The sequence below is a fragment of the Pseudomonas fulva NBRC 16637 = DSM 17717 genome (genome assembly GCF_000730565.1).
In the GTDB taxonomy this organism is placed as follows: Bacteria; Pseudomonadota; Gammaproteobacteria; order Pseudomonadales; family Pseudomonadaceae; genus Aquipseudomonas; species Aquipseudomonas fulva.
Genome location: NZ_BBIQ01000001.1, coordinates 339,967 through 562,887, shown reverse-complemented (window position 1 = coordinate 562,887; position 222,921 = coordinate 339,967). Strand labels below are relative to the sequence as shown.

General features: G+C 62.3%; 193 protein-coding genes, 1 tRNA gene and 3 pseudogenes (1 of these 197 only partly in view). 111 read left to right on the top strand and 86 right to left on the bottom strand.

Annotated elements, in window-relative coordinates:
- Positions 1 to 68: 68 nt before the first annotated feature.
- The gene (tyrS, locus tag PFU01S_RS02540; protein ID WP_027913656.1) at positions 69 to 1,268 is read right to left on the bottom strand and encodes a tyrosine--tRNA ligase; all 1,200 of its coding nucleotides are present in this window, start codon (positions 1,266 to 1,268) and stop codon (positions 69 to 71) included.
- A gap of 213 nt (positions 1,269 to 1,481) precedes the next feature.
- On the opposite strand from tyrS, the gene PFU01S_RS02535 reads away from it, so the two are divergent.
- Both PFU01S_RS02535 and PFU01S_RS02530 read left to right on the top strand, forming a co-directional pair.
- Positions 1,482 to 2,903: a peptidoglycan DD-metalloendopeptidase family protein gene (locus PFU01S_RS02535; RefSeq protein WP_027913655.1), complete on the top strand. Its 1,422-nt coding sequence runs from the start codon at positions 1,482 to 1,484 to the stop codon at positions 2,901 to 2,903.
- 4 nt (positions 2,904 to 2,907) lie between these two features.
- On the top strand, positions 2,908 to 3,999 hold the full coding sequence (locus PFU01S_RS02530; protein ID WP_028686611.1) for an anhydro-N-acetylmuramic acid kinase: 1,092 nt from the start codon (positions 2,908 to 2,910) through the stop codon (positions 3,997 to 3,999).
- A gap of 63 nt (positions 4,000 to 4,062) precedes the next feature.
- Here the strand turns inward: PFU01S_RS02530 and erpA are convergent, their stop codons facing one another.
- Both erpA and argC read right to left on the bottom strand, forming a co-directional pair.
- Positions 4,063 to 4,413, bottom strand: a complete 351-nt coding sequence (gene erpA / locus PFU01S_RS02525) for an iron-sulfur cluster insertion protein ErpA (protein ID WP_023532751.1) — start codon at positions 4,411 to 4,413, stop codon at positions 4,063 to 4,065.
- Positions 4,414 to 4,545: 132 nt separating this feature from the next.
- Entirely contained in the window at positions 4,546 to 5,580 is a 1,035-nt protein-coding gene (gene argC / locus PFU01S_RS02520) for an N-acetyl-gamma-glutamyl-phosphate reductase (RefSeq protein WP_028686612.1), read from the bottom strand.
- 141 nt (positions 5,581 to 5,721) lie between these two features.
- Here argC and hemJ point away from each other — a divergent pair, with 141 nt between their 5' ends.
- The 5 genes from hemJ (at position 5,722) to PFU01S_RS02495 (ending at position 9,263) form a co-directional block, all read left to right on the top strand.
- Positions 5,722 to 6,147, top strand: a complete 426-nt coding sequence (gene hemJ, locus PFU01S_RS02515; RefSeq protein WP_023532455.1) for a protoporphyrinogen oxidase HemJ — start codon at positions 5,722 to 5,724, stop codon at positions 6,145 to 6,147.
- Positions 6,148 to 6,314: 167 nt separating this feature from the next.
- Positions 6,315 to 7,097: an SDR family NAD(P)-dependent oxidoreductase gene (locus PFU01S_RS02510; RefSeq protein WP_027913652.1), complete on the top strand. Its 783-nt coding sequence runs from the start codon at positions 6,315 to 6,317 to the stop codon at positions 7,095 to 7,097.
- A 64-nt stretch (positions 7,098 to 7,161) separates the two neighbouring features.
- Positions 7,162 to 7,500 carry a histidine triad nucleotide-binding protein gene (locus PFU01S_RS02505; protein WP_027913651.1) on the top strand — a complete coding sequence of 113 codons (339 nt, stop codon included), beginning with the start codon at positions 7,162 to 7,164 and terminating at the stop codon, positions 7,498 to 7,500.
- Positions 7,501 to 7,565: 65 nt separating this feature from the next.
- Positions 7,566 to 8,213 carry a 2-polyprenyl-3-methyl-6-methoxy-1,4-benzoquinone monooxygenase gene (coq7, locus tag PFU01S_RS02500; RefSeq protein WP_027913650.1) on the top strand — a complete coding sequence of 216 codons (648 nt, stop codon included), beginning with the start codon at positions 7,566 to 7,568 and terminating at the stop codon, positions 8,211 to 8,213.
- A gap of 9 nt (positions 8,214 to 8,222) precedes the next feature.
- Positions 8,223 to 9,263: a hypothetical protein gene (locus PFU01S_RS02495; protein WP_027913649.1), complete on the top strand. Its 1,041-nt coding sequence runs from the start codon at positions 8,223 to 8,225 to the stop codon at positions 9,261 to 9,263.
- 36 nt (positions 9,264 to 9,299) lie between these two features.
- On the opposite strand, the gene PFU01S_RS02490 is transcribed toward PFU01S_RS02495, so the two are convergent.
- Complete coding sequence (locus PFU01S_RS02490; protein ID WP_023532673.1) at positions 9,300 to 9,722, bottom strand: OsmC family protein; 423 nt, start codon at positions 9,720 to 9,722, stop codon at positions 9,300 to 9,302.
- 187 nt (positions 9,723 to 9,909) lie between these two features.
- On the opposite strand from PFU01S_RS02490, the gene crp reads away from it, so the two are divergent.
- The gene (gene crp / locus PFU01S_RS02485) at positions 9,910 to 10,554 is read left to right on the top strand and encodes a cAMP-activated global transcriptional regulator CRP (protein ID WP_027913648.1); all 645 of its coding nucleotides are present in this window, start codon (positions 9,910 to 9,912) and stop codon (positions 10,552 to 10,554) included.
- On the opposite strand, the gene PFU01S_RS02480 is transcribed toward crp, so the two are convergent.
- The 4 genes from PFU01S_RS02480 to PFU01S_RS02465 all read right to left on the bottom strand — a co-directional run bounded on the left by PFU01S_RS02480 (position 10,551) and on the right by PFU01S_RS02465 (position 13,874).
- Entirely contained in the window at positions 10,551 to 11,255 is a 705-nt protein-coding gene (locus PFU01S_RS02480; protein ID WP_027913647.1) for a lipoate--protein ligase family protein, read from the bottom strand. The two genes, crp and PFU01S_RS02480, sit on opposite strands and share 4 nt — an antisense overlap.
- A 136-nt stretch (positions 11,256 to 11,391) precedes the next feature.
- Positions 11,392 to 12,225, bottom strand: a complete 834-nt coding sequence (gene trpC, locus PFU01S_RS02475; protein WP_027913646.1) for an indole-3-glycerol phosphate synthase TrpC — start codon at positions 12,223 to 12,225, stop codon at positions 11,392 to 11,394.
- Positions 12,222 to 13,271 (bottom strand): anthranilate phosphoribosyltransferase, encoded by a 1,050-nt coding sequence (gene trpD / locus PFU01S_RS02470; RefSeq protein WP_027913645.1) that lies wholly within the window; start codon positions 13,269 to 13,271, stop codon positions 12,222 to 12,224. The genes trpC and trpD overlap by 4 nt, the downstream gene beginning before the upstream one ends.
- 9 nt (positions 13,272 to 13,280) lie before the next feature.
- Positions 13,281 to 13,874, bottom strand: a complete 594-nt coding sequence (locus tag PFU01S_RS02465; RefSeq protein WP_027913644.1) for an aminodeoxychorismate/anthranilate synthase component II — start codon at positions 13,872 to 13,874, stop codon at positions 13,281 to 13,283.
- A gap of 368 nt (positions 13,875 to 14,242) precedes the next feature.
- On the opposite strand from PFU01S_RS02465, the gene estP reads away from it, so the two are divergent.
- Complete coding sequence (gene estP / locus PFU01S_RS02460; RefSeq protein WP_028686613.1) at positions 14,243 to 16,123, top strand: esterase EstP; 1,881 nt, start codon at positions 14,243 to 14,245, stop codon at positions 16,121 to 16,123.
- Between the two features lie 245 nt (positions 16,124 to 16,368).
- On the opposite strand, the gene trpE is transcribed toward estP, so the two are convergent.
- The 9 genes from trpE to PFU01S_RS02415 form a co-directional block, all read right to left on the bottom strand.
- A complete protein-coding gene (gene trpE, locus PFU01S_RS02455; protein ID WP_027913642.1) occupies positions 16,369 to 17,850 on the bottom strand; it encodes an anthranilate synthase component I in 1,482 nt (493 codons plus the stop codon).
- A 69-nt stretch (positions 17,851 to 17,919) separates the two neighbouring features.
- Positions 17,920 to 18,738, bottom strand: a complete 819-nt coding sequence (locus tag PFU01S_RS02450; protein ID WP_027913641.1) for a phosphoglycolate phosphatase — start codon at positions 18,736 to 18,738, stop codon at positions 17,920 to 17,922.
- Positions 18,735 to 19,409, bottom strand: coding sequence for a ribulose-phosphate 3-epimerase (rpe, locus tag PFU01S_RS02445; protein WP_027913640.1), 675 nt, complete (start codon positions 19,407 to 19,409; stop codon positions 18,735 to 18,737). The genes PFU01S_RS02450 and rpe overlap by 4 nt, the downstream gene beginning before the upstream one ends.
- Before the next feature lie 154 nt (positions 19,410 to 19,563).
- Entirely contained in the window at positions 19,564 to 20,391 is an 828-nt protein-coding gene (locus PFU01S_RS02440) for an ABC transporter permease (protein ID WP_023532438.1), read from the bottom strand.
- Between the two features lie 11 nt (positions 20,392 to 20,402).
- A complete protein-coding gene (locus tag PFU01S_RS02435; RefSeq protein ID WP_028686614.1) occupies positions 20,403 to 21,650 on the bottom strand; it encodes an ABC transporter permease in 1,248 nt (415 codons plus the stop codon).
- A 60-nt stretch (positions 21,651 to 21,710) separates the two neighbouring features.
- Positions 21,711 to 22,745: an ABC transporter substrate-binding protein gene (locus PFU01S_RS02430; RefSeq protein WP_028686615.1), complete on the bottom strand. Its 1,035-nt coding sequence runs from the start codon at positions 22,743 to 22,745 to the stop codon at positions 21,711 to 21,713.
- Positions 22,746 to 22,785: 40 nt separating this feature from the next.
- Entirely contained in the window at positions 22,786 to 23,910 is a 1,125-nt protein-coding gene (locus PFU01S_RS02425; RefSeq protein ID WP_027913638.1) for an ABC transporter ATP-binding protein, read from the bottom strand.
- Between the two features lie 291 nt (positions 23,911 to 24,201).
- Complete coding sequence (locus PFU01S_RS02420) at positions 24,202 to 24,831, bottom strand: response regulator (protein ID WP_027913637.1); 630 nt, start codon at positions 24,829 to 24,831, stop codon at positions 24,202 to 24,204.
- On the bottom strand, positions 24,828 to 27,230 hold the full coding sequence (locus PFU01S_RS02415; protein WP_028686616.1) for a PAS domain-containing sensor histidine kinase: 2,403 nt from the start codon (positions 27,228 to 27,230) through the stop codon (positions 24,828 to 24,830). Before PFU01S_RS02415 ends, PFU01S_RS02420 begins: the two co-directional genes overlap by 4 nt.
- 95 nt (positions 27,231 to 27,325) lie before the next feature.
- Here PFU01S_RS02415 and PFU01S_RS02410 point away from each other — a divergent pair, with 95 nt between their 5' ends.
- On the top strand, positions 27,326 to 28,324 hold the full coding sequence (locus PFU01S_RS02410) for an alpha/beta hydrolase family protein (RefSeq protein WP_028686617.1): 999 nt from the start codon (positions 27,326 to 27,328) through the stop codon (positions 28,322 to 28,324).
- 42 nt (positions 28,325 to 28,366) lie between these two features.
- On the opposite strand, the gene djlA is transcribed toward PFU01S_RS02410, so the two are convergent.
- The 3 genes from djlA to PFU01S_RS02395 are packed head-to-tail and all read right to left on the bottom strand — an operon-like array spanning position 28,367 to position 30,823.
- Positions 28,367 to 29,134: a co-chaperone DjlA gene (djlA, locus tag PFU01S_RS02405; protein WP_027913634.1), complete on the bottom strand. Its 768-nt coding sequence runs from the start codon at positions 29,132 to 29,134 to the stop codon at positions 28,367 to 28,369.
- 1 nt (position 29,135) lies between these two features.
- A complete protein-coding gene (murU, locus tag PFU01S_RS02400; protein WP_027913633.1) occupies positions 29,136 to 29,807 on the bottom strand; it encodes an N-acetylmuramate alpha-1-phosphate uridylyltransferase MurU in 672 nt (223 codons plus the stop codon).
- Positions 29,804 to 30,823, bottom strand: coding sequence for an aminoglycoside phosphotransferase family protein (locus tag PFU01S_RS02395; RefSeq protein ID WP_028686618.1), 1,020 nt, complete (start codon positions 30,821 to 30,823; stop codon positions 29,804 to 29,806). The genes murU and PFU01S_RS02395 overlap by 4 nt, the downstream gene beginning before the upstream one ends.
- 130 nt (positions 30,824 to 30,953) lie before the next feature.
- Here PFU01S_RS02395 and PFU01S_RS02390 point away from each other — a divergent pair, with 130 nt between their 5' ends.
- The 11 genes from PFU01S_RS02390 (at position 30,954) to PFU01S_RS02340 (ending at position 44,951) form a co-directional block, all read left to right on the top strand.
- Positions 30,954 to 33,764, top strand: coding sequence for an LPS-assembly protein LptD (locus PFU01S_RS02390; RefSeq protein WP_027913631.1), 2,811 nt, complete (start codon positions 30,954 to 30,956; stop codon positions 33,762 to 33,764).
- Positions 33,745 to 35,064: a peptidylprolyl isomerase SurA gene (gene surA / locus PFU01S_RS02385; RefSeq protein WP_027913630.1), complete on the top strand. Its 1,320-nt coding sequence runs from the start codon at positions 33,745 to 33,747 to the stop codon at positions 35,062 to 35,064. Before PFU01S_RS02390 ends, surA begins: the two co-directional genes overlap by 20 nt.
- Positions 35,061 to 36,050, top strand: coding sequence for a 4-hydroxythreonine-4-phosphate dehydrogenase PdxA (pdxA, locus tag PFU01S_RS02380; RefSeq protein ID WP_027913629.1), 990 nt, complete (start codon positions 35,061 to 35,063; stop codon positions 36,048 to 36,050). The genes surA and pdxA overlap by 4 nt, the downstream gene beginning before the upstream one ends.
- The gene (gene rsmA / locus PFU01S_RS02375) at positions 36,047 to 36,847 is read left to right on the top strand and encodes a 16S rRNA (adenine(1518)-N(6)/adenine(1519)-N(6))-dimethyltransferase RsmA (protein ID WP_028686619.1); all 801 of its coding nucleotides are present in this window, start codon (positions 36,047 to 36,049) and stop codon (positions 36,845 to 36,847) included. Before pdxA ends, rsmA begins: the two co-directional genes overlap by 4 nt.
- A gap of 172 nt (positions 36,848 to 37,019) precedes the next feature.
- A complete protein-coding gene (apaG, locus tag PFU01S_RS02370) occupies positions 37,020 to 37,400 on the top strand; it encodes a Co2+/Mg2+ efflux facilitator ApaG/CorD (RefSeq protein ID WP_023532682.1) in 381 nt (126 codons plus the stop codon).
- On the top strand, positions 37,400 to 38,284 hold the full coding sequence (locus PFU01S_RS02365; RefSeq protein WP_028686620.1) for a symmetrical bis(5'-nucleosyl)-tetraphosphatase: 885 nt from the start codon (positions 37,400 to 37,402) through the stop codon (positions 38,282 to 38,284). Before apaG ends, PFU01S_RS02365 begins: the two co-directional genes overlap by 1 nt.
- Positions 38,281 to 38,610, top strand: a complete 330-nt coding sequence (gene glpE, locus PFU01S_RS02360; protein WP_023532468.1) for a thiosulfate sulfurtransferase GlpE — start codon at positions 38,281 to 38,283, stop codon at positions 38,608 to 38,610. Before PFU01S_RS02365 ends, glpE begins: the two co-directional genes overlap by 4 nt.
- A gap of 282 nt (positions 38,611 to 38,892) precedes the next feature.
- Positions 38,893 to 40,815: a PrkA family serine protein kinase gene (locus PFU01S_RS02355; protein WP_027913626.1), complete on the top strand. Its 1,923-nt coding sequence runs from the start codon at positions 38,893 to 38,895 to the stop codon at positions 40,813 to 40,815.
- A 138-nt stretch (positions 40,816 to 40,953) separates the two neighbouring features.
- Entirely contained in the window at positions 40,954 to 42,225 is a 1,272-nt protein-coding gene (locus PFU01S_RS02350; RefSeq protein ID WP_028686621.1) for a YeaH/YhbH family protein, read from the top strand.
- The gene (locus PFU01S_RS02345; RefSeq protein WP_027913624.1) at positions 42,222 to 43,790 is read left to right on the top strand and encodes a SpoVR family protein; all 1,569 of its coding nucleotides are present in this window, start codon (positions 42,222 to 42,224) and stop codon (positions 43,788 to 43,790) included. Before PFU01S_RS02350 ends, PFU01S_RS02345 begins: the two co-directional genes overlap by 4 nt.
- Before the next feature lie 54 nt (positions 43,791 to 43,844).
- On the top strand, positions 43,845 to 44,951 hold the full coding sequence (locus tag PFU01S_RS02340) for a multifunctional CCA addition/repair protein (RefSeq protein WP_027913623.1): 1,107 nt from the start codon (positions 43,845 to 43,847) through the stop codon (positions 44,949 to 44,951).
- A 93-nt stretch (positions 44,952 to 45,044) separates the two neighbouring features.
- Here PFU01S_RS02340 and folK read toward each other — a convergent pair whose 3' ends face one another.
- Both folK and folB read right to left on the bottom strand, forming a co-directional pair.
- Positions 45,045 to 45,554 carry a 2-amino-4-hydroxy-6-hydroxymethyldihydropteridine diphosphokinase gene (gene folK / locus PFU01S_RS02335; protein WP_028686622.1) on the bottom strand — a complete coding sequence of 170 codons (510 nt, stop codon included), beginning with the start codon at positions 45,552 to 45,554 and terminating at the stop codon, positions 45,045 to 45,047.
- The gene (folB, locus tag PFU01S_RS02330; RefSeq protein WP_028686623.1) at positions 45,545 to 45,901 is read right to left on the bottom strand and encodes a dihydroneopterin aldolase; all 357 of its coding nucleotides are present in this window, start codon (positions 45,899 to 45,901) and stop codon (positions 45,545 to 45,547) included. Before folB ends, folK begins: the two co-directional genes overlap by 10 nt.
- A gap of 74 nt (positions 45,902 to 45,975) precedes the next feature.
- On the opposite strand from folB, the gene plsY reads away from it, so the two are divergent.
- Positions 45,976 to 46,545 carry a glycerol-3-phosphate 1-O-acyltransferase PlsY gene (gene plsY / locus PFU01S_RS02325; protein WP_027913620.1) on the top strand — a complete coding sequence of 190 codons (570 nt, stop codon included), beginning with the start codon at positions 45,976 to 45,978 and terminating at the stop codon, positions 46,543 to 46,545.
- Positions 46,546 to 46,548: 3 nt separating this feature from the next.
- Here plsY and tsaD read toward each other — a convergent pair whose 3' ends face one another.
- Positions 46,549 to 47,574: a tRNA (adenosine(37)-N6)-threonylcarbamoyltransferase complex transferase subunit TsaD gene (tsaD, locus tag PFU01S_RS02320; RefSeq protein WP_027913619.1), complete on the bottom strand. Its 1,026-nt coding sequence runs from the start codon at positions 47,572 to 47,574 to the stop codon at positions 46,549 to 46,551.
- A 204-nt stretch (positions 47,575 to 47,778) separates the two neighbouring features.
- On the opposite strand from tsaD, the gene rpsU reads away from it, so the two are divergent.
- From rpsU to PFU01S_RS02295, 5 genes and pseudogenes are all read left to right on the top strand, one after another.
- Entirely contained in the window at positions 47,779 to 47,994 is a 216-nt protein-coding gene (rpsU, locus tag PFU01S_RS02315) for a 30S ribosomal protein S21 (protein WP_003255575.1), read from the top strand.
- Between the two features lie 301 nt (positions 47,995 to 48,295).
- Positions 48,296 to 50,272, top strand: a complete 1,977-nt coding sequence (gene dnaG / locus PFU01S_RS02310) for a DNA primase (protein WP_028686624.1) — start codon at positions 48,296 to 48,298, stop codon at positions 50,270 to 50,272.
- Positions 50,273 to 50,339: 67 nt separating this feature from the next.
- On the top strand, positions 50,340 to 52,187 hold the full coding sequence (gene rpoD, locus PFU01S_RS02305; RefSeq protein WP_028686625.1) for an RNA polymerase sigma factor RpoD: 1,848 nt from the start codon (positions 50,340 to 50,342) through the stop codon (positions 52,185 to 52,187).
- 332 nt (positions 52,188 to 52,519) lie between these two features.
- Positions 52,520 to 55,483: pseudogene (locus tag PFU01S_RS02300) on the top strand (EAL domain-containing protein); the annotation flags it as partial.
- A gap of 16 nt (positions 55,484 to 55,499) precedes the next feature.
- A tRNA-Ile gene (locus PFU01S_RS02295) sits at positions 55,500 to 55,576 on the top strand.
- Positions 55,577 to 55,647: 71 nt separating this feature from the next.
- Here PFU01S_RS02295 and PFU01S_RS02290 read toward each other — a convergent pair.
- Positions 55,648 to 56,613, bottom strand: a complete 966-nt coding sequence (locus PFU01S_RS02290; protein WP_028686626.1) for a tetratricopeptide repeat protein — start codon at positions 56,611 to 56,613, stop codon at positions 55,648 to 55,650.
- A 283-nt stretch (positions 56,614 to 56,896) separates the two neighbouring features.
- On the opposite strand from PFU01S_RS02290, the gene PFU01S_RS02285 reads away from it, so the two are divergent.
- The 11 genes from PFU01S_RS02285 to PFU01S_RS02240 all read left to right on the top strand — a co-directional run bounded on the left by PFU01S_RS02285 (position 56,897) and on the right by PFU01S_RS02240 (position 68,832).
- Complete coding sequence (locus PFU01S_RS02285; protein WP_028686627.1) at positions 56,897 to 58,021, top strand: Fic family protein; 1,125 nt, start codon at positions 56,897 to 56,899, stop codon at positions 58,019 to 58,021.
- Positions 58,022 to 58,120: 99 nt separating this feature from the next.
- Positions 58,121 to 58,582, top strand: a complete 462-nt coding sequence (locus PFU01S_RS02280) for an Lrp/AsnC family transcriptional regulator (protein WP_028686628.1) — start codon at positions 58,121 to 58,123, stop codon at positions 58,580 to 58,582.
- Positions 58,583 to 58,766: 184 nt separating this feature from the next.
- Positions 58,767 to 60,449, top strand: coding sequence for a flavin monoamine oxidase family protein (locus PFU01S_RS02275; protein WP_027913612.1), 1,683 nt, complete (start codon positions 58,767 to 58,769; stop codon positions 60,447 to 60,449).
- 13 nt (positions 60,450 to 60,462) lie between these two features.
- Complete coding sequence (locus PFU01S_RS02270) at positions 60,463 to 61,269, top strand: carbon-nitrogen hydrolase family protein (protein ID WP_028686629.1); 807 nt, start codon at positions 60,463 to 60,465, stop codon at positions 61,267 to 61,269.
- Positions 61,270 to 61,316: 47 nt separating this feature from the next.
- Entirely contained in the window at positions 61,317 to 63,644 is a 2,328-nt protein-coding gene (pqqF, locus tag PFU01S_RS02265; RefSeq protein WP_042139002.1) for a pyrroloquinoline quinone biosynthesis protein PqqF, read from the top strand.
- 127 nt (positions 63,645 to 63,771) lie between these two features.
- Positions 63,772 to 63,843, top strand: a complete 72-nt coding sequence (gene pqqA / locus PFU01S_RS21570) for a pyrroloquinoline quinone precursor peptide PqqA (RefSeq protein ID WP_003243383.1) — start codon at positions 63,772 to 63,774, stop codon at positions 63,841 to 63,843.
- Between the two features lie 84 nt (positions 63,844 to 63,927).
- On the top strand, positions 63,928 to 64,839 hold the full coding sequence (pqqB, locus tag PFU01S_RS02260; RefSeq protein WP_027913610.1) for a pyrroloquinoline quinone biosynthesis protein PqqB: 912 nt from the start codon (positions 63,928 to 63,930) through the stop codon (positions 64,837 to 64,839).
- Positions 64,840 to 64,880: 41 nt separating this feature from the next.
- On the top strand, positions 64,881 to 65,636 hold the full coding sequence (gene pqqC / locus PFU01S_RS02255; RefSeq protein ID WP_023532576.1) for a pyrroloquinoline-quinone synthase PqqC: 756 nt from the start codon (positions 64,881 to 64,883) through the stop codon (positions 65,634 to 65,636).
- Positions 65,633 to 65,908 carry a pyrroloquinoline quinone biosynthesis peptide chaperone PqqD gene (gene pqqD / locus PFU01S_RS02250; protein WP_023532357.1) on the top strand — a complete coding sequence of 92 codons (276 nt, stop codon included), beginning with the start codon at positions 65,633 to 65,635 and terminating at the stop codon, positions 65,906 to 65,908. Before pqqC ends, pqqD begins: the two co-directional genes overlap by 4 nt.
- Positions 65,880 to 67,040, top strand: coding sequence for a pyrroloquinoline quinone biosynthesis protein PqqE (gene pqqE / locus PFU01S_RS02245; protein ID WP_027913609.1), 1,161 nt, complete (start codon positions 65,880 to 65,882; stop codon positions 67,038 to 67,040). The genes pqqD and pqqE overlap by 29 nt, the downstream gene beginning before the upstream one ends.
- Entirely contained in the window at positions 67,006 to 68,832 is a 1,827-nt protein-coding gene (locus PFU01S_RS02240; protein WP_028686630.1) for a S9 family peptidase, read from the top strand. Before pqqE ends, PFU01S_RS02240 begins: the two co-directional genes overlap by 35 nt.
- A 37-nt stretch (positions 68,833 to 68,869) precedes the next feature.
- Here PFU01S_RS02240 and PFU01S_RS21565 read toward each other — a convergent pair whose 3' ends face one another.
- Both PFU01S_RS21565 and PFU01S_RS02230 read right to left on the bottom strand, forming a co-directional pair.
- Entirely contained in the window at positions 68,870 to 69,028 is a 159-nt protein-coding gene (locus PFU01S_RS21565; protein ID WP_012316587.1) for a YqaE/Pmp3 family membrane protein, read from the bottom strand.
- Positions 69,029 to 69,171: 143 nt separating this feature from the next.
- Positions 69,172 to 70,416 (bottom strand): aminotransferase class III-fold pyridoxal phosphate-dependent enzyme, encoded by a 1,245-nt coding sequence (locus PFU01S_RS02230; RefSeq protein WP_028686631.1) that lies wholly within the window; start codon positions 70,414 to 70,416, stop codon positions 69,172 to 69,174.
- A gap of 202 nt (positions 70,417 to 70,618) precedes the next feature.
- On the opposite strand from PFU01S_RS02230, the gene PFU01S_RS02225 reads away from it, so the two are divergent.
- Complete coding sequence (locus PFU01S_RS02225; RefSeq protein ID WP_028686632.1) at positions 70,619 to 71,542, top strand: LysR family transcriptional regulator; 924 nt, start codon at positions 70,619 to 70,621, stop codon at positions 71,540 to 71,542.
- A 310-nt stretch (positions 71,543 to 71,852) separates the two neighbouring features.
- Here PFU01S_RS02225 and PFU01S_RS02220 read toward each other — a convergent pair whose 3' ends face one another.
- The 9 genes from PFU01S_RS02220 to bioB all read right to left on the bottom strand — a co-directional run bounded on the left by PFU01S_RS02220 (position 71,853) and on the right by bioB (position 82,185).
- A complete protein-coding gene (locus PFU01S_RS02220) occupies positions 71,853 to 73,631 on the bottom strand; it encodes an acyl-CoA dehydrogenase C-terminal domain-containing protein (protein ID WP_028686633.1) in 1,779 nt (592 codons plus the stop codon).
- A 122-nt stretch (positions 73,632 to 73,753) separates the two neighbouring features.
- Positions 73,754 to 75,037 carry a GGDEF domain-containing protein gene (locus PFU01S_RS02215; RefSeq protein ID WP_028686634.1) on the bottom strand — a complete coding sequence of 428 codons (1,284 nt, stop codon included), beginning with the start codon at positions 75,035 to 75,037 and terminating at the stop codon, positions 73,754 to 73,756.
- A 152-nt stretch (positions 75,038 to 75,189) separates the two neighbouring features.
- A complete protein-coding gene (locus PFU01S_RS02210; protein WP_028686635.1) occupies positions 75,190 to 76,995 on the bottom strand; it encodes a phenylacyl-CoA dehydrogenase in 1,806 nt (601 codons plus the stop codon).
- A gap of 263 nt (positions 76,996 to 77,258) precedes the next feature.
- Positions 77,259 to 77,555, bottom strand: coding sequence for a hypothetical protein (locus PFU01S_RS02205; RefSeq protein WP_027913602.1), 297 nt, complete (start codon positions 77,553 to 77,555; stop codon positions 77,259 to 77,261).
- A gap of 172 nt (positions 77,556 to 77,727) precedes the next feature.
- On the bottom strand, positions 77,728 to 78,408 hold the full coding sequence (bioD, locus tag PFU01S_RS02200; protein WP_028686636.1) for a dethiobiotin synthase: 681 nt from the start codon (positions 78,406 to 78,408) through the stop codon (positions 77,728 to 77,730).
- A gap of 9 nt (positions 78,409 to 78,417) precedes the next feature.
- Positions 78,418 to 79,236 carry a malonyl-ACP O-methyltransferase BioC gene (gene bioC / locus PFU01S_RS02195; RefSeq protein WP_028686637.1) on the bottom strand — a complete coding sequence of 273 codons (819 nt, stop codon included), beginning with the start codon at positions 79,234 to 79,236 and terminating at the stop codon, positions 78,418 to 78,420.
- Positions 79,229 to 79,960, bottom strand: a complete 732-nt coding sequence (locus PFU01S_RS02190; RefSeq protein ID WP_028686638.1) for an alpha/beta fold hydrolase — start codon at positions 79,958 to 79,960, stop codon at positions 79,229 to 79,231. Before PFU01S_RS02190 ends, bioC begins: the two co-directional genes overlap by 8 nt.
- Positions 79,953 to 81,125 (bottom strand): 8-amino-7-oxononanoate synthase, encoded by a 1,173-nt coding sequence (bioF, locus tag PFU01S_RS02185; RefSeq protein WP_027913598.1) that lies wholly within the window; start codon positions 81,123 to 81,125, stop codon positions 79,953 to 79,955. Before bioF ends, PFU01S_RS02190 begins: the two co-directional genes overlap by 8 nt.
- 1 nt (position 81,126) lies before the next feature.
- The gene (gene bioB, locus PFU01S_RS02180) at positions 81,127 to 82,185 is read right to left on the bottom strand and encodes a biotin synthase BioB (RefSeq protein WP_023532484.1); all 1,059 of its coding nucleotides are present in this window, start codon (positions 82,183 to 82,185) and stop codon (positions 81,127 to 81,129) included.
- A gap of 87 nt (positions 82,186 to 82,272) precedes the next feature.
- On the opposite strand from bioB, the gene PFU01S_RS02175 reads away from it, so the two are divergent.
- The 4 genes from PFU01S_RS02175 to rarD all read left to right on the top strand — a co-directional run bounded on the left by PFU01S_RS02175 (position 82,273) and on the right by rarD (position 85,875).
- Positions 82,273 to 83,007: a ComF family protein gene (locus tag PFU01S_RS02175; RefSeq protein WP_028686639.1), complete on the top strand. Its 735-nt coding sequence runs from the start codon at positions 82,273 to 82,275 to the stop codon at positions 83,005 to 83,007.
- Between the two features lie 82 nt (positions 83,008 to 83,089).
- On the top strand, positions 83,090 to 83,854 hold the full coding sequence (locus PFU01S_RS02170) for a TOBE domain-containing protein (RefSeq protein ID WP_028686640.1): 765 nt from the start codon (positions 83,090 to 83,092) through the stop codon (positions 83,852 to 83,854).
- Between the two features lie 96 nt (positions 83,855 to 83,950).
- Complete coding sequence (locus PFU01S_RS02165; RefSeq protein ID WP_028686641.1) at positions 83,951 to 84,925, top strand: serine/threonine protein kinase; 975 nt, start codon at positions 83,951 to 83,953, stop codon at positions 84,923 to 84,925.
- A 62-nt stretch (positions 84,926 to 84,987) separates the two neighbouring features.
- Positions 84,988 to 85,875 (top strand): EamA family transporter RarD, encoded by an 888-nt coding sequence (rarD, locus tag PFU01S_RS02160; RefSeq protein ID WP_028686642.1) that lies wholly within the window; start codon positions 84,988 to 84,990, stop codon positions 85,873 to 85,875.
- Positions 85,876 to 86,120: 245 nt separating this feature from the next.
- Here the strand turns inward: rarD and PFU01S_RS02155 are convergent, their stop codons facing one another.
- Positions 86,121 to 86,639 carry a glycine cleavage system transcriptional repressor gene (locus tag PFU01S_RS02155; RefSeq protein ID WP_028686643.1) on the bottom strand — a complete coding sequence of 173 codons (519 nt, stop codon included), beginning with the start codon at positions 86,637 to 86,639 and terminating at the stop codon, positions 86,121 to 86,123.
- A 444-nt stretch (positions 86,640 to 87,083) separates the two neighbouring features.
- Between PFU01S_RS02155 and PFU01S_RS02150 the strand changes: the two genes are divergently transcribed.
- A complete protein-coding gene (locus PFU01S_RS02150) occupies positions 87,084 to 89,261 on the top strand; it encodes a malate synthase G (RefSeq protein WP_027913592.1) in 2,178 nt (725 codons plus the stop codon).
- Positions 89,262 to 89,328: 67 nt separating this feature from the next.
- Here the strand turns inward: PFU01S_RS02150 and PFU01S_RS02145 are convergent, their stop codons facing one another.
- Positions 89,329 to 89,781, bottom strand: a complete 453-nt coding sequence (locus PFU01S_RS02145) for a response regulator (RefSeq protein WP_027913591.1) — start codon at positions 89,779 to 89,781, stop codon at positions 89,329 to 89,331.
- 209 nt (positions 89,782 to 89,990) lie between these two features.
- Here PFU01S_RS02145 and PFU01S_RS02140 point away from each other — a divergent pair, with 209 nt between their 5' ends.
- The 3 genes from PFU01S_RS02140 to PFU01S_RS02130 all read left to right on the top strand — a co-directional run bounded on the left by PFU01S_RS02140 (position 89,991) and on the right by PFU01S_RS02130 (position 95,542).
- Positions 89,991 to 91,928, top strand: a complete 1,938-nt coding sequence (locus tag PFU01S_RS02140; protein ID WP_027913590.1) for a DUF294 nucleotidyltransferase-like domain-containing protein — start codon at positions 89,991 to 89,993, stop codon at positions 91,926 to 91,928.
- Positions 91,925 to 92,635 (top strand): 3'-5' exonuclease, encoded by a 711-nt coding sequence (locus PFU01S_RS02135; protein ID WP_027913589.1) that lies wholly within the window; start codon positions 91,925 to 91,927, stop codon positions 92,633 to 92,635. The genes PFU01S_RS02140 and PFU01S_RS02135 overlap by 4 nt, the downstream gene beginning before the upstream one ends.
- A 108-nt stretch (positions 92,636 to 92,743) precedes the next feature.
- Positions 92,744 to 95,542 carry a dermonecrotic toxin domain-containing protein gene (locus PFU01S_RS02130; RefSeq protein ID WP_028686644.1) on the top strand — a complete coding sequence of 933 codons (2,799 nt, stop codon included), beginning with the start codon at positions 92,744 to 92,746 and terminating at the stop codon, positions 95,540 to 95,542.
- On the opposite strand, the gene PFU01S_RS02125 is transcribed toward PFU01S_RS02130, so the two are convergent.
- The 8 genes from PFU01S_RS02125 to glnE all read right to left on the bottom strand — a co-directional run bounded on the left by PFU01S_RS02125 (position 95,515) and on the right by glnE (position 105,564).
- A complete protein-coding gene (locus PFU01S_RS02125) occupies positions 95,515 to 96,957 on the bottom strand; it encodes a lipopolysaccharide kinase InaA family protein (protein ID WP_028686645.1) in 1,443 nt (480 codons plus the stop codon). The two genes, PFU01S_RS02130 and PFU01S_RS02125, sit on opposite strands and share 28 nt — an antisense overlap.
- Positions 96,957 to 97,709, bottom strand: a complete 753-nt coding sequence (locus PFU01S_RS02120) for a lipopolysaccharide kinase InaA family protein (RefSeq protein ID WP_027913586.1) — start codon at positions 97,707 to 97,709, stop codon at positions 96,957 to 96,959. Before PFU01S_RS02120 ends, PFU01S_RS02125 begins: the two co-directional genes overlap by 1 nt.
- A complete protein-coding gene (locus tag PFU01S_RS02115) occupies positions 97,706 to 98,440 on the bottom strand; it encodes a lipopolysaccharide kinase InaA family protein (RefSeq protein WP_027913585.1) in 735 nt (244 codons plus the stop codon). Before PFU01S_RS02115 ends, PFU01S_RS02120 begins: the two co-directional genes overlap by 4 nt.
- Positions 98,440 to 99,246: a lipopolysaccharide core heptose(I) kinase RfaP gene (gene rfaP, locus PFU01S_RS02110; protein ID WP_027913584.1), complete on the bottom strand. Its 807-nt coding sequence runs from the start codon at positions 99,244 to 99,246 to the stop codon at positions 98,440 to 98,442. The genes PFU01S_RS02115 and rfaP overlap by 1 nt, the downstream gene beginning before the upstream one ends.
- Positions 99,243 to 100,367 (bottom strand): glycosyltransferase family 4 protein, encoded by a 1,125-nt coding sequence (locus tag PFU01S_RS02105; protein ID WP_028686646.1) that lies wholly within the window; start codon positions 100,365 to 100,367, stop codon positions 99,243 to 99,245. The genes rfaP and PFU01S_RS02105 overlap by 4 nt, the downstream gene beginning before the upstream one ends.
- A complete protein-coding gene (gene waaC, locus PFU01S_RS02100) occupies positions 100,367 to 101,425 on the bottom strand; it encodes a lipopolysaccharide heptosyltransferase I (protein ID WP_028686647.1) in 1,059 nt (352 codons plus the stop codon). The genes PFU01S_RS02105 and waaC overlap by 1 nt, the downstream gene beginning before the upstream one ends.
- On the bottom strand, positions 101,426 to 102,475 hold the full coding sequence (waaF, locus tag PFU01S_RS02095) for a lipopolysaccharide heptosyltransferase II (protein WP_028686648.1): 1,050 nt from the start codon (positions 102,473 to 102,475) through the stop codon (positions 101,426 to 101,428).
- A gap of 155 nt (positions 102,476 to 102,630) precedes the next feature.
- Positions 102,631 to 105,564: a bifunctional [glutamate--ammonia ligase]-adenylyl-L-tyrosine phosphorylase/[glutamate--ammonia-ligase] adenylyltransferase gene (gene glnE / locus PFU01S_RS02090; RefSeq protein ID WP_028686649.1), complete on the bottom strand. Its 2,934-nt coding sequence runs from the start codon at positions 105,562 to 105,564 to the stop codon at positions 102,631 to 102,633.
- Between the two features lie 384 nt (positions 105,565 to 105,948).
- On the opposite strand from glnE, the gene aceE reads away from it, so the two are divergent.
- The 5 genes from aceE to PFU01S_RS02065 all read left to right on the top strand — a co-directional run bounded on the left by aceE (position 105,949) and on the right by PFU01S_RS02065 (position 114,725).
- Positions 105,949 to 108,594, top strand: a complete 2,646-nt coding sequence (gene aceE / locus PFU01S_RS02085) for a pyruvate dehydrogenase (acetyl-transferring), homodimeric type (RefSeq protein WP_027913579.1) — start codon at positions 105,949 to 105,951, stop codon at positions 108,592 to 108,594.
- A 13-nt stretch (positions 108,595 to 108,607) separates the two neighbouring features.
- A complete protein-coding gene (gene aceF / locus PFU01S_RS02080) occupies positions 108,608 to 110,269 on the top strand; it encodes a dihydrolipoyllysine-residue acetyltransferase (protein WP_028686650.1) in 1,662 nt (553 codons plus the stop codon).
- Positions 110,270 to 110,592: 323 nt separating this feature from the next.
- Entirely contained in the window at positions 110,593 to 113,280 is a 2,688-nt protein-coding gene (locus PFU01S_RS02075) for a putative bifunctional diguanylate cyclase/phosphodiesterase (protein ID WP_028686651.1), read from the top strand.
- Positions 113,281 to 113,433: 153 nt separating this feature from the next.
- Entirely contained in the window at positions 113,434 to 114,099 is a 666-nt protein-coding gene (gene msrA / locus PFU01S_RS02070; RefSeq protein WP_028686652.1) for a peptide-methionine (S)-S-oxide reductase MsrA, read from the top strand.
- 2 nt (positions 114,100 to 114,101) lie between these two features.
- Positions 114,102 to 114,725 (top strand): glutathione S-transferase, encoded by a 624-nt coding sequence (locus PFU01S_RS02065; protein WP_028686653.1) that lies wholly within the window; start codon positions 114,102 to 114,104, stop codon positions 114,723 to 114,725.
- A 97-nt stretch (positions 114,726 to 114,822) separates the two neighbouring features.
- Here the strand turns inward: PFU01S_RS02065 and rloA2 are convergent, their stop codons facing one another.
- Positions 114,823 to 115,323, bottom strand: coding sequence for a retropepsin-like aspartic peptidase RloA2 (rloA2, locus tag PFU01S_RS02060; protein ID WP_028686654.1), 501 nt, complete (start codon positions 115,321 to 115,323; stop codon positions 114,823 to 114,825).
- Positions 115,324 to 115,505: 182 nt separating this feature from the next.
- On the opposite strand from rloA2, the gene yihG reads away from it, so the two are divergent.
- Together yihG and PFU01S_RS02050 are read left to right on the top strand one after the other, a co-directional pair.
- Positions 115,506 to 116,387, top strand: a complete 882-nt coding sequence (yihG, locus tag PFU01S_RS02055) for a 1-acylglycerol-3-phosphate O-acyltransferase, YihG family (protein WP_028686655.1) — start codon at positions 115,506 to 115,508, stop codon at positions 116,385 to 116,387.
- 217 nt (positions 116,388 to 116,604) lie between these two features.
- A complete protein-coding gene (locus PFU01S_RS02050) occupies positions 116,605 to 117,957 on the top strand; it encodes an APC family permease (protein WP_027913572.1) in 1,353 nt (450 codons plus the stop codon).
- A gap of 102 nt (positions 117,958 to 118,059) precedes the next feature.
- Here PFU01S_RS02050 and PFU01S_RS02045 read toward each other — a convergent pair whose 3' ends face one another.
- Positions 118,060 to 118,635: a DUF2780 domain-containing protein gene (locus PFU01S_RS02045; RefSeq protein WP_027913571.1), complete on the bottom strand. Its 576-nt coding sequence runs from the start codon at positions 118,633 to 118,635 to the stop codon at positions 118,060 to 118,062.
- A 219-nt stretch (positions 118,636 to 118,854) separates the two neighbouring features.
- Here PFU01S_RS02045 and PFU01S_RS22830 point away from each other — a divergent pair, with 219 nt between their 5' ends.
- From PFU01S_RS22830 to PFU01S_RS21375, 3 genes and pseudogenes are all read left to right on the top strand, one after another.
- Positions 118,855 to 119,616, top strand: a complete 762-nt coding sequence (locus PFU01S_RS22830; RefSeq protein WP_081783925.1) for an RHS repeat-associated core domain-containing protein — start codon at positions 118,855 to 118,857, stop codon at positions 119,614 to 119,616.
- Between the two features lie 355 nt (positions 119,617 to 119,971).
- Positions 119,972 to 120,097 (top strand): annotated as a pseudogene (locus tag PFU01S_RS22040) (DUF3077 domain-containing protein); the annotation flags it as partial.
- A gap of 162 nt (positions 120,098 to 120,259) precedes the next feature.
- Complete coding sequence (locus PFU01S_RS21375; RefSeq protein WP_049695332.1) at positions 120,260 to 121,171, top strand: RHS repeat-associated core domain-containing protein; 912 nt, start codon at positions 120,260 to 120,262, stop codon at positions 121,169 to 121,171.
- A 66-nt stretch (positions 121,172 to 121,237) separates the two neighbouring features.
- Here PFU01S_RS21375 and fdhA read toward each other — a convergent pair whose 3' ends face one another.
- The 7 genes from fdhA to PFU01S_RS02005 all read right to left on the bottom strand — a co-directional run bounded on the left by fdhA (position 121,238) and on the right by PFU01S_RS02005 (position 130,247).
- Complete coding sequence (gene fdhA, locus PFU01S_RS02035) at positions 121,238 to 122,437, bottom strand: formaldehyde dehydrogenase, glutathione-independent (protein WP_023532721.1); 1,200 nt, start codon at positions 122,435 to 122,437, stop codon at positions 121,238 to 121,240.
- Positions 122,438 to 122,677: 240 nt separating this feature from the next.
- Positions 122,678 to 123,535: a formyltetrahydrofolate deformylase gene (gene purU, locus PFU01S_RS02030; RefSeq protein ID WP_028686656.1), complete on the bottom strand. Its 858-nt coding sequence runs from the start codon at positions 123,533 to 123,535 to the stop codon at positions 122,678 to 122,680.
- Between the two features lie 11 nt (positions 123,536 to 123,546).
- On the bottom strand, positions 123,547 to 124,179 hold the full coding sequence (locus PFU01S_RS02025; RefSeq protein ID WP_027913569.1) for a sarcosine oxidase subunit gamma: 633 nt from the start codon (positions 124,177 to 124,179) through the stop codon (positions 123,547 to 123,549).
- Between the two features lie 184 nt (positions 124,180 to 124,363).
- Positions 124,364 to 127,381 carry a sarcosine oxidase subunit alpha gene (locus PFU01S_RS02020; protein ID WP_028686657.1) on the bottom strand — a complete coding sequence of 1,006 codons (3,018 nt, stop codon included), beginning with the start codon at positions 127,379 to 127,381 and terminating at the stop codon, positions 124,364 to 124,366.
- Positions 127,378 to 127,713 carry a sarcosine oxidase subunit delta gene (locus PFU01S_RS02015; RefSeq protein ID WP_027913567.1) on the bottom strand — a complete coding sequence of 112 codons (336 nt, stop codon included), beginning with the start codon at positions 127,711 to 127,713 and terminating at the stop codon, positions 127,378 to 127,380. Before PFU01S_RS02015 ends, PFU01S_RS02020 begins: the two co-directional genes overlap by 4 nt.
- Before the next feature lie 14 nt (positions 127,714 to 127,727).
- Positions 127,728 to 128,978 carry a sarcosine oxidase subunit beta family protein gene (locus PFU01S_RS02010; RefSeq protein ID WP_027913566.1) on the bottom strand — a complete coding sequence of 417 codons (1,251 nt, stop codon included), beginning with the start codon at positions 128,976 to 128,978 and terminating at the stop codon, positions 127,728 to 127,730.
- Between the two features lie 15 nt (positions 128,979 to 128,993).
- Positions 128,994 to 130,247 carry a serine hydroxymethyltransferase gene (locus PFU01S_RS02005; RefSeq protein WP_023532571.1) on the bottom strand — a complete coding sequence of 418 codons (1,254 nt, stop codon included), beginning with the start codon at positions 130,245 to 130,247 and terminating at the stop codon, positions 128,994 to 128,996.
- Between the two features lie 383 nt (positions 130,248 to 130,630).
- Here PFU01S_RS02005 and PFU01S_RS02000 point away from each other — a divergent pair, with 383 nt between their 5' ends.
- The 4 genes and pseudogenes from PFU01S_RS02000 (at position 130,631) to PFU01S_RS01990 (ending at position 133,176) form a co-directional block, all read left to right on the top strand.
- Entirely contained in the window at positions 130,631 to 131,671 is a 1,041-nt protein-coding gene (locus PFU01S_RS02000) for a threonine aldolase family protein (RefSeq protein WP_028686658.1), read from the top strand.
- Between the two features lie 85 nt (positions 131,672 to 131,756).
- Entirely contained in the window at positions 131,757 to 132,494 is a 738-nt protein-coding gene (locus tag PFU01S_RS01995) for a hypothetical protein (protein ID WP_125921859.1), read from the top strand.
- Positions 132,495 to 132,612: 118 nt separating this feature from the next.
- A pseudogene (locus PFU01S_RS22035) lies at positions 132,613 to 132,753 on the top strand (threonine aldolase); the annotation flags it as partial.
- 87 nt (positions 132,754 to 132,840) lie between these two features.
- Complete coding sequence (locus PFU01S_RS01990) at positions 132,841 to 133,176, top strand: hypothetical protein (RefSeq protein ID WP_027913563.1); 336 nt, start codon at positions 132,841 to 132,843, stop codon at positions 133,174 to 133,176.
- Positions 133,177 to 133,355: 179 nt separating this feature from the next.
- Here the strand turns inward: PFU01S_RS01990 and PFU01S_RS01985 are convergent, their stop codons facing one another.
- From PFU01S_RS01985 to gbcB, 3 genes are all read right to left on the bottom strand, one after another.
- On the bottom strand, positions 133,356 to 133,658 hold the full coding sequence (locus PFU01S_RS01985) for a cell division protein ZapA (protein ID WP_027913562.1): 303 nt from the start codon (positions 133,656 to 133,658) through the stop codon (positions 133,356 to 133,358).
- Complete coding sequence (locus PFU01S_RS01980; protein ID WP_027913561.1) at positions 133,655 to 133,885, bottom strand: hypothetical protein; 231 nt, start codon at positions 133,883 to 133,885, stop codon at positions 133,655 to 133,657. Before PFU01S_RS01980 ends, PFU01S_RS01985 begins: the two co-directional genes overlap by 4 nt.
- Before the next feature lie 202 nt (positions 133,886 to 134,087).
- On the bottom strand, positions 134,088 to 135,188 hold the full coding sequence (gene gbcB, locus PFU01S_RS01975) for a glycine betaine monooxygenase reductase subunit (RefSeq protein WP_028686660.1): 1,101 nt from the start codon (positions 135,186 to 135,188) through the stop codon (positions 134,088 to 134,090).
- A gap of 294 nt (positions 135,189 to 135,482) precedes the next feature.
- Between gbcB and gbca the strand changes: the two genes are divergently transcribed.
- The gene (gene gbca, locus PFU01S_RS01970; RefSeq protein ID WP_028686661.1) at positions 135,483 to 136,775 is read left to right on the top strand and encodes a glycine betaine monooxygenase oxygenase subunit; all 1,293 of its coding nucleotides are present in this window, start codon (positions 135,483 to 135,485) and stop codon (positions 136,773 to 136,775) included.
- 54 nt (positions 136,776 to 136,829) lie between these two features.
- On the opposite strand, the gene PFU01S_RS22825 is transcribed toward gbca, so the two are convergent.
- From PFU01S_RS22825 to PFU01S_RS01940, 7 genes are all read right to left on the bottom strand, one after another.
- The gene (locus tag PFU01S_RS22825; protein ID WP_028686662.1) at positions 136,830 to 137,624 is read right to left on the bottom strand and encodes an RHS repeat-associated core domain-containing protein; all 795 of its coding nucleotides are present in this window, start codon (positions 137,622 to 137,624) and stop codon (positions 136,830 to 136,832) included.
- A 200-nt stretch (positions 137,625 to 137,824) separates the two neighbouring features.
- Complete coding sequence (etfB, locus tag PFU01S_RS01965) at positions 137,825 to 138,595, bottom strand: electron transfer flavoprotein subunit beta (protein WP_027913558.1); 771 nt, start codon at positions 138,593 to 138,595, stop codon at positions 137,825 to 137,827.
- Positions 138,596 to 138,605: 10 nt separating this feature from the next.
- Positions 138,606 to 139,838, bottom strand: a complete 1,233-nt coding sequence (gene etfA / locus PFU01S_RS01960; protein WP_027913557.1) for an electron transfer flavoprotein subunit alpha — start codon at positions 139,836 to 139,838, stop codon at positions 138,606 to 138,608.
- A complete protein-coding gene (gene dgcB, locus PFU01S_RS01955) occupies positions 139,838 to 141,793 on the bottom strand; it encodes a dimethylglycine demethylation protein DgcB (protein WP_027913556.1) in 1,956 nt (651 codons plus the stop codon). Before dgcB ends, etfA begins: the two co-directional genes overlap by 1 nt.
- Positions 141,794 to 141,999: 206 nt before the next feature.
- Positions 142,000 to 144,060 carry a dimethylglycine demethylation protein DgcA gene (gene dgcA, locus PFU01S_RS01950; protein WP_027913555.1) on the bottom strand — a complete coding sequence of 687 codons (2,061 nt, stop codon included), beginning with the start codon at positions 144,058 to 144,060 and terminating at the stop codon, positions 142,000 to 142,002.
- 15 nt (positions 144,061 to 144,075) lie between these two features.
- Positions 144,076 to 144,606: a DUF5943 domain-containing protein gene (locus PFU01S_RS01945; RefSeq protein ID WP_023532428.1), complete on the bottom strand. Its 531-nt coding sequence runs from the start codon at positions 144,604 to 144,606 to the stop codon at positions 144,076 to 144,078.
- A gap of 76 nt (positions 144,607 to 144,682) precedes the next feature.
- A complete protein-coding gene (locus PFU01S_RS01940) occupies positions 144,683 to 145,660 on the bottom strand; it encodes a dipeptidase (protein WP_023532386.1) in 978 nt (325 codons plus the stop codon).
- 285 nt (positions 145,661 to 145,945) lie between these two features.
- Between PFU01S_RS01940 and PFU01S_RS01935 the strand changes: the two genes are divergently transcribed.
- Positions 145,946 to 146,347 carry a lysozyme inhibitor LprI family protein gene (locus PFU01S_RS01935; protein WP_027913554.1) on the top strand — a complete coding sequence of 134 codons (402 nt, stop codon included), beginning with the start codon at positions 145,946 to 145,948 and terminating at the stop codon, positions 146,345 to 146,347.
- Positions 146,348 to 146,435: 88 nt separating this feature from the next.
- Here PFU01S_RS01935 and PFU01S_RS01930 read toward each other — a convergent pair whose 3' ends face one another.
- Positions 146,436 to 147,392, bottom strand: a complete 957-nt coding sequence (locus PFU01S_RS01930) for a GlxA family transcriptional regulator (RefSeq protein WP_027913553.1) — start codon at positions 147,390 to 147,392, stop codon at positions 146,436 to 146,438.
- Positions 147,393 to 147,534: 142 nt separating this feature from the next.
- Here PFU01S_RS01930 and choX point away from each other — a divergent pair, with 142 nt between their 5' ends.
- From choX to PFU01S_RS01910, 4 genes are all read left to right on the top strand, one after another.
- On the top strand, positions 147,535 to 148,479 hold the full coding sequence (gene choX, locus PFU01S_RS01925) for a choline ABC transporter substrate-binding protein (RefSeq protein WP_028686663.1): 945 nt from the start codon (positions 147,535 to 147,537) through the stop codon (positions 148,477 to 148,479).
- A 119-nt stretch (positions 148,480 to 148,598) separates the two neighbouring features.
- Positions 148,599 to 149,483, top strand: a complete 885-nt coding sequence (gene cdhC, locus PFU01S_RS01920) for a 3-dehydrocarnitine:acetyl-CoA trimethylamine transferase CdhC (RefSeq protein ID WP_028686664.1) — start codon at positions 148,599 to 148,601, stop codon at positions 149,481 to 149,483.
- A gap of 18 nt (positions 149,484 to 149,501) precedes the next feature.
- Complete coding sequence (locus PFU01S_RS01915; RefSeq protein ID WP_028686665.1) at positions 149,502 to 150,467, top strand: L-carnitine dehydrogenase; 966 nt, start codon at positions 149,502 to 149,504, stop codon at positions 150,465 to 150,467.
- A gap of 10 nt (positions 150,468 to 150,477) precedes the next feature.
- Positions 150,478 to 150,945, top strand: coding sequence for a thioesterase family protein (locus tag PFU01S_RS01910; RefSeq protein ID WP_028686666.1), 468 nt, complete (start codon positions 150,478 to 150,480; stop codon positions 150,943 to 150,945).
- A gap of 65 nt (positions 150,946 to 151,010) precedes the next feature.
- Here PFU01S_RS01910 and PFU01S_RS01905 read toward each other — a convergent pair whose 3' ends face one another.
- Positions 151,011 to 152,981: a zinc-dependent metalloprotease family protein gene (locus tag PFU01S_RS01905; RefSeq protein WP_081783930.1), complete on the bottom strand. Its 1,971-nt coding sequence runs from the start codon at positions 152,979 to 152,981 to the stop codon at positions 151,011 to 151,013.
- A gap of 369 nt (positions 152,982 to 153,350) precedes the next feature.
- On the opposite strand from PFU01S_RS01905, the gene PFU01S_RS01900 reads away from it, so the two are divergent.
- The gene (locus PFU01S_RS01900) at positions 153,351 to 153,608 is read left to right on the top strand and encodes a hypothetical protein (protein ID WP_027913547.1); all 258 of its coding nucleotides are present in this window, start codon (positions 153,351 to 153,353) and stop codon (positions 153,606 to 153,608) included.
- Positions 153,609 to 153,702: 94 nt separating this feature from the next.
- On the opposite strand, the gene gbdR is transcribed toward PFU01S_RS01900, so the two are convergent.
- A complete protein-coding gene (gene gbdR / locus PFU01S_RS01895; RefSeq protein WP_023532694.1) occupies positions 153,703 to 154,809 on the bottom strand; it encodes a choline metabolism transcriptional regulator GbdR in 1,107 nt (368 codons plus the stop codon).
- A gap of 447 nt (positions 154,810 to 155,256) precedes the next feature.
- Positions 155,257 to 156,633, bottom strand: coding sequence for an L-serine ammonia-lyase (locus PFU01S_RS01890; protein WP_027913546.1), 1,377 nt, complete (start codon positions 156,631 to 156,633; stop codon positions 155,257 to 155,259).
- Between the two features lie 440 nt (positions 156,634 to 157,073).
- Here PFU01S_RS01890 and PFU01S_RS01885 point away from each other — a divergent pair, with 440 nt between their 5' ends.
- From PFU01S_RS01885 to trxC, 7 genes are all read left to right on the top strand, one after another.
- Positions 157,074 to 158,021, top strand: a complete 948-nt coding sequence (locus PFU01S_RS01885; RefSeq protein WP_023532510.1) for a choline ABC transporter substrate-binding protein — start codon at positions 157,074 to 157,076, stop codon at positions 158,019 to 158,021.
- 82 nt (positions 158,022 to 158,103) lie between these two features.
- Complete coding sequence (gene choW, locus PFU01S_RS01880) at positions 158,104 to 158,952, top strand: choline ABC transporter permease subunit (protein WP_173645905.1); 849 nt, start codon at positions 158,104 to 158,106, stop codon at positions 158,950 to 158,952.
- Positions 158,949 to 160,127, top strand: coding sequence for a choline ABC transporter ATP-binding protein (gene choV, locus PFU01S_RS01875; RefSeq protein ID WP_023532472.1), 1,179 nt, complete (start codon positions 158,949 to 158,951; stop codon positions 160,125 to 160,127). The genes choW and choV overlap by 4 nt, the downstream gene beginning before the upstream one ends.
- Positions 160,128 to 160,320: 193 nt before the next feature.
- A complete protein-coding gene (locus tag PFU01S_RS01870) occupies positions 160,321 to 162,063 on the top strand; it encodes a potassium/proton antiporter (RefSeq protein ID WP_028686667.1) in 1,743 nt (580 codons plus the stop codon).
- A 35-nt stretch (positions 162,064 to 162,098) separates the two neighbouring features.
- Positions 162,099 to 165,407: a mechanosensitive channel MscK gene (gene mscK, locus PFU01S_RS01865; RefSeq protein ID WP_028686668.1), complete on the top strand. Its 3,309-nt coding sequence runs from the start codon at positions 162,099 to 162,101 to the stop codon at positions 165,405 to 165,407.
- A 121-nt stretch (positions 165,408 to 165,528) separates the two neighbouring features.
- Positions 165,529 to 166,989 carry a protein adenylyltransferase SelO gene (gene selO, locus PFU01S_RS01860; RefSeq protein WP_028686669.1) on the top strand — a complete coding sequence of 487 codons (1,461 nt, stop codon included), beginning with the start codon at positions 165,529 to 165,531 and terminating at the stop codon, positions 166,987 to 166,989.
- Between the two features lie 26 nt (positions 166,990 to 167,015).
- Positions 167,016 to 167,450 carry a thioredoxin TrxC gene (trxC, locus tag PFU01S_RS01855; protein WP_027913541.1) on the top strand — a complete coding sequence of 145 codons (435 nt, stop codon included), beginning with the start codon at positions 167,016 to 167,018 and terminating at the stop codon, positions 167,448 to 167,450.
- A gap of 72 nt (positions 167,451 to 167,522) precedes the next feature.
- Here the strand turns inward: trxC and PFU01S_RS01850 are convergent, their stop codons facing one another.
- The gene (locus tag PFU01S_RS01850; protein ID WP_028686670.1) at positions 167,523 to 168,296 is read right to left on the bottom strand and encodes a ParA family protein; all 774 of its coding nucleotides are present in this window, start codon (positions 168,294 to 168,296) and stop codon (positions 167,523 to 167,525) included.
- 267 nt (positions 168,297 to 168,563) lie between these two features.
- Between PFU01S_RS01850 and PFU01S_RS01845 the strand changes: the two genes are divergently transcribed.
- From PFU01S_RS01845 to PFU01S_RS01740, 22 genes are read left to right on the top strand one after another with little or no spacing between them, the layout of a single operon-like run.
- A complete protein-coding gene (locus PFU01S_RS01845; protein ID WP_173645885.1) occupies positions 168,564 to 169,316 on the top strand; it encodes a beta-ketoacyl synthase chain length factor in 753 nt (250 codons plus the stop codon).
- Complete coding sequence (locus PFU01S_RS01840) at positions 169,292 to 170,110, top strand: lysophospholipid acyltransferase family protein (RefSeq protein ID WP_027913538.1); 819 nt, start codon at positions 169,292 to 169,294, stop codon at positions 170,108 to 170,110. The genes PFU01S_RS01845 and PFU01S_RS01840 overlap by 25 nt, the downstream gene beginning before the upstream one ends.
- The gene (locus tag PFU01S_RS01835) at positions 170,079 to 170,351 is read left to right on the top strand and encodes a phosphopantetheine-binding protein (RefSeq protein ID WP_027913537.1); all 273 of its coding nucleotides are present in this window, start codon (positions 170,079 to 170,081) and stop codon (positions 170,349 to 170,351) included. Before PFU01S_RS01840 ends, PFU01S_RS01835 begins: the two co-directional genes overlap by 32 nt.
- A gap of 9 nt (positions 170,352 to 170,360) precedes the next feature.
- On the top strand, positions 170,361 to 170,615 hold the full coding sequence (locus PFU01S_RS01830) for an acyl carrier protein (RefSeq protein ID WP_027913536.1): 255 nt from the start codon (positions 170,361 to 170,363) through the stop codon (positions 170,613 to 170,615).
- Entirely contained in the window at positions 170,612 to 171,157 is a 546-nt protein-coding gene (locus PFU01S_RS01825) for a COG4648 family protein (protein ID WP_028686671.1), read from the top strand. Before PFU01S_RS01830 ends, PFU01S_RS01825 begins: the two co-directional genes overlap by 4 nt.
- Positions 171,154 to 172,833, top strand: a complete 1,680-nt coding sequence (locus tag PFU01S_RS01820) for an ApeI family dehydratase (protein ID WP_027913534.1) — start codon at positions 171,154 to 171,156, stop codon at positions 172,831 to 172,833. The genes PFU01S_RS01825 and PFU01S_RS01820 overlap by 4 nt, the downstream gene beginning before the upstream one ends.
- A complete protein-coding gene (locus PFU01S_RS01815) occupies positions 172,826 to 173,560 on the top strand; it encodes a glycosyltransferase family 2 protein (RefSeq protein WP_028686672.1) in 735 nt (244 codons plus the stop codon). Before PFU01S_RS01820 ends, PFU01S_RS01815 begins: the two co-directional genes overlap by 8 nt.
- The gene (locus PFU01S_RS01810) at positions 173,557 to 174,495 is read left to right on the top strand and encodes a lysophospholipid acyltransferase family protein (protein ID WP_028686673.1); all 939 of its coding nucleotides are present in this window, start codon (positions 173,557 to 173,559) and stop codon (positions 174,493 to 174,495) included. The genes PFU01S_RS01815 and PFU01S_RS01810 overlap by 4 nt, the downstream gene beginning before the upstream one ends.
- Positions 174,476 to 176,020, top strand: coding sequence for an HAL/PAL/TAL family ammonia-lyase (locus PFU01S_RS01805; protein ID WP_371259655.1), 1,545 nt, complete (start codon positions 174,476 to 174,478; stop codon positions 176,018 to 176,020). Before PFU01S_RS01810 ends, PFU01S_RS01805 begins: the two co-directional genes overlap by 20 nt.
- Complete coding sequence (locus tag PFU01S_RS01800; protein WP_027913530.1) at positions 176,013 to 176,438, top strand: acyl-CoA thioesterase; 426 nt, start codon at positions 176,013 to 176,015, stop codon at positions 176,436 to 176,438. The genes PFU01S_RS01805 and PFU01S_RS01800 overlap by 8 nt, the downstream gene beginning before the upstream one ends.
- A complete protein-coding gene (locus tag PFU01S_RS01795; protein WP_033694883.1) occupies positions 176,435 to 177,049 on the top strand; it encodes an outer membrane lipoprotein carrier protein LolA in 615 nt (204 codons plus the stop codon). Before PFU01S_RS01800 ends, PFU01S_RS01795 begins: the two co-directional genes overlap by 4 nt.
- The gene (locus PFU01S_RS01790) at positions 177,039 to 179,360 is read left to right on the top strand and encodes an MMPL family transporter (RefSeq protein WP_028686674.1); all 2,322 of its coding nucleotides are present in this window, start codon (positions 177,039 to 177,041) and stop codon (positions 179,358 to 179,360) included. Before PFU01S_RS01795 ends, PFU01S_RS01790 begins: the two co-directional genes overlap by 11 nt.
- On the top strand, positions 179,357 to 180,514 hold the full coding sequence (locus PFU01S_RS01785) for a cation:proton antiporter (RefSeq protein ID WP_028686675.1): 1,158 nt from the start codon (positions 179,357 to 179,359) through the stop codon (positions 180,512 to 180,514). Before PFU01S_RS01790 ends, PFU01S_RS01785 begins: the two co-directional genes overlap by 4 nt.
- Complete coding sequence (locus tag PFU01S_RS01780; RefSeq protein ID WP_028686676.1) at positions 180,501 to 181,748, top strand: NAD(P)/FAD-dependent oxidoreductase; 1,248 nt, start codon at positions 180,501 to 180,503, stop codon at positions 181,746 to 181,748. Before PFU01S_RS01785 ends, PFU01S_RS01780 begins: the two co-directional genes overlap by 14 nt.
- Positions 181,745 to 182,476 (top strand): class I SAM-dependent methyltransferase, encoded by a 732-nt coding sequence (locus PFU01S_RS01775; protein WP_028686677.1) that lies wholly within the window; start codon positions 181,745 to 181,747, stop codon positions 182,474 to 182,476. Before PFU01S_RS01780 ends, PFU01S_RS01775 begins: the two co-directional genes overlap by 4 nt.
- Positions 182,473 to 182,958, top strand: a complete 486-nt coding sequence (locus PFU01S_RS01770) for a hypothetical protein (protein WP_028686678.1) — start codon at positions 182,473 to 182,475, stop codon at positions 182,956 to 182,958. The genes PFU01S_RS01775 and PFU01S_RS01770 overlap by 4 nt, the downstream gene beginning before the upstream one ends.
- Positions 182,955 to 184,148: a beta-ketoacyl-[acyl-carrier-protein] synthase family protein gene (locus PFU01S_RS01765; protein ID WP_027913523.1), complete on the top strand. Its 1,194-nt coding sequence runs from the start codon at positions 182,955 to 182,957 to the stop codon at positions 184,146 to 184,148. Before PFU01S_RS01770 ends, PFU01S_RS01765 begins: the two co-directional genes overlap by 4 nt.
- Positions 184,145 to 184,612 carry a hotdog family protein gene (locus tag PFU01S_RS01760; protein ID WP_027913522.1) on the top strand — a complete coding sequence of 156 codons (468 nt, stop codon included), beginning with the start codon at positions 184,145 to 184,147 and terminating at the stop codon, positions 184,610 to 184,612. The genes PFU01S_RS01765 and PFU01S_RS01760 overlap by 4 nt, the downstream gene beginning before the upstream one ends.
- Positions 184,609 to 185,337 (top strand): 3-oxoacyl-ACP reductase FabG, encoded by a 729-nt coding sequence (gene fabG, locus PFU01S_RS01755; RefSeq protein WP_027913521.1) that lies wholly within the window; start codon positions 184,609 to 184,611, stop codon positions 185,335 to 185,337. The genes PFU01S_RS01760 and fabG overlap by 4 nt, the downstream gene beginning before the upstream one ends.
- Positions 185,337 to 186,563 (top strand): beta-ketoacyl-ACP synthase, encoded by a 1,227-nt coding sequence (locus PFU01S_RS01750; RefSeq protein WP_027913520.1) that lies wholly within the window; start codon positions 185,337 to 185,339, stop codon positions 186,561 to 186,563. The genes fabG and PFU01S_RS01750 overlap by 1 nt, the downstream gene beginning before the upstream one ends.
- A 21-nt stretch (positions 186,564 to 186,584) precedes the next feature.
- Positions 186,585 to 187,016, top strand: coding sequence for a hypothetical protein (locus tag PFU01S_RS01745; RefSeq protein ID WP_027913519.1), 432 nt, complete (start codon positions 186,585 to 186,587; stop codon positions 187,014 to 187,016).
- A 15-nt stretch (positions 187,017 to 187,031) separates the two neighbouring features.
- The gene (locus tag PFU01S_RS01740) at positions 187,032 to 187,478 is read left to right on the top strand and encodes a hypothetical protein (RefSeq protein ID WP_027913518.1); all 447 of its coding nucleotides are present in this window, start codon (positions 187,032 to 187,034) and stop codon (positions 187,476 to 187,478) included.
- Positions 187,479 to 187,505: 27 nt separating this feature from the next.
- Here the strand turns inward: PFU01S_RS01740 and PFU01S_RS01735 are convergent, their stop codons facing one another.
- Complete coding sequence (locus tag PFU01S_RS01735) at positions 187,506 to 188,399, bottom strand: LysR family transcriptional regulator (protein ID WP_027913517.1); 894 nt, start codon at positions 188,397 to 188,399, stop codon at positions 187,506 to 187,508.
- A gap of 156 nt (positions 188,400 to 188,555) precedes the next feature.
- On the opposite strand from PFU01S_RS01735, the gene PFU01S_RS01730 reads away from it, so the two are divergent.
- Complete coding sequence (locus PFU01S_RS01730) at positions 188,556 to 189,758, top strand: MFS transporter (RefSeq protein ID WP_372237577.1); 1,203 nt, start codon at positions 188,556 to 188,558, stop codon at positions 189,756 to 189,758.
- Between the two features lie 73 nt (positions 189,759 to 189,831).
- Here PFU01S_RS01730 and PFU01S_RS01725 read toward each other — a convergent pair whose 3' ends face one another.
- The 11 genes from PFU01S_RS01725 to pilM form a co-directional block, all read right to left on the bottom strand.
- Complete coding sequence (locus PFU01S_RS01725) at positions 189,832 to 190,182, bottom strand: YgiW/YdeI family stress tolerance OB fold protein (protein ID WP_023532560.1); 351 nt, start codon at positions 190,180 to 190,182, stop codon at positions 189,832 to 189,834.
- A gap of 130 nt (positions 190,183 to 190,312) precedes the next feature.
- Positions 190,313 to 191,377, bottom strand: coding sequence for a uroporphyrinogen decarboxylase (gene hemE, locus PFU01S_RS01720; RefSeq protein ID WP_027913515.1), 1,065 nt, complete (start codon positions 191,375 to 191,377; stop codon positions 190,313 to 190,315).
- 175 nt (positions 191,378 to 191,552) lie between these two features.
- Positions 191,553 to 192,971 carry an FAD-dependent oxidoreductase gene (locus PFU01S_RS01715; RefSeq protein WP_028686680.1) on the bottom strand — a complete coding sequence of 473 codons (1,419 nt, stop codon included), beginning with the start codon at positions 192,969 to 192,971 and terminating at the stop codon, positions 191,553 to 191,555.
- Between the two features lie 121 nt (positions 192,972 to 193,092).
- A complete protein-coding gene (gltB, locus tag PFU01S_RS01710; RefSeq protein WP_027913513.1) occupies positions 193,093 to 197,538 on the bottom strand; it encodes a glutamate synthase large subunit in 4,446 nt (1,481 codons plus the stop codon).
- 372 nt (positions 197,539 to 197,910) lie between these two features.
- Entirely contained in the window at positions 197,911 to 199,500 is a 1,590-nt protein-coding gene (locus tag PFU01S_RS01705) for an SPOR domain-containing protein (RefSeq protein WP_028686681.1), read from the bottom strand.
- A gap of 15 nt (positions 199,501 to 199,515) precedes the next feature.
- Positions 199,516 to 200,613, bottom strand: a complete 1,098-nt coding sequence (gene aroB / locus PFU01S_RS01700; RefSeq protein ID WP_027913511.1) for a 3-dehydroquinate synthase — start codon at positions 200,611 to 200,613, stop codon at positions 199,516 to 199,518.
- A gap of 99 nt (positions 200,614 to 200,712) precedes the next feature.
- The gene (aroK, locus tag PFU01S_RS01695; RefSeq protein WP_027913510.1) at positions 200,713 to 201,231 is read right to left on the bottom strand and encodes a shikimate kinase AroK; all 519 of its coding nucleotides are present in this window, start codon (positions 201,229 to 201,231) and stop codon (positions 200,713 to 200,715) included.
- 4 nt (positions 201,232 to 201,235) lie between these two features.
- Positions 201,236 to 202,501, bottom strand: a complete 1,266-nt coding sequence (locus tag PFU01S_RS01690) for a type IV pilus secretin PilQ (RefSeq protein ID WP_042138980.1) — start codon at positions 202,499 to 202,501, stop codon at positions 201,236 to 201,238.
- Entirely contained in the window at positions 202,425 to 203,441 is a 1,017-nt protein-coding gene (locus PFU01S_RS01685; protein ID WP_028686683.1) for a pilus assembly protein PilP, read from the bottom strand. The genes PFU01S_RS01690 and PFU01S_RS01685 overlap by 77 nt, the downstream gene beginning before the upstream one ends.
- Positions 203,438 to 203,974: a PilN domain-containing protein gene (locus PFU01S_RS01680; protein ID WP_027913508.1), complete on the bottom strand. Its 537-nt coding sequence runs from the start codon at positions 203,972 to 203,974 to the stop codon at positions 203,438 to 203,440. The genes PFU01S_RS01685 and PFU01S_RS01680 overlap by 4 nt, the downstream gene beginning before the upstream one ends.
- Positions 203,971 to 204,852: a type IV pilus biogenesis protein PilM gene (gene pilM / locus PFU01S_RS01675; protein ID WP_028686684.1), complete on the bottom strand. Its 882-nt coding sequence runs from the start codon at positions 204,850 to 204,852 to the stop codon at positions 203,971 to 203,973. Before pilM ends, PFU01S_RS01680 begins: the two co-directional genes overlap by 4 nt.
- Positions 204,853 to 205,027: 175 nt before the next feature.
- On the opposite strand from pilM, the gene PFU01S_RS01670 reads away from it, so the two are divergent.
- Complete coding sequence (locus PFU01S_RS01670; protein ID WP_027913506.1) at positions 205,028 to 207,478, top strand: penicillin-binding protein 1A; 2,451 nt, start codon at positions 205,028 to 205,030, stop codon at positions 207,476 to 207,478.
- A 207-nt stretch (positions 207,479 to 207,685) separates the two neighbouring features.
- Here the strand turns inward: PFU01S_RS01670 and PFU01S_RS01665 are convergent, their stop codons facing one another.
- The 3 genes from PFU01S_RS01665 to rpmE all read right to left on the bottom strand — a co-directional run bounded on the left by PFU01S_RS01665 (position 207,686) and on the right by rpmE (position 210,171).
- Positions 207,686 to 208,954, bottom strand: a complete 1,269-nt coding sequence (locus PFU01S_RS01665; RefSeq protein ID WP_028686685.1) for a malic enzyme-like NAD(P)-binding protein — start codon at positions 208,952 to 208,954, stop codon at positions 207,686 to 207,688.
- Between the two features lie 177 nt (positions 208,955 to 209,131).
- Entirely contained in the window at positions 209,132 to 209,953 is an 822-nt protein-coding gene (locus tag PFU01S_RS01660; protein WP_028686686.1) for a thermonuclease family protein, read from the bottom strand.
- Entirely contained in the window at positions 209,953 to 210,171 is a 219-nt protein-coding gene (rpmE, locus tag PFU01S_RS01655; protein ID WP_023532368.1) for a 50S ribosomal protein L31, read from the bottom strand. Before rpmE ends, PFU01S_RS01660 begins: the two co-directional genes overlap by 1 nt.
- Before the next feature lie 166 nt (positions 210,172 to 210,337).
- Here rpmE and PFU01S_RS01650 point away from each other — a divergent pair, with 166 nt between their 5' ends.
- The 3 genes from PFU01S_RS01650 (at position 210,338) to PFU01S_RS01640 (ending at position 215,182) form a co-directional block, all read left to right on the top strand.
- On the top strand, positions 210,338 to 212,557 hold the full coding sequence (locus tag PFU01S_RS01650) for a primosomal protein N' (protein WP_028686687.1): 2,220 nt from the start codon (positions 210,338 to 210,340) through the stop codon (positions 212,555 to 212,557).
- 188 nt (positions 212,558 to 212,745) lie between these two features.
- Complete coding sequence (gene argS / locus PFU01S_RS01645) at positions 212,746 to 214,482, top strand: arginine--tRNA ligase (RefSeq protein WP_028686688.1); 1,737 nt, start codon at positions 212,746 to 212,748, stop codon at positions 214,480 to 214,482.
- A gap of 1 nt (position 214,483) precedes the next feature.
- Positions 214,484 to 215,182, top strand: a complete 699-nt coding sequence (locus PFU01S_RS01640) for an SPOR domain-containing protein (RefSeq protein ID WP_023532748.1) — start codon at positions 214,484 to 214,486, stop codon at positions 215,180 to 215,182.
- Positions 215,183 to 215,238: 56 nt separating this feature from the next.
- Here PFU01S_RS01640 and PFU01S_RS01635 read toward each other — a convergent pair whose 3' ends face one another.
- Complete coding sequence (locus PFU01S_RS01635) at positions 215,239 to 215,658, bottom strand: NINE protein (protein WP_023532338.1); 420 nt, start codon at positions 215,656 to 215,658, stop codon at positions 215,239 to 215,241.
- Positions 215,659 to 215,824: 166 nt separating this feature from the next.
- On the opposite strand from PFU01S_RS01635, the gene PFU01S_RS01630 reads away from it, so the two are divergent.
- Positions 215,825 to 216,454 carry a C40 family peptidase gene (locus tag PFU01S_RS01630; protein WP_027913502.1) on the top strand — a complete coding sequence of 210 codons (630 nt, stop codon included), beginning with the start codon at positions 215,825 to 215,827 and terminating at the stop codon, positions 216,452 to 216,454.
- Positions 216,455 to 216,528: 74 nt separating this feature from the next.
- On the opposite strand, the gene PFU01S_RS01625 is transcribed toward PFU01S_RS01630, so the two are convergent.
- Positions 216,529 to 217,524 carry a type IV pilus twitching motility protein PilT gene (locus PFU01S_RS01625; RefSeq protein ID WP_028686689.1) on the bottom strand — a complete coding sequence of 332 codons (996 nt, stop codon included), beginning with the start codon at positions 217,522 to 217,524 and terminating at the stop codon, positions 216,529 to 216,531.
- Positions 217,525 to 217,588: 64 nt separating this feature from the next.
- Here PFU01S_RS01625 and PFU01S_RS01620 point away from each other — a divergent pair, with 64 nt between their 5' ends.
- From PFU01S_RS01620 to hemW, 8 genes are all read left to right on the top strand, one after another.
- Positions 217,589 to 218,275 carry a YggS family pyridoxal phosphate-dependent enzyme gene (locus PFU01S_RS01620; protein ID WP_027913500.1) on the top strand — a complete coding sequence of 229 codons (687 nt, stop codon included), beginning with the start codon at positions 217,589 to 217,591 and terminating at the stop codon, positions 218,273 to 218,275.
- 38 nt (positions 218,276 to 218,313) lie between these two features.
- Positions 218,314 to 219,132 (top strand): pyrroline-5-carboxylate reductase, encoded by an 819-nt coding sequence (proC, locus tag PFU01S_RS01615; RefSeq protein ID WP_027913499.1) that lies wholly within the window; start codon positions 218,314 to 218,316, stop codon positions 219,130 to 219,132.
- Between the two features lie 10 nt (positions 219,133 to 219,142).
- Positions 219,143 to 219,733, top strand: a complete 591-nt coding sequence (locus PFU01S_RS01610; protein ID WP_023532686.1) for a YggT family protein — start codon at positions 219,143 to 219,145, stop codon at positions 219,731 to 219,733.
- A gap of 88 nt (positions 219,734 to 219,821) precedes the next feature.
- Entirely contained in the window at positions 219,822 to 220,961 is a 1,140-nt protein-coding gene (gene metX, locus PFU01S_RS01605) for a homoserine O-succinyltransferase MetX (RefSeq protein ID WP_028686690.1), read from the top strand.
- A gap of 7 nt (positions 220,962 to 220,968) precedes the next feature.
- On the top strand, positions 220,969 to 221,589 hold the full coding sequence (gene metW / locus PFU01S_RS01600) for a methionine biosynthesis protein MetW (protein WP_023532733.1): 621 nt from the start codon (positions 220,969 to 220,971) through the stop codon (positions 221,587 to 221,589).
- Positions 221,590 to 221,607: 18 nt separating this feature from the next.
- Positions 221,608 to 222,042: a DUF4426 domain-containing protein gene (locus PFU01S_RS01595; protein WP_027913497.1), complete on the top strand. Its 435-nt coding sequence runs from the start codon at positions 221,608 to 221,610 to the stop codon at positions 222,040 to 222,042.
- Positions 222,039 to 222,635, top strand: coding sequence for an RdgB/HAM1 family non-canonical purine NTP pyrophosphatase (gene rdgB, locus PFU01S_RS01590; protein ID WP_027913496.1), 597 nt, complete (start codon positions 222,039 to 222,041; stop codon positions 222,633 to 222,635). Before PFU01S_RS01595 ends, rdgB begins: the two co-directional genes overlap by 4 nt.
- Positions 222,632 to 222,921, top strand: partial view of a radical SAM family heme chaperone HemW gene (gene hemW / locus PFU01S_RS01585; RefSeq protein WP_027913495.1) — the start only. Its footprint extends 886 nt past the window's final position; 290 of the gene's 1,176 nt are visible here — the first part of the coding sequence; it begins with the start codon at positions 222,632 to 222,634; the stop codon falls past the right edge of the window. The genes rdgB and hemW overlap by 4 nt, the downstream gene beginning before the upstream one ends.

The following is a 222,921-nucleotide window of genomic DNA, read 5'->3' as shown; positions in this document are numbered from 1 at the left end:
AAATCAAAAGCAAAGCGGGGGAGGCCCTTCGGCCTCCCCCGCTTATATAGAGACGCACAACGAACGTCTTACTCTGCTTTGAGCGTTACGCGCGCAAACGACTTCTTACCCGCCTGGCAGACATGGGTCGCACCCAGTGCCACTACAAACTCACGGTCAACCACGACGCCATCGACCTTCACAGCCCCACTGCCCAGCAGGTCCCGCGCCTGCGCCGAGTTCTTGACCAGCCCGGCACGGTTGAGCACTGCAGCAATCGGCAGCGCCTCGGTTGCAGTCACTTCGATTTCGGGCAGGTCTTCCGGCAACTCGCCTTCCTTCATACGATTACCGGCGCCACGATGAGCGTTGGCTGCGGCTTCTTCCCCATGGAACCGCGCCACGATCTCCTCCGCCAGCTGGATCTTGATGTCCCGAGGGTTCGCCCCATTGGCCACATCCATACGCAGCTGATCGATCTCCTCCATGGAGCGGAAGCTCAGCAGCTCGAAGTAACGCCACATCAAGGTGTCCGGAATCGACACGAGCTTGCTGTACATCACACCCGGCGCTTCCTGGATGCCGACATAATTACCCAGGGACTTGGACATCTTCTTGACGCCATCAAGCCCCTCAAGCAGGGGCATGGTCACGACGCTCTGAGCTTCCTGACCGTAGGCACGCTGCAATTCGCGCCCCATGAGCAGGTTGAACTTCTGGTCGGTACCGCCCAGCTCGACATCCGCCTTGAGCGCGACCGAGTCATAGCCCTGCACCAACGGATAGAGGAACTCATGAATGGCGATGGGTTGATTGGTGGTATAGCGCTTGTCGAAATCGTCACGCTCCAGCATACGGGCGACCGTGTACTGCGACGCCAGACGGATGAAGTCGGCGGGCGTCAGTGCATCCATCCAGGTGGAGTTGAACGCGACCTCGGTCTTGGCCGGATCGAGAATCTTGAAGACCTGCTGTTTATAGGTCTCGGCATTGTCCAGCACCTGCTCACGGGTCAGTGGCGGACGCGTGGCACTCTTGCCACTGGGGTCGCCGATCATGCCGGTGAAGTCACCAATCAGGAACACCACGGTATGACCCAATTCCTGGAACTGGCGCAGCTTGTTAATCAGTACCGTGTGACCGAGATGAAGGTCAGGTGCGGTAGGGTCGAAACCGGCCTTGATGCGCAAGGGCTGACCACGCTTGAGTTTTTCAACCAGCTCGGACTCCACCAGTACTTCTTCCGCACCGCGCTTGATAAGCGCCAGCTGCTCTTCAACCGACTTCATAGACAAACCCGCAAGGCTCAGATTCAGGGGGAGCCAACCATACAAGATCGGCCGTCAAATACAAGTTTTGCAAAGGAATGTGACCTGGGGACGTGCTCGCAGCGTCTACGCGCCCTTGCGTGAAAATGGTTTTGGTTATATTTTATACAGTTATTTCATCTTCATCATGTCATTCATCTATTCCATTTCACCTTTTTCAAAGTCTCCTTACCCATGACCAACGAACCGCCTAAAGCGCCTCCGCTTTATCCGAAAACACACCTGTTGGCCGCCAGCGGCATTGCCGCCCTGCTTAGCCTGGCATTGCTGGTATTCCCATCCAGCGACGTGGAAGCCAAAAAAACCACCCTCAACCTCGAGCTGGAAACCCCAGCCGAGCAACTGAAAGACGAATCCCGCGCCGCGCCGCTGGTGCAGGCATCCGGCGAGCAGGGCTCGCCGTTTGCGCAGATCGATGAGGCGGCCGCATCCACCCAGAAAGCGGAACAGCAAACCCCTCCGGCAGAAGCTGCCGCACAGCCCGCCAAGGACCCTGCCCACCGGGAAGTCACCGTCGCCAGCGGGGATACCTTGTCAACGCTGTTCGCCAAGGTCGGACTGCCGGCCAATGCCGTCCACGACATTCTTGCCAGCAGCAAGCAGGCCAAGCAGTTCAGCCAGCTCAAGCACGGCCAGGTCCTGCAGTTCGAATTGGACAAGCAAGGCCAGCTGGCCAGCTTGCACAGCAAGGTCGGCAACCTGGAAACCATCCGCCTGACCAAGACGGCCAAGGGCTACACCTTCAATCGTGAAATCAGCAAACCCGTGGTGCGCACTGCCTACGCCCATGGCGTCATCAAGAGCTCGCTCTCCGCATCGGCACAGCGCGCCGGGTTGTCCCACAGCCTGACCATGGACATGGCCAAGGTGCTGGGATACGACATCGACTTCGCCCAGGATATTCGCCAAGGTGACGAGTTCGACGTGGTCTATGAGCAGAAGGTGATGGACGGCAAAGTGGTCGGCACCGGCAATATCCTCTCAGCGCGCTTCACCAACCGCGGCAAAACCTACACGGCCGTGCGTTATACCAACAAGCAAGGCAACACCAGCTACTACACGGCCGATGGCAACAGCCTGCGCAAGGCCTTCATTCGCACACCCGTGGATTTTGCGCGCATCAGCTCTCGCTTCTCTGCCGGGCGCAAGCACCCGATTCTGAACAAGATCCGCGCCCACAAGGGGGTGGATTATGCAGCCCCGCGAGGCACGCCCATCAAGGCTGCGGGTGATGGCCGCATCGAGCTGGCCGGCCGGCGCGGCGGCTACGGCAATACGGTGATCATCCAGCACGGCAATCGGTACAAGACCTTGTACGGTCATATGCAGGGCTTTGCCAAGGGCATCAAGACCGGGGGTTCGGTCAAGCAGGGCCAGATCATCGGTTATATCGGGACCACGGGGCTTTCTACCGGGCCTCACCTGCACTACGAGTTCCAGGTCAACGGCGTGCACGTCGACCCGCTGAGCCAGAAAGTGCCGATGTCCGACCCGATCGCCAAGAACGAGCGCCAGCGCTTCCTGCAGCAAAGCCAGCCGCTGATCGCACGCATGGATCAGGAAAAAGCCACGCTACTTGCCATGAACAAACGGTGAGCCCATGGGCCTCTACCTAGGCGTGATGTCAGGGACCAGCCTGGATGGACTGGACATCGCCCTGATCGAGCAAGGCGAGCACGTCGAACTGCTCGCCACCCATTACCTGCCCATGCCAACGGAATTGCGACAAGCGCTGCTTGACCTGTGCACATCCGGGCCGGATGAAGTGGCGCGGGTCGCCCTCGCTGAAAACGCGTGGGCGGCGGTGGCAGCGCAAGGCATACTCGATTTGCTCGACCACCACGCCTTGCAGCCCACCGACATTCGCGCCATCGGCAGCCATGGCCAGACCATTCGCCATGAGCCTGCCCGAGGTTTCACCGTGCAGATCGGCAATCCGGCGCTCCTGGCGGAGCTGTCAGGCATCACGGTCGTGGCTGACTTTCGTCGCCGTGACGTAGCAGCCGGCGGTCAGGGCGCGCCGCTCGTCCCAGCGTTCCACGAAACGCTGTTCGGCCATCTCGAACAGCCGTTGGCCATCCTGAACGTAGGCGGTTTCAGCAACCTCAGCCTGATTGCCAAGGACAAACCGGTCCGAGGTTTCGATTGCGGCCCGGGCAATGTCCTGATGGACGCCTGGATCGAGCGCAAGCGCGGCCAGGCATACGATGCCGACGGCGCCTGGGCGGTCTGTGGAGCTGTGCAACCTGCCCTACTGGCCTCTCTCATGGCCGACCCATTCTTCGCCGGCAGTGGGCCCAAGAGTACAGGCCGCGAAGTCTTCAACCTGCGCTGGCTGGACAGCCACCTCGCTGCCCTGCCTGCTTATCGCGACGAAGACGTCCAGGCAACGCTGCTGGAGGTCAGTGCACAAAGCATCATCGATTCGCTGAGCACCGCACAGCAGGGCACCAGGACCCTTTTGGTATGTGGGGGCGGCGCGCACAATGGCGCCTTGATGGCTCGCCTTGCAGCAGGCCTGCCTGACGTGAAGGTGTCCAGCACCGCTGAACAGGGAGTAGACCCTGACTGGGTCGAGGCCATGGCGTTCGCCTGGCTGGCGCATTGCTGCCTCGAAGGCATACCTGCCAACCGTCCCAGCGTTACAGCGGCCAAAGGCCTGCGTGTTCTGGGCGCCATCTATCCGGCTTGAGCCATTGACCTGCCCAACGAAAAACGCCGCGCTTGAGCGCGGCGTCTTGACGAGGGCATGTCGTCAGATCGAGAACGAAGAGCCACAGCCACAGGTAGTGGCGGCGTTAGGGTTCTTGATGATGAAGCGTGAGCCTTCCAGGCCTTCCTGGTAATCCACTTCGGCACCGGCCAGGTACTGGAAGCTCATCGGGTCCACTACCAGCGAAACACCCTCGCGCTCAACGATGGTGTCGTCATCGGCCACTTCTTCATCGAACGTGAAGCCATACTGGAAACCCGAGCAACCGCCACCGGTGACGAATACACGCAGTTTCAGCCGGTCATTGCCTTCTTCGGACACCAGGTTCTTCACCTTCAGCGCAGCACCGTGGGTAAATTCCAAAACCGTTGGGGTGAAGGTTTCGACGCTCATGTTGATTCTCCCGGCGCGGTGGCCGTCATAAAACTCGATGACGGCCATTATCCGCTTTCCCGAGAAAATCGGTCAACAATAGGCGACGGGCTGGTCGCGAATCAGTGCAGCCTGCCGCAAGCCTTCTTCAGCTCACGGCAACAGGCCGGCATGGCTCAGCCCCATGCGCTCATCGAGCCCGAACACGATGTTCAGGTTCTGCACGGCCTGCCCGGAAGCGCCTTTGACCAGGTTGTCGATGACCGACAGCACCACGACCAGGTCACCGCCTTGCGGACGATGAACAGCGATGCGGCAGACGTTGGCGCCGCGCACGCTACGGGTCTCGGGGTGGCTACCCGCGGGCATCACGTCCACGAAGGGCTCGTTGGCGTAGCGCTTCTCGTACAGCGCCTGAAGATCGGCCGATGTGTCGGCGACGGTCGCATACAAGGTGGCATGGATGCCGCGGATCATCGGCGTCAGGTGAGGGACGAAGGTCAGCCCAATGTCCTTGCCCGCAGCCAGACGCAGGCCCTGGCTGATTTCCGGAAGGTGACGATGCCCTTTGACCGCGTAGGCCTTCATGCTCTCACCGGCTTCACAGAACAGCGACCCCACGGCCGCACCACGTCCGGCACCGCTGACACCGGACTTGCAGTCGGCGATCAAGCGCGACGCATCGGCCAAGCCAGCTTCCAGCAACGGCAGGAAACCCAGTTGAGTGGCGGTTGGGTAGCAACCCGGAACCGCGATCAGTCGTGCCTGGCGGATCTTGTCGCGGTTGACCTCGGGCAAACCATACACGGCACCGTCGAGCAGATCAGGCGCGCCGTGAGGCTGGCCGTACCACTTGGCCCATTCAACTGCGTCCTGCAGGCGGAAGTCGGCCGACAGGTCGATGACCTTGGTGCCCGCGGCCAGAAGCTCGCCCGCCAAGGCATGAGCGACACCATGCGGGGTGGCGAAAAACACCACGTCACACGCGCCCAGCGCCTTGCTGTCGGGCACGCTGAATGCAAGGCCGTCGTAATGGCCGCGCAGGTTCGGGTACATGTCGGCCACTGCTACACCCGCTTCCGAGCGCGACGTGATGACCGCCACCTCGGCCTGTGGGTGCTGAGCCAGCAGACGCAACAGTTCGACGCCGGTGTAACCCGTGCCGCCGACGATACCGACCTTGATCATAACGCTTGCCCCTTATCAACGAGCCGTCTGGAAAACGCACGATGATAGGGGCGTGATGCGTCTGTCACAACACTTCAGGTGTCCCTGAGGGCGCCTGGGCACTACTATCTGACGACCGTGAATACCTGAAGGAATGCCCCGATGCTCTACCTATGGATCAAAGCGCTGCACATTGTCAGCGTCGTATGCTGGTTCGCCGGCCTGTTCTACTTGCCACGGCTGTTCGTCTACCATGCCCAGAGCCAGGACAGCATCAGCCAGGACCGGTTCGTGACCATGGAGCGCAAGTTGTACCGAGGCATCATGAACCCGGCGATGATCGCCACCTACGTATTCGGTGCCTGGATGCTCTACCTCACGCCTGGGTGGCTGAGCCAGGGTTGGCTGCACGCCAAACTCACCCTGGTGCTTCTGCTGACCGGCTATCACCACGTGTGTGGCGCCCAGCGCAAACGCTTCGCTGCCGGCACCAACACCCGCAGCCATGTCTACTATCGCTGGTTCAACGAGGTACCTGTGCTGATCCTGCTGGCGGTCGTCATCCTGGTGGTGGTCAAACCGTTCTGAGGGTGTTGCCCAGCACTGGGCGGTGCAGCGCTAGCGGCCGATCGGCATAAGCGCCACTGACAGGCCCTGCAGCGGCTCATTCCCAGGCTTGGGCGGCCCAGCAAAACGCAGCATCCACCACTGCCAAGCTGTACACTAGATGCCCTCTTCGGCCCCAGGAGCCCTGCATGACCCGTTACGCCATGATCACCGGCGCTTCCACCGGCCTGGGCCTGGCCCTGGCGGAGGCCCTGGCACGGCGCGGGCGCAACCTGATCCTGGTCGCACGCCACCGTGAAACGCTGGAGCCGGTCGCCATCGAGCTTGCCCAGCGTTTCGGCGTCGAGGTGCTGTTGCGTGCGTGCGATCTGAGCCAACCGCTGAGGCTGTCGGGGTTCGTTCTCGAGCTCGAAGAAGGCGAGCGACGCATCGATTTGCTGGTCAACTGCGCCGGTCACCGCACCTACGGGCCATTCCTGGCCCATGAGTGGGCCGACGAACAGGACCTGCTCGAAGTCAATGTGCTGGCGCTGAGCCGCTTGTGTCATGCCATCGGCAATCTGATGGCGGTACAGGGCGGCGGCCAGATCCTCAACGTTGCCGGGCTGGCCGGTGTGGCCCCTGGGCCCTGGATGGCCACCTATGCCGCCAGCAAGGCCTACGTGATGAATTTCTCCCAGGCCCTGCGCGAAGAACTCAAACCCACAGGCATCAAGGTCTCCGTGCTGTGCCCGGGACCGGTACGTTCCTCACGGCGCCGCATAGCCCGGCTCGAAGGCAAAAGCCGCTGCCTCAGCCCCGAGGAAGTGGCGCTGTACACCGTTCGCGCGCTCGCCCGCAACCGCGCCCTGATCCTGCCGGGGCGACGCAATCGCTGGCTGGCGATCGCCCCGCGGCTGCTGCCGAACTGGCTGGTGCGCAAGCTGGCAGGTGTGATTCACCGGCGTTATTGCCCAGCCGGTATGGAATAGTCGCTGGGCGAGCGGCTCCGGCCTGAGTACACTCGGCCCGGACCCTCACCATGGAGCAAGTGCTGTGGACGATTTATTCCTCAAGATCATCAACCGAGAGATCCCGGCGAAGATCATCTACGAAGATGACCAGGTTCTGGCATTTCACGACATCGCCCCCCAGGCCCCGGTGCATTTTCTGGTCATTCCGAAAAAGCACATCCGCACCCTCAACGACCTGACCGAAGAAGACAAGGGCCTGGCTGGGCACATTCTGTTCACGGCCCAGCGCCTGGCCAAGGAGCTGGGCTGCGAGGAAGGCTTTCGCGTGGTCATGAACTGCAATGAACAAGGTGGCCAGACGGTCTACCACATTCACATGCACGTGCTCGGCCAGCGCCAGATGAACTGGCCACCGGGCTGATCCACCGCAAGCGACTCGAGCGCGATTGGGTTAAACTGTCGGGCACATTCTTGCGGAGGTGCCCGATGGCTACCGAACGTCACTATTCCCCGCTCGACCGCTTGTTGCTGCAGGCCGACACCGCCATGCGCACCTTGCTGCCGTTCAGCGGCCAACCCTCTCGCCCGTCCCCGGCTATCGTCAAACCCGCCGTCGAACTCGAAGATCGGCAGGCACGCCACGTGGCAGGGCTGATGCGCATCAACCACACCGGCGAAGTCTGCGCCCAGGCGCTTTATCAAGGCCAGGCCTTGACGGCCAAGCTGCCGTCAGTGCGCAAGGCCATGGAGCGCGCTGCGGATGAGGAAATCGATCATCTGGCCTGGTGCGAACAACGGATCCGTCAACTCAACAGCCACCCCAGCGTCCTGAACCCGCTGTTCTACGGCATGTCATTCGGCATTGGCGCTTTTGCCGGGCTGGTGAGTGACAAGGTGAGCCTGGGCTTCGTGGCAGCCACCGAGCACCAGGTCTGCAAGCACCTGGATGAGCACCTGGTGCAGATCCCTGCCGAAGATGAAAAATCCCGGGCCATCCTTGAGCAGATGCGCGTCGACGAAGAACAGCACGCCGATGCGGCACTGCAAGCCGGTGGCTACCGCTTCCCTGCGCCTGTGCGTTTTGGCATGAGCCTGCTGGCCAAGGTCATGACAAAGAGCACCTATCGCATCTGAAGGCTCGCCATGACAACACGTTTCGACGCCAAGGACCTGGCGCGAGCGGTCGAGGCGGGGATTCTCCAGCCAGACCAGGAACAGGCCCTGCAAGCCTTTCTCAGCCAGCGGCATAGTGCGACGGGCAGCCTGCAGCTGGCCCATGGCGCGTTCTACTTCGGCGCACTGCTGGTCATGGGGGCCATGGGCTGGCTGCTCAATGAAGCATGGCTACGCATCGGCGACACCGCGTTGCTGGCCGTGGCCAGTGCCTACATCGGGTTGCTGACCCTGGTCGCACTCAGCCTTCAGAAGCGTAAACAACCCGTTGCGGCCGGCGTACTGGCCGCAGCCGCGGTCAGTATCGTGCCACTGGCCGTTTTCGCACTGGAGCGATTGCTCGGTTGGTGGCCGCTCGATGACGTGCAAGCCGATTACCACCAGTACTACACCCAGGTACAAGGCGGTTGGCTGGCCATGGAGGCCGCTACCGTTCTTGCAGGTGTGATGATGCTCCGCCTAGTTCCCTACCCGTTTATCGTCATGCCCATTGCCGTTGCCCTGTGGTTCATGTCGATGGACCTTACCGAGTGGGTAGTCGGCGCGCCATTCAGTTGGGAACAACGCCGGGAGGTATCCCTGTGGTTCGGATTGGCGACCTTGCTGGTGTTTCTGCTGGTCGATGGCAGAACACGGCATGATTATGCCCACTGGGGCTATCTTGCCGGTCTGGCGGCCTTCTGGGGTGGGCTGACCATGCTCGACAGCGGCAGTGAATGGGGAAAAGCCACCTACTGCCTGATAAACCTTGTGCTCATGGGGGTGGCAGTGCTGCTGCGAAGGCCCGTTTTCATGGTGTTCGGCGCACTTGGCGTTGCCGCCTACCTGGGGTACCTGGCGTATGACGTATTTGCCGAATCATTGCTGTTCCCGGTGTTGGTCAGCTTGATCGGCCTGGGCGTCATAGGGCTGGGCCTGCTTTACCAGAAACACCGGGAGCCGTTGAGCCAGTCGGTCAGAAGCGCACTGCCAGGCTGGCTATACGCAACGCTGCCAGCACTGCGCCATTGACGGTCGCCGGTACGCCACGCAGCTCGCGCCCTTTGCTCAACCCAGTTCCACGATCTCGTAGCCATGGGTGATCTCGACCCCGGCACGCTCGAGCATGATCGACGCTGAACAGTATTTTTCGGCCGAAAGCTCGACGGCACGCTTGACCTGCGCCTCTTTCAATCCCCGGCCCTTTACCACGAAATTCATGTGGATCTTGGTGAATACCTTCGGGTCTTCACCTGCGCGCTCGGCCTCAAGAAACGCTTCGCAGCTCTCCACCGCTTGGCGCGATTTCTTCAGGATGCTGACCACATCGAAACTGCTGCATCCACCCAGGCCCAGCAACAGCATCTCCATCGGCCTGACGCCCAGGTTTCGGCCGCCGGCTTCGGGTGGGCCATCCATCACCACGACGTGACCGCTGCCGGATTCGCCAAGGAACATTGCCTCACCGGCCCACTGGATACGTGCCTTCATCACCCGAACTCCTGATTTCGCAAAAAGGGTGTCAGCTTAGTCGTTGTGCCGCTGTGGGAAAAGCATGTAAGGACTCGCTTTAATGCCGAAACATTTTGTAGTGTCTGATAAGCTGGCGCCAATCGAATGGCGTTTTTCCAGCCAGCTGCCATGGATGCCCATGGACTGCACAGAACAGGATTTCGCGATGGTAGCCTCTGCCCTACCCCCAAAGATCAAGAACATCGACAAATTGCTGGTGCACTGTCAACGCCGGCGCTACAGCGCCAAGAGCAACATCATCAGTGCAGGTGAACGCGCGCAGACGTTGTCGTTCATCATCAAGGGGTCGGTCACCATCCTCATCGAAGACGAAAACGGCCATGAGATGATCATCGCCTACCTCAACAGCGGTGACTTCTTCGGTGAGCTGGGGCTGTTCGAACCGGTTGAGTCGCAGCAGCATCGCAGCGCGTGGGTTCGGGCCAAGACCGAATGCGAAGTAGCCGAAATCAGCTACGACAAGTTCCGCGAACTGGTACGACATGAGCCAGACATGCTCTATGCCGTCAGCAGCCAGATGGCCCAGCGCCTGCGCGACACTACCCGCAAAGTCGGTGACCTGGCTTTCTTCGATGTAACCGGCCGAGTTGCCCGGTGCTTGCTCGACTTGTGCAAGCAGCCCGACGCCATGACCCATCCAGACGGCATGCAGATCAAGATCACCCGCCAGGAAATCGGGCGAATCGTCGGTTGTTCACGGGAGATGGTCGGCCGCGTCCTGAAGGACCTGGAAGAACGCAGCCTGGTCCAGGTCAATGGCAAGACCATGGTGGTACACGGCACCCGCTAGCTGATGGGCACCTCAGCCAGCACCTGCGCGTACGCTTGCGACAGCTGTGCAAACCACGGCGCCGCCGGTACTACCTCATGCAGGGCGATGTGGGCATCGGGGCGGCATCGCTGTTCGAGGTTGCAGCACGTATTGAAGTGGTTGACGGCGGCTACCATCGCCTCGCGATCGTTGTCCAACAGCAATGCCCCATGTACCAGCACCACCGGGCCTTTGCCTGCGGCGCTCTGGCGCCAGCGCTGGGCGGTCCCCACCAACTTGCGGCCATTGAGGTTGACGTTGTAGCGGCCATCGCAGAAGGCGCCCTCGATCTCGCCAACCGAGGCGACACCCCCCCACGCCTGCAGCACCTCGCACAGCGGCAGGCACAAGCGCTGGTAGGCTTTTTCGATACGCCCCTGATCGCCCTCACTGCGCGGGGCCGCATAGACCAGGGCAATATTTACCGTCGAATGGGACTGCGGTACAGGCTCGCCGCCGGTCTCGCGCAGCAGCACTGGCCATCCAGTGCCAGCCAGTTGCGAACTCGCCGCTTCAAAGTGCTCCAGCCGGCTCATCCTGCGAGGCATCACCAGCGCCTGATCAATGGGGCGCCAGAACAACACACCGTTATCGCGCTCGCCCCGGCAAACGGCGGCCAGCAGGTCCTGTTCAGTAGACAGCCCTTGCTCGACGGTAAGGGCCAGAGGCTGGTCAGTCATTGCTTCACCTTCAATTGAGTTACGCAGGCTGCGGCCATCATCGTAAGCGTCACAGCCTCTGCACGACTGGCATTGGGGCGCCCATGAGCCAAATGGCAGCCATGAAAAAGCCGGCAACATGGCCGGCTTGGTTCATTCAGTCCAGTTGCTGGATGGTCTTTTTCACTTGATCAGGGAAGAACAAGCGCTGGAGCTCAATCCCCGGGTTCTCAGCCCGCATGAACGCTTCACCCACCAGGAATGAATAGACGCGGTTGATTTTCATCAGCTGCACATCGGCCTGATTGAGGATGCCGCTTTCGGTAATGGCGAGCCGATCCGCGGGGATACGTGGCAGCAGGTCCAGCGTGGCCTCCAGGCTCACTTCGAAAGTGTGAAGGTTACGGTTGTTGACCCCCACCAACGGCGTGTCCAGCGTCTTGAGCGCGCGCTCCAGTTCATCACCATCATGCACTTCCACCAGCACATCGAGCCCGACCGACTTGGCCGTGGCCGCCAGCTCGGCCATTTTCACATCGTCGAGCGCCGACACGATCAGCAGCACGCAATCTGCACCCAAGGCACGGGCCTCGACGATCTGATAAGGGTCGACCATGAAGTCCTTGCGGATAACCGGCAGTGATACGGCTGCTCGCGCCTGCTGGAGGTAGTCGTCCGCCCCCTGAAAATAATCGACGTCCGTTAACACCGACAGGCAGGTTGCGCCGCCCTTCTCGTAGCTGACGGCAATGTCTGCAGGGACGAAATGCTCCCGGATCACACCTTTGCTAGGAGAGGCCTTCTTGATTTCAGCGATCACCGCTGGCTGCTTGCGCTCAGCCTGACGCAGCATGGCGTTGGCAAAACCACGGGGCGCGTCGGCCGCCTTGGCCAACTGCTCAAGTTCGCCAAGGCTTACGCGGGCACTGCGTTCAGCCACTTCTTCGAACTTGCGGGCGATGATCTTTTCCAGCACCGTTGGCACGCTCATGCTTCGTTCTCCACCTTGAATACGGCTGTAAACGCACCCAGCTCTTGCAGTTTTTCCCAGGCCAACCCGGTGTGCAGCACGTCGTGGGCAAGTTCAACGCCGGCCTTCAGGCTCATGGCGTGATCTGCGGCGTAAAGGGCTGTACCGGCATTGAGCACGATCATCTCGGCGGCCTTCTGGCCGTTCTCGGTCTTGCGTCGACCCAGCGCATCACGAATCAGCGCCAGAGACGCCTGCGAGTCCTCGACCGCCAGGCCATGAAGGCTCTGGCTCTTCATGCCCAAGTTTTCCGGTTCAACCCAGTACTCGGAAATCTCGCCATTTTTCAATTCAGCCACGAAGGTGGGCGCAGCCAGGCTGAACTCGTCCAGCCCATCCTTGGAATGCACCACCAGCACATGCTTGCTGCCCATGCGGTGCAGCACCTCGGCCAGAGGACGGCAGAGCGCCTGGGTGAAGACGCCAACCACCTGATGCTTCACACCTGCCGGATTCGTAAGCGGGCCAAGCATGTTGAACAAGGTCCTGAGCCCCAGATCGCGACGTGGTCCAGCGGCATGTTTCATGGCGCTGTGGTGACTCTGGGCGAACATGAAGCCGATACCCAGGCTGTCGATGCAGCGGGCCACTTGAACGGGTGTCAGGTTCAGGTAGATGCCAGCAGCTTCCAGCAGGTCTGCGCTGCCACTTTTGCCGGACACCGCCCGGTTGCCATGCTTGGCGACGGTGCAGCCGGCAGCGGCCAGGACGAAAGCCGATGCCGTAGACACGTTGAAGATATTGGCGCCATCGCCGCCGGTACCCACAATGTCGACCACCCCATCCAGGGTTTTGAGTTCGACCTTGTCAGCCAACTCCCGCATGACCGACACCGCGCCAACGATTTCGTCGATGCTTTCACTTTTCATGCGCATGCCCATTAGAAATGCGCCAATCTGCGCATCACTGCATTGGCCGGTCATGATCTGGCGCATCACACCGCGCATTTCCTCGGTGGAAAGGTCCAGATGGCCGACGATGCGACCCAGCGCGCTCTTGATATCCATATTCGTTCCTTAGCGGTGGCCGCCGGTCTGCTGGAGGAAATTGGCGAACAGTTCATGGCCCTGCTCGGTGAGTATCGACTCGGGGTGAAATTGCACGCCCTCGATATTCAACGTCTTGTGCCGTACCCCCATGATCTCGTCGACCGAGCCATCTTCGTGTGCGGTCCAGGCCGTCACTTCCAGGCACTCAGGCAGCGTCTCACGCTTGATCACAAGCGAATGGTAGCGGGTCACGGTCACGGGGTTGTTCAGACCGCTGAATACGCCAAGGTCGCGATGGTGGACCGGGCTCGTCTTACCGTGCATCACCTGGCGTGCCCGCACGACATCGCCACCGAACGCCTGGCCAATGGACTGATGCCCCAGGCACACGCCCAGAATCGGCAATTTACCGGCGAAATGAAGAATGGCTTCGATGGACACACCGGCTTCGCTCGGCGTACAGGGCCCAGGCGAGACGACGATGCGCTCCGGCGCCAGGGCTTCGATCTGGGCGATGGTCATTTCGTCATTGCGAATGACCCGCACATCAGCCCCTAACTCGCCCAGGTACTGGACGACGTTGTAAGTGAATGAGTCGTAATTGTCGATCATCAGTAACATCGAATGAAACCTCTTGAACCTACTGACTTCATGATTCGAACCTTCCTGCACCTGTCGCAGGCGCAACTTAGCCGCTAATGACGTTGAGACAGGAAGGCAAACAAGGGCGGGCCGGACGAACCGGCAGAGGATAAAGTCAGGCGCGCCAACGCCAACGGGCGTGGGCCTTGATAACGCGCATCAAGAGTTTGCTGACGATCAACACAGGGTAGGTCTCGCTCATACGTCTCGGCACAGTAGCCTACCGGGGCGACGGGCGCAATATGCCCGTAAACACTGGGAAACGAATGGCATCAGGTGCGATGCACGCCGTTTTGCTAAGGTCGATGAGGTTGTCCTGATAAAAACAAAGAAAAGGATGTTTATCGATGCTCAACGTACCGTTATTGCGCGTCACCGCCGCCTCCCTGGCATTGGCCTGCGGCCAGGCATTCGCATCCCCTGACCCATACGCTTCATTGATCGTGTTCGGTGACAGCCTGAGCGACGCCGGCCAGTTCGCAGGCCTTCGCTTCACCAACCGCAACGCCGATGGCAGCTATGCACCGGTGTCGCCGATGATCCTGGGCGCTCGCCTGGGCCTGGACGCCAATGCGCTTGGGCCTTCCACATCGCCAGTCAATGCGGCGCTGGGCCTGCCCGATGGTAACAACTGGGCGGTTGGGGGCTATACCACTCGGCAGATCCTGGACTCCATCACCACCACCTCCAGCACGGTCATCCCACCCGGGCGCCCGGGCGCAGGCCTGGTGCTTCGGGAAAAGCCTGGCTATCTGACCACCGGCCTTCGCGCCGATCCCAATGCACTGTATTACGTGACAGGCGGCGGCAACGACTTCCTGCAGGGCCTGGTCAACAGCCCAGCCGACGCCGTGGCTGCCGGCGCACGTCTGGCCGCCAGTGCTCAGGCCCTGCAACAGGGTGGTGCCCGCTACATCATGGTCTGGCTGTTGCCCGATCTTGGCCAGACGCCCAACTTCAGCGGTACGCCACAGCAAAATCCTCTGTCATTGCTGTCCGGTGCCTTCAACCAGGCACTGGTCAGCCAGCTCAGGCAAATCGACGCTCAGGTCATCCCCTTGAATGTCCCACTGTTGCTGAGCGAGGCCCTCACCAATCCCGCTCAGTTCGGGCTGGGCAGCGACCAGAACCTGATCGGTACGTGCTACAGCGGCGAAAGCTGCGTCGGCAACCCGGTGTACGGCGTCAATGGCAGCACGCCAGACCCTATGAAGTTATTGTTCAACGACGCCGTGCACCCGACCATTGCTGGCCAGCAACTGATCGCCGATTACGCCTACTCCGTTCTGGCCGCCCCTTGGGAGCTTACCCTGCTGCCCGAAATGGCCCACGCCAGCGTCAGAGCTCATCAGGATGAGCTGCGCAACCAATGGCAAGCCCCGTGGCAAGCTGTTGGTCAATGGCAGCCTTTCATCGCCGCTGGTGCCCAAGACCTGGACTTCGGCGGGCAACGCAGCGCCGCCAGTGGTGACGGCCACGGTTACAACTTGACCGTCGGCGGTAGCTACCGGGTTGACGATGCCTGGCGGCTGGGGCTGGCTGGCGGCGTGTACCGGCAGAAGCTGGAAGTGGGCAGCCATGATTCGGACTACACACTCGACAGCTACCTGGCCAGTGCCTTCGCGCAGTACCGTCAGAACCGCTGGTGGGCAGATGCGGCATTGACCGTCGGGCACCTGGATTATGACGATCTGAAACGCACCTTCGCGCTGGGGGTGAGCGAGCGTAGTGAAAAAGGCGATACCCAGGGCGAGACATGGGCCGTGTCTGGCCGACTGGGCTATAACCTGGCGCCGGACAGTGCCCGCTGGCAGCTGGCGCCATTCCTGAGCGCCGACTATGCCAGGGTCAAGGTCGATGGCTATGACGAAAGAAGTGATCGTGCGACCGCGCTGGGGTTCGATGACCAGGAGCGCACGTCACGGCGGCTGGGCCTGGGCCTGCTGGGTAGCGTGCAGGTATTGCCTGCTACCCGTGTATTTGGCGAGGTGGCCCGTGAGCACGAGTTCGAGCATGACCAGCAGGACGTACGCCTGAACTTCACCGCTCTGCCGGACAATGATTTCACGCTCGACGGGTATACCCCCCATAGCAACCTGACCCGAGCCAGCGTTGGGGTCAGTCATGAAGTGGTGGCAGGCGTGAATGTGCGTGCCGGGTACAACTGGCGCAAGAGCGATGAGCTCAAGCAACAAGGCGTGAGCCTCGGCATTAGCGTGGACTTCTAGCAGAGGACCAGCCCTGATCAACACTTGACGCTTATCGAAATCCTGAGGCTGCTGTGGCGCCTGTCGAGGCCACTCATGGACCGTTCTGTAGAAGCGGTCTTGTCGGGGCGACTGACCGGCCGCGACGGGCTGCGCAGCAGACCCAGCATGTCAGCTTCGCAGCACAACTTGTCGGGGCCGGTCCGGCGCCCCGACAAGGCCGCGCCTACAAGGGCATGGGCTGCGATATCTCAAGCGACTGCCACCTACCGCGAAGTGGTCTGTTCGGCCAATGCCACCGCGCGGAACATGGCCCGACGCTTGTTGATGGTTTCTTCCCACTCCAGCGCTGGCACCGAGTCGGCGACAATGCCACCGCCGGCCTGTACGTGCAGCTCTCCATCCTTGATCACAGCGGTACGGATGGCGATTGCCGTGTCCATGTTGCCGTTCCAGGCGAAATACCCCACTGCACCGCCATAAACCCCGCGTTTGACCGGCTCCAGCTCATCGATGATCTCCATCGCACGGATCTTGGGCGCGCCGGACAGCGTACCGGCAGGCAAAATGGCACGCAGTGCGTCCATCGCCGTCAACCCTTCGCGCAACTGGCCGGTGACGTTGGAAACGATGTGCATGACGTTGGAATAACGCTCGATCACCATCTTCTCGGTCAGGCGCACGCTGCCTGTCGACGATACGCGGCCGACATCGTTGCGCCCCAGGTCGATGAGCATCAGGTGCTCTGCAATTTCCTTGTCATCCGACAGCAAGTCGTCTTCCAGCGCGCGGTCGGCCTCCTCCGTTGCTCCGCGTGGGCGAGTACCGGCAATGGGGCGCACCGTGACCAGGTTGTCCTCGACCCGCACCAGCACTTCAGGGGAGCTGCCGACGACATGAAAGTCCCCAAAGTTGAAGAAATACATGTACGGCGTCGGGTTGAAGCAACGCAAGGCGCGATAAAGGTCGATGGGTGCTGCCTTGAAGTCGATGGACATGCGCTGCGACGGCACCACCTGCATGCAATCCCCGGCCAGGATGTATTCCTTGATACGGCCGACGGCATGCTCATAGTCATCGCGCGTATAGCTTGACCGGAATGCAGGCTCGGCGGCCTGAGGCCCGCTCAGGTCCAGCCCGCGGCGTGGCGTAATGGGCTGGCGAAGCGTTTCGAGCAGGCTTTGCAGGCGCGCCTGGCCCTGCTCGTAAGCGTGTTCCTGAGCAGGGTCCACCAGCACGATGGCGTGCATCTTGCCAGCCAGGTTGTCGAACACCACCACGGCGTCCGAGACCATCAGGAGGATGTCCGGCACCCCTAGCGGGTCCGGATTGGGGCTCGCGCCCAGACGCTTCTCCACGTAGCGCACGCAGTCATAACCGAAATAGCCGACCAGTCCACCGTTGAAGCGCGGCAGCCCGGGAACGTCGGCCACGTTGTAGCGCTGCTTGAAGGTTTCGACGAACGCCAGGGGGTCCTCGACGTCATGGCTTTCGACCTCGACACCATCCTGCAGGATGGTCACGTGGTAGCCATGGACGCGCAGCACGGTCCGCGACGGCAAACCAATCATCGAATACCGCCCCCATTTCTCGCCGCCCTGCACCGACTCGAGCAGGTAGGAGTTGGGCTGGTCAGCCAGTTTCAGGTAAATCGACAGGGGCGTATCGAAGTCGGCCAGGGTCTCGCAGGCCAGGGGGATGCGGTTATAGCCGGCAGCGGCCAGGCGCAGGAATTCTTCGCGGATCATGAGTAGCCTCGTGGCAAACAGCGTTGGTTCGGGCAAACGGATGGGCCGGCATGCGCCGGCAGGCAGGCGTCAGGCGCGCCAACGCCATCGGGCCAGGGCCTTGATGACTTTCATCCAGAATTTGCCGGTAACCGCCACGTTGGACCCTTTTTGGTCTGAGGCTTGAAGGTCCGCCAACGTTATCCCAGTGGCAGGGTCTACGCAACCGGGCAACAAAGCCCGCAGGTCATCGATCACGAGGCTGGGCGACTCTTCTTCGATAGGCCGCCCATGATTGTAGCCATAGGTCAGCCCAACGCATTGCACGCCAGCTGCCTTGGCTGCCAGCACATCGCTACGCGAATCGCCGACGAACAACGCTTGCTGCGGCGTCACGCCGGCCATCTGCATCACGAACAGCAACGCTGCTGGGTCCGGTTTCTTCTGCGCCAGGGTGTCTCCGCCGATGATCCAGCGGAAATAGCTGCCCAGCTTCATCTGGTCCAGCAAAGGCCCCACGAAGCGCTCCGGCTTATTGGTGATCAAGGCCATTTCCACGCCCCGCTTGCGCAGCCAGCGCAAGGTGTCCTGCACACCTGGGTACACGACCGTCAGGTCGTGGCTTTCGGCGTAGGCGTCCATGAACAGCGCCAAGGCCTGCTCGGCCAGGGCATCGTCCACTCCAGCGTGGTCGATGTCACCCGCCAGCGCACGACGTACCAGCACCTGCGCGCCATTGCCTACCCACTGGCGCACGGCATCGAGGCCCGCGGCGGGTCGGCCGAGTTCGAGCAGCATGCGGTCCACCGCTGCGGCCAGGTCCGGGACGGAGTCGACCAAGGTGCCATCCAGGTCGAACATCACCAGCCTGGGCAGCGCTCCTGGGAACAGCTGCTCGAAGCCGCTCATGGGCGGGCCTGTGCCAGTTCGCTGCGCATCTGGGCAATGACCTGCTGGTAGTCAGGGGCGTTGAAGATCGCCGACCCGGCCACGAACGTATCGGCACCGGCGGCGGCGATCTCGCGGATGTTGTTCACGTTGACGCCACCGTCGATTTCCAGACGAATGTCGCGGCCGCTGGCGTCGATCAGCGCGCGCGCTTCACGTAGCTTGTCGAGCGTGCCCGGAATGAACTTCTGACCACCGAAGCCTGGGTTGACGCTCATCAGCAGCACCATGTCGACCTTGTCCATCACGTATTTCAGGACGTCCAGACTGGTGGCCGGGTTGAACACCAGGCCGGCCTTGCAGCCGCCGTCCTTGATCAGTTGCAACGAACGGTCGATGTGCTGGGTCGCTTCGGGATGGAAGGTGATGTAGGTGGCGCCGGCCTCGATGAAGTCGCCGATGATACGGTCAACAGGGCTGACCATCAGGTGCACGTCGATCGGTGCGGTCACGCCGTACTTGCGCAGTGCGGAGCAGACCATGGGACCAATGGTCAGATTGGGTACGTAGTGGTTGTCCATCACGTCGAAGTGGACGATATCGGCGCCTGCGGCCAGGACATTATCGACTTCCTCGCCCAGACGGGCGAAGTCGGCGGAAAGAATGGAGGGAGCAATAGCGTAGGGCTGCATGGCGCACCTGTTGGGCAGAATCACGGTGGCGCGCATTGTAACTCAGGCAACGGGGTGAAGGCTGATTGGTATCAACGCGTGGCGAGCAGCGGTTGCAACAGGCGCTGGCTTGTCTGCCGCCACAAGGGCTGACAAGCCAGCGCAGACAGCGCTGTCAGGCCGGTTGCTGGGTCCGCAGCTTCTCGCTGCGCCCCCGCAGCCATTCCAAGGTCAGCAGCAGCACCACCGAAAAACCGATCAGCAGGGTTGCCGCAGCCGCGATGGTCGGGCTCAGGTTCTCGCGAATGCCACTGAACATCTGCCGTGGCAGGGTCGCCTGCTCTGGCCCGGCCAGGAACAAGGTCACCACCACCTCGTCGAAGGATGTGGCGAACGCAAACAAGGCCCCGGAAATCACCCCTGGTGCGATCAGCGGCAAGGTCACCCTGCGAAACGCCAGCAGCGGCGAAGCACCCAGGCTGGCAGCCGCGCGCACCAGGTTGTAGTTGAAGCCCTGCAGCGTCGCCGACACGGTGATGATGACAAACGGGACACCCAACACCGCGTGCACCAGAATCAACGAGGTGAAACTGTTGCCAAGGCCCAGAGGCGCGAAGAACAGGTAGCTGGCCACGCCAATGATCACCACCGGCACCACCATCGGTGATATCACCAGGGCCATTACCAGGGACTTGCCGGGGAAGTCACCGCGGGTCAGCCCGATGGCCGCCAGCGTTCCGAAGACCATGGCCAGCACGGTCGCCGCCGGAGCTACGATGATGCTGTTCTTCAAGGCCCGCATCCACTCGGCCGAGCCGAAGAAGTCCTGGTACCACTGCAGCGAGAAGCCTTGCAGGGGGTAGACCAGGAAGCTGCCGCTGTTGAACGACAGGGGCACGATCACCAGCACCGGCAAGATCAGAAACAGCAATATCAGGCCGCAGAGAATGCGCAGGCTGTAGAACCAGACCCGCTCGATGGGCGACATGTAAGGGCTCAGCATGACAAGGCTCCTCAGCTCAGACGCAGGCGGCTGGCGCCGACCAGCCAGCTATAGATCAGGTACAGCAGCACGGTGGCCAGCAGCAGTAGACCGCCCAGCGCGGTGGCCATGCCCCAGTTGATGCTGGTATTGGTGTAGAACGCCACGAAATAACTGACCATCTGGTCGTTCGGGCTGCCAAGCAGCGCCGGGGTGATGTAGTAGCCGATGGCCAGAATGAACACCAGCAAGCACCCTGCCCCTACCCCGGCATAGGTCTGCGGGAAGTACACCCGCCAGAAGCTCGCGAAGGGATGGCAGCCCAGCGAGATGGCCGCGCGCATGTAGCTCGGGGAGATGCCTTTCATCACGCTGTACAACGGCAGGATCATGAACGGCAGCAGGATGTGCACCATCGAGATGTACACGCCGGTACGGTTGAAGACCAGCTCCAGCGGCTGATCGATGATGCCCATGGCCATCAGCGCGCTGTTGATCAGCCCGCCTGACTGCAGCAGCACGATCCAGGCTGCCACCCGTACCAGAATCGAGGTCCAGAACGGCAGCAAAACCAGGATCATCAACAGGTTGCTCTGGCGTGTCGGCAGGTTGGCCAGCAGGTAAGCCAGCGGATAGGCCAGCACCAGGCAGATGGCGGTGATCACCACGCCCATCCACAGGGTGCGGGTGAAAATGTCCAGGTAGATAGCCTGGTCCGGCGTGGCCTTGGCCAACTCGCCCAGGTCGTCGATGCGGTGGTCCAGCGACGCCAGCAGGTAGAAGGGTGTCAGGGTACTGGTATTGCGGCGAATCGCCTGCCAATAGGCGGGGTCGCCCCAGCGCTCGTCCAGCGCCTGCAAGCCGTCCTTGTAGGAGGCAGGCTCGGTCTTGAAGGGCAGCGCCCGCGCGGTCTTGGCCAACAGGCTGCGGTAGCCGGCCAGCTCCATGTTCAAGCGCTTGGACAGGTCACCCAGGGTCTGGTTCTTGCGCGATTCGGCCAAGTCCTGGCTCAACGCCCTGTAGACGTCCTCGCCAGGCAAGCCCTTGCCATCCCACTGAGTGATGATATCGACCGTGCGCGGCAAGCCGGCGACCACTTCCGGGTTACCGACGCTCTTGTACAACAAGGCTGCGATCGGCACCAGAAACACCAGCAGCAAAAACAGCGCCAGGGGCGCGATCAGCGCCTGGGCCTTCCAGCGGTTGACCCGCTCGGCGTGTTTAAGGCGCTGTTTGAGATTGGGACCGGCGCCTTCGTTGAGGGGCACTGCAATGGCCATGGCGAACTCCACGATACACACTGAAAGAGGGGCCGCAGCGCAGCCCCTTGCACTGGACGTTTACTTCTTCGCCGCCCAGGCGTTGAAACGTTGCTCCAGTTGCTCGCTGTTGTCCGCCCAGAACGCCACGTCGATCTGCACCTGGTTGGCGATGTTCTCAGGCGTGGTCGGCATGTCTTTCTTGACCTCTTCGGACAGCAGGTCGACCGCCTTGCTGTTGGCCGGGCCATAGGCGATGTTTTCGGAATAGATCTTCTGCTGTTCAGGCTGCACGCTGAAGGCGATGAATTTTTTCGCCTCGTCGCTGTTCTTGGCGCCCTTGGGAATGGCCCAGGCATCGAAGTCATAGATGCCGCCGTTCCACACCACCTTCAGGTTGCTCTCCTTCTGCACCGCAGCGATGCGCCCGTTGTAGGCCGAACTCATGACCACGTCGCCCGAGGCAAGGTACTGCGGCGGCTGGGCGCCGGCTTCCCACCACTGGATGCTCGGCTTGAGCTGGTCGAGCTTCTTGAAGGCGCGGTCCACGCCCTCTTTGGTGCCCAGCACCTTGTACACGTCCTTGGGCGCCACACCATCGGCCATCAAAGCGAATTCCAGGGTGTACTTGGCACCTTTGCGCAGGCCGCGTTTGCCTGGGAATTTCTCGGTGTCCCAGAAATCAGCCCAGCTGCTCGGGGCGGTCTTGAGCTTGTCGGCGTTGTAGGCCAGCACCGTCGACCAGACGAAGAAGCCAACACCACAAGGCTGGATCGCGCCTGGCACGTAGTCGGCCTCATTGCCAAACAGCGCAGGGTCGAGCTCTTCGAACATGCCCTCGTCGCAGCCTCGGGCCAGTTCGGGTGATTCCACCTCGACCAGGTTCCAGGAGACGCTCTTGGTGTCGACCATGGCCTTGACCTTGGCCATTTCACCGTTGTACTCACCGGCGACGATCTTGCCCTTGCCGCCCTTTTCCCACGGCTCGTAGAACGCCTTGACCTGGGCGGCCTTGTTGGCGCCGCCGAACGAGACCACGGTCAGGTCCGCAGCCATGCTCTGGCCAGCGGCGAACAGCCCCAGGGCCAGGGCGGTCAGTTTCAACTGCTTGCGCATTATTATTCTCTCCACAGTTCAGGGTTGGTGCTGCAAACCATCAATGGGCTTCGGTGATCGGATCCAGTGCACGGGCGTGCTCCACTTCCCAACCCAGTGGCACCACATCGCCTACGGCCAAGGCCGGGTCGAGTTCGGCGATGGGCTGCTTCACGAAGAAGTCGGCCTTGCCACACACCTCCAGGCGGACGCGCACGTGGTCGCCCAGGTAGATGAATTCGGCCACACGGCCGGAAAAGCGGTTGGCGCAGTGCTCACTGTGGCCGTTGAGCCGTACCCGCTCCGGGCGGATCGACAGGGTCACCGCTTCGCCTGGCTGGCCCACGTTGACCGCCAAGGCTTCGACCCGCTCGCCACGCGCCAGCTGCACCTGGCAGCGGTTACCGTCATGGCTCAGCAAGGTGCCGTTGAGGCGGTTGTTCTCACCGATGAAGTTGGCGACGAACGTGTTGCTGGGCGCCTCATACAAGGTGCGAGGATCGGCAATCTGCTGAATTTCCCCTTGGTGGAACACCGCCACCCGATCGGACATGGTCAGCGCTTCGCCCTGATCGTGGGTCACGTACACCACGGTCACGCCCAGGCGCTGGTGGATGTGCTTGATCTCCATCTGCATGTGTTCGCGCAGTTGCTTGTCCAGCGCGCCCAGTGGCTCGTCCATCAACACCAGCTGCGGCTCGAACACCAGCGCCCGCGCCAGGGCCACGCGCTGTTGCTGCCCACCGGACAATTGGCCCGGATAGCGCTTGGCGAAGCTGTCGAGCTGAACCATGTTCAATACCCGTTTGACCCGCTCGGTGATATCGGTCTTGCTCAGGTTGCGCACGGTCAGCGGAAAGGCGAGGTTCTCGGCCACGGTCATGTGCGGGAACAAGGCGTAGTTCTGGAACACCATGCCGATATCGCGCTTGTGCGGGGGCACATTGTTGATGGAGCGACCGGCCAGCTGAATTTCCCCGGCTGTGGGGGTTTCGAAGCCGGCCAGCATCATCAGGCTGGTGGTCTTGCCGGACCCGGAAGGCCCTAGCAGGGTGAGGAACTCGCCCTTGCGGATGTCGAGGTTGAGGTTCTTGACGATCAGCGACTCGCCGTCGTAGCTCTTCTGCACACCACGGAAGCTGACCAGCGTTTCGCCGGTGGCAGCGTTCGACTTCGCCTCACTCATGCCTGCACCTTATTGTTGGATGACTGCTTGAGGCAAAGCGTAGAAGAGCCGCATCCCCCCGGAAATCGGGCGCCCAGAGAGAATGCCATCGTCCGGATGGAAGATTTGTTGTAGGGAACGCCCTACAAGCATGGCGCTTTCAGAACACAAGCCCACACAGTTTGAGGCGTTCGACCGTCAGTCCTTGAGCGCACGACCGCGCCCATGCAAGCGCCGGCGCTGCGTGCGTGCCGGCAGCCTTGGTCTACGCACCGGCTCACGACAGCGATGGCACGGCCCTGAATGTCGCAATCAGATCAGCTTGTGCTCCATCGCATACTTGACCAGCTCGGCCAGCGAATTCACTTTCAGCTTCTGCATCAAGCGCGCCTTGTGGGTGCTGATGGTCTTGCTCGATAACGCCAGTTGCTGGGCGATGTCATTGACGTTGGCGCCCTGGGCCAGGCGTTCGAACACCGAAAATTCTCGTTCCGACAGCAAGGTGTGCAACGGCCTGGATTCGGTCAGGCCCACTTCGAAGACCATGCGGTCGGCCAGCGCCGGATCGATGTAACGCCCGCCCCCAGCTACCCGACGTATCGCCGCCAGCAACAAGGCCGGGTCGCTGTCCTTGGTCGCGTACCCAGCCGCGCCGGCCTTCAGGGCGCGGGCCGCCATCTGCGCCTCATCGTGCATCGACAGCATCAGGATCGCAGGCGCATCGTGCAGGGCACGGATGCGCGGGATCGCTTCCAGGCCACTCACGCCCGGCATAGAAATATCCAGCAGCACCACGTCACACCGGATGTGCCGCAGGCTATCGAGCAACTGCTCGCCGTTTGCGGCTTCCCCTACCACCTGCATGTCCTTCGCCAGCCCGATCAACTGCTTGATCCCCTCCCGGACAATGGTGTGGTCCTCGGCCACCAGCACTCGAATCACGTTCGCTCCTCCTGCTCTAGGGCAATGGCTACGCTCAAGCGCGTGCCGTCGCCGGGCTCACTGTGCAGCACCATGCTGCCGCCCATCATCAATACCCGCTCGCGCATCCCGACCAGGCCAAAGGAGCTGGGGCGCGGCTGGTCGGGGCAGAAACCCTGCCCGTCATCACTGACCGTCATGCGCAAATGCCCGGCCTCGCGCACCAGCTCGATTTCCACGCTGTGCGCCTGGGCGTGGCGCATCACATTGGTGAGCGCTTCCTGAAGGATACGGAAAAGGCCCGTTGCCCGGGCGTCGCTCAATGCCGGCAGCTGGTCAGGAACCTGCACCAGGCAAGGAATCTGGGTGCGCGCCTCGAAGCGTCGGGCTTGCCACTCGATGGCCGAGGCAATCCCCGCATCCAGAATGGGCGGGCGCAGCGCGGTGGCGACATCGCGTACCAGCTGAAACAGCTGGCTGATCAGACGCTTCATGGTCGTCAGCCGCTCATTGAGGCCGGGGTCCAGTTCGGCAAAGGCCAGTTCGCACATGGACACTTCGAGTTTGAGCACGGTCAGCATCTGGCCCAACTCATCGTGCACCTCGCGGGCGATTCGGGCTTTTTCCTCCTCGCGCACGCTTTCCAGGTGCGCCGAAAGTTCGCGCAGTTGCTCCTGGGAACGGGCCAGGGCCTGCTCGGCGCGCTTGCCCTGGGTGATGTCCCAGACCACCCCATCCCAGACCAGTTGGCCATTACCCAGGCGCCGGGTGCTGGCCTTGATGTCGGCCCAGCGTTGCTCGCCCTGACGCGTCAGGATGCGCCTCTGCCAGGCCCAGTCCTGCTCATTGGCCAGCGCCAGGTCCTGCACCCGGTGATAATCGGCGCGGTCGTCGGGGTGCACCAGGTTGCGCAGCCCCATCTGTGGGTGCTGGATCTCGCCAGGCGTATAACCCACCAATGCCTCACTCCCCTCGCTGACATAGGGAAATTCAAGCCCCTTTTCAGCCGGGTCCCGCTCCAGGCGAAACACCAACCCTGGCACGTTGCCAGCGATCCCCTTGAGGCGTGCCTCGCTTTCGCGCAAGGCAGCCGTGGCGCGATGGCGCTCGGTGACATCAGCCATGTACACCACCAGGTATTCGGCATCGCGAAATCGCAGGAAACTCAATGACAGCTCCACCGGCAGCAGGCAACCGTCAGCACGCAGGCATCGGGTTTCGAACTGCCCGGCACCGCTGTCGCCTGAACGCGCGCCTTTCCACAGGTCCAGCCAGCGTTCCATGCTCAGCGAGGGTTCGAAGTCTCCCAAAGGCCTTTCCAGCAAGGCGCCTTCGCCATAGCCCAGCATGCGCTCAGCGGCCGGGTTGGCATAGCGCACATGGCTGTCCCAATTGACCCACAGAATACCCACGGTGCTCTGATCGATGGCGAACTGACTCAGGCGCGAGGCTTCATCGCGCGCATGCCGCTCTACCAGTCGCTCACGGGTGGCCAACAGGCTGCGCTCCAGCTGACTCTGCTGGCGGCGCTGCCATACCAAGGTGATCAATGCGCAGATCAGCAACAGCCCCAGCAACAAGGCCAGGTTTTGCCAGAACCCTGGCGACTCGCTGATCCTGGAGTACCTGGGCTGCAACCAGCGCTGATGCAGCTGTTCCAGTTCCTTGGCCGGCAATGCCTGCAAGCCACGCTCCAACACCTCGGCCAACCGTGGCCAGTCTGGCCGAGAACCCATGCGCAGCAGTTGCGGCAGGCCGATATCCCCCACGACCGCCAGTTCGCTGAACTCGCTTTCACGGGACAGGCGACTCAGTTGGGCCTCGTCCAGGACGGCATAGCTGGCCTGCCCTCCGACCACCAGTTGCAAGGCTTCACGGTCGTTCGGCACTCCCTGCAGGTTCAGGTTGCCGTAGTTGGCACGCAGGTAGTTGGCCAGTGCCCCTGGCATGCGCACGGCCACGCGCTGGGCTGCGTCCAGTTTCTCCAGCTCAACGCCCAGCGCCGCGTTGCGTGGCCCAACGATCAGCTGCGGCACGCGCATGTAGGGGTCGCTGAACAACCACAGGCGCAACGTGGCCGGTGTCTGAGTCAAGCCTGGTGCGAAGTCGATCTCCCCTGCCTGCAAGGCCCGTTCGAGACTGGCCTGGTCTGGATAATGGCGCCACGTGAGGTCCAGATGCAGCACCTTGGCCAAGCTGCTCACCAGCTCCACGTTAGCGCCGTACAGTTGCTGCAGGCGGCGGTCGAACTGGGCATAGGGGGCTTGCAGTACCAACCCAACGCGCAGGCTGCGGTGGGTGTCGAGCCACTGTTGCTGCGTCGGCTCCAGCGCGACCTCTGGCACCGCCTCAGGCCTTGCCACGGCCATCAGCGGCAGCCACAGGCAGCCGATCATCAACAGGCGATGCAATCGCTTCATCTACACGTTCGTCCACATAGGGGCGGCCATCGACCGTGGCCGTAACGGGCAAATACCATTACGCTGCCGGTATCATTCTTGCCTTGGGTTGAGACATGTTCACACTCTATCGCACGACGCTGGCAATGTGCTGCCTGGTCTCGCTCCTTCCTGTGGCTGCGCTGGCTGACGACGCACCGGCGACCCCGCCTGAGAAAGCGCCGGCAGCCACCGAAGCTGCGCCCTCGCGCCCGCCCCTGCTCGAGCGCAGCCAGGAGGACGCCCAGGCACTCGAACGCCGCGTGCCCAAGGCCGAGCAGCAAACCCTGCAAGCCGGTACTGACAGTTTCCTTGCGTTGTGGAAGGCCGCCAACGACAGCGACCCACAGGGCGCGGTGATCATCGTGCCGGGTGCTGGCGAAACGGCAGACTGGCCCAACGCCGTGGGCCCGCTGCGCCAGAAATTTCCGGATGTGGGCTGGCACAGCCTGAGCGTGAGCCTGCCTGACCTGCTGCTCGACAGCCCATTGGCACGTGTGGAAACCAAGCCTGCCACCGCGCCTGCTCAGGCCGATGGGCAAACGGCGCCTGCCAAGGACGAACCTGCCGACGCCAACGCCAACGTGGCGCAAGCCACCGCTGCCGAGCCCGAAGCGGCTCAAGGCACCGACGCCGAAGCCGCCAGCCAGCAGGCCGACCCTGCCGATGCCGAGCGCATTTTCGCCCGCCTGGACGCCGCCGTCGCGTTCGCCCAGCAACACAATGCTCGCAGTATCGTGTTGATCGGTCATGGCAGCGGCGCCTACTGGGCAGCCCGTTACCTGAGCGAAAAGCAGCCGCCAGAGGTGCAGAAGCTGGTCATGGTGGCCGCCCAGACCCCTGCCCGCGTCGAGCATGACCTGGAAAGCCTGACGCCTACCCTGAAAGTGCCCACGGCCGACATCTACTACGTGACCCGCAGCGCAGACCGTAACGCTGCGATGCAGCGCCTGCAGGCCAGCAAGCGGCAGAAAGACAGTCAATACCGCCAGTTGTCCCTGATCGCCATGCCGGGCAATCAGGCCGCCGACCAGGAACAGTTGTTTCGTCGCGTGCGGGGCTGGATGCAGCCCTGATTTCGCAGGCAGGGCAGGATCACTGCCGGCGCTCGGTGCCGGCTAGAGATCCCGGCGCTTACGGATCAGCGCGTAGGCCTGGTGCAGCTCGCGAGTTCGCTCGGTGGCTTCGCGCAGCTGCGCCTCGCTGGCGCCAGTGCCGGCCAGCTTGTCCGGGTGATGACGACTGACCAGTCGGCGATAAGCCTGTTTGACAAGTGCGCCGTCGGTATCGGTGTCCACGCCAAGCAGGCGCATCGCTGCCGCATAGGTCATGCCGACCCCTGCCATGCCAGCCGTTCGACGAGGTTCGTACTCCTGGGACATGGCCTGCACCTGGCGCCGGCTCATGCCCAGTTTGTGTCCCCAGTCCAGCAGCAGCTCACGCTCCTTGTTGCCCATCTTGCCGTCGGCCCAGACCATGCGCCAGCTGGCGCGCAAGGTGCCTTCGGCCGCATGAGGCTGCTGGCGGATCCGGCGCAGATAGCTGCCCAACCGTTCCTTGCCACCCTTGCCCCGATTGAAAGCATCGATCGCCCGCAACCTGGCCGCTTCATCCAGGTTCAGCCGGGCCATTTCCTGCCGAGCCTGCTGGATATGCTGCTCGACCACACGCCCATCGCTTTTGGCCAGGCGCCCCAGCAGCACAAACAGCAATTCTTCGTCCCTTGGCGCCGGACGCCCGCCTAACCGCTCGCGCACATCGTCCCAGCCTTGCAGGCGCAGGTGACGGTCCATCATCTGCCCCAGCAGTGCACCGAGCAGGGCACCCGGAATGCTGGCGATGGCAAACCCTGCCCCAGCCCCGATCAACGTGCCTGGCCACCACATCTCAGCGCTGCTCGCCCAGCAGACGCTCGGCCTCGGCCAGGCGCTCCACGGTACCCACATCGACCCAGTGCCCGGCAAAATGCTCACCGCTCACCTGGCCGCTGGCCATGGCCTGGCGCAGCAAGGGCGCCAACTTGAAGGCGCCAGGTGTGCAGCCTTCGAACAACGCCGGATGCAACACCGAGATACCGCTGAAGGTCAACGTGCCGGGTGCACCGTCCCCATCGACCACCTGAGTGCCGGCCAGGCGAAAATCGCCTAGGCCGTGATGCCCGGGGTTGTCCACCAGCACCAGGTGAGCCAACCCTTGCAGCGGCGCCTGTAGATGGGAGAAATCGTACTCGGTCCAGATATCACCGTTGATCAGCAGGAACGGCGCATCTCCCAGCAAGGGCAAGGCCTTGAAAATACCGCCTCCGGTCTCCAGCGGCTCGCCTTCCGGGGAATAGGCGATACGCAGGCCGTAACGGCTGCCATCGCCCAGGTGGTCCTCGATCTGCTGACCCAGCCAGGCGTGGTTGATCACCACGTCGGTGACCCCTGTCGCCGCAAGCGCCATCAGGTGGTATTCGATCAGCGGGCGCCCCGCCAGCGGTATCAGCGGCTTGGGCGTGTGCAGGGTCAGCGGGCGCATGCGCTCGCCTTTGCCTGCTGCCAGAATCATCGCCTTCATGCACGCGCTCCTGCTTGCAGGCCAGCGATCAGCTCGCCCAGCTCGGCAAGCTCCGGCCGCCGGCCGATCACTTCTTCTATATAGGCGAAGAAGCGCGGTACGTCGGCCAGATAACGCGGTTTGCCATCACGGTGGCAGATACGGGCGAAGATACCGATCACCTTCAGGTGGCGCTGTACCCCCATCAAGTCGCTGGCACGCTGGAAGGCTTCGAACGTGGCCTGCACTGGAACACCGGCGGCCTTGGCCTTGTGCCAATAGTCGTGCAGCCAACCTTCGACCCTCGCTTGCGGCCAACTGAGGAACGCATCCTTGAACAGGCAGGTGATGTCGTAGGTGACCGGGCCGTAAACGGCATCCTGGAAATCCAGCACGCCGGGGTTAGGGTCGCTCTGCATCAGGTTGCGCGGCATGAAGTCGCGGTGTACCAGCACCTGCGGCTGGGCCAGGGCGCTGTCGATCAGCAACTGGCTGCATCGCTGCCACGCCGCTGCCTGCGCCTCGTCGAACGCCAGGCCAAGCGCATGCTTCACGTACCACTGGGGGAACAGTTCCACCTCCCGGCGCAGCAGTGCTTCGTCATAGCGGGGCAACGGTGCATCCATGGGCAGCGCCTGCAAGGCCAGCAGGGCATCGATGGCATCGGCGAACAGGGCATCGGCATTGTCGGCGTCGATGACATCCAGGTAGGTCTGGCGGCCCAGGTCGCCCAGCAACAGGAAACCGCGTTCAAGGTCCTGGCCATGGATCAGCGGCACATGCACACCACCACCGGCAAGCAGGTGATCGATGGCGACGAACGGTCGGCAATCTTCCTGTGGCGGCGGTGCATCCATGATCACGAAACTGTGCCCTGCGCCTTCCCAGCGAAAATAACGGCGAAAGCTCGCATCGCTGCTGGCAGGCGTCAGGCCGCCGGCCGGCACCGGGCCCCAAGCCTGGCGCAGGAAAAGGTCTTGGAGTTGCTGGTCGAGCCACGCGGACAGTTGCTGCAGGCGTACATCGTGTTCAGGCATTACAAGGGTCTCCGACGGCCCTAGCCGTCAAGCGGGTCATGCTTTATTATCCAGCATCTTTTTCAGACCATCGAGAGGCGTGCGGCCCCACACGCGGGCAGATGGCACGCAGGAAGCCCGGACTAATAAGATGGCATTGAAATCCCCCGCGTTTCGTAGAAAGTTTCCGTTGCTCGTCACCGGCAGTCTGCTGGCCCTGCAACCTCTGGCCATGTCGCACGTCATGGCAGCCGAACAATTCGACTGCCAAGTGTCCGCCTCCGGTGGTTGGGACTGCAAGCCCAAAACCGCCGTCACCAACCTGCCACCGCGCCCGGTGCACGAGGGTGCCGCCGCTGCTGGCGGTACCGGCACCGAAGCGACGGGTGAAGCCGAGGCCGACCGGCCGATGCTGGTCACCGAGGCCAAGGGCCGTGGGCTGAAGTCGCGCAGCGAGGACTACAGCCACCTGGACTGGGTCCCGCGTGACAAGCTGACCGCCGCGCAGCTGGCCGAAACCGGCCCGTACTGCGGCGGTGCCTATGTCGAGCCGCTGCGCCCCGGCATGGCGGACACCACGCCCAAGGACGAGTCGCCGACCTACATCAACGCCAAGGTATCCAAGTACCAACAGGAGCAGCAGATTGCGACCCTGGCCGGTGACGTGGTCATGCGCCAGGGCAGCATGCAGGCCCAGGCCGACGAGGCCAACCTGTATCAGGCCGAGAACCGTGGCGAGCTCAAGGGCAACGTCAAGATCCGTGACAACGGCTCGCTGGTCGTCGGTGACCAGGCGCAGATCCAGCTCGACACCGGCGAAGCCCAGGTCGACAACGCCGAATACGTGATGCACAAGTCGCACATTCGCGGCAGTGCCCTGTACGCCAAGCGCGGTGAGAACGCCATCATCCGCCTCAAGGACGGTACGTACACCACCTGCGAACCGGGCAGCAACGCCTGGCAGCTCAAGGGCAACAACATCACCCTCAACCCGGCCACCGGGTTCGGCACTGCCACCAACGTCACGCTGCGGGTCAAGGATTTCCCGGTGTTCTACACACCGTACATCTACTTCCCGATCGACGACCGCCGCCAGTCCGGCTTCCTGCCGCCGTCGTTCAGCACCAGCAGCGACACTGGCTTCATGCTGGTCACCCCGTACTACTTCAACCTGGCGCCCAACTACGACGCCACGTTGTACCCGCGCTACATGACCAAGCGTGGCCTGTTGATGGAAGGCGAGTTCCGCTACCTGACGCCTTCGAGCGAAGGCCAGTTCGGCGGCGCCTACCTCAACGACAAGAGCGACGAGCGCAAGGACCAGACCGACTACAAAGACCAGCGCTACATGGTCAACTGGCAGCACAAGGGTGGCCTGAACGAGCGCCTGATGACCGAGGTGAACTACACCGACATCAGCGACCCGTTCTACTTCCAGGACCTTGAGTCGGACCAGATCGGCGTCGAGAACAAGGACTTCCTCGATCAGCAGGGCGCCCTGACCTATCGCGGCGACAGCTACACCGCGCGGTTGAACGTGCATGCCTACGAGGCAGCGACCATCTCGCAGATCACGCCTTACGACCGCCTGCCGCAGATCACCCTCAACGGTGTGCTGCCGTACCAGCCGGGCGGCCTGACCATGGCCTACGAAACCGAAGCGGCGCGCTTCGATCGTGACCTGAAGAACGGCCCGGTGTTCGACAAGGACGGTAATCTGGATCTCACCGCTGGCGCCGACGGTCGTCGTCTGGACCAGAACATCCAGGGTATCGAACGGGCCAACGGCACGCGCCTCAACGTAGCGCCATCGATCAGCTACCCCATGCAGGCCAGCTATGGCTACCTGACGCCGAAGCTGAAGTATGCCTACACCCAGTACGATCTTGACCTCGATAGCCAAGGCAAGGCTGACGCTGTTCGCCTTGCCAACGCCAACCCTGGTGCCTATGGCAGCTACAGCAGCTCGGTCAACCGCAGCGTCCCGATCTTCAGCGTGGACAGCGGCCTGTACTTCGACCGCAACACCTCGCTGTTCGGCAACAACTACAAGCAGACCCTCGAGCCGCGCCTGTACTACCTGAACGTTCCCTACAAGGATCAGAAGGACATCCCGCTGTTCGACACCGGTGAGACGCTGTTCAGCTATGACTCGCTGTTCCGTGACAACCGCTTCAGCGGTAGCGACCGCATCGGCGACGAGAACAAGCTCTCGCTGGGCGTGACCACCCGCTGGATCGAAGACAATGGCTTCGAGCGCCAGAACTTCAGCATCGGCCAGGCCTACTACTTCAAGGACCGCAAGGTCCAGTTGCCGGGCCTCGACTACCGTGACCGCCAGGACTCGCAGTCGGACGTCTCGCCGTACGCGCTGGTGTACAACTACTACTTCAACCGCGACTGGCGCTTCAATTCGGACTTCAACTGGGACCCGGACAGTCACAGCACCCGCTCGGGCAGTGCAATGTTCCACTACCAGCCTGAAGACAACCCGAACAAGATCGTCAACCTCGGTTATCGCTACCGTAACGACACCATCGCCTACGACTCGGCCACCGGTACGTGGAAAGTGGGTGGTGGCGACTACGGCACCCCGGGTAGCCCGAACTACATCAAGGACTACTACAAGATCCAGCAGCACGACTTCTCGGTCATCTGGCCGATCGTCCCGCAGTGGAGCGTCATCGCTCGCTGGCAGCATGACTACAACCGTAACCGCACCCTGGAAGCCATGGGCGGTTTCGAGTACGACAACTGCTGCTGGAAGCTGCGCTTGATCAACCGTTACTGGCTCGACTTCGACGACTTCAGCCAGGCACTGCCGCAGAACGAAAAAGGCGACCATGGTGTATTCCTGCAGGTCGTTCTCAAGGGCCTCGGCGGCGTCGTTGGCAACAAGGTCGAATCCTTCCTCGGCCAAGGCATTCAAGGTTACCGTGAACGTGAAGAACAAGCTTATTGATCGACTGCGCCCAGTGCTGCTGGGCGTCGCTTTGCTGAGTGGCGCGGTGCATGCCGCGGTGCAACCGCTTGATCGGGTGGTGGCCATCGTCGACAACGACGTGGTCATGCAAAGCCAACTGGACCAGCGCGTGCGGGAAGTTCAGCAGACCATCGCCAAGCGCGGCGGCAGCGTGCCGCCCAGCGGCGCCCTGCAGCAGCAGGTGCTGGAACGCCTGATCGTCGAAAACCTGCAGCTGCAGATCGGCGAGCGCTCGGGCATCCGCATCACCGACGAGGAGCTGAACCAGGCGATCGGCACCATTGCCCAGCGCAACGGCATGTCCATCGACCAGTTCCGCGCGGCCCTGGCCCATGACGGCCTGTCGTTCGACGATGCTCGCGAGCAGGTCAAGCGCGAGATGATCATCAGCCGCGTGCGTCAACGCCGGGTGGCCGAGCGCATCCAGGTGTCGGAGCAGGAAGTGAAGAACTTCCTGAATTCGGACATGGGCAAGATGCAGATGTCCGAAGAATACCGCCTGGCCAACATCCTGATCCCAACCCCGGAAGCGGCCAACTCCAGCGACATCCAGAAGGCTGCGCGCAAAGTGGGCGATGTCTACCAGCAGCTCAAGCAAGGTGCGGACTTCGGTCAGATGGCAATCGCCAACTCGGCCAGTGAGAACGCGCTCGAAGGCGGCGAGATGGGCTGGCGCAAAGCTGGTCAACTGCCTCCGGACTTTGCCAAGATGCTGAGCAGCATGCCGGTGGGTGAAATTACCCAGCCCATTCGCATCCCCAACGGCTTCATCATCCTCAAGCTTGAGGAAAAGCGTGGTGGCAGCGAGAACGTGCTGCGCGATGAGGTGCACGTGCGCCACATCCTGATCAAGCCAAGTGAAGTGCGCAGCGAAGCCGCCACTCAGCAACTGGCTGAAAAGATCTACGAGCGCATCGAAAACGGTGAAGACTTTGCCACCCTGGCCAAGAGCTTCTCGGAAGATCCGGGCTCGGCGCTCAACGGCGGTGACCTCAACTGGGTAGACCCGAACACCCTGGTGCCGGAGTTCCGCGAGCAGATGGCCAACGCCCAGCAAGGCGTGGTGACCAAGCCGTTCAAGACCCAATATGGCTGGCACGTGATGGAAGTGCTGGGCCGCCGCGCTACCGACAGCACCGAACAGGCCCGTGAACAGCAAGCCCTGAGTGTGCTGCGCAACCGCAAGTACGACGAAGAGCTGCAGACCTGGCTGCGCCAGATCCGCGACGAAGCCTACGTTGAAATCAAGCTGCCTGGCGCTGACCAGGCTGCTCAGTGAAGCCCCTGCGCTTCGCCGTCACACCCGGCGAGCCGGCGGGGATAGGGCCTGACCTATGCCTGCTGCTCGCTGCCGACGCCCAGCCCCACCCTCTGATTGCCATCTCCAGCCGTGACCTGCTCGCCGAGCGGGCCACCCAGCTGGGGCTGGACGTTAGCTTGCTGTCTGTCATGCCAGGGCAATGGCCGAGCCAACCGGCACCCGCCGGCAGCCTGTATGTGTGGGACACGCCGCTGTCTGCCCCAGTGGTGGCTGGTCAGCTGGACCAGGCCAATGCGCCATTCGTGTTGCAGACCTTGACCCGTGCCGGACAAGGCTGCCTGGACGGCCATTTCGACGGCATGATCACAGCGCCCGTGCACAAGGGCGTCATCAATGAAAGCGGTATTCCTTTTTCGGGGCATACCGAATTTCTGGCTGAGCTGACCCATACCGCCCAAGTGGTAATGATGCTGGCCACCCACGGCCTGCGCGTCGCCCTGGTCACCACCCACCTGCCGCTGCGTGACATCGCCGAGGCCATTACTGCCGAGCGCATCGAGCGCGTGACACGCATTCTGCATGCCGACATGCGCGACAAATTCGGCATCGCCAACCCTCGCATCCTGGTATGCGGCCTGAACCCCCATGCGGGCGAAGGTGGCCATCTGGGCCGCGAGGAAATCGACATCATCGAGCCTACCCTGACCCGTCTACGTGCCGAAGGCATGGACCTGCGCGGGCCACTGCCGGCCGATACCCTGTTTACCCCCAAATATCTGGAGCACTGCGACGCGGTGCTGGCGATGTACCACGACCAAGGGCTCCCCGTCCTCAAGTACAAGGGCTTCGGCGCTGCGGTCAATGTCACGCTGGGCCTGCCGATCATCCGTACCTCGGTTGATCATGGCACGGCCCTGGACCTGGCCGGCACCGGCAAGGTCGATACCGGCAGCCTGCGCGTTGCCCTGGACACCGCCTACCAGATGGCCGAGAACCGACCATGAACGAGCAATACCAACACCGGGCGCGCAAGCGTTTCGGGCAGAACTTCCTGCACGATGCAGGCATCATCGACCGCATCCTGCGTGCCATCAATGCCAAGCCAGGCGAGCATTTGCTTGAAATCGGCCCCGGCCAGGGCGCATTGACCGAAGGCCTGCTGGGCAGCGGCGCGCAACTGGATGTAGTGGAGCTGGACAAGGACCTGGTGCCGATCCTGCAGCACAAGTTTGCAGGCAGCGGCAATTTCCGCCTGCACCAAGGCGACGCCCTGAAGTTCGACTTCAACCAGCTGGGGGTACCGGCACGTAGCCTCAAGGTGGTGGGCAACCTGCCCTACAACATCTCCACCCCGCTGATCTTCCACCTGCTCAGCCACGCCGGCCTGATCCGCGACATGCACTTCATGCTGCAGAAGGAAGTGGTCGAGCGCATGGCCGCAGGGCCTGGGGGCGGTGATTGGGGTCGGCTGTCGATCATGGTCCAGTACCACTGCCGCGTCGAACACTTGTTCAACGTAGGGCCCGGCGCGTTCAACCCGCCGCCGAAAGTGGACTCGGCCATCGTCCGGCTGGTGCCGCACGACGTGCTGCCTCATCCGGCCAAGGACCCGCAGTTGCTTGAGCGGGTGGTGCGCGATGCGTTCAACCAACGTCGCAAGACCCTGCGCAATACCCTTAAAGGCTTGCTCGACAGCGCCGCCATCGAGGCCGCTGGGGTGGATGGTAGCCTGCGCCCCGAGCAACTGGACCTGGCGGCTTTCGTGCGCCTGGCCGACCAGTTGGCTGATCAGACGGCCTGACCGTCCCCCTGCCCCGCTGAACGCAGTCAGCACCTGCAAGCAGATCGCCGCCCCGATGCCCGGCGCCTGCTTGCGGGTCAGTCCGCCAGCGCACGTGCCCATCGCGCCGCTGGCCCTCTCCCCTCCCTATGGCCTAGACTGCATCATTGCGTCAGTTCCCCAAGGCCCTTGCATGACCGACCCTCGCTATCAGATCGACGTCAGCGTCGTGACCCGTTACCTCAAAGAACAATCCGACCCCGAGAGCAGCCGTTTCGCTTTCGCCTATACCATCACCATCCATAACCATGGCTCGCTCAAAGCCAGGCTGCTGTCCCGGCACTGGCTGATCACCAACGGTGATGGTGAGGTCGAAGAGGTGCAAGGCTCTGGCGTGGTTGGTCAACAACCTACGATCGAGCCGGGCCAGAGCCACACCTACAGCAGTGGCGCCGTCATCACCACCCGCGTGGGAACCATGCAGGGGAGCTACGAGATGTTCGCCGAAGACGGCAAGCGCTTCGACGCACAGATCGCGCCGTTCCGCCTGGCAGTACCTGGGGCGCTGCACTGATGGCCACGTACGCCGTCGGTGACTTGCAAGGTTGCCTGCAGCCGCTCAAATGCCTGCTTGAACGTGTGCGCTTCGACCCGGCGGTGGATAAGCTGTGGCTGGTTGGCGACCTGGTGAACCGTGGGCCTGAGTCGCTTGAGACGCTGCGCTACCTGTATTCGATTCGCCAATCGCTGACCTGCGTGCTGGGCAACCATGATCTGCACTTGCTTGCGGCCTGGCGCAACGTCGAACGCCTCAAGAAGAGCGACACGCTGCGTGAAATCATCGAGGCACCTGACGCCGACCAGCTGCTCGACTGGCTGCGCCAGCAAAAGCTGCTGCATTACGATGAACCGCGCGGCATCGCCTTGGTACACGCGGGCATTCCGCCGCAATGGACACTGGGCAAAGCCCTGGAGCTGGCTGGCGAAGTCGAAGAAGTACTGCGCGATGACAGCCGTCTGCCGCTGTACCTGGACGGCATGTATGGCAACGAGCCCGCCAAGTGGAGCAAGAACTTGGCGGGTGTCGAACGCCTGCGGGTCATTACCAATTACCTGACGCGCATGCGCTTCTGCACCGCAGAAGGCAAACTCGAATTCAAGAGCAAGGAAGGGCTGGACAGCGCACCCAAAGGGTACAAGCCCTGGTTCGCCCACAAAGGCCGGCGTTCTCGCCACGTGAAGATCATATTCGGGCATTGGGCCGCCTTGCAGGGCCAGGTCAAGGAACCCGGCGTCATCGCGCTGGACACTGGCTGCGTATGGGGCGGGTCCATGACCTTGTACAACGTCGATAACGGCCAGTACCACCATTGCGATTGTGCCGATGACGGCACACTGCGCCCTGCGGCGCCAACTTCAACCCTCAACGATCAACCCGGAACAGAGCCAACCCCATGAGCGAATTCAAGCGCATCCCCCCCGAACAGGCCCTGGCCCTGCGTGCGCAAGGTGCCGTCGTGGTCGACATTCGTGACCCGCAGGCTTACGCAGCAGGTCACATCACCGGTGCCCGCCACCTGGACAACCATTCGGTCGCCGACTTCATTCGCAATGCCGACCTGGACGCACCGACGCTGGTCGTCTGCTACCACGGCAATTCGAGCCAAAGCGCGGCTGCCTACCTGGTAGGGCAAGGCTTTTCCGACGTCTACAGCGTCGATGGTGGCTTTGAGCTGTGGCGCTCCACCTACCCTGCCGAAACCGCCCAAGGCACTGAAGAATAAATTTTTCATCGTCACTGCAGCCCGCGCCATGTGCGGGCTTGAGACCGTTCTGACGAACGGTCGCTGGCAACTTCCGTCACCCACGCCCTTGACCTTGCCGATTACCAACTATCCTTAAGCGCAGGCCATCCGGAAAAAGGGGAGAGCCGGTACACCGGCGTGCGGGTCATCGGTAGCGCTATAGGGTGTTTGGGGGGTATATGGCAATCGGCAGTGCCGCTTGCATGCCAGCATCAGCTGACTGATCCGGCGTCGTCTCAACGTATCGAGCGAGGTGACGTCATGAGTATTTTTAGCCACTTCCAACAACGCTTCGAGTCCACGCGCCAGGAAGAACTCTCGCTGCAGGAGTACCTGGAACTGTGCAAGGAGGATCGTAGCGCCTACGCATCGGCATCCGAGCGCCTGTTGCTGGCCATCGGTGAGCCAGAGCTGATCGACACCTCTACCAACTCCAGGCTGTCGCGCATCTTTTCCAACAAGGTCATCCGGCGCTACCCGGCCTTTGCCGACTTCCATGGCATGGAAGAGTGCATCGACCAGATCGTGTCGTACTTCCGCCATGCCGCCCAAGGCCTGGAAGAGAAGAAACAGATTCTGTACCTGCTCGGCCCCGTGGGTGGCGGCAAATCCTCCCTGGCCGAAAAGCTCAAGCAACTCATGGAACGGGTGCCTTTCTACGCCATCAAGGGGTCGCCGGTCTTCGAATCACCGCTAGGGTTGTTCAACGCCACTGAAGACGGGGCCATCCTCGAGGAAGAATACGGCATCTCGCGGCGCTACCTGAACACCATCATGTCGCCGTGGGCCACCAAGCGCTTGCAGGAATTCGGCGGCGATATCAGCAAGTTCAAGGTGGTCAAGCTCTATCCGTCCATCCTCAACCAGATTGCCATCGCCAAGACCGAGCCTGGCGACGAGAACAACCAGGACATCTCTGCGCTCGTGGGCAAGGTGGATATCCGCAAGCTCGAAGAATTCCCGCAGAACGACGCCGACGCCTACAGCTATTCAGGCGCGCTTTGCCGCGCCAACCAGGGCCTGATGGAATTCGTCGAGATGTTCAAGGCGCCCATCAAGGTGCTCCACCCACTGCTGACCGCCACCCAGGAAGGCAACTACAACAGTACGGAAGGTTTGGGCGCCATCCCCTATTCCGGGATCCTGCTGGCGCACTCCAACGAATCCGAATGGCACACCTTCCGTAACAACAAGAACAACGAAGCCTTCATCGACCGTATCTACATCGTGAAGGTACCGTACTGCCTGCGGGTCAGCGACGAGATCCGTATCTACGACAAGTTGTTGGTCAACAGTTCGCTGTCCAAGGCCCACTGTGCCCCGGACACGTTGAAAATGCTGGCTCAGTTCACCGTCCTTTCGCGCCTCAAGGAGCCTGACAACTCCAACATCTATTCGAAGATGCGGGTGTATGACGGTGAAAACCTCAAGGACACCGATCCCAAAGCCAAGTCCATCCAGGAATACCGCGACTCGGCCGGCGTCGATGAAGGCATGAACGGCCTGTCGACCCGCTTCGCCTTCAAGATCCTGTCTAAGGTGTTCAACTTCGACCCCCATGAGGTGGCGGCCAACCCGGTGCACCTGCTGTACGTGCTTGAACAGCAGATCGAGCAGGAACAATTCCCGGCCGAGGTACGCGAACGCTACCTGCGCTACCTGAAAGAATACCTCGCCCCCCGGTACATCGAGTTCATCGGCAAGGAAATCCAGACGGCTTATCTGGAGTCCTACAGCGAGTACGGCCAGAACATCTTCGACCGTTATGTGCTGTATGCCGACTTCTGGATCCAGGACCAGGAATACCGCGACCCGGAAACCGGCGAGATTCTCAACCGCATCGCCCTGAACGAAGAGCTGGAGAAGATCGAGAAACCGGCGGGTATCAGCAACCCCAAAGATTTCCGCAACGAGATCGTCAACTTCGTACTGCGCGCCCGTGCCAACAACAATGGCAAGAACCCAAGCTGGCTCAGCTACGAGAAGCTGCGGGTGGTGATCGAGAAGAAAATGTTCTCCAACACCGAAGACTTGCTGCCCGTCATCAGCTTCAACGCCAAGGCCAGCAAAGAGGATCAACAGAAACACAACGACTTCGTCACGCGCATGGTGGAGCGTGGCTACACCGACAAGCAGGTGCGTCTGCTGTCGGAATGGTACCTGCGGGTCAGGAAATCGCAATAAAGCGGCAAGCGACAAGCCGCAGGCTTCACGCTGGCCGGCGCCGGGCACCCGTTCGGCGCCAGTGCCCGCAGCTGCGGCGGCTGCTCTTTCTTGCAGCTTGAAGCTTATGGCTTGCAGCTGCTCCCCGCAGGAGGAACCATGAGCTACGTTATCGACCGACGCCTGAATGGCAAGAACAAGAGCACGGTCAACCGCCAGCGCTTTTTGCGCAGGTACCGTGATCACATCAAGAAGGCCGTTGAAGAAGCGGTCAGTCGCCGTTCCATCACAGATATGGAGCACGGCGAACAGATCAGCATCCCTGGCCGTGATATCGACGAGCCGGTGCTGCACCATGGCCGTGGCGGCAAGCAGACCGTCGTACACCCGGGTAACAAGGAATTCACCGCCGGCGAGCATATTCCCCGTCCGCAGGGTGGTGGTGGCGGCAGTGGCCGTGGCAAGGCCGGCAACGCCGGTGACGGCATGGACGACTTCGTTTTCCAGATCACCCAGGAGGAGTTCCTCGAGTTCATGTTCGAGGACCTGGAATTGCCAAACCTGGTCAAGCGTCACCTGACGGGTGCAGATACCTTCAAGAACGTGCGCGCAGGTATCGCAAGCGAGGGTAACCCGTCACGCATCAATATCGTACGTACACTGCGCTCGGCCCATGCCCGGCGGATCGCATTGACCGGCAGCAGCCGTGCCCTGCTTCGCGAAGCCCAGAAAGAACTTGCCCGCCTGCGCGTCGAGGAGCCTGACAACTTCACCGACATCCAGGAAATCGAGCAGGAGATCGAGCGGTTGAAGGCGCGTATCAACCGTCTGCCCTTCCTCGACACCTTCGACCTCAAGTACAACTTGCTGGTGAAACAACCGAACCCCAGTTCAAAGGCCGTCATGTTCTGCCTGATGGACGTCTCGGGTTCGATGACCCAGGCCACCAAGGACATTGCCAAGCGCTTCTTCATCCTGCTGTATCTGTTCCTCAAGCGTAACTACGACCGGATCGAAGTCGTGTTCATACGGCACCATACCAGCGCGCGCGAAGTGGATGAGGAGGAGTTCTTCTACAGTCGCGAAACCGGCGGCACCATCGTTTCCAGTGCCTTGAAGCTGATGCAGGAAATCATGGCCGAACGCTACCCGGCCAGTGACTGGAACATCTACGCGGCCCAGGCCTCGGACGGCGACAACTGGAACGACGACTCACCCATCTGCCGCGACATCCTCACCCGGCAGATCATGCCGCACGTTCAGTACTACACTTACGTGGAAATCACCCCACGTGAACATCAGGCGCTCTGGTACGAGTACGAACGTATCGGCGATGCCTTCCCCGACACGTTCGCGCAGCAGCAATTGGTATCGGCCGGCGATATCTACCCGGTCTTCCGTGAACTCTTCCAGCGCAGGTTAGCCACATGACCGCCAGAGCACAGAGACGCCAGCCCATCTCCACCGGCTCAGAGTGGACGTTCGACCTGATCCGGACCTACGACCGGGAAATCGGCCGCCTGGCCGAACGTTACGCCCTGGACACCTACCCCAACCAGATCGAGGTGATCACCGCCGAGCAGATGATGGATGCCTACGCCTCGGTCGGCATGCCGCTGGGTTATCACCACTGGTCCTACGGCAAACAGTTCCTCAGTACCGAGAAATCCTACAGCCGCGGGCAAATGGGGCTTGCCTACGAAATCGTCATCAACTCCGACCCCTGCATCGCCTACCTCATGGAAGAGAACACCATGTGCATGCAGGCCCTGGTGATCGCTCATGCCTGCTACGGGCACAACAGTTTCTTCAAGGGCAATTACCTGTTCCGCACCTGGACCGATGCCAGCTCCATCATCGATTACCTGGTGTTTGCCAAGCAGTACATCGCCCAGTGCGAGGAACGTCACGGGATCGATGCGGTGGAAGACCTCATCGACTCTTGCCACGCTCTGATGAACTACGGGGTGGACCGCTACAAGCGTCCCTACCCCATTTCCGCCGAGGAAGAACGTCGCCGCCAGAAGGACCGGGAGGAGCACCTCCAACGGCAGATCAACGACCTGTGGCGCACCATTCCCAAGAGTGCCGACAAGGCCAGTGAGCGGGACGACATGCGTTTCCCCGCCGAACCCCAGGAAAACATCCTCTACTTCATCGAGAAGAACGCGCCACTGCTCGAACCCTGGCAGCGCGAGGTGGTGCGTATCGTGCGCAAGATCGCCCAGTATTTCTATCCGCAGCGCCAGACACAGGTGATGAACGAGGGCTGGGCGACCTTCTGGCACTACACGCTGATGAACGATCTGTATGACGAGGGGCTGATCACCGAAGGCTTCATGATGGAGTTCCTTCAGTCCCATACCAGCGTGGTCTTCCAGCCAGGTTTCGATAGCCCCTATTACAACGGTATCAATCCATACGCACTGGGCTTTGCCATGTACACCGACATTCGGCGCATATGCGAGGCACCCACGGAGGAAGATCGCCATTGGTTCCCCGACATTGCCGGCAGCGACTGGCTTTCGACCCTCAAGTTCGCCATGAGCAGCTTCAAGGACGAGAGTTTCATCCTTCAGTACCTGTCGCCCAAGGTGATGCGTGATCTGAAACTGTTCAGCATCCTGGACGATGACCAGCGGGACGAGCTGTACGTGCCTGCCATACACGATGATGCGGGTTATCGCACCATCCGCGAACAACTGGCTGCCCAATACAACCTCGGCAATCGCGAGCCGAACGTGCAGATATGGAGTGTTGATCGTCGCGGAGATCGCTCACTGACGCTTCGTCACCAGCAACACAACCGCAAGCCCTTGGGGAGTTCGACCGAAGAGGTGCTCAAACACCTGCATCGGTTGTGGGGGTTCGATATTCACCTAGAGACCGTGCAAGGCGACCAGGTGATGAAAACCCATCATATGCCGCCCCGTGGCGAGCACGGCGAAGGCTCCGACTACGGACGCCTGGACATGGCGGTCATTCACCACCTGTGATGCGCCCCCTGGCGGCCGGCAGGTTATGCTGTCGGCAATCAGGGGGAGTTACCTATGCACATTTACAAAGTGGGGGGCGCTGTACGCGACCGTCTACTCGGGCGCCCGGTCAGTGATATCGACTGGCTTGTGGTAGGCGCCACGGTTGAAGACATGCTTGCCGAAGGATTTCGCCCGGTAGGCGCCGACTTTCCGGTGTTCCTGCACCCCAAGACCGGTGAGGAATATGCGCTGGCCCGCACCGAGCGCAAGAGCGGCAGGGGCTACGGTGGGTTTACCTTTCACGCAAGCCCGGACGTCACACTGGAGCAAGACCTGATACGCCGCGACTTGACCATCAACGCGATGGCCGAGGACGCGTGCGGTACGCTCTACGATCCTTACCAGGGCAAGGCCGATCTCGATCGACGCCTGCTTCGCCACGTTTCTCCGGCATTCGCCGAAGATCCTCTGCGTGTATTGCGCGTGGCCCGTTTTGCTGCGCGCTATGCGCCCTTGGGTTTCAAGGTGGCCAACGACACGCTGGGGTTGATGCAGCACATCAGCGCGTCGGGTGAGTTGCTGGCGTTGACGGCAGAACGCACCTGGAAGGAAATCGAGCGGGCATTGATGGAAGCGCACCCCCAGGTATTCTTCGAAGTCCTGCGAGCGTGCAATGCCCTGCAAGTGCTGCTGCCGGAACTGGAGCCTCACCCCCAGACCCTGGCCTCACTGGAACAGGCAGCCAAGCTTCAGCTTGCTTTGCCCATACGCTGGGCCTGTCTGCTGCATCCTTTGCCCACCGCGTCGATCAAAGCGCTCAATCAGCGCCTGAAAACCCCGCGAGAATGCCAGGAGCTGTCGATGCTGACCAGCCAGTGCCTGGAGCAGGCCAATCAAGCCTTTGAGCTGCCTGCCCAGGCGCTGCTGGATCTGTTGCAAACGTTCGACGTTTACCGCAGACCGCAGCGTTTCGAGGACTTTCTAGCAGCGTGCAGGGCGATCGCGCAGGGCAACGGGCGGACAGACTACCGGCAGGCAGACTACTTGCAAGGGGCTATGGCCGCTGCCCGGGCCGTGGATGTGAAGCCGCTGGTTCAGGGTGGTCTCACCGGCCAGGCATTGGGTGAGGCCTTGAAAAATGAGCGCCTGCAGGCGCTCGATGCCTACAAGGGCAGCTAGCGACGATGCCGCGCAGCTCGCTCGACCTGCGCGGCAACCCCAGCAGCAGATGGCTGACATACCGGGACTTGCATCCGACAGTACGAGCCTCCATCAGCCAGGCGTCAGTTGCAACCCACGCCACTCGAAGGCGACTGGCGCCAGCACCTGATCGATCTGCGCCTCTTGCCATACCTGCGCCATGGTCTTGCCTACACCCGGGTGTACCAGTTCAGGCGCCAGCAGCGACAACGGCCACAGCACGAAGGCATTTTTCAGAATCTCGGCCCGGGGCAGCACCAACCCGTCGAAAGTGCCATGCAGGTCGTCATACATCAGCACGTCGATATCCAGGGGTAGGCCGAGTCGATCAGGGGCATACCGGCCATTGTCGGCCTCGATGAATTTCAGCCGCCGGTCCAGTTCGATCAACGGCAACGTCGTCTGCCCGGTCACCACGAAATTGATGAACGGCCCGCTCTTGATGCCCACCGCCTGGCTTTCGAAGGCTGGCGAGCAGCGCATGTCGGTCAGGATGGCGGCCAGCGCATCGAGGCCGGCACACAGGTGGGTGTTCCGATCGACGTTGCTGCCAAGGCCTAGGTATACCGTGCTCAGAGACATCCGCGCTCGATCTCCACGCCAACACCACCACGCGCTGCCGGCACTGCGCCCGGCTTGGTGAGCTTCAGGCGTACCCAAGGAATGCCGAACTCGTCCATCAACACGGCAACGAGGCGCTCGGCGAAGGTTTCGACCAACTCGAAGCGTGCCTGCTCGGCGAACCCCTGGATACGCGTCGAAACGCTCGCGTAATCGAGCGCCAGGGCGAGGTCGTCGCCCGCGGCCGCAGGCTTGTTGTCCCAGGCAAAGCTCAGGTCAAGCCGCAGGCACTGGCGAATATCCCGCTCCCAGTCATAGGCACCAATCACGGTATCGACTTCCAGGCCTTCGATGAACACTCTGTCCAAGCACTTCTCTCCACAGCACGACAAGGGCGACTGGCGCCGTTAGAATCAGGGCGTCCTCGCCCGGAATAGTTAGCATGTTTTGGTTACTGGCGCTGCTCGCCTACCTGCTCGGCTCGCTGTCCTTCGCCATTGTCCTGAGCCGCCTTGCAGGCAGCCCGGACCCGCGTTGCAGTGGTTCGGGCAATGCCGGCGCGACCAACATGCTGCGCCTGGCAGGGCGCAAGATGGCGATCCTGACCCTGCTTGGCGACCTGTGCAAGGGGCTGTTGCCGGTAATGCTCGCCCGCCTTGCCGGGCTGGACCTGCACGCGCAGGCCTGGATCGGTATCTGCGCAGTGCTGGGCCACCTGTTCCCCGTGTACTTTCGCTTTCGCGGTGGCAAGGGCGTCGCGACCGCGGCCGGCATGCTGGTCGGCCTGTACCTGCCTGCCGCATTGCTGGCCATCGTTGCCTGGCTGCTGACCCTGTACCTCACCCGGACCAGTTCCCTGGCTGCGCTGATCGCAACACCGCTGACCCTGCCATTGCTGGCCTGGCGCCAGCCCGAGGCCCTGCTGCCGATGACGGTACTGACCGTCCTGATCGTATGGCGCCATCGCAGTAACCTGCGTGACCTGTTTGCAGGCCGCGAGCGGCACTTCTGAGCCCTACAGGGGCGGCAGCTGCTCCATCGGCCAGCGCGCCTGCACACTGATCGCCAGGTCCTGCTGCTGCCCCACCAGCAGTCGCTGGCAGCCGGCATAGGCGATCATGGCTCCGTTGTCGGTGCAGAACTGCGGACGGGCGTAATAGACATTGCCCTTGAGGTTGCCGAGCATGTCTTCCAACGAAGCGCGCAGGGCCTTGTTGGCACTGACCCCCCCGGCGATGACCAACCGCTTGAGGCCCGTCTGCTTGAGCGCCCGCTTGCACTTGATGGTCAGAGTCTCTACCACCGCCTGCTGGAACGCCAGGGACACGTCGCAACGGGTTTGTTCGTTGTCGTCGCCAGCCTCCCGGCACTGCTGCCAGGTATTGAGGGCAAAGGTTTTCAAGCCACTGAAACTCATTGCCAGGCCTGGCCGATCGGTCATCGGTCGTGGGAACACGAACCGGCCCGGCGTGCCGCGCTCGGCAAGCCGGGCAATTTCCGGCCCACCGGGGTAGTTCAGCCCAATGAGCTTGGCGGTCTTGTCGAACGCCTCGCCGGCCGCATCGTCCAGGCTCTCGCCGAGCAACTCGTATTGACCGATGCCATCGACGCGCACCAGCTGGGTATGACCGCCGGAAACCAACAAGGCGACGAACGGAAACGCCGGCGGGTTTTCTTCCAGCATGGGCGCCAGCAGGTGGCCCTCCATGTGGTGTACACCGATGGCCGGGATATCCCAGGCAAAGGCCAGGGCCTGGGCGCAGGAGGCACCGACCAGGAGTGCGCCGACCAGCCCGGGGCCTGCGGTATAGGCGATGGCGTCGATTTCGGTGGCCACGCAGCCCGCTTCGTCCAGCACCTGGCGGATCAGCGGCAGCATGCGCTTGACGTGGTCGCGCGATGCGAGCTCGGGCACCACGCCGCCAAATACGCGGTGCAGGTCGATCTGACTGAACAGCGCATCGGCCAGCAGGCCCCGCTCACTGTCGTATAATGCGACGCCGGTTTCGTCGCAGGATGTTTCCAATCCCAGTACTAGCATGGGCTCGTCCCTTGTGGGGGCTGAATTCGAAGGCGCGCATGATAGTCCCCGTGCAAGGTGCCGACCAGCGGTTTTCGATCAGAGGCTTTGCATTCCGGCTTGCTAAGGGTTAACATCCGCAACCCTTGAAAACCGACGTTCTCCAGCACACCTTTGTTTTGCCAGGAGCGCGTCTACCCCGGTAATGAATTAAGGTAGCCCTGGATGCCAGCCGTCAAAGTTAAAGAGAACGAACCCTTCGACGTAGCTCTGCGTCGTTTCAAGCGCTCCTGCGAAAAAGCCGGTGTACTGGCTGAAGTTCGTAGCCGCGAGTTTTACGAGAAGCCGACCGCAGAGCGTAAGCGTAAGGCAGCTGCCGCTGTCAAACGTCACGCCAAGAAAGTTCAGCGCGAACAGCGCCGCGCCGTTCGTCTGTACTAATACAGACGTTCATCGCAAAGCTTCTGCCCTGCCCGGTTAACCGCCGGGCGATGGCAGTGGTCGTTTCAAACTTGAGCAACTTGCTCAAGGCTCCATGCACCTGTTCAAGCACCGTGCATGCGGGCAACCTGCCTGAAACGTCAGAACTGGTCATTGTGCTGTAGGCCAGGCGTGCACGTCCGACTGACGGGCCTTATGGGCCGGCGACGAGCACTTATTCCCCGCATAGCTTCAAGCATCACCCGCTGCATTCGGCGCGTGAGCGATTAGACTTGCCAGTTGCCAGATTGACGAGACTGCCATGGCCGGGCTGATTCCCCAGAGTTTCATTGACGACCTCATCAACCGCCTCGACATCGTCGACGTGGTCAGCTCCCGTGTCCAACTGAAAAAAACCGGCAAGAATTATTCTGCCTGCTGCCCGTTCCACAAGGAAAAGACCCCGTCCTTCACCGTGAGCCCCGACAAGCAGTTCTATTACTGCTTTGGTTGCGGCGCCGGTGGCAATGCCCTTGGCTTCGTCATGGACCACGACAACCTGGATTTTCCCCAGGCCGTCGAGGAACTGGCACGCGCGGCAGGCATGGAAGTCCCGCGCGAGCAAGGCCGGCGCGACCAGAAACCGCGCCAGCCGACCGATTCCCCGTTGTATCCGCTGCTGGACGCCGCCTCGAAGTTCTACCGCCAGGCCCTGCGCAGTCACCCGACCCGCAAGGCGGCGGTGGAATACCTCAAGGGCCGCGGCTTATCCGGCGAAGTGGCGCGGGATTTTGGCCTGGGTTTCGCGCCGCCGGGCTGGGACAACCTGCTCAAGCACCTGGGTGCCGACACGCTGCAGCAGAAGGTCATGATCGATGCCGGCCTGCTGATCGAGAATGCCGAAACCGGTAAACGCTATGACCGCTTCCGCGATCGGGTGATGTTCCCGATTCGTGACAGCCGTGGCCGTATCATCGCCTTCGGCGGCAGGGTGCTAGGCGACGACAAGCCCAAGTACCTGAACTCCCCTGAAACGCCCGTGTTCCACAAGGGCCAGGAGCTGTACGGGCTGTACGAGGCCCGCAAGCACAACCGCAACCTCGACGAAATCATCGTGGTCGAGGGCTACATGGACGTGATTGCCCTGGCCCAGCAGGGCTTGCGCAACGCCGTGGCCACCCTGGGCACTGCCACCAGCGAAGAGCACCTCAAGCGCCTGTTTCGCGTGGTCCCGAGCGTACTGTTCTGCTTCGACGGCGACCAGGCCGGGCGCAAGGCGGCCTGGCGGGCGCTGGAGTCCGCCCTGTCGAACTTGCAGGACGGCCGTCGCGCGCGCTTTCTGTTCCTGCCCGAAGGCGAAGACCCGGACAGCCTGGTCCGCGCCGAAGGCACCGACGCCTTCATGGCCCGCATCAATCAGCACGCCCAACCGCTGGCCGATTACTTCTTCGAGCAGTTGAGCATCGAGGCAGACCCTCGCTCGCTCGAGGGCAAGGCGCACATGGCGACCCTGGCTGCACCGTTGATCGAAAAAATTCCGGGCGCCAACCTGCGTCAGCTGATGCGCAACCGCCTGCGGGACATCACCGGGCTCGATCCGCAGCAGGTCGAGCAACTGGCCCAGCAGGCCCCCGCGGCGCCCAGCGCAGACTACGATCCAGGCTATGACTACGACGCCATGGTCAGCTACACGCCTGATTACGGCGACATGCCGCAGCCCGATTATGCTGGCGCCCATCAGGAACAAGCCTGGACGCCAAAAAAGGCCGGCGGCAAGAAAGCCTGGAGCGACAAACCCTGGGACAAGCATCGCAAGGGCGGCAAGCCGTGGCAGCGTGACGAGCCCCCGCCCCGCGTGCCGGCACCGGTCGAACCGCCTACGCTGGCGGCGCTGCGTACGCTGCTGCACCATCCGCTGTTGGCCGGCAAGGTGGAGGACGCCAGCCATTTTGCCGACGAAGAACAGCTCTACAGCCAACTGCTGGTGGCATTGATCGAAGCTGCACAGAAAAATCCTGGGCTAAGCTCAATGCAGCTGATCGCACGCTGGCATGGCACCGAACAAGGTCGCCTGCTGCGGGCTTTGGCGGAGAAGGAATGGTTGATCGTGGCCGACAACCTTGAACAACAGTTTTTCGACACCATTACTAGCTTGTCCGCTCGCCAACGTGAGCGAAGCCTGGAACAACTGCTCAGGAAATCCCGTCAAAGCGAATTGACCAGCGAGGAAAAAACCCAGCTTCTCGCCTTGTTGAGCCGGAATGTTCCCGCACAAAACCCGACCTCATCTGGCGCGTGAGGTCCATGCTCGGGTATAATCCTCGGCTTGTTTTTTGCCCGCCAAGACCTTCAGTGGATAGGGTGTTATGTCCGGAAAAGCGCAACAGCAGTCTCGTATCAAAGAGTTGATCACCCGCGGTCGTGAGCAGGGCTACCTGACTTACGCGGAGGTCAACGACCACCTGCCTGAGGATATTTCAGATCCTGAACAGGTGGAAGACATCATCCGCATGATCAACGACATGGGGATCAACGTATTCGAGAGTGCTCCGGATGCGGATGCCCTTCTGTTGGCGGAAGCCGACACCGACGAAGCCGCGGCCGAAGAAGCCGCTGCTGCGTTGGCGGCAGTTGAGACCGATATCGGCCGCACGACCGACCCGGTACGCATGTACATGCGTGAAATGGGCACGGTCGAGCTGCTGACCCGTGAAGGCGAGATCGAAATCGCCAAGCGGATCGAGGAAGGCATTCGTGAAGTCATGGGCGCCATCGCCCACTTCCCGGGCACTGTCGATTACATTCTCGGCGAGTACGACCGCGTCACCACCGAAGGTGGCCGTCTGTCGGACGTCCTCAGTGGTTACATCGATCCCGATGACAACATCGCAGCACCGACAGAAGAAGTGCCGATTCCAGGCGCCAAGACTGCCGCTGCGAAGGAAGAGTCCGAGGACGAGGAAGAAGAGTCCGACAGCGACGACGAAGAAGAGACCGAAAGCGGTCCGGACCCTGTCGTTGCGGCCCAACGCTTCGGCGCGGTATCCGATCAGCTTCAGGCCACCAACAAGGTCCTGAAGAAGAACGGCCGTGATCACAAGGAAAGCATTGCTGCCCTGCAGGCACTGGCCGATCTGTTCATGCCGATCAAGCTGGTACCCAAGCAGTTCGAAGTGCTGGTCGAGCGCGTTCGCGGCGCACTGAGCCGCCTGCGTCAGCAAGAGCGCGCCATCATGCAGCTGTGCGTGCGTGATGCCCGCATGCCGCGTGCCGACTTCCTGCGCATGTTCCCGAGCAACGAAACCGACCAGACCTGGAGCGGTGACCTTGCCAAGCGCAACACCAAATGGGCTGCGGCCTTGGGTGAAAAGGACGCAGCTATCGTTGCGTGCCAGCAGAAACTGATCGACCTTGAGACCGAAACCGGCCTGACCGTTTCCGAAATCAAGGAAATCAACCGTCGCATGTCGATTGGCGAAGCCAAGGCTCGCCGCGCCAAGAAAGAAATGGTCGAGGCGAACCTGCGTCTGGTGATCTCCATCACCAAGAAGTACACCAACCGTGGCTTGCAGTTCCTGGACCTGATCCAGGAAGGCAACATCGGCTTGATGAAGGCTGTGGACAAGTTCGAATACCGTCGCGGTTACAAGTTCTCGACCTATGCCACCTGGTGGATTCGTCAGGCGATCACTCGCTCCATCGCCGACCAGGCACGCACCATTCGTATTCCGGTGCACATGATCGAAACGATCAACAAGCTCAACCGCATTTCCCGGCAGATGCTGCAGGAAATGGGTCGTGAGCCGACCCCGGAAGAGTTGGGCGAGCGCATGGAAATGCCTGAGGACAAGATCCGCAAGGTATTGAAGATCGCCAAAGAGCCGATCTCCATGGAAACCCCGATCGGTGACGATGAAGATTCGCACCTGGGTGACTTCATCGAGGACTCGACCATGCAGTCCCCGATCGACGTGGCCACGGTCGAGAGCCTCAAGGAAGCGACCCGCGATGTCCTGTCGGGCCTCACGGCACGTGAAGCCAAGGTCCTGCGCATGCGCTTCGGCATCGACATGAACACCGATCACACCCTTGAAGAAGTGGGTAAGCAGTTCGACGTGACCCGCGAGCGGATCCGTCAGATCGAGGCGAAGGCGCTGCGCAAGCTGCGTCACCCGACTCGAAGCGAGCACCTGCGCTCCTTCCTCGACGAGTGATGACTAACCCCGGCCCAGGCCGGGGTTTTTTCTAGGCTTCGCACACCACTGGCCATCCGTCTCCAAGGCCCTGTTAAGCCTGAAAAAACCTCCCTGACACCCATCCAGAGGTGATTGGCCGTCTACACTCGACTCAGACCATTTGAATGCGAGAGGCCGCTATGCCCCTGATGCCGGCAATCCTGCTGGTGACCCTGAGCCTGTGGACCACGACGGGCGTTGCGCAAGTGCAACAGCCAAGTTCGGTCGCCGAGTACGTCGCCGTGGCGATGCCCAGCCCAACCACGGGGCAACCCGACTCCCCGCAAGCCTCCGCACAGCACGGCACTGCCCGCATGTTCTGGTCCGATCTGGTGGTGTACGGCGTACCCACCGTATTGTTGCTGGTACTGGTGCTGGCCACGGTCATGCGTATCAACCGGCGCCTGAGCTCCGAAATCTCCCGGCGCATCGCACTGGAACAGGAGCTGCGCAGCAGCGAGTACCATTACCGTGGTCTGGTCGAGAGCCTTTCAGCCATCGCCTGGGAAGCGGACGTGAACGATTTCACGTACAGCTATGTATCGCCCCATGCCGAAGCTTTGCTCGGTTACCCCCTGAGCAATTGGCTAAAGCCCGGTTTCTGGCGCAGCATCGTGCACCCTGACGATGCGTTATGGGCTCAGGCCTACTGCGAAAGCGAAACCGCCGCCGGGCGCGACCACAGCCTGGATTACCGGGTGATTCGTGCCGATGGCCAAGCGTTGTGGGTGCGCAACATCGTCAGCATGATCAAGCATGGTCACCAGCCCGTCATGCGCGGCCTGATGATCGACATCAGTGAAACCAAGCGCACCGAAGATGCGCTGCGTCTGTCCGAGCAGAAGTTTGCCTCGGTGTTCCAGCAGTGCCCGGACATCTTGCTGATCGCCCGCCACAGCGACGGCTGCTTGCTGGAGGTCAACGAAGCGTTCGAGGAGCAGATAGGCCTGACGCCTGGCCAGGTCATCGGCCGGACGGCGACCGAGCTCAATCTATGGGCAGTCGAGGGTTCAGGCCCTCGCTTGCTGGAGCGCCTGCACCTGGGCGGCATCCGCAACCTGGAAATGAGCTTCAGGCGCAGCAACGGCCAGGTGTTCACAGGGCTTACGTCTGCTGAAACCTTCGAACTCGACGGCACACCTGCGCTGGTGGTCGCCGTACGCGACATCAGCCAGCTCAAGGAAACCCAGCAACAACTGCAGATTTCCGAAGAAAAGTTCGCCAAGGCGTTTCATGCCTCACCAGACGGCCTGTTGCTGTCCCGTCAGCACGATGGCTTGCTGCTGGAGGTCAACGACGGGTTTTGCCGCCTGACCGGCTACGCCCTGCACCCGACCCTGGACCAGACGTCGCTGGACCTTGGCATCTGGGTAGACCTCAATGAACGCAAGCGTCTGCTCGACCAGCTCAACCGAGAAGGCTTCGTACGCGACTTCACCTGCCATATCCGCCGTAGCGACGGGCAGATTCGCCTGTGCGAATTGTCTGCGCGCCCGCTGCCAATCGCCGGCACCGACTGTATGTTGACCATCGCACGGGACATTACCGAGCGCCACCTGATGCAGGAAAAACTGCAACTGGCCGCCACAGTGTTCGAAAACACGGCCGAGGGCGTGCTGATCACCGACATCGACCAGCGCATCAGTGCGGTGAACCGTGCCTTCAGCGAGATCACCGGCTACAGCGAGATCGAAGCGCTGGGCCAGACCCCCCGCCTGCTCGCCTCGGGCCAGCATGACAGCGCCTTCTACGCTGCCCTGTGGCATCAACTGACCGATGAAGGGCACTGGCAGGGCGAGATCTACAACAAACGCAAGAACGGCGAGCTGTACCCTAGCTGGCTGACCATCAGTGCCGTGCGCAATGCCGAGCGCGAGATCACGCACTTCGTGGCGGTGTTCGCCGACATCTCCAGCATCAAGCACGCACAAGCCGAGCTGGACTATCAGGCACATCACGACCCCCTTACTGGCCTGCCCAACCGCACCCTGTTCGAAAATCGGCTCCAGGCCGTGCTGACCTGTGGACAACTGTCCAATCGCCAAGGCGCCGTGCTGTTCCTGGACCTGGACCGTTTCAAGCACATCAACGACAGCCTCGGCCATCCGGTAGGCGACCTGCTGCTCAAGGGCATCGCACAGCGCCTCAAAGAGCAGGTGCGCGACGTGGACACCGTGGCGCGCCTGGGGGGCGACGAATTCATCATCCTGCTGCCTGGCCTGCACAAGCCCAGTGACGCGAGCACCATCGCCAACAAGCTGCTGGCGTGTTTCAACGCCCCCTTCCAGGCCGGCGAGCATGAGTTCTTTACCAGCGCCAGCATCGGCATAAGCCTCTACCCACACGACGGCAGCGATGTCGCCACGCTCATCCGCAACGCCGATGCCGCCATGTACCGCTCCAAGGCCAAGGGGCGCAACCGGGTGGAAGTCTATACCCGCGACCTTACCGCCCAGGCCAGTGAGCGTGTTGCCCTGGAGCACGAACTGCGCCGGGCCATCGAACGCAACGAGATGAGCCTGTGCTTCCAGCCCAAGCTCAGCCTGCAAACCCAGACCCTGGTCGGTGCCGAAGCCTTGATCCGCTGGAGCCACCCGACATTTGGCGAAGTGCCACCGGAGCATTTCATCCACCTGGCAGAGGAAAACGGCACCATCCTGCAACTGGGCGATTGGGTACTGGAACAGGCCTGCCGCCAGATGCAAGTCTGGAAACAGCGTTACGAACCCTTTGGCCCGCTGTCGATCAACCTGGCCGGCGCGCAGCTTCGCCAACCCAACCTGGCACGGCGCATCGAGGCACTGCTCAAGCAACACCAACTCAAGGCCGGCGATCTACAGCTGGAGATCACCGAGAACTTCATCATGAGCCAGGCCGAAGAAGCCCTCGCGGTTCTGCACCAGTTGAAGAAATTGGGCGTGCAACTGGCGATCGACGATTTTGGCACCGGTTATTCGTCGTTGAGCTACCTCAAGCGGCTGCCGCTGGACATCCTCAAGATCGACAAATCCTTCATCCGCGGCCTGCCCGACGACCCCCACGATGCCGCTATCGCCCGCGCCATCATCGCGCTGGGCCGCAGCATGCAGCTGACCATCATTGCCGAAGGCGTCGAGAACCAGGCCCAGCAGCGATTTCTGGCTACCGAAGGCTGCGAGCAGATCCAGGGCTACATCGTCAGCCTGCCCTTGCTGCCGGGGGAATTCGCTGCGCAATTTCTTCGTATAGCACTAACGGATCTTTCGGATGGCACAGGTGCGAAACCCTCGTTATAATCGCGCCTCCTACTGAGGGCCTATAGCTCAGTTGGTTAGAGCAGAGGACTCATAATCCTTTGGTCCACGGTTCGAGTCCGTGTGGGCCCACCATATTCAAAGCCGCGCACTGCGCGGCTTTCGGCTTTCTGGGTCGGCGGCGCGGGCGGCAAGGTCACCGTGGCTCAGGCCAGCAACCGGTCGATCAACGCCTGCTCGTAATCGTTGAGTGGCTGATCCTCGTAGAGCTTGTCGGAGGCCGCGACCAGCGCCTGGCCCTCGACCTCACGCCCACTGTCACCATAGACATGCCCAAGGTTCTCCAGCGACTGCAGGTTGCCGTGCTCTGAGAAGGAAATCAGGTACCAGCGCTCGGCCGCCTCGAGCTCGCCCAGTCGGTGATAGGCCACAGCCAGGTTGTGCTGGGCGTAGACGTGGTCGGACTCCAAGGCCTGCAACAACGCCTGCTTGGCCTGTTGATAGTCTTCGAGCTGCAAGTAAAGAAGGCCAAGATTGTTGTAGCCGTCGACATTGCCCAACTCGGCCGCGCGCCGGTAGGCCTGCTCAGCCTGCGGATAACGCTCTGCATGCAGATGGACGTCACCCAGCAAGTTCAACGCCTCCGGATGATCGTGGCGCACAGCCTTGTTGAGGTGTTCGACGGCAGCATCGTGATCGCCATCCTGGTAGGCCATGCTGCCCAGGTAGAAGTGGCTACGGACACAGTCGTACTCGGTGGCTTTCTGGAAGTATTGGCGGGCGGTGTCGTGGTCACCCTCCTGGAAGGCCATGCTGCCAAGGTTGTAGTGGCTGCCCGGATAGTCGTGCTCGGCAGCCCTCTGGAAGTGTCGGCGGGCAACGTCGTGATTACCGTCTTGGTAGGCCATGATGCCCAGGTTGTAGTGGCTGCCGGGATAATCACGGTCGGCGGCCCTCTGGAAGTGTCGATGAGCATTGGCGCGATCATCACGTGCCAGGCTCACCGCGCCAACGCCATTCATCCAGCGCGGGTCGTCGGGACACGCCTTGGCAAGGTTCTCGAAGCACTGCTGCGCAGCGTGCAGATCCTGTGCTCGGAACGCCGCCCAGCCCTGGTCATTGAGCGCAGTCGCCTGCTCGGCACTGAGCGTTTTTTTATTCGTGAACCACATGGTGTTTCCTGCCTTGCGAGGGTCTGCCATGTTAAGGGCGTATAGAAAAGCCAACAAGGTAATGGCTCTGCTGGGCAGGTTCGAACCACCTTCTTTGAAGCCGCGCAACTGTGCGGCTTTTTTGCATTTCATATCACGTCATGGGCCCGATGCCCGTGTTGAAACCGCCCTTGAGGCCACTATGTTCCCCGTTATGCATTAGACAGTGAGCCGAATAGGCGGCATTATCGGCTCATTTAATGAGCCGAATAGGCTCGCTAATCGGCTCACGTGAACGTAACCTATGAATGACCCGCAATGGATCTGGCAGCAGCCCGGTTGGCCAGGGTTTACTTGGCAAACTGAAACACTCGCCCCACTGCTGCACGCCTGCAGCCAGGCGCAGGGCCGTCTGTTGGGGATGCTCGATGCCGCAGGGCACGAAACTGAAGTGCAGAGCAGCCTGGATGCCATGCTGCAGAACATAATCACCTCTTCCGCCATCGAGGGCGAGCAACTGAATGTTGGTTCCGTGCGCTCATCGCTGGCGCAGCGCTTAGGGTTGAACGAGGAAAGCCAATCAGCCACACCGCGATCAGAAGGCCTGGCAGCATTGCTGCTCGATGCCACTCAGGGGTATGAACAAACGCTAGACACAGAACGGCTCTTCATTTGGCACCGCTGGTTGTTTCCAAGCGATGACCCGCTGATGTCAAGACCTCTGCATATCGGCACATTGCGCGGCGATGAGCCCATGCAGGTGGTTTCCGGTCGGCTCCACCGCCCGACGGTCCACTTCGAAGTACCTGCGCGAACTGGCCTGGAAACACAAGTGGCGGATTTTCTCGTCTGGTTCGAGCGCAGTCGCCGCGATGCCAGCCTGAACCCTTTCTTGCGTGCGGGTATCGCGCATCTTTGGTTCGTTACCCTGCACCCGTTCGATGACGGTAACGGCCGCCTTACCCGCGCCCTCACCGACTTGGCGTTGGCGCAAGGTGAACGACAAGCCATCCGTTTCTATGCGATGTCCGCGAGCATTCTCGACGACCGCGCCGGTTATTACCGCATCCTGGAAGCCAGTCAGAAAAGTGGGCTGGACATCACCCGTTGGCTGTATTGGTTTCTGACCACCTTGCTCAACAGCCTGGAAAAGGCTCTCGTACGTATTGATCGAGTACTGGCAAAGGCGCGATTCTGGCAGGCGCACCGCGGCCAGGGGTTATCCGCAGAGCAGGTAAAAGTACTCAACCGTCTGCTCGACGGTGGCGAGCGCGGCTTCGAGCAAGGTATCAGCGCAGCGCAGTACCAAGCCGTAGCGAAAGTTTCCAAAGCCACTGCTACTCGCCACCTCAGTGATCTTCTGGAAAAAGGCTGCATCGAACGCCTGCCCGGTGGCGGCCGCAGTACGCGTTACCAAATAGCCCAGTGAGCCTCAATGAACGTCTGAGCGCAGCGGGGCAATCCTCCTTGCCCCCACCCACCCAGCCTAGCTAGGCTACCTCCCCCCTTTCGCTCGCCGAGCCACGCCATGCCAGACCCTCGCCCGTTCGCCCTGGATGAAATCGACCGCCAGCTGATCGCCCTGTTGCAGATCAATGCCCGCGAAAGCGTAGCCATGCTCGCGCGCCAGTTGGGCATCGCTCGCACCACGGTCAACTCACGGCTCGAGCGGTTGGAGAAGAACAAGGTGATTTCCGGTTATGGCGTGCGCTTGGGGCAGCAGGTGATGGGCGGTGGGCTACAAGCATATGTGGGCATCAAGGTGCAGCCACGCTCGGGCAAAGAGGTCGTCAAACGACTAAGCACGATGGCCGCTGTGCGGCAGTTGTGCGCAGTGAGCGGCGAGTTCGACTACGTGGCCTGGCTGCACACGGAGTCACCGGAGCAACTGGACCAGTTGCTGGACCGGATCGGCAACGTCGAGGGCGTCGAAAAAACCACCACGTCGATCATCCTCAGCAGCAAGGTGGATCGCGGTCAGGCGCTTTGAAACCCATGCTCATGAAGCCGAAATCGTCAAAGTGCTCACCTGACACGTCACTATGACCAACCCTGAGACATTTCGACCTCATTCTGCTTCTTAATAACGAAACGTCCCCTCTCTAAAATGACCGCCAGACGTCTCCTATACTCAGGCTCAGCACATCGCGCAGCCGCTCTGGCAAGGTCCTTCAATGAACAAGAACAACCGGCACCCTGACGACGGCAAGAAACCCATCACCATTTTCGGCCCGGATTTTCCATTCGCCTTCGATGACTGGCTGGAGCATCCGGCAGGCCTGGGCACGATTCCGGCGCAACGTCACGGCGAGGAAGTCGCGATCATCGGCGCCGGAATCGCCGGCTTGGTGGCCGCCTACGAGCTCATGAAACTGGGGCTCAAGCCAGTGGTGTACGAAGCCTCGAAACTGGGTGGCCGGCTGCGCTCGCAAGCCTTCAATGGCACCGATGGCATCGTCGCCGAGTTGGGTGGCATGCGCTTTCCGGTCTCGTCCACGGCGTTCTATCACTACGTGGACAAGCTAGGGTTGCAGACCAAGCCCTTCCCTAACCCGTTGAGCTCGGCCTCCAGCAGCACGGTGATCGACCTCGAAGGCCAGACCTACTACGCCGAAACCCCTGCCGATCTTCCCCAGTTGTTTCATGAAGTGGCCGACGCCTGGGCTGACGCGCTGGAAAGCGGTGCGCAATTCGCCGATATCCAGCAAGCGATCCGTGATCGCGATGTACCACGCCTCAAGGCGCTGTGGAACAAACTCGTACCGCTGTGGGACGACCGCACGTTCTACGACTTCGTCGCCACCTCGCGCTCGTTCGCCAAGCTCAGCTTCCTGCACCGCGAAGTGTTCGGCCAGGTAGGCTTCGGCACAGGCGGTTGGGACTCTGACTTCCCCAACTCGATGCTGGAAATCTTCCGGGTGGTCATGACCAACTGCGATGATCATCAGCATCTGATCGTGGGCGGCGTGGAGCAGGTACCGCAAGGTATCTGGCGTCATCGGCCCGAGCGCTGCGCCCATTGGCCCGAGGGCACCAGCTTGCGGTCCCTGCATGGCGGCGCACCCCGCACCGGGGTCAAGCGGATCCAGCGCGCTGCCGATGGCCGCCTGGCCGTCACCGACAACTGGGGTGATACCCGCCAGTACGGCGCCGTGCTCGCCACCTGCCAGACGTGGTTGCTGACCACCCAGATCGACTGCGAAGAATCGCTGTTCTCCCAGAAAATGTGGATGGCACTGGACCGCACCCGCTACATGCAGTCGTCGAAAACCTTCGTCATGGTCGACAGGCCGTTCTGGAAGGACAAGGACCCGGAAACCGGCCGCGACCTGCTGAGCATGACCCTGACCGACCGCCTGACCCGCGGCACGTACCTGTTCGATAACGGCGACGACAAGCCGGGGGTCATCTGCCTGTCCTATGCCTGGATGAGCGATGCCTTGAAAATGCTGCCACACCCGGTCGAGAAACGCGTGCAGCTGGCCTTGGACGCGCTGAAGAAGATCTATCCGAAGACCGACATCGCCGGCCACATCATTGGCGATCCGATCACGGTGTCGTGGGAAGCGGACCCGTATTTCCTCGGCGCCTTCAAAGGCGCTCTGCCCGGTCATTACCGCTACAACCAACGCATGTATGCCCACTTCATGCAAAAGGACATGCCCGCCGAGCAGCGCGGCATCTTCATTGCCGGCGACGACGTGTCCTGGACGCCTGCCTGGGTGGAGGGCGCCGTGCAGACGTCGCTCAATGCGGTGTGGGGTATCATCAATCACTTCGGCGGGCATACCCACCCCGAGAATCCGGGGCCAGGCGATGTGTTCGACGAGATCGGCCCGATCGCGCTGGCCGACTGACCCAGGAGCTGTCATGCGCATAGCCTTGTTCCAAGCGCCGCCTGGCCCGCTGGATGTGCCCGGCAACCTGCAGCGGCTGCGCGACCAGGCGCAGTTGGCGGCCGGCCAGGGCGCGTCACTGTTGGTTTGCCCGGAAATGTTTCTGACCGGCTACAACATCGGCTCGGCCCAGGTGCAGCAACTGGCCGAAGCCTGCGATGGCCCGTCAGCGCAGCACATCATGCAGACAGCGCAGACCTATGGTATCGCCATCGCCTACGGTTACCCGGAACGCGACCCAAACGGTGCCGTTTTCAACAGCGCGCAACTGATCGCTGCCGATGGCCGCACCCTGGGCAACTACCGCAAGACGCATCTGTTCGGTGAGCTTGATCGCACGATGTTCACGCAGGGGCCGGATCATTTTCCGGTCGTCGAGCTGGACGGCTGGAAAGTCGGCCTGCTGATCTGCTACGACATCGAGTTCCCGGAAAATGCCCGTCGGCTGGCCTTGGCCGGCGCCGAGCTCATCCTGGTCCCGACAGCCAACATGAAGCCTTACGACTTCGTTTGCCAGGTGACGGTGCGGGCCCGGGCCCAGGAAAACCAGTGTTACCTGGTGTATGCCAACTACTGCGGCACGGAAGACGCCATCGACTATTGCGGACAAAGCAGCATCGTCGGCCCGGATGGCGGCGTGTTGGGCATGGCAGGCCATGAAGAATGCCTGCTGCTGGCCGAGCTGGAACAGCAAGCCGTGGTGCAAGGCCGTCGAGCATTCCCCTACCTCACCGACCTGCGTCAGGCCTTGCACGGACGAACGCCTGGGCAGGATCACTGACAGCGCAGCGCTTGCAGGCTAGCATGGTCGGACCACACGGAGCCCCCATGCCTGACACCATCCGCCAGCTCACCCTTGCCAACGGCCTGCAGCTCACCCTGCGCCACGCCCCTCGTCTCAAGCGCGCCGCGGCGGCGCTCAGGGTGCACGCGGGCAGCCACGACGCCCCTGCCAAGTGGCCTGGGCTGGCGCATTTTCTCGAGCACCTGTTCTTTCTGGGGACAACGCGTTATCCCCTCGAAAATGGCCTGATGCGCTACGTGCAGGCGCTCGGCGGCCAGGTCAATGCAAGCACCCGCGAGCGGACGACGGACTTCTTCTTCGAAACCCCGCCCACAGCCTTGGCGGGCGGTTTGATGCGGCTGTGCCAGATGCTGGCCGAGCCGGACCTGGCCATCGCCCGCCAACGCGACGAGCGCGAAGTGATCCACGCCGAATTCATCGCCTGGTCGCGCAGTCGTCAGGCCCAGGCGCATCATGCCTTGCTGCAATCCGTCGCGCCGTGTCATCCGTTGCGCGCCTTCCAGGCCGGTAACCGTTACACCTTAACGCTGCAAGACCCCGCCTTCCAGCAAGCACTGAGGGACTTTCACCGACGCTATTACCAGGGAGGCCAAATGGTGCTGGCGGTGAGCGGCCCTCAGTCCCTGGATGAACTGGAACAGTTGGCCGTGCCCCCCGCGCAACTGTTCGCCAGCGGCACGCGCGAGCTGCGGCGCCCTCCACCCCCATTGGGCACAAGCTGCAACCCGCAACTGTTCGCTCATGACCAGATGCCGGCCGGCGCAGAGCATGCCCTAGCGCTGCTGATCAGTTGCCTGAACGACAGCCGGCCCGGTATGTGGCTCGCTGCCGCGCGCCAGCACTGCGGGTTGCAGGCCATCAAGGTTGAAACGCTCTACGCCTTCGCCGGGCAATTGCTCTGGCACATCGATCTGACGCCAGGCACCGGTGTGGCTGTTGGGCAGGCCATGGCCCTGCTTCACGGCTGGTTCGGATACATGCAGAACGCGGACTTGGCGCAGCTCAATCGAGAATTCGGGCGCTTGCAAAGGCGTCGTGAGCACAGCGCCAGCGCCATGGAGCTGGCACGCAGGGACAGCGCAGGGCTTCCCTTTACCGCGCTCGACACACAGGGCCAGCGCGCTTTTGCTGCGCTTCTGGCGAGCCTGCCCCATTCGGACCAGGGTCGCTGGCAGCTCCCTGTGAGCGAGCCGTTGCTGCACACACCGTTGCCTGAGACCGGTGAGTGGTCCTTACCCGGTGGACTGAGCATCAGCGGCGCCTTGCCTGCCACGCGTCAGCATGCAGCCCTGCTTGTGCGTTGGCAGGTACCCCTTGCTTTGAAGGAATCACTGCATGCCGTTCTGGATCAAGCCCTGGCCCCACTCAAAGCGCGCTGCGAACGCGCTTCGGTACAGCTGAGTTTCGCCAGGGCCGGCCAGGGATGGGCGCTGCGCTGCGCAGGCGTAGCTTCGGCCGTGGTCACCGCCATGGGGATTGCCCTGCCATTGTTGAAGGCCCCGCCGGCCGACTGCTGGGCTGACCGCGCGGTACCACCCAATGAGCCCATGCCCATCAGGGCACTGCTCGAGCAGTTGCCAAACGCCGTGGTAGGCCTCGACGTGCAGGCGGTGACCGTGTCACGGCAAAGCCAGGCCCAACTCGACAGGCTCTGGCAACAGGCCACCTGGCATGGGTTGGCTGTGGGTTTCGATACAGATACACAGCGGGCACTGGCAGCCGTCCTGCAAGGCCTGCCTGGCCATGGCCGCGCGCCTGTTCCCGTCCCACCGCCCGCCCGTCGTTGGCACACGGTGGACGGGTACGGCAGCGAGCATGCCCTGCTGTTGTTCTACCCTCTGCCAGCGGGCATGGAGGTAGCGGGCAGGCTGCTGGCTCACCTGCTTCAAGGCCCTCTCTATCAACGTTTGCGGGTCGAACTGCAACTGGGCTATGCGGTGTTCAGCGCCATGCGCCAGGTGGAGGGCGTGCACGGGCTGATGATCGGCGTGCAATCGCCCCACGCCAGCCCGGCCATGATCCTGGAACAGGTGGTCACCTTGTTGCGCGAGCGCGTCACGCTCGATCTTTCCTCGCAGCAACTGCTGGCCGATCAGTTCGATGAAGCGGTGATGAGCAACGCCGAGGTCGTGGAGTGGGCCTGGCAGACACACCTGGCTACACAACCCTGGACGCTGGATGGCGTACGCAGGGCTATCCTCAATGTGCGGCAGCATGATCTGGACAGGCTGCAGGACGCATTGCTCAATGGGCAGGCGCCCTGGATCTGTCTGGCCACCGCTGCCGCGCCACCTGACTTTCAGGCCAAGCAGCGCGAGATTATTGCACCTGGTGCAACGCTACTTTCCTGATACACAGTCTTCGGATGAACGGTTTTCTTGTAAGATAGCGCAACCCTGATTCAGGGAACCTCCTGCCTATGGCGGTACCCAAGTAGTAGTCAAGCGTTCCTCAAACCCATTCGGAAGGAGTAATCCCATGTGGACCAAACCTGCATACACTGACCTGCGTATCGGCTTCGAAGTCACCATGTACTTCGCCAACCGCTAAGCACGGCTTAGGGTACGACGCCTCGGCCTGCCGGGGCGTTTTCGTTTTTCAGGCATGACTTTCCGCACAGCATAGAGAGCACCCATGTATATCCAGGTTCTCGGCTCGGCCGCCGGTGGCGGATTTCCGCAGTGGAACTGCAACTGCGTCAATTGCAAGGGCTTCAGGGACGGTACCCTGCGGGCCACTGCCCGCACCCAGTCATCCATCGCCCTGTCCGACGACGGTGTGCATTGGGTGTTGTGCAACGCTTCGCCAGACATTCGCGCACAGCTTCAGGCCTTCGCGCCCATGCAGCCTGCCCGGGGTCTGCGCGACACCGGCATAGACGCCATCATCCTGCTGGACAGCCAGATCGACCACACCACTGGCCTGCTCAGCCTGCGCGAAGGTTGCCCGCATCCGGTGTGGTGCACCGACATGGTCCATCAGGACCTGACCACCGGCTTTCCGCTGTTCACCATGCTCAGCCACTGGAACGGCGGCCTGCAATGGAACCGTATCGAGCTTGAGGGCAGTTTCGTCATCCAGGCCTGCCCCAACCTGCGGTTCACCCCTTTCCCGCTGCGCAGTGCGGCGCCGCCTTATTCGCCACACCGTTTCGACCCGCACCCAGGCGATAACCTCGGCCTGCTGGTCGAGGACACCCGCACCGGTGGCAAGCTGTTCTATGCGCCCGGCCTTGGCCAGGTGGACGAGCAACTGCTGGAGATGATGCAAGGCGCCGACTGTCTGCTGGTCGATGGCACCTTGTGGGAAGACGACGAAATGCAGCGCCGCGGTGTGGGCACGCGCACCGGCCGTGAAATGGGCCACCTGGCCCAGAACGGCGCCGGCGGCATGCTCGAGGTGCTCGACGGCTTTGCACGCCAGCGCAAAGTGCTCATCCACATCAACAACACCAACCCGATCCTCGACGAAGACTCCCCCGAGCGTGCCGAAGTGCTGCGCCGCGGTGTGGAAGTGGCCTTCGACGGCATGAGCATCGAGTTGTAACGGGCCTGCCCGCCACCCCCAGACTTCCAGGAGCCAGCCGAATGAGCGATGCACTGCCGATGTCCCCTGCCGAGTTCGAGCAGGCCCTGCGCGCCAAGGGCGCCTACTACCACATTCACCACCCCTACCACGTGGCCATGTATGAAGGCCGTGCTACCCGCGAACAGATCCAGGGTTGGGTAGCCAACCGCTTCTATTACCAGGTCAACATCCCGATGAAGGACGCCGCCATCCTGGCCAACTGCCCGGATCGCGAGGTGCGCCGGGAGTGGATACAGCGCTTGCTCGACCACGATGGCGCACCTGGTGAGGATGGCGGCATCGAAGCCTGGCTGCGACTGGGCCAGGCGGTTGGTCTTGACCCCGAGCAGTTGCGCTCACAGGAGCTGGTATTGCCGGGGGTGCGCTTTGCCGTGGACGCCTACGTCAATTTCGCCCGTCGCGCCAGCTGGCAGGAAGCGGCCAGCAGCTCGCTGACCGAGCTTTTCGCCCCGCAGATCCACCAATCGCGCCTGGACAGCTGGCCACAGCACTACCCTTGGATCGACCCGGCAGGCTACGCGTATTTCCGCACGCGCCTTGGCCAGGCTCGCCGCGACGTTGAGCATGGCCTGGCCATTACGTTGCAGCACTACACCACCTGGGCTGGGCAGCAGCGTATGCTGGAAATCCTCCAGTTCAAGCTGGACATCCTGTGGAGCATGCTCGATGCCATGAGCATGGCCTACGAGCTGAACCGGCCGCCTTATCACTCCGTTACCCAGGAACGGGTATGGCATAAAGGGATCACCCTATGAATTTCGATCGTCAGCAAGTGCCCAGGTGGCGCCAGGGTTACCGCTTCCAGTACGAGCCTGCCCAGAAAGGCCATGTGCTGCTCTACCCTGAAGGCATGATCAAGCTCAACGAAAGCGCCAGCCTTATCGGAGGGCTGATCGACGGTCAGCGCGATGTGGCAGCCATCATCGACGCACTCCAGCAGCAATTCCCCGATGTGCCGGAAGTGGCCGACGATATCGAGCAGTTCATGGAGGTGGCCCGTGCCGAACACTGGATCGAGCTTGCCTGATCTGCCGCCCACGCCCGAAGTCGGCCTGCCGCTGTGGCTGCTGGCCGAGCTGACCTATCGTTGCCCGCTGCAATGCCCCTATTGCTCCAACCCTCTGGATTTCGCAGCCCAGGGCCAGGAGTTGAGCACTGCGCAGTGGTTCAAGGTTATGGCCCAGGCCCGCGAGATGGGCGCCGCGCAGATTGGGTTCTCCGGGGGCGAACCTCTGGTTCGCCAGGACCTCGCCGAGCTGATCGCCGAGGCCCGCCGGCTGGGGTACTACACCAACCTGATCACCTCCGGTATCGGCTTGACCGAGGCGCGCATCGCCGCCTTCAAGCAGGCCGGCCTGGACCATATCCAGATCAGCTTCCAGGCCAGCGACGAGCAAGTGAACAACCTGCTGGCCGGCTCCCGAAAGGCGTTCGCACAGAAGTTGGAAATGGCCCGCGCCGTGAAGGCCCACGGTTACCCCATGGTGCTCAACTTCGTTACCCATCGGCACAACATCGACAAGATCGACCGCATCATCGAGCTGTGCATCGCCCTGGATGCGGATTTCGTAGAACTGGCCACGTGCCAGTTCTACGGATGGGCGCACCTGAACCGGGTCGGGCTGCTGCCCACCCGTGATCAGCTGGAGCGGGCCGAGCGGATCACCAATGAGTACCGCGACAAGCTCAAAGCCGAAGGCAACCCGTGCAAGCTGATCTTCGTCACGCCGGACTACTACGAGGAGCGGCCCAAGGCCTGCATGAACGGTTGGGGCAATCTGTTCCTGACCATCACTCCCGACGGCACCGCGCTGCCGTGCCATGGCGCCCGTCAGTTGCCGGTGCAGTTCCCCAACGTGCGCGACCATGACCTGCGACACATCTGGTATGAGTCGTTCGGTTTCAACCGCTTCCGTGGCTACCAATGGATGCCGGAACCCTGCCGCTCCTGCGATGAGAAGGAGAAGGACTTTGGCGGCTGCCGCTGCCAGGCCTTCATGCTCACCGGTGATGCCAGCAATGCCGACCCGGTATGCGCCAAGTCGCCCGACCATGACTTGATCCTGAAGGCCCGCGAGCAGGCGCAAAGCGCCGACCTCGCCATAGAACAGATGACTTTCCGAAATGAACGAAACTCCCGTGTCATCGCCCGAGGCTGAGTTCACCGCCGCCCAGGCTGTCGCCGCCGGCACCGATTTCGCCGAACTCAAGGTCGGTGACGCCGGCCTGTTCTGGGTCGAGTTTCGGCCTGCCGACGACGCTTGCCGCATTTGGCACTGGCATCATCACCAGGCACGCTGCCTGACCCCCGACGGCTTCAGTGTACGCAGCCGTGTCTACGAATATGGCGGGGGCAGTTTCTGCCTGGGCGGGGACGGACTGGTGTTCGTCAACGAAAAGGACCAGCAGGTTTACACCCAACCTTTGGACAACACGCCGCCGCGCGCCCTTACCCATGACCCCGCCTGCCGTTATGGCGATGTGCAATGGCATGGCGGGCAGACCCTGGCCGTGGAGGAGCGCCATGGCGAAACCGTGGAGCACCGTCTGGTGGCCTTGGCCGAGGGCACACGTCAGGTGCTGGTCGAAGGCGCCGATTTCTACGCTTCGCCCACGGTCAGCCCGGACGGGCAGCGCCTGGCCTGGATCGAATGGGATCGCCCGGCGCAGCCGTGGACGGTAACGCGGCTCATGACCTGCCGTCGCGAGGCCAGCGGCCAATGGGGGCCAGCGCAAACGGTGGCAGCGGGCGATGAATCGCTGCAGCAGCCCCGATTCGATGAGGCCAACCGCCTGTACTGCCTGTCCGATCGCGATGGTTTCTGGCAGCCGTGGGGCGAGCGTGACGACGGCTGGCAAGCGCTGGCAAGCGAGCCTGCCGACCATGCCGCAGCGCCGTGGCAACTGGGCGCCAGTACCTGGCTGGCACTCGGGCCACAGCATTACCTGGCCACTTGGTTCGAAGCAGGTTTCGGACAACTGGGTCTGCGCACGCCCGATGGTCGCACTGAGCGGTTCGCCAGCGCCTACACCCGCTTTCGGCACCTGGCCATGGACGCCACCTGCGTGTATGCCATCGCCGCCTCGCCCATCAGCCCGGCGGCGGTCATTGCGATTGCGCGTGACACTCACGAAGTGAGCATACTGGCTGGGGGCGCCGAGGTACTGCCGGCGCATCGGGTCAGCATGCCCCAATCATTTCATTGCGGAACCGGGAGTGCGCTGGCCCATGGCTTTTTCTATCCGGCGGCAGGCAGCACTACGCCATCGCCGCTGATCGTCTTCATTCATGGTGGCCCGACCTCGGCCTGCTATCCGGTGCTCGACCCGAGGATCCAGTTCTGGACCCAACGAGGTTTTGCCGTTGCGGACCTCAACTACCGCGGCAGTAGCGGCTATGGCCGCGCGTACCGCCATGCGTTGCACCTGCGTTGGGGGCAAAGCGATGTGGAAGATGCTTGCTCAGCCGTCGAGCGCCTGGCTGCCGATGGCCTGATCGACAAGACCAAAGTGTTCATCCGTGGCGGCAGTGCCGGCGGCTACACCGCCCTCTGCGCACTGGCGTTCAGGGAGGTATTCCGGGCAGGCGCGAGCCTGTATGGCGTCAGCGACCCGGTTGCATTGGCGCGTGCCACGCACAAGTTCGAGGGTGACTACCTGGACTGGCTGATCGGTGATCCGGAACAGGATGCCGAGCGCTACCGGCAGCGCACGCCGCTCCTGCATGCCGAGCGAATCAAGGTGCCGGTGGTGTTCTTTCAAGGGGAACTGGATGCGGTCGTGGTGCCGGAGCAGACCCGCGCCATGCTCGCAGCGCTCAACGCCAATGGCATCGAGGCCCAGGCACATTTCTACGCGGGGGAGCGGCACGGGTTTCGCAAGGCCCGTAACCTTGAGCATGCGCTCGAACAGGAATGGCGATTCTACTGCAAGGTGCTTGAGCAGCATTGAACCTGCGGCTCACGGCTACCCGTGAGCCGCAGGGAATTCAACGCTTGGCGATGATGTACACCGCGTGCACGATGCCTGGGATATAGCCAAGCAAGGTCAGCAGGATGTTCAGCCAGAAGGCTCCGCCAAACCCCACCTGCAGAAACACGCCCAAGGGCGGCAGAATGATTGCGATGATGATCCGAATAATGTCCATGCGAGTCTCTCCGTAAGGGGTTACATCACAGACTCGCCGCCGCTTGCAGAGGTTCCACAGGCAAAAAAAACGCCCTGGATCGAATGTGACAGACCCAGGGCGGTGCGCAGAAACGCCAGACGGTTCGGTTGTACGTGGGTGGACTAGGCGGGCATCTTGCGCCCCGAGACCTGGGCCGCGTGCAGTCGCGCGAACGCGCGCGATAGGCGCAACAGCATTTCGTCGACGTTGCCGCGGGTCACGGTAAGCGACGGCGAGAGCCGCAGTACATCGGCCTGGGGCGCACCGACCAGCAGGCACTCTTGCAACGCCGCACGCTCAAGCGCCCGTGCCAGGGGCTCGTTGAGCTGCAATGTCCACAGCAGCCCGCTCCCGCAGACCTGGCCCTGGCCAAAGCGGCCCGCCAAGCGGCTAAGTCCCTCGCGTAGATGGCGGCCAGTGTCCTGCACGTGCTCGATGAAGCCCGCACTCAGCACCGTTTTCAGGACTGCCAGGCCTGCTGCGGCCGTCAACGCATTGCTGTACCAGGCATCCGGCAGGCCTGCCATCGGCGTGCAGCCAGCGCTGCTGCGTACCAGCAAGGCGGCCAGTGGAACGCCTCCACCCAGGCCGCCACCTAGCACCACCATGTCGGCATGCACGCCGTACAGGGTTTCGGCCAGCAACGCACCGCAGCGGCCCATGCCAGTGTGCGCTTCATCAAGGATCAGCAGAATGCCCAGCTCGCGGCAAAGGGCCTCAGCGCCCTTGAGGTATTCCTCGGTTGCAGCAACGATTGCACCCTGGCTTTGCAACGGTTCCAGCACGACGGCTACCGTGCGCGACTCCACGGCCGCGTGCAGTGCGGCCAGGTCATTGAACGGCACATGGCTGAGAGGGGCGTGTTCGGGTGTGCAATGGCTTGCACGGCTGGCCACAGGCGCACCATACGCGGCTTCGCCGCCCTGGCGGGCAACGATGATATGGCCAGCAACGTGGCGATGGCGCTCACCCCACTGGCGAGCCAGGCGCACAGCACCTTCATGTGCCTGAGCCGTGCTGTCGAAAAGCAGGGCACGGTCACTCCCGGTTGCTTGGCAGAGCTGGTCGCGCAACGCCAGAACGCCCTCATGCGAGCGCCCCACGCCCGGGTTGATCAAGGCTTGAGCCTGGCTCGCCACCGCCTTCACCACGGGCTCTGGGCTGTGCCCCAGCGTGTTGACCCCGTCGCCTTGATTGAAGTCCAGGCACGCGCGGCCTTGGTCGTCCCAAAGCCAGGCGCCTTGCCCTCTGACGAAAACAGGTGAGCCCATCGCCGCTGTATCGAGACGAGGCCGAGCACGTGCTGGCTCATGCAATGTTTCAATCCCGACAGCACGCGCTGGACGGCGAAGGTTGAACAGATTCATCGAAGTTCTGCACGCTAGGATGATGGGCAGGGCTGGAACGGCTTTGATTCAACTGAATGCCGTACCTATGGATACGAAGTCAGGCTGCGGTAACGGTGGGGTCCGCACAAAGCCTGTAACCCGTTGTTATACAGCGATAGACTAGGCGCCGGATGCCGATTCCGACATTTCGATTTAGCAGTATTTTCAATAAGTAGAACTTATGGATTTTCGTCAACTGCGTTATTTCGTCGCGGTCTATGAAGAAGGCCATGTCGGGCGCGCCGCCGAGCGTCTGTCATTATCTCAACCGGCCCTGTCCCAGCAGATTCGCCAACTCGAGCATGGCCTGGACCTGAGCCTCTTCGAGCGCAGTAACAAGCGCCTGCTGCCTACACTGGCGGCGCACACCTTGTACAATCATGCCCTGCCCCTGCTCGACGGCCTGCAAAGGGCCCACGAGGCGATGCGAAACTTCAAAGGCCAGGCACTGCGCACCTTGGCGATCGGCGTTTTGCAAACGGTTCGGCCAAGCCTGGTACCGCAGCTTCTGGAACGACTGCGCAAGGCCCAGCCGCACCTGGTGGTGCAGATCTATGAGTTGTCGGGTCTGGAAATCGAGAAGCGCCTGATCAGTGGCACGCTGGATATCGGCATCAGCTATTTGCCCGCGCGCCAACCTGGGCTGCATGGCGTGTTGTTGTACGAGGACGAATTGCAGTTGGTCATCCCAGCGACCCACCCGCTCAAGGACTTCAAGAAGGTGTCGATCCACCAGGCGGCGGAATTGCCCATGCTGATGCTGGGCGAGGAGTTCCAGATGCGCCAGATCTGGCAGGCCCAGCTGGCCAGCCAAGGTCGTCGCCCGCAGGTTCAGGCAGAAATGAATAACATGGCAGGCATTCTCGACAGCCTGTCACACACCTCATTGGCGACCATCCTGCCGGGCCGTGCCAAGGAAGCCGAACAGGCGCAGCAAGGGCTGCTGTGGAAACCATTGAGTGAACCCAGGGTGCCCTTGAAAGTAGGGCTGGTGTTTCGTGACGCTCAGCGTCAACAGGCCTCTATCGAGCTTCTGCGTGGCCTGCTCGAAGAAGAAACCAACCTGCGCGGACCGGTGGCTTCGCCACTGGATGCACTGAGCTGAACGTGACGCACAAGAAAAACCCCGCCGAGGCGGGGTTCTTCAGACTGTTTCCCTGTGACATCCGTATCGCCCCACCATCCTGGCAGGAAATCCTTCGTCGTCTTCCTTGATCTGTCCTATGCGCTTCCTGCGCAACGTCCATGGAAGAAAGATAACCCTGGATCCAATCTGAGAACAGTGGTGAAAAGTCACCACGTGTTGTAGGAAAAGGCTTACAAAGGGTAATCATTCCTATCACCACCCTTTGTCATGGCGACCACCCTGGCGCCGAGCCCTTGCGCTACAGTCGTCTTCATCGCCTGCGCCAGTCCTAGAACTGTTCCGCACCCAGCAGGTACAGCGATTCGCTACCCGCCTTGACCGAGGCGATAAGCGAATCGACGCGGGGCAGCAAGCGAGCGAAATAGAAGCGTGCCGTGCCAAGCTTGCCTTGGTAGAACGCTTCATCACCCTCGCCTGCCAGTGCAGCCTGGGCCATCAATGCCCACATGTAGCCATAGGCGACATAGCCAAAGGCATGCAGGTATTCAACCGACGCCGCCCCGATTTCGTTCGGATTGCCCTTGGCTTGTTGCAGCACCCAGTCGGTCACGCCATCGAGCTGGTCGAGCGCCGCTTCCAAGGGGCTGGTAAACGCAGCCATGCCATCACCGGCACCGGCAATGAACTCACGCACTTCGTTCGAGAACAGCTGGTAGTACGCGCCACCACTGGCCACCACCTTGCGGCCCATCAAGTCCAGCGCCTGGATACCGTTGGTGCCTTCGTAGATCTGGGTAATACGCACATCGCGCACCAGCTGCTCCTGACCCCATTCGCGGATATACCCGTGCCCACCGAACACTTGTTGACCGTGCAAGGTGCACTCAAGGCCCAGGTCGGTCAGAAACGCCTTGGCCACCGGGGTCAACAGCGCGACCAGCTCCTCGCTGCGCTTGCGCACGGCACTGTCTTGCGCGTATTTGGCGCTGTCCAGTTGCAAGGCCACGTAGCTGGAAAACGCCCGTCCGCCCTCGGTCAGCGCCTTCATGGTCAGCAACATGCGCCGCACATCCGGGTGCACGATGATCGGGTCAGCAGGCTTTTCCTTGGCTTGGGGCCCGGTCGGTGCACGGCTTTGCAGGCGATCCCGGGCGTATTCGACAGCGTTCTGATAAGAGCGCTCGGCCGAAGCGAGCCCTTGGATGCCAACCCCGAGCCGCTCGTAGTTCATCATGGTGAACATCGCGGCCAGCCCCTTGTTGGGCTCCCCCACAATGTAACCGACCGCCTCGTCGAAATTCATTACGCAGGTGGCCGAGGCCTGGATACCCATCTTGTGCTCGATGGACCCACAGGTCGCCGGATTGCGAGCACCCAGGCTGCCGTCTTCGTTGACCAGGAACTTGGGGACCAGGAACAGGGAGATCCCTTTGGGGCCTGCCGGTGCGTCTGGCAGCTTGGCCAGGACCAGGTGAATGATGTTCTCGGTCAGGTCGTGCTCGCCACCGGTGATGAAGATCTTGGTGCCGGTCACACGGTAGCTGCCGTCAGCCTGGGGCTCGGCCTTGGTGCGGATCATGCCAAGGTCAGTACCTGCATGAGGTTCGGTCAGGCACATGGAGCCTGCCCACACACCTGAATACATGTTCGGCAGGTACGTGTGCTTGAGCGCCTCGTCGGCGTGGGCGTTGATCGACAGGCAGGCACCTGCGGTGAGCATGGGGTACAAGCCAAACGACAGGCTGGCTGCGTTGACCATCTCCTCGACCTGGGCCGATACCGCCTTGGGCATGCCCATGCCGCCGAAGGCAGGGTCGCCACCCACGCCTACCCAGCCGCCTTGAGCATAGGTGTCGTAGGCTTCGATGAACCCGGCAGGCGTATGCACCGCGCCGTTGTCCCAGCGGCAGCCTTCCTCGTCGGCAGCGCGGCTGAGCGGTGCGATGCTGCGTGCAGTGACCTTGCCTGCCTCCTCAAGCACCGCCATGGCCGTTTCGGCATCGACCAACTCAGCCAAGCCCGGCAGCTGCGCCCACTGCTGGCCCACGTTGAAGACTTCATTCAGTACGAAGCGCATGTCGCGCAGGGGCGCTTTATATTCAGCCATGACAACCTCTCGCTGGTCAGGACGGGCGGCGATGAGCATCGCAGCACGGGTAGTGGAACCAGTGTAACCGAACAACTTTTACGACACATAGGGTCATCAAGAGACTAAGTAGTCAGTTATGGTCACGCTTCCCGCACTGCTCCCCGACGATTTCTCAGGCCGTGCACCATCAAGCAATTACGCCCCGCGGCCTTGGCAGCGTACAGCGCCTGATCGGCAGCCTTGAGCACCTCTTCAACGCTGCGGTTATCGCCCTGCCGTTCGGCCACACCTACGCTGATGGTCACGGTAACCGTGTCGCCACTGCTGCCTGTGCGGCGCTGGCGGCCGGTGTTGTCATCCAGCGGACGAGCACTCTGGTCACGCAAGTGCATGGCATAGCCGGCAATCGCTTCTCGAACCGCTTCCAGATGCGGCACGCACTGGTCAGCCGTCTTGCCCGCGAACACCACGGCGAATTCTTCGCCGCCATAGCGGTAGGCGCGGCCTCCCCCCTTGACCTTGCCAAGCCGGCTGGCCACCAGCCGCAATACCTGGTCGCCCACATCATGGCCATGGGTGTCGTTGAAGCGCTTGAAATGGTCCACGTCGGCCATGGCGATCACATAGGAGCGCCCTAGTCGCTGCAGGCGCTCATTGAGCGCGCGACGGCCCGGCAACCCGGTGAGCTCGTCACGGAACGCCATCTGGTACGCTTCGTGAGCGACTGCCGTGGCAATCATCAGCATGACCTGGCTGCACATGATGTTCAGCGTGAAAGGCAACACGAACGTCTTGGGCAGCATCCAGAAAATACCGACCAGGCCCACGATCAAGGCGCCATGCAGGGGCCTGGGCGCACGCAGGTACTGTACGACGAGTAACGCCAGCATGCCCATGAACACCGGGTAGGCCAGCTGAATCAGGCTCATCCACTGACCGTGCAAGATCGGCCAGCGGATTTCCGCCAGGCTGGCCAGCAGTGCCTCGGGAAAGCTTTGCTCGAAGCCGGCCGCCACTGCGGCCGTGGCCAACAGCACCGCACACCTGGCGACCAGGTCCTGGAGCAGGTGCGTGCGCTCCTGCCAGATGCCATAAAGGCCATACAACGCCGGTAACAGCAGGCACACGAGGTGGAAGATCACGGCAGCATCTTCACGAACGCGGCCGTTGTCTCGATAGAAGTCAGTCTGGGTATCGAGCAGGAAATAGGCGATGTAGACCGTGAGCATCAGAAACAGCTCCCGCTGGCGCCTGTACACCGCGCAATAGGCGCCGCCCATCAACAGCACGAGGGTTGGCAGCACATTGAAAAGCGATGTGAAGAAAACGCTGAGGTCCTTGACGTAAGCCGCAGCCAAGCCTGCCCCCAGCAAGACGAGAGAGGGTACGAAATGGCTTGGGCGGACAGCGTTAAGGCGAAGCAAGGGCAATTCCAACCTGGCAGACCAATAGTGGCATTGTGCCCTTAGTTGATCGGCCGTTCACCTGGACACTTGAGTACCTTTATTGTTGGCTTGCGCCAGACATAAAAAAACCGTCTGCCGAAGCAGACGGTTCGCATACGACCTGAGGTGACTCAGTAAGCCAGGCCGAAGTGTTCTTCGTCCATGGCCATCAGGTTGTCAGCACCGGACAGCATGGCAGCCACATGCGTGCGGGTACGCGGCAGGATGCGCTGGAAGTAGAAGCGTGCCGTTTGCAGCTTGGCGGTGTAGAACGCCGCTTCACTGGTACCTGCTGCCAGCTTTTCGGCAGCCAAGCGGGCAATGTCGGCCCAGAAGTAAGCCAGGCAGGCGTAGCCGGAGTACATGAGGTAGTCCACCGATGCCGCACCCACTTCCTCACGGTCCTTCATGGCAGCCATGCCCACCTTCATGGTCAGCTCGCCCCATTCCTTGTTCAACGCAGCCAGGGGCTGAACGAACTCGTTGACCGCCTCCTTGCCTTCCTGCGACTGGCAGAACTTGTGCACGATCTTGGTGAAGCCCTTGAGGGCCTCGCCTTGGGTCATCAGCACCTTGCGGCCCAGCAGGTCCAGGGCCTGGATGCCCGTGGTGCCCTCGTACAGCATGGAAATACGGCTGTCACGAACGTTCTGCTCCATGCCCCACTCGGCGATGAAGCCATGCCCACCGTAGACCTGAACCCCATGGTTGGCCGCCTCGAAGCCGACCTCGGTCATGAAGGCCTTGGCGATTGGGGTCAGGAACGCCAGCAGGGCATCGGCCTTCTTGCGCTCTTCCTCATCCTGACTGTACTTGACGATGTCCACCTGCTTGGCCGTGAAGTAGACCATCGCACGGGTGCCCTCGGCGAAGGCCTTCATGGTCAGGAGCATGCGACGTACATCCGGGTGGACGATGATCGGGTCGGCGGCCTTCTCAGGCGCCTTGGGCCCGGTCAGCGAGCGCATCTGCAGGCGCTCGCGGGCATACTTCAAGCCACCCTGGAAGGCCACTTCGGCATGGGCCAGGCCTTGCAGCGCAGTCCCCAGGCGTGCCGTGTTCATGAAGGTGAACATGCAGTTCAGGCCTTTGTTGGCCGGGCCGATCAGGTAACCGGTGGCTGCGTCGAAGTTCATCACGCAGGTGGCATTGCCATGGATACCCATCTTGTGCTCGATGGAGCCGCAGCTCACACCATTGCGCTCACCCGCTGCGCCTCCGGCGTTGGGCAGGAACTTCGGCACGATGAACAGGGAAATGCCCTTGGTGCCAGCCGGTGCATCGGGCAGGCGTGCCAGCACGATGTGCACGATGTTCTCGGCCATGTCGTGCTCACCGGCCGAAATGAAGATCTTGGTACCGCTGACCTTGTAGCTGCCATCGGCCTGGGGTTCGGCCTTGGTGCGCAGCATGCCCAGGTCGGTGCCGCAGTGCGGTTCGGTCAGGCACATGGTGCCGGTCCATTCACCCGAAACCAGCTTGGTCAGGTAGGTGTGCTGCTGTTCGGCAGTGCCGTGGGCCGAGATGGTGTTCATTGCGCCGTGGGACAAGCCTGGGTACATGCCCCACGACCAGTTGGCACCGCCCACCATTTCGCTCAGGGCCAGGCCCAGCGACTCGGGCAACCCCTGACCACCGTGCTCCACATCGTGCGCCAGGCTCGGCCAGCCGCCTTCGACGAACTGCTGGTAGGCTTCCTTGAAACCGGTCGGCGTCTTCACGCCCGCCTCGCTCCAGGTGCAGCCTTCCTGATCGCCTACGCGGTTGAGCGGCGACAGTACCTGCTCACAGAACTTCGCACCTTCCTCGAGAATCGCGTCCACCATGTCGGGCGTGGCGTCCTGGCAACCTGGCAGGCTCTGATAGTGCGCCTCGTAGCCGAGTAGCTCATCACGCACGAAGCGAATATCACGCAGGGGGGCTTTGTAGTCAGGCATCGCGATGAACCTCTAGGTGAGTTCTGTGGGGGACCGGCGCACGCGGCAGGGTCTATCAAACAGTTGTTTGAAACTTACGTTTACCGCTGGCGGATGTCAAGAAGGGCCAGAGGTGCCATTTACGCCACGAAAAATGGCGAATCCGCCATCAACGCCCACGCCACTTCGCCCGTGAGGACGGGGACGCTTCTGGCGAAGAAAAGAAAACGAGGCAGTGCAAGCCTCTGGGCGGTGTGTGGCAGGCGGGAACGCGCTATCGACCGTTAGGCGTAGGTGTCGATGATACGACCCAGCATTTCGTCGGATGCCTTGACGACTTTGGCGCCAAGCTCGACTTCGGTTCTGCCCAGCGCCATTTGCACGGTGCTGGTGGCCAGGTCCATTTGCTGACTTCTGTCGACGGCACGCAGCCGCTCGGCCTGAAAATCACTCGACTGACTGGTGGCGGAACGTTCGGCGGTGGTGTTGGCGACCTGGCTGGCGGCCTGGTCAACGCGATTCTGACCATTGTGAATGGCACCAAGGCCTGCGTAGAAGGCGGAGCTACCGGTGATTTCCATGTCAGGACTCCATCGACACTGGATGACGGTGAGGCCTCATTAAAGCAGGCCAGCTACCAAAAAGCCCGTTTAAATCGCTAATGGCTCAGTGCCACTTGATAGGCCTTGACCATACCAGCGTCAGTTAACCTTGCACACGCTTGACCCCGCCGCTACCGCAGACACGCGCTGGTTAATCCAGCAAGTCCAGTTGCAAATGCTCGGCCACCTTGTCCGCCGTGGCTTGCTTGAGCTTGGGCACTCGGCCCAGACAAGGCGCCGGCAGCCGTTCGGCCAGGCTGGCCAGATTCTCTTCGAGCCGCGACGTTTTTGGCTCGATGATGTTCGCCACCCACCCGGCGAGCTGCAGTCCGTCACGTTCGATGGCTTCGGCACTGAGCAGCGCGTGGCTGATGCAGCCCAGCCTTACCCCGACCACCAGGATGACCGGCAGCTGCAATGCAACGGCCAGGTCCGACAGGTTCGCCAGGCCCGAAAGCGGCACCCGCCAGCCGCCTGCGCCTTCGATCAAGGTGAAATCGGCCTGGTGCTGCAACACCGTGCGCATATCCGCCAGCAGCTGCGACACCGCCAGCGTCACACCGGCTTCCCGCGCGGCGACATGGGGGGCGATGGCTGGCTCGAAGGCGAATGGGTTGACCTGCTCGTAGGCGAGCTTGATGGTGCTCTCGTCGATCAGCGCCAGGGCGTCGCTGTTGCGCAAGCCCTTGGCCGTCATGCTGCAGCCGGATGCCACCGGCTTGGCCCCCAGGGTGCTCAACCCCTGCAACTTCGCTGCGTGTAGAAGACCGGCTGCAATGGTGGTCTTGCCGACATCGGTGTCAGTTCCGGCAATGAAATACGCCTGACTCATGAAGTACTCCTATGCCACAGACTTGCGCAGCACGCCGTAGACCACTTGATAAGTGGCAGGCAGCCCTTGGGGCTGGCGGTAGGCCTCGTACGCCTGGAGCATACCCTGTATGCGGGCGCGCCCGGTGAGCCCGGCAGGACGACCCGGGTTGAGGTTGTGCGCCCCCAGCGCCTTGAGTTCATGGGTCAATGTGCGCACGTGTGCATAATGCAATACATGCGGCAACTGTTGCAGTACCTGCGTTTCGAGGGCACTGGCTGCACATGAACGCTGGTATTCGTCGAAGCGCCTGAAGCGGTTGACATGTACCTGGCCATCCACGGCCTGCCAACTGCCGCGCAATTCATCGAGCGTACCCACGCACAGGCTGCTGAAAGCCAGGACGCCGCCTGGTCGCAGAATACGCGAAGCTTCTTCCAGCACTTGGGCAAAATGGCTGCACCACTGGACGGCCAGGCTGGAAAAGACGAGATCGACGCACCCCTCCCCCAGCGGCAAGCGCTCGGCATCGCCGACGATGTAGCTTTGGGCGCCATCGGCTCGATCGCGAGCATGACGCAGCATGCCTTCGGCGATGTCCACGGCAACACCGCTTGCAGGCCCGTAACGCTCGGCAAGCACCCGGCTGAAATGGCCCGTGCCACTGCCCAGATCAAGCCAGCGAGTCGGTTCGAGGTCAGATGGCAGCATCGTCAGCAGGTTCATACCGACCGAACGCTGCAGGGCTGCCACGCTGTCATAGCTGGCTGCCGCACGCGAAAACGACGTGGCCACCTGGCGTTTGTCGGGCAAGGCGCCAGGCAAGCCTGGCTGGGAAAGATCAGTCATCGCCACTCTCATGCAGGAAACTTTTGATACCGCTGGCCAGTTCTTGTGGGTACTCGAGCACAAACGCATGGGAACTGTCTTCGACAAGGCCCACTTCCACGTCGGGCAACAGCTCGCTCAGCGCCTGCGCAGCTTCGGCTGGCACCAAGGCATCTGCGCCGGCAAAAAGATGAAGCTGCGGGCCGGCGAATGCCTCCAGCGCTGCTCGGGTATCGAGCTGGGCCAGTACCTGTAGCGCCGTAGCCAGGTACAGCGGATCGGTGTCTGGAACGCCTACGCCCAGCTGGCGAAGTAAGGTGCGCGCTTGCATGGCCCCTTCGCTGCACAACGTGCGAAAGCGCTTGAGCGTGACCGACGGATGGCTGCGGCAACCATCCAGGAACGTCCCGAAGGTGTCTTCGGCCATCCCGTGAGGCCAATCGGCATGGGCCACGAAACTAGGGTTACTGGCCAGGGTGAGCAAGCCGCAACAGTGGTCGCCGCGCTTGTCGGCCAGGGCACTGGCCAGCATACCGCCCAGCGACCACCCCCCCAGCCACACATCGTTGGGTACCTTGCGATCCAGGTGCTCGACCCAACCCTGGACGTCACAGTGATCCAGCTCCGGCATGGGCATCAGCGTCACCTGAAGCCCAGGGTCCTGGGCGCGCAGGCTGGCTGCAAGCGGCTCAAGAGAAGCGGTGCCCAGGCCCCAGCCTGGTAGCAGTACGAGTCGGTTACGCATCGGCGCGCTCCAGCTGTGGATAACACTCTGCCAATGCATTCAACAATAGCTGCACCTGAGCTGCTGTGTGGGCAGCGCTCAAGGTAACGCGCAATCGCGCACTACCGACCGCCACCGTAGGTGGCCGGATAGCGGTCACCAACAGACCGCGCTCGCGCAGTAGCTGCGACAGGCGAAGCGCTTGCGCGCTGTCACCGATGACAATCGGCTGGATCGGCGTCTGGCTCTCCATCAGGCGCAAGCCCAGTTGTTCTGCGCCTTCGCGAAATTGCTGGATCAGTGCCGCCAAGTGCTCACGTCGCCAAGGCTGTGTCCGCACCAGCTCAAGGCTCTTGAGGGTGGCGCAGGCCAAGGCGGGCGGTTGGCTGGTGGTGTAGATGTAAGGCCGGGCGAACTGGATCAGTGCCTCGATCAGCGCTTCACTGCCAGCCACGAACGCACCCGCCGTACCGCAGGCCTTGCCCAGCGTACCGACCAGTACCGGGACATCGTCCACGCCCAGGCCATAGTGCTCGACGACCCCTCCGCCGCCCACACCCAGGGTGCCCAGGCCATGGGCATCGTCCACCATCAGCCAGGCATCGCGCGCACGCGTCGCCTGGGCCAGCGCCGGCAAATCGGCCACATCACCGTCCATGCTGAACACGCCATCGGTCACGACCAATGTATTGCCCGTGGCCTTGGCCAGGCGGTCGCTCAGGCTGCCGACATCATTGTGCAGGTAACGACTGAAACGCGCGCCGCTGAGCAGGCCACCGTCGAGCAGCGAGGCGTGGTTCAGGCGATCCTGCAACACCGTATCGCCCTTGCCCACCAAGGCGGTGATTACCCCCAGGTTGGCCATGTAGCCGGTGGAGAACAGCAGCGCTCGCGGCCGCCCGGTGAGTTCGGCCAATGCTTGCTCAAGTTGATGGTGTGCCGTGGTATGGCCTATGACCAGATGCGAAGCCCCCCCACCCACACCCCAGCGATCAGCACCTGCCTGCCAGGCCGCGAGCACTTCAGGATGACTTGCCAGGCCCAGGTAATCGTTGCTGCAGAAAGCCAGCAGCGGCTGGCCATCGACCACTACCAGCGGCCCTTGTGGGCTTTCCAGCAAGGGGCGCTGTCGGTAGAGGTCCGCCGCGCGCCGGTCGGCCAGCCGCGCGGCCAAGTCGAAGGCCATGTCAGGCCGAAGCTGCATCGTAGAACAACGCATCGTTGCGCTGCTCGACCAGCGCCTGCTCGATCGCAGCCTGGTGGACTTCATCGGCGTGCTCTTCACCGGCTTCAGGCTTGATTCCCAGGCGTGCAAACAGCTGCATGTCCTTGTCGGCCTGCGGGTTGGCCGTTGTCAGCAACTTTTCACCGTAGAAGATCGAGTTGGCACCGGCCAGGAATGCCAAGGCCTGCATTTGCTCGTTCATCTGCTCACGGCCTGCCGACAGGCGCACGTGCGACTTGGGCATGAGAATACGGGCCACTGCCAGCATGCGGATGAAGTCGAACGGATCGACGTCGGCCTCGTCGGCCAGCGGCGTACCGGCCACCTTGACCAGCATGTTGATCGGCACGGACTCCGGATGCTCAGGCAGGTTGGCCAGTTGGATCAGCAGGCCTGCGCGGTCATCGAGCGTCTCGCCCATGCCGAGGATGCCGCCAGAGCAGATCTTCATGCCGGCATCGCGCACATAGGCCAGGGTCTGCAAGCGCTCGGCGTAGGTGCGCGTAGTGATGATGCTGCCGTAGAACTCGGGGGAGGTATCGAGGTTGTGGTTGTAATAGTCCAGGCCCGCCTGGGCCAGCGCCTGGGTCTGCTCCTGGTCGAGCTTGCCGAGGGTCATGCAGGTTTCCAGGCCCATGGCCTTGACCCCTTTGACCATCTCCAGCACATAGGGCATGTCCTTGGCCGAAGGGTGCTTCCACGCAGCGCCCATGCAAAAGCGCGTGGAACCAATGGCCTTGGCGCGCGCGGCCTCCTCGAGCACCTTCTGCACCTCCATCAGCTTCTGCTTTTCCAGGCCGGTGTTGTAGTGCCCGGACTGCGGGCAGTACTTACAGTCTTCGGGGCAGGCACCGGTCTTGATCGACAGCAGGGTTGAGACTTGCACCCGGTTGGCGTCGAAATGCGCACGGTGTACAGCCTGGGCGTTGAAGATCAGGTCGTTGAACGGCTGTTGGAACAGCGCCTTGACCTCGGCCAGGGACCAGTCGTGACGTGTTGTTGCAGTTGTACTGGCGCTCATCGGCGTTTCCTTGTTTAGGCTCTAGCAGGCGCCGGGCAAGGAGAACGCCCGCGCTTCACGGATAGCCGAAATAGTCAGGGAAGGCCCATGAACTGTCAACTTAAGCTTAAGAAGCTGGTCTACAACTGGTCACTAGTTAACCAAATATGCGCACTATGCGGTGCCACTGCGCTCCAGCCCTACGCGCTATGCGAGCCATGTGAACAACAACTGCCCTGGCTGGATGATGACCACTGCTCACGGTGCGCCCTGCCTCTGGCCATGGCAGGCATGGAATGCGGACAGTGCAACCGCAGGCCGCCAGCATTCGAACGGGTTCTGGCACCCTGGCATTTCACATTTCCGGTGGACACCCTGATCAGTCGGTTCAAGCACAACCGTCAGTGGCCGCTGGGACGCCTGATGGCTGAGATTGCCGGTCATGCGCTGAGCCATCACTATGCCGAAGGCCTGCCCCGCCCCGACGTGCTGCTTGCTGTACCCCTGACACGGCGCCGACTGCGTGAACGGGGGTTCAACCAGGCTGCGATGCTGGCGCGTTGGTGGTCAAGGCAACTGGCAGTGCCCTTCGTCGAACACCTGCTGGTACGCACCCGCCACACCACGGCCCAGCAGCATCTGAGCGCCAAGGCTCGATGGCGCAACCTGCGTCAGGCGTTCGCCGTATGCGGTGGCCTGCACGGCCAGCATGTCGCGCTCGTCGATGATGTACTGACCACCGGCGCGACGGCGCAGGCTGTTGCACAGGTCCTGCGCAAGGCAGGTGCCGCACGTGTAGACGTCTACTGCCTGGCACGCACACCCAAGCCCGGCTATGCATGAGCGTGCAGGCCAGTGGCGGCGACGCAGTGGTACGCTACGCCCACCCCGTACACTGGCCCATCACCAAACCGGTCGGATGCCCATGCCCTTACCTGCCCCACTGACCCATCACATTACCCGCCGCCCACAGCGCGTGGCCCTCTTGCAGCACATTGCCGAGCAGGGCTCCATCACCCGCGCCGCCAAGGCTGCCGGCATGAGCTACAAAGCTGCCTGGGATGCGATCGATGAACTCAACAACCTGGCCAGCAGCCCCTTGGTAGAGCGCAGCACTGGCGGGCGCGGCGGCGGCGGTGCACGCCTGTCTGCCGAAGGCGAACGGGTGCTGCGGCTGTATCAGCGCCTGCAAGCCTTGCAAGCTCAGTTGCTCGAAGCCACCGATGATGTGAGCGACCTTGACCTGCTCGGTCGCCTGATGCTGCACACCAGCGCCCGGAATCAGCTGCAAGGCCAGGTCAGCGCCCTTCATCGCGTGGGGTGGCATGACCGGGTCGGCCTTGCACTGAGTGGGGGGCTGCAGATCGAAGCCTTGATCACTCATGACAGCACCGAGCGCCTTGGGCTGACCTTGGGCACGACGGTGGTGGCCTTGCTCAAGGCAGGTTGGGTGCGCCTGCTGGGCCACAGCGACGAGGCGGATCAACAGCACAATTGCCTGCAGGTGACCGTGGACTCGATTCTGACGGGCACCGATGGCCCCCACGAGGTGCGCCTTGCGCTTGGCAATGGTCAGACCCTGTGCGCCTTCGCCGAACCGGCCTGGCTGGCAGAGCACCAGGTGACCGTTGGCAGCGCCCTGCGTGCGCAGTTCTCGGCCGCCGATGTGGTGATTGGTATCCCGGCCTGACCTGTAACGGCGTTTGGCACATGGCCGAGTGCCCTGCGGCGCCTCGGTGGCCAACGCGGTAACATGGGGGCCACGCTGCCTACCGCCGGAGTCATCATGTCCCACCCGTTCGCCACACTCACCCCCGACTTGGTGCTCGACGCCGTGGAATCATTGGGGTTTCTCAGCGATGCGCGGGTATTGGCACTCAACAGCTATGAAAACCGCGTCTACCAAGTGGGCATCGAGGGCGAGCAGCCCTTGATCGCCAAGTTCTATCGACCCGGTCGCTGGAGCGATGCAGCCATCGTCGAAGAACACCGCTTCACGGCCGAATTGGCCGGCTGCGAAGTGCCGGTGGTAGCGCCCCTGCAGCATCAAGGCAACACGCTGTTCGAACACGGCGGCTTTCGCTTTACGCTGTTCCCGCGCCGTGGTGGGCATGCCCCTGAACCCGGCAACCTCGATCAGTTGTACCGCTTGGGCCAGTTGATCGGACGCCTGCATGCCGTGGCTGCCAGCCGGCCGTTCGAACACCGGGAAGCGTTGGCTGTGGATAACTTCGGGCACGCCTCACTGGACACACTGCTAAAAGGCGGGTTCGTGCCCCGGGAACTGTTGCCCGCCTTCGAATCGGTCGCGCGCGATGTACTGGCTCGAGTGGAAGCCATCTATGCCCGCACCCCGCACCAGGTCATCCGCCTGCACGGTGACTTGCACCCGGGCAACCTGATGCACCGCGACGAGATCTACCATGTGGTTGACCTGGACGACTGCCGCATGGGCCCTGCGGTACAGGACCTGTGGATGATGCTGGCAGGCAATCGGGATGAGCGTCAGGGCCAGTTGGCCGAGCTGGTCGAGGGCTACAACGAATTTCACGACTTCGACCCGCGTGAGCTGGCGTTGATCGAGCCGCTGCGTGCCCTGCGTCAACTCCACTACAGTGCCTGGCTGGCGCGTCGCTGGGACGATCCGGCATTTCCGCCCAGCTTCCCGTGGTTCGGTCAGCCTAGATACTGGGGTGATCAGATTCTGGCGCTGCGTGAGCAAATGGCCGCCCTCGATGAAGCCCCACTCAAGTTGTTCTAGATCGACCGTCGGCGCTGTCTACAATAGCTGCCGTTAATCAGCATCTTAAGCAAGGACTCTGCATGCACGCTGCAAACCCGCGTCGCGGGTATCTACTGGGCCTGAGTGCCTACATCATCTGGGGCCTGTTCCCCCTGTACTTCAAAGCCATCCAAAGCGTCCCCGCCGTGGAGATCATCGTCCACCGTGTGCTGTGGTCAGCGCTGTTCGGCTCGATACTGCTCGCCTTCTGGAAACACCCCGGCTGGTGGCGCGACCTGCGCGACAACCCGCGGCGCTTGGCCATCCTGGCATTGAGCGGCACATTGATCGCAGCCAATTGGCTGACGTATGTCTGGTCGGTGAACAACGGACGCATGCTCGAGGCCAGCCTTGGCTACTACATCAACCCGCTGATCAACGTGCTGCTCGGCATGCTGATTCTCGGCGAGCGCTTGCGCCGTTTGCAGTGGCTGGCGGTCGGTCTGGCCGCGCTCGGCGTCATGCAACAGGTCTGGCAGGTGGGCAGCCTGCCCTGGGTATCCTTGGCACTGGCGCTGACCTTCGGGTTCTACGGGCTTATTCGCAAGCAAGCCCCCGTGGCGGCCCTGCCCGGCCTGGTTGTCGAGACCTGGATGCTGGTACCGCTGGCGCTTGGGTGGTTGCTGCTGCACCCCGGCGCGATGAGCGCGCAAGGTGAGTTCTACACCACAAGCGAGGCCTTGTGGCTGATGGCTGCAGGCCCCGTGACACTGGTGCCGCTGGTGTGTTTCAACGCTGCCGCACGGCATCTGCCCTACACCACGCTGGGCTTTCTGCAATACCTGGCGCCAACGCTGGTCTTGCTCCAGGCCATCTGGCTGTTCGACGAGCATCTATCCCCAAGCACGCTCACGGCATTCATGTTCATCTGGGCAGGGCTGGCGTTGTACAGCGTCGATGCGTGGTGGAATTTGCGTAAAAGTCGCTGATCAAAAAACGATCATGTCTCTGTACGCCTTGATATACATGGCCTGCAGAGACATCTCCAGAGCTTATCCACACCCTCGTCCCCGCCGTTTGTGCACAACCTCTCTACATTGATCAATTTTCGATCAAATCTCTGCAGCCCTTGCAAGCCGGGCGCTGGGACCCGATAGCCCCAGCTTATCCACAAGGCCGTCCTCTCTAAATCGGGATAACCTCTGCCAGAGTCTGCGGCAGTGGCGAGCCGCATTTACTCATCCGCGCGCAACCGCAACTCCACCATCAAGTCATCGGCCAGCGCTTCCAGACGTTGCTGCAGCTGCTCCAGCGGCAGGGACGCGGGTAATGCCAGAAGGGCCTCGGCATGAAACAGGGGTTCGTTGCTCATCGGTGCCGGGCGTACCTCAGTGGCAATCCGTTCGACGTTCACATTCAGCTCGGCCAGCACACGGGTGATATCCCGCACGATCCCTGGCCGGTCGTTACCTACCAGCTCCATGCCAAAGGGTTTGGATGCATGGGCAGGCTCGTTGCCACTTTCGGCCAGTTGCACGCGAATGCCGTGTGCGGACAATGCCCCGAGCGCGTCCACCAACGCGTCATACCGATCCGCCGGCACTGCCACCCGCAGGATGCCGGCAAATTGCCCAGCCATGCGCGACATGCTGCTTTCCAGCCAGTTACCCTCGAAGTCGGCGATGCACTGGGCGATCCGCTCGACTTGGCCGGCCTTGTCCGGGGCGATCACGGTAAGCACAAGATGTTCCACGGAATGTTCCTCGAGTGGGGTTCAGGCCATACAGCGCCAAGGTGTCGCCACAGTATAGGCAAGGCGCGTCAACCTGCCGCAGGGCAATCCTACTTATAAATCGTGTACTGTTTTTAGATTTATCTGGAACAATCACTCCGTTTTTTGCGAACATGGCGCTTCCTTGCAGGATCCTGTGCGACCAACAGGTCGCCTGACGGCGCTTTTAGTCTGATAGTGCCCAGCCGGCTGCTTCATGTAGTATCCGTGGGCGCGGACTACACAACGTCGTTTGAAGGTCTGTCGAGGCGCCTGTGAAGAATGCACGTTGCTTGCTGTCAGGCAGGCAAACCGCACCCAGCCGCGTCCGGGCTTGTACCGGAGGCATGCACTGGTGCCGTGCGAGGAGAAGCGCTACAGGCTCAATACAAAAGAGCGAAATAGCTGAGCAGAGTGAGGCAAGCAATGACTGGATACGTTCAAGTCGGTGGCCTTCAGGTCGCCAAAGTCCTGTACGACTTCGTGAACAACGAAGCCATCCCCGGAACCGGCATCATCGCCGAGCAGTTCTGGGCAGGTGCTGAAAAGATCATCAACGACCTCGCTCCAAAGAACAAAGCCCTCCTCGCCAAGCGCGACGAGCTGCAAGCCCAGATCGACGCCTGGCACCAGGCCCGCAAAGGCCAGGCCCACGACGCCCCGGCCTACAAGGCTTTCCTTCAGGAAATCGGTTACCTGCTGCCACAAGCCGACGATTTCCAGGCCACTACGCAAAACGTGGACGAAGAAATCGCCCACATGGCCGGTCCGCAGTTGGTGGTACCGGTCATGAATGCACGCTTTGCCCTGAACGCCGCGAATGCCCGCTGGGGCTCGCTGTACGACGCGCTCTACGGCACCGACGCCATCAGCGAGGAAGGCGGCGCCGAAAAGGGGCAAGGCTACAACAAGGTACGTGGCGACAAAGTGATCGCCTTCGCCCGTGCCTTCCTCGACGAAGCGGCACCACTGGCTGCTGGTTCGCACGTCGACTCCACGGCCTATCGCATCGAGGCTGGCCAGTTGGTCGTCACCCTCAAAGGCGGCAGCAACACGGGCCTGCGTGACGACGCCCAACTGGTCGGGTTCCACGGCGACAGCAACGCCCCCACTGCCGTGTTGCTCAAGCACAATGGCCTGCACTTCGAAATCCAGATCGATGCCAGTACCCCGGTGGGCAGCACCGATGCCGCAGGCGTCAAGGACATCCTGATGGAATCGGCACTGACCACCATCATGGACTGCGAAGACTCCGTGGCGGCAGTCGACGCCGACGACAAAGTGATCGTGTATCGCAATTGGCTGGGGCTGATGAAAGGTGACCTGGCCGAAAGCGTCAGCAAGGGCGGCAAGACGTTCACCCGCACCATGAACCCCGATCGCGAGTACGCAGCGCCGAACGGGGGCAGCGTCACGCTGCATGGTCGCTCGCTGCTGTTCGTGCGCAACGTGGGTCACCTGATGACCAACCCGGCCATCCTCGACGCGCAGGGTAACGAAGTCCCGGAAGGTATCCAGGACGGTCTGTTCACCAACCTCATGGCGCTGCACAACCTCAACGGCACCACCAGTCGCCGCAATACCCGTACCGGCAGTGTGTACATCGTCAAGCCGAAGATGCATGGCCCGGAGGAAGTGGCGTTCGCCGCCGAGATATTCAGCCGGGTCGAAGACCTGCTGGGTATGCAGCGCAATACCGTCAAGGTCGGCATCATGGACGAAGAGCGCCGCACAACGGTCAACCTCAAGTCCTGCATCAAGGCCGCTGCCGAGCGCGTGGTGTTCATCAATACGGGCTTCCTCGATCGCACGGGCGACGAAATCCATACCTCCATGGAGGCAGGCCCGGTCGTGCGCAAAGGCGCCATGAAGAACGAGAAGTGGATCGGCGCCTATGAAAACAACAACGTCGATGTAGGCCTTGCCACCGGCCTGCAAGGGCGTGCGCAGATCGGCAAGGGCATGTGGGCCATGCCCGACCTGATGGCCGCCATGCTGGAGCAGAAGATCGCTCACCCGCTGGCCGGTGCCAATACCGCGTGGGTGCCTTCGCCGACGGCAGCCACCCTGCACGCCCTGCACTACCACAAGGTGGATGTGCAGGCGCGCCAGCGCGAGCTGGCTTCGCGCACACCGGCTTCGGTCGATGACATCCTGGCCATTCCGCTGGCGACCAACCCCAACTGGTCGGACGAGGAAATCCGCAACGAGCTGGACAACAATGCCCAGGGCATCCTGGGCTACGTGGTGCGCTGGATCGATCAGGGTGTGGGTTGCTCCAAAGTGCCCGACATCAACAACGTGGGGCTGATGGAAGACCGCGCCACCTTGCGCATTTCCGCCCAGTTGCTGGCCAACTGGCTGCGACATGGTGTAGTCAGCCAGGAGCAGGTGCTCGAAAGCCTCAAGCGCATGGCGGCAGTGGTCGACAAGCAGAACGCCAACGACCCGCTGTATCGCCCGATGGCGGGCAACTTCGACGACAACGTTGCCTTCCAGGCGGCAGTCGAGCTGGTGCTCGAAGGTGCCAAGCAGCCTAACGGCTACACCGAGCCTGTGCTGCATCGCCGTCGCCGTGAGTTCAAGGCACGCAACGGGATCTGAACGACCGGCGTATAGCGTGAGCTGCTTGCAGCGTTGATCGGCGGGGCCTTCGGGCCCCGCTTGCACATCAGGCCAGCTTCAATTCGCGCTTCACCAGTTCGAGCAGTTTCGCCAGGTCGACGGGCTTCAACAGAAAGTCCACAACCCCCAGGTGCATGACATCAACGGCCTCTTTCACATCGGTATCGCCTGATACCACGATGATCGAAAGCGCAGCCCGGTCCGCTTCCTGCATCTCGCGCACCTTGTGGATAAGGTACAGCCCATCCTCGGGCTGCATCCGCAGGTCGGTGATCATCAGCGCGATGCGAGGCTCCCAATGGAGCTTGAACAGCGCCTCCTGGGCGCCATCGGCCGTCATGCCGTCGATACCCTTGCTTTTGAGATACAACATCAAGGCTTCGCTGTTGACCGGATTATCGTCGACCACGAGCACTACCGGCCGGGCAGGCGGCGGCGCACTCACAGCAGCGAGTGCCGCACGCTCTGCGTCGCTCAAGATATCGGTGTGCTCGGACATGGTCGTCTCGTATCCATTCGCTCTACTGGTAAGACCGCAGATTCTCCGACACCCAATTTACCTTTCGTCGGATTATTGACGTGTTCGTGCCCTAGACTTACGTCCAATGGGCACCACGCCCTCTGCAGGCCGACCATGAATGCCGAAAACAACAAAGCCGACCCTATAGATAGATATATATAGTTCGGCGTAGCGATACGGTCAGGTCGATGAGCAAAAAAGACGCCTACCAGCAAGCGGGTAGAACGGCAGTGCTGCAAAACATCCAGGGCACCCTGCAATTCCTGCAGCGCTTTGCGCCCTTCAACCAGATGGAGCAGAGCCATCTGGCCTACTTGGTCGAGCAGTGCCAGCTGCGCTTCTACGCCAGCGGCGAAAGCATCATCAAGCCAAGCGACGGGCCGGTCGAGCACTTCTACATCGTCAAGCAGGGCCGCGTGGTTGGTGAGCGGCAGCACCTGGTCAAACCCGGCGTCGAAACCACGTTCGAGATTACCCACGGCGAGTGTTTTCCACTGGCAGCCTTGCTCGGCGAGCGAGCCACGCGTACGGAGCACCTGGCCGGTGACGACACTTTCTGCCTGCAACTGAACAAGGCGGCATTCATCCGCGTCTTTTCCCTTTCCGAGGTGTTCCGCGATTTCGCCTTGCGAGGGGTCAGCAGTCTTCTGGATCAGGTCAACCAACAGGTCCGTCAACAGGCGGTGCAAACCCTGGGCACCCAGTATTCCCTCAATACACCGCTAGGCGAACTGGCCATGCGTCACCCCGTGGCCTGCGCCCCCGAGACACCGCTGCGCGAAGCCGTGCGGCTGATGCATGAGCAGCAGGTTGGATCGATCGTGATCGTCGATGGGCAGCGCCAGCCGACGGGCATTTTCACCTTGCGCGATCTGCGCCAGGTGGTTGCCGCAGCCGATGCCGATCTGGGTGCACCCATTGCACGGCACATGACCGCCGCACCGTTCTACCTGAGCCCCCAGGCGAGTGCCTTCGATGCGGCCATGGCGATGACCGAGCGGCATATCGCGCACGTGTGCCTGGTGGAGAGCGGGCGGTTGTGTGGGGTGGTGTCCGAGCGCGATCTGTTTTCCCTGCAGCGGGTGGACCTTGTGCACCTGGCGCGTACCATTCGTCATGCGCCGCGCCTGGACACGCTTGTTTCCCTGCGAGGCGAAATCAGTCAGTTGGTCGAGCGCATGCTCGCCCACGGTGCCTCCTCTACGCAGATCACCCAGATCATCACCTTGCTCAACGACCACACGGTATGCCGGGTCATCGAACTGGCGCTGGCAGAACGTGGCGATCCGGGGGTGCCGTTCAGTTGGCTCTGTTTTGGCAGTGAAGGGCGGCGCGAGCAGACCCTGCACACCGACCAGGATAACGGTATCCTCTTCGACGCAGCCGATGACACCGAAGCGCAGGCCATCCGGGCGCGGCTGCTACCGTTGGCGCAGTACATCAACCAATGCCTGGCGCAGTGCGGTTTTACCCTGTGCAAGGGCAATGTCATGGCCGGCAACCCTGCGCTGTGCCTGTCGCACAGCGAGTGGTCACGGCGCTTTGCCGGCTTCGTGCGTGACGCAAGCCCGGAGAACCTCCTGGGCTCGAGCATCTACTTCGACCTGCGAGTAGTCTGGGGCGACGAACACACGTGCGAGGCGTTGCGCAGCACATTGCTGACGCAGATAGCCGACAACCGTATCTTCCAACGCATGCTGGCTGACAACGCCCTGCGCCAACGCCCGCCTGTGGGGCGTCTGCGCGACTTCGTGCTGACACGCCAGGGCACTGACAAGGCTGGCACCCTGGACCTCAAGGTTCAGGGCCTGACGCCCTTCGTCGATGGCGCACGTGTGCTGGCGCTGGCCCATGGGATCGGTGCTTGCAATACCCTGGAGCGCATCCGCCAACTGGTGGTCAAGGGTGTGATCGATCCCCTGGACGGCGCCGCCTACGAAGAGGCGTACCATTTCATCCAGCAGACCCGCATGCAGCAACATCAACGCCAGGCACGCGACAACCTGGCCTACTCCAACCGCCTGGACCCAGACAGCCTCAACCACTTGGACCGGCGCATCCTGCGCGAGTCGTTGCGCCAGGCTCAGCGGTTGCAAAGCAGCCTGGCCATGAGGTACCAGCTGTGAGCTTCTTCGCATGGCTGCGCCCCCAAGCTCCGCAACTGGCGCTTTCGCAGCGCGAACGCCTGGCGGCCTTGCCCCTACCCACCGCGCTTGGCACCTGCACCCTGCGCGAGCAGCGCTGGGTGGTACTTGACCTGGAAACCAGTGGCCTGAACACCAACCGCGATCAAGTCCTGTCCATAGGCGCAGTGGCCATCGAGGACGGGGCAGTGGACTTCTCGCAGCAGTTCGAGCGGACCCTGTACCGACCTGAGCAGAAGACCAACCCCAGCGTCCTGATACACGGCCTGGGCCCAAGCGCCCTGGCAGCGGGCTGCGACCCAGGGCACGCATTGCTTGACCTGCTCGAGTTCATTGGCACCAGCCCGGTGCTGGCTTTCCATGCGCCGTTCGATGAGCGCATGCTGGCACGGGCCCTCCGACAGAGCCTGGGTCATCGTCTGCAAATACCCTTCCTCGATGTGGCCGAGCTGGCACCCATGCTCAATCCCGACACGGTGTTGCGAGAAGCCGGTCTCGATGACTGGGTAGCGCGTTTCGAGCTGCAGGTACAAGCGCGTCATCACGCCAGCGCCGACGCACAGGTAACCGCAGAGCTGGCGTTGATTCTGTTGAGCCAGGCGCGCCGCCAGCACATCCAGAGCCCGGCGCAACTTGAGCAATGCCTGCAGAACTGGCGACGTCGGATGGCCCAGCGCCACGGCCTATAGGCAACGGGTCAGGCACCCGGCCCTTACTACGTGATGGCGGTAGCGGGCTAGCACGCATGCCCCTGCCATATCGCCCAGGCTCGCGATCTCTCTAAAGGAGTTCGCACCATGCCATCCGTCTCACCCTTGCAACATTTCGAGTCATTCGACGCTGAAATCACTGCCCTACTGGCTCCCCTGCCCTTACCAGACCTGCAGCTTTCACCGCTGGCGGGCCGGCAACAATTCTTCGGCGCGCTGGCAGACTACTGGAACCTGCCGGACGAAGCAGGCAGCAACCGCCGTGCTCGGCTCATTGCGCTTCGGCGACAACAGCTTCAGGCCGAAATGGACCTGCGCATCGCTGACGCAACACTGGAGCCTCCGGCAGCATCGCTATTACAGATGTGCCTTGACCAACCCATGTCCTGGACTCGCCAGGGCATCGAAGCGTCCAAGCGCCCACAGCTCTATCGGCTGCTGCTCGATTGCTCAAGACCCAACTGGCGGGCCTACTTGCCCGGCGCCATACTGCTTGTACAAGGCAGTATCGAGGGACAGATGATGACGGGCGATGCGGCCGGCGGCCCAGCCTTGTTATGCAGCCTCTCCCACGGCATCGAAGCGTTCGCCGATGTCCAGAGCCTGCACCTTGAGCTGTGCGAGCGGCTGGATGATCCCCTGCAAAGTCAGCCGATGCTCAAGCTACTGGCGCCTGGTGATGCCGACCGCGCCCATAACGCACAACGACTGCGTTACGACTGGCTGCCCGACGATCTAGTGGAAGTCCAGATTCAGGCCTTGATCGATGCCCAGCGAGCGCGATTGAACGCGGTATGGGGCAGCCAACCCGTGGATCAAACTGGGTTCGCCGAACGCCTGGCAACGGCCGCAGACCTGCTGCCTTGGGTGACCAGCAAGGCAGCGCTGCCGACGCGTTATGGCCTGCTGCTTGAAAAGCACGCTCCTGCCTGGCTCAAGAAGACCTCTACCCAAGGGCTCACGCATATCATGCAGACGATGCAGGAGCTGATCGTGGCCATCGATCAGGCCGCAGCGTCGGGCATTCCTACGCTTGAGCAGTTCACCGAACGCAACAGCCTGCTGCAGTGGACCCGCGCCCGCCTCAGCGAGCGATTGAGACTGGACCACCAACTCGATCTGGCACCCGAACAGATCTTCATCAGCGTCACCATTGCCCGTCAGACCGGCCCGGTGATGCCTCCAGCTCAGCCCAGCAGCTATATACCCATCGCTAGCCGGCCGCAGACAGGGGACACCGTGGAGTTGGTCAGGCAAACCTACAGTCTGGATCAGTTGGCGTTGGTGAATGTGGGCTTGCTGGACCTGGACTACTGGCTGACCGCTCGAGTCCACCATAAGGACGAGACAAACATTCAAGGCTTGTCCCCTGCGCAGGCTCGGCAGATGGTCCGTGAGCTCAATGTCGGCGACAGCTATTCACGCTTTCTACGCAGCCACCTGATCGATCTGGAGCAAGGCCAGTGGCGACGGGATGCACATGCGCGAATCAACTGTGCTCGCATGCGGGCTGAAGCCGCCAAAGCCCGCTATGCCGGCCACTTCATGCCCGACCCGCTTGAGCAGGGCTATCGCTGGAGCAGGACCGTGCTCAACTACCCCGACAGCGACTGGCGCCCCCTGGTGCAAGAGAACCGCCTGAGTGTACGGCAGTTGCTGATTGCCGGGCACACCGTACAGGGGGTACTGCTGATCACGCCTGAAACACCGCAAATGCAGCGCTTTCTGGTGTATGCGCCAGATGCACCGGATCGCAGGCCTTGGCGCGAATACGCCAATGCGCGTGCGCTGATCCGATCGCTCCGCGCCAACCCGGATCTACGCACCTACGTGATGGACCGCATACCCTTGGCCCGGCGCAAAACCATCGAGCGCTTGCTGACCAAGGGCGGGCTCGCTCAGCGTCTGAGTCGCCCGGTCATCTCCGGCAATTTTTTGCACGCCTGTTATCTGGCAGAGGTCCGCGCGCTCATGTCGACGGTCGATGCCAGCACTAACACCAAACTGGAGCTGCTGGGCGAGGCCAGCCTGCATGCGTTGTGGATAATACTCGACTTGCTCAGCTTCGTGATTCCGGTACGTGGCCTGGCGCCGTTGGCATTCGCCCGCGCGGTGCTGAGCGTGCTGGACAGCCTTGAAGCGCTGGAAAAGAAAGATCGGGTAGGCGTGCTCAAGCATATGGTGGAGGCTTTTACCCACATGAGCGACGGGGTCAACAGCATCGGCGGCACGACAGTGATCAGGCGCGCCATTCGCGCCATGCCTCCCAACCCACCCTTGATGCTACCGCCTACCTTCCAGGTACGTCCGGACACCGCCAAGTTGCGTTACCGAATCGACGGCATCCATAGCGAAGGCGTGTATGAAAAGCCATCCGAACGTGCGGGACTGGCCCTCTACTACATCCAGGACAAGCAAGGCCGGTACTATCAGGTGGCGTTCGACGGTTATCGCTGGCGTGCCATAGACCCCAGGAAAACCGATGCCTACAGCAAGGTGGCGGTCAGACGGAACGCTGAAGGTGAATGGATCGTCGACTCACCCGTGCTGTGGCACGACGGCCTGCCAGACCTCAACGCATTGCTGGAGCTCTGTCAGCTTCCCGCGCCCCCAGACGGGATCCCACTGGAAGGGGCGAAGGAACTGTACGAAAGCGACGGCCAACCTTACTTGCTCGCCGGTGGCCATGCCTTGCCCGTGCGTGCCCACCTGCTGGCGGATCACTACCATCTGCTGATACCCGGACAGCCCGCTGCGACCACCACCGCATGGGCAATCCTGCGCTGGCACGACGGCCAATGGCGTATACGCGTGCGCCAACCGGGGCGAAGCAGCGACTGGCTGGCACTGCCTGCCGCTTATGCCGTCACTGTAGGCAGCACCTGATCCAGCCGTTGGTACAAGGCACTCTCAGCCGGCCAGTTGCGAAGTAGCCTCGCCCGGTCCCGAGCGAAAGCCGGCGCGAAGCTGCCCTGGCTACCGTGCTGGCACATGGCGTCCAGGTCGATCAGCGACCACCGGCCCCGCTCCCAGAACAGGTTGTGCCCCTTGAAGTCACCGTGGCTGATGCGCTCGCGGATCAGCTGTTGCATGAGCTGCACCAAGGCCTCCACCTGTTCGGCCGGCGCATCGCCCTGCTCGACGAAGGGGGCAAAGCATTCGATGAGGTCGGGGCCGTCGATGTAGTCGGTCACCAGGTAGGCGCGCGTGCGCAAACCCAGTACTCGCTGCTCCAGCACCGCCAGCGGGCGCGGGGTCGCGATGTCGAGAAACGACAGGCGATGCCCTTCGATCCACGAGTGCCAGGCCCTGCTCGGTCGCCAGAAGCGCTTGAGCCAGTGGAGGGTGTTCTTGATGTTGTAGCGTTTGATGACCCGCTTGCGGCCATCCACCTCGACCCGTGCCACGCTGGCTGCGCCGCCAGTCTTGTACAGGTGCCCACGGTCGATCAGCTCATCCGCCTGCTCAAGCACCGGCAACAGGGCCTGGGCCTCGCTACGGACCACAGCCCGCAGGCTCGTCAGGCTGCGCTCCACACTGAACAGGCTGCAATCGCGGCCGGCCTTGTTCAGGAAGTCGCGTTGGCGCCAGACGCGGATCTTGTCTATGTGCTTCTGCAACGCCTCCATCGGCAATGCATGCTCGGCATTGGCCAACAGGTAATGCACCAGCAGCTCCTCGGTGTACGGTTCCAGGCGCTTGGGTAGCTGCGCGAAGAACACACCAAGGTTTTCCAGCACGCGAGGGCGAGAAAGCTGCTGGCCTGGCGTTTCAGCCTTGATACCGGCCCCATCGATCAGGTACAGCTTGCCTGCATGACGCAGCAGGTTGTCCAAGTGCAGGTCCTCCTGCCACAGCCCCTGCTTGTGCATCTGCGCCACAGCCGCCAGGGCCTCGCCCAGCACCTGCTGCTGCTCGTCGGCGAGCACAGGCAGGTGCTCGACCGCCGCCCAGGCATCGGCCAGGCTTTGCGCGCCATCGAGGTACTCGAACAACAGCCAGCCGCCCTCACCCTCCACCAGGCCATCGGCGAGCAGCACCGGCGTAGTCAGCCCCTGCGCGGCGAGCAGCTTCACGCCTTGCAGCTCACGCTGGAACTGGCGCGCGGCATTGCTGCCCACCAGCAATTTGGCCAGTACCGGCCTGCCACGCCATACCCCGGCCCCCACATAACGCTGGCCCGGCAGCACGCGCAGTAGACTGAGCAACTGCAGCTCGGCGCTACCGGCGGCATCGGCGAGGTTGATGGCAAGCGGCAGCGATGGGCTGCGTCCTGTGTCCTTCAGCTCGGAAAGCTGCATCAGCGAGCCTCCTTGTGATGACGGCGTTGTACCAGGCGGTTGACCCAGGTTTGGACCAGCGTGCTGTCGATGGGTTGTGCGAGGTAGGCTGCCAGCAATGTGCGTATCTCGCCGTCGCTCCATACCGGTGCCCGGCGCAGCAAGGGCTCGAGGTCCTTGAGGCGGTCGCGCATGCCGAAGAGCAAGGGCCGGGTCTTCTCCAGGTCGATCAACTGCGCCTCCCAGCCTTCTTTGCGCTTACGCAGGAAGATGTGCTTGGGGTAGAAGCAACCATGCACCTGCCCAGCACCGTGCAGCGTGCGCGCCAACTGGCCGCAGGCCTGGAGCATGCCATCGCGTACCGATGCATCGAGTTCGGACCATTGCAGCAACTGGCTGTCGAGGTCGCGCCAGTCGTCCAGCGCGCGGGTCATCAACAGGGCCCGGTGCTTGCCACCTTGCTTGCGCTCACCGTAGAACACTGCCTCCAATGCAGGAATGTGCAGCTTCTGATAGCGAACGATATTGCGAAATTCGCGAGCGAAGGTCGGCTCGCCAAAGGGCTTGTGCAGGCTACGGGTAAGGTAGTCGCTCTGGCGCTTGAGGTAATACCCTTTGCCCTCGAGTTCCAGGCGGTACACGCTGCTCCATCCGCCGCGGCCGGTATTGGGCTCGTCCACCGCGTCGAGTTCGAGCGCCCACAGCGCCTCGAAGTCGTCCAGGCCATGGCGCTGGAGCAACGCACGGTCTGCGCTGGCCATATAGTCGGTCATTCCCTTCCCTCGAAAAAGCCCAGTACCTGACGAATGCGCTTCTTGTCACGGGCATTGAGCCGGTCGCGGCCTCGGTACTGCAAGTAAAAGCGCAGGCGCTGGGTTGCCGAAAGGTGGTACTTGGCGACCTTGTCCAGGCAGGCCAGGTCCTTGATCAGGCGATGGCGCCACATGAACCCACGCCAGAAGTCACCCGTGGGGCAATCGATGAAGAACAGCGTCCCTTGGTCATCGACCAGCAGGTTGCGCCACTTCAAATCGTTATGGGCGAAGCGATGCTCGTGCATGACCCGGGTGTGGCGTGCCAGCTGGCGGCTGATGTGGTCCACCCAGGCGCGATCGGCCAGGCGGGCATCGTTGCGGTCGGCCAGTGCCGAGAGGTCCTCGGTGTTGGGCAACTCGCGGGTGATCATTGCGCCACGGCCGAACGCCAGGCCATTGCGTTCGAGCCCCCAGGCGACCACGTCGGCCGTGGGGATGCCCCACTTGGCGAACTGCTTGAGGTTCTGCCATTCAGCCTTGATACGTGGGCGACCCAGGTAGCGGCGCATGTGCTTGCCAGCACCGGTGTAGCGCTTGACGTAATAGTTGACGCCTTCACGCTCGACACGCACCACTTCGCTGAGCGGATCCCGGGTCAGGCGTTCGCCCTGAAGGGCGAATACCGCCTCGAGGCTGCCGAAATCATTCGCCAGGTGCGCGTAACCTGGCGCCAGTGTCCAACTGGCCATCAGAGTGCATCCCCATAGCGTTGTTTACGGTCGTAGAGTTTCTGCGCCTTGCGCTCAAGCCAGGCGAGCAGTGCAGCTTCGTCCTTCATGACCTGACGCAGCGGGCGCTGGAAGTAGCTGCGCAGAAAACGCAGTTTGTCGCGTTGGGTCAGGCCAATGTCCAGGGCTGAGAAATACAGGGCAGCCAGGTCCTTGTTGCGCCAGCGGCGGCTGATGGCTGGGCGGGTCTGGGCGCGGTGCAGGTCGATCACCGACAACTTGAAATCATCGGCCGTCACGGGCCGGTCGGTGTGCAGCAGGAAGTGACAGATGTAGCAGTCCCGGTGGTTGACGCCGGCACGGTGCATGCCACCGGTCATCTCGGCCACGCGCGTGATCAGGGCACGTTTGAGGCGTGGCGCAGGCGGCTGCCTGATCCAGTCGATGCTGAAGTCTTCCAGGCTGACGGTCGGCGCCAGTTCCTCGGTGATGATGAACGAATGCTGAGTGGCCGGGTTGCCGCCCCGCTCACCGAAAGCCACGGCCGTCATGGTTGGCACGCCAACCTGGTGCAGGCGCTCGATGGCCTGCCACTCCTGGCCGGCGCCCAACACCGGCAACTTGGCCGTGAGCAGGTTCTTGAAGATCTCGCCCCAGCCAATGCCGCGGTGGATCTTCACGAAAAAGCCTTCGCCGGCGACCTCCGTACGCAGGGTGCGGCGCCCCTCGAGCTCCCGATAGACTTCGCCCTGCAGCGCTTCTACCGCCTCGAAGGCATCGCGCCCAGCCCAAAGCCGCTTGAAGGGCTCTGCCACGATCAATTTCATGCCCCCTCCTGCCCTAGGATTACATCGGCGGCATGCTGCGGCATGCTGTAAAGGTCGGCCGTGTCGGCAAATGCCAGGCCGTTGCGCGACCAATCGGCCCGCGCCGCGGGGTCATCGAGCATACGCTGCAGGTAGCGGTTAAGCTGCTCCTGCTCGAACGGCTCGTCCAGCACCAAACCGCAGTCGGCCTCGGCGATGTAGTGGGCATAGCCGCACACGTGCGAAACCAGCACCGGCAGGCCGGCGACCAGGGCTTCAAGCAGCACGGTGCCTGTGTTCTCGTTGTAAGCCGGGTGGATCAGCAGGTCGGCGCCCAGCAGGAAGCGTGGGATATCGCTGCGCCCCTTGAGAAACTGCACCTGGTCGCCCAGGCCCAGCGTCGCGCTCTGCAACTGGAAGACCTTGGGGTCGTCCTGGCCGATCACCAGCAACCGGGTGCGCTTGCGCAAGGGCGCGGGCAATGCCGCCAACGCTTTGAGGCTGCGGTCCACGCCCTTGGTCTTGAAACCGGAACCGATCTGCACGATCAGCAACGCATCCTCGGCCAGGTCGAACTCCTTGCGCAGGTCGGCGCGAATTTCAGCAGCGTTGGGCGGCGCCCGACGATCCTGGGAAATGCCCGGTGGCAGCAGGTGAAAACGCTCGACCGGCGTGCCGTAGTGCTTGATGAACAGCGGCTGCTGCACCTCGGAAATCATCAGGATCTGGGTGCCGGCATCCTTGGCGAACACCGCCCGCTCGTATTCGGCGAAATGCCGATAGCGGCCCCAGCGGCGGTACAGGTCGCTGCGCAGGTTCTGCGCCTTGTCCTCAAAGCAGCCGTCGGCGGCGTAGTACACATCCAGCCCTGGCATCTTGTTGAAACCGATGAGCCGGTCTACCGGGCGCTTGGCCAGGTCGGCCTGCATCCAGGCGGTGAGTTTCTCGTTGCGCCGGTGATTGAAGATCGCCTTGACCGGCGCCACCAGCACTTCGAAGCCCGGCGGAATGTCGCCCTCCCAGATCAGTGTGTAGACCCGGATCTGGTGGCCGCGCTGCTGGCACTCCAGGGCTATGCGCATGAAGTCGCGCTGCAGACCGCCAAAGGGGAAGTATTTGTAAAGTACGAAAGCCAGTTGCATCAACGGACATCCTCAGCCAGCAGCAGCGCGCTCAGGCGGCTCGCTACATGCTCGGGATTCAGGCGAGTGAAACACAATGGCCACTCGCGGTTCAGATCGTACCGGCGCAGGTCTTCGGCGCTCGGTTTGTAGGTGCACTTCTTCTGCAAGCAGGGTGCGCACGGCCAGTCACTGGCCTGGTGGATCTGGGTCCGTCCATAGGCGCCGGTCAGGCCCGGATTGGTAGGGCCGAACAGCGAAAGCGTCGGTACATCGAGGGCTGCCGCCAAATGGCCCAGGCCGGTATCGACGGCGACGCAGGCCTTTGCAGCGGCCAGCACACGTGCGACGCCGGCCAGGTTCAACTTGGGCAGTACCTGGCAATGGTTCAAGCCTTGGGCGATGCGCTCGGCCCGGGCCTTCTCGGCCGGGTTGCCCCAGGGCAGGCGCACTTCCAGCCTGCGCCGGCCCATGCGCTCGGCCAGCTCGCGCCAGTAGGCCTCGGGCCAGTGCTTGGTGGTCCAGGTGGTCCCGTGCAGGAAAACCACATAGGGCGCTGCCGGCGGCAACTGCAAGCGCTCAAGGTCCAGGCCGTAACGGCCAATGCCCTCGGGCAGGTCATAGGCCAGCGCCATGGCGAACAGCTGGCGCACGCGCTCGACGGCATGCTGGCCGACCGCAACCGACAGGCGTCGGTCGTAGAAGCGGCTGGCCCAGCCCTCACGGGCCGAATACCGGTCCAGGCCTGCGACCGGCGCCTTCACGTAGCGGGTCAGCCACGCCGACTTGACCAGGCCCTGGGCATCGATCACCAAGTCGTACTGGCGTTCGCGCAGGCGCTGCTTGAAGGCCTTCCACTCGCCGCTGCGAACGGTCTGCCAGAGGTGTTTGCGCCAGCGACGGATGGCCACCGGAATGACCTGATCGACCGCCGGATGCCAGCTGGGTATCTCGGCAAAGCCTTCCTCGACGACCCAGTCGAACCGGATGCCGGGTATGGCATGGGCTGCATCGGTGAGCGCTGGCAGCGTGTGGATCACATCGCCCAGCGAGGACGTCTTGATGATCAGTACCCGCACTTAGTCGACCTCGGTCAGCACGTCGATGATGTTCGCACCGCCCAGACGGGTCAGCGCGGCGATGACCTGACCGGGTTCGAGCAGACGCAGGCAGTTGTAGTGACCGAAGCGGCAGGTGCGATCGAAACAAGGGCTGCATTCGATGCCCAGGCGCACCACCTCGACCTGGCTGGCCAGCGGCGGCGTGAAGCCAGGCGATGTCGAGCCGTATACGGCGACCAGCGGGCGATTGAGCGCCGCCGCCACATGCATCAACCCGGAATCGTTGGAGACCACGGCGCCTGCGCAGGACATCAGGTCGATCGCCTCGGCCAGGGAGGTTTCACCGGCCAGGTTCACGGACTCTTCGCGCAGGCCAGGGATCAGCCGTTCGCGGATCTGCTCACCCACTGGGTGATCACTTTTCGAGCCGAACAGCCAGACCTGCCACCCCTGGCGGATCATGGCATCGGCCACGGCGGCGTAGTGCTCGGCCGGCCAGCGCTTGGCTTCGCCGAATTCAGCGCCTGGGCACAGCGCCAGCACCGGACGGTCCAGCTCCAGGCCGAACTTGGCCAGGGCCGCCTCACGGCTGTGTGGCTCGATCTGCAGGCTGGGCTGGGGGTAGGGCTTTGGCAGCTCGGCGCCCGGGGCATAGGCCAGGGCCATGAAGCGCTCGATCATCAGCGGGTAACGCGCTTTGTCCAGCTTGCGGACATCGTTGAGCAAACCGAAACGCATTTCGCCACGCCAGCCGGTGCGCTTGGGGATACCGGCAAAGAACGGCACCAGCGCCGATTTCAGCGAATTGGGCAACAAGATGGCCTGGTCGTACTGACCACTGAGCGACTTGCCGAGGCGCCGCCGCGTGGCCAGCTCCAGCGCACCGTGGCCGAGCGGGAAGCTCAAGGCCTGGCGCACCTCGGGCATGCGCTCGAGGATTGGCCGGCTCCATTCGGGGGCCAGCACATCGATCACGCAGTCGGGGTGCTGCTGTTTCAGGCACTGGAACAAGGTCTGCGCCATCACCATGTCGCCGACCCAGCTGGGGCCAATGATCAGTATTCTCATGCTAGGTCCAGAAACGCTCGGGGAGGCGACAGGCTGCGATTCAGCCTGGCCTCCCCTCTTTATATTCAGGCTATGTGGCCGACAGTGTAACACCGGGGCTGCTTCACGCCCCAATCGCGGCGGATCGTCACCCAGACGAGCCGCCGCCACAGGGTTCAGCTCAGGCCGAGCTCGCTCCAGATACGCCGCACCTGGCGGCGCTCATCGACAAACTGCGCTGCATCGATCACCCCGGCCTGCTTCTGCAGCGCCTGGCGGTGAGAGGCAGCGCGAAACGCCTTGTATACCTCGCGCAGCAGCACCGCGTCGGCAGCAGGCATCAACCCCACTTGCTCCAGCTCTTCCAGAATGCGGATGTTATCGGTCCATCGAACCAGGGCCGTATGGTCATGGGACCAGGCCAAAGCGGCGTATTGCACCATAAATTCGATATCGACGATACCGCCCGCATCCTGCTTGATGTCAAAGGGCATACCCGGGTCGAAGGCGTTGGGTGCGGTGCCGGCCACAGTGGCCTTCGTGCCCAGGCTGGCGCGCATCTTGACGCGCATTTCACTCACTTCGATACGCAGCTTCTCAAGGTCGCGCGGTTGCCCCAGCACGTGCGCCCGCACCTTCTCGAACGCCTGGCCAACCCGCGGGCAACCCACCAGCACGCGCGCGCGGACCAGTGCCTGGTGCTCCCAGGTCCAGGCCTCGCTTTGCTGGTAGCGCTCGAATGCGCCCAGCGAGCTGACCAACAAGCCCGCGGCACCCGAGGGCCGCAGACGCATGTCCACGTCATACAACTGGCCCGAGTTGGTCTGGGTGGTCAGCAGGTGAATGATGCGTTGCCCCAGCCGCGTGAAGAACTGCGCACTGTCGATGGGCTTGGCACCGTCGGTTTCGGCCTGAGGGTCGCCATCGTGGATGAACACCAGGTCCAGGTCCGACCCATGGCCCGTTTCAAGGCCACCGACCTTGCCATAGCCGATGATGACGAATCCCGGGTCGCAGGGGATGCCGTCACTGCCCATGGGTTGACCGTGGCGGGCAACGGTCTGACGCCAGGCCAAGGCAAGCACTTGGTCGAGGATGGCCTCGGCCAGCCACGTCAGGTAGTCGCTGACTTTCATCAACGGCAGGTTGCCACTGATTTCCGAGGCCGCCACGCGCAAGCTGTGCGCCAGCTTGAAGTGACGCAACGCCTCCATTTGCTGCTCCAGATCATCCTCTGGAATGCGCGTGAGGCGCTCGCGCAATTCGCTGGCCAACTCCGGTGCCAGTGGCGGGCTGAACAGGCGGCCTTCATTGAGCAACTCATCGAGCAACAAGGGGTAGCGTGCGATCTGCTCGGCAATCCATGGGCTGGCGGCGCACAGGGTCAGCAGACGGCGCAGGGCACCGGGGTTCTCGGTGAGCAGGACCAGGTAGGCAGAGCGCCGGGCCACGGCTTCGACCAGCGGCAGTACCCGCTCGAGCACCAGGTCGGGGTTCTCGTGCTCGACCGCCTGGGCCAGCAATCGCGGGATGAAGGCATCCAGCCGCTCGCGCCCAAGGCGCTGCATCGAACGCAACTGCGGGCTGGCGCGCAGGGCCGCCAGGCGCCGCAAGGCCTCGCCTGGCAGCGTGAAGCCGGCCTCCTCCAGCTGACGGCCAGCAGCCTCTTCATCCTGGGCCTGCTCCCACAACGGCGACCATTCACCGCCGACCACCAACTCGCCTTCGCTTTCCTCCTCATCGGGATCGGCGATGACCTGCCGGAAGTGCCAGTCGATGCGCTCACGCCACTGACCAAGTTGAGCCTCGAAGGCTTGCCAGTCGGCGTAGCCCAGCATGTAGGCGACTCGGGCCTGATCGGTTTCGTTTTCCGGCAACATTTGCGTCTGGCGGTCGGCGATAGCCTGGATGGCGTGCTCGGTGTAGCGCAGGAATGCATAACCCTCTCGCAGCTCGGTGACCACGGCAGGGGGCAGGTAGCCTTGGCCTTCCAGGGTAGCCAGCACCTTGAGCAAGGGCCGCTGCTGCAAGCTGAGGTCGCGGCCGCCGTGAATCAGCTGGAAGGCCTGGGCGATGAACTCCACTTCGCGAATGCCGCCTGCGCCCAGCTTGATGTTGTCCGCCATGCCCTTGCGCCGCACTTCCTGCTGGATCAGCTGCTTCATGGTGCGCAGGGCCTCGATGGCCGAGAAGTCCAGGTACCGTCGGTAGACGAACGGGCGCAACATTTCCTGCAGCTGGGCGCCGGCAGCCTGATCGCCTGCCACTACCCGGGCCTTGATCATGGCGTAGCGTTCCCAGTCGCGGCCTTGGTCCTGGTAATACTGCTCCAGCGCGTTGAAGCTGAGCACCAGCGCACCGGACGACCCGTACGGGCGCAGGCGCATGTCGACGCGAAACACGAAGCCATCGACCGTGACCGGGTCCAGGGCCTTGATCAGGCGCTGCCCCAGGCGGGTGAAGAACTCCTGATTATCCAGCGAGCGTTTCACGCCTTCGGTTTCGCCGCCTTCGGGGAATGCGAAGATCAAGTCGATGTCCGAGGAAAGGTTCAGCTCCCCCGCACCCAGCTTGCCCATGCCCAGCACCACCATGTGTTGTGGCTGGCCGCTGCGGTTGCCGATCGGCGTGCCGAATTGCTGGCAGTGGCGTGGATACAGCCACTGGTAGGCCTCATCGATGGCGGCGTCGGCCAAGTCGGAGAGGTCGCGGCAGGTCTCACCGAGATCGGCCTGGCGGGTGATGTCACGCCAGATGATGCGTACCTGCTGGCGGTTGCGTTCGCGACGCAGGTTACGGGCAAGCTCGTCCTCGCTTTGCGCCGCCTGGGCAACCTTGGCCACATGGCCGCGCAGCTCGCCCTGCCCGTAGCCCCGTTCCAGCTCGCCGCTGCCCATCAGGCCGAACAGCAGCCCCGGGTCACGTTGCACCTGGGCGAGCACGAAGTCACTGACCGCCGCTACCTGATCGAACTGCCGAGCATGCTGCTCGCTCCAACTGCCCAGGTCCAGTTCCGGGTGTGCGGCCACCGCCTCGTGCAGAAACTGTTGGTTGCGCAGGGTCAGTGGTTGAAGAACGGCAGGCAGCTGGCAAGGCAAAGGCAGGCGCATGGGCTATCCTTGATCGGCGTGAAATGGATGAGGAAAGGCGGCCAAGGGAAAGCCGGACCACGGTTGGACTGTCATACAAAAGTTGGAAATAGCTGAAAACTTCGAATTCGTGGCATGGAACATCAACAGTTACCCGTTCGTGGAACATTGCCAACCAACATGAACGTTTTTCCTCACAAGCCAGGATGCGACCAAACGTCGCACAAATGTAGTTTTACTACTGTGCCTGTCGTGCAAAAGCATGAAATGCGAAAGCAAATGTAGTAAAACTACACGGCGCCGGACGAAGATCCCGGTAATCCAAGAATTCACGACGTCTGCCCATAAGGCCAGTCGCAATCTCAGGCAATCGATTCTGGTTGCCTTTCCGCCCTGGAGCAAGCCATGCAAGACCTCGATCCAATCGAAACCCAGGAATGGCTGGATGCCCTGGAGTCGGTCCTCGACAAAGAAGGCGAAGACCGCGCTCATTACCTGATGACCCGTATGGGCGAGCTGGCCACCCGCAGTGGCTCCCAGCTGCCGTATGCGATCACCACGCCATACCGCAACACCATCCCTGTCACCCACGAAGCACGCATGCCTGGCGACCTGTTCATGGAACGCCGCATTCGCTCGATGGTGCGTTGGAACGCCCTGGCCATGGTCGTGCGCACCAACCTGAAAGACTCGGACTTGGGCGGACACATCTCCAGCTTCGCTTCCAGCGCCACCCTGTACGACATCGGTTTCAACTACTTCTTCCAGGCACCGACCGAAGAACACGGTGGCGACCTGGTCTTCTACCAGGGCCACGCCTCGCCGGGCGTCTACGCCCGCGCCTTCATGGAAGGCCGCATCAGCGAAGAGCAGATGAACAACTTCCGCCAGGAAGTCGATGGCAACGGTCTGTCCTCGTACCCACACCCTTGGCTGATGCCTGACTTCTGGCAGTTCCCGACCGTTTCGATGGGCCTGGGCCCGATCCAGGCCATCTACCAGGCACGCTTCATGAAGTACCTGGAAGCGCGCGGCTTCATCCCGGCAGGCAAGCAGAAAGTCTGGTGCTTCATGGGCGACGGCGAGTGCGACGAGCCAGAATCCCTGGGCGCGATCGCCCTGGCCGGCCGCGAGAAGCTGGACAACCTGATCTTCGTCATCAACTGCAACCTGCAGCGCCTCGACGGCCCGGTTCGCGGCAACGGCAAGATCATCCAGGAACTCGAAGGCGTGTTCCGCGGCGGTGGCTGGAACGTCAACAAAGTGGTCTGGGGTCGCTTCTGGGATCCGCTGCTGGCCAAGGACACCAACGGTGCCCTGCAACGCCGCATGGACGAAGTCATCGACGGCGAGTACCAGAACTACAAGGCCAAAGACGGCGCCTACGTGCGTGAGCACTTCTTCAACACCCCAGAGCTCAAGGCCATGGTCGAAGACCTGTCCGACGACGAGATCTGGAAGCTCAACCGCGGCGGCCACGACCCGTACAAGGTCTATGCAGCCTACCACCAGGCGGTCAACCACAAGGACCAGCCTACCGTCATCCTGGCCAAGACCATCAAGGGTTACGGTACCGGTGCCGGCGAAGCCAAGAACACCGCGCACAACACCAAGAAGGTCGATGTCGACAGCCTGCGTCACTTCCGTGACCGCTTCGATATCCCTGTCAAGGATGCGGACTTGGAGAACCTGCCGTTCTACAAGCCCGAAGAAGGTTCGGCCGAGGCCCGTTACCTGGCCGAGCGCCGTGCTGCCCTGGGCGGCTTCGTGCCTCAGCGCCGCGCCAAGAGCTTCAGCGTGCCGACCCCGCCTCTGGAAACCCTCAAGGCGATCCTGGACGGCTCGGGCGACCGTGAAATTTCCACCACCATGGCCTTCGTGCGCATCCTGGCGCAGTTGGTCAAGGACAAGGAAATCGGTCAGCGCATCGTGCCCATCATCCCTGACGAAGCCCGCACCTTCGGCATGGAAGGCATGTTCCGCCAGTTGGGCATCTACTCGTCGGTGGGTCAGCTCTACGAGCCGGTCGACAAGGACCAGGTGATGTTCTACCGCGAGGACAAGAAAGGCCAGATCCTCGAGGAAGGCATCAACGAAGCCGGCGCCATGTCGTCGTTCATCGCTGCCGGTACTTCGTACAGCTGCCACAACCAACCGATGCTGCCGTTCTACATCTTCTACTCGATGTTCGGCTTCCAGCGTATCGGCGACCTTGCCTGGGCCGCTGGCGACAGCCGCACCCGTGGCTTCCTGATCGGCGGCACCGCCGGCCGTACCACACTCAACGGCGAAGGCCTGCAGCACGAGGACGGTCACAGCCACATGATGGCCGGTACCATCCCGAACTGCCGCACCTATGATCCGACCTACGGCTACGAGCTGGCGGTGATCATCCAGGACGGCATGAAGAAGATGACCGAAGAGCAACAGGACATCTTCTACTACATCACCGTGATGAACGAGTCCTACCAGCAGCCCGCCATTCCGGCCGGTGCCGAGGAAGGCATCATCAAGGGCATGTACCTGCTCGAGGAAGACACCCGCGAAGCCGCACACCACGTGCAGCTGATGGGTTCGGGCACCATCCTGCGCGAAGTGCGCGAAGCGGCGAAGATTCTGCGTGAAGAGTTCAACGTCGGGGCCGACGTGTGGAGCGTCACCAGCTTCAACGAACTGCGTCGCGACGGCCTGGCCGTGGAACGTGCCAACCGTCTCAAGCCTGGCCAGAAGCCACAGCAGACCTACGTCGAGCAGTGCCTGAGCGGCCGCAAGGGGCCGGTCATCGCGTCCACCGACTACATGAAGCTGTTCGCCGAGCAGATCCGCCAATGGGTGCCGAGCAAAGAGTTCAAGGTCCTGGGTACCGACGGTTACGGTCGCAGCGACAGCCGCAAGAAGCTGCGTCACTTCTTCGAAGTAGACCGTCACTTCGTGGTACTGGCTGCCCTGGAAGCGCTGGCTGACCGTGGCGAGATCGAACCCAAGGTTGTGGCTGACGCCATCGTCAAGTTCGGCATCGACCCGGACAAGCGCAACCCATTGGACTGCTGAGGAGTATTTTTAAGTGAGCGAACTCATTCGCGTACCTGACATCGGCAGCGGTGAAGGTGAAATCATCGAGCTGTTCGTCAAGGTCGGTGATCGTATCGAGGCTGATCAAAGCCTGCTGACCCTGGAGTCCGACAAGGCCTCCATGGAGATTCCGGCGCCCAAGGCCGGTATCGTCAAGGAACTGAAGGTCAAGCTGGGCGATCGCCTGAAAGAAGGCGACGAGCTCCTGGTTCTGGAAGCCGAGGGAGCCGCTGATGCGGCCCCTGAGGCACCTGCCGCCGAGCAGAAGCCCGCACAGGCTGAAGCGGCCGCACCGGCGCCTGCTGCCCAAGCAGCGCCAGCGCCTGCTGCCGCCCCGGCTGCTGCCAGCGTGCAGGACATCCACGTGCCGGACATTGGCTCGTCGGGCAAGGCCAAGATCATCGAAGTGCTGGTCAAGGCAGGCGATACCGTCGAAGCCGATCAATCGCTGATCACCCTGGAGTCCGACAAGGCCTCCATGGAAATCCCGTCGCCTGCTGCTGGCGTGGTCAAGGAAGTCATTGCCAAGCTTGACGACGAAGTGGGCACAGGCGACCTGATCCTCAAGCTTGAAATCGCAGGCGCAGCGCCTGCCGCAGCGCAGGCTCCGGCCGCCGCTGCACCGGCCAAGGCCGAGGCCGCACCCGCCGCCGCTGCCCCTGCCGCCGCCCCTGCTGCTGCCCCGGCTGCCGCTACCCCTGCGCCAGCCGCAACCGCCCCGGCTGCCGGCAACAACGCCAAGGTGCACGCCGGCCCAGCCGTGCGTCAGCTGGCCCGTGAGTTTGGCGTAGAGCTCGGTGCCGTGGCAGCGACCGGCCCACATGGCCGCATCCTGAAAGAAGACGTGCAGGTTTACGTCAAGGCCATGATGCAGAAGGCCAAGGAAGCGCCGGCAGCTGCCGGTGCAACCGGCGGCGCTGGCATTCCGCCGATTCCGGTGGTCGATTTCAGCAAGTTCGGTGAAGTCGAAGAAGTGGCCATGACCCGCCTGATGCAGGTCGGTGCTGCCAACCTGCACCGCAGCTGGCTGAACGTGCCGCACGTCACCCAGTTCGATTCGGCTGACATCACCGAGCTCGAAGCCTTCCGCGTGGCCCAGAAAGCCGTCGCCGAAAAGGCCGGCGTCAAGCTGACCGTCCTGCCGCTGTTGCTCAAGGCCTGCGCCTTCCTGCTCAAGGAACTGCCAGACTTCAATAGCTCGCTGGCACCAAGCGGCAAAGCGGTCATCCGCAAGAAATACGTGCACATCGGCTTTGCCGTGGACACGCCCGACGGCCTGCTGGTACCGGTGATCAAGAACGTCGACCAGAAGAGCCTGCTGCAGCTGGCTGCCGAAGCGGCTGCACTGGCCGAGAAGGCGCGTACCAAGAAGCTGTCGGCGGACGAGATGCAGGGCGCCTGCTTCACCATCTCCAGCCTCGGCCATATTGGCGGCACCGGCTTCACGCCGATCGTCAACGCCCCTGAGGTGGCCATCCTGGGCGTCTCCAAGGCGACCATGCAGCCTGTCTGGGACGGCAAGGCCTTCCAGCCCAAGCTGATGCTGCCGCTGTCGCTGTCGTACGATCACCGTGTGATCAACGGCGCTGCCGCTGCGCGCTTCACCAAGCGTCTGGGCGATGTGCTGGGCGATATCCGCACCATGCTGCTGTAAGGCAGCGCACTGCCCCTCCCGGTGAGGGGCAGTCTCTTTTTCGAGCTGCCACGCTCGTACCTCAACCCCGTCGATTGACGGGGCTTTTTTTGCCTGGCGCAAAGTGGGCGCTGAGCGGGGACATGATGGCCCCGGTGCGCGTCGGCGTTGCCGATCATCGTTGCACAGCCGCTCTGAACAGCCGTCCTACAGATTCCGTACCCTCGGCCGATAACCTTGTTACAGCTTCGTACATGGCCGCTTGCCAGCTATAGGGACATGATGCAACCTTGCCAGATTCGACGCGGTCCAACGCGCGCGTTCCCTCTTCAAGCGAGTTTTCGATGAAAAGCCAACCCGATGCTGGCAACCGTGTGACGGGCGAGGTCGTCACGCAGTTACCCGTGCCCTCGCGGTTGGGCATGCTGCGCTTCGAAAGGCTCAATGAAGCCAGTTGGTCGTTGCTCTACCTGGACCCGGCCTGCGAGCGCCAGTTCGGCGTTCATGCCAGTGACCTCTGCGCGCTGGTCGATGCCCCTTACGCCAGCCTCATGGAACCTGAGGCCCGCTACCGGCTGCATGACGACATCCAGCTGCAACTGTCGCAACGCGGCTACTACCGCGTGCGCTACACCCTGCACACGCCAGGCGCTTCCGTGCGCATGCTGGAGGTCGGCGAAGCCTTCAAACAGCACGCCCGGCAGTTGCTGTGCGGCTACCTGAGCGTACTGGACGATCACCCGGAAGACACGGGCGAGACCGCCAGCGACCTGGAGTCACGCAACAACCGCCTGCAACTGGCCCTGCAACTGAACCAGCGTGCCCAACGTGAGCAGCTCGAGCACCTGGAGCGCGTACGCAGCCAGCAAGACCTGATCCTGCGCCTGGCCCGTCAACGCTACAGCGCCGAGAACTCGTTGCTCGAAGCCGCCGAACTGATCACCCGTAGCGCCTGTGAGATCTACAAGATCGACTGCGCCGGTATCTGGCACCTGGAAGGCCATCGGCTTGAGCCGATCACCGCCTGGTACAGCGATGTGCAAGCGCACCGGCAACCCCAGGCAATCGACGCCAGCCATTTCCCGGATTACCTCGAGGCCCTGCATGCCAGCCGTGCGATCGATGCGCACAACGCTGGGCACGATCCCCGTACACGTGCGTTGATGCAGAGCCTGGGGCCTGGCAACAAGGCCATGCTCGATGCCAGCATTCGCGTCGATGGCCAGGTGGTGGGCGTGTTGTGCCTGGAACAGGCCGGCCAGCCACGGGCCTGGCAGTCCGATGAGATCGCCTTTGCCGGCGAGCTGGCCGACCAGTTCGCCCAGGTCATTACCAATCACAACCGCCGCGCGGCGGCCAGTGCGCTGCACCTGTTCCAACGCGCCGTGGAGCAGAGCGCCAGCGCCTTCCTGCTGGTGAACCGGGATGGGCAGGTCGAGTATGTGAACCCGAGCTTCACCGCCATCACCCAATACAGCACCGAGGAAGTGCAAGGACGTCACCTGGGTGAACTGCCCGCCCTTGAGAACCTCAACGAGCTGCTGTTCGACTCGCCTTCGAGCCTGGCCATGGGTAATAGCTGGCAGGGTGAATTCAAGAGCCGGCGCAAGAACCTGGAACCCTACTGGGGGCAGCTGTCGATCTCCAAGGTGTATGGTGACAACCGCGAGCTGACCCACTACATCGGCATCTACGAAGACGTCACTCAGAGCAAGCTGGCCCAGCAGCGCATCGAGCGGCTGGCCTACACCGACAACCTGACCAACCTGGGCAACCGTCCGGCGTTCATCCGCAGCCTGGACGAATGCTTCGCCCGGGATGTGCAGAATCCGATGTGCCTGCTGCTGGTGGACATCGACAATTTCAAGCGCATCAACGACAGTCTCGGCCATCACACGGGCGACAAGTTGCTTATCAGCCTGGCCAGGCGCCTGCGCAACAGCCTGCATGCCGGCGGTATCCTGGCCCGTTTTGCCAGCAACGAATTCGCCGTGTTGCTCGACGACATCAGCCTGGAGGCTGGCCAGGGGGTTGCCCAGCAATTGTTGCGCACCCTCGACAAGCCGATGTTCGTCGATAACCAACTGATCAATGTCACGGCATCGGTGGGCCTAGCCAGCGCTCCCCAGCATGGTGCCGACCCCACCAGCCTGATGAAGAATGCCGGGTTGGCGCTGCACAAGGCCAAGGCCAACGGCAAACACCAGGTGCAGGTGTTCACCGAGGTCCTCAACGCCGAGGCCAGCTACAAACTGTTCGTCGAAAACAACCTGCGCCGCGCATTGACCCAGAACGAGCTGGACGTGTTCTACCAGCCCAAGCTGTGCCTGCGCAGCGGCCGGCTGCTGGGCCTGGAGGCACTGTTGCGCTGGAACCATCCCGAGCGGGGCATGATCCGGCCTGACCAGTTCATCAGCGTGGCCGAAGAAACCGGTTTGATCATCCCCATTGGCAAATGGGTTGTGCGCCAATCGTGCCGCATGAGCAACGAACTGCGTGCAGCAGGGCTTGGCAATCTGCACGTCGCGATCAACCTGTCGCCCAAGCAGTTTTCCGACCCTGATCTGGTCGCCTCGATCAGCAGCATCATCAGGGAAGAAGGCTTGCCTGCGCACCAACTGGAGCTGGAGCTGACCGAAGGGTTGCTGCTCGAAGCCAGTGAGGACACCCATCGGCAACTCGACGAGCTCAAAGCCTTGGGCCTGACCCTGGCCATGGATGACTTCGGTACCGGTTATTCCTCGCTCAGCTACCTGAAGAAATTCCCGATCGACATCCTCAAGATCGACCGCAGCTTCATCAAGGACATCCCCGACAACCAGGACGACATGGAAATCACCTCGGCGGTGATCGCCATGGCCCACAACCTCAAGCTGAAGGTGGTAGCCGAAGGCATTGAAACCCCTGCGCAGCTGGGTTTCCTGCGTCGACACCGGTGTGACATCGGGCAGGGCTACCTGTTTGACCGACCTATTCCGGGGCGAGAGCTGGCAGAGCGCCTGCAACGCTATCCGCGAGGTCCAGCCGCCTGACAGCGGCGCAAAGCTCGGGCACACTAGAAACCATTCGGGCTACATCGCGAGCAGGCCCGTCCCCACCTGGATCACGCAGGTCATGTGATCGGGAGCGGACATGTCGGCGATGGCCCTGAAGCTATCCAACTGAATAGACACAGAGGAACGGCCATGGTCCTGCGTTCGGAAATACTGGTGAACAAAAACGTCATGCCCACTGCGGAGCAGGCCCTGCCTGGCCGCGAAACGCCGATGAGCCTGCCCGAGTTCCACTACGTGTTCGAGGAAACTCCGCTGCTCGGGCCATTCTTCGAAGATGTGGATTTCGCCATTTTCGGCCTGGGGTGTTTCTGGGGCGCAGAGCGTCGATTCTGGCAGCGTGAGGGTGTGGTCAGTACCGTCGTGGGTTATGCCGGCGGCTTTACTCCGAACCCTACCTACGAAGAGGTCTGCTCAGGCCTGACCGGGCACACCGAAGTTGTGCTGGTGGTCTTCGACAAGAGCAAAGTGAGATACAGTGAACTGCTGGCCATGTTCTGGGAACTGCACAACCCGACCCAGGGCATGCGCCAGGGCAACGATGTCGGCACGCAGTACCGCTCGGCCATCTACTGCACGAGCCCAGAGCAGCTCGAGCAGGCCCAGTCCAGCCGCGAGGCCTTCCAGGCCGAGCTGGACAAGGCTGGCTTCGGTCAGATCACCACCGAAATCGACAAAGCACCCACTGTGTACTTCGCCGAGGCCTACCACCAGCAATACCTGGCCAAGAACCCGGACGGCTATTGCGGTATCGGCGGGACGGGCGTGTGCATGCCGGCCAGCTTGCAAGGGAATTGAGCATGAGCACTATGACCCTGTTCCACTCGCCCCTGTCGCCATTCGTGCGCAAGGTCATGGTGGTATTGCACGAAACCGGCCAATTGGACCGAGTGGCACTGCAGCCTGTGAACATCAGCCCAGTCAACGGTGACGAGCAGCTCAACGCCGGCAATCCCATCGGCAAGATTCCGGCGCTGCGCCTGGCCGACGGAACCGTGCTGCATGACAGCCGGGTGATCTGCGAGTACCTGGATCAGCAACATGTGGGGTTGCCACTGCTGCCCCGGGAAGGCTCGGCTCGCTGGCGGCGCATGACGCTGGCCTCCCAGGCGGATGCCATTCTGGATGCAGCCGTCTCGAGCCGCTACGAAACGTTCGTGCGACCCGTCGAGAAACGTTGGGATGGGTGGTTGGAGGCGCAGGGGGACAAGATCCGCCGCAGCCTGGCCAACCTCGAACAGGCCCACCTGGCGGAGCTGATGTCGGGATTCGATTTGGCAGCAATCGGCGTGGCTTGCGCATTGGGGTACCTGGACTTGCGTCAGCCAGCGTTTGGCTGGCGTGAGCGCCAGCCTGGGCTGGCGGCCTGGTACGCCGAGGTGAGCACACGGCCGTCAATGGTCGCCACCGCACCCGATGCCTGAACAGAAGGCTATTGCCGTCAAGCCGGCTCGTGTAGAAGCGATCCGGCGCCCCTGCAGGCGTGCGTCAGCGGCGATGCGCCCGTTCATGCAACGATAATCAGCAGTCAGGCTTGCCAGCGGTAAATCGTTTGGCAGGGTTCACCGCGCCTTTGAACTCGCGCAACGCCTTGGCACCCACCAACAGTGGGTAATTGAAGTTGCTGCGATCCACCAGGTTGACCTCCACGGTTCGCTTCACGTCTCCCAGGCACAGTTCCAGGTCCACCACTGGCCGCTTGGCGCTCTCGGGTGCATCGCCCTCATCCTCATCATCGGCACGGCCCTTGATCTTGCTGATGCGCGAGACCTGGTGCTCGTAAACCTTGTCGTCGGCATCCTTGGTTGCCAAACGGAAACGTACCCACTCCTGCCCATCGCGGGTGAACAGCTCGATGTCCTTGGCAGACAGTGACGCCGTATAGGCGCCAGTATCCATCTTGGCCTTGAGCGTCTGGCCAATCTCCGGCAGCGCGATATTCTCGTAACGCCCGTACAGCGTAGGCTCGGCGGCCATCACCGGTAGCGTCAACAGGGTCAGCACGGCAAACAGTGATTTCACAAGCAAGCTTCCTTGATCGATTTACGGGTTAGACCGCACAGGCAGCCCAGGTTCGCGGTCCAAAGCCTAACCAACATAATGTGAAACATTTGTCCGTGCCGCCGGGCATTGGAGGTTTGGCGTAGTTCGCAACCCTGCTTATCATTGCCGATCGTTATGGTTCTGACAGAAAGAGTCTCCTTATGCGTCGCGTGCTGACCGGCATACTTACAGCCACCTTGCTGCTGCTCAATACCTTGGTGTTGATCGGGCCCCTGCTGGTGTTCGCCTTGTTCAAACTGGTGCTACCTGGTCGTGGGCGAGACCATGCATCAGGGGCTGTAATGTGGGTGGCCGAAACCTGGTCGGAAATCGACAAAGCCATCTTTGCCTTGTGCACCCCCACCCAATGGGACATTCGCGGCATCGAAAACCTGCGCCGTGACACCTCGTACCTTGCGATCAGCAATCATCAGAGCTGGGTGGACATTCCCGCCTTGATCGAGAGCCTCAACCGGCGCACACCCTTCTTCAAGTTCTTCCTGAAAAAGGAATTGATCTGGGTGCCGCTGCTGGGCCTGGCATGGTGGGGGCTGGACTATCCCTTCATGAAACGCTACAGCAAAGCCTTTCTGGAGAAGCACCCCGAGCTCAAGGGCAAGGATCTGGAAATCACCAAGGCTGCCTGCGAGCTGTTCAAGCGCCAACCGGTGACCGTGGTCAATTACCTGGAGGGCACCCGCTTCACCGAGGCCAAGCGGCAGGAGCAGCAATCACCCTACCGCCATCTGTTAAAGCCCAAGGCCGGAGGCGTGGCGTTCGTACTCGCAGCGCTGGGTGAGCAGCTCGATGCATTGCTGGACGTCACCATCGTCTACCCCGGCGACAAGGCGCCAGGTTTCTGGGACTTGCTCAATGGCAGTGTCAGCCGGGTAATTATCGACATTCAGGTGCGTGAGCTCGACCCAGCGTTGTGGGCCGGCGACTACGAGAGCGATCCTGTTTTCCGCCAGGCAGTACAGGCGTGGGTAAACCAGCTGTGGCTGGAAAAGGATGAACGGATCGAGCAGTTGCGTTGGGAATGAGGGACGTTGTTGCCTGTAATGGCTATGGCGCCGGCAAGCTGGGTCCTGCGGGGTCATGACGGCGCGCGGGGCATCCAGGCGATAGGCGCATTGGACGCTTGGACACCCTGCCAATGAGAGTCCGGCGTCTATTCGGCCCCTGATACTTCTTGTCACACACCCCTTTTGTGGATAAAGATCGATCACAGCACAACTACAAAAATGTCTGGATCGCCCGATGACCCACCCATCAAGCTCCGCCCCGCCCCAACTGCGTCGTGTTCTGGGCCTCCCTGCCCTGGTGTTCTTTGGCCTGGTGTACATGGTCCCACTGACCATTTTCACTACCTACGGCATCGTCACCGAGCTAACCGGTGGCCGTACGGCAACCGCCTATCTGATCACGCTGATGGCCATGCTGTTCACAGCCGCGTCCTACAGCTTTATGGTCAAACGCTTCCCGGTCGCGGGTTCGGCGTACTCCTACACCCACATGGCTTTTGGCCAGAACGTAGGCTTTCTGGCGGGCTGGTCGCTGCTGCTCGACTATCTGTTTCTGCCGATGATCAACTACCTGCTCATCGGCCTGTTCCTGAATATCGCCTTTCCAGCGGTGCCGGCCTGGGCGTTCGTACTCGCCTGCATCACCTTGGTGACCGTGCTCAACGTGGTTGGTATCAGCTCGGTGGCCAAGACCAGCAATCTGATCGTGGGCGCGCAGATCGTCTTCATTGGTGTGTTCATCGCGCTGTCCTGGCAGACCCTCAGCGACGGCCACCCCATCGACTGGCTGGCGCCGCTGCAAGGTGACGGTAGCGCACCCGGCTTTGGTCCGATGATGGCCGGCGCGGCGGTGCTGTGTCTGTCGTTCTTGGGGTTCGATGCCGTTTCCACCCTGGCCGAGGAAAGCCGCAATGCTCGGCGTGATGTGCCTCGGGCGATCATCCTCACCACGCTGTTCGCCGGCCTGCTGTTCACCGTGCTGGCCTATGTGAGCCAGTTGGTGCTGCCGGGCAGCACCTTCGCCAATGCCGATGCTGCTGCAAACGAGGTCATGCTCAAGGCGGGCGGCCAGTTCCTGGCCAACTTCTTCACGGCCGCTTATGTCGCCGGTAGCCTCGGCTCGGCCTTGGCCTCCCAGGCCGCAGTGTCGCGCATCCTCTACACCATGGGCCGGGACCGGGTGCTGCCCCCGCGCACCTTCGGCCACCTGTCGCCACGCCTCGGCACACCGGTATTCGCCATCGCGGTGGTATCGGCGTTCTCACTGCTGGCGCTGGTGATCGACTTGTCCACCCTCGCCTCGCTGATCAGCTTCGGCGCCTTGGTGGCGTTCTCGGCGGTGAACCTGGCGGTGGTGAAGACCCACCTGATGGACGATGCCAGCCAGCGCAATACCAAGGGGTTGCTGAGCTATGGCGTGGTGCCACTGGTGGGGTTGGGGCTGACGCTGTGGCTGTGGACCAGCCTGTCGGCGCTGACGCTGGTGATCGGGCTGTGCTGGTTCGCGCTGGGCCTTGCCTACCTGGCCGTCCTGACCGCCGGCTTCCGCCGCCCGGTGCGGCTAGTGGATTTCAGCGAAGCGGCCTGATCCAATGATCTGGCGGCCTGCGCTGGCTGTTGTGGAGCGGACGCGTGTCGCGAAAGGGCCGCGCCAGCCTTCACCATCTACCTGGATTGTCCATACCGTGCCCTAGACCGAAGGCTGGTTCAAGGGCGCTGGTGCGGTCCACAAGCTACCCAGGTTCTGCAACAACGACCCTGCAATGCCCTGTTGGCCGAGGTATTGCAGAATCAACGGCGCAAACTGCCCGATCATCCCGGCATCCATCCCCAGCGCCTTGAATGCACTGTACAAGTCGCTGCGGTTTTCCACGTTGTTGCCCAGCGCGTTGCTCAATGCCGACTGGCTTTCGCTGTGCTTGCCCAGCAAATCCCCCAGCCCGCTCAACCCACCCAGCGCATTGGCCCCAGCCAACAGGTCCAGCCCAGGCACCGCTTTGGTCAACTGGCCATATTCCTCAGTGCTGAGGTTGTTACGTGCCATCCCTAGCATCGCCCCCGCCCCGCCCATGGCCTGTTCGGGGGTGATGTTCAATTGGCTGCCCAGGGTATTGAGCAGATTGGCCTGGGCCGCAGGAGCCTGCACCTGGCCTTGTTGCATCTGGTTCTGCATGGCAGAGACGGCGTTGGCCGCATCGCTGAGGTTGAAGGCGAACACCGGGCTTGCGGCCAGGGTCATCAGGGTCGCCAGGGTGAATGCTTTCATCGGGAGGGACCTCGTAGGCCGGGATGGCCCGGGAAACGAGGCATTCGACTGGGGTTCGGGGGATTTGTTCCTATCCGACTGTCGACGCAGATGTTCACCCGTACCGTATCCATCACCTGTTACTTCTGCCAGTAGCGGCATACGGAGATCACCGGGATACTCAGAGCAGCCGCTTTAAAAGAGCGAGAGCTATGCGCATTCTGACAGGAGCACACCCGTATGAAAGACGTCGGACCGCACGTTTATTCTGCCTATGGCTTCTGCGCAACACTCCAGCCAGCAAAAATCTTACTTGGATTCAACGGCCAGGCCATAGAGCAGTTCACAAAGTATTATCAGCTGGGCGTCGGTTATCGTAGCTATGCACCGTCACTTCTACGTTTTCTAAGTCCTGACAGTCTGTCCCCCTTTGGCGAAGGCGGGATTAATGCATACAACTACTGCGCTGGTGACCCGGTTAATTTTCAGGATCCTACGGGACATATGCCGAGGCCGATTACTAAAGTCGGTCTACTCCCGAGATACAAGGGACTCGGGCCGACAGCCAAACTGGCGCTCGTCAAAAAATCGCTTAATACTTCTACACCCCGACCGGGTAAACAACCAACAATAAAGCCGGCAGGCACTGCTCCTCAGCCAAAGCACAAACCACCTCGAGCTTCAGAGGTCCCAACCCTGTCTATCAGTACAAATCCTGAGCAGCTCTCGAGCTTACCAGGGGTTAGCAGTTCACATGGTTCTTCCCGAGCGCGTAGCGTCCTTGATGACTACGTAAGTGATATTAACATCAACATCAAAAAAATTAAGGATGGTGCAGCGAAAGCGGGAAGAGCACTAACGCGCGACGAGCAAAATTCAATTGATCACTTCAGACGTGAAATTGAGTCCACGCGTCCAGCCTGGAGCTCTTCGAATGCCGACAGCGGTAGTCACCCACCAGAAGCGAACGCAAAGATCCGTGAAGACAGATTGTTATATTAGGTAATGCCCAACCGGACCAGCGGATCAGCGCGCCTAACGCCGCCAGTTTTCCGATTTTTCCGCTTACTTGTAGGACGTTTCAGAAATATGCTTCCAAGCCGTTTAAGCCGTTGCGGTGATCCGGGATGGGCTCTAGTCTCGGCCGGTCGTTGCAAAATCAGCGACCGGCTTTGACAGGCCGCCTTCGTCAAACACATGGCTTAACCTCTATGGCAGCTGTGCATGGGACACTTCACGTGCGCCGGGTTTTGTTTGACCTACCGGTCTGTCAACCCATGTACAGCTGCCGCCTTCTTGTTTGACAGCAGGCTGGTTGTGGCCCCACTACAGGTCATTCCTCACGCTTAAAATCGTATATGCACGGGATTTGACCATTGACGGCCTGATGGACAACAAGCCGCAGTTGCTTTGGGCTTCGCATTATCTAAGCGCGCTGGCCAAGGCGCTGTTGGACGATGCGGAGTTGGGGATGATGCGCTGAGTGATGGCTAGGGCGGGCTGGCCTCTTCGCGGGCGGGCCCGCTCCTACAGGTTCCGTGTGAGCTTCCAAAACTGTCATTTCTGCCAGTACCTAAATCCCTGTGGCTGTTCAGAATGGGCTTAGAGCAACCTCCATTCACCCCGCACGGCAGGGAGTTGAACCATGAGCAAAGCACCGAACAGTTCGCTTTTATTCTACCAAGGCAACAAGCTGAGTACCGTCCGGGAGGACGCCGTCACTCGTACGATCCTGCGCGGCGCTGAAGCGCCTTTGGCAGAACAACTCACGGGGGCCACAACAACCGCCGGGCTGCTGACAACCGACGACAAGGGTTCTGTGCTCTCTGTGCTGAGCGACGATGAGGAGCCTCCCCACAGCTATTCAGCTTACGGACATGATCCCACCTTGCCTTCAACGCGAGTGGCGACAGGCTTTAATGGTGAGGCGTTGGAACCAACTGCCAGATGCTATCTACTGGGGCAAGGATACCGCGCTTACTCTCCTAGCCTTGGCAGATTTATCGCAGCAGACAGTCTCAGCCCCTTTGGCGAAGGCGGCCTGAATAGCTACGCCTACTGTACGAACGACCCGGTGAACGCGGTCGATCCCTCAGGCCATGCCACGCTCGTTATTGAAATTTTCAAACAAATCAAGCGACAGCCCACAACGACTGTAACCAGGTTTACAGCGGGTAGCAAAGTGCCGCCCTCGACGAAGATCGTGAAACAAGGGAACAGCAAGTATTACTCAAAAACCTGGCAGCCGGATACCCTCTATCGATATGAAACTCGAACGCTTAACAGCGTACCGGTAAACCAGGATCTGGGCGGTGGAAAAGGGGCCATATTGAAGGAAAATTTGGCCCGATATAAAGCCAATGAAAAAGATCTACGGACGTTGCAAACGTTACAAGATCTACTTCCGACGGAAGCGGGTGGACTGCACCTCAACACACTGGTGGAACGACAGCGCGGTATGTTGAACGAGGGTGGAAGACTGCTGAAGAGCGCATTGGATCCTCAGGACCTTACCACTCATATCCGTGGTAACCCCAGAACGACTCAGGGCGAATGATCCAGCCAAACGCAAAACGCCACGCACTCCCATGCGTGGCGCTTTCTTATACCGTTGCGAAGCCCGTCACGCCGCGCCCCACATCTTGTGCGGGTCGATCACGAATTTCTTCGGCACACCTGCATCGAACTCGCCATACCCTTCCGGCGCCTGATCCAGGTTGATCACCTGCACACCCACCACTTCGGCAATGTTGATGCGGTCCCACATGATCGCCTGCATCAGCTGGCGGTTGTACTTCATGGTCGGGGTCTGGCCGGTGTGGAAGCTGTGCGACTTGGCCCAGCCAAGGCCGAAGCGGATGCTCAGCGCGCCGATTTTGGCAGCAGCATCCACTGCACCCGGGTCTTCGGTCACGTACAGACCGGGAATACCGATCTGCCCGGCCACACGGGTCACCTGCATCAGCGAGTTCAACACGGTGGCAGGTGCCTCGTGCTTGGCGCCTTCATGGCCATGGCCGCGCGCTTCGAAGCCGACGGCATCGACGGCGCAATCCACTTCCGGCTCGCCAAGAATGTCCACGATCTGTTCGTGCAGCGGGGTGTCTTTGGACAGGTCGACCACTTCGAAGCCCTGGGACTTGGCGTGAGCCAGGCGAGCAGGGTTCAGGTCGCCCACGATCACACAGGCAGCGCCCAGCAGGCGAGCCGAAGCAGCGGCAGCCAGGCCCACAGGGCCGGCACCTGCAACATAGACGGTGCTGCCTGGGCCTACGCCTGCAGTCACGGCACCGTGGTAACCGGTTGGCAGAATGTCGGACAGGCAAGTCAGGTCACGGATCTTTTCCATGGCCTTGTCGCGCTCAGGGAGCTTCAGGAGGTTGAAGTCGGCGTATGGCACCAGTACATATTCGGCCTGACCACCGGTCCAGTCGCCCATGTCCACATAACCGTAGGCACCACCGGCGCGGGCCGGGTTTACGGTGAGGCAGACACCGGTGTGCATTTCCTTGCAGGAACGGCAACGGCCGCAGGCGACGTTGAATGGCACCGAGACCAGATCGCCGATCTGCATGCGCTCGACGTCACTGCCCTTCTCGACGATTTCACCAGTAATTTCGTGGCCCAGAACCAGGCCGACCTGGGCAGTGGTGCGGCCGCGGACCATGTGCTGGTCAGAGCCGCAGATGTTGGTGGAGACCACCTTCAGGATCACGCCGTGCTCGATCTTCTTGCCGCGCGGGTCCTGCATTTTCGGGTAGTCGATCTTCTGCACCTCGACCTTGCCGGCGCCGAGATATACCACTCCACGATTGCCAGACATGCTCTTACCTCGCTTGATTTGTATTTATGCAGCGGTGGTTGAACGCGCCGCCATCCATGGGCGGCATGTGTTTCTGGAATGGGGGAATTGTGGGCCGGATGGGGCCCGATGCACTGACTGGGAGCGACAGGGAGATGCCTTTTAGCGGCAGGTTTGTCGCGGGAAGATAAGGCGCGCACACAGGGAGAGGCAGAGGCGAGCCTCGCCGCGACCCAAGCGGCGAGGAGGCCAGCAAAAACGCTAAAGAACGACCGTGCGGTTGGCGTTGAGAAACACCCGCTTCTCGATGTGGTATCCCACCGCCCGTGCCAGGGTCAGGCACTCGATGTCTCGCCCCTTGGCGATCAGGTCTTCGGGGTAATAGGTATGGTCCACCACTTCGACACCTTGGGCGATGATCGGCCCTTCGTCCAAGTCATTGTTGATGTAGTGTGCCGTGGCCCCGACCATCTTCACACCCTTGTTGTACGCCTGGTGGTAAGGCTTGGCACCCTTGAACCCCGGTAGCAACGAGTGGTGGATGTTGATCGCGCGGCCATCGAGCTGGCGGCACAGCTCGGGCGAGAGCACCTGCATGTAGCGCGCGAGGATAACCAGCTCTGCGCCCGTCTGTTCGATCACCTGCAACACCTTGCGCTCTTGTGCAGGCTTGTCCTTCGGGTCGAGCGCGAAATGGTAGTAGGGAATCTTGTGCCAGTGTGCCAACGGCTCGAGGTCGGGGTGGTTGGAGACCACCGCCACCACGTCCATGCCCAGTTGACCGATACGCTGGCGATACAGCAGGTCGTTCAGACAATGGTCGGCCTTGGACACCATGATCACCACCTTGGGGCGATGGTTGGGAGCCGTCAGCTCGAACGCCATGCCAAACGCCTCGCTGCGCTCGGCAAGGCCTGCACGCAACCCGTCTTCGTCGAAGCCGTCAGGCACGCGAAACTCCACGCGAATGAAGAAGCGCCCGGACAGCCGATCATCGAAGGAATGGTGCTCCGTCACGTAGCAGCGTTGCTCGAAGAGGTAACGCGTCACCACGTCGACGGTACCGAGCATGCTCGGGCAGTCGGCGGTGAGAATCCAGGTATCCGGTGCCCGACTCATGGCAGTTCTCCTTAAGCTTCGATGGCCAGCCCGTACTCGGCCGATGCGTCCTGCAGCCACATCCACCAGTAATCGGAGAAGCTGCGGCGGATGACCAGCTCCCAGGTGTCTTCGGCAGTACGCCGAATCACCAGCTGCGACTTGGCGAACACCGTGCCGACAGCCTTGCCGACCGGGAAGTTGTTCGGATGCACGTCGTAGCTGGTGGACTTCATCAGCACGTCGCGCACGTTCGGGCCGCGCAGCTCCAGCAGGCTCTGCCCACCGCTGACATTGACCACCTGGATGTGTTGCCCTTCAAGGGCAGCACGCAGCTTTTGTTCAATCGCCACTTCCTGCCCACCCGGGACGATCAGCAGCCACTCATCAGGACCGACCCATTGCAGCGACAGATCGCCGTTGGCCACGACGGTCAATGCCACCGGCAACTCCAGGCCCAGGGCCTTGTGTACGCCACCGGCAAAGGCGGGATCATGACCGTTGCCACGCAGGGTCAGGTGGCCGAGGAACTTGCGCTCGCGCAGGGTCACGCCGGCGTTGTTGCGGCCCTTGCCCACCAGGCTTGCCAGGTCGGCGTGGTGCAATGGCGACTCGGCCTTGGCCGAGGCGCCGGGATTTTGCTCGAAGACGTTGATAGCGCTCATTTCATACCTGCCTTGAATTCTTGTTCGTCGATGGGATGCAGACACCCGGTCCAGCAAGCTCTGCCAGCCTCATCGCCGGCGAGCCGGCGCTTACTGAGCGTGCATGAACCTCGGTGTCTGCACCGCGCCTGTAGGAGCCGGCCGGCCTGCGACCCGGCCTGGCCTGCTCCCCAGGGGCCCGGAGTCAAACGTTCTGCCGCTCACCCTTCGGATCGAAGAACACCGAAGACACGATTTCCGCCTCGATCACGCTGCCATCGGCCTGAGGCGAGTAGACACGCTCGCCCATGCGCTTGAGGCCGCCCTTGACCACACCCATGGCGAACGAATAGCCCAGGGAGTTGGCGGCGTAGCTGGAGGTGACGTGGCCAACCATGTCCATCGGGATGGGCTGCTTCGGATCGAACACCAGCTGAGCGCCTTCGGGCAGCCACTGGTTCGGGTCGATCGGTTTCAGGCCAACCAGCTGCTTGCGGTTTTCACGCACGCAGTCCTCACGGTTCATGCCGCGCAGGCCAATCCACGAATACGGCTTGTTGCGCCCCACGCACCAGCTCATGTTCAGGTCGTCCGGCGTCATCGAGCCGTCCGTGTCCTGGCCGACGATGATGAAGCCCTTCTCGGCACGCAGCACGTGCATGGTCTCGGTGCCGTACGGGGTCAGGTTGTACTTCTTGCCTGCCTCGACGATCTGCTCCAGCACGCCCATGGCGTAGTTGGCTTGCACGTTGATTTCATACGACAGCTCACCGGTGAACGAGATACGGAACACACGGGCTGGCACACCACCGACGTTGCCTTCCTTCCAGGTCATGAACGGGAAGGCTTCCTTGTCCATGTCGATGTCGGTCAGCTCGCTGAGCAGCTTGCGGCTGTTCGGCCCGGACAAGGTCATGGTCGCCCAGTGGTCGGTCACCGAGGTGAAATACACCTTCAGGTCTGGCCACTCGGTCTGGTGGTACAGCTCCAGCCATTGCAACACGCGCGCCGCGCCGCCAGTGGTGGTGGTCATAATGAAGTGGTTGTCGCCGACGCAGGCGGTTACGCCGTCGTCGAACACCATGCCGTCTTCCTTGCACATCAGACCATAGCGCGCCTTGCCCACATCGAGCTTGGTCCAGGCGTTGGTGTACACGCGGTTGAGGAACTCACGCGAATCCGGGCCCTGGATATCGATCTTGCCCAGGGTGGAGGCGTCCAGGAAGCCGACGCTGTCACGCACCGCCTTGCATTCGCGGGCAACGGCGGCGTGGATGTCTTCACCGGCTTTGGGGAAGTACCACGGGCGCTTCCACTGACCAACGTCTTCGAACTCGGCGCCATTCTTCACGTGCCAGGCATGCAGGGCCGTGAAGCGCACGGGCTCGAACAGGTGCCCACAGTGACGACCCGCCACCGCGCCGAATGTCACCGGCGTGTAGTTGGGGCGGAACATGGTGGTGCCCATTTCCGGAATGGTGATGCCCATCGAACGCGCCGCAATGGCCAGGCCGTTGATGTTGCCCAGTTTGCCCTGGTCGGTACCGAAGCCCAATGCGGTGTAGCGTTTGACGTGCTCGACCGACTCGAAGCCTTCACGGGTAGCCAGCTCGATGGCAGCGGCCGTCACGTCGTTCTGCTGATCGACGAACTGTTTAGGCGCACGTGCGGTGCCCTTGTCGTGTGGCACCTGGAACAGCGCCAGGGTGGCGTCTTCCTTGCGCGAGACGGTTTTCGGCAAGGTGCCTACGGTCGCCTTGAAGCCTGCTTCGGTGGCTGCACGCACGCCGCCTTCGAAGCCGTCGGCAATGGCATCGCCCAACGGATAGACACCGTTGATGCCGCCAACGCACTCACGCTTTTGCGGGGCATTGCCCGGCACGAAGCCCAGAATGTCTTCACGCCATACCGGACGGCCGCCCAGGTGCGAAGCCAGGTGAACCACAGGGCTATAGCCCCCGGAGGTGGCGATCAGGTCGCACTCGAGGGTTTCGCCAGGGCTGGTGACCTTGTGGGCCTGCACATCGATGGCGGCCACCCGAGCACCCGTGACGTGCTTGCTGCCCTTGGCTTCGATGACAGCACTGGAGGTGAGGATACGAATACCCTTGGCACGCGCTTCTTCGACCAGCGAGCCCCGTGGGTTGTGGCGGGCATCGGCGATGGCCACCACCTGCAAACCTGCATCGTGCCAATCCAGCGCGGTACGGTAGGCATGGTCGTTGTTGGTCGACAGCACCAGCTTGCGGCCAGGCGCTACGCCGTAGCGGCGAACATAGGTCGAAACGGCGCCGGCCAGCATGTTGCCTGGCACGTCGTTGTTGCCGTACACCAGCGGGCGCTCGTGGGCGCCGGTGGCCAGCACCACACGCTTGGCCCGTACACGGTGCACGCGGTGGCGAACCTGGCCGAGCGGAGCACGGTCGCCCAGGTGGTCGGTGAGGCGCTCATGGATGGTCAGGAAGTTATGGTCGTGGTAGCCGTTGACCGTGGCGCGTGGCAGCAAGGTCACTTCCGGCAGGCCTTCGAGCTCCTTGATGACGCCACTGACCCATTCAGCGGCCGGCTTGCCGTCGAGGGTTTCACGGGTGTCCAGCAGGCTGCCACCGAATTCTTCCTGCTCGTCGGCCAGGATCACGCGAGCACCGCTGCGCGCAGCCGCGAGGGCCGCCGCCAGGCCAGCAGGCCCTGCACCGACGATCAGCACGTCGCAGTGCTGGTTCATGTAGTCGTAGCTGTCCGGATCATTTTGCAGCGGCGCGCGGCCAAGGCCGGCTGCCTTGCGGATGTACTTCTCGTACGTCATCCAGAACGACTTGGGGTACATGAAGGTTTTGTAGTAGAAGCCCGGCGGCATCATGCTGCCGCCTACCTTGCCCAGGATACCCATGACGTCATTGTTGACGTTCGGCCAGCCATTGGTGCTGGTGGCGACCAGGCCCGAATACAGGGCTTGCTGGGTAGCGCGCACGTTGGGGATCTGGGTGGCTTCGCTGGAGCCGATCTGCAAGATGGCGTTCGGCTCCTCGGTGCCTGCGGCGATGATGCCGCGCGGACGCGAGTACTTGAAGCTGCGGCCAACGATGTCGACGCCGTTGGCCAGCAAAGCCGCCGCCAGGCTGTCGCCGGCATAGCCCTGGTAAGTCTTGCCGTTGAAGGTGAAGTTCAACACCTTGCTGCGGTCGATACGGCCGCCGCTGGCGAGGCGATAGGTCTGGCTCATACGTTGACTCCCCGTTCGTTTACAGCAGCCGAGCGCGCCGGTGTGTGTTCACGGGCGCTGACTTGCGGCTTCTCGCCAATCTTGTAGGTTTCCAGGATCTCGTAGGTTTCGGTGTTACGGGTGACGTTGAAATACTGACGGCAGCCGGCAACGTGGTCCCACAGTTCGTGGTGAATACCGCGCGGGTTGTCACGGTAGAACATGTACGTGCCCCACTCCTGGTCGGAGCAGGCGTTGGGGTCCAGCGGACGGGCGATGTGCGCCTGGCCAGAGGCGTGGAACTCTTCTTCGGAGCGCAGCTCGCCGCAGTGGGGACAGAAAATATGCAACATGACGGTGTCTCCGGTTAGTGGGCGACGGCGGCAGCGCCGTGTTCGTCGATCAGGGCGCCGTTGTAGAAGCGGTCCATGGAGAACGGCGCGGCCAGGGGGTGCATCTCGCCCTTGGCCAGGCTCGCGGCGAAGACGTTGCCCGAACCTGGGGTCGCCTTGAAGCCGCCAGTACCCCAACCGCAGTTGAAGAACATGTTCTTGACCGGGGTCTTGGTGATGATCGGGCAGGCGTCCGGCGAGGTGTCGACGATGCCGCCCCATTGGCGGTTCATGCGCACACGCGAGAGGTTGGGGAACATCTCGACGATGGCCTGCAAGGTGTGCTCGATCACTGGGTACGAACCACGCTGGCCGTAGCCGATCCAGCTGTCGATACCCGCACCGATCACCAGGTCGCCCTTGTCCGACTGGCTGATGTAGCCGTGCACGGCGTTGGACATGATGACGCTGTCGATGATGGGCTTGATCGGTTCGGAAACCAGTGCCTGCAATGGGTGCGATTCGAGCGGCAGGCGGAAGCCGGCCAGCTTGGCCATATGACCGGAGTTACCTGCCGTGACCACGCCCACGCGCTTGGCGCCGATGAAGCCCTTGTTGGTTTCCACGCCGATGACCGCGCCGTTTTCCTTGCGGAAACCCGTCACTTCGGTCTGCTGGATCAAGTCCACGCCCAGGGCGTCGGCGGCACGGGCGTAGCCCCAGGCCACGGCGTCGTGGCGGGCGACGCCGCCACGGCGCTGCACGGTGGCACCCAGGATCGGGTAACGGGTGTTCTTGGAGCAGTCCAGGTACGGAATCTCGGCCGCGACCTGGGCGGTATTGAGCAGTTCGCCATCGACCCCATTGAGGCGGTTGGCGCTGACCCGGCGTTCGGAGTCACGCATGTCCTGCAGGGTGTGGCACAGGTTGTACACGCCGCGCTGGGAGAACATGACGTTGTAGTTGAGGTCCTGGGACAGGCCCTCCCACAGCTTCATGGCGTGCTCATACAGGTGGGCCGACTCGTCCCACAGGTAGTTGGAGCGCACGATGGTGGTGTTACGGGCGGTGTTGCCGCCGCCCAGGTAACCTTTCTCGATCACCGCGACATTGGTGATGCCGTGTTCCTTGGCCAGGTAGTAGGCCGTGGCCAGGCCGTGGCCACCACCGCCGACGATGACCACGTCGTACACCTTCTTCGGTGTCGGCGTACGCCACATGCGCTGCCAGTTCTCGTGGTGGCTGAGGGAGTGCTTGAGAAGGCCGAAGCCCGAGTAACGTTGCATGGTGTGGGACTCCACTCAGCGGTAAACAGGGAAATCTGCGCACAGCGCCGCGACATTGCTGGCCACATCGGCTTCGACGTCAGCGTCACCGAGGTTGTCGAGCACGTCACAGATCCAGCCGGCCAGGGCCACGCATTGGGCGACCTTGAAGCCGCGGGTGGTCACCGCCGGGGTGCCGATGCGCAGGCCCGAGGTCACGAAGGGCGATTGCGGGTCGTTGGGGACGGCGTTCTTGTTGACGGTGATGTGCGCGCGGCCCAGGGCAGCGTCGGCATCTTTGCCCGTCAGGCCCTGGCGAATCAGGCTGACCAGGAACAAGTGGTTGTCGGTGCCACCGGAGACCACGTCATAACCGCGATCAATGAACACCTGGGCCATGGCCTGGGCGTTTTCGATGACCTGCTTCTGGTAGCTCTTGAACTCAGGCTCAAGCGCTTCCTTGAAGCACACCGCCTTGCCGGCGATCACGTGCATCAGCGGGCCGCCTTGGGCGCCCGGGAAGACGGCAGCGTTGAGTTTCTTCTCGATCTCTTCGTTCGACTTGGCCAGGATCAGGCCGCCACGCGGGCCGCGCAGGGTCTTGTGGGTGGTGGTGGTCACCACATCCGCGAACGGGATCGGATTCGGGTAAAGGCCCGCAGCGACCAAGCCGGCCACGTGGGCCATGTCCACGAACAACAGCGCCCCGACCTTGTCGGCGATGGCGCGGAAACGCGGGAAGTCCAGGGTCTTGGAGTAGGCCGAGAAGCCCGCGACGATCATTCTAGGCTTGTGCTCGACCGCCAGTCGCTCGACTTCGTCGTAATCGATCAGGCCGGTATCGGTGTCGATGCCGTACTGCACGGCGTTGTACAGCTTGCCCGAGGACGACACCTTGGCGCCGTGGGTCAGGTGGCCGCCATGGGCCAGGCTCATGCCCAGGATGGTGTCGCCAGGCTGCAGCAGCGCCAGGTACACCGCGCTGTTGGCCGAGGAGCCGGAGTGCGGCTGAACGTTGGCATAGTCGGCACCGAACAGCTGCTTGGCGCGCTCGATGGCCAGCGCTTCGACCTTGTCGACGTGCTCGCAGCCACCGTAGTAGCGCTTGCCTGGGTAGCCTTCGGCGTATTTGTTGGTCAGGCCGCTGCCTTGGGCCTGCATCACGCGCTTGGACGTATAGTTCTCCGAGGCGATCAGCTCGATGTGGTCTTCCTGACGCTGCTCTTCGGCACTCATCGCCGCCAGCAGTGCATCGTCATAACCCTGGATCTGGTCTTGCTTGCTGAACATCTTGTATCTCCCGGCAGCGATCGTTTTTTGTTCGGAGGGTTCACTCTGACCCTTTGTGGCGATGGTAGGGCTGGCCGGGGTGTGCCAGATGCCTGCGCACGCCTTGCAATGGCGCGTTTACGACATTGGTCAGCGTCCGGATCACACTGGCCACACGTACGGCGCCCGGTGGGAGGCACAGGCCTGAAAACCAGCCGAGCCAAGCCCCCGTCTGCTCAAAGGGCAACGCTCACCCGTGTGGCGCTTCGGCGAGGTTGGCCACATTCGAATGTCGAGGATTCCTTGAACACACGACCTGAAAACGCACGGGTATCCGGGTTGTATAGTCAACCGCTGAATCGATGGTTTAGAGTGCTGTTCTGCGTCGTTCACAGGACAGTGTCATGACAGATAAGAGCCAACAATTCGCCAGCGACAACTATTCCGGCATCTGCCCGGAGGCCTGGTCTGCGATGGAAAAAGCCAACCACGGCCACGACCGCGCCTACGGCGACGATCAATGGACTTCGCGCGCCTCGGAATACTTTCGGGCCTTGTTCGAAACCGACTGCGAAGTGTTCTTCGCCTTTAACGGCACCGCCGCCAACTCCCTGGCCCTGGCCTCGCTGTGCCAGAGTTACCACAGCGTGATCTGCTCCGAGACCGCGCATGTCGAAACCGACGAGTGCGGCGCGCCGGAGTTCTTTTCCAACGGGTCCAAGCTGCTGACGGCACGCAGCGTCGGCGGCAAGCTCACGCCCGACAGCATCCGTGAAGTGGCGCTCAAGCGGCTGGACATCCACTACCCGAAACCGCGGGTGGTCACGCTCACGCAGGCCACTGAAGTCGGCACTGTTTACCGTCCCGACGAACTCAAGGCGATCAGCGAGACCTGCCGGGAGCTGAACCTGCACCTGCACATGGATGGCGCACGCTTTTCCAATGCCTGTGCCTTCCTGGGCTGCTCGCCTGCCGAGCTGACCTGGAAAGCGGGAGTGGATGTGCTGTGTTTTGGCGGCACCAAGAACGGCATGGCCGTGGGCGAGGCGATTCTGTTCTTCAACCGCGAGCTGGCCGAAGACTTCGATTACCGCTGCAAGCAGGCTGGGCAATTGGCTTCGAAGATGCGCTTCCTGTCGGCACCTTGGGTCGGTTTGCTGGAAGACGGCGCGTGGTTGCGGCATGCGCAGCACGCCAACCATTGTGCGCAGCTGCTGGCCTCGCTGGTGCAGGATCTGCCTGGCGTCGAGGCGATGTTCCCAGTAGAGGCCAATGGCGTGTTTCTGCAACTTCCCGAGCCTGCACTGACTGCGTTGCGGGATGAAGGATGGCGCTTCTACACGTTCATCGGCAATGGCGGCGCTCGCTTCATGTGCTCCTGGGATACCGAGGCGGCACGGGTCGAGGCCCTGGCATCGGCCATACGCCGAATCGTGGCAGCCTAAGATCGACTGCGACTAGCAGATTTGCCAGTTGGGCGTGGTGCACCGCCTGAGTACCTTGGGCCCTCTAGTCCTAAGAGTATCCGCCATGAAATCTCTGAACGCACCTGATCGCCCATACAGCTCTGTACCAGTGGATCCGGAAAAACTGTTGCAAGCTAGCTTCGGCAGCATTTTTCCGGAACCTGCCTTGAATCACCGCGTCTGGGTACGCTACATCGAATTGGATGAAGCATCGGACACTGCGGTTCTTAGTGTGCAAGCGCAAAACGTCGACGATGGCTCGACCCAGTTCTACACCGCGCAAGTTACCCGCCAGCAAGCCATAGACTGGAGCGGCCCACTCGATATAGTCATTGTCGATGGTAGCTACCACCATATCGAGCAAAAGCTCGTAACCAACAACCCTAAAGCCACTGCTCTTAAAACGTTGCCATGCCCCACGGATGCTCTCGTGCTCGGCGAGAAACACCAGGCGGCCCTGTACGCACCCAAAGGTACGGTGATCATGTTGCCAAGCACGTGGGAGACGGTTCATCACAGGACGCTGTATCACCTGGCAGACGGCACGCGTAAGTTCATCGTGAACCTTGGCGGTGACCGGCACCTGGAATACCCAGTCGATACCAGTGCTGGCCCGCTCGGTGTACCCGGCGATTTCATGGCGTTTGAGGGCAGTGGTTACGTGAGCCTGATCGTTGGTCGCTTATCGGAGAGGGAACTCATTAGAGACGACTCGAAACCGTTGATGCTCCTGGGCCTGGGCAAAGGGCAGTGGTTACGTGAGCCTGATCGTTGGTCGCTTATCGGAGGGGGAACTCATTAGAGACGACTCGAAACCGTTGATGCTCCTGGGCCCGGGCAAAGTGCAGGGCGTTGTAAACCCCGATTGAGCACGCGGCGCTAGGTGACTGCTGCACCAGCGGCCGTGGGCCGCTGGTGAAGTGAACGCGTCATCCGGCAAAGGCTGGCGCTTCTACACCTTCATCGGCAGCGGCGATGCGCGGCTCATGTGTTCCTGGGACACCGAGCAAGAACGTGTGCGTGAGCTGGCGGCAGACATCCAGGCCATCGCTGGCACCTGATACTTCTGCCAGTTTCTCTCTGCCGGACAGGACGATAGGCTGCTTACACCTGGCCGGGTAACCACTCTTGTGACATGGAGAAACGCGATGAACGAAAAAAATCAGGCAGTGCTCAGCGAAGCTGATGTTGCCAAGTGCATCAAGGTTGGCGACCGGATCAATGGCCAGGTCGTCACGGAGAAGGTGTGGACCCGCGACACCCCGGGGAACCTTACCGTTCACGTCATCTATAACAGTGACATCGCAGAGCGGGTGGAAGTACTCGATCCCGATATACTTTTCACCGTGCGTGAAGGCCTGGTGAGTTCAGGCGAGGTGTACGAAAAAAAACGTGTGGAAACACAGTACACCAAGTCTGATTCGGGTTGGACTGTCCAGGAAGTTCATTACGACCTGTTCGACGTGCTGAGTCTTAAGACTTGATAATCCAGATGCCGCCTCCTGCTCCGGACTGAGCGAAAGCAGGGCGCTTGGTGTGGTTGCCAGTGAAGCCATTGCTTTGCAAGCAGGACCACCTACACCTTCAGTCATTCAATGACTTGAGAAAACGTGAAGCGTGGGGGCGGGGTTAGCCGCTCCCACGTAGCTTGGCCAACGGCCTGTCACTGCTCGGCGATGGTCCGAACGATCGCATCCACCGTGGCGTCGATCTGTGCCTGGGTCCGGGCAAGGGTCCGCTGATGTTCCTTCTGCAGTTCGACCTGCTTTGAGCACAGGTTCAAGGCTGCCAGTACCAGCAGCTTGTCGCCGATCAGGGTCGGATACGAACGCTTGGTCTCGGCCAGGGCAGTGTTCAACATACGCACCGCGTGGGCCAAGGTCTCTTCCTGGCCTTCGGGCGCCTTGATCGAATAGTCGTTGCCCAGGATCGACACGACATTGACCGGCTGCGCTTGCAGGCTCATGCGTTGACGACACCCGCGCTGGCACGATCGACCAACGCCTGGATACGGGCGGCGGTGGCGCCGTTCTTTTCTTCCTGCTCCATCAACGACAGCTGCAGGGTTTCGTTCTCTTCGTTTGCCTGGGCCAGTTGCTGGCCGAGGACGTTGTTTTGCTCGGTGAGTTGAGCGTTCTTTTGCATCAGGTCGCTGACCAGTTGCTCGAGTTGATTCAGGGAAGCTTCAAGCATGGGTCTATCTCAGGTTGTTGCGAGGGGCGCACACGATAAAGAAAACCGTTGCCCATCGCCATTAAATATCGGATTCACAAGGGTTGTGCCCCGCACATTGACAGGGTAACCCCCCTCTTGTTCCGACCTGAGTCAACCATCGGTCAGTCAAAGACGTGGGGCTGCACCGCAGCCCCCGACAGATCCAAGCTGTGCCCTGGATTCAATAATCGATGCGCACATCCCCTTTCGGTACGCTGCAACATGACAGGATGTAGCCTTCGGCCTCGTCTTCCTCGGTGATGCCGCCGTTGTGTTCCATCTCCACTTCGCCGCCCAGCTTCAACACCTTGCAGGTACCGCAGATCCCCATGCCGCAGGCTTTAGGGATCATCAGCCCGACTTTCGCCGCCGCTGCGTGCACGGTTTCGCCCGGCGCGATGCGAATGCTTTTGTCACTGCCGATGAACTCGACCAGGTTGAGGTCGGCTGCGTCCACTTCCGGCGCATCGGCGGCCGCTTCGGCATGTTCCACTGCATCGGCCTTGGCTTCGGCTGGCGTCGCCCCGAACGACTCCTCGTGGTAATTGCTCATGTCGAAGCCGACCGCTTCGAGCATGCGCTTGACCGCCGTCATATAGGGGGTCGGGCCGCAGCAGAACACCACGCGTTCCATGTAGTCCGGCGCAATCAGCTCCATCAGCCGCTGGTTCAGGTAGCCACGGTAGCCCGCCCAGGGTTCGCCCAGGCCATGCTTCTCGCAGATGATGTGCAGGCCGAAATTGGGCACGCGGGACGCCATCTGCTCCAGTTCGCGATGGTAGATGATGTCCTTGGGTGAACGGGCGCTGTGTACGAACACCATGTCGACATTGGCGTTGGTGTCATAGAACCAGCGGGCCATCGACATGACCGGTGTGATGCCCACGCCGCCAGACAGGTACAGCACCTTGGCGCCGGGGAAGTCGATGGCGTTGAACAGCCCCACAGGTCCGTGCACCGGCAGCTCGGCACCTTCGTGCATGGTGTCATGCAGGAAGTTGGACACCAGCCCGCCGGGTACGCGCTTGACTGTGATGGAGAAGCTGTAGGGCACCGAAGGCGAGCTGGATATGGTGTAGGAACGCATGACCGGCTTGCCTTCGATTTCCAGCTCCAGGGTCACGAATTGCCCAGGCTTGAAGAAGAACATGATCGGCTGGTCTGCCATGAAGCAGAAGGTGCGCACGTCCCAGGTCTCCTGGATGACCTTGACGCAGCGCACGATGTGGCGGCCGTTGGCCCAGGTCTGGGTAGTGACCGGATTGAGGAAGGTTTCGGACATGTTCATCTCCAGCAGCCGACAGTTGGCCTTTTTATGGCTCGGATGATGCTCAAGCTTGCGACCTTGAACATTCCTGCCAGCGACATCGGCGTACTTATCGCGACCAGCCCCGCACGACAAGGGTTGCGGCGTCGTAATTCAAATCGGCCATGTCGCCCATGGATACGGTTCACGCCGCCTTCGCACGCACACTCCACCGCAAAACAACACGCTGTTCATGGTTAACAGCCTTGCGGCACCACAACAACGATTAGCCACCTTTTGCCGGCCGCGCACGGCCCCGAGGAATACACGATGGACGTCACCGCAACCCTGAGCCTGGGCGATCCACTTGAACCTGCACGCAAGGCGACCGCCGAGATGCTGCAAAACCGCGAGCGCACCTACTCGCTGCCCCAGCCTTTCTACACCGACGAGCGTCTGTTCCAGATCGACATGCAGGAGATTTTCCACAAGGAGTGGCTGATCGCTGGCATGACCTGCGAGATCCCGGCGAAAGGCAATTACCTCACGCTGCAGATCGGCAAGAACCCGATCATTGTCGTGCGCGGCACCGAGGGCAAGGTGCATGCGTTTCACAACGTCTGCCGTCACCGCGGCTCGCGCCTGTGCGTCAGCGAAAAAGGCAAGGTGGCCAAGCTGGTGTGCCCTTACCACCAGTGGACCTACGAGCTGGACGGCCGCCTGCTGTTCGCCGGCACCGAGATGGGCGCTGACTTCGACATGAACCAGTACGGCCTGAAGCCTGTGAACGTGAAGGTCGCTGGCGGTTACATCTTCATCAGCCTGGCGGAAAACCCGCCAGCCATCGACGAGTTCCTGGCCACCCTGGACCACTACATGGAACCGTACGACATGGAAAACGCCAAGGTGGCGGTGCAGACCACCTTGATGGAAAAGGCCAACTGGAAGCTGGTGCTGGAGAACAACCGCGAGTGCTACCACTGCAATGGCTCGCACCCGGAACTGTTGCAGACCCTGCTGGAGTGGGACGACACCAACGACCCGCGCGCCAGCCAGGAATTCAAGGACCACGTGGCCGCCTCTGCTGCCGCCTGGGAGGCCGAGAAGATCCCGTACCTGCACAAGAGCCATGGCCTGCGTAACCGTATCGTACGCATGCCGCTGCTCAAGGGCACGGTTTCGATGACCATGGATGGCAAGCAGGCCTGCAAGAAGTTGATGGGCCGCATCAAGAACCCGGACCTGGGCTCGATGCGCATCCTGCACCTGCCGCACTCCTGGAACCACTGCATGGGCGATCACATGATCGTGTTCACCGTGTGGCCGATCAGTGCCCAGGAAACCATGGTCACCACCAAGTGGCTGGTGCACAAGGATGCCGTCGAAGGCGTGGACTACAACCCAGAAAACATGCGCAAGGTATGGGACGCCACCAACGACCAGGACCGCCGCCTGGCCGAAGAGAACCAACGTGGCATCAACTCCACGGCGTACCAGCCTGGTCCTTACTCCAAGACGTATGAGTTTGGGGTGGTGAACTTCATCGACTGGTACAGCGGGCGCTTGCTGAACAACCTGGGGGCGGAGCCTGCGCCGTATCTGAAGGAAGTGCAGGCGCAGTAACTGGCTAGAAGCCGGGATAGCGGCAACTGTCGCTATCCTTTCTTCAAGCCGGCATTAAGTAGATCTTATAGTTGCAGCCTGAGTCCGCATCCTTTCCGAGGTGCCAGGGTCTGCAGAGTGCCTGCGTCTCCCTGAAGCCCTGTCAGGGGCACTCACCGATCGCTCGGCCAACGGCAGGTTAACGAGTTCGGGCACGTTTAGTCGCCACGGTTTCGCTTGAGCCAGCCTCCACGCTTCATAGGTAGAGGTGCCCAGCGACACTATCGTCAGCGCTGCAAGCGCCCAGGTTTGCCATTTGCTGTCCGGGTCGACCGCTCTGGTCACCCCAATGGTCAACCCCGCCGTACCCGATAGGGCGCTGATACTCGATAACACCCAATCAGCCCGCGTTGGCTTGGGTATCAGCGGTTGAAGAGCTTCCACGGCAGTTTGGGAAGCCGAATTGATCCGTTTATGGAAAGACCTGAAACGTAGGCCGCTGATAAAGACGCCCATGAGGTTGGTGAAGATGCTCAGGACTGGCAGCACATATTCCTCTGGCTTTTGCCCAGTAGGGTCGCTGTGGTTGACTGGATCACCCACGCAGTAGGCATAGGCATTCAAGCCGCCGTTACCGAATGGGCTCAATATGTCGGGTGAATGGAAGCGCATGAGCGATGGCTTGTAGTGCCGGTGTCCATTCCCCAGCGGGTAGCTGAACGTCAGCGGATCGCGCAACTCTCCACAAAAGGCAAGGCTTGGCTCCGAGAGCTCGTTCCCAGTGCCATAGGGCGAATAAGCCCGATGACCTTGGCGCCCGGTGTCTGATACGGGATGTCGTCGGTTGGCGCTGTAGAGAAAGATCGGCATGATTCCCCGAACTCGCGTGGCATGCGTGCAGGATAGACGGGCATGCAGCGCTGGGGGTACTGGCAAAAATGACAGGTCTTGCACGGCGCGCGTCACCCGCTGTGCTCCCCGGTGGAAGCGGGCTTGCCCGCGATCACCGGCACAGCCGATGCCAGCCGCTGCGCGGGATGCCTGGCGGGTTCAGTCGCCAGGCATGCCCATCAGCGCAGTACGCCTTCCTCCACCAATAGTTTCACAATGGCCTCGGCACCTTCCTGCGGCGTGACGTCCTTCAACACTTTGCCCCCGCCCCCGCTGGCCTTGGCCGTGGCGGCCTTCATGCGGTCGGCGCCGCTTTTGGCCTTGATAACCTTCAGCCGTTTGGGCCGTGGGCGGGCCGGTTGCAGGGCCTCTTCGCCCAGCAGTTCATCGTCCACCACCTGTACGTCCTGCGCCGCTAGCACACCACGGCGCGCTGGTCCGAAGGCACTTTGACGCGGCTTGGGCGCGGCGTTATCCACCGTCGCCACCATGGGCAGGCGTACCTTCAAACGCCGGCGCTGACCGCGCGGTAACGCCTGCAACACTTGGGCAGTACCGTTCTCGATGGATTCCACCTCGGCCAGCCCCACCACCAGCGGCCAGCCCAGTTTTTCAGCGAGCAGGAACGGCAGCATGCCCGACCCCTCCCCCGTCTCGGCCTGGCTGCCGGTAAGCACCAGTTGCGCACCGGCACCGCGCAGGTAATCGCCCAGCACCCCCAGCACATCGGCGCCGGCGGGTTGCTCGAGCACATCAAGGTGTTCCAGGCCCATGCCCAGGTAACCGCGCAAAGCCTCCTCACGGGGATCCCCTGCATGCACGACTTGCAGGTCCTCGCCGGCCAGTTGCAGACCCAACTCGACCGCCCGTGAGTCCTGCTCGGCGCGCCGCGCGCGACCGGAGCTTGGGTGCGCACCGATCGAAACCAGGCTGATGACTTTCGTACTCATGCTCGTGCCCTTATGCCGCGTCACGCTGGGCGCCGTTGCGGAACTGCTCCACAGCGTCGATCAGTGCCTGAAGAATCGCCGCGCTGTCGCCAATCACCGACAGGTCGGCGCGTTTGATCATGTCGCAACCGGGGTCCATGTTGATCGCCACCACCTTGTCGCAGGCACCGATGCCCTGCAGGTGCTGGATAGCGCCAGAGATACCCACCGCCATGTACACACGAGCCGTTACCCACGTCCCCGTAGCGCCGACTTGGCGATCACGCGGCATGTGGCCATCGTCCACCGCCACCCGCGATGCACCTTGGGTCGCGCCCAATGCGGTGGTCGCCTTGTGAAACAGGGCCCAGTCCTTGACACCGTTGCCACCGGATACAATGAACTCGGCTTCGGCCATGGCGATCTTGGCCGGGTCGACGGCCACCGAGCCCAGGTCCTCGATGCGCGAGATACTGCGCGCCACACTGCCGGACAGCTCGACCGGCAAGGCCTCGTGACGGGTTTCGCTCACAGGCTCTGCACATTCGGCCGCAGCCAGGATCAGGCGTGGCAGCACGCGTTGCATGTCTTGCTGCCCCGCACCGGCGCGGCCGATGCACTGGCCGTCCTTGACCTGCCAGACACGCGTTGCCGGTCGCTCACCCAGCGCAGCACCGAGGCGTCGGCCGAGCTCGCCACCGCCGGAACGGCTGTCTGGCAGCAGCCAGTGACGCGGGGCGAACTGGTTATCGACAGCGCGCAGGCCCTGCACCAACTGCTCCGGTGCATACCCTTGGTACGCCTCGCCTTCGATGACCAGCAAGCGGTCCACGCCTGCGGCGGCAAAGTTGGTTTCCTTGTGCTCGCCGAACACGATGGCCAGTACCGCGCCGTCGCTGCCCGCCAACCCATGGGCCAGGCCCAGCAGGTCGCGGTCGTGGCTACCCAGGCGCCCGCCGATCATGTCCGGTACCACGGCAATGTAGAACGCAGGCTCTGCCACCTGGTGCAGCGGCAACTGCACTTCGGCCGCAGCGCTACGCCGTGCGCCACCGCTGGTGCCCTGCTGGGCCCCCGAGCGGTCGATACGCTTGAGGCCGTTGGGGCCGATGAAGCCAGCCGCACTGGCATGGGGGTTCTTGCGCATGAGGCCGTTGGGCCCCATCCAGCTGGTTTGTTGCGTCTGCATGGCCGCATGCAGCGGATGCAGACGGTTACGGGCGATCCACTCGGCGCGAGGGTCGCGGCGGATGATGTCGCTCATCAATGCACCTCCGCAGGTTCACGTTTGGATTTCGCAGGTTTGGCAGCCGCTGGCTGGGCCTCTTCCTCGATCAGCACATCGGCCACCAGTTCGGCCAAATCCTTGATCAGCGGCCGTGGCTCTACCACCCCTTCGAGCATGGCCGTGCACTGCGGGCAGCCCACGGCGACCACTTCGGCTTCGGTGGTGCGGATGTCGTCCATGCGCATGTCGGGAATACGCTGTTTGCCCGGGATGTCGGTGATCGGCGCACCGCCGCCACCGCCACAGCAGCGTGAGCGAAAGCCCGAGCGCTCCATTTCGCGAACTTCGATGCCCAATGCGCGAAGCACCTCGCGAGGCGCCTCGTACTCGCCGTTGTAGCGGCCCAGGTAGCACGGGTCGTGGTAGGTGACGCTGCCGCCCTTGTGCTGCCCCAGGTTGAGCTTGTTGGCACCGATCAGCTCGGCAATGTAGGTGCTGTGGTGCTGCACCTGGTAGTTGCCACCCAGCGCACCGTATTCATTCTTGAGCACATGGAAGCTGTGCGGGTCGCAGGTAACGATGCGTTGGAACGTGTATTTGGCCAGGGTCTGAATGTTGCGCTTGGCCAATTGCTGGAACGTGGCTTCATCACCCAGACGGCGCGCCACGTCACCACTGTCGCGCTCCTCCAGGCCAAGCACGGCGAAATCGACGCCAGAGGCCTTGAGCACCTTGACGAACGCGCGCAGGGTGCGCTGGTTGCGCATGTCGAAGGCGCCATCACCCACCCAGAACAGCACGTCGGTACGTTTGACGTCCGCCAGCAGTTTGAGGTTGAGGTCAGCCGCCCAGTTCATGCGCCCGCCCGGGGCGAAACCGCCCGGGTTGTCGGTGGCGATCAGGTTGTCCAGCACCTCGGCGCCCTTGTTCGGGGTGGCGCCTTTTTCAAGCGTCAGGTGACGGCGCATGTCGACGATGGCATCGACATGCTCGATCATCATCGGGCACTCTTCCACACACGCGCGGCAGGTGGTGCAGGACCACAGTGTCTCGGCATCGACCAGCCCATTGACGATAGGCTGGTGGGGGTGGCCGCCGTGCTCACCCAACGGCTTGCCAGGATAGGGGCTGCCAGCGAACTTGGCATCGGTGCCGCCCGCCAGGCCGATGACCATGTCCTGAATGAGTTTTTTCGGGTTCAACGGCTGTCCGGCGGCAAAGGCCGGGCACATGGCCTCGCACTTGCCGCACTGCACGCAGGCGTCAAAGCCCAGCAGTTGGTTCCAGGTGAAGTCCACTGGCTTTTCAACGCCAAGCGGCGCACGGGGGTCTTCCAGGTCCAGCGGCTTGAGGCCAGTGGAGCGCCCGCCACCGAAACGCTCGGCGCGCCGGTGCCAGGCCAGGTGCAGGGCACCGGCGAAGGCGTGCTTCATGGGCCCGCCCCAGGTCATGCCGAAGAAAAGCTCCGACACGCCCCACAGCACGCCCAGGCCCAGAATCCCGACCATCACCCAGCCGCCCGTGTTGGCCGGCAGAATACCGGCCACGGGCAAGGTGGCGATGAAGAAGCTGGCAGCAAATACCAGCAGGCTCTTGGGCAGGCGCATCCAAGGGCCCTTGGACAGGCGCGAAGGCGGGTTCAGGCGGCGCTTGAAGACGAAGATGGCGCCGGTGAACATGATCACCGTGGCCAGCAGCAAGGCGTAGCCCAAGATCTTGCTCTGCAGGCCGAAACCATGCACCAGGATCGCCAGCAGCGCCGACAGCACGAAGCCGCCAGCGGTGGCCACGTGGGTATTGGACATGTACTTGTCGCGCTCGACCACGTGGTGCAGGTCCACCAGGTAGCGGCGCGGCATGGCCAGCAGACCGCCGATCAGGTCCACCTTGGAGGGTCGGCCTCGGCGCCACATGTTCACACGGCGCAGCGCACCGAGCACGGCAAGCCCGAGCGCGGCGAACAGCAGGATGGGTAGAAGGGTGTTCAACATGGGAAGCTCCCACAACAGCTAGATTCTTGCGCCACCCCGAAGGCCAGCGCGGGCCCCTGCGGGAGCGGCCTGGTGCTGCGAAAGGGCTATGAAGCGGCCCCAGCATCCGTGGTACTGATCAAATGCTGGGGCCGCTTCGCGACCCTTTCGTGGCACAAGGCCGCTCCTACAGGGGGGCCAGTCCCGCTTTCAGAAAGGCGGTGCGATCAGAAGTCCTTGCACAGACGCAAGGCATCGTAGATCGCCGCATGCACGTTACGCTGGGCCACACAGTCGCCGATGCGGTACAGCAGGTAGCCTTCGCCTGGCTGGCTCAAGATCGGCTGTGGCTTGATGGCGAACAGCGCCTCCACGTCGATCTGGCCCTTGTTGCGCGAACCGTCCTTGAGGGCGTAGTACAGCTGCTCGTCCGGACGCACACCGTTCTCCACCACCACCTGATCGACCACCCGCTCTTCCTTGGCGCCGGTGTACTCGTTCTCCAACACAGCGACCAGCTTGTCGCCCTCGCGGTAGACTTTCTCCAGCATCATGTCCCCGGTCATGATCACTTCCTTGGGGTACATGCTGCGGTAGTAGGTCGGGAACGTAGTGCCGCCCATGGCGACACCCGGCTTGATGTCGTCGGTGACGATCTCGACCTGGCTACCCTTGTCGGCGATGAAGTCGGCCACCGACATGCCGGTGAACTCGCAGATGGTGTCGTACACCAGCACGTTCTTGCCCGGCGCGACCTTGCCATCGAGCACGTCCCAGCTGCTGACCACCAGCCCTTCGGCCGCACCCCAGTGTTCGTTCTGCTCCAGGAACGAATGCCCGCCCACAGCCAGCACGATGATGTCCGGGCGCAGATCCTGAATGGTGTCTACATCGGCCGCGGTCCCCAGGCGCAGGTCCACCTTCAGGCGGGCCAACTCCAATTGGTACCAGCGGGTAATACCAGCGATCTGGTCACGTTGCGGCGCCTTGGCCGCGATGGTGATCTGACCGCCGATCTGGTCGCGTTTTTCGAACAGGGTCACATCGTGGCCACGCTCGGCGGCCACGCGCGCCGCCTCCATGCCTGCAGGGCCGGCACCGACGATGACGACCTTGCGCTTGGCGCCGGTGGTCTTCTCGATGATGTGCGGCACACCCATGTACTCACGCGAGGTCGCGGCGTTCTGGATGCACAGCACGTCCAGGCCTTGGTACTGGCGGTCGATGCAGTAGTTGGCGCCGACGCACTGCTTGATCTGGTCGATCTGGCCCATCTTGATCTTGGCGATCAGGTGGGGGTCGGCCATGTGTGCACGGGTCATGCCGACCATGTCCACATAACCACCTTCGAGAATCCGGGTGGCCTGGTTCGGGTCCTTGATGTTCTGCGCGTGCAGGACCGGGACCTTGACCACTTCCTTGATGCCCGCTGCCAGGTGCAGGAACGGCTCTGGCGGGTAGCTCATGTTCGGGATGACGTTGGCCAGGGTGTTGTGGGTATCGCAACCCGAGCCCACTACCCCGATGAAGTCGAGCATGCCGGTGCCATCGTAATAGGCAGCGATCTGCTTCATGTCTTCGTGGCTGAGGCCATCGGGGTGGAACTCGTCGCCGCAGATCCGCATGCCCACGCAGAAGTCGTCGCCCACTTCGGCACGCACGGCCTTGAGCACTTCCAGGCCGAACTTCATGCGGCCTTCGAAGCTGCCGCCCCACTCGTCGGTACGCTTGTTGACGCGCGGGCTCCAGAACTGGTCGATCATGTGCTGGTGCACCGCCGACAGCTCGACGCCATCGAGGCCACCTTCCTTGGCGCGGCGGGCTGCCTGCGCGTAGTTGCCGATCACACGCCAGATCTCTTCCACCTCGATGGTCTTGCAGGTGGCACGGTGCACCGGTTCGCGGATGCCCGAGGGCGACATCAGGGTCGGCCAGTTGAAACCATCCCAGCGCGAGCGACGCCCCATGTGGGTAATCTGAATCATGATCTTGGCGCCATGCTTGTGCATGGCGTCGGCCAGGTTCTGGAAGTGCGGAATGATACGGTCGGTGGACAGGTTGACCGACGACCACCATTCCTGCGGGCTGTCGATGGCCACCACGGACGAGCCGCCGCAGATGGCCAGGCCGATGCCGCCCTTGGCCTTTTCTTCGTAATACTTCACATAGCGGTCGGTCGTCATGCCGCCGTCAGTGGCGTAGACCTCGGCGTGCGCGGTGCTGAGCACGCGGTTGCGGACGGTCAGTTTGCCGATCTGGATCGGCTGGAACATTGCTTCGAATGCCATGACGCTATCTCCGGCTTACAACGGCTTCGTTACGAACAGGCCATCTTCGTGGCCTTCTTCCGACCCACCGTACACCTGCTCGGCAACGGTGCGGATCGAGCTGCCGCGGGCAGCGAGAATCTGGTCCATGGCACCGGCGAACCAGCCAGTGAACATGTAGTCGACCTTGCGGCCGCACTTGCCATAGACGTAGACGAAGGCCGAGTGCTTGAGCTTGACGCTGCACGTGCCCTTGTCCAGGTCGATGTCCTGGATCTCGAACAGCCCCCAGCCACGCTGGCTCAGGCGCTTCATGTAGTGCTCGAAGACCGCGACCCCTTCCAGGCCATGGCACTCGGCTTCTTTCTCGCACCAGTGCCACGCCGACTTGTAGCCCGCCTTGTAGAGAATGTCGGCGTACTTGTCGGCGCCCAGGACTTCTTCGATGCCCATGTGGTTGTTGACGAAGAAATGGCGTGGCACGTACAGCATCGGCAAGGCGTCGCTGGTCCAGACACCGGTCTCGCTGTCGACTTCGATTGGCAATTGCGGGGCGATCTTGGCCATGGAAACTCAACTCCAGAAAAAATTTTTATTGGGTAGCCCCGGCGTTGCTGGCAGGGGCTCGAAGCTTGAGAGCGGCTTATTCGCCCCAGACGTCTTTCAATACGTTGACCCAGTTCTCGCCCATGATCTTGCGAACCACGCGCTCGGAGTGGCCACGCTTGAGCAAGGTTTCGGTGAGGTTGGGGAACTCGCCCACGGTGCGAATGCCCAGCGGGTTGATGATCTTGCCGAAGTTGGTCAGGCGACGGGCGTAGCCCTTGTCGTGGGTGAGGTATTCGAAGAATTCCTTGCCGTGACCCTGGGTGAAGTCGGTACCGATGCCGATGGCATCTTCACCTACGATGTTCATGGTGTACTCGATGGCCTCGGCATAGTCGTCGATGGTCGAGTCGATACCCTTGGCCAGGAACGGTGCAAACATGGTCACGCCAACGAAACCACCGTGGTCGGCGATGAACTTCAGTTCTTCATCGGACTTGTTGCGCGGGTGCTCTTTAAGGCCCGATGGCAGGCAGTGGGAGTAGCACACCGGCTTTTTCGATTCGAGGATGACTTCCTCGGAGGTTTTGGAGCCGACGTGGGACAAGTCGCACATGATGCCGACGCGATTCATTTCGGCAACGATTTCGCGACCAAAGCCCGACAGGCCGCCGTCACGCTCGTAGCAGCCGGTGCCTACCAGGTTCTGGGTGTTGTAACACATCTGCACGATGCCCACGCCCAACTGCTTGAACACCTCCACATAACCGATCTGGTCTTCGAAGGCATGGGCGTTCTGGAAGCCGAAGAGGATACCGGTCTTGCCCAGTTCCTTGGCCTTGCGAATGTCGGCCGTGGTGCGCACGGGCATCACCAGGTCGCTGTTCTCGCGGATCAGTTTCTGGCTTGCAGCGATCTGGTCGACGGTTGCCTTGAAACCTTCCCAAACCGACACGGTGCAGTTGGCGGCGGTAAGGCCTCCTTTGCGCATATCTTCGAACAGCTCGCGGTTCCACTTGGCGATGATCAGGCCATCGATGACGATGCTGTCGGCGTGTAATTCGGCTGGGCTCATCAGGCGTCCCCTTTTATTGAATGGGCTGGCGCCAAACCTTGTGCCGGCGCTTTGGGGCCAGCATATGCCTGTGCCCCGAGGCGCCCCGATGCAAAAACGACAGGGGGTTTGCCGAAAGCGTCAATGCGCGACAAGCCGCCCTCTGGCGCGGCCTGCGGCGATGAGACACAGTCTCGATAACGACCATCGAGGGCCCTTTGATGAACAATCTGCCCAGGTGATACCGTACGCGCCGAGAGTACGCGAGAATCGTCAGGATTCGTCAGCCGGTGGAGGAAACAACGAATGAAAGCGATGGCAGGGATGGTACTGCTGGCCGTGGTGGCGGCAGCCCAGGCCGGTGAGGAAGAAAATACCCCGTGCGACAACGTCGAGACCGAGGCGCAAGCCCACGCCTGCGCAGCGTTTAACAAGCAAGCCTCCGAACGGGAGCTGAAATCGGCCTATGACGAACTTCTCCAGCGCGTTCATGACGCGTTCGACGACAAAGGCAGCGTTGCAGCAACAATGATCGAGCGCTTGAAGCAGGCTCAGGGGCTGTGGACGCAGCTTCGCGATGCCGATTGCAAGGTGGAAACCCTCACCCTGCCGACCAACGGCAAAGCTTACCAGGCCGCCTGGGACACCTGCGTGGCGCAACGCACCGATGACCGGTCCGAGTACCTGCAATCGATTCTGCAACAGTAGCGCGAGACTGCCTGGTCAGGAAAAGTTTGCGGCTTATTCATCGCACCAACCTCAAGCTCCAACGTGTGGGCAACGACATTTTGCAGGGCTAATTCGGCGGTGACGGCTTCACGACCCTTCGCTCCTCGCGCGGGCAGCGCCCGAAGCGGCGCTTGTAACGTCGGGTGAAGTACGACGGCAGTTCAAAACCGCATGCCACGCTGACCTGGGTGATCGTCATCTGGGTTTGGCGCAACAACTGGCAAGCCTTGTCCAGGCGCAGGCCGAGGTAAAAGCCGCTGGGGGTGTCGTTGAGGTGCAACCTGAACAGGCGCTCCATCTGGCGACGGGTGATCATCGCGCGCGCGGCCAGTTCCGTTGTGCCAAGGGGGTGTTCGGTGTGCTTTTCCATCTCACCGATCACCTGCACCAGCTTGCGGTTGCTGATGCCATAGCGTGCAGCGATCTGCATGCGTTGATGATCTTGGCGCGGTCGAATACGGCTCAACACGAACTGCTCGGAAACCTGCACGGCGAGCTCGGCGCCATGGGCCTGGGCAATCAGATCGAGCATCAAGTCGATTGAAGCGGTGCCGCCCGCACAGGTAATGCGTTGCCGGTCAATTTCGAACAGCTCCTGGGTGGCCTGCAGGCTGGGGTAGTTTTCCCTGAACGCATCCAGCGCCTCCCAGTGTACGGTCGCACGATGGCCATCGAGCAAGCCTGCCTCGGCCAGCACCACAGCACCCGTATCGATCCCGCCTAGCATGCCACCCTCGTGAGCCAGGCGTCGCAGGCTTTGCTGGAGCTTGGGGGCGTAGCAGCGCAGGGGTTCGAAGCCTGCCACGATCAGCAACGTACCGCAGGGCGTTTGCGCACCCAGCGCTGCGTCGGCATTGACCGACATGCCATTGCTGGCGTTCACGGCGCTCCCATCCAGGCTCAACACCTGCCAGTGGTACGCCTGGGCTTTGAACCTATTGGCCACGCGCAGGGGCTCCAGGGCACTGATGAACCCCATGGCCGAGAAACCGGGCAATAACAGGAAGTGGATGATCTGCGCCATGGCGTGCTCCAGAGAACAGGTCGCCTGCGTGCAAATGTTGGTCGCCGGCGTGCGATTTTCAATAGTGCCACCAGCGTAGCGTGTTCACACGGTCCGCAGAGACCGCCACCATAACAATCTGTACTGCCGATGGAGAGCCACCATGCACAGCTTGATCCGCCGCAGCCTGTTGACCTTGGCCCTGACCAGCCTTGTTACCCCCTCGCTTTACGCAGCCGATGCCGCTGCCTGCAAGAATGTCCGTCTGGGCGTGGTCAACTGGACCGATGTGATCGCGACAAGCGCCATCGCTCAGGCATTGTTCGATGGCCTGGGTTACACCACCAAGCAAACCAGCGCGTCGCAGCAGATCATCTTCGCTGGCATTCGCGACAAACGCCTGGACATGTTCCTGGGGTACTGGAACCCGATCATGACCCAGACCATCACTCCCTTCATCGAGGCCGGGCAGGTCAAAGTCATGGACAAAGCCAGCCTCGAAGACGCCCGGGCCACGTTGGCAGTGCCCAGGTACCTGGCGGACAAGGGGCTGCGCACCTTCGCCGACATACACAAATTCGAGAAGGAACTGGGCGGCAAGCTCTATGGCATCGAGCCGGGTTCCGGTGCCAACACCCAAATAAAGGCCATGATCGCCAAGAACCAGTTCGGCCTAGGCAAGTTCCAGCTGGTCGAGTCCAGCGAAGCGGGCATGCTGGCCGCCGTGGACCGCGCAGTACGGCGCAAGGAAGCCGTGGTGTTCTTCGGCTGGACCCCACACCCCATGAACGTGAACATCGACATGGTTTACCTCGGCGATAGCCAGGATGCGCTCGGCCCTGACGAAGGTCGCGCGACGGTGTGGACCGTAACCGCGCCCGATTACGCAGCGCGCTGCCCCAATGCCAACCGCCTGCTGGCCAATCTGAGCTTCAGTGCCGAAGACGAGAGCCGCATGATGCAGCCACTGCTCGACCACAAGGACGCGCTGGAATCGGCGCGCCAATGGCTCAAGGATCACCCCGAGGACAAGGCCCGCTGGCTTGAGGGGGTGACCACCTTCGATGGCAAGCCGGCCGCCGACAACCTCAAGCTTACCGCCAACTGATACCGCCCCATCACCAACAAGCCGGCCCCTACAGCTCCCTGCACACCGAGGTTCGTCCAGGACCTTGCAGGGGCCGGCTTGCCGGCGAAAAGCCCACAACAGATCGCACAGGATCCCTTATGAACCACGACGTCATCATCACGTGCGCCCTGACCGGCGCCGGCGACACCGCCTCGAAAAGCCATCTGGTCCCAGTCACACCCAAGCAGATCGCCGCAGCGGCCGTGGAAGCCGCCAAGGCCGGCGCCACCGTGGTGCACTGCCATGTACGCGACCCGCAGACAGGGCGCTTCAGCCGTGATGTGGCCCTGTACCGCGAAGTCATGGAGCGTATTCGCGAAGCCGACGTGGACATCATCGTCAACCTCACCGCCGGCATGGGCGGCGACCTGGAAATCGGGCCCGATGAAAACCCCATGGCATTCGGACAGGGCACTGACCTGATCGGCCCGCTCGAACGCCTGGCCCACGTCGAGGCGTTGTTACCGGAAATCTGCACCCTGGACTGCGGCACTCTCAACTTCGGTGACGGCAATTCCATCTACGTTTCCACGCCCGCGCAACTACGCGCCGGTGCCCGGCGCATCACGGAACTGGGGGTCAAGGCAGAGCTGGAAATCTTCGATACCGGCCACCTGTGGTTCGCCAAGCAAATGATCAAAGAGGGCCTGCTCGACAACCCCTTGTTCCAGCTGTGCCTGGGAATCCCGTGGGGCGCACCCGCTGATACCACCACCATGAAAGCCATGGTCGACAACCTGCCCGCCAATGCGACCTGGGCCGGGTTTGGCATCGGCCGCATGCAGATGCCCATGGCCGCACAGGCCGTGTTGCTCGGCGGCAACGTGCGGGTCGGCCTGGAAGACAACCTGTACCTGGACCGTGGCGTACTGGCCAGCAACGGCCAGTTGGTCGAGCGCGCGGTAGAGATCATTTCACGCCTGGGCGCCCGTGTGCTGAGCCCCGCCGAAGGCCGGGCAAAGATGAACCTGAACCGTCGCTGATCGCTTCTGGAGACCCGCATGAACTTCATCACTGACATCAAGACATTCGCGGCATTAGGCAGCGGCGTGATCGGCAGCGGCTGGGTTGCACGCGCCCTTGCCCACGGGCTGGACGTGATCGCCTGGGACCCGGCGCCAGGCGCCGAACAGGCCCTGCGCAAACGTATCGCCAACGCTTGGCCTGCCTTGGAGAAACAGGGCCTTGCGCCGGGCGCGTCACAAGCCCGACTGGCCTTTGTCGACACCGTTGAAGCGTGCGTGCGCGACGCTGATTTCATCCAGGAAAGCGCGCCTGAGCGGTTGGACCTGAAACTCGACCTGCATGCACGGATCAGCGCCGCAGCCAAACCCGATGCGATCATTGCCAGCAGCACGTCGGGCTTGTTGCCCAGCGAGTTCTACGCCTCGGCCGTTCACCCTGAGCGCTGTGTGGTGGGGCATCCTTTCAACCCGGTGTACCTGCTGCCGTTGGTCGAGATCGTCGGCGGCATGCGGACCGCGCCGCAGGCCGTCGAGGCGGCCAGCACCGTCTATACCGCCCTTGGCATGCGCCCGCTGCACGTGCGCAAGGAAGTCCCCGGTTTCATCGCCGACCGTTTGCTCGAAGCGCTGTGGCGCGAGGCGCTGCACCTGGTCAACGACGGAGTCGCCACCACCGGTGAAATCGACGACGCCATCCGCTTTGGCGCGGGCTTGCGCTGGTCGTTCATGGGCACCTTCCTGACCTATACCCTGGCCGGGGGCGATGCCGGCATGCGCCACTTCATGTCGCAATTCGGGCCGGCATTGAAGCTGCCGTGGACCTACCTTCCGGCGCCTGAGCTGACCGACAAGCTGATCGACGATGTGGTGGAAGGTACGTCGCAGCAATTGGGTGATCGCAGCATCGCCGCGCTGGAACGCTACCGGGATGACTCACTGCTGGCGGTGCTGGAAGCGGTCACCACCAGCAAGGCCAATCATGGCATGTCGTTCGGCGACTGAGGACAGCACGATGCCTGCATTGATTACCTACCGGACCCAGGTGCTGGAAGACTGGGTCGATTACAACGGTCACCTGCGCGATGCCTTCTACCTGCTGATATTCAGCTACGCCACCGATGCGCTGATGGAGCGCATTGGCCTGGATGCCGATAGCCGTGGGAGCAGGGGCAACTCTCTGTTCACCCTGGAGACACATATCAATTACGTACACGAGGTGAAATTGGGCACAGAGGTATGGGTGCAGACACAGATCATTGGCTTTGATTGCAAGCGCCTGCACGTCTACCACACCCTGCACCGGGCACGGTTCGACCCGGTACTGGCGGCCAGTGAGCAGATGTTGCTGCACGTTGACCTCACAGGGCCGAAAGCGGCAAAGTTCAGCCCATTCACCACCCAGGCACTTCAAACGCTGCTCAATGAGCAACGCGACCAGACAGCAGCGTGCTTTATAGGACGCCAGATCTCATTACGTTGAACGGCAGCAGAAGGTCAAACCGGTGCAGGCGGCTACTGAATGATGTCGTCTGCACGGTTGAAGCTTCATGGCGCGGGAGGCCAACCTGGGCTATTGTAGCCGAAGGAAATACGGTGCACTGAGCCATTTATGTGACCACCGCCTGCATGCGTGCGAACAAGCCCCTGCGGCAGGCCACTGCCAATGTCCCAATTTCTGATCTGAAAATTGCCCCGATAGCTCCCGGTGAAGCAAAGGCTTCGACGGTGGTCGCTGTTGAGGAAACAAAGTTTGTTATTACCCCCGGAGAAAGCGTGTATCTTCGCCGAGCGTGACTTGCCAGTGGCCACGGCGTCACATCCTGGCCATTCTGAAATATTGCGCACTGTGCCGAGGTTCAGGCGGAGCATACAGGAGTCACCTCGATAATCCGCGCGAGAATAAAGTTGAATGGTCGCGTAATAGTCAAAACTGTATCCGACACTCCGGACCTGCCCGATCAATGCCCCTGCATGAGCAGAGGTTTCCCGTACCAGTCCGTAAGGCAATGGGTGGTAGGCATCGAGGTCGCTCACTTCAAAATCACCTGAGTAAGCACCGCCGTAGCAGGCCCAGTTCAAGGTAGTGGCCTTGAAACACAACCGCATTCCACTGGTGAAATTTTTAAACTTAAACGAATGTACTCTATTACAAGGGGGAAACTCGTTAGCGTCGGAGAAAACCAGGGTGCACTGCCCTCCAGAAAAGTTCTTGCCGTTAAAAAGCTGCACTTGTGGACGCGGCGGATAAAAACCCTCTATCTTGCCCCTTTGCTCATTGAAGCGACGGGCGACGTCGTGATGCTCAACGGTGCCCAAGCGCATAGCATGATAGGTCAGTCGGGGATTGGACCAGTAGGCGATTCTCGGGCAGACTCCACCCGAACAGTCATAGGACATCTGCGTACGGAAACGCGGCGTTCCGGTATAACGATAGCCATATTGATAGGGGGGATTGCGGACCTTATCCCCAGCGTCCCAATTATGATCCGCCCCAAAATTATGCCCCAGCTCATGTGCAAGGGAAGAAGCACAGGTGATAACCGAGTGGGCCTGTGCTGCGCCGGGGTTGATCCACGCCATGCCACAAAACTCACTGGCGGTCGAGTACATGGAAACGAGGTGCGCTCTCAAGCGGTCGCGCTCTTTCAGTACCGCTCCTGCAAACGGCTGAGCCGAGCGAATGTCCTCTAACTGCTGCCTGTAACTCCTTCCGGTTTCGTTATACGGCCCCTCATAGAACCCAGCCAGTTCAAACGTGACGTTAACTTGGCTGTTCTTCATGTACTGATTTGCATTATTCAGCGCGTGACCCAGTTCGAGCATGTAGAAGGGCGAGGCCGCTTTACGCTGATTGGTCGCTATGAACAGTACGCGAATGATACTGTGGCTCGCCTGCGGATGGTTTGCCGACGTGGCGTGGGCAGCCTCACCCGATGCCGGTTCAGGCTCAAGGGGTTCTGCTTCCGGCGGCAGCTTCGACTCATCGACCTTGATCAGCACATGCTGCCCTGACCCAATGTTATCGATCCGGTAACGCTCGCCGTCGACGATCGCACTACCAATCAATACATCACCCGCACGAACAAGCGAAAGGTAGTACAGCGGGTCATGATCGATTTCCTCAGGGGAGGATGGCGCATGGCTCGCTTTCCAGGTAGACGCTTTATAACCGACCCAGCCTTGCATACCTTCAGCGAGCGTGTCGTAATCCCGTAGACGAAAATCGGCACTCTTACCATTGGGCAATGTGACCGTCAACGCTTGAGTTTTATCATTGATGAGCGCGGTATTGATGTCGATGAGCGTGATCTGCTCATTGGCAGGGTCTTTCAAGAGGCGCTTCAGATAATCACTTCCGTCTCGCTGGAGCGAAGTGCGGTCGGGCGTTGGCTCAAGTTTATATAAGGGCAGCCCACCCGACTTCTCGTTCTCCGAAGGGGAGGCAGCCATTGAACTTGCGGTGACCAGCATCATGCCTAGGCACAACAGAATGCGTGGCCATTCTGAATTTTTCATCATTTGCCCCTTTCATGAGTCCCAGGCACTCATGAGAGCAAACGCAAAAAAATTAGTAACCTGACAAAATTATCAGGCCTCTCGAATACTGAAACTATCCGGACGCGCAAAAATAACCCCGGAAAGCCGTGAGCGTCCGGGGCCAAGAGCGAGCAACATCCACTGTGCACGAGTGAGGGTGACCAAACCCTCCGCTTCGGTAGATGACTAGAGTGTGCGCAGTTCCTGGGCAGCGGATTTAGCCGGAAACGACCTGTTCATAGCCAAAGCAGCCACCCCGCCCTTTCGAGGTTGCGAGCATGACGGCGGCGTCACAGAATCGGTCGTGATCACTGCAGCACTCTCTATGCGATAAAAGGGACAACAGCCATGATGCATGCCGATTTGATTGATCAAGACGACCTGGCGGGCCACCTGCGAGCACGCGGGTTCGAGATTCCGGCCGGTGCCAGTGCCGAGCAGGCATGTGAGGCCGTGGTACGCGGGCTCACCGAACCAAACGCGCGGGCGCTCAAGGGGATGGTCGAGCAGATGTACGCGGGCAGCGCCACCTTGTTACCGGCCGTGCGGCAGGCGATTGATAAACAGCTGCTGCCAGCCTTGGCGCAATTCAATAACCGCACCTGAGCAAACGCTGCGATGCAGGCGTGATCGTCGGCAAGCCGGCCCCTACAGGGGCCGCGCCATGCCGGCGAGTGGGTTGAGACGCCGCCCCGGACCCTTAGAGCCTCACACTGGCAAACGTCGACTCATTACGCGCCTGACTCAATGCCGCCATGGGACCGCTGTGGGGCGACAGGGTGATGGCTTGTGGAATCGGCATCATCGCCACCTGCTGGGTCGTATTGGAGCCAACACGCTCGTCGCGCGGTGGAATGCCGAAGTACTCGCGGTAACACTTGGAGAAGTGTGGCGTGGACACGAAGCCGCAGACCGACGCCACCTCGATGATCGACATCGGCGTCTGCTTGAGCAGCTGACGTGCGCGTATCAGACGCAGCTTGAGGTAGTAGCGCGAAGGCGAACAGTGCAGGTACTTCTGGAAAAGACGCTCAAGCTGCCGACGCGACACCGATACGTAGACGGCGAGCTCGTCCAGGTCGATCGGCTCCTCGAGGTTGGCTTCCATCAGCGCGACGATTTCCTGCAGTTTCGGCTGGTTGGTGCCCAGCATGTGCTTGAGCGGTACGCGCTGGTGATCCTGCTCGTTACGGATGCGCTCGTAGACGAACATCTCGGAAATGGCCGCCGACAATTCCCGACCATGATCGCGGCTGATCAAGTGCAACATCATGTCCAACGGCGCAGTGCCGCCAGAGCTGGTGAAGCGGTTGCGGTCGAGGGTAAACAGGCGGGTGCTCATGTTGACCCGTGGGTAGGCCTCCTGCATGGCCGCCAGGCACTCCCAGTGCACGCTGCAATCGAAGCCGTCGAGCAGGCCGGCACAGGCCAGTGCCCAGCTGCCGGTGCACACCGCTCCAAGGCGGCGCGATTGGCGAGCCTGGGCTTGCAGCCAGGTCACGTGCTCACGTGTCACGGTACGCTGGATACCCACACCGCCACAGACGATGACCGTGTCCATGGGGGGTGCGCTGTGCATGGCGGCATCGGGGGTGATCTGCAGGCCGTCACTGGCCCAGACCTGGCCGCCATCGACGGTCAGGGTATGCCAGCGGTACAGCTCACGGCCGGACAGCTGGTTGGCCATGCGCAGGGGCTCGACCGCCGACGCCAGGGAAATGAGCGTGAAATTGTCCAGGAGAAGAAACCCGATGGACTGGGGGGTTGTGCGGTTCTGGGTTGGATTCCCGGAGGTGTACGACGTCATCGCGATTTCTCCTCACACAAATGCAGGGTGTGCCTCAGGCGGGCACTGATTTCTTGTTATTGCCCCAGGGTCGTCCACGGGGCTTGGTTGTCTATCACTACGCAAACGCCGTGCCTGAAATTGAACAGCTATCCGAAAAAACCTGAAAACGACCTACTCAGTGATCAAAATCAGGACTTTCCTACAAGTCTGTTACAGCGCTCAAACAGGCGTTCTAGGCGGTATGCGTGTAACCCCTGAGCACTTTGGTGACATACAGTCCCCAAGTTGCCCAGAAACGACACTCTTGAGTGTCACCGACAATGCCTGCACCGATCACGACATCCGACTGACGGTAGGCATCGTCTTGCACGTTTTAAGGTCACGAGGTGGTGCTTTGCACCGTTATGATGAGCGCAGTGCCAACGCCGATCGCTCGACGATGACACTGCAGATCGAAGAAGTGCCTCAGCACTCGATGGCGCTGACGGCAAGGCCGCCGCGCGAGGTTTCCTTGTACTTGTCGTGCATGTCGGCACCTGTATCACGCATGGTGCGGATCACCTGGTCGAGGGAGATGAAATGCTCGCCATCACCGCGCAACGCCATCTGCACGGCGTTGATGGCCTTCACCGCAGCAATCGCATTGCGCTCGATGCAGGGCACCTGCACCAAACCACCTACCGGGTCGCAGGTCAGGCCCAAATTGTGTTCCAAGGCAATTTCGGCTGCGTTTTCAACCTGGGGCGGGGTAGCACCCAGTACTTGGGCAAGCCCTGCCGCGGCCATGGCACATGCCGAGCCTACCTCACCCTGACAGCCCACTTCGGCACCTGAGATCGAGGCGTTCTTCTTGCACAGGATGCCCACGGCGGCGGCTGCGAGGAAGAAATCGACCACGCTGGACTCGTCCACCTCGTCGCTGAACCGCATGTAGTAGTGCAGCACCGCCGGAATGATGCCGGCCGCGCCGTTGGTAGGCGCGGTGACCATGCGCCCGCCTGCGGCGTTCTCTTCGTTCACGGCCAAGGCGAACAAGTTGACCCACTCCATGGCGCTCATGGTCGAGCCGATCACGTTGGGCTTGCCGATCTCCTGCAGGCTGCGGTGCAGCTTGGCAGCACGGCGGCGCACGTTCAGCCCGCCCGGAAGCGTGCCTTCGTACTTGAGCCCATTGTTGACGCACTCCTGCATGGCATCCCAAAGCGTGTGCAGGCCGGCGCGAATCTCCGCCTCGCTGCGCCAGACCCGTTCATTGGCCATCATCAATTGCGACACGCTCAGGTCGTTTTGCTTGCACAGGCGCAACAGTTCAGCCGCGCTGTTGAAATCGTAAGGCAGCACGGTCTGGTCGGCGTCCAGCACGCCACTGGCGGCCTGGGCGGCATCGACCACGAAGCCACCGCCGACCGAGTAGTAGGTATCGCGGTGAATTTCGCCATGCTCGCCTTCTGCCACAAGGGTCATGGCGTTCGGGTGGTAAGGCAGGTTCTCCTCGAGCAGCAGCATGTCACGGGCCCAGATGAAGTCGATGGGCAGGCGGTTATCGAGCTTGAGCACCTGGGTTTCACGCAGGTCGGCAATACGCGGGACGATCTGGGTGGGGTCGATGGCGTCTGGCCATTCGCCCATCAGCCCCATGATGGTGGCGTTGTCGGTCCCATGGCCGATACCGGTAGCCGACAGCGAACCATACAGGCGCACCTCGATCCGCTTTACCTGTTCCAGCTCGCCGCGCTCACGCAGCCCTTGGACGAACAGGGCACCGGCACGCATGGGGCCGACGGTGTGCGAGCTGGAAGGCCCGACACCGATCTTGAACAGGTCGAACACGCTGATGGCCATTGTCGAATCACCTCTTGCTGGGCTTGTCTGTGCGCGCAATGCGCAGGGCGGGGCAGCTGCTAGGCTGAACTGCAGGCCGCCTTCAATGCACGCATCATCGGGCTTTTGCCACCCTGCTCGCCGTCTGCAACCGACGTAGTCTTGTCCAGCCGCGCCGCCTGTTTTGCAGGCCCAGCGCGCCGCTTTCCGGCGCCTTGGTGACGCAAAAAAGCGGCAGGATGGGCAGAAGAATCCATAAGCGACATTGCCCATACTGGATGCGACCCGTTGCGTACTGGATACGACTCCACCAGTAGGCGATTGCTCGGCGCTGGAGGATTATCGAAAGCGACTCGTAAAGCACGGCCACGCAACCTGCCCTCTGCAGGCCTGATCGATCGGACCCTCAGAACGTCCGACGAACCACGCGAACCCGAAGACAAAATCACAGGAGTCCACCCATGAAAGGTTCACCCTCGCTGTTGCTGGTCGCGTTGCTGTCCGCACCGGTACTGGCCCAGGCTGCAGAACCCGAGCAGTGCCAGACGGTGCGGTTTTCGGATGTCGGCTGGACCGACATCACGGTAACCACGGCCACCACCAGCGCTGTGCTCGACGCCTTGGGCTACAAGACGCACACCACCATGATCTCGGTGCCGGTGACCTACAAGTCGCTGGCGGCCGGCAAGGACCTGGACGTGTTTCTCGGCAACTGGATGCCGACCATGGAGAACGACATCAAGCAGTACCGCGACGCCGGTACGGTCGAAACCCTGCGCGCCAACCTGGAAAACGCCAAATACACGCTGGCAGTACCGCAAGCCCTGTACGACAAGGGCTTGAAGGATTTCAGCGACATTCCCAAGTTCAAGGATGAGCTAGGCGGCAAGATCTACGGGATCGAGCCGGGCAATGATGGCAACCGCACCATCCAGAGCATGATCGACAAGAACGCCTTCGGCCTGAAGGACGCCGGCTTCAAGATCGTCCAGTCCAGCGAGGCCGGCATGCTGTCCCAGGTGGATCGCTCGCAGAAACGTGGCGAAGCCATCGTGTTCCTGGGGTGGGAGCCGCACCCGATGAACACTCGGTTCAAGATGCAGTACCTGACCGGTGGGGACGAGTTCTTCGGCCCCGATTTCGGCAAGGCGACGGTGTACACCAATACCCGCAAGGGGTATGCGCAGGAATGCAGCAACGTCGGCCAACTGTTGAAGAACCTGTCGTTCGAGCTCAAGGACGAAAGCACCATGATGGGCTATGTCCTGGACGACAAGATGAAGCCCGACGCCGCCGCGCGCAAATGGCTCAAGGACAATCCTGGCAAGCTGGACACCTGGCTGGCAGGCGTGACCACCGTGGATGGCAAACCTGGTCTCGAGGCGGCCAAGGCCAAGCTGACGCAATAACCGAACTACGCAGTAGCGCTATCTCGGGGCAGGACCGTGCCCGCCCCGGGTTGATTTCAATCTACGCAGGTGGAAGCTCGCTATCATGCTTATCGATCAGAAAATACCCCTGGGCCAGTACATGTCCTCGTTCGTCGAGTGGCTGACCCAGCACGGCGCGAATTATTTCGACGCCATCGCCCAAGGCCTGGAGTTCATGATCCATGGGGTCACCAGTACCCTGACCTGGTTCAACCCGCTCGTGCTCATCGCGCTATTCGCTGCCCTGGCGCACCTGATCCAGCGCAAGTGGGCATTGACCGCCTTCGTCGCAGTGTCCTTTCTGCTGATCCTCAACCTGGGCTACTGGCAGGAAACCATGGAAACCCTGGCCCAGGTCAGTTTCGCCACCGTGGTCTGCGTGGCCATCGGCGTGCCGCTGGGTATCGTCGCCGCACACAAGCCGATGTTCTACACCGCCATGCGGCCGGTGCTCGACCTGATGCAGACGGTCCCCACCTTCGTCTACCTGATCCCTACCCTTACCCTGTTCGGCCTGGGCGTGGTGCCTGGGTTGATCTCGACGGTGGTATTCGCCATCGCCGCCCCCATCCGCCTGACCTACCTGGGTATCTGCGATGTGCCCCAGGAACTGATGGACGCCGGCAAGGCTTTTGGCTGCTCGCGCCGTCAACTGCTCACCCGTATCGAACTGCCCCATGCGATGCCGAGCATCGCCGCAGGCGTCACCCAATGCATCATGCTGTCGCTGTCGATGGTGGTGATCGCCGCCCTGGTGGGCGCCGACGGCCTGGGCAAACCCGTGGTCAACGCACTGAACACCGCCGATATTTCCTTGGGCTTCGAAGCGGGCCTGGCAATCGTGCTGCTGGCGATCATGCTCGACCGTATCTGCAAGCAACCGGAGCTGCCGGCCAGGAGTGAAGCATGAGTATCATTCGATTCGAAGACGTCGACGTCATCTTCTCCAACAAGCCACGCGAAGCGCTGTCGCTGCTGGACCAGGGCAAGACCCGCGAAGAGATTCTCAAGCAGACCGGGCTTGTGGTCGGCGTCGAGAAAGCCAACCTGGACATCCAGAAAGGCGAGATCTGCGTGCTCATGGGCCTTTCCGGTTCGGGCAAGTCCAGCCTGCTGCGCTGTATCAACGGGCTGAACACCGTGAGCCGCGGCAAGCTGTTCGTGGAGCACGAAGGCAAGCACATCGATATCGCCCACTGCACCCCGGCTGAACTGAAGATGATGCGCACCAAGCGTATCGCCATGGTGTTCCAGAAGTTCGCCCTGATGCCTTGGCTCACGGTGCGCGAGAACATCAGCTTCGGCCTCGAAATGCAGGGCCGCCCCGAGAAGGAGCGTCGCAAGCTGGTCGACGAAAAGCTCGAACTGGTAGGCCTGGCACAGTGGCGCAACAAGAAGCCCGATGAATTGTCCGGCGGCATGCAACAGCGCGTCGGCCTGGCACGCGCGCTGGCCATGGATGCCGACATCCTGCTGATGGACGAACCGTTCTCGGCCCTGGACCCCTTGATTCGCCAAGGCCTTCAGGACGAATTGCTGACCCTGCAGAGCCAGCTGAACAAGACCATCGTCTTCGTCAGCCACGACCTGGACGAGGCGCTCAAGCTGGGCAGCCGGATCGCGATCATGAAGGACGGCCGGATCATCCAGTACAGCAAGCCCGAGGAAATCGTGCTCAACCCGGCCGATGAATACGTGCGCACCTTCGTGGCCCATACCAATCCGCTGAACGTACTGTGCGGACGCAGCCTGATGCGCTCGCTCGACAACTGCAAGCGCGTCAACGGCTCGGTCTGCCTGGACCCCGGTGGCGATTCGTGGCTGGACTTGGGTGAAGGCAATTCGATCAAGCGTGCACGGCAAGGCCAGAACGGGCTGGAGATGCAGAACTGGGCGCCAGGGCAGGCAGTGGAAGGCCTGAGCCGCAGGCCAACCCTGGTGCATGCCGATATCGGCATGCGTGAGGCCCTGCAGATTCGCTACCAGACCGGCAACAAGCTGGTGCTGCAGGAAAACGACAAAGTCGTGGGGATTCTGGGAGACACCGAGCTTTATCACGCCTTGCTGGGCAAGAACCACGGTTGATTGCACGAGGGCCGCATTCGCGGCCCTCTTCTTTAAAGGCGGCGCGCGCTGCGGGCTGGCTTGCCTACATCTTCAGAAACGCTTTACAGGCTGCCAATTCATCAGGTTAGAATCGGTTGGCACGCGACCTGCTAGCAAACACCGAATCCGCGCTATCACGTCTTCCCTCCTCGTTGTCCCGGAGTACCTGCCTTTGGATGCCAGTACCATCAATAGCCTGTTCCTGATCGGCGCATTGCTGGTGGGGGCAAGCATCCTGGTCAGTTCGCTGTCGTCGCGGCTTGGCATCCCGATTCTGGTCATCATCCTGGCCGTCGGCATGATCGCTGGCGTGGACGGGGGTGGCATCATTTTCAACAACTACCCAACCGCCTACCTGGTGGGCAACCTCGCGCTTGCCGTGATCCTGCTCGACGGTGGTTTGCGCACGCGGGTGGCAAGCTTCCGGGTCGCCTTGTGGCCGGCGCTTTCGCTGGCAACGGTCGGGGTCATGATCACCACGGCGCTGACCGGCATGGTGGCGGCCTGGTTGTTCGACCTGAACCTGATCCAGGGCCTGCTGATTGGCGCCATCGTGGGCTCCACCGATGCCGCAGCGGTCTTCTCACTGCTGGGCGGTAAAGGCCTGAACGAACGGGTCACCGCCACACTGGAAATCGAATCGGGTAGCAACGACCCGATGGCGGTGTTCCTCACCGTGACCCTCATCGACATGATCGCCAGTGGCCAGACCGGGCTGCACTGGAGCCTGCTGGGCCACCTGTTGCGCGAGTTCGGCATCGGCGGGTTGCTGGGGCTGGGCGGCGGCTGGGTGATGCTGCAGTTGGTCAACCGCATCAACTTGGCAGGCGGCCTTTACCCGATTCTGGTCGTGGCCGGTGGGCTGGTGGTCTTCTCGCTGACCAACGCTTTGCACGGCAGTGGTTTCCTTGCGGTCTACCTGTGCGGGCTGGTGCTGGGCAACAAGCCGATCCGCAGCCGGCACGGCATTTTGCACATGCTCGACGGCATGGCGTGGCTGGCCCAGATCGGGATGTTCCTGGTGCTGGGGCTGTTGGTGACGCCTCACGACCTGCTGCCTATCGCCCTGCCGGCACTGGGTCTTGCCCTGTGGATGATTCTGATCGCACGCCCGTTGTCGGTCGTTGCCGCACTGCTCCCCTTCAAGGCGTTCCACGACCGCGAGAAAGCCTTCATTTCCTGGGTAGGCCTGCGCGGCGCCGTGCCCATCATCCTGGCGGTATTCCCGCTGATGGCCGGTCTGCCGGACGCCCAGCTGTTCTTCAACCTGGCGTTCTTCATCGTCCTGGTTTCGCTGCTGGTGCAGGGCACCAGCCTGCCCTGGATGGCCAAACTGCTCAAGGTGACGGTGCCGCCAGACCCGGCGCCCATCTCTCGCTCGGCACTGGAAGTGCACATCACCAGCGAATGGGAGATGTTCGTCTACCGCCTGGGCGCCGAAAAGTGGTGCATTGGAGCGGCGCTCAGGGAGCTGAAGATGCCAGAGGGCACGCGCATCGCCGCGCTGTTCCGTGGCGAACAGCTGCTGCACCCTTCGGGCAGTACCGTGCTGGAAGTGGACGACATGCTGTGCGTGATCGGGCATGAGCACAACCTGCCTGCACTGGGCAAACTCTTCAGCCAGGCGCCCCAACGCGGCCTGGACCTGCGCTTCTTCGGCGACTTCGTGCTCGAAGGCGATGCCGAGCTCGGCGCCGTGGCGTCGCTCTATGGCCTCAACGTCGACAGCCAGGATGCCCACATGCCGCTGGCGCAGTTCATCCGACAGAAGGTCGGAGGCGCGCCAGTGGTAGGCGACCAGGTCGAATGGCATGGCACGATCTGGACAGTGGCGACCATGGACGGGAACAAGATTCAGAAAGTGGGCGTCAGATTCCCCGAAGGATCGCGACCAGGACCAGGATTGTTCCTCTAAACTTCGTTTCTGCCTGATCCACAAGTAGTCTGCCTATGTCCTTTCGCCTGCACCTTCGCACAGCCCTGCTCGGGCTGTGCCTTTGCCTTCCCCTGGCGGTCGCCGCCGCTGAAGCCCCCACCACCGCCAGCGTCCAGGAAAGCCTGGACAAGATCGCCGAGCGCAAGCTGCCCGAAGCCGATCAGAAGGCCCTGCAGCAAGTGCTCGAGCAAACCCTCAGCCTGCTGGCCAGCAAGGAAGACAACGAACGCAAGCTGACCGCCCTCAAGCAGCAGCTGGCCAGCGCGCCAAAGGAAACCAGCGACAGCCAGAAAGAGCTGGCAAGGCTCAAGCAGAGCTCGGTGCAGTCGGTGGCCCAGCGCTACGCCAACCTTGGCGTGCCGCAGCTCGAGCAGATGCTCAGTGAACGCACCACCCAGCAAGGCGAGCTGCAAAAGGCGCTGTCCGAAGCCAACAGCCTGATCATCAATTCGCAGACCCGTCCCGAACGGGCTCAGTCCGAGATCAGCAGCAGCCAGGCGCGGGCCCAGCAGATCAACAGCATCCTCAAAAGCGGCAAGGATGCGGGCAAGCCTATCAGTGCCGACCTGCGCAACCAGCTCAACGCCGAACTGGCCTCGCTCAACGCCCTCACCCAATTACGCCGCCAGGAGCTGGCCGGCAACAGCGTGCTGCAAGACCTGGGCAATGCCCGCCATGACCTGCTGATCGAGCGCACGGCACGCCTGGAGCAGGAAATCCAGGGCCTGCAGACCCTGATCAACGATAAACGCCTGGCCCAGTCCCAGGAAACCGTCACGCAGCAGTCGATCGAAGCCCAGAAAGCCGGCGGCAGCAGCCTGCTGGCCACCGAAAGCGCGGCCAACCTCAAGCTGTCCGACTACCTGCTCAGAAGCACCGACCGGCTCAACGAACTGACCCAGCAGAACCTGCGGACCAAGCAGCAGCTCGACACCCTGACCCAGGCCGATCAGGCGCTGGACGAGCAGATCAGCGTACTCAAGGGCAGCCTGCTGCTGTCCAAGATCCTGTACAAACAGAAACAGACTCTGCCGCACCTCAAGCTCGACCGTGACCTGGCTGACCAGATCGCCGACACGCGCCTGTACCAGTTCGAAGTCAATCAGCAGCGCGAGCAGATGAGCAGCCCGGTCAGCTACGTGGACAAACTGCTGGCTGCACAACCCCCCGAAACCGTCACCCCCCAATTGCGCAAGGCATTGCTGGAAGTGGCCATCACCCGCAGCGACTTGCTCGAACGCCTGAACCGAGAGCTGTCGGCGCTGCTCAACGAATCCATTACCCTGCAACTGAACCAGAAGCAGCTACTGGGCACTGCCCAAAGCCTGCGCACCACGCTGGACGAGCAGATGTTCTGGATACCCAGCAACAAGCCGTTGGACTGGGACTGGCTGGCCTATGTGCCGCAACGCCTGGCCGACCAGGTGGCGGACCTGCCGTGGAGCTCGGGCCTCAAGGAGCTGGCTGACGGGTTGAGCCAGCGCCCATTGCTGTTCCTGCCGCTGTTGCTGGTGATCGGCGCGTTGCTGTGGCGACGCAAGTACCTGTACCAGCGCCTGGGCAAGGTGCACCAGGACATCGGCCATTTCCGTCGCGACAGCCAGTGGCACACCCCGCAGGCGATCCTGATCAACATCCTGCTGGCGATGCCGGTGAGCCTGGGCCTGGCGCTGTGCAGCTACGCCCTGCAGATCGACGCCCGCGGGCAGAACGCCAACCTTGGCGCGGCACTGTGGCAACTGGCCCAGGCCTGGCTGGTGTTCTATACGGCCTACCGCATCCTCTCGCCTGGCGGGGTGGCCGAGATTCACTTCCGCTGGTACAAGCCCCAAGTGGAGTTCTTGCGCGGCTGGGTTCGGCGGCTGGGCACTGTGGTGCTGGCACTGGTGGGGGTGGTGGCGGTGGCCGAGCACCAGCCCTCGGCGCTGGCCGACGACGTGCTGGGGATTGGCGTGGTGCTGACCTGCTACGCACTGATGGCCTGGTTGCTCAGCCGCCTGTTGCTGAGCAGCCCTGCCCACCGCGACACCTCGCTGTTTCGCAAAGCAGTGGGCGTGGCCTTCACGGCCTTGCCCATCGCCCTGTTCATCGCCGTGTGCTTCGGCTACTACTACACGGCGCTGAAACTCACCGACCGCCTGATCTACACCCTCTACCTGCTGCTGTTCTGGCTGGTGATCGAGGCGGCATTCGTACGCGGGCTTTCCGTGGCCGCCCGACGCCTGGCCTACCAGCGCGCGCTCAGCAAGCGGGCTGCAGCCAAGGAAGGGCTCGATGGCGAAGTCGTCGTCGAAGAACCGACGCTGGACATCGAACAGGTCAATCAGCAGTCCCTGCGCCTTATCCGCCTGGCCTTGCTCGGTGGCTTCATCGCCGGCCTGTACTGGGTGTGGTCGGACCTGCTCTCGGTATTCGCCTACCTCAACAACTTCGTGTTGTACGAATACACCAGCGGTACGGGCGCTGCGGCGAGCATGGTCCCCATCAGCCTCGGTGACCTGCTCGGCGCACTGGTGATCGTGGGCATTACCTTCGCCCTGGCCGGCAACTTGCCCGGCCTGCTGGAGGTGCTGGTACTGTCGCGGCTTAATCTGGCCCAAGGCAGTGCTTACGCCACCACCACGCTGCTGTCCTACACCATCGTCGGCGTCGGCATCGTCAGTACCCTCTCCACCCTGGGGGTCAGCTGGGACAAGCTGCAGTGGCTGGTCGCCGCGCTGTCGGTAGGCCTGGGTTTCGGCATGCAGGAAATCTTCGCCAACTTCATTTCGGGCATCATGATCCTGTTCGAACGCCCGGTGCGTATCGGCGACACCATCACCATCGGCAACTTGTCGGGCACGGTGAGCAAGATCCGCATCCGCGCCACCACCATCACCGACTTCGACCGCAAGGACATCATCGTCCCCAACAAGACGTTCATCACCGGGCAACTGATCAACTGGTCGCTCACCGATACCGTTACCCGCGTCACCCTGAAACTGGGCATCGACTACGGCTCGGACCTGGACCTGGTACGCGACCTGCTGCTCAAGGGTGCGCATGAGAACCCGCGGGTGCTCAAGGACCCGGAACCTCTGGTGTACTTCCTGCAATTCGGCGAAAGCTCACTGGACCACGAACTGCGCATGCACGTCCGTGACCTGGGTGATCGCAACCCGACGCTGGACGAGATCAATCGCTACATCAACCGGGAGTTCAAGGCGCACGATATCAAGATCTCCGTACGCCAGGTCGAGGTGTTCCTGATGGACCCCAAAGCCGGCAAACAACAGTTGATACCGATGGACTCGCCCAAATCCGATGGCACTCAACCGGTGTGATTGGACTCCATAGGGCAGAGACGCCCGTTCAACCCGCGAGGGCCTGGCCCTCGCTCACGGCCGGTCCGCCCGCACAGGGCCACGCAGCGGCCGCTTGCCACCTCGACTCAGGAGCAGCCCCGTGAAAGCCCTCGACCAGCTCACCTTCGACAACCGCTTCGCCCGCCTGGGGGACGCATTCTCTACCCAGGTACTGCCCGAGCCGATCGCAGACCCTCGCCTGGTGGTCGCCAGTGCATCGGCCATGGCGCTGCTCGACCTCGACCCGGCCCAGGCCGAGCTGCCGTTGTTCGCCGAACTGTTCAGTGGCCACAAGCTCTGGGAAGGCGCCGATCCACGAGCGATGGTGTATTCCGGCCATCAGTTCGGCGGCTACAACCCGCGCCTGGGTGACGGCCGCGGCCTGTTACTGACCGAGGTGGTCAACGATGCCGGTGAACATTGGGACCTGCACCTCAAGGGCGCCGGCCAGACCCCCTACTCGCGCATGGGCGATGGCCGTGCCGTGCTGCGCTCCTCGATTCGTGAGTTTCTGGCGAGCGAAGCCTTGCATGCCCTCGGTATCCCCAGCAGCCGAGCCCTGTGTGTGATCGGCTCCAGCACCCCGGTGTGGCGGGAAACCCAGGAAAGCGCCGCCATGCTCACCCGCCTTGCCCAGAGCCATATCCGCTTTGGCCATTTCGAATACTTCTACTACACCCAGCAGCCCGAGCAGCAGCGCGTGCTGATCGACCATGTACTCGAGGAGCACTACCCGCAGTGCAAAGACGCCGAGCAGCCTTACCTGGCCATGTTCCAGACCATCGTCGAGCGCAATGCCGAGCTGATCGCACGCTGGCAAGCGTACGGTTTCTGTCACGGCGTGATGAACACCGACAACATGTCGATTCTGGGGATCACCTTCGACTTCGGCCCGTTCGCTTTCCTTGACGACTTCGATGCCAACTTCATCTGCAACCACTCCGACGACCGCGGCCGCTACAGCTATGCCAACCAGGTACCGATCGCCCATTGGAACCTCAGCGCGCTGGCCCAGGCCTTGACCACGGTGGTCGAGGTCGAAGCGCTCAAGCAGGCACTGGCGCTGTTCCTGCCCCTCTACCAGGCCCATTACCTGGACCTGATGCGTCGCCGGCTCGGCCTGACTACCGCCGAGGATGAAGACATGGCCTTGGTCGAGCGTCTGCTGCAACGCATGCAGAGCGGTGGTGTGGACTACAACCTGTTCTTCCGCCGCCTGGGCGATCAACCGCTGGCCGACGCGCTGCAATCGGTACGTGACGCCTTCATCGACCTGGCGGGTTTCGATGCCTGGGCTGTCGACTATCAAGCGCGCTGCGAACGTGAACCGAACCATGCTGCCGGGCGGCGTGAGCGCATGCACGCCGTGAACCCGCTGTATGTGCTGCGTAACTATCTGGCGCAGAACGCCATCGAAGCGGCCGAGGCAGGCGACTACACTGAGGTCAGGCGTTTGCATGAGGTGCTGAGCCGCCCGTTCGAGGAACAGGCCGGAATGCAGGCCTATGCAGCGCCGCCACCTGCCTGGGGCAAGCACTTGGAAATCAGTTGCTCGTCCTGAAGCCCACAGACGCCAACGGAGATGCAATGACCGATCCGCTAATTGTCCCTTGCCCTCACTGCAACGGCCTGAACCGCTTGCCCGCCGACCGCCTGGGCGATGCGCCCAAGTGTGGCCGCTGCAAGCAGCAAGTGGTGCTCCAGGCGCCGTTCGTGCTGACCGAGAGCAGCTATGCAAGCCAGGTCAAAGGCGACCTGCCCTTGCTGATCGACGTCTGGGCCGATTGGTGTGGCCCCTGCAAGGCCTTCGCGCCAGTCTTCGAACAAGCGGCCCGCCAACTGACTGGCCGCTGCCGCCTGGCCAAGCTCGACAGCGAAGCCAACCGCTCCCTGGCCGGGCAACTGGGCATTCGCTCGATCCCGAGCCTCATACTGATGCGCAACGGCCGCGAGATCGCGCGCCAGGCAGGGGCACTTCCCCTTCAGCCACTGCTGGAGTGGCTGCGCAGCCAGGGAGTTTGACCTCAGGTACCTGCAAGCAGCGACTCATAGGGGATACGTAGCCCCTCGTGCAGACGTCTGATCAAGCTGCACCTACTCATCCCCACCCAGCAAATCATGCAGCGCCACGAATTGCTGGGTCAGTTTGTGACGGGGGTCGAGGTGGATCAGGGGCAGGCTGGCGTGATGCGACTCCCGCATCTTCACTGAACTGCCCAGGTACACCGGCAGCACCGGCAAGCCTTCGGCCAGTAGCGCGTCCAGCATCTGCTGCGGCAGGCTGGCGCGGGGCTGGAACTGGTTCACCACGATGCCCTCGACGACCAGGTGTTCGTTGTGGTCTTCCTTGATGTCCTCGATCTCGGCCAGCAACCCGTACAGGGCCTGACGCGAGAAGCTGTCGCAGTCGAACGGGATCAGCACTCGGTCCGCTGCGATGAGCGCCGAGACGGCATAGAAGTTGAGGGCCGGCGGGGTGTCGATGTAAATCCGCTCGTAATCTTCACTCAAGACGTCGAGCAATTTACGCAGCTTGTTGATCTTGTGCTTGGCTTCGAGCTTGGGTTGCAGGTCGGCCAACTCCGAGGTGGCGGTGACCACATGCAGGTTTTCGAACGGTGTCAGGTGGATATCGACCTTATTCTTCTTCACCCCGGGCCCACTGGACAGGCTCTGCTTGAAGAAATCGGCGATGCCCATGGGAATGTCTTCGCCCACCAGCCCGGTGAGGTACTGGGTCGAGTTGGCCTGTGCATCCAGGTCGATCAGCAAGGTTCGGTAGCCTTCATGGGCGCTTACCGCTGCCAGGTTGCAGGCGATGCTGGATTTGCCCACCCCGCCTTTCTGATTGAACACCACGCGTCGCATGACTGACCTCCGGATAGGGACGAGTTGCCGAGTATGTGGCGACGCCGTGCCCATGGCCAGCGCTGCTACAGCGGCTGCGCACCAGACATGGCGCTGTGCCGACTGTCGGAAAAAGGAAACTATTCAATCGGACCACGCCACATCCGCTTGAAGGCGTTGTCTCTTTGGATCCGAATCCATTGCTACATCACCGCCGCACCGGGATAATGCGCGCCACTCGATGAACGCACCACCCCTGACAGGCAGGCGCCGACACGTTCGCTCGGCATGGAAGCCCCTCAGGGCGGGAAGAAAACCACCGTGATCACCTTCAACATCACCCAATGGCGTGCATGGGCTCCGGGCCTTTCGGCGCCTGCCGACTGGCACGCCTGGGCCAGTGGCAATTCGCCATCGGGTGCTGACGCCTGCGCGCCTGACGTGGCCTTTCTGCCGGCCATGCAACGCCGTCGGCTGAGCCACATGGCGCGCATGGCGTTCGCGGTGGCCTGGCCATTGGCAGAGGGCCAGCCGCCGCTGCCGCTGGTCTTCGTGTCACGCCACGGTGAAACACCCCGTACGTTTTCGATTCTGGGCGAACTGGCTGCGGGGCAGCCGCTATCACCTACCCAGTTCAGCCTCTCGGTGCACAACGCGGTCATCGGCCTGTGGTCGATCCTGCGCGGTTCCACCTGCGAGATGACGGCACTGGCCGCCGCGGGGGATGGTTTCGAGCAGGGCGTGGTGGAAGCCGCAGCGCTCATGGCTGATGGTGCCCCAGCCGTGCTGTTGATCGTTACCGAAGAACAGCCGCCGCCGGCCTATGGCCCCTGGATAGACGACGTCCCATTCGCCTATGCGCTCGGCCTGTTGCTGACCCCAGGCCAGCAATGGCAGCTAGCGCCCGGCCAGGTCGCCGCATCACCGGCAGTGCCTGGGCTGCCTCACGGCTTGGCCTGGCTCAAGGCCATGCTCAACGGCCGCACCGATTTCACTCACACAGGGAAGCGTCGTACATGGAACTGGCACCGACAGCCGTGAGCAGGTCAGGCGATGCCTTCATCTGGCGCCTGTTGGCCACCGCGACGAGCTTTATACTGTTTGGCATGGGCTGCCTGACCCTGCGGCTGTTCGTGTTTCCGCTGCTGGCCTGCCTGCCCGGTGGCCGAGTGCGCCACCGCGAGCGGGCCCGGCGCACCATCAGCTGGTTGTTCTGGCGCTTCGTGCAGTTCATGCGCGCCATGGGCGTGCTGACGTACGAAATCGAAGGGGCCGAGCGCCTGGGCCGGCCGGGTCAGATGATCATTGCCAATCACCCCTCCCTGATCGACGTGGTGTTCCTGATCGGCCTGGTACGCCAGGCCAACTGCGTCGTGAAGCAGAGCCTGTTCGACAACCCGTTCACACGCGGGCCGGTCAGTGAGGCGCAATACATCGGCAACGATGGCAGCATGGACATGCTCGACGCCGCCGTCGCCTCGCTGCAGCAGGGCCAGACCTTGGTGATTTTCCCGGAAGGCACGCGCACCTCGCCCGGCCAGCCGCCGGCCTTTCACCGCGGCGCGGCTGCGATTGCCCTGCGCGGTGCAAGCGTCATCACCCCAGTCACCATCAAGGTCAGCCCAACCACGCTGACCAAGAACGAACCCTGGTACCGCATCCCTGGCAGGCGTGTGCACTTCACCCTTTCGGTGGGCCCGGACGTGCATCCCGACGCCTACGCAGCGCTGGGCCCTGCACCCAAAGCTTCCCGCCTGCTCAACGACTACCTGCACAACTACTACATCAAGGAGCTCGCCGCCGATGAGCGCGCCACAGCAAGACCTCAACCGTGATCTCAAGCAACTGATCATCGACGCCCTGGGCCTGGAGGACATCAGCATCCAGGACATCGACGACGAACAGACCCTGTTCGGCGAAGGCCTGGGCCTGGATTCGGTTGATGCGCTCGAGCTCGGCCTGGCCATCCAGAAGCGTTATGGCATCAAGATCGACGCCGATGCCAAGGACACCCGCAACCATTTCAGCAGTGTCGCCGCCCTGGCGGCGTTCGTCACTGCCCGTCAGGCCGCCTGAGATCGCATCATGCAAACCCGTGAAGACATCTTCAACATCCTGCGCGACGCCTTGGTCGAATTGTTCGAGCTCGAGCCTGAGCGTATCAGCCTGGACGCCAACCTTTACCAGGATCTGGAAATCGACAGCATCGACGCCGTCGACCTGATCGATCACATCAAGCGCCAGACAGGCAAGAAGATAGCCGCTGACGAGTTCAAGTCGGTGCGTACCGTCAACGACGTGGTCGAGGCCGTGTTCCGCCTGGTGAACCCGGAGGCATGAAGCGACTGATCGGCGCCGGCCTGCTGATTGCCGGGCTGCTGTATCCGTTCGCCGTGCATTTCGGCATGGCGCACTACGCCCCCTGGCAATTTGGCCTGCTGCTCGGCGGCCTTTGGCTGGCACGTGCGCTCAGCGCCCCTCGTCGGCCCGGCAGCCTGTGGATGGCAATTGCCGCCCTGCTGTTCTGTGGGCTGCTGGGGCTGTCGGACAGCCAGGCACTGCTGCGTTGGTATCCGGTGCTCATCAGTACCTTCATGCTGGGGCTGTTCGGTAGCAGCCTGCTGCACGGCATGCCGGTGGCCGAACGCCTGGCACGCTTGAGCGACCCAGCGCTGCCACCGCGCGCGGTGCGTTATACCCGGCAGGTCACCCAGGCCTGGTGCCTGTTCTTTTTGCTCAACGGCCTGATCGCGGCCGCGCTTACGCTGTGGGCGCCGTTGGCCTGGTGGACGCTCTACAACGGCGTCATCGCCTATGCCGCGATGGGCGTGCTGTTCGCCCTCGAATGGCTGATTAGACAACGTGTGCGAGGACGCTCATGAACTGGATCAACCTCCAACACCTGCTGCTGCCGCTGGATGCGCCGCGCCAGGTGACCCAAGCCCCTGTCCTGGACCATGCCGAACTGAGCCAGCAGGCACTGCGCCTGGCCGGTGGCCTGCGTGCGCGGGGTGTTCGCCGATTGGCGGTGCACCTGGAGGACGCCGCGCAACTGGCCGCTGCCCTGCTCGGTGCATGGCGGGCCGAGGTTGAGGTCTTGCTGCCGGCCGACCTGCAACCGGCCACACGCGAGCGCTGGAATGCCCACGTAGACCTGTGGCTCACGGATCAGGCTGAGGATACGCTGCCCGACGACCTGTTCGACGCGCCCTTGCCACCTGCCGTTCTGGACTTGGCCCGGTGCCGCATCAGCCTGTGTACCTCCGGGTCCAGCGGCGAGCCCAAGCGCATCGACAAGCAGCTCACGCAACTGGCCAGCGAGGTGAACGCGCTGGAGCACTTGTGGGGCAAGGCCCTGGGCCCTGCCTGGATCATCGGCAGCGTCGCCACCCAGCACATCTACGGCCTTTTGTTCCGCGTGCTGTGGCCCTTGTGCGCCGGGCGTGGTTTCGAGCGCCGTCAATTGCCGTTCCCCGAAGACCTGCAACGGGCCAGCCGCGCCCACCCGGCCTTTGCCTGGGTCGCCAGCCCGGCGCTGCTCAAGCGCATGGGGGAAAACCTCGACTGGCCAGCCCTGCAACCGGTGCGCAAGGTGTTCTCGTCGGGCGGTGAGTTGCCCGCCGATGCGGCCGAGCGCCTGCACCAGCGTCTCGGCCAATGGCCGGCAGAGATCCTCGGCAGCTCGGAGACCGGCGGGATCGCCTGGCGCCAGGGGCAGCCCTTGTGGCAGCCGTTTGCCGGGGTACAGGTCAGCCAGAATGAACAGGGCGCGCTGTGCATCGCCTCGCCCTACCTCCCTGCGGGGCATGTGGAACACAGCGCCGACGCTGTCGAATTCTCATCAGATGGGCGCTTTCGCTTGCTGGGGCGACTGGATCGGATCGTCAAACTCGAAGAAAAGCGCATTTCGCTGCCCATGCTCGAACAGGCCTTGTGCACGCATCCATGGGTGTCTGAAGCACGCCTTGGCATGATCGAAAACGGCCGGGCCAGCCTCGGCGCCCTGCTGGTGCCGACCCCCGCAGGCTTGCACGCCCTGCGCAACCAGGGGCGGCGGGCCTTGGTCGAGGCCCTGCGCAGCCACCTGGCAGGCCACTGTGAGGCGCTGGCACTCCCCCGCCGCTGGCGCTTGGTGCAGCATTTGCCGCTCAACAGCCAGGGCAAGCTGACCCAGGCTGCGCTGCAGGCATTGCTGCTGGCGCCTCGCAGCATGGCGCCGCATGTGCTGGAGCAGCACCGCGAGGGTGACGAACTCCAGCTCAAGCTCGGCGTGCCCCTGGACCTTGCCTGTTTCCCGGGGCATTTTCCCCGCACGCCCGTGTTGCCCGGTGTGGTCCAGATCGACTGGGCCGTCGCGCTGGCCGCTGAGCTGACCGAGTCGCCGCTGCGCTTTGCAGGCATGGAGGTGCTCAAGTTCCAGCAGTTGGTGCGGCCCGGCGATGAGCTGGCGCTGAGCCTTCGCCTGGACAAGGCCCGCGGTAAGCTTTACTTCGCCTTCACCTGTGCCGGTCAACCGTGCTCGAGCGGCCGGGTTCTGTTGGAGAACGCCTGTGCATAAGCCCTGCGCGGTGATCCCGGTCTACAACCATGAACAGGCCGTTCCGGCGGTCGTGGACGACTTGCTGCGCGCGGGCCTGCCCTGCGTGCTGGTCGACGATGCCAGCGACGCAGGCTGCGCGCAGGTGCTCGCCCGGCTGGCCGAACAGACGAACGTGTTTCTGGTCACCCTGCCCGTCAACCAGGGCAAGGGCGGTGCAGTCATGGCCGGCCTGCGCGAGGCAGCGCGACTGGGCTTCAGTCATGCGTTGCAGGTCGATGCCGATGGCCAGCACGACCTGGGCGATGTGCAGACGTTTCTGGAACATTCGCGTCATGCCCCCCAGGCACTGGTGTGCGGTTATCCACAGTACGATGCCAGTGTGCCCAAAGGGCGGCTGTACGCGCGCTACCTAACCCACGTCTGGGTGTGGATCAACAGCCTGTCGCTGCAGATTCCCGACTCCATGTGCGGGTTTCGGGTCTATCCGCTGCCAGCCACGCTGGCCCTGATCGACACCGTGCGACTTGGCAAGCGCATGGACTTCGACCCGGAAATTCTCGTGCGCCTGGCCTGGCGCAACCAACCAATGCGCTGGCTGCCGACGCCGGTACATTATCCACAGGATGGCCTGTCGCATTTTCGCCTGGTCCACGACAACGCACTGATTTCCAAGATGCACGCCAAGCTGTTCTTCGGCATGCTGGTGCGCGCACCGGCGATCCTCTGGCGTCGGTGGCGGTCATGAGCGAACCGTCGCAGCACTGGGCCGACCACCAGGAGCGGGGCAGCTTCTGGCTGATGAAGCTGACCGCCGCCCTGGTACGGTTGCTAGGCCGCCGCGTGCTCAGCCCATTGATCCACGTGATCGTCGCCTACTTCTTCCTGTTCGGCCGCCGTGCCCGCCGCAGCGCGTGGCAGTACCAGCAACGCTTGCGCCAGTGGAACGCCGGGCAGACGCCTGCCCCTGGCTCATGGCAGGTCTTTCGTCAGTTCATGGCCTTTGCCGAGGCCCTGCTGGACAAGCTTGACGTGTGGAACGGCAAGCTGCGCATCGAGGATATCGAAATCCACGACCCTGCCGGCCTGCGTCAGCAACTGCGCGGCGCACGCGGGCAGATGCTGGTGGGCGCCCACCTGGGCAACCTGGAAGTCTGCCGGGCCCTGGCCGAAATCGGCGAGCAGGTGACCATGAACGTGCTGGTGCACACCCGCCATGCCGAGCGCTTCAACCGCTTGCTGGGCGAGGCGGGCGCCACCAACCTGCGGCTCATCCAGGTCAGCGAGCTGGACCCTGCGGTGATGCTGCAACTGTCCGAGCGCCTGGAGCGCGGTGAATGGCTGGCCATCGCGGGTGATCGCGTGCCGCTGCATGGCGGGCGTACCGTCGAGGTGGACTTCCTAGGCCACCGCGCCGCCTTCCCGCAGGGCCCCTGGTTGCTGGCGGGCATGCTCGAATGCCCGCTCAACCTGCTGTTCTGCCTCAAGCACGACGGCCGCTACCACGTCACCCTCGAGCCCTTTGCCGAACGCCTGCAATGGCGACGCGGCCAGCGCGATGAAGTCATCGCCCAGTGGGCCGCCCGCTACGCCGATCGCCTGGGCCACTACTGCACGCGCGCGCCCCTGCAGTGGTTCAATTTCTACCCTTTCTGGAAGACCGATGACGATGCAAGCGCATGAACCTGTCACGTTCGGCGAATCGCCGCTGGCTATCGAAGACGTCGTGGCGCTGGCCGAAGGCCGCGCCACGGCACACCTGCAGGGCGATGCCGCCTACCGCGAGCGCATTGCCCGCGGGGCGCGCTTTCTCGACACCCTGCTCGACAAGGAAGGGGTGATCTACGGCGTGACCACCGGCTACGGCGACTCCTGTGTCGTGGCCGTGCCGCTGGAACACGTCGAGGCGCTGCCACGCCACCTCTACACCTTCCACGGTTGCGGCCTCGGCAAGCTGCTGGACGCCTCGGCCACACGCGCAGTGCTGGCTGCACGCCTGCGTTCGCTCAGCCACGGGGTATCCGGTGTTCGCCTGGAACTGCTCGAGCGCCTGCGCGACTTCATTGCCCACGACGTCCTGCCGCTGATCCCCGAAGAGGGTTCGGTAGGCGCCAGTGGCGACCTCACCCCGCTGTCCTACGTGGCCGCGACGCTCTCGGGCGAGCGCGAGGTGATGTTCCAGGGCCAGCGCCGCCTCAGCGCCGACGTGCACCGCGAACTGGGCTGGCAGCCCCTGGTGCTCAGGCCCAAGGAAGCCCTGGCCCTGATGAACGGCACGGCAGTGATGACCGGCCTTGCGTGCCTGGCGTTTGCCCGCGCCGATTATCTTCTGCACTTGGCAACCCGCATCACCGCACTGAACGTGGTTGCCCTGCAAGGCAACCCCGAGCATTTCGACGAACGCCTGTTCGCCGCCAAGCCACACCCTGGCCAGGCGCAGGTCGCCGCCTGGCTGCGCCAGGACTTGGCGATCGACGCACCCCTGCCGCCCTTGCACCGCCTGCAGGACCGCTATTCGCTGCGCTGCGCGCCGCACGTCCTGGGGGTGCTGGCCGACAGCCTGGGCTGGTTGCGTGGTTTCATCGAGACCGAGCTCAACAGTGCCAACGACAACCCGATCATCGACGGTGATGCCGAGCGCGTGCTGCACGGTGGTCATTTCTACGGCGGGCACATCGCCTTTGCCATGGACAGCCTGAAAACCCTCGTCGCCAACGTGGCCGACCTGCTCGACCGACAACTCGCGCTGGCGGTGGATGTGCGTTACAACCACGGCCTGCCGAGCAACCTGTCGGGCGCACCGGCCGAGCGCGCCATGATCAACCACGGTTTCAAGGCTGTGCAGATCGGGGCCAGCGCCTGGACTGCCGAAGCGCTCAAGCAGACCATGCCCGCCAGCGTGTTTTCGCGCTCCACCGAATGCCACAACCAGGACAAGGTGAGCATGGGCACCATTGCCGCCCGCGATGCCCTGCGGGTCCTGGAGCTGACCGAGCAAGTCGCCGCCGCTGCGTTGCTGGCCGCCAACCAGGGCGTCTGGCTGCGCAGCCAGCAGCCCCAGGCACACGCGCTGCCCCCTGCGCTGGCGCAGATGCACGAGGCGTTGTTGCAGGAGTTCGCGCCGGTCATCGAAGACCGGGCGCTGGAAGGCGAGCTGCGCCACTGCCTGGTGCGCATCGGCCAACGTCACTGGAGGCTGCATGCGTAACCCTGGCGTTTTCCACGTCGACACCGAAGTCATCGTGCCGTTTTTCGATGTCGACAGCATGCATGTGGTCTGGCATGGCCATTATGTGAAGTACCTGGAAGTGGCGCGGTGCGCCCTGCTCGACCGCCTGGCGCACAACTATGTGCAGATGCAGGCCAGCGGCTATGCATGGCCGGTGATCGACCTGCAGCTGCGCTACATGCGCGGCGCCACGTTCGGTCAGCGCCTGGTGGTGCGGGCCAGCCTGGTGGAATGGGAAAACCGCCTGAAGCTGCATTACCTGATCAGCGACGCCGTGACCGGTGAGCGCATGACCCGTGCCAGTACGGTTCAGGTGGCCGTGCACATCGACAGCGGCGAAATGCAGCTGGCCTCGCCGCAGGTCATGCTCGACGCCGTGCAGCAGGTGTTGTCATGAGTGCTGCGCTAAGACGGCTGGCCTGCGTGCTGGCAACGTTGGCGGTGCTGATCGTCAGCCCCTTGAGCGCAGCCTTTGACCTGGACGCCCTGCAACACCAGCTCAGCGCACCTGCGGTGGTCAAGGGCCCCTTCATTCAGGAAAAACACCTGCGTGCCCTGCCCCAGCCCTTGCTGAGCGAAGGTGAGTTCGTGCTTGCCCGTGATCATGGCCTGCTCTGGATGCTGCATACGCCACTGCGTCAGGACTACCGGATCGACGCCCATGGCATTGCCCGGCGCGACCCGAGCGGCTGGCAAGTGCTGCCGAGCCGCAGCGCCGGTGCGCAGCAAAACCAGCTGTTCTTTGCCGTGCTGCAAGGTGACAGCACTGGGCTGCAGCGTGATTTCGAACTGGCCTTGAGCGGCGATTCAACCCAGTGGCAACTGCGTCTGACCCCACGCTCGTTGCTGCTCAAGCAAATCTTCAGCCGCATCGATATCAGCGGCGGGCGTTTTGTGCAGCGCATCGAGCTGAGCGAGACCCAAGGCGACAGCACCGTGTTGCGCCTGCCTGAAAGCACCGGCGCTGCCGAGCTGAGCGACATGGAGCGCAGTGACTTTGCCGACTGAACGCCAGTTGCCGCGCCTGTTCGTCTGCCTGCTGCTGATCATGCTGGCCGTGGCCGGCTGGCAGTGGCACCGCGGCGCGCCCTTGTCCGCCGACTTGATGGCGCTGGTACCCGGAGCGACCCAGGATCCGCTGGTGCAACAGGCCGAGCAGCGGATGCAGGAACCGCTGAACCGCGAGTTGCTGCTTCTGGTCGGCCACGCTCAGCGTCAACAGGCAGTGGCGCTGGCACAACGGTTGGCGGAACAGTGGCAGGCCACTGGCCTGTTCGAAAAGGTGCAGTGGAGCCTGGACACCGACCTGCAGGCAGTGCGTGATCAGTTGCTCAAAGGTCGCCTGGCCATGCTGCCGTCATCTGACCGGCAACAATTGCAGCAGGAGCCGGACGCCTTCGTGGCGCAGCGCGTCCAGAGCCTGGTCGATCCCTTCGCAGGGTTCAGCCTCGTGCCAGGCCAGGATGACTGGCTAGGCCTGACCGGGCGTATCCAGAATGCCCAGCCCAAGCCCGCGAACGTGGAACTGGACACCGCCAGCGGTGCCTTGATTGCCCAGGCCGAAGGGGATTACTGGGTGCTGGTGCGCGCGCGCACCCTGGGCAATGCCTTCGACATGCACCTGCCCCTGCAGGTCGCGGACTTGCTGGCCCAGGCGCGTGTGCAGGCAAGCGCTGTCGATGCGCAGTTGCTGGCCGCCAGCGGCCTGCTGCACGCGGCCGCCGGCCAGCAGCAAGCCAGCCGGGAGATCACCTGGGTAGGCGGCGGGGCAACGCTGGGCATCTTGCTGTTGCTATTGCTGGCCCTGCGCAGCGTGCGTGCGCTGCTGGCGTTCCTACCCGTGCTGGTCGGCATGCTGTTCGGTTCAGTGGTGTGCGTGGCGGTGTTCGGCCAGATGCACGTCATGACCCTGGTGCTGGGCTCCAGCCTGATCGGCGTCGCGATCGACTACCCACTGCACTACCTGACCAAGAGCTGGAGCCTCAAGCCCTGGCAAAGCTGGACGGCCGTGCGCCTGACCCTGCCAGGCATGAGCCTGAGCCTGGCCACCAGTTGCATCGGCTACCTGGCATTGGCCTTCACCCCGTTCCCGGCGCTGACCCAGATTGCCGTTTTCTCCGCCGCTGGCCTGTTGGGCGCCTACCTCAGTGCGGTGTGCCTGGTCCCGGCCCTGCTGAGCAAGGCGCAGCTGCAACCTGCCGATTGGCCAATGCGTATCGCGCAGGCGCTCACCCGCTGGCGTGAGGCATTGCTGCGCAAAGTGCCGAGCGCAGCGCTGTTGGCCCTGCTGCTGTTGTTCTGCGCCAGCGGCCTCTGGCACCTACAGACCCACAACGACATCCGCCAATGGGTGGGCACGCCGCCGCAACTGTTGCAGCAAGCCCAGGCAGTGGCACGCATCACCGGTTACCAGCCCACCAGCCAGTTCTACCTGGTGCGGGCTGCCGACCAGCAGCAATTGCTCGAACGCACCCAACAGCTTGGGGCCAAGCTCGATGAGTTGGTCGCGCTGGGCAAACTCAAGGGCTACCTGAGCCTCGGACAGCTGGTCGCAACCCCTGCCGAGCAAGCACAGGTGCGCGAGGCCCTGGCCACGCTAACGGCGCATTGGCAGCCGCTGGTGGCGCTCGGCGTTCCCCAGGCGGCCTTGGCCGCTGAAGTCGCGCAACTGCGCGCACTGCCACTGCAGCGTATCGACGACGTGCTGGCAGGCCCGTTGGGCGAGGCATGGCGGCCCTTGTGGCTGGGCAGCACAGGTGACGGCGTGGCTGCCATCGTCAGCCTGCAAGGTTTGTCTGACGCCGCCCTGTTGCAGTTGCAGGCGCAGGGCCTGCCCGGTGTACAGCTGGTTGATCGTCTTGGCGAGCTGAACCAGTTGTTCGCCGCCACCCAGGTCAGCGCAGCGGAACTCAAACTGCTTTCGTGTGCGTTGATTCTGATGCTGCTGGCAGTGCCTTTCGGGTTGCGGGGTTCTTTGCGCATCGTTGCCCTGCCGCTGTTGGCTGCTCTGTGCAGCCTGGCGAGCCTCGGCTGGCTGGGCGAGCCGTTGACACTGTTCAGCCTGTTCGGATTGCTGCTGGTGACGGCCATCAGCGTCGACTACGCCATCCTCATGCATGAGCGCATCGGCGGCGCCGCGGTGAGCCTGCTCGGAACCTTGCTGGCTGCGTTGACCACATGGCTGTCGTTCGGCCTGCTGGCCCTGTCCAGTACGCCGGCAGTCAGCAACTTTGGCATGGCGGTAAGCCTGGGCCTGGTGTTCAGCTTCCTGCTGGCGCCTTGGGCAGCGCCTCGCGAGGGAGCGCACGACCGCTCATGATGATCGCCGTCTTCTGGGCGCTGGCGCTGGCGCTCTTCACCCTGGCCAGCAGGCTGGGCAAGCGCCTCGGGCTGATCCCGATCGTCAGCCATCTGTTGCTGGCAACACTGGTACTCCCTGCCTTGATGGGTCTGTGGGTAACGCCGCACTGGCAATTGGAGGGCACTGCGTTAATTGCACCAGCATGGGTAAAAGCCCTCTACGGCGGCAGTTTCGCCTTGTTGCTCGGTCATATCCTGATCGACGTGCTGGCGCTGCGCCCGGACCGACAGGCGGTGAAACTTGCCGTGCCCAGCTTCCTGCTGCCGTTCCTCTGCGGTATCGCCTGCGCGATCTGGGTGATAGGCCTGAGCGGGGTCGGTGCACTGGCACTGGGCCTGCTGTTCGCAATCACCGCCATACCGGTGCTCTACCTCTATCTCCAGGCAATCGACTATCCCCCGGCGGCCAGCCGGCGGTTGTTGCAGGCTGCCATCTTGATCGACCTGGCGTGCTGGCTATTGCTAGGTGTGGGCCAAGGCAGCCTCGATCCCGGCACACTGGCCGTGCCGCTGTTGGCGGCGCTGCTGCCATGGCCGTTGCACGCGCTGGGTCTGCGCGCGCCTTCGCTGTATGGCGCGTTGTTCCTGGTGCTGCTGTTCATTGCCGAACACTACAAGCTCAACGCACTGATCCTGGGGGTTGGCTATCTGGCGTGCCTGGCCTGGCTCAAGGTCGCGGCGGCATTGCCACTGCCAGAGGGGTACAACCGCCGCGTGCAACAGGGCCTGGCGGTCCCCATGATCCTGACCTACGGCGTGGTGCAGATCGATGCCCACCAGGCCCTGGGGCAGTTGGACGCGTGGCAGCTGGTCGCCTTGCTGGTGCTTCCGATCGCCAGCAAGTTGCTGGGCAACTGGCTGGGCCTGTGCTGGGCTGCTGCGTCGCCCGGCGCTGCCGGCAAATGGCGCGAAAGCCTGCTGCTGAACATTCGCGGCCTCAGTGAAATCGTTTTTCTCAACCTGCTGCTGTCCCAGCAGTTGATTACCCCAGCGGTGTACTTCGCGCTCATGCTGATGAGCCTGGTCGCCACTCTGATGCCGGCGCTGGCCGGCCTTCATCGCCTTCCGCTCAACACAGAACCCATGGCAAGGAGCCCGCATGCCAACCCTTGAAACCCAACAACGCCAGGTCCTGGTCATCGGCGCCGGGCCTTCCGGTGCCATCGCGGCGGCCTTGCTCAAGCGCAGCGGGCACGACGTGCTGGTGATCGAGCGTCAGCGCTTCCCGCGCTTTTCCATCGGCGAAAGCCTGCTGGCGCACTGCCTGGACTTCGTCGAAGAGGCGGGCATGCTGGATGCCGTGCAGGCGGCAGGTTTCCAATACAAGAATGGTGCTGCCTTCGCATGGGGCGACGAATACACCGCCTTCGACTTCGGGCAGACCTTCACGCCAGGCAAGACCAGCACCTTCCAGGTGCAGCGTGCTCGCTTCGACCAGATACTGGCCGACCAGGCCCAAGCGCAGGGCGTGGAGATCCGCTACGAGCATGAGGTGGTCAGCGCCGACATGGGCGGGCTACAGCCACAGGTGCGTGTGCGCCGGCCTGATGCCAGCGAGTACGTGCTCCAGGCACAGTTCGTCCTGGATGCCAGTGGCTATGGCCGCGTGCTGCCGCGTCTGCTGGACCTTGAAGCCCCGTCCGCCTTCCCAGTGCGCAAGGCGGTCTTCACGCACATCGAAGACCGCATCGACCACCCCGGCTTCGACCGCGACAAGATCCTCATCACCACCCACCCCGAGCACCGTGACATCTGGTTCTGGACCATCCCCTTCAGTGATGGCCGCACCTCGTTGGGGGTAGTGGCTGCCGCTGAGCGCTTTGCCACTGCCCCTGACGACCTCGATGCGTGCCTGAAGCACTTCGTGGCGCAAGCGCCCGCCCTGGCCAAGGTGCTGGCCAATGCAGTCTGGGACACCCCGGCTCGCACCATCGGCGGCTACTCGGCCAACGTGAAAGCCCTGCATGGGCCGGGTTATGCGCTGCTGGGCAATGCCGCAGAGTTCCTCGACCCGGTGTTCTCCTCCGGGGTCACCATCGCCATGCGCTCTGCCAGCATGGCTGCAGGCCTGCTGCATCGCCAACTGCAAGGGGAGGCAGTGGACTGGCAGAGCGCATTTGCCGAGCCGCTGCAGCGTGGCGTCGACACCTTCCGTGTCTACGTGGAGGGCTGGTACGACGGCAGCTTCCAGGATGTGATCTATCACCCCGGCAGCTCACCGGAGATTCGCGCCATGATCAGCTCCATACTGGCCGGGTATGCCTGGGATACACGTAACCCGTTCGTCGCCGAGCCTCGGCGCCGGCTGCGTACCCTGGCTGAACTGTGCGCAAGGGACACCCCATGACCCAGCGCCCGTTCCTGAGCGAGACTTACGTGGAAGAAACCCGCATCGGGTTTCGCTTCCTGAGCAGCCACACCTGGCAGCATCACGTGCTGCGGGTGGCGATCGATGACCTCGCCCGACTCTTCGCAGGCGCCCTTCCCCAGGCGCCGGTTCTGCTCGATGCCGGCTGCGGGCAGGGCAAGTCGTTCAAACACCTGCAACGGGTATTCGCCCCCTCCAGGCTGCTGGGCACCGACGCCGATCCGCACAGCCTCGACCTCAGCGCAGCCGAGGCCAAGCGGCTGGGCATCGAGGTGGAATTGTCTGGCGGTGACTGCGCCAGCCTGCCCTACCCCGATGCCAGCATCGATGTGCTGTTCTGCCATCAGACCTTTCATCACCTGGTCGAACAGGAAAAGGCCCTGGCCGAGTTCTACCGCGTACTCAGACCGGGCGGCTACCTGCTGTTCGCAGAATCCACCCAAGCCTATATCGATACCTGGGTGATTCGCTGGTTCTTCCGTCACCCCATGCACGTGCAGAAAAGTGCCGAAGGTTATCTGCACATGCTGCGCATGCAGGGGTTCGCGTTCGGGTCCGACAACGTGTCCTATCCCTACCTGTGGTGGAGCAGGGCCAAGGACTTCGGCCTGCTGGAGCGTCTGGGCCTGCGCAAGCCACCTCCCGTTGGCGAACGCGATGAAACGCTGGTCAATGTCGTGGCTCGCAAGCCCTTGGAGCACGCATGAAAACCTGGATGGCGCTAGTCCTTTGCCTGATGCTCGGTGCCTGCGCCGCCAGGGCCCCGCTGCCCGCATCCCCCCCGGCGCTTGCCCTGCCGCAGCAACTGCATGTGGAGCGTACCCAGGCCGGTCAGCGCCAGGACTGGCTGCTGGTGATCCAGGACGAGGGTGGCCGCCTGCGCTGGTCGCTGCTCGACCTGCTGGGTATTCCCCAGGCGCGACAAGTGCTGGACGGCCAGCAGTGGCAGGCCGACGGCTTGCTGCCACCCGACCCGGCGGCCCGCGAGTTGTTCGCCGCCGTGCTGTTCGCCCTCACGCCACAGGACCAGTTGGCCCGGTCGTATCCCCAGGCCCGGCAGGAGCAGGGGCAGCGTTGGCTGGGCAAGCGCTGGCGAGTGACCTACCGCACGGCCCACGCCTTCGACTTGCACTTGGACCAAGGCCTGCGCTATGTAGTCGCCCCCCTGCCCCGTGAGCACACACCATGACCGCCTACCTCAATGCCCTGGGCCTGATCTGCGCCCTTGGCCATGGCCAGGCCGAGGTCGCCGCACGCCTGTTCGCCGGCGACTGCTCAGGAATGCGGCCGGCCGCAGGCTGGATCCCCGAGCGCCAGCCTCCGGTGGGAGCCGTGATGCAGCCACTGCCAGCCGTCCCCTTGCCGGAGCAGCACAGTCGCAACAACCAGCTGCTGTACGCCGCCGCGTTGCAGATAGAGCCCGCCCTGCGCCAGGCGATCGCACAATACGGCGCCCACCGTGTTGGGGTGGTCCTGGGCACCAGCACTTCGGGCATCGCCGAAGGCAGTGCCGCCATTGGCCACTTCCTGGCGGGCGGCCACTTCCCGGCCGATTATCACTATGACCAGCAAGTGTTGAGCGCGCCGGCCGACTTTCTCGCCGACTGGCTGCAACTCGGCGGCCCGGCCTATGTGATTTCAACCGCGTGTACCTCCAGCGGCCGAGCACTGCTGAGCGCTCGGCGCCTGCTGGACCTGGGCGTGTGCGATGCAGTGCTGTGCGGCGGCGTGGATAGCCTCTGTCACCTCACGCTCAATGGGTTCAGCGCTCTGGAAGCGATCAGCGAGCACCGCTGCAATCCGCTCTCGGCCAACCGCGACGGCATCAATATCGGCGAGGCCGCCGCCTTGTTCTTGATGACCCGCACACCCGAAGCGCAAGGCGAGCGCATCGCCTTGCTCGGCGCGGGCGCCAGTTCCGACGCGCACCACATCTCCGCGCCCGACCCAACTGGCGCCGGTGCCTTGCAGTGCATGGGCAAAGCGCTGGACAATGCGGGGCTTGAGCCCGCGCACATCCATTACCTGAACCTGCACGGCACCGCCACGCCCCATAATGACGCCATGGAAAGCCTGGCCGTCGATACCCTGTTCGGCGCCGGCCTGCCCTGCTCATCCAGCAAGCCGATGACGGGCCACACCCTGGGCGCTGCCGGTGCGCTCGAGGCAGCGTTCTGCTGGCTGAGCCTGAGCAGGCACAACCCGTTGGGTTTGCTGCCGCCGCACGTGTGGGACGGTCAGCCCGACCCTGCCCTGCCTGAACTGACCCTGGTCGACGGCAGCCAGCGCCTGGCAACCCATGGCCCACGCCGACTGATGAGCAACTCGTTCGCCTTCGGCGGCAACAACGTCAGCCTGATTCTTGGAGACACCGCATGATCACCTGGCCCCTGGCCGAGCTGCTGCCCCATGCTGGCGACATGATCCTGATCGATCACATCGAGCATTGTGACGAGGAGCAGATCAGCACCCGCACCACCGTACGGCCCGGCGCACTGTTCAATCGCGCCGATGGCAGCCTGCCGGCCTGGTTCGGCATCGAATTGATGGCCCAGAGCGTGGCCGCCTATGCCGGCTGTCGGGCACGGCGCAATGGGCAAGCCGTCGAGCTGGGTTTCCTGCTCGGTGCCCGCAAGTACTCGTGCGATGTCGAGTCTTTTCCGGCCGGCGCCCAATTGCATGTGCACGCCCAGCGTTCGCTCGAAGACGAGAACGGCATGGGCGTTTTCGAATGTCACCTGCGCGGCCCCGGCATCCACGCCACCGCCCGCCTGAATGTGTACCGCCCGCCGCAAGCGGCCAGCTACCTGGCCGAAGCGGGCCCTGAGGAGCCCCTGTCATGACTGATACCATTCTGGTGACCGGTTCGAGCCGTGGAATCGGCCGCGCCATCGCCCTGCGCTTGGCCCGCTCGGGCTACGACCTGGTGCTGCATTGCCGCAGCGGCCGGGCCGACGCCGACGCGGTGGCCGATCAAGTGCGCGCGTTGGGGCAGCAGGCGCGGGTATTGCAGTTCGACATCGGCGAACGTGCCGCCTGCCGCACAGCGCTCGAAGCCGACGTGGAGGCCCACGGCGCCTATTACGGCGTGGTGTGCAATGCCGGCCTGACCCGCGACGGCGCTTTCCCGGCGCTGACCGACGAGGATTGGGACCAGGTGCTGCGGACCAACCTGGACGGTTTCTACAATGTGCTGCAGCCGCTGACGATGCCCATGATCCGCCGCCGTGCGCCGGGTCGCATCGTCTGCATCACCTCGGTTTCGGGGCTCATCGGCAACCGCGGGCAGGTCAACTACAGCGCGTCGAAGGCGGGCCTGATCGGGGCGGCCAAGGCCCTGGCAATCGAATTGGGCAAGCGGCGCATCACCGTCAACTGCGTAGCGCCCGGGCTGATCGACACCGCCATGCTCGACGAACATGTGCCGGTAGACGAACTGATGAAGATGATCCCTGCCGGGCGCATGGGCACCGCTGAAGAGGTAGCGGGCGCCGTCAACTTCCTCATGTCGCCGGAGGCCAGCTACATTACCCGCCAGGTGCTGGCGGTCAACGGGGGGCTGTGCTGATGCGTCGCGTGGTCGTCACCGGCATGGCCGGCATCACCTCGCTGGGCAACGACTGGGCAACCATTGCCGGTCATTTCGCCAGCCAACGCAGTGGTATCCGCCGCATGGACGAGTGGGACCGCTTCGAGGAAATGAACACGCGCCTGGCAGGGCCCATCGATGATTTCAAGGTCCCGGCGCACTGGACGCGCAAGCAGCTTCGCAGCATGGGCCGGGTGTCCCGCCTGGCCGTTGGCGCCGCCGAACAGGCCCTTGCCGATGCAGGCCTGCTCGGCGACCCGAGCATTCGCGACGGCCGCATGGGCGTGGCCTGCGGCTCGTCCACCGGCAGCACCGACGAGATCAAGGCGTTCGGCAACATGCTGCTCAACTCGGTGGCCGACGGGCTCAATGCCAACTCCTATGTGCGCATGATGCCGCACACGACCGCCGCCAACATCAGCATTTTCTTCGGCCTGACCGGGCGCCTGATCCCCACGTCCAGTGCCTGCACCAGCGGCAGCCAAGGCATCGGTTATGCCTACGAAGCCATCAAGTACGGCCGCTTGCCGATGATGCTGGCCGGCGGTGCCGAAGAGCTGTGCCCGACCGAGGCCATGGTCTTCGATGCGCTCTATGCCACCAGCCTCAAGAACGACACACCGCACCTCAGCCCGCGCCCCTACGACTGCGGCAGGGATGGCCTGGTGATCGGCGAAGGTGCCGGCATGCTGGTGCTCGAAGCGCTTGAGCATGCACAGGCGCGGGGCGCGAAGATTCATGCCGAGATCATCGGTTTCGGCAGCAATGCCGACGGTCAGCACACGACCCGGCCTGAACAGTCGACCATGCGCAGGGCCATGGAGCTGGCGCTCGAAGACGCAGGCCTGGCCCCGGAGGCGATTGGCTATGTGAACGGCCATGGCACCGCCACCGAGCAAGGCGACATCGCCGAAACCCTGGCCACCAGCGGCCTGTTCGGCCCACGCATGCCCATCAGTTCGCAGAAGAGCTTCCTGGGCCATACGCTGGGGGCGTGCGGTGCACTGGAGTCCTGGTTCAGCATCGAGATGATGAACAGCGACCGCTATGTGCACACGCTGAACCTGGACGCGGTAGACCCTCGCTGCGGCGAACTGGATTACCTGCGGGGTGAGTTTCGCCATATGAACCACGGGTTTGTGATGAACAACAATTTTGCCTTTGGCGGGGTCAACACATCGCTGATCTTCCGCCGCTGGCCCTGACCCTCGATAGGAGCGCAAGGAATGTCCTCACTGCTACGCGCCGCTGCACTAGGGCTGGTACTGGCCGGCATTGCCGGCTGTACCTCCAAACCGGTGCTCAACCCCTCGGAACAATTGGCTGCTGCCACCCCTTACACCCAGCAGCAGGTCCAGCAGGCGATCCTCAAGGCCATCGTCGAGCGTGGCTGGACGGCCCGGTCGGTCGGCGCTTCGGTCATTCAGGCTGACATCACCGTGCGCAATACCTTCTACGCCGCCGTGGACATCCACTACAGCGCCAGCCAGTTCCGCATCGATTATCGCGACAGCCGCGAACTGGGGTATGACGGCGGCAAGATCCACCGTAACTACAACCGCTGGGTCTACAACCTGGACCGCAGCATCGTGCGCCAGCTCAACGCACTGTCCGCCGATCAGCTTCTGCAACGCAGCAACGCCTCATCCAACCACTGACCAAGGAAGAACCCGATGCGCTTGAAAACCCTGACCGCCGCTACCGCCCTGCTGCTGGCTGCCCTGCCCGGCCTGAGCCAGGCCCGCGACACGGCGTTGTACCTGCCGTTCGAAAAGGTGGTGCAGCAGATGCTTGCCGAGAAGAAGCTCGATGGCTCGGTCAAATTCTACCTGGCCGGCGTAAAGCCGCGCGGCAAGGTCACCGTGATCAGCCCTAACTCGGTCACCAACAAGAAAACCAACGCCTTCAACAAGAGTGACGAGGCTGCCTGCGAGTGGGCCCTGCAGTCCGCGTTGCTGACCTTGCAGGACGCTGCCCGCAAGGCCAACGCCAATGCGGTGACGAACATCGCCAGCTACTACAAGCGCAACGAACGCAAGGACGCTTCCACTTACGAATGCCACGCCGGTGCAGTGATTGCCGGTGTTGCACTCAAGGGTGACCTGGCCCGCGTCAACTGATGATCCGCTCTGCTCACCGGTCAGGTTTCACCCCTGAACCTGCCCGGTGAGCAGCTCGGCAAACGCCTGAGCCATCGCTGACCTGCGGGACTGGCGCTGTACCAGCCAGACCGCCGAGGTGGCCTGCTCGTCCAGCAAGGTGCGGTACACCACGCCCTCAATGCGCATGCGCTGATAGGACGCCGGCAGCACCGACACCCCAAGCCCCGCCGACACCAGGCCGATGATGGTCATGGCCTCCCCTGCCTCCTGCGCAAAGTGGGGACTGAAACCCGCCTGGCGCGCCAGCTCCAGTAACTGCGCGTACAAACCACTGCCGTAGCTACGCGGAAAGAACACGAAGGGCTCGTGGGCCAACGCTGCCAGGTGCACACCCTGTTCGGCGCCGTTGGCCAGCGCATGAGAGGCGTTGATCACTGCCACCAAGGGCTCACGAAACAGCTCGGTCGCCACCAGGCCGTCTGCCAGCGGCATGGGCCGCATTAGCCCCACTTCGATGGACTCGTCGAATACGCCCTGCGCCACTTCGCGGCTGCTCATTTCCATGAGGTTCAGGTGCACGGCAGGAAAGCGCTGCCGGAATGCATGAATCGCCTTGGGAATTTTGGAGGTGAACGGTGCCGAGGAGGTGAAGCCGATCTTCATCTCACCCAGTTCCCCCAACTGTGCGCGCCGGGCGACATCGGCGGCCTTTTCGACCTGCGCCAACACCTGGCGAGCCTCTTCCAGAAACAGTCGCCCGGCCTCGCTGAGCTCGACACGGCGGTTGGTCCGCTCGAACAGCCGCGCCCCGAGTTCTTGCTCGAGCGCCAGAATCTGCTGGCTAAGCGGCGGCTGCGAAATGCCCAGGTGCTGAGCCGCCCGGCCGAAGTGCAATTCTTCGGCAACCGCGACGAAATAGCGTAAATGGCGCAGCTCCATCACCCACCCCTCATAGGTCGTGAAACGTCTTAATTAGGTCGAACAATATATTGGACCTAATTATTAGCCAGCTATATGATTTTTTCACTGCCTCTGAGGTACTTGCCTGTGAAAACCGCTGTAGCCCTTGTAGCGACCAAACCCGAACCCGAGCCCATGACCTCGAACGACGCCTGGATCGAAAAAGGCACGCCGGCCTTCATGAGAACGGTGCTGGCGCTGTTCAGCGGCGGCTTCGCTACCTTTGCCCTGCTTTACTGCGTCCAACCGATGATGCCCTTGCTGTCGAAGGAGTTCGGCATCAACGCTGCACAGAGCAGCCTGGTGCTTTCGGTTTCGACCGGCATGCTGGCGCTCGGTCTGCTGGTCACAGGCCCGATTTCCGACCGCATCGGCCGCAAGCCGGTAATGGTGGCGGCGCTGGGCTGCGCGGCCTTGTCCACGATAGCCAGCGCGGTGATGCCGACCTGGGAGCTGGTCCTGGCAACCCGGGCACTGGTCGGGTTGTCGTTGAGCGGGCTGGCGGCGGTGGCCATGACCTACCTCAGTGAAGAAATCCACCCACAGCACATCGGCCTGGCCATGGGCCTGTACATCGGCGGCAATGCCATCGGCGGCATGTGCGGACGCCTGATCACTGGCGTGCTGATCGATTTCGTCAGCTGGCACGCGGCACTGCTCACCTTGGGAAGCCTGGCGTTGCTGGCGGCGATCGTGTTCTGGAAGGCATTGCCCGAGTCGCGCAACTTCCAGCCCCAGACCCTGAACCCACGCACGCTGGTCAACGGGTTCCTCATGCACTTCAAGGACGCCGGCTTGCCCTGGCTGTTCCTCGAAGCCTTCCTGCTCATGGGCGCCTTCGTCACTCTGTTCAACTACATCGGCTACCGCTTGCTGGCCGAGCCTTATCACATGAACCAAGCCCTGGTGGGTTTGCTGTCGGTCGTCTACCTGTCCGGCATCTACAGTTCGGCCCAGGTGGGCGCACTGGCTGACAGGCTGGGGCGGCGCAAGGTGTTCTGGGCCAGCATCGTGGTCATGGGCGGCGGCTTGCTCATGACCCTGACCCAGCCGCTGTCACTGATCATCCTGGGCATGCTCGTCTTCACCTTCGGCTTCTTCGGGGCTCACTCGGTGGCCAGCAGCTGGATCGGGCGCCGGGCGCTGAAAGCCAAGGGCCAGGCCTCTTCGCTGTATCTGTTCTGCTATTACGCCGGTTCAAGCGTGGCGGGCACGGCGGGCGGGGTGTTCTGGCATCATTGGGGCTGGAATGGTATTGGCCTGTTCATTGGGAGCTTGCTGGCGGTGGCCCTGATGGTGGCGTTGCGCCTGAGCACCTTGGCGCCAAAGGCCGCCTGAAGGCTGGGGGCAGGCCGGTTCACGGCGCGGCGGACTCGCCAAGAACCGGCCTGCCTGCGACAGGAGTGCTGGATCAGTTGATGATCTCGACACGGTCCACGTCCACCTCGCGGCTCATCAAGTGTTTCTCGACTTCACCAGTGAGCTTGACCTTGGTCTTGTCATTGAATGGCGTGGCTGGCAGGTCCTCGTCATCGATCTCGACCGTGATGGTGCCGGTGCTGTCCTTGAATTCGTATTTGTCATCGTTGTCGAGCTTGCGGGTTACGTAGCCCTGCAAGACCACCGGGGTATCGTCTGCGGCCTCGCTGGCAGCGGCCACGGTGGAAATCGACTGCGCGCCAGGGCCGGTGTAGCCACCTGAAGCCAATGCAGCGGTGCTGAACAGGGGGGCAAGGATCAGGGCAAGATAGCGTGCTTTCATGGGGGCGGGTCCTACCTGTGTTGGAGTAGGACCAGCCTAGCGAGCACCGCTGAATTGAAACTTAATGCGACAGCCTTGCTGCATTCAGCCCCAGTCGGGCCATGCAGCGTAATGCGCTGTCACAACCGGTTCACTGGTGATACTGCGCCGACAGCTCGTGCACGGCATTGATGAAGGCGCCCGCGTTTTCAGGGTCGACCTCCGGCGTGATGCCGTGGCCCAGGTTGAACACATGGCCGCTGCCATGGCCGTAGCTGGCCAGGATGCGCGCCACTTCCGCACGAATGGCCTGCGGCCGGGCATACAGGACGGTCGGGTCCATATTGCCCTGCAAGGCGACCTTGTCACCTACCCGGCGACGGGCATCGCCGATGTCGCAGGTCCAGTCCAGCCCCAGGGCATCGGCCCCGGCATCGGCAATGCTTTCCAGCCACAGGCCACCGTTCTTGGTGAACAGGATGACGGGGACTTTGCGCCCGTCATGTTCGCGAATCAGGCCGCTGACGATTCTGCGCATATAGGCCAGGGAGAATTCCTGATAGGCCGCCGACGACAGGTTGCCGCCCCAGGTATCGAAGATCTGCACGGCCTGGGCTCCGGCCAGGATCTGCCCATTGAGGTACGTGGTTACCGACTGCGCCAGTTTGTCCAGCAACAGGTGCAGTGCCTGTGGGTTGTCGTAGGCCATGGCCTTGGTCTTGCGGAAATCCTTGGAGGAGCCGCCTTCGACCATGTAGGTGGCCAGGGTCCAGGGGCTGCCGGAGAAGCCGATCAGAGGCACGCGGCCATTGAGTTCGCGGCGGATGGTACTGACCGCGTCCATCACATAGCCCAGGTCTTTCTGCGCGTCGGGAACAGGCAGCGCCTCGATGTCGGCCGGGGTGCTGACCACCTTCCGAAAACGCGGACCTTCACCGGTTTCGAAATACAGGCCCAGGCCCATGGCGTCCGGGATGGTGAGGATGTCCGAGAACAGGATCGCCGCATCCAGCGGGTAACGGTCCAGCGGCTGCAGGGTCACTTCGCAGGCGAACTGCGGGTTCTTGCACAGGCTCATGAAGTCGCCGGCCTTGGCGCGGCTGGCGCGGTACTCCGGAAGATAGCGGCCGGCCTGGCGCATCATCCATACCGGGGTGACGTCAACGGGTTGCTTGAGCAGAGCACGCAGGAAACGGTCGTTCTTCAGGGCAGTCATGTCGGCATCCGGAAAAATAGTGGGGGCATTTTCTCAGACACCGACACAAAAGGCACGGTCGGGGCCATGCGTTTTGTTTTTTGCGTGCTTCAGGTCAAGCATTCCTGGGCAAGCCCGGGCGTCTGCCCCAGGCAAATGAGGCCGCCCAGCGACCCCACCTTACCTGCCAGGGCGCTTAGACTTCCAGGTAGTCCAGAATGCCTTCTGCAGCGGTACGCCCTTCGAAAATCGCGGTCACGACCAGGTCCGACCCGCGCACCATGTCGCCACCGGCGAACACTTTTGGGTTGCTGGTCTGATGCTTGAACCTGCTCTTCTCCGGCGCCACGACACGGCCCTGGCTGTCGAGCTGGATATCGTGCTGCTCGAACCAGGAGGCGGGGCTGGGGCGGAAGCCGAACGCGATCACCACCGCATCGGCCGGCAGGATCTCTTCAGAACCCGGGATTGGCTCCGGGCTGCGGCGCCCGCGCGCATCAGGCTCGCCCAGACGGGTCTCGACCACCTTCACGCCCTCCACCTTGTCCTCGCCAACGATGGCGATGGGCTGGCGGTTGTAGAGGAACTTCACCCCTTCTTCCTTGGCGTTCTTCACTTCCTTGCGCGAACCCGGCATGTTGGCTTCGTCGCGGCGGTAGGCACAGGTCACCGTCTGGGCACCCTGGCGAATCGAGGTACGGTTGCAGTCCATGGCCGTGTCGCCACCGCCCAGGACCACGACTTTCTTGCCCTTCATGTCGACGAAATCTTCAGGCGACTTCTCGAAGCCCAGGTTGCGGTTGACGTTGGCGATCAGGAAATCGAGGGCATCGTGCACCCCTGGCAGGTCTTCGCCAGGGAAGCCGCCTTTCATGTAGGTATAGGTACCCATACCCATGAAGACCGCGTCGTACTCGGCCAGCAACTGTTCCATGGTCACGTCCGTGCCCACGTCAGTGTTGAGGCGGAACTCGATACCCATGCCGGTGAAGACTTCGCGGCGATTGCTGAGCACGCTCTTTTCGAGCTTGAACTCAGGGATACCGAAGGTCAGCAAGCCGCCGATTTCAGGATTCTTGTCGAACACCACGGGCGTCACGCCAGCGCGCACCAGCACGTCTGCGCAGCCCAGACCAGCCGGGCCGGCACCGATGATGGCCACGCGCTTGCCGGTAGGCTTGACCCTGGACATGTCCGGGCGCCAGCCCATGGCGAAGGCCGTGTCGGTGATGTACTTCTCCACCGAGCCGATGGTCACGGCGCCGAAACCGTCGTTCAGGGTGCAGGCGCCTTCACACAGACGGTCCTGTGGGCATACGCGCCCACAGACTTCGGGCAAGGTGTTGGTCTGGTGCGACAGCTCGGCGGCCGCCAGGATGTTGCCCTCGGACACCAGCTTCAACCAGTTGGGGATGAAGTTGTGCACAGGGCACTTCCACTCGCAATACGGGTTACCGCAGCCCAGGCAACGGTGCGCCTGTTCAACGGACTGCTGCGGCTTGAAGGGTTCGTAGATTTCCACGAACTCTTTCTTGCGCTGGCGCAGCAATTTTTTCTTCGGGTCCTTGCGGCCCACTTCGATGAACTGGAAGTCGTTGTTCAGACGTTCAGCCATTTTTCAAAACCTCTTAACAGCAGCCGCACGCTACACGCTGCAAGCCGCAAGACGATCACTTGAGCCGGGCAAACCCTGGGCTGCTCCGGTCGAGCGCCCAGGGTTGGTCACGTGCAGCTGTTTACTGCGGGTTGGCGCGGGTGCTGGACAGCAGTTGCTTGAGGTTGGCGGCCTTGGGCTTGACCAACCAGAAACGTCGTACGTAGTCGTCCAGGTTTTCGGAGAGCTCGCGCCCCCACTCGCTGCCGGTTTCATCCACATACTCGGCAAGAACCCGCGCCAGGTGGCTGCGGTAAGCCTCCATCGCTTCACCACTGATGCGCTGGATTTCCACCAGTTCGTGGTTGAGCTTGTCGACGAAGCTGTTGTCCATGTCGAGCACGTAGGCGAAGCCGCCCGTCATGCCAGAGCCGAAGTTGTAACCGGTCTTGCCCAGGACGCAGACGAAGCCGCCGGTCATGTACTCACAGCAGTGATCACCAGTGCCCTCTACCACGGCGTGGGCACCAGAGTTGCGAACAGCGAAGCGCTCGCCCGCCGTACCGGCAGCGAACAGCCTGCCACCGGTGGCGCCGTACAGGCAGGTGTTGCCGACGATTGCGCTGTGCTGGGTTTCGAACGGGCTGCCGGCCGGCGGCACGATGGTGACCTTGCCACCGGTCATGCCTTTACCGACGTAGTCGTTGGCATCACCCTCGAGGTACAGGTTCAGGCCACCGGCGTTCCAGACGCCGAAGCTCTGGCCTGCGGTGCCTTTGAAACGGAACGTGATCGGCGTACCGGCCATGCCCTGGTTGCCGTACAACCGCGCGATCTCACCGGACACACGCGCACCGATGGAACGGTCGCAGTTGCAGATGTCGAGCGCGAACTCGCCACCGGCCTGGTCACGCACCGCCGGCATGGCCATTTCGACCATCTTCTCGGCAAGCTCGCCCTTGTCGAAAGGCGGGTTCCTGTCCACCTCACAGAACTGCGGCTTGTCGGCCGCAATGTGCGAGCTGCCCAACAGCGGGGTCAGGTCCAGGTGGTGCTGACGCTCGGTGTCGCCCGGCAGCACTTCGAGCAGGTCGGTGCGCCCGATCAGCTCCCCAAGGCTGCGTACGCCTAGCCTTGCCAGCCACTCACGGGTTTCCTCGGCAACGAAGGTAAAGAAGTTGACGACCATGTCGACCGTGCCGATGTAGTGATCCTTGCGCAGCTTGTCGTTCTGGGTAGCCACGCCGGTTGCGCAGTTGTTCAGGTGACAGATACGCAGGTACTTGCAACCCAGCGCGATCATTGGCGCAGTGCCGAAGCCGAAGCTCTCGGCCCCCAGGATGGCCGCCTTGATGACGTCCAGGCCGGTTTTCAGGCCGCCGTCGGTCTGCACCCGCACCTTGCCGCGTAAATCGTTGCCACGCAGGGTCTGATGAGTCTCGGCCAGGCCCAGTTCCCATGGCGCGCCCGCATACTTGATCGAGGTCAGTGGCGACGCACCCGTGCCGCCGTCGTAGCCCGAGATGGTGATGAGGTCGGCATAGGCCTTGGCCACGCCAGCGGCGATGGTACCGACACCCGCCTCGGCCACCAGCTTGACCGAAACCAGCGCCTGCGGATTGACCTGCTTGAGGTCATAGATCAGCTGCGCCAAGTCTTCAATCGAGTAGATGTCGTGGTGCGGTGGAGGCGAGATCAGCGTCACGCCCGGTACGGCGTAGCGCAGCTTGGCGATCAGGCCGTTGACCTTGCCGCCGGGCAGCTGACCGCCCTCGCCGGGCTTGGCGCCCTGGGCCACCTTGATCTGCAAGACTTCGGCATTGACCAGGTATTCAGGGGTCACGCCAAAGCGGCCGGTTGCCACCTGCTTGATCTTGGAACTCTTGAGGGTGCCATAGCGCGCCGGGTCTTCTCCGCCTTCGCCGGAGTTGGAGCGCGCGCCCAGGCGGTTCATCGCCTCGGCCAAGGCTTCGTGAGCTTCTGGAGACAGCGCACCCAGCGAGATACCGGCAGAGTCGAAGCGCTTGAGGATGGCGTCGAGCGGTTCGATCTGCTCCAGCGGCAACGGCTGGTCAGCCACTTTGACCTTCAACAGGTCGCGGATCATCGACACCGGGCGCTGGTCGACCAGTGTGGTGTATTCCTTGAACTTGGCGAAGTCGCCCTGCTGCACGGCGGCCTGCAGGGTGTTGACCACGTCGGGGTTGTAGGCGTGGTATTCGCCACCATGGACGAACTTCAGCAAGCCACCTTGCTGAATCGGCTTGCGTACGCTCCAGGCCTCGGCAGCCAACAGCTTCTGGTCACTTTCCAGATCGACGAAGCGCGCACCCTTGATACGGCTCGACACACCCTTGAAGCTCAGCCCGACCACTTCCTCGGCAAGACCGATGGCTTCGAACAACTGAGCGCCCCGGTAGGAGGCGACCGTGGAGATGCCCATCTTCGACAGGATCTTGAGCAGGCCTTTGGAGATGCCCTTGCGGTAGTACTTGAACACCTCGTCCAGATCGCCCAGCACTTCGCCAGTGCGGATCAGGTCGGCCAGCACTTCATAGGCCAGGTACGGGTACACCGCCGAAGCCCCGAAGCCCAGCAGCACGGCGAAGTGGTGCGGGTCACGGGCGGTGGCGGTTTCCACCAGGATGTTGCTGTCGCAACGCAGGCCTTGCTCGGTCAAGCGGTGATGCACTGCACCTACGGCCAGCGAAGCATGTACCGGCAGCTTGCCAGGGGCGATGTGGCGGTCGCTGAGTACCAGTTGCGTCTTGCCCGCGCGCACGGCTTCTTCTGCCTGGTCGGCGATGTTGCGGATAGCCGCTTCCAGCCCAACGGCCTCTTCGTAGTTCAGGTCGATCAGCTGGCGCTCGAAGCCGTCACGCTCCAGGTTCATCAGCGAGCGCCACTTGGCCGGCGAGATGACGGGCGAGCTCAGGATGACGCGCGAGGCATGCTCCGGCGACTCCTGGAAAATGTTGCGCTCGGCGCCCAGGCAGATCTCAAGCGACATCACGATCGCTTCGCGCAGCGGGTCGATCGGCGGGTTGGTGACCTGGGCGAACTGCTGGCGGAAGAAATCGTATGGCGAGCGCACGCGCTGCGACAGCACGGCCATCGGCGTGTCGTCCCCCATCGAACCGACCGCTTCCTGGCCCTGCTCACCCAAGGGGCGCAGCACTTGGTCACGCTCCTCGAAAGTGACCTGGAACATCTTCATGTACTGCTTGAGCTGGTCAGCGTCGTAGCTGGCCACACCCTGGTCGTCGGTCAGGGTCGCCTGAATCCGCGTGGCGTGCTGACGCAGCCAGCGCTTGTACGGGTGGCGGGACTTGAGACGGTCATCGATGGCATCGGTGTCGAGGATCTGTCCGGTTTCGGTGTCCACCGCCAGGATCTGCCCGGGTCCGACGCGGCCTTTGGCCAGTACTTCATCGGGCTGATAGCCCCACACCCCGATTTCCGAGGCAATGGTGATGTAGCCGTTGGTGGTGGTGACCCAACGCGCCGGACGCAGCCCATTGCGATCGAGCAGGCACACTGCGTGGCGACCTTCGGTCATCACGATGCCGGCCGGGCCGTCCCAGGGTTCCATGTGCATGGAGTTGTATTCATAGAAGGCGCGCAGGTCGGCATCCATGGTCTCGACGTTCTGCCAGGCTGGCGGCACCAGCATGCGCACGCCACGGAACAGATCGATACCGCCGGTCACCATCAGTTCGAGCATGTTGTCCATGCTCGACGAGTCTGAGCCGACGCGGTTGACCAGCGGGCCTAGCTCCTCGAGATCGGGGATCTGGTCATTGGCGAACTTGGTACGCCGGGCCATGGCCCAGTTGCGGTTACCTGTGATGGTATTGATTTCGCCGTTATGGGCAAGGAAGCGGAAGGGCTGCGCCAGCGGCCACTTCGGCAGGGTGTTGGTGGAGAAGCGCTGGTGGAACACGCAAATCGCGGTTTGCAGGCGCTCGTCGCTCAGGTCCGGGTAAAACGCAGCCAGGTCCCGCGGCATCATCAAGCCTTTGTAGATGATGGTCTTGTGCGAGAAGCTGCAAATGTAGTGGTCGGCGTCATGGGCATTGGCTACCGACGAACGGCGGCGGGCGCTGAACAGCTTGATGGCCAATTCCTGGTCGCTCAGGCCGTCGCCGCCGATGAACACCTGCTCGATTTGCGGCAAGCGTTCCAGGGCCAGGCGACCCAGCACGCTGGTGTCGATCGGCACCTTGCGCCAGCCCACCAGTTGCAGGCCGGCCGCGCGGATTTCACGGTCCATGTTGGCGCGGGCCGCTTCTGCCTTTATCGGATCCTGGTTGAAGAACACCATGCCGACGGCGTACTGCCTGGGCAGTTCGACGGCAAAATGTTCCTGGGCCATGGCACGCAGGAACTGATCGGGCTTCTGCATCAACAGCCCGCAACCGTCGCCGGTCTTGCCGTCGGCGTTGATACCGCCGCGGTGCGTCATGCAGGTCAATGCCTGCATGGCGGTTTGCAGAAGGTGGTGGCTGGGCTCGCCCGTCATATGGGCGATCAGGCCGAAACCACAGTTGTCCTTGAATTCTTCGGGATGGTACAGACCTGTTTTCATAGACACATTCTCACCAGGTTCACCCCTCAACGGAGGCAAATCTCTTTTTTTAACAACCACTTACCATCCACGCCGATCAAACGCCAGCTTTTTTGCGGTGGCCATGGAAAACCATTGTTGCACAGCGACAGCGACACTCACAAATTTTCATGTCTCACCATTGAAAATTTATGTCGCATTTTTGAATGTATTGATGCCGCCAACCATGTGGCAACTTCGCTGGACTCTGAAGCGATTCAGCCAGGACTGCATGGGCGGCTTGTGGCCGGCAGCCCGGGACAGAAAAGCCTGCCGCGCTCAGGCGCAGCAGGCTAGACGAAAACCAGAATTCGCTTGGCTACAGGGCAGCGGGGTGGTGCTGCCCGGAAGGTATCAGCGGGCCGAAGCCAGCTCTTGTTGGACGCTGGCGACGGTACGTGGCCAAGGTTTACCAGCCTGGACCTTCGCTGGCAAGTTCTTGATGGCAGCCACAGCTGCATCGCGGTTGGCGAAGTTACCGTAAGTGACCACGTAAAGCGGTTTGCCCTGCAGGGACTTGCGGAAGTAGCGATAGTCGCCACCTTGGGCTTTCACGAAGGCCTGGGCGGATGCTTCGGAGCTGGTCCCCAGAATCTGCACCACGTAGTTGCCCGGCTTCTGACCGGTGTACCAGCTGCTGTTGCCGCTGCCACCTGACGCTGGTTTTTCAGCAGCTTTCTCGGCGACCTTGGGCGCGGGCTTGGCCACCGCCACCTGGGTAGGTGCAGGCTCAGGCTTGGCCGGCGTGGTTTGCTTGGGCTGTTGCGTGACCGGCTTGGGCGTGGAGGTCACCGGCTGGGCAGGCGCCGGCGCTGGGCCAGCAGACACGCCCTGTGGCGGTGCGATGGTGGTTACCGTGGGTGGCGGGTTGCCCGGTTGCAACGCGGTATCACCCGCCGGGCTGCCTTCTTCGCCCTCGCCCATGCCTGCTGCCTGGGCCAACGGTTCACGCATGACCGGTTGCGACTGCCCGCCCAGCGGCAGGGGCTTGGGCTGGGACGAGCCGGAGAACTCGATTGCCGCGCTGGAATTGCCGTCGCCAAGGGGCAACTGGGCCTGGGCTGCGGGTGCATCTTCAGGGGCCTTGTCGCCCTTGCGGGGCATCAACACCGCCGCGGCCACGGCGACGACGACCACGGCGGATAGCGCGAGTACGTGTTTTTTAGGCATCTTGAACCCCATGGCTGGTCGCTTTGCCGTCGAGCGGCTGGCGATCATGGCTTCGATCAGAGTGTCACGGGCAACCTGGTTGATAGTGCCAGGCCACCCATCGGCATTTTCATGGATATCGGCGATCTGCTCCCGGCTGAACACCTCGATACCCCGGCCGGCACCCACCAGGCGCTGTTCGAGATACTCGCGGGTTTCCTCCTCGCTGTACGGCGCAAGTTCGATGATGTGGAAGCGTTCTTCCTCGATATTCAACTCATCGAGCCCTGCGATCAGCGATGGCTCACCGAACAGGAATACATGCGGACGCCCTTCGGGAACGCCTGCCGCCAATTCCAGCAACGCTTGGAGTGCCGACTCGTCCAGTTGTTCCGCATCGTCCACCAGCAGATACACTTCCTGGCCAGTCAGGGCCAGTTGCACCATCTTGGACAGGATGCTCTGGACCTGCGGCTCGGCCACATCCAGGTACTGCGCAATCTGGCCGAGGATACTGGCAGCATCGCCGGCACTGCGGGCCGAAACCACGACGCTCTGCACCGACTGCTTGTTGGTGCTGGCCGCCAGCGCCTGGCGCAGCAAGGTCTTGCCGCTGCCCAGAGGCCCGGTGACCACCAGCATCAGGTGGCTGTAGCGAGCCAGGTGGTGCAGCTGCGCCAGAACCGGCTTGCGCTGGGCGGGAAAGAACTTGAAGCCCGGTACGCGCGGTGCGAACGGGTCATGGCTCAGTTGGTAATGGTCGAGAAAGGCCTCATCGGCGTGCAAACTGGTCATTGCGCTGTCACAACCTCAAAGCTGGGCCACGATCGCGCGGTAATCCGCCGACAGCGTGGCCTGGAGAATCTCATTGGGATAGTCGTCGGTGACCACGGCCTCGCCTAGCTGGCGCAACAGCACCAGGCGCAGACGGCCGTCCAGCACCTTCTTGTCGACCGCCATGTGTTCCATGAAATGCGCTGGGGTCATTTCCTGCGGGGGCACCACCGGCAAGCCTGCCTCCAGCAGCAAGCCAATGCCGCGGTCGCGTTCGGCCTGCGTGATCCAGCCCAGACGCATGGACATTTCCAGCGCCATGGCCGTACCTGCTGCCACGGCTTCGCCATGTAGCCAGACGCCATAGCCCATATGGGTTTCGATGGCATGGCCGAAGGTATGGCCAAGATTGAGCGTGGCGCGAACACCCGACTCGCGCTCGTCAGCCCCTACGACGGCTGCCTTCGCCGCGCACGAGCGGCGGATGGCTTCGGTCAACGCGACGGCGTCGAGGCTGCGCAGCGCCGGCATATTTTCTTCGAGCCAGGCCATGAAAGGCTTGTCACAGATCAAACCGTACTTGATGACTTCGGCCAACCCGGCAGACAGCTCACGCGCTGGCAGGGTCCCGAGGGTCGTGGTGTCGATCACCACGGCGTTGGGCTGGTAGAACGCCCCGACCATGTTCTTGCCCAGTGGGTGATTGATGCCGGTCTTGCCGCCGACCGACGAATCCACCTGAGACAGCAGGGTGGTGGGTACCTGGATGAAATCCACACCGCGCTGATAGCACGCCGCAGCAAAACCGGCCATGTCGCCGATCACGCCACCACCGAGCGCTACAACGGTGGTGCGCCGATCGTGGCGGGCCGTCAGCAGGCCATCGAAGATCAGCTGCAACGTTTCCCAGTTCTTGTGGGCCTCACCGTCGGGCAGGACCACCGGCAGTACGCTGTAAGCCCCCAGAGTCTTGCTCAGGCGCTCCAGATAGAGCGGCGCCACGGTCTCGTTGGAAACGATGGCAACCTGACGGCCAGCGATATGCGGCGTCAGCCACTCAGGCTGGTCCAGCAGGCCTTCGCCAATGTAGATCGGGTAGCTGCGCTCGCCCAGGTCGACCTTCAGTGTCTGCATGTATCCCCACAATGAGCTGGTGCACGGCGCCTTTGGCAGGCAAGCCACGCGGTATCGTTGAGCCTCGCCTCGGCGCAGGAGGCCGAGAATAGTCCCGGGTTAACGGGGCGGCAACTGCTGCAGGCGCTCGAGAATGTCGATCACCACCATTCGCGGTGGCCGCTCGTCGGTTTGCACCACCAGGTCGGCAATTTCACGGTAGAGCGGGTCTCGGGTTTCGAGCAAGGCGCGCAGGGTCGCCTCCGGGTTGGCGGTACGCAGCAATGGCCGGTTGCGATCCCGAGCGGTGCGGCCGACCTGCTGCTCGACCGAGGCATGCAGGTAGATCACCCGCCCGCCCTGGTGCAGCGCGCGGCGATTGGCCTCGCGCATGACCGCCCCGCCACCGGTGGCAACGACCACGCCATCAAGGCTGCACAATTCGGCAATCATGGCCTGCTCGCGGTCACGGAAACCCGGTTCGCCTTCCTTGTCGAAGATCCACGGAATGTTGGCACCGCACCTCAGTTCGATTTCCTTGTCGGAATCCCTGAATGGCAGGCGCAGCTCTTTGGCCAATAGGCGCCCGATGGTGCTTTTACCAGCACCCATGGGCCCCACAAGTATCAAATTTCGCACAGAATCAACGACTCACGGCAATCGTCTGGTCACTCATGATACGCGGAGTCAGGAAGACCAGCAGCTCGGATTTTTTCTCTTGTAGTACATCGCGTCGAAACAGCCGTCCAACATACGGCAGATCGCCAAAAAATGGCACCTTGTCCACTACATTGTTTTGCGTGGTGGAGTAGACGCCACCGATCACGATAGTCTGCCCGTTCTCGACCCTGACCTTGGCATTGACCTCGTTCTTGCGAATGGGCGGGACGTCATTGAGGGCATTGACGTAGTCAGGTTCGTCCTTGGTCACTCTCACGGTCATGACGACACTGTCATCCGGCGTGATCTGCGGCGTCACCTCCAGTGAAAGCGAGGCCTCGCGAAACGACACGGTTGTCGCGCCGTTCTTGTTGGACTGCTGGTAAGGCACCTCGGTACCTTTGAGTATCCGCGCCGTCTCCTTGTCGGCGGTCACCACCTTGGGCTGGGAGATGATCTCGCCCTCACCGCTCTTTTCCATGGCACTGAGCTCAAGGTCAAGCAGCACGTCGCCGCGCAACAGACCCACGCCAAGGCTGCTGCCGCCCCGCTCGACGCCCAGGTCAACGAACAGGTCCTTGCCCGCTCTCGGTGCGGCGCTGTACAGGTCGCCGCCCCATCTCACCCCCAGGCCTTTCTGGTAGTCGACGTTGGCCTCCACGATACGGGCCTCGATCGCTACCTGACGCACGGGCACATCCAATTGGGCGATCAGTTGCCGAATCTCGGCGAGTCGATTCGCCGGCTGGTGGACCACCAGCGTGTTGGTGCGCTCATCCACGCCCAGGCTGCCCCTGCCGGCAAGAATACCGTCCTCAGACAGGCTCGCCAGCAACAGCTCGGACAAATCGGCGGCCTTGGCGTAGTGGATACGCATCAGTTCCCGACGCATGGGTTGTGATTGCGTGTCGAGTGGGTTCGAGGTGCCCTCGAACGACTGCGCGCTCAGGGTAGAAAGCGGTGCGATCAGCAGCACGTTGCCTTCGTGGCGTCGACCCAGGCCCTTGCTGCGCAATACCAGGTCGATCGCTTGATCCCAAGGCACATCTTCCAATCGTAAGGTGACGCTCCCTTGTACGTCGTCGCTGGCGACCAGGTTGATGCCGGCATGATCGGCAAGCACCTGCAGCACGGCGCGTACCTCGACATCCTGAAAATTCAGTGACAGCCGCTCACCCTGGTAAGGGGCCGCCATTGCCGTCAATGGCAGCAGCAGGGTTGCCAATAGCCATTTCCATGTCTTGCTCATCCAGGACCAGGGCCTCCTTGCCCACAGGTGTTGCCATAGAGATAAACGCAACGCGCTCGTGCCATGCACCGTCCATGAACCAGTGTTCGCGGATTTCCACTTGAACCGAATCGATATGCGTAACGACCCCTTGATCGCGCCCGACCCGGTCGCCCAGCCGCACCCGATGAACCTTACCGGCCGCCATTAACAGCGCTTCGTTAGCCTGTGCCCGTGACAGGCTGCCAACCATGCGCACCTGGGACAGCGGCACGCTTGCCAGCCCGCGATCAGGCAGCCGGTCCTGCTGCGGCCTGAACGGATCGACCTGTGGTGCCGCCGCGGGCACGCTTGCCGGCAGCTGGGCCAATGTCTGTGGTTGCAGCGTCGGGACAGTTGCCTGAAAGGCATCGACCTGCAGCCGTAGCTGCACCATGCCAGGCTGCCCGGCGACAGGCTCCAGGCTCATGTCGCCAGTGCGCAGCAGCCGAGCTTGGCCAAGCCACTCCAATAACCATTGCCGCACGCCGGCATACTCGCCTTTGACCCGCAGCTCCAGCGGCACCTGTTGGTACTCACCATGGGGTTGCGCCTCTTGCACCCGCAGCAGCTCGATGAGCAAGCCGTGGGCACGGCCCAACGCCGAGATGTGGTCCACCAGGTCGCTCATGTCCTGGCCGGCGGCCATGTTCCACAGGGCCACCTGCAGGCGTTGCTCAGCCCCTGCCACCGAGGCGCGCAGGCTGTCGAGCGTTGCGCGTTCTCCATTCAAAGCCGATTGCTGCTCATCCAGTGCCTGGGACTTGGCCTGCTCCTGGTCCATTTGCTGCAGCGCTGCGGGCAGGCGTATCGCGCAGCCCAAGGCGAACAGGCAAACGGCCAGCAGCACTGGCGCCAGGCGCTTGGCCCGCACGGACTGCCCGAGCAGCGCCGCTCGATCCAAGTGCGCCTGCAGTTTCATGACCAGGACGCAGCGACGCGTGCCGTCAGCAGGAACTGATCGGCACGGGGCAGGCTTTTGATGTGCTTGAGTTGCAGGTCGATCAACATGCCAGAGCGACCCAGGTCCCGCATGAACTGGGCGATCACGGCGCCAGAGGGAGCGAGGCCCGTAATCTGCAGGTGGCTGGCTTCGAGTTGCAGGCCCAACAACTGCACAGTGGTCGGCAGGGCGCGCTCAAGGTCCGTGAACAGCCCCTCCAGGATGCGCTGTTCAGCGCGCAGCGTCTCAAACCGGGCAAGCTGACTCGACGACGTGGCGTACTGGTCCTGTAGCTGCGCCCTCGACGCTGTCGGCTCATTCAGGGCCGCCAATGCCGCCGCACGCTGCCTGTTATCGGTCGTCTGCAACTGGGCCCGTTGACGCGCCAGCTGATCGACCATCGTCACGGCGCACAGGGCCGCCAAGGCGCTTGCCAACAGCTGGTTGCGAAAGCGCCGAATGGCCGCTTGCCGCTGCCGCTCGCGCCAAGGAAGCAGGTTGAACCTGATCATGCCCGTAACCCACCTGCCGCCAGCGTGCTGGCAAGCAGCATGGGGCCACCGAGACACTCGAGCCCGCCGGGTGCGGGTAACGGCCGGCAACGCACGTTGAGCCGTTCGCTCATCGCGTGCAGGTGCCGAGGGGTCATGCAGGCGCCGCTGGACACCCACAGGTCCGCCGGCAGGCCCTGCGACACGAGCGCCAAGACGACCTGCTCTGGCAGCTCACCCGACAACATGGGTTCAGTCGACGTCCACGCCCATCGTTGGCAGACGCCTTGGCACTGCCAACGATGCAGGGCGATGTTTTGCAGATCGATCCGCAACACGGCGGATTGATCCGAACAGGCAGGTGGTAACAGCCGGGTAAGGGCAATCGTATCGACCTCGACGGCTTCCAGTTGCAGCCCCGCGTGCCTCGCCACCGATTGCACCAGTGCCAGCGTGCTCTGCCGGCAAGCCGCCACCATCACGTCGACACTGTTCGGCTCATCAGAGCAGGGACCCAGCACATGGAAATCCATGGCCAGGTCATCCAGCGCAAAAGGCAGTAGCCGCTCGGCTTCGGCGAGCAACTGCGCTTCGATCTGCTCCTCGCACGCCTGACGCGGCACGCGGCACGGCTTGCAAATCACCTGGTCGGCTGCCAACGCCATGGCCACTCGATGCGGGCATACACCGTGACGCTCGAAGGCACGGCGCAGCGCCGCTGCAGCATGTGCTGGCTGAACCATCCAGGTGGTGTCGGCTGGCTGCTGATAGGGTTCCTGTGCCTGGCACAGCACCTCAAAGCGCCGCTTGCGCTTGCGCAACTGAACCACCCGCACCGCATTCTCGACGATTTCAATCCCTGTAAATGAACCGGCATCCTTGCTGAAGCGTCCAAGCATCGCGGCCTCCCTTGCGCTCGATGCTGCCTGGGGCACCCCCTGGACCTGGCCGCCGCCAGACGACGAGCAGCCCGGGCGGTAACCCCGGCGTGGCGAAAAATGCTTATAATGCCCGGCGTTTTCCGGCCCGCCGGGCCTGCGTGCAACCCATTCACAACCTGGACACCGAAAAGCCTTGATACGTCTGCTTAAGTTCTTCTGGTGGTCTTCCGTCGCAGCCATCTGCGCGCTCGTACTCGGTGTGAGCGGCGCGTTTCTGTATCTTAGCCCCAACCTGCCTTCGGTCGATTCGCTCAGAAGCATCCAGTTGCAGATCCCCCTCAAGGTGTTCAGCAGCGACGGCAAGCTGATCGCGGAATTTGGCGAAATGCGCCGCTCCCCGATCCGCTTCTCGGAGATTCCGCCACAGTTCATTCAGGCACTTCTGTCGGCCGAGGACGACAATTTCCTCAACCACTATGGCGTCGACCCAAGCAGCCTGATGCGCGCGGCCACACAGTTGGTCAAGACCGGACACATCCAGACCGGCGGCAGCACCATCACCATGCAGGTGGCGAAGAACTTCTTCCTGACCAGCGAACGCAGTTTCTCGCGCAAGACCAACGAGATCCTGCTGGCACTGCAGATCGAGCGCGAGCTGACCAAGGACGAAATTCTCGAGCTGTACGTGAACAAGATCTACCTGGGCAACCGTGCGTACGGCATCGATGCCGCCGCCCAGGTTTACTATGGCAAGTCGATCCGTGACGTGAGCCTGGCGCAGATGGCGATGATCGCGGGCCTGCCCAAGGCGCCGTCACGCTTCAACCCGCTGGCCAACCCGGTCCGCGCCAAGGAGCGCCGTGACTGGATCCTGGGCCGCATGTACAAGCTCGGCAAGATCGACGAGGCAAGCTACCAGGCCGCCCTGGCCGAGCCGCTGAACGCCCGCTATCACGTGCCCACCCCTGAGGTGAATGCGCCCTTCGTCGCCGAAATGGCCCGTGCCGAAATGGTCGGCCGCTACGGCAGCGACGCCTACACCGAAGGCTTGCGCGTGACCACCACCGTGCCTAGCGACACCCAGGAAATCGCCAACAAGGCGGTCCTCAAAGGGTTGACCGACTACGACCAACGCCATGGCTACCGCGGCCCCGAGGCACGCTTCCCAGGCCGCACCGTGGCAGCCTGGACTCACGAACTGGCCAGGCAGCGCACACTGGGGGGGCTGGAACCGGCAATCGTTACCCGCGTCGAGAAGACCGGCCTTCAGGTGTTGACCCGCAATGGCAAGGAACAAACCGTAGCCTGGGACACGATGAAGTGGGCGCGTCCGTTCATCAACACCAATGCCCAAGGCCGTGCGCCCCAGTCGCCGGCAGACGTTGCCCAAGTCGGCGACCTGGTGCGCCTGCAGCGGCTGGATGACGGGTCGTTCAAATTCAGCCAGGTGCCCAGCGCCCAGAGCGCGCTCGTCACCCTGGACCCTACCAGCGGCGCCATCCGCGCACTGGTCGGCGGTTTCTCGTTCGAGCAGAGCAACTATAACCGTGCCATGCAGGCCAAGCGCCAGCCCGGTTCGAGTTTCAAGCCTTTCATCTACAGCGCAGCGCTCGACAGCGGCTACACCGCCTCCAGCCTGGTCAACGACGCACCCATCGTGTTCGTCGACGAATCGGTGGACAAGGTCTGGCGCCCCAAGAACGATACCAATACGTTCCTCGGCCCGATTCGCATGCGCGAAGCCCTGTACAAGTCGCGCAACCTGGTTTCGATCCGACTGCTGCAGGCCATGGGCATCGACCGCACCATCGACTACATCGCCAAGTTCGGTTTCAACAAGCAGGACCTGCCACGCAACCTGTCGCTGGCACTGGGTACTGCCACACTGACACCGATGGAGATCGCCACCGGCTGGAGTACGTTCGCCAATGGCGGCTACAAGATCTCGCCGTACCTGATCGACCGTATCGAGAGCCGCAATGGCGAGACGCTGTTCACGGCCAATCCGCCACGCGTTCCTCAAGGTTCGGAAGACAATGCCGGGCTGGCCGCTCCCGAGCAGCCCATCAGCACTGGTCAAGTGCCGGGTGAGCCCTCCACTTCGCTCGATCAGGCGCCCGCACCACAAGCCCCGGCAGTGGCCGAGCGCATCATCGACGGCCGTACCACCTATATCCTCACCAGCATGCTGCAGGACGTCATCAAACGCGGTACGGGCCGCCGAGCGCTGGCACTGGGACGCACCGACCTTGCGGGCAAAACCGGTACCACCAACGAATCGAAGGATGCCTGGTTCTCGGGCTACAACGCCGATTACGTGACCACGGTGTGGGTTGGTTTCGATCAGCCCGAAACCCTGGGTCGTCGGGAATACGGTGGCACTGCCGCACTGCCGATCTGGATGGGCTTCATGGGCCCGGCTCTCCAAGGCCGGCCTGAGCACCCGCCCGCGCAGCCTGAAGGCATCCTGAGCCTGAGGGTCGATCCCGTCAGTGGCCGTGCTGCCTCGGCAAGCACGCCCAATGCCTATTTCGAGCTGTTCAAGGCAGAGGACTCGCCACCGTCGGTGGACGAACTGGGTAACGGGACTGCACCGGGTAGCCCGCTTCCAGCCGATGAAGCAACGCCAATGGATCTCTTCTGAGACCTGACCGGTACCCTGACAGGGCTGCAAGGCGGCCCTGGCATTACGGCTCGATGCCGGCGAATTCCCGCTGCCCCTTTGTTCTACAGCCATGAAAAAACCCGGCTGTCATGGCTTGATACTGTCTTGATATCGTTGGGCCGCTTCGCGGCCCTACGTAAACAGCATCAGGCCATGACAGCCGGGTTTGTTGGTGCAGAACGACGATCAGCCGTTGAACACGTCATCAACGTTCTTGAGCGGGTAATGCTTCGGGTACGGCAGCGTAGCGACGCCCGACTCGATAGCAGCCTTGGCCACGGCGTCGGAGACGACAGTAATCAGGCGTGCATCCAGCGGCTTGGGAATGATGTACTCACGACCGAATTCCAGGCCGTCCACGCCGTAGGCTTCGCATACTTCCTTGGGAACCGGCTGCTTGGCCAGGTCTTTCAGCGCGATGGCAGCGGCGATTTTCATTTCTTCGTTGATACGCTTGGCTCGAACGTCCAGCGCGCCGCGGAAGATGAACGGGAAGCCCAGCACGTTGTTGACCTGGTTCGGATAGTCGGAACGACCCGTCGCCATGATCACGTCGTCGCGCGTGGCGTGTGCCAACTCAGGGGCGATCTCAGGATCGGGGTTCGAGCAGGCAAACACGATCGGGTTGGCGGCCATCGACTTCAAGCCTTCAGCGCTCAACAGGTTTGGACCGGACAGGCCCACGAACACGTCAGCGCCTTCAAGGGCATCGGCCAGCGTACGCTTGTCGGTGGCGTGCGCGAACTGTGCCTTGTACTGGTTCAGGTCGTCACGGCCAGCGTGGATGACGCCGCTGCGGTCGATCATGAAGATGTTCTCGACCTTCGCACCCATGCTGACCAGCAGCTTCATGCAGGAAATGGCCGCTGCACCTGCGCCCAGGCAGACGATCTTGGCTTCTTCGAGGGTTTTGCCGGCGATTTCCAAGGCGTTGATCATACCGGCGGCCGTTACGATGGCGGTGCCGTGCTGGTCATCGTGGAAGACCGGAATGTCGCACTGCTCGATCAGGGTGCGTTCGATCTCGAAGCACTCTGGCGCCTTGATGTCTTCGAGGTTGATGCCACCGAAGGTGATCGAAATACGGCGCACGGTATCGATGAAGGCCTGCGGGCTCTCGGACTCGACTTCGATGTCGAACACGTCGATACCGGCGAAACGCTTGAACAGAACACCCTTGCCTTCCATGACAGGCTTGGACGCCAGCGGACCCAGATCGCCAAGACCGAGAATGGCAGTACCATCGGAAATCACTGCAACCAGGTTGCCTTTGCCGGTGTACTTGTAGGCCAGCTCCGGATCACGACCGATCTCGCGCACAGGCTCTGCCACACCTGGGCTGTAGGCCAGGGCGAGGTCACGGGCGGTGGCGGTGGGCTTGGAGAGCTCGACGCTCAGTTTCCCTGGGCGAGGGTGAGCGTGATATTCGAGAGCGGCGGTTTTCAGGTCTGACATGTTGGGCATTCCGCTATTGGCTGTTCTGACGGACCGCCGAGGATACGCAAAGAGTCCAGCCGTCACAAGACTGGCCGGTCACTCGTGTCAAGGCCTCTAGCCTAAGACTTTATGCTACAACCCACGGGGCATGCAGGCTTCAGTGTGTACAATCTGGTGTAGAAATGTCTACATCTTTTATCTTTGCAGGCGGTCGAGCATGCTGACGTCTGTAAGGGTCATCTGCCAGCGTCGCTGACCCGGCGCGTAGGGCACTTTACGTGAATGGCTGCGAATCCAACCCCTGGCCTCGACCTTTTGCCCTTTGAGGTTATCGAAGAAACCCGCGGGCAATGCACGGCGCAGACGAGCGGGTATGTGCAGCGTCATGGCGCTGTCGAGGGTCAATCGAACCCCCGTACGACTGCGTTCGATGGCGGTGACGCGGCCTGACACCAGCGCAAAACCTGGTTTACGCACGGCATGGGCAGGCATCACCGGTGAGCGTTTCCACACACCGACAGCCGCCCGGCGCGCGACTGACTCGGCGCGCTGCTGGCAACCGCTCAGCTCAGTATTGGGTGCAATGGCAATACGGTATGCAAGCCCTTCGCTGAGCAGCTGCGCCTCAAGATTATGCCCTTCACGGCTGTACAAGTGGGCCAGGCTGCGACCGTACCGGTCTTTGCCCTCCTTGCCGCGTACCAAGCCAACGCGCCCGTCACTGGCTTTGATCAATGCTTGCAGGCGTTTGCGGGCAGCCTGGGCAAGAGGCTCATCCGCTTGCCCCTTGCGGCCGATTTCGGGGGCATTGATCCCGATCAGACGCACACTGCGGCCATCGACCAAGCGCACGGTGTCACCATCGACCACATGCCGTACGGCCACCCATTGAGCACGTGACGGCGCCGGGCAGAAAGCCTGCGCCTGGGATACCCAACAAGCGAGCATAAAAAAAGCGCCCACAAGGGGCGCTTTTTTCTGCAACGCTGCGAAACCCGAAGGGTTCGCCATGCGCATCAGCCTTTCTTGGCACCGAACATGCCAAAGCGATCGGCGAACTTCTGTACGCGGCCGCCGGTGTCCAGGACTTTCTGCTTACCGGTGTAGAAAGGGTGGCACAGGTTGCAAACGTCGATCGACAGGGTATCGCCCAGGGTCGAACGGGTTTCGAATTTGTTGCCGCAGCTGCAGGTGACAGCAACTGCTTCGTAGTTCGGATGGATATCAGCTTTCATGGTCACTTCCTCGAGCTGCGTGCCGCCATCCAACACCAATTGTTGAATACCGCACGTAATTAGGCGGCAAATAATACCAGAGCATGGCGCCAGCGCAAGTTGTCGCTTGTACCGACCGTCGTCTGCTAGGCTCGCCAGTTCTGAAACGCCCCCCGAGACCATTAGCGTGCCCGACGTCATCCTGCGCCTTGCCCTGCCCTCCCCGCTGCGCCGCCTGTTCGACTACAAGGCGCCGGTCGGCATGGCGAACCAGACATGGGTGCCAGGCATGCGCCTGCGCGTACCGTTCGGGCGGCGCGAGATGATCGGTGTTCTGGTAGAAGTGTGTGCCGAAAGCGAGGTGCCGGCTGACAAACTCAAGCCAGCCAGCGCCCTGCTCGACCCGGTATCGCCCATTCCGGCGTCGCTGTTCAAGCTGTGCCTATGGACCGCCCAGTACTATCAGCACAGCCTGGGCGACACCTTGAGCTGGGCGCTTCTTACCCTGCTGCGTCAGGGTGAACCTGCCGAGATGCGCCAGGAACGTTTCTGGCATGCAGCGCCGGGCGCTCGCCTTGAAGACCCACGCATCGCACGCGCCCCTCGCCAGCGTGATGCGCTCAAGACCCTGGCTCAGCACCCGCATGGGGTGGCCCACAGCGTGCTGTCGAAGCTCAACCTCAACAAGGACAGCCTTGATCTGCTGCTGGCCAAGGAACTGGTGTGCGTGGAAATACGCCGCCAACGCCCGGCTGAACGGCGTGAGCACTGGCTGGCGCAGTCGGAGTTGCCACTGAACGAAGAACAGCGTGATGCTTTCGATGCCGTGCTCGGCGGCTTCGGGCATTTTGGCGCTTTTCTGCTGGCGGGCGTTACAGGAAGCGGCAAGACCGAGGTTTACCTGCAACTGATCCGCGAAACGCTCGAGGCAGGCAAGCAGGCCCTGGTGCTGATCCCGGAGATCAACCTGGGGCCGCAGACACTGGCGCGTTTCGAGCAGCGCTTCAACGCCCGCATTGCCCTTGTGCACTCGAACGTCAGCGACCGTGAGCGCCTCGATGCCTGGTTGGCCGCGCGTGACGGCGAGGCAGACATCATCATCGGCACACGCTCGGCGTTGTTCACGCCAATGAAGAACCCAGGCCTGATCATCATCGACGAGGAACACGACGGCTCCTATAAACAGCAGGAGGGCTTGCGCTACCACGCCAGGGATCTGGCGCTGGTGCGCGCGCACCAGGAGAACGTGCCGATCGTGCTTGGCTCGGCCACCCCGTCCCTGGAAACCCTGCACAACGCAGTGAGCGGCCGCTACCGCCTGCTGCACATGACCCAACGCGCAGGCGGTGCACGCGCACCACGCATGTTGCGCCTGGACGTGAAAAGCCTGCCGCTGGACAGCGGCATCAGCGGCCCCTTGCAGCAGGCCATTGGCCAGACCCTGGAGGCGGGACAACAGGTACTAGTGTTCCTCAATCGCCGTGGCTTCGCCCCAACCCTGCTGTGCCACGATTGCGGCTGGCTGTCCGAATGCCCGCGGTGCGATGCGCGCATGACGGTTCACCAGCGCTCCGGCGTGCTGCGTTGCCACCACTGCGGCTACGACGAGCGGCTGCCGCATCACTGCCCTCAATGCAAGCACGTGGACCTGCGCCCTGTCGGGGCCGGCACCGAGCGCGCCGAAGAGCGCCTGAAGGTGTTGTTCCCGGACTATCCCGTGCTGCGCGTGGACCGCGACAGCACTTCGCGCAAGGACGCGATGCACCAACTGTTCACAACCATTCAGCGCGGCCAGCCAAGCCTGCTGGTCGGCACGCAGATGCTCGCCAAAGGGCACCACTTCCCCCGGGTGACGCTGGTTGCCATTCTCGATGCCGATGGCGGTCTGTTTTCCGGTGACTTCCGCGCCAGTGAACGCATGGCCCAGCTGATCGTGCAGGTCGCAGGCCGTGCAGGACGGGCGGAAGAACCCGGCAAGGTCATCATCCAGACGCACCTGGCTGACCACCCTCTGCTGGTTCAACTGACCGAGCAGGGCTATTTTGCCTTTGCCAAGCAGGCGCTCGACGAACGCCGCGCCGCCGGTTTGCCGCCTTTTTCGCACTTGGCCCTGTTGCGCGCCGAAGCGCACAAGCCGGGGCAGGCCGAGGCGTTTCTGGATGAAGCCTGCACGGCAGCCGAGCGCCTGATGGCGCAGCAGCACCTGCCCGGCATCGAGCTGCTTGGCCCGGTACCCGCCCCCATGGAGCGCCGAGCCGGGCGTTTTCGCGCTCAGTTGCTGCTGCAGGCCAGCACCCGCGCGCCCTTGCACCGCCTCATCAGCGCCTGGCTGCTGGTGCTGGAGCAACTACCGAGCGGGCGCCAGGTGCGCTGGTCGGTAGACGTCGACCCGGTGGATCTTTACTGAGGGCGGTTTCAAGCGCCAAGCCGCGAACGGCAAGGCTGCGGGCGGGCCCAACGGCGGTTTTCAGACGGCTCCATGCCTGGGCACATGCCTGCCAAGGTTGGCAACGCGCGCCCAGCCACGGATAATGCTCAGTTTTTCCACCAGCGCATCCAGGCGCCCGCCGCGCTTGCGGTCGAAAAGAGATTCCTATGAAAGACACCATTCGCCAGCTGATCCAGCAAGCCCTCACCCAACTCCTCAACGACGGTGTGTTGCCTGACGGGCTGTCGCCGGCGATCCAGGTGGAAAACGCCAGGGACAAGACCCACGGCGATTTCGCCAGCAACATTGCCATGATGCTGGCCAAGCCGGCCGGCATGAAGCCACGTGACCTGGCCGAAAAACTGATCCAGGCCCTGCCGGCCAGCGCCGACATCAGCAAGGTCGAGATCGCAGGTCCGGGCTTTCTGAACTTCTTCCAGAACACCGCCGCGTTGGCGGCCCGCCTGGACGCAGCGCTTGACGATCCCCGGCTTGGCGCGCGCAAGGCTGGCCCAGCGCAGACAGTGGTGGTCGACCTGTCGGCGCCCAACCTGGCCAAGGAAATGCACGTCGGCCACCTGCGCTCGACCATCATCGGCGACAGCGTGGCGCGGGTGCTCGAGTTCCTGGGGGATCAAGTGATCCGCCAGAACCATGTAGGCGACTGGGGTACCCAGTTCGGCATGCTGCTGGCCTACCTTGAAGAGAACCCGATCACCAGCGACGAACTCTCCGACCTGGAAAACTTCTACCGTGCGGCCAAGAAGCGCTTCGACGAATCCGAAGCCTTCGCCACGCGCGCGCGGGGGCTGGTGGTCAAGCTGCAGGCGGGCGACCCGGACTGCCTGGCCTTGTGGACACGGTTCAAGGACATCTCGCTGTCGCACTGCCAGAAGACCTACGAACTGCTCAACGTCAAGCTGACCATGGCCGACGTGATGGGCGAAAGCGCCTACAACGATGACCTGGCCAATGTCGTTGCCGAACTCAAGGCCAAAGGCCTGCTGGTCGAAGACCAGGGTGCTCAGTGCGTGTTCCTGGAAGAATTCAAGAACAGCGAGGGCGAACCGCTCCCCGTGATCGTGCAGAAGGCCGATGGTGGCTACCTGTACGCAACCACGGACCTTGCCGCGGTGCGCTACCGCAGCAACGTACTCAAGGCAGATCGCGCCCTGTATTTCGTCGACCAACGCCAGGCGCTGCACTTCAACCAGGTGTTCGAGGTCGCTCGCCGCGCCGGCTTCCTGGGCCACCCCATGCAGATGGAGCACATGGGCTTCGGCACCATGAACGGCGCCGACGGTCGCCCGTTCAAGACGCGTGACGGCGGCACGGTCAAGTTGATCGACCTGCTCAACGAAGCCAAGGACCGTGCGTATGCGCTGGTGAAGGAAAAAAACCCAGGCCTGCCCGAAGAGGACCTGCGTCGCATCGGCGAGGTGGTGGGCATTGGTGCGGTGAAATATGCCGACCTGTCCAAGCACCGTACCAGCGACTACAGCTTCAACTTCGAGCTGATGCTCAACTTCGAAGGCAACACTGCCCCCTACCTGCTTTACGCCTACACCCGCGTGGCCGGTGTGTTCCGCAAGCTGGGCAAGGGCTTTGACGAAGTCGAAGGCACTATCGTGCTGCAAGCGCCTCATGAGCAGGACCTGGCCGCGCGCCTGGCCCAGTTTGGAGAAATTCTCAATAACGTAGCCGACAAGGGTACGCCGCACGTCTTGTGCAGCTACCTGTACGACCTGGCAGGCCTGTTCTCCAGCTTCTACGAAAATTGCCCGATCCTGGCTGCCGAGACGCCCGAGCAGCAACAAAGCCGCCTGCGTCTGGCAGCCCTGACCGGGCGCACCCTCAAGCAAGGTCTGCAACTGCTCGGCCTGGAAACCCTGGAGCGCATGTAAGGTGGCTGCCAAGAAGAAACCTGCTCCCAAACGTGGCGCCAGTCGCCAGACGGCGCCCGCCAAGCAGCCCATGCCCGGCTGGGTATGGCTTGCAGTCGGCCTGACCATCGGTGCGTTCATCGTGTTCCTGATGAAGCTCGAACCCGGTGGCGGCGATATCAAGCGCACCAAGCCCGAGCAGCAGAAAACCGAAAAGACGGTCGAAGCCGGGAAGTCGACCCAGGCCACACCGCAACAGCCGGTAAAGCCCAAGTACGATTTCTACACCTTGCTGCCGGAGTCGGAAGTCATCGTGCCGCCTGAGGCCGTGCCCGAGAAAACGCCACCTGTGCCAGCCCAGCCCGTCACCCCAGTGACCCCGGCAGAGGCCGCCAAGATCGACACCGCACGCGCCCAGGCTGCATTGCTGGGCCAGACGCCACCGCCTGCCCCTCCGGTGATCAAGCCGGCGGCAACCACGCAGTTCTTCCTGCAGGCAGGCTCATTCCGCAAGCAGGCCGATGCGGACAAGGTGCGCGCGCAGATCATCCTGCTGGGGCAGAGCGTGAAAGTTGAGTCCGGTACGGTGAAGGACGAAACCTGGTATCGGGTACTGGTCGGGCCGTTCAGCAACCGCGAGCAGTTGACCGTGGCCCAGAAGCAACTGGCAGGCGCAGGCTTCAGTAACCTGCTGCTGCAACAGCGTCAGACCCGCCAATAGCCTTGGTGCAGCGCGGTTGGCGCGGCCTGTCCAGGCCGCGCCAGAGGGTCTGACGGTCAGCGCTGGCCGGCATTGCGCTCGGACACCTGCCCGTTCAATGTCCAGAAGTCGTACAAGACGCCCACCAAGAACAACCCGCCCGTGCAGAAGTAGATGATGGCGGTGATCCACTTGCCTTGGTAAAGGCGGTGCAGGCCGAAGATGCCCAGGAACGTCAGCAGTATCCAGGCGATGTTGTAGTCGATGCGGCCAGAGTGGAAACGCAGGTCGGCTTCGCGGTCCATGGCCGGGATCAGGAACAGGTCGATGAGCCAGCCAATGCCCAGCAGCCCGAAGGTGAAGAACCAGATTGTCCCGGTGATGGGCTTGCCGTAGTAGAAACGGTGCGAGCCGGTGAAGCCGAAGATCCACAGCAAATAGCCGATCACCTTGCTGTGGGTGTCATGGAAGGGCGCGCCCTGTTGATAAGTGTTCATGCATGGCCCTCGTGGGTTGCTGATTAAATTTTCTAAAAAAAGTTGTGACTTTTTCCGCCAAGGCCGACGGATGGTAAGCGAGAATCGACCAACGGATCAAAATTTGAACAAAAAGCTGTTATAAAGTTGCGCGCCCAACACACAACTATTCATAAGAGCTTCATCTATGCCGCCTTTGATCAAGACATGGCTGACCCTCTGCCTACTATTGCCCCTGGCCGCCCACGCCACCAACCGTGAGCAACGTCTTCCCAACGGCTTTACCGGCTACACCACCAACGCTTCGGTAAAGCGCACGCCCATCAAGCAGACCACCCTGCACGCCCGTCCTGGCAACGCTGCCAGCACCACGCGTGGCAAGACGGTGGCAGCCGCGTCGAGCAAGCAAAGCAGCGCTGTGCTCGACCGTGCCGTTAACATGCTCGGCACCCCTTATGTTTGGGGCGGCACCAGCCCGAAAAAAGGGTTCGATTGCAGCGGCCTGGTTCGCTACGCCTTCAACGACGTGGCCGAGGTCAACCTGCCTCGCACCTCCAGCGCCATGGCCAGCGGTCACGGCACCAAGGTCGCCAAGGGCGACCTCAAGCCAGGCGACCTGATCTTCTTCAACATCAAGAGCCGCCGCGTCAACCATGTTGCCATCTACCTGGGCAATGACCGCTTCATTCATGCGCCGCGTCGCGGCAAGCGGGTGAGCATCGATAACCTGAGCAAGCCCTACTGGCAGAAACACTACGTGGTCGCCAAACGCGTACTGCCCAAGGAAAAGCAACAGCTAAGCCTGGCCAAGCGCTAATCGAACCTCATCCCAATCTCGTGCGCCGCCGCTCACTTGCCCACCTTGGGTAATGGGCGGCGGCACGGGTTGCATCACTCGGCGAGCAGCCCGCCCGCTTGAAGTTGCTTCATGGCCCCGGCCAGGGTTTGCATGCCCTCTGCCGCGCCGGTCTGCATCACCGAATGAAGCTGGGCCATGCGCCCTTCGCGGATCAGGTTGCGGGCCGCATCGTTCACCACCAGCACTTCTCGCGCCGCGACCCTGCCCCCGCCCCGCCGGCCGACCAGCACTTGCGCCACAACCACTCGTAGCGAGTCCGCCAGCATCGCGCGCACCCAAGGCTTTTCCTGCGCTGGGAATACCTCCACCACCCGGTCGACAGTGTTCACCGCTGACCGTGTATGAACGGTTGCCAGTACCAGATGACCCGTTTCGGCGGCACGCAGTGCAAGACGAATGGTCTCCAGGTCCCTCAACTCGCCCAGCACGATCACGTCGGGATCCTGGCGCAATGCGCTGCGCAGGCCTTGAGCAAAGCTGCAGCAATCGCGGCCGATTTCGCGCTGGTTGACCACACCTTGATGGCTGGCATGGACGACCTCGATCGGATCCTCGAGGGTGACGATGTGCAGCGCACGCTCGCGGCCCATCTGATCGAGCAGGGCTGCCAATGTGCTCGTCTTGCCACTGCCCGTCGGCCCGCCTATGAGGACCAGACCGTCACGGTATCGGCCAGTGGTTCGGACGATCTCGCCCAGGCCAAGCGCCTCAGCGCAGGCGATGCGCGCGGGGATCAAGCGGACAGTGAGCGCGGGGCCGTTCATCTGCCTGAACAGGTTCACGCGAAACCGCCCGAGCGCGGGCAGCTCCAGTGCCACGTCCAGGTCGTGACCGGCAGCCCACTGTCGATACGGGTCGGCATCGAGCAACGATTCCATGCTTCGCATCAAGTCATCCGGCGTTGCCATCGGTACCGGCAGGCGTTGCAGCACGCCATGCACGCGCATCGCCGGTGCCTGACCTGCAGCCAGGTGCATGTCACTGGCACCTGCCTTCAAGGCAAGCGCCAGCAGGTCTGTCACCTCCATGAGACTCCCCATCTGCCTTCAACCAGGTAAAATGCGGCGAACCTTCAGTTGCCGGCGTCGATCTATGTCCACCCTAGCAGACAACCTTTCCTCGATTCGCGACCGCATCACGCGGGGCGCCCAGGCTGCCGGGCGTGATCCCGCCGACGTCCGGCTGCTGGCTGTCAGCAAAACCAAGCCGGCCGCCGCCATACGCGAACTCCATGCCGCGGGCGTGCATGATTTCGGGGAAAACTACCTACAAGAGGCGCTGACGAAACAACAGCAACTCATCGACCTGCCTCTAACCTGGCACTTCATTGGCCCGATTCAGTCGAACAAGACCAAGGCCATTGCCGAGCATTTCGACTGGGTGCACTCCGTGGATCGCCTGAAAATCGCCCAACGCCTTTCAGAACAGCGCCCAGCTGGCCTGGCGCCGCTCAACATCTGCCTGCAGGTGAACGTTAGCGGTGAAGCCAGCAAGGCCGGTTGCGCACCCGCGCAACTGCCCGCCCTGGTGACGGCCGTGGCTGCCCTGCCTAACCTGCGTTTGCGGGGGCTGATGGCAATCCCCGAACCTACCGATGATCGCAACGACCAGGAAGCCGCCTTCGCCCAGTTGCGTCAGCTACAGGACGCGCTAGGGCTGGGCCTGGACACCCTGTCAATGGGCATGAGCCATGACCTGGAAGCTGCAATTGCTCAAGGCGCGACCTGGGTCCGTATCGGCACCGCCCTGTTTGGTGCCCGCGACTACGGCAACGCTTGATGACATGCTTAACTCACTTTTCCTAACAAGGACCTGACATGAGCAAGACACGTATTGCCTTTATCGGCGCCGGCAACATGGCCGCAAGCCTGATCGGTGGTCTGCGTGCCCAGGGCGTGGAGGCGTCGCACATCCGCGCCAGCGACCCCGGTGCCGAAACCCGTACCCGCCTTCAGGCCGAACAGGGCATCGAAACCTTCGAGCACAACGCACAGGCCATCGAAGGCGCCGATGTAATCGTGCTGGCGGTCAAGCCGCAGGTGATGAAGACCGTGTGCCAGGCCTTGCGCGCCGACCTGAAGGACGGCCAGCTGATCGTGTCCATCGCTGCAGGTATCACCTGCGCCAGCCTGCAGAGCTGGGTGGGCAGCCGCCCAGTGGTGCGTTGCATGCCGAACACGCCGTCGCTGCTGCGCCAGGGTGTCAGTGGCCTGTACGCCACAGCCGAAGTCACGGCCGAGCAGCGCCAGCAGGCCGAGCAACTGTTGTCGGCGGTAGGGACGGCGCTCTGGCTCGAACAGGAACAACAACTGGATGCAGTGACCGCCGTCTCCGGTAGCGGCCCTGCGTATTTCTTCCTGCTGATCGAGGCCATGACGGCGGCTGGCGAAAAACTCGGCCTGCCCCGTGAGACCGCCACCGAGTTGACCTTGCACACGGCGCTGGGCGCCGCCCGCATGGCGGTTGCCAGCGATGTGGATGCCGCCGAATTGCGCCGCCGCGTGACCTCACCTGCCGGCACCACCGAAGCCGCCATCAAATCGTTCCAGGCCAGTGGCTTCGAGGCCATCGTGGAGCAGGCGCTGCGGGCTGCAGCCACGCGCTCTGCAGAGCTGGCCGAGCAACTGGGCAAATAAGGAGTTTCAGATGAATGCACTGTCCGGCGCCGCGATCTTCGTGGTGCAAACCCTGGTCAGCCTGTACCTGGTGATCGTCCTGCTGCGCTTTGTGCTGCAACTGGTCAAGGCCAACTTCTACAACCCGCTCAGCCAGTTCACGGTGCGCGCGACCCAGCCGCTGCTCAAGCCGATCCGCCGAATCGTACCCAGCATCGCCGGGCTGGATACCTCGTCGCTGCTGTTGGCCGTGGTCATACAGGCCTTGCTGATGGGGTTCGTGCTGATGGTGACCTACGGTACCTTCGGTGATGTGCTGCACCTGCTGTTGTGGGCCATCATCGGTATCACCTCGCTGTTCCTGAAAATCTTCTGGGTGGCCATGATCGTCATGGTGATCGTTTCCTGGATAGCGCCCAACAGCCACAACCCGGCGGCCGAGCTTGCGTATCAGATCAGCGAGCCGGTGCTGGCGCCGTTCCGCCGTATCGTGCCGAACCTTGGGGGCTTGGATATTTCGCCGATCTTCGCGTTCCTGGCCATCCAGGTCATCCAGTCGTTCGTCATGCCGCCATTGGCCGCCTACGCTGGCATGCCGCAAGAGCTGTGGCGGATGATCTGACCCGACAGCACCCCGGCGACAAGCCTTCGCTTGCCGCTGGGGGTGGTGCTCTTTAGACTTACGCCTCCGTCAAGCGTGAGCAGGGTCGATGTCCACTGTCTTTCCCGAAGATTCCGTCGGTCTGGTCATACCCCAGACCGCCCGGTTCGACGAGCCGCTGGCTCTGGCCTGCGGCCGTTCACTGAACCGCTATGAGCTGGTCTACGAGACCTATGGCACGCTGAACGCCAGCGCGAGCAATGCGGTACTGATTTGCCATGCCCTGTCTGGGCATCACCATGCCGCGGGTTACCACGCTGCCACTGACCGCAAGCCGGGTTGGTGGGACAGCTGCATCGGCCCAGGCAAGCCCATCGACACCAATCGCTTCTTCGTGGTCAGCCTGAACAACCTGGGTGGCTGCAATGGCAGCACCGGGCCGAGCAGCATCAACCCGGCCACTGGCAAGGCCTATGGCGCCGACTTCCCGATCCTGACCGTCGAAGACTGGGTTCACAGCCAGGTCCGCCTGGCAGAGCGCCTGGGCATCGCGCAGTGGGCAGCCGTGGTGGGTGGTAGCTTGGGCGGCATGCAGGCGCTGCAGTGGACCATCAGCTATCCCGAACGCGTGCGCCATTGTGTCGATATCGCCTCGGCGCCCAAGCTGTCCGCGCAGAACATCGCATTCAACGAGGTGGCGCGCCAGGCCATTCTCACCGACCCCGAGTTCCATGGCGGCTCGTTCCAGGACCAGGGCGTCATTCCCAAGCGGGGCCTGATGCTGGCACGCATGGTCGGGCATATCACCTACCTGTCGGATGACTCGATGGGTGAGAAATTCGGCCGCGAGCTCAAGAGTGACAAGCTCAACTACGACTTCCACAGCGTGGAATTCCAGGTCGAAAGCTACCTGCGCTATCAAGGCGAAGAATTCTCCGGGCGCTTCGATGCCAACACGTACCTGCTGATGACCAAGGCCCTGGACTACTTCGACCCGGCTGCGGCTCACAACGGCGATCTGGCCGCGACCCTGGCCCACGTCAAGGCCAGCTACTGCATCATGTCGTTCACTACCGACTGGCGCTTCTCGCCGGCCCGTTCGCGGGAAATCGTCGATGCCCTGATGGCGGCGCGCAAGGACGTCTGCTACCTGGAAATCGACTCGCCCTACGGCCACGATGCCTTCCTGATTCCCACGCCTCGCTACATGCAGGGTTTCTCGAACTACATGAACCGCATTGCCATCTGAGGACAGCATGAGAGCCGATCTGGAAATCATCCACGACTGGATTCCCGCCGGCAGCCGGGTACTGGACCTGGGCTGTGGTACCGGCGAGCTGCTGGCTTCGCTGCGCGACCGCAAGCAGGTCACCGGCTACGGCCTGGAGATCGACGGGGACAACATCGCCGCCTGCGTGGCCAAGGGCGTGAACGTCATCGAGCAGGACCTGGACAAAGGCCTGGGCAATTTCGCCAGCGACAGTTTCGATGTGGTGATCATGACCCAGGCCTTGCAGGCGGTGGAGTATCCCGACCGCATCCTGGACGAAATGCTGCGCGTCGGTCGCCAGTGCATCATCACCTTCCCCAACTTCGGTCACTGGCGCTGCCGGTGGTACCTCGCGACCAAAGGCCGCATGCCCGTCTCGGACTTCATGCCGTACACCTGGTACAACACCCCCAACATCCACTTCTGCACCTTCGCCGATTTCGAAGAGCTGGTTCACGAGCGCAAGGCCAAGGTGCTGGACCGGCTGGCGGTGGACCATATGCACCGCAACGGCCTGGGCGGCCGGCTGTGGCCCAACCTGCTTGGCGAAATCGGTATCTACCGCGTCAGCAGCCCCGGCCTGCAGGCACATCAAGTCGCGGTCTGACCCAGGAGAATCTGCGCCATGCGTCGCCTTGCCCTGCTTTTGATCGGCCTGTGTCTGGCGTTGCCAGTACTGGCAGCCGATACTGCACGCGCTGCTCGCAAAGAAGTATTTGGCGATATCACGGTGCACTACGGCGCGTTCACCTCGAGCATGCTCACCCCGCAGGTCGCAGCGGCCACGGGGCTGGTCCGCAGCCGTCACCAGGGCGTGCTGAGCCTTACCGTACTCAGAGACGGCAAGCCGATTACGGCCGTGGTCAGCGGCGCGGTCAAGGACCTCACCGGGCGCAAGCAGCCCCTGGCCTTCAAGCAGGTGACCGACCACGGCACCGCGTCGTACGTCGCCCAATTCACGATCGAACAACCTGAGACCGTCGTCTTCGAGCTAGGCGTCCAAGCCGGTGGTGTCAGTCACTCCTTCAGCTTCAACCAGGACGTTTTCCCAGGCGAATGATGAATTTCCAGCAACTCGTATTGGCCAGCCATAACGCCGGCAAACTCAAGGAACTGCAGGCGATGCTCGGTCAATCCGTGCAATTGCGATCGATCGGCGAATTCAGCCAGGTCGAGCCGGAAGAAACCGGTCTGTCGTTCGTCGAGAACGCCATCTTGAAGGCCCGCAATGCCGCGCGTATTTCCGGGCTCCCTGCCTTGGCGGACGATTCTGGTCTGGCCGTGGACTGCCTGGGCGGTGCACCGGGCATCTACTCGGCGCGTTATGCCGATGGCCAGGGCGATGCCGCCAACAACGCCAAGTTGCTCGACGCGCTGAAGAACGTACCGCAGGCCGAGCGCACTGCGCAGTTCGTCTGCGTCTTGGCGCTGGTGCGTCACGCCGATGATCCGCTGCCAATCCTGTGCGAAGGCCTGTGGCAGGGCAGCATCCTGTTCAAGGCGAGCGGCGAACATGGTTTTGGTTACGACCCGCTGTTCTGGGTGCCAGAACGTGATTGCTCAAGCGCCGACCTGACCCCGGCTGACAAGAACCAGATCAGCCACCGTGCCCGCGCCATGGCGCTGCTGCGTCAACGTCTGGGCCTGGCATGACCCTGACGTCGCCGCTCATCCAGGCACCCGGCATCAGCCAGCTGCCGCCGTTGGCGTTGTACATCCATATCCCGTGGTGCGTGCGCAAATGCCCCTACTGCGACTTCAATTCCCATGCCGCCGGGCCTGAACTGCCCGAAACGGCCTACGTGGCGGCGCTGCTGACCGACCTTGATCAGGAACTGGCCGCAGTCCAGGGCCGCGTCATCACCTCGATCTTCTTCGGTGGTGGCACACCCAGCCTGTTCAGCGCCGATGCCCTGGGCCGGTTGCTGCGCGGCGTCGA

Bases quoted from the DNA above. Each gene is read 5' to 3' on its own strand.
- PFU01S_RS01835 (WP_027913537.1), top strand. From the start codon at position 170,079: ATGAGCGCGCCACAGCAAGACCTCAACCGTGATCTCAAGCAACTGATC.
- PFU01S_RS02410 (WP_028686617.1), top strand. From the start codon at position 27,326: ATGTTCACACTCTATCGCACGACGCTGGCAATGTGCTGCCTGGTCTCG.
- PFU01S_RS02480 (WP_027913647.1), bottom strand. From the start codon at position 11,255: ATGACTGACCAGCCTCTGGCCCTTACCGTCGAGCAAGGGCTGTCTACT.
- crp (WP_027913648.1), top strand. From the start codon at position 9,910: ATGGTAGCCTCTGCCCTACCCCCAAAGATCAAGAACATCGACAAATTG.
- pqqB (WP_027913610.1), top strand. From the start codon at position 63,928: ATGTATATCCAGGTTCTCGGCTCGGCCGCCGGTGGCGGATTTCCGCAG.
- PFU01S_RS01820 (WP_027913534.1), top strand. From the start codon at position 171,154: ATGAACTGGATCAACCTCCAACACCTGCTGCTGCCGCTGGATGCGCCG.
- PFU01S_RS02075 (WP_028686651.1), top strand. From the start codon at position 110,593: ATGAAAAGCCAACCCGATGCTGGCAACCGTGTGACGGGCGAGGTCGTC.
- PFU01S_RS01665 (WP_028686685.1), bottom strand. From the start codon at position 208,954: ATGTCAGACCTGAAAACCGCCGCTCTCGAATATCACGCTCACCCTCGC.
- PFU01S_RS02365 (WP_028686620.1), top strand. From the start codon at position 37,400: ATGGCCACGTACGCCGTCGGTGACTTGCAAGGTTGCCTGCAGCCGCTC.
- PFU01S_RS01725 (WP_023532560.1), bottom strand. From the start codon at position 190,182: ATGAAAGCACGCTATCTTGCCCTGATCCTTGCCCCCCTGTTCAGCACC.
- PFU01S_RS01705 (WP_028686681.1), bottom strand. From the start codon at position 199,500: ATGACCAGTTTGCACGCCGATGAGGCCTTTCTCGACCATTACCAACTG.
- PFU01S_RS02510 (WP_027913652.1), top strand. From the start codon at position 6,315: ATGACCCGTTACGCCATGATCACCGGCGCTTCCACCGGCCTGGGCCTG.
- PFU01S_RS02175 (WP_028686639.1), top strand. From the start codon at position 82,273: ATGAACTGTCAACTTAAGCTTAAGAAGCTGGTCTACAACTGGTCACTA.
- PFU01S_RS02290 (WP_028686626.1), bottom strand. From the start codon at position 56,613: ATGTGGTTCACGAATAAAAAAACGCTCAGTGCCGAGCAGGCGACTGCG.
- PFU01S_RS02240 (WP_028686630.1), top strand. From the start codon at position 67,006: ATGAACGAAACTCCCGTGTCATCGCCCGAGGCTGAGTTCACCGCCGCC.
- PFU01S_RS02495 (WP_027913649.1), top strand. From the start codon at position 8,223: ATGACAACACGTTTCGACGCCAAGGACCTGGCGCGAGCGGTCGAGGCG.
- PFU01S_RS02210 (WP_028686635.1), bottom strand. From the start codon at position 76,995: ATGCCTGACTACAAAGCCCCCCTGCGTGATATTCGCTTCGTGCGTGAT.
- pqqC (WP_023532576.1), top strand. From the start codon at position 64,881: ATGAGCGATGCACTGCCGATGTCCCCTGCCGAGTTCGAGCAGGCCCTG.
- etfB (WP_027913558.1), bottom strand. From the start codon at position 138,595: ATGAGTACGAAAGTCATCAGCCTGGTTTCGATCGGTGCGCACCCAAGC.
- PFU01S_RS01930 (WP_027913553.1), bottom strand. From the start codon at position 147,392: ATGGCGCAGATCATCCACTTCCTGTTATTGCCCGGTTTCTCGGCCATG.
- rdgB (WP_027913496.1), top strand. From the start codon at position 222,039: ATGATGAATTTCCAGCAACTCGTATTGGCCAGCCATAACGCCGGCAAA.
- trpC (WP_027913646.1), bottom strand. From the start codon at position 12,225: ATGAGCGTGCCAACGGTGCTGGAAAAGATCATCGCCCGCAAGTTCGAA.
- PFU01S_RS21565 (WP_012316587.1), bottom strand. From the start codon at position 69,028: ATGGACATTATTCGGATCATCATCGCAATCATTCTGCCGCCCTTGGGC.
- PFU01S_RS01635 (WP_023532338.1), bottom strand. From the start codon at position 215,658: ATGAACACTTATCAACAGGGCGCGCCCTTCCATGACACCCACAGCAAG.
- PFU01S_RS02025 (WP_027913569.1), bottom strand. From the start codon at position 124,179: ATGAGCGCTATCAACGTCTTCGAGCAAAATCCCGGCGCCTCGGCCAAG.
- PFU01S_RS01980 (WP_027913561.1), bottom strand. From the start codon at position 133,885: ATGCTTGAAGCTTCCCTGAATCAACTCGAGCAACTGGTCAGCGACCTG.
- PFU01S_RS02340 (WP_027913623.1), top strand. From the start codon at position 43,845: ATGCACATTTACAAAGTGGGGGGCGCTGTACGCGACCGTCTACTCGGG.
- purU (WP_028686656.1), bottom strand. From the start codon at position 123,535: ATGAGTCGGGCACCGGATACCTGGATTCTCACCGCCGACTGCCCGAGC.
- bioC (WP_028686637.1), bottom strand. From the start codon at position 79,236: ATGACTGATCTTTCCCAGCCAGGCTTGCCTGGCGCCTTGCCCGACAAA.
- PFU01S_RS01905 (WP_081783930.1), bottom strand. From the start codon at position 152,981: ATGAAAAATTCAGAATGGCCACGCATTCTGTTGTGCCTAGGCATGATG.
- dgcA (WP_027913555.1), bottom strand. From the start codon at position 144,060: ATGGCATTCGAAGCAATGTTCCAGCCGATCCAGATCGGCAAACTGACC.
- PFU01S_RS01690 (WP_042138980.1), bottom strand. From the start codon at position 202,501: ATGAGCAAGACATGGAAATGGCTATTGGCAACCCTGCTGCTGCCATTG.
- PFU01S_RS02535 (WP_027913655.1), top strand. From the start codon at position 1,482: ATGACCAACGAACCGCCTAAAGCGCCTCCGCTTTATCCGAAAACACAC.
- pqqD (WP_023532357.1), top strand. From the start codon at position 65,633: ATGAATTTCGATCGTCAGCAAGTGCCCAGGTGGCGCCAGGGTTACCGC.
- PFU01S_RS02115 (WP_027913585.1), bottom strand. From the start codon at position 98,440: ATGGCCAGTTGGACACTGGCGCCAGGTTACGCGCACCTGGCGAATGAT.
- PFU01S_RS02150 (WP_027913592.1), top strand. From the start codon at position 87,084: ATGACTGGATACGTTCAAGTCGGTGGCCTTCAGGTCGCCAAAGTCCTG.
- PFU01S_RS01995 (WP_125921859.1), top strand. From the start codon at position 131,757: ATGAAATCTCTGAACGCACCTGATCGCCCATACAGCTCTGTACCAGTG.
- PFU01S_RS02280 (WP_028686628.1), top strand. From the start codon at position 58,121: ATGCCAGACCCTCGCCCGTTCGCCCTGGATGAAATCGACCGCCAGCTG.
- choV (WP_023532472.1), top strand. From the start codon at position 158,949: ATGAGTATCATTCGATTCGAAGACGTCGACGTCATCTTCTCCAACAAG.
- gbdR (WP_023532694.1), bottom strand. From the start codon at position 154,809: ATGACGTCGTACACCTCCGGGAATCCAACCCAGAACCGCACAACCCCC.
- waaF (WP_028686648.1), bottom strand. From the start codon at position 102,475: ATGAGAATACTGATCATTGGCCCCAGCTGGGTCGGCGACATGGTGATG.
- rsmA (WP_028686619.1), top strand. From the start codon at position 36,047: ATGAACGAGCAATACCAACACCGGGCGCGCAAGCGTTTCGGGCAGAAC.
- PFU01S_RS02350 (WP_028686621.1), top strand. From the start codon at position 40,954: ATGAGCTACGTTATCGACCGACGCCTGAATGGCAAGAACAAGAGCACG.
- folK (WP_028686622.1), bottom strand. From the start codon at position 45,554: ATGTCTCTGAGCACGGTATACCTAGGCCTTGGCAGCAACGTCGATCGG.
- PFU01S_RS02425 (WP_027913638.1), bottom strand. From the start codon at position 23,910: ATGAGTGAGGCGAAGTCGAACGCTGCCACCGGCGAAACGCTGGTCAGC.
- PFU01S_RS01625 (WP_028686689.1), bottom strand. From the start codon at position 217,524: ATGGAGGTGACAGACCTGCTGGCGCTTGCCTTGAAGGCAGGTGCCAGT.
- PFU01S_RS01630 (WP_027913502.1), top strand. From the start codon at position 215,825: ATGCCGCCTTTGATCAAGACATGGCTGACCCTCTGCCTACTATTGCCC.
- argS (WP_028686688.1), top strand. From the start codon at position 212,746: ATGAAAGACACCATTCGCCAGCTGATCCAGCAAGCCCTCACCCAACTC.
- PFU01S_RS01785 (WP_028686675.1), top strand. From the start codon at position 179,357: ATGATGATCGCCGTCTTCTGGGCGCTGGCGCTGGCGCTCTTCACCCTG.
- PFU01S_RS01685 (WP_028686683.1), bottom strand. From the start codon at position 203,441: ATGAAACTGCAGGCGCACTTGGATCGAGCGGCGCTGCTCGGGCAGTCC.
- PFU01S_RS02355 (WP_027913626.1), top strand. From the start codon at position 38,893: ATGAGTATTTTTAGCCACTTCCAACAACGCTTCGAGTCCACGCGCCAG.
- PFU01S_RS21375 (WP_049695332.1), top strand. From the start codon at position 120,260: ATGAGCAAAGCACCGAACAGTTCGCTTTTATTCTACCAAGGCAACAAG.
- rpe (WP_027913640.1), bottom strand. From the start codon at position 19,409: ATGCAGCCCTACGCTATTGCTCCCTCCATTCTTTCCGCCGACTTCGCC.
- PFU01S_RS01745 (WP_027913519.1), top strand. From the start codon at position 186,585: ATGTCCTCACTGCTACGCGCCGCTGCACTAGGGCTGGTACTGGCCGGC.
- PFU01S_RS01915 (WP_028686665.1), top strand. From the start codon at position 149,502: ATGAACTTCATCACTGACATCAAGACATTCGCGGCATTAGGCAGCGGC.
- PFU01S_RS01910 (WP_028686666.1), top strand. From the start codon at position 150,478: ATGCCTGCATTGATTACCTACCGGACCCAGGTGCTGGAAGACTGGGTC.
- gltB (WP_027913513.1), bottom strand. From the start codon at position 197,538: ATGAAAACAGGTCTGTACCATCCCGAAGAATTCAAGGACAACTGTGGT.
- PFU01S_RS01780 (WP_028686676.1), top strand. From the start codon at position 180,501: ATGCCAACCCTTGAAACCCAACAACGCCAGGTCCTGGTCATCGGCGCC.
- pilM (WP_028686684.1), bottom strand. From the start codon at position 204,852: ATGCTTGGACGCTTCAGCAAGGATGCCGGTTCATTTACAGGGATTGAA.
- PFU01S_RS01730 (WP_372237577.1), top strand. From the start codon at position 188,556: ATGACCTCGAACGACGCCTGGATCGAAAAAGGCACGCCGGCCTTCATG.
- PFU01S_RS02395 (WP_028686618.1), bottom strand. From the start codon at position 30,823: ATGCCTGAACACGATGTACGCCTGCAGCAACTGTCCGCGTGGCTCGAC.
- aceE (WP_027913579.1), top strand. From the start codon at position 105,949: ATGCAAGACCTCGATCCAATCGAAACCCAGGAATGGCTGGATGCCCTG.
- gbcB (WP_028686660.1), bottom strand. From the start codon at position 135,188: ATGTCCGAAACCTTCCTCAATCCGGTCACTACCCAGACCTGGGCCAAC.
- choX (WP_028686663.1), top strand. From the start codon at position 147,535: ATGCACAGCTTGATCCGCCGCAGCCTGTTGACCTTGGCCCTGACCAGC.
- mscK (WP_028686668.1), top strand. From the start codon at position 162,099: ATGTCCTTTCGCCTGCACCTTCGCACAGCCCTGCTCGGGCTGTGCCTT.
- bioD (WP_028686636.1), bottom strand. From the start codon at position 78,408: ATGAGTCAGGCGTATTTCATTGCCGGAACTGACACCGATGTCGGCAAG.
- rpsU (WP_003255575.1), top strand. From the start codon at position 47,779: ATGCCAGCCGTCAAAGTTAAAGAGAACGAACCCTTCGACGTAGCTCTG.
- PFU01S_RS02005 (WP_023532571.1), bottom strand. From the start codon at position 130,247: ATGTTCAGCAAGCAAGACCAGATCCAGGGTTATGACGATGCACTGCTG.
- PFU01S_RS01750 (WP_027913520.1), top strand. From the start codon at position 185,337: ATGCGTCGCGTGGTCGTCACCGGCATGGCCGGCATCACCTCGCTGGGC.
- rpmE (WP_023532368.1), bottom strand. From the start codon at position 210,171: ATGAAAGCTGATATCCATCCGAACTACGAAGCAGTTGCTGTCACCTGC.
- coq7 (WP_027913650.1), top strand. From the start codon at position 7,566: ATGGCTACCGAACGTCACTATTCCCCGCTCGACCGCTTGTTGCTGCAG.
- PFU01S_RS01850 (WP_028686670.1), bottom strand. From the start codon at position 168,296: ATGCGACGCGTGGTGTTCAATCAGAAAGGCGGGGTGGGCAAATCCAGC.
- PFU01S_RS01945 (WP_023532428.1), bottom strand. From the start codon at position 144,606: ATGGCCAAGATCGCCCCGCAATTGCCAATCGAAGTCGACAGCGAGACC.
- dgcB (WP_027913556.1), bottom strand. From the start codon at position 141,793: ATGTTGAACACCCTTCTACCCATCCTGCTGTTCGCCGCGCTCGGGCTT.
- PFU01S_RS01770 (WP_028686678.1), top strand. From the start codon at position 182,473: ATGAAAACCTGGATGGCGCTAGTCCTTTGCCTGATGCTCGGTGCCTGC.
- yihG (WP_028686655.1), top strand. From the start codon at position 115,506: ATGCGTCGCGTGCTGACCGGCATACTTACAGCCACCTTGCTGCTGCTC.
- plsY (WP_027913620.1), top strand. From the start codon at position 45,976: ATGTTTTGGTTACTGGCGCTGCTCGCCTACCTGCTCGGCTCGCTGTCC.
- cdhC (WP_028686664.1), top strand. From the start codon at position 148,599: ATGAACCACGACGTCATCATCACGTGCGCCCTGACCGGCGCCGGCGAC.
- PFU01S_RS02450 (WP_027913641.1), bottom strand. From the start codon at position 18,738: ATGAGCGGCTTCGAGCAGCTGTTCCCAGGAGCGCTGCCCAGGCTGGTG.
- PFU01S_RS02465 (WP_027913644.1), bottom strand. From the start codon at position 13,874: ATGTTACTGATGATCGACAATTACGACTCATTCACTTACAACGTCGTC.
- PFU01S_RS01765 (WP_027913523.1), top strand. From the start codon at position 182,955: ATGACCGCCTACCTCAATGCCCTGGGCCTGATCTGCGCCCTTGGCCAT.
- PFU01S_RS01845 (WP_173645885.1), top strand. From the start codon at position 168,564: ATGGAAGCCCCTCAGGGCGGGAAGAAAACCACCGTGATCACCTTCAAC.
- PFU01S_RS01840 (WP_027913538.1), top strand. From the start codon at position 169,292: ATGGAACTGGCACCGACAGCCGTGAGCAGGTCAGGCGATGCCTTCATC.
- PFU01S_RS01800 (WP_027913530.1), top strand. From the start codon at position 176,013: ATGCGTAACCCTGGCGTTTTCCACGTCGACACCGAAGTCATCGTGCCG.
- bioF (WP_027913598.1), bottom strand. From the start codon at position 81,125: ATGGCCTTCGACTTGGCCGCGCGGCTGGCCGACCGGCGCGCGGCGGAC.
- djlA (WP_027913634.1), bottom strand. From the start codon at position 29,134: ATGTGGTGGCCAGGCACGTTGATCGGGGCTGGGGCAGGGTTTGCCATC.
- bioB (WP_023532484.1), bottom strand. From the start codon at position 82,185: ATGAGCGCCAGTACAACTGCAACAACACGTCACGACTGGTCCCTGGCC.
- PFU01S_RS02145 (WP_027913591.1), bottom strand. From the start codon at position 89,781: ATGTCCGAGCACACCGATATCTTGAGCGACGCAGAGCGTGCGGCACTC.
- rpoD (WP_028686625.1), top strand. From the start codon at position 50,340: ATGTCCGGAAAAGCGCAACAGCAGTCTCGTATCAAAGAGTTGATCACC.
- glpE (WP_023532468.1), top strand. From the start codon at position 38,281: ATGAGCGAATTCAAGCGCATCCCCCCCGAACAGGCCCTGGCCCTGCGT.
- trpD (WP_027913645.1), bottom strand. From the start codon at position 13,271: ATGGATATCAAGAGCGCGCTGGGTCGCATCGTCGGCCATCTGGACCTT.
- metX (WP_028686690.1), top strand. From the start codon at position 219,822: ATGTCCACTGTCTTTCCCGAAGATTCCGTCGGTCTGGTCATACCCCAG.
- PFU01S_RS01680 (WP_027913508.1), bottom strand. From the start codon at position 203,974: ATGATCAGGTTCAACCTGCTTCCTTGGCGCGAGCGGCAGCGGCAAGCG.
- PFU01S_RS02105 (WP_028686646.1), bottom strand. From the start codon at position 100,367: ATGCAACTGGCTTTCGTACTTTACAAATACTTCCCCTTTGGCGGTCTG.
- PFU01S_RS02285 (WP_028686627.1), top strand. From the start codon at position 56,897: ATGAATGACCCGCAATGGATCTGGCAGCAGCCCGGTTGGCCAGGGTTT.
- PFU01S_RS01740 (WP_027913518.1), top strand. From the start codon at position 187,032: ATGCGCTTGAAAACCCTGACCGCCGCTACCGCCCTGCTGCTGGCTGCC.
- PFU01S_RS01940 (WP_023532386.1), bottom strand. From the start codon at position 145,660: ATGAGCCCAGCCGAATTACACGCCGACAGCATCGTCATCGATGGCCTG.
- PFU01S_RS02130 (WP_028686644.1), top strand. From the start codon at position 92,744: ATGCCATCCGTCTCACCCTTGCAACATTTCGAGTCATTCGACGCTGAA.
- PFU01S_RS02490 (WP_023532673.1), bottom strand. From the start codon at position 9,722: ATGAAGGCACGTATCCAGTGGGCCGGTGAGGCAATGTTCCTTGGCGAA.
- PFU01S_RS02270 (WP_028686629.1), top strand. From the start codon at position 60,463: ATGCGCATAGCCTTGTTCCAAGCGCCGCCTGGCCCGCTGGATGTGCCC.
- PFU01S_RS01760 (WP_027913522.1), top strand. From the start codon at position 184,145: ATGATCACCTGGCCCCTGGCCGAGCTGCTGCCCCATGCTGGCGACATG.
- aroB (WP_027913511.1), bottom strand. From the start codon at position 200,613: ATGCAGACACTGAAGGTCGACCTGGGCGAGCGCAGCTACCCGATCTAC.
- PFU01S_RS02435 (WP_028686614.1), bottom strand. From the start codon at position 21,650: ATGGCCATTGCAGTGCCCCTCAACGAAGGCGCCGGTCCCAATCTCAAA.
- proC (WP_027913499.1), top strand. From the start codon at position 218,314: ATGAGCAAGACACGTATTGCCTTTATCGGCGCCGGCAACATGGCCGCA.
- PFU01S_RS02275 (WP_027913612.1), top strand. From the start codon at position 58,767: ATGAACAAGAACAACCGGCACCCTGACGACGGCAAGAAACCCATCACC.
- PFU01S_RS02065 (WP_028686653.1), top strand. From the start codon at position 114,102: ATGAGCACTATGACCCTGTTCCACTCGCCCCTGTCGCCATTCGTGCGC.
- PFU01S_RS01620 (WP_027913500.1), top strand. From the start codon at position 217,589: ATGTCCACCCTAGCAGACAACCTTTCCTCGATTCGCGACCGCATCACG.
- trxC (WP_027913541.1), top strand. From the start codon at position 167,016: ATGACCGATCCGCTAATTGTCCCTTGCCCTCACTGCAACGGCCTGAAC.
- PFU01S_RS02045 (WP_027913571.1), bottom strand. From the start codon at position 118,635: ATGAAAGCATTCACCCTGGCGACCCTGATGACCCTGGCCGCAAGCCCG.
- PFU01S_RS22825 (WP_028686662.1), bottom strand. From the start codon at position 137,624: ATGCCGATCTTTCTCTACAGCGCCAACCGACGACATCCCGTATCAGAC.
- PFU01S_RS01595 (WP_027913497.1), top strand. From the start codon at position 221,608: ATGCGTCGCCTTGCCCTGCTTTTGATCGGCCTGTGTCTGGCGTTGCCA.
- PFU01S_RS02000 (WP_028686658.1), top strand. From the start codon at position 130,631: ATGACAGATAAGAGCCAACAATTCGCCAGCGACAACTATTCCGGCATC.
- PFU01S_RS01810 (WP_028686673.1), top strand. From the start codon at position 173,557: ATGAGCGAACCGTCGCAGCACTGGGCCGACCACCAGGAGCGGGGCAGC.
- gbca (WP_028686661.1), top strand. From the start codon at position 135,483: ATGGACGTCACCGCAACCCTGAGCCTGGGCGATCCACTTGAACCTGCA.
- PFU01S_RS02225 (WP_028686632.1), top strand. From the start codon at position 70,619: ATGGATTTTCGTCAACTGCGTTATTTCGTCGCGGTCTATGAAGAAGGC.
- PFU01S_RS02205 (WP_027913602.1), bottom strand. From the start codon at position 77,555: ATGGAAATCACCGGTAGCTCCGCCTTCTACGCAGGCCTTGGTGCCATT.
- metW (WP_023532733.1), top strand. From the start codon at position 220,969: ATGAGAGCCGATCTGGAAATCATCCACGACTGGATTCCCGCCGGCAGC.
- tsaD (WP_027913619.1), bottom strand. From the start codon at position 47,574: ATGCTAGTACTGGGATTGGAAACATCCTGCGACGAAACCGGCGTCGCA.
- PFU01S_RS01825 (WP_028686671.1), top strand. From the start codon at position 170,612: ATGAAGCGACTGATCGGCGCCGGCCTGCTGATTGCCGGGCTGCTGTAT.
- hemE (WP_027913515.1), bottom strand. From the start codon at position 191,377: ATGACTGCCCTGAAGAACGACCGTTTCCTGCGTGCTCTGCTCAAGCAA.
- PFU01S_RS02530 (WP_028686611.1), top strand. From the start codon at position 2,908: ATGGGCCTCTACCTAGGCGTGATGTCAGGGACCAGCCTGGATGGACTG.
- fabG (WP_027913521.1), top strand. From the start codon at position 184,609: ATGACTGATACCATTCTGGTGACCGGTTCGAGCCGTGGAATCGGCCGC.
- PFU01S_RS02050 (WP_027913572.1), top strand. From the start codon at position 116,605: ATGACCCACCCATCAAGCTCCGCCCCGCCCCAACTGCGTCGTGTTCTG.
- PFU01S_RS01985 (WP_027913562.1), bottom strand. From the start codon at position 133,658: ATGAGCCTGCAAGCGCAGCCGGTCAATGTCGTGTCGATCCTGGGCAAC.
- PFU01S_RS02140 (WP_027913590.1), top strand. From the start codon at position 89,991: ATGAGCAAAAAAGACGCCTACCAGCAAGCGGGTAGAACGGCAGTGCTG.
- PFU01S_RS02120 (WP_027913586.1), bottom strand. From the start codon at position 97,709: ATGACCGACTATATGGCCAGCGCAGACCGTGCGTTGCTCCAGCGCCAT.
- PFU01S_RS02020 (WP_028686657.1), bottom strand. From the start codon at position 127,381: ATGAGCCAGACCTATCGCCTCGCCAGCGGCGGCCGTATCGACCGCAGC.
- PFU01S_RS01805 (WP_371259655.1), top strand. From the start codon at position 174,476: ATGACGATGCAAGCGCATGAACCTGTCACGTTCGGCGAATCGCCGCTG.
- PFU01S_RS02230 (WP_028686631.1), bottom strand. From the start codon at position 70,416: ATGAATCTGTTCAACCTTCGCCGTCCAGCGCGTGCTGTCGGGATTGAA.
- PFU01S_RS01610 (WP_023532686.1), top strand. From the start codon at position 219,143: ATGAATGCACTGTCCGGCGCCGCGATCTTCGTGGTGCAAACCCTGGTC.
- PFU01S_RS01885 (WP_023532510.1), top strand. From the start codon at position 157,074: ATGAAAGGTTCACCCTCGCTGTTGCTGGTCGCGTTGCTGTCCGCACCG.
- PFU01S_RS02165 (WP_028686641.1), top strand. From the start codon at position 83,951: ATGTCCCACCCGTTCGCCACACTCACCCCCGACTTGGTGCTCGACGCC.
- trpE (WP_027913642.1), bottom strand. From the start codon at position 17,850: ATGATCCGCGAAGAATTCCTGCGCCTGGCCGCTGCCGGCTATAACCGC.
- PFU01S_RS02415 (WP_028686616.1), bottom strand. From the start codon at position 27,230: ATGAAGCGATTGCATCGCCTGTTGATGATCGGCTGCCTGTGGCTGCCG.
- PFU01S_RS01735 (WP_027913517.1), bottom strand. From the start codon at position 188,399: ATGGAGCTGCGCCATTTACGCTATTTCGTCGCGGTTGCCGAAGAATTG.
- glnE (WP_028686649.1), bottom strand. From the start codon at position 105,564: ATGCGCCTGCCTTTGCCTTGCCAGCTGCCTGCCGTTCTTCAACCACTG.
- argC (WP_028686612.1), bottom strand. From the start codon at position 5,580: ATGATCAAGGTCGGTATCGTCGGCGGCACGGGTTACACCGGCGTCGAA.
- PFU01S_RS01830 (WP_027913536.1), top strand. From the start codon at position 170,361: ATGCAAACCCGTGAAGACATCTTCAACATCCTGCGCGACGCCTTGGTC.
- PFU01S_RS02015 (WP_027913567.1), bottom strand. From the start codon at position 127,713: ATGTTGCATATTTTCTGTCCCCACTGCGGCGAGCTGCGCTCCGAAGAA.
- PFU01S_RS02170 (WP_028686640.1), top strand. From the start codon at position 83,090: ATGCCCTTACCTGCCCCACTGACCCATCACATTACCCGCCGCCCACAG.
- pqqF (WP_042139002.1), top strand. From the start codon at position 61,317: ATGCCTGACACCATCCGCCAGCTCACCCTTGCCAACGGCCTGCAGCTC.
- estP (WP_028686613.1), top strand. From the start codon at position 14,243: ATGCTCAACGTACCGTTATTGCGCGTCACCGCCGCCTCCCTGGCATTG.
- erpA (WP_023532751.1), bottom strand. From the start codon at position 4,413: ATGAGCGTCGAAACCTTCACCCCAACGGTTTTGGAATTTACCCACGGT.
- PFU01S_RS02345 (WP_027913624.1), top strand. From the start codon at position 42,222: ATGACCGCCAGAGCACAGAGACGCCAGCCCATCTCCACCGGCTCAGAG.
- PFU01S_RS01990 (WP_027913563.1), top strand. From the start codon at position 132,841: ATGAACGAAAAAAATCAGGCAGTGCTCAGCGAAGCTGATGTTGCCAAG.
- dnaG (WP_028686624.1), top strand. From the start codon at position 48,296: ATGGCCGGGCTGATTCCCCAGAGTTTCATTGACGACCTCATCAACCGC.
- PFU01S_RS01660 (WP_028686686.1), bottom strand. From the start codon at position 209,953: ATGCGCATGGCGAACCCTTCGGGTTTCGCAGCGTTGCAGAAAAAAGCG.
- hemJ (WP_023532455.1), top strand. From the start codon at position 5,722: ATGCTCTACCTATGGATCAAAGCGCTGCACATTGTCAGCGTCGTATGC.
- PFU01S_RS02010 (WP_027913566.1), bottom strand. From the start codon at position 128,978: ATGCAACGTTACTCGGGCTTCGGCCTTCTCAAGCACTCCCTCAGCCAC.
- rfaP (WP_027913584.1), bottom strand. From the start codon at position 99,246: ATGAAATTGATCGTGGCAGAGCCCTTCAAGCGGCTTTGGGCTGGGCGC.
- PFU01S_RS01715 (WP_028686680.1), bottom strand. From the start codon at position 192,971: ATGGCTGAACGTCTGAACAACGACTTCCAGTTCATCGAAGTGGGCCGC.
- tyrS (WP_027913656.1), bottom strand. From the start codon at position 1,268: ATGAAGTCGGTTGAAGAGCAGCTGGCGCTTATCAAGCGCGGTGCGGAA.
- PFU01S_RS02390 (WP_027913631.1), top strand. From the start codon at position 30,954: ATGGCATTGAAATCCCCCGCGTTTCGTAGAAAGTTTCCGTTGCTCGTC.
- PFU01S_RS02430 (WP_028686615.1), bottom strand. From the start codon at position 22,745: ATGCGCAAGCAGTTGAAACTGACCGCCCTGGCCCTGGGGCTGTTCGCC.
- rarD (WP_028686642.1), top strand. From the start codon at position 84,988: ATGCACGCTGCAAACCCGCGTCGCGGGTATCTACTGGGCCTGAGTGCC.
- PFU01S_RS01900 (WP_027913547.1), top strand. From the start codon at position 153,351: ATGATGCATGCCGATTTGATTGATCAAGACGACCTGGCGGGCCACCTG.
- etfA (WP_027913557.1), bottom strand. From the start codon at position 139,838: ATGAGCGACATCATCCGCCGCGACCCTCGCGCCGAGTGGATCGCCCGT.
- PFU01S_RS02220 (WP_028686633.1), bottom strand. From the start codon at position 73,631: ATGGCTGAATATAAAGCGCCCCTGCGCGACATGCGCTTCGTACTGAAT.
- PFU01S_RS01935 (WP_027913554.1), top strand. From the start codon at position 145,946: ATGAAAGCGATGGCAGGGATGGTACTGCTGGCCGTGGTGGCGGCAGCC.
- PFU01S_RS01775 (WP_028686677.1), top strand. From the start codon at position 181,745: ATGACCCAGCGCCCGTTCCTGAGCGAGACTTACGTGGAAGAAACCCGC.
- PFU01S_RS01890 (WP_027913546.1), bottom strand. From the start codon at position 156,633: ATGGCCATCAGCGTGTTCGACCTGTTCAAGATCGGTGTCGGGCCTTCC.
- apaG (WP_023532682.1), top strand. From the start codon at position 37,020: ATGACCGACCCTCGCTATCAGATCGACGTCAGCGTCGTGACCCGTTAC.
- fdhA (WP_023532721.1), bottom strand. From the start codon at position 122,437: ATGTCTGGCAATCGTGGAGTGGTATATCTCGGCGCCGGCAAGGTCGAG.
- murU (WP_027913633.1), bottom strand. From the start codon at position 29,807: ATGAAGGCGATGATTCTGGCAGCAGGCAAAGGCGAGCGCATGCGCCCG.
- PFU01S_RS22830 (WP_081783925.1), top strand. From the start codon at position 118,855: ATGAAAGACGTCGGACCGCACGTTTATTCTGCCTATGGCTTCTGCGCA.
- PFU01S_RS02440 (WP_023532438.1), bottom strand. From the start codon at position 20,391: ATGCTGAGCCCTTACATGTCGCCCATCGAGCGGGTCTGGTTCTACAGC.
- PFU01S_RS02125 (WP_028686645.1), bottom strand. From the start codon at position 96,957: ATGCAGCTTTCCGAGCTGAAGGACACAGGACGCAGCCCATCGCTGCCG.
- msrA (WP_028686652.1), top strand. From the start codon at position 113,434: ATGGTCCTGCGTTCGGAAATACTGGTGAACAAAAACGTCATGCCCACT.
- PFU01S_RS02190 (WP_028686638.1), bottom strand. From the start codon at position 79,960: ATGCGTAACCGACTCGTACTGCTACCAGGCTGGGGCCTGGGCACCGCT.
- PFU01S_RS01795 (WP_033694883.1), top strand. From the start codon at position 176,435: ATGAGTGCTGCGCTAAGACGGCTGGCCTGCGTGCTGGCAACGTTGGCG.